At 67.8% G+C, this 221,692-nt stretch carries 229 protein-coding genes, 2 tRNA genes, 1 other RNA gene and 1 other annotated feature (1 of these 233 cut by a window edge); of the genes, 107 read left to right on the top strand and 125 right to left on the bottom strand.

The features are described from left to right. Positions 1–671, top strand: the 3' end of a protein-coding gene (gene lpdA, locus AC3IPP_RS01160) for a dihydrolipoyl dehydrogenase (protein ID WP_489150039.1). The gene continues 727 nt to the left of window position 1, outside the view; only the last 671 of its 1,398 coding nucleotides appear in the window; its start codon lies off the left edge, out of view; it ends in the stop codon at positions 669–671. Positions 672–801: 130 nt separating this feature from the next. Beyond that, positions 802–1,158, top strand: coding sequence for a hypothetical protein (locus tag AC3IPP_RS01155; protein ID WP_489150038.1), 357 nt, complete (start codon positions 802–804; stop codon positions 1,156–1,158). A gap of 256 nt (positions 1,159–1,414) precedes the next feature. Here the strand turns inward: AC3IPP_RS01155 and clpB are convergent, their stop codons facing one another. Further along, complete coding sequence (gene clpB / locus AC3IPP_RS01150; protein WP_489150037.1) at positions 1,415–4,003, bottom strand: ATP-dependent chaperone ClpB; 2,589 nt, start codon at positions 4,001–4,003, stop codon at positions 1,415–1,417. Between the two features lie 292 nt (positions 4,004–4,295). Between clpB and AC3IPP_RS01145 the strand changes: the two genes are divergently transcribed. Next, positions 4,296–6,206 (top strand): BCCT family transporter, encoded by a 1,911-nt coding sequence (locus tag AC3IPP_RS01145; RefSeq protein WP_489150036.1) that lies wholly within the window; start codon positions 4,296–4,298, stop codon positions 6,204–6,206. Positions 6,207–6,325: 119 nt separating this feature from the next. Further along, a complete protein-coding gene (locus AC3IPP_RS01140; protein ID WP_489150035.1) occupies positions 6,326–7,978 on the top strand; it encodes a serine hydrolase in 1,653 nt (550 codons plus the stop codon). A gap of 9 nt (positions 7,979–7,987) precedes the next feature. Here the strand turns inward: AC3IPP_RS01140 and AC3IPP_RS01135 are convergent, their stop codons facing one another. The 8 genes from AC3IPP_RS01135 to prmC form a co-directional block, all read right to left on the bottom strand. Then, complete coding sequence (locus AC3IPP_RS01135; RefSeq protein ID WP_489150034.1) at positions 7,988–8,620, bottom strand: OmpA family protein; 633 nt, start codon at positions 8,618–8,620, stop codon at positions 7,988–7,990. A gap of 5 nt (positions 8,621–8,625) precedes the next feature. Next, entirely contained in the window at positions 8,626–8,961 is a 336-nt protein-coding gene (locus tag AC3IPP_RS01130) for a hypothetical protein (RefSeq protein WP_489150033.1), read from the bottom strand. A gap of 300 nt (positions 8,962–9,261) precedes the next feature. Further along, positions 9,262–9,666: a hypothetical protein gene (locus tag AC3IPP_RS01125; protein ID WP_489150032.1), complete on the bottom strand. Its 405-nt coding sequence runs from the start codon at positions 9,664–9,666 to the stop codon at positions 9,262–9,264. Positions 9,667–9,738: 72 nt separating this feature from the next. Next, positions 9,739–10,455 (bottom strand): DUF4893 domain-containing protein, encoded by a 717-nt coding sequence (locus tag AC3IPP_RS01120; protein WP_489150031.1) that lies wholly within the window; start codon positions 10,453–10,455, stop codon positions 9,739–9,741. A gap of 48 nt (positions 10,456–10,503) precedes the next feature. After that, positions 10,504–11,229 (bottom strand): DUF4893 domain-containing protein, encoded by a 726-nt coding sequence (locus AC3IPP_RS01115; RefSeq protein WP_489150030.1) that lies wholly within the window; start codon positions 11,227–11,229, stop codon positions 10,504–10,506. 104 nt (positions 11,230–11,333) lie between these two features. After that, a complete protein-coding gene (locus tag AC3IPP_RS01110; protein ID WP_489150029.1) occupies positions 11,334–12,698 on the bottom strand; it encodes a hybrid sensor histidine kinase/response regulator in 1,365 nt (454 codons plus the stop codon). An 82-nt stretch (positions 12,699–12,780) separates the two neighbouring features. Further along, positions 12,781–13,695: a DUF4167 domain-containing protein gene (locus AC3IPP_RS01105; protein ID WP_489150028.1), complete on the bottom strand. Its 915-nt coding sequence runs from the start codon at positions 13,693–13,695 to the stop codon at positions 12,781–12,783. Positions 13,696–13,972: 277 nt separating this feature from the next. Next, positions 13,973–14,881, bottom strand: coding sequence for a peptide chain release factor N(5)-glutamine methyltransferase (prmC, locus tag AC3IPP_RS01100; RefSeq protein WP_489150027.1), 909 nt, complete (start codon positions 14,879–14,881; stop codon positions 13,973–13,975). A 78-nt stretch (positions 14,882–14,959) separates the two neighbouring features. Here prmC and AC3IPP_RS01095 point away from each other — a divergent pair, with 78 nt between their 5' ends. Further along, entirely contained in the window at positions 14,960–16,228 is a 1,269-nt protein-coding gene (locus tag AC3IPP_RS01095) for a YihY/virulence factor BrkB family protein (protein ID WP_489150026.1), read from the top strand. Here AC3IPP_RS01095 and recR read toward each other — a convergent pair. After that, positions 16,225–16,842 carry a recombination mediator RecR gene (gene recR, locus AC3IPP_RS01090; RefSeq protein WP_489150025.1) on the bottom strand — a complete coding sequence of 206 codons (618 nt, stop codon included), beginning with the start codon at positions 16,840–16,842 and terminating at the stop codon, positions 16,225–16,227. The genes AC3IPP_RS01095 and recR overlap by 4 nt on opposite strands. Beyond that, positions 16,842–17,171: a YbaB/EbfC family nucleoid-associated protein gene (locus AC3IPP_RS01085; RefSeq protein WP_489150024.1), complete on the bottom strand. Its 330-nt coding sequence runs from the start codon at positions 17,169–17,171 to the stop codon at positions 16,842–16,844. Before AC3IPP_RS01085 ends, recR begins: the two co-directional genes overlap by 1 nt. Positions 17,172–17,346: 175 nt before the next feature. On the opposite strand from AC3IPP_RS01085, the gene AC3IPP_RS01080 reads away from it, so the two are divergent. Further along, positions 17,347–17,961, top strand: a complete 615-nt coding sequence (locus AC3IPP_RS01080; RefSeq protein WP_489150023.1) for a malonic semialdehyde reductase — start codon at positions 17,347–17,349, stop codon at positions 17,959–17,961. Positions 17,962–17,993: 32 nt separating this feature from the next. Here AC3IPP_RS01080 and nudC read toward each other — a convergent pair whose 3' ends face one another. Further along, a complete protein-coding gene (gene nudC, locus AC3IPP_RS01075; RefSeq protein WP_489150022.1) occupies positions 17,994–18,917 on the bottom strand; it encodes an NAD(+) diphosphatase in 924 nt (307 codons plus the stop codon). 70 nt (positions 18,918–18,987) lie between these two features. Between nudC and ffs the strand changes: the two genes are divergently transcribed. From ffs to AC3IPP_RS01060, 3 genes are all read left to right on the top strand, one after another. Further along, positions 18,988–19,083: signal recognition particle sRNA small type (gene ffs, locus AC3IPP_RS01070), an RNA gene on the top strand. 315 nt (positions 19,084–19,398) lie between these two features. Next, positions 19,399–19,803 carry a DUF3597 domain-containing protein gene (locus AC3IPP_RS01065; RefSeq protein WP_489150021.1) on the top strand — a complete coding sequence of 135 codons (405 nt, stop codon included), beginning with the start codon at positions 19,399–19,401 and terminating at the stop codon, positions 19,801–19,803. Positions 19,804–19,860: 57 nt separating this feature from the next. Further along, on the top strand, positions 19,861–21,723 hold the full coding sequence (locus AC3IPP_RS01060) for a DNA polymerase III subunit gamma/tau (protein WP_489150020.1): 1,863 nt from the start codon (positions 19,861–19,863) through the stop codon (positions 21,721–21,723). Here the strand turns inward: AC3IPP_RS01060 and AC3IPP_RS01055 are convergent, their stop codons facing one another. Beyond that, complete coding sequence (locus tag AC3IPP_RS01055; RefSeq protein WP_489150019.1) at positions 21,724–22,446, bottom strand: 3-deoxy-manno-octulosonate cytidylyltransferase; 723 nt, start codon at positions 22,444–22,446, stop codon at positions 21,724–21,726. It lies immediately after the preceding gene. 147 nt (positions 22,447–22,593) lie between these two features. Between AC3IPP_RS01055 and AC3IPP_RS01050 the strand changes: the two genes are divergently transcribed. Then, complete coding sequence (locus AC3IPP_RS01050) at positions 22,594–23,289, top strand: c-type cytochrome (RefSeq protein ID WP_489150018.1); 696 nt, start codon at positions 22,594–22,596, stop codon at positions 23,287–23,289. Between the two features lie 62 nt (positions 23,290–23,351). On the opposite strand, the gene AC3IPP_RS01045 is transcribed toward AC3IPP_RS01050, so the two are convergent. From AC3IPP_RS01045 to AC3IPP_RS01035, 3 genes are all read right to left on the bottom strand, one after another. After that, a complete protein-coding gene (locus tag AC3IPP_RS01045) occupies positions 23,352–23,771 on the bottom strand; it encodes a GNAT family N-acetyltransferase (RefSeq protein WP_489150017.1) in 420 nt (139 codons plus the stop codon). A 53-nt stretch (positions 23,772–23,824) separates the two neighbouring features. After that, the gene (locus AC3IPP_RS01040) at positions 23,825–24,625 is read right to left on the bottom strand and encodes a C40 family peptidase (RefSeq protein WP_489150016.1); all 801 of its coding nucleotides are present in this window, start codon (positions 24,623–24,625) and stop codon (positions 23,825–23,827) included. A gap of 80 nt (positions 24,626–24,705) precedes the next feature. Continuing rightward, a complete protein-coding gene (locus tag AC3IPP_RS01035; RefSeq protein ID WP_489150015.1) occupies positions 24,706–26,088 on the bottom strand; it encodes a leucyl aminopeptidase family protein in 1,383 nt (460 codons plus the stop codon). 89 nt (positions 26,089–26,177) lie between these two features. Between AC3IPP_RS01035 and AC3IPP_RS01030 the strand changes: the two genes are divergently transcribed. The 6 genes from AC3IPP_RS01030 (at position 26,178) to arfB (ending at position 30,982) form a co-directional block, all read left to right on the top strand. After that, positions 26,178–26,993 carry a tetratricopeptide repeat protein gene (locus AC3IPP_RS01030; RefSeq protein WP_489150014.1) on the top strand — a complete coding sequence of 272 codons (816 nt, stop codon included), beginning with the start codon at positions 26,178–26,180 and terminating at the stop codon, positions 26,991–26,993. A 243-nt stretch (positions 26,994–27,236) separates the two neighbouring features. Next, entirely contained in the window at positions 27,237–27,707 is a 471-nt protein-coding gene (locus tag AC3IPP_RS01025) for an iron-sulfur cluster assembly scaffold protein (RefSeq protein WP_489150013.1), read from the top strand. Positions 27,708–27,787: 80 nt separating this feature from the next. Next, complete coding sequence (yidD, locus tag AC3IPP_RS01020) at positions 27,788–28,036, top strand: membrane protein insertion efficiency factor YidD (RefSeq protein ID WP_087140330.1); 249 nt, start codon at positions 27,788–27,790, stop codon at positions 28,034–28,036. After that, positions 28,033–29,973: a threonine--tRNA ligase gene (thrS, locus tag AC3IPP_RS01015; RefSeq protein WP_489150012.1), complete on the top strand. Its 1,941-nt coding sequence runs from the start codon at positions 28,033–28,035 to the stop codon at positions 29,971–29,973. Before yidD ends, thrS begins: the two co-directional genes overlap by 4 nt. 152 nt (positions 29,974–30,125) lie before the next feature. Beyond that, positions 30,126–30,584 (top strand): YaiI/YqxD family protein, encoded by a 459-nt coding sequence (locus tag AC3IPP_RS01010; protein ID WP_489150011.1) that lies wholly within the window; start codon positions 30,126–30,128, stop codon positions 30,582–30,584. Further along, the gene (gene arfB, locus AC3IPP_RS01005) at positions 30,581–30,982 is read left to right on the top strand and encodes an alternative ribosome rescue aminoacyl-tRNA hydrolase ArfB (protein ID WP_087140333.1); all 402 of its coding nucleotides are present in this window, start codon (positions 30,581–30,583) and stop codon (positions 30,980–30,982) included. Before AC3IPP_RS01010 ends, arfB begins: the two co-directional genes overlap by 4 nt. Here the strand turns inward: arfB and AC3IPP_RS01000 are convergent, their stop codons facing one another. The 3 genes from AC3IPP_RS01000 to AC3IPP_RS00990 are packed head-to-tail and all read right to left on the bottom strand — an operon-like array spanning position 30,983 to position 33,860. Continuing rightward, positions 30,983–31,480 carry a hypothetical protein gene (locus tag AC3IPP_RS01000; RefSeq protein WP_489150010.1) on the bottom strand — a complete coding sequence of 166 codons (498 nt, stop codon included), beginning with the start codon at positions 31,478–31,480 and terminating at the stop codon, positions 30,983–30,985. Between the two features lie 23 nt (positions 31,481–31,503). Beyond that, entirely contained in the window at positions 31,504–33,087 is a 1,584-nt protein-coding gene (gene ubiB / locus AC3IPP_RS00995) for a 2-polyprenylphenol 6-hydroxylase (protein ID WP_489150009.1), read from the bottom strand. Beyond that, positions 33,075–33,860 (bottom strand): class I SAM-dependent methyltransferase, encoded by a 786-nt coding sequence (locus AC3IPP_RS00990; protein WP_489150008.1) that lies wholly within the window; start codon positions 33,858–33,860, stop codon positions 33,075–33,077. The genes ubiB and AC3IPP_RS00990 overlap by 13 nt, the downstream gene beginning before the upstream one ends. Before the next feature lie 123 nt (positions 33,861–33,983). Here AC3IPP_RS00990 and AC3IPP_RS00985 point away from each other — a divergent pair, with 123 nt between their 5' ends. After that, a complete protein-coding gene (locus AC3IPP_RS00985) occupies positions 33,984–34,280 on the top strand; it encodes a 4a-hydroxytetrahydrobiopterin dehydratase (protein WP_489150007.1) in 297 nt (98 codons plus the stop codon). Further along, the gene (locus AC3IPP_RS00980) at positions 34,280–35,059 is read left to right on the top strand and encodes an SDR family oxidoreductase (RefSeq protein WP_489150006.1); all 780 of its coding nucleotides are present in this window, start codon (positions 34,280–34,282) and stop codon (positions 35,057–35,059) included. Before AC3IPP_RS00985 ends, AC3IPP_RS00980 begins: the two co-directional genes overlap by 1 nt. A 93-nt stretch (positions 35,060–35,152) precedes the next feature. On the opposite strand, the gene AC3IPP_RS00975 is transcribed toward AC3IPP_RS00980, so the two are convergent. The 5 genes from AC3IPP_RS00975 to AC3IPP_RS00955 all read right to left on the bottom strand — a co-directional run bounded on the left by AC3IPP_RS00975 (position 35,153) and on the right by AC3IPP_RS00955 (position 40,353). Then, a complete protein-coding gene (locus AC3IPP_RS00975) occupies positions 35,153–36,496 on the bottom strand; it encodes an amidohydrolase family protein (RefSeq protein WP_087139555.1) in 1,344 nt (447 codons plus the stop codon). A gap of 3 nt (positions 36,497–36,499) precedes the next feature. Continuing rightward, positions 36,500–37,996, bottom strand: coding sequence for an amidohydrolase (locus tag AC3IPP_RS00970; RefSeq protein ID WP_489150005.1), 1,497 nt, complete (start codon positions 37,994–37,996; stop codon positions 36,500–36,502). A gap of 116 nt (positions 37,997–38,112) precedes the next feature. Next, on the bottom strand, positions 38,113–38,394 hold the full coding sequence (locus AC3IPP_RS00965) for a DUF167 domain-containing protein (RefSeq protein ID WP_489150004.1): 282 nt from the start codon (positions 38,392–38,394) through the stop codon (positions 38,113–38,115). 265 nt (positions 38,395–38,659) lie between these two features. Continuing rightward, a complete protein-coding gene (locus AC3IPP_RS00960) occupies positions 38,660–39,589 on the bottom strand; it encodes an electron transfer flavoprotein subunit alpha/FixB family protein (protein ID WP_489150003.1) in 930 nt (309 codons plus the stop codon). After that, entirely contained in the window at positions 39,589–40,353 is a 765-nt protein-coding gene (locus AC3IPP_RS00955; protein WP_489150002.1) for an electron transfer flavoprotein subunit beta/FixA family protein, read from the bottom strand. The genes AC3IPP_RS00960 and AC3IPP_RS00955 overlap by 1 nt, the downstream gene beginning before the upstream one ends. 125 nt (positions 40,354–40,478) lie before the next feature. On the opposite strand from AC3IPP_RS00955, the gene AC3IPP_RS00950 reads away from it, so the two are divergent. Continuing rightward, positions 40,479–40,820, top strand: a complete 342-nt coding sequence (locus AC3IPP_RS00950) for a hypothetical protein (RefSeq protein WP_087139560.1) — start codon at positions 40,479–40,481, stop codon at positions 40,818–40,820. 10 nt (positions 40,821–40,830) lie between these two features. Here AC3IPP_RS00950 and AC3IPP_RS00945 read toward each other — a convergent pair whose 3' ends face one another. Together AC3IPP_RS00945 and AC3IPP_RS00940 are read right to left on the bottom strand one after the other, a co-directional pair. Beyond that, the gene (locus AC3IPP_RS00945; protein ID WP_489150001.1) at positions 40,831–41,403 is read right to left on the bottom strand and encodes a cob(I)yrinic acid a,c-diamide adenosyltransferase; all 573 of its coding nucleotides are present in this window, start codon (positions 41,401–41,403) and stop codon (positions 40,831–40,833) included. Positions 41,404–41,446: 43 nt separating this feature from the next. Beyond that, positions 41,447–41,650 carry a twin transmembrane helix small protein gene (locus AC3IPP_RS00940; protein WP_087139562.1) on the bottom strand — a complete coding sequence of 68 codons (204 nt, stop codon included), beginning with the start codon at positions 41,648–41,650 and terminating at the stop codon, positions 41,447–41,449. A 143-nt stretch (positions 41,651–41,793) separates the two neighbouring features. Here AC3IPP_RS00940 and AC3IPP_RS00935 point away from each other — a divergent pair, with 143 nt between their 5' ends. Together AC3IPP_RS00935 and AC3IPP_RS00930 are read left to right on the top strand one after the other, a co-directional pair. Continuing rightward, the gene (locus AC3IPP_RS00935) at positions 41,794–44,001 is read left to right on the top strand and encodes a TonB-dependent receptor domain-containing protein (protein ID WP_489150000.1); all 2,208 of its coding nucleotides are present in this window, start codon (positions 41,794–41,796) and stop codon (positions 43,999–44,001) included. A gap of 115 nt (positions 44,002–44,116) precedes the next feature. Beyond that, the gene (locus AC3IPP_RS00930) at positions 44,117–45,241 is read left to right on the top strand and encodes a hypothetical protein (RefSeq protein WP_087139565.1); all 1,125 of its coding nucleotides are present in this window, start codon (positions 44,117–44,119) and stop codon (positions 45,239–45,241) included. Positions 45,242–45,307: 66 nt separating this feature from the next. Here the strand turns inward: AC3IPP_RS00930 and ahcY are convergent, their stop codons facing one another. Then, positions 45,308–46,699, bottom strand: a complete 1,392-nt coding sequence (gene ahcY / locus AC3IPP_RS00925; protein WP_087139566.1) for an adenosylhomocysteinase — start codon at positions 46,697–46,699, stop codon at positions 45,308–45,310. Between the two features lie 234 nt (positions 46,700–46,933). Here ahcY and AC3IPP_RS00920 point away from each other — a divergent pair, with 234 nt between their 5' ends. The 4 genes from AC3IPP_RS00920 to AC3IPP_RS00905 all read left to right on the top strand — a co-directional run bounded on the left by AC3IPP_RS00920 (position 46,934) and on the right by AC3IPP_RS00905 (position 51,450). Beyond that, positions 46,934–48,427, top strand: coding sequence for a methyl-accepting chemotaxis protein (locus tag AC3IPP_RS00920; protein ID WP_087139567.1), 1,494 nt, complete (start codon positions 46,934–46,936; stop codon positions 48,425–48,427). A gap of 80 nt (positions 48,428–48,507) precedes the next feature. After that, positions 48,508–49,863 (top strand): metal-dependent hydrolase family protein, encoded by a 1,356-nt coding sequence (locus AC3IPP_RS00915; RefSeq protein ID WP_489149999.1) that lies wholly within the window; start codon positions 48,508–48,510, stop codon positions 49,861–49,863. Between the two features lie 67 nt (positions 49,864–49,930). Then, entirely contained in the window at positions 49,931–50,947 is a 1,017-nt protein-coding gene (gene bioB, locus AC3IPP_RS00910) for a biotin synthase BioB (RefSeq protein ID WP_087139569.1), read from the top strand. Then, positions 50,944–51,450, top strand: coding sequence for a GNAT family N-acetyltransferase (locus tag AC3IPP_RS00905; RefSeq protein ID WP_489149998.1), 507 nt, complete (start codon positions 50,944–50,946; stop codon positions 51,448–51,450). The genes bioB and AC3IPP_RS00905 overlap by 4 nt, the downstream gene beginning before the upstream one ends. Here AC3IPP_RS00905 and AC3IPP_RS00900 read toward each other — a convergent pair. From AC3IPP_RS00900 to rsfS, 8 genes are all read right to left on the bottom strand, one after another. Continuing rightward, positions 51,447–51,785: a hypothetical protein gene (locus AC3IPP_RS00900; RefSeq protein ID WP_489149997.1), complete on the bottom strand. Its 339-nt coding sequence runs from the start codon at positions 51,783–51,785 to the stop codon at positions 51,447–51,449. The genes AC3IPP_RS00905 and AC3IPP_RS00900 overlap by 4 nt on opposite strands. Positions 51,786–51,844: 59 nt before the next feature. Then, a complete protein-coding gene (locus tag AC3IPP_RS00895) occupies positions 51,845–52,042 on the bottom strand; it encodes a hypothetical protein (RefSeq protein ID WP_087139572.1) in 198 nt (65 codons plus the stop codon). 62 nt (positions 52,043–52,104) lie between these two features. Then, a complete protein-coding gene (locus AC3IPP_RS00890; RefSeq protein ID WP_489149996.1) occupies positions 52,105–53,328 on the bottom strand; it encodes a hypothetical protein in 1,224 nt (407 codons plus the stop codon). A 204-nt stretch (positions 53,329–53,532) separates the two neighbouring features. Then, positions 53,533–54,774 (bottom strand): divergent polysaccharide deacetylase family protein, encoded by a 1,242-nt coding sequence (locus tag AC3IPP_RS00885; RefSeq protein WP_489149995.1) that lies wholly within the window; start codon positions 54,772–54,774, stop codon positions 53,533–53,535. Positions 54,775–54,870: 96 nt separating this feature from the next. Next, the gene (locus AC3IPP_RS00880) at positions 54,871–56,283 is read right to left on the bottom strand and encodes a S41 family peptidase (RefSeq protein ID WP_489149994.1); all 1,413 of its coding nucleotides are present in this window, start codon (positions 56,281–56,283) and stop codon (positions 54,871–54,873) included. A 150-nt stretch (positions 56,284–56,433) separates the two neighbouring features. Continuing rightward, positions 56,434–57,528: a murein hydrolase activator EnvC family protein gene (locus AC3IPP_RS00875; protein WP_489149993.1), complete on the bottom strand. Its 1,095-nt coding sequence runs from the start codon at positions 57,526–57,528 to the stop codon at positions 56,434–56,436. Next, the gene (rlmH, locus tag AC3IPP_RS00870; protein ID WP_087139576.1) at positions 57,528–57,992 is read right to left on the bottom strand and encodes a 23S rRNA (pseudouridine(1915)-N(3))-methyltransferase RlmH; all 465 of its coding nucleotides are present in this window, start codon (positions 57,990–57,992) and stop codon (positions 57,528–57,530) included. The genes AC3IPP_RS00875 and rlmH overlap by 1 nt, the downstream gene beginning before the upstream one ends. A 4-nt stretch (positions 57,993–57,996) precedes the next feature. Beyond that, on the bottom strand, positions 57,997–58,431 hold the full coding sequence (rsfS, locus tag AC3IPP_RS00865; RefSeq protein ID WP_179205022.1) for a ribosome silencing factor: 435 nt from the start codon (positions 58,429–58,431) through the stop codon (positions 57,997–57,999). Positions 58,432–58,658: 227 nt separating this feature from the next. Between rsfS and AC3IPP_RS00860 the strand changes: the two genes are divergently transcribed. Continuing rightward, a complete protein-coding gene (locus AC3IPP_RS00860) occupies positions 58,659–59,852 on the top strand; it encodes an acyltransferase family protein (protein WP_489149992.1) in 1,194 nt (397 codons plus the stop codon). Further along, a complete protein-coding gene (locus AC3IPP_RS00855) occupies positions 59,849–60,355 on the top strand; it encodes a YybH family protein (protein ID WP_489149991.1) in 507 nt (168 codons plus the stop codon). Before AC3IPP_RS00860 ends, AC3IPP_RS00855 begins: the two co-directional genes overlap by 4 nt. Positions 60,356–60,373: 18 nt before the next feature. Here AC3IPP_RS00855 and AC3IPP_RS00850 read toward each other — a convergent pair whose 3' ends face one another. From AC3IPP_RS00850 to AC3IPP_RS00830, 5 genes are all read right to left on the bottom strand, one after another. Continuing rightward, positions 60,374–60,949 carry a nicotinate-nucleotide adenylyltransferase gene (locus AC3IPP_RS00850; protein WP_489177471.1) on the bottom strand — a complete coding sequence of 192 codons (576 nt, stop codon included), beginning with the start codon at positions 60,947–60,949 and terminating at the stop codon, positions 60,374–60,376. 203 nt (positions 60,950–61,152) lie between these two features. Further along, a complete protein-coding gene (locus AC3IPP_RS00845) occupies positions 61,153–61,770 on the bottom strand; it encodes a DUF6655 family protein (protein WP_087140929.1) in 618 nt (205 codons plus the stop codon). After that, on the bottom strand, positions 61,767–62,207 hold the full coding sequence (locus AC3IPP_RS00840; RefSeq protein WP_489149989.1) for a VOC family protein: 441 nt from the start codon (positions 62,205–62,207) through the stop codon (positions 61,767–61,769). The genes AC3IPP_RS00845 and AC3IPP_RS00840 overlap by 4 nt, the downstream gene beginning before the upstream one ends. Before the next feature lie 8 nt (positions 62,208–62,215). Further along, on the bottom strand, positions 62,216–62,455 hold the full coding sequence (locus AC3IPP_RS00835; RefSeq protein WP_087140931.1) for a zinc-finger domain-containing protein: 240 nt from the start codon (positions 62,453–62,455) through the stop codon (positions 62,216–62,218). Between the two features lie 57 nt (positions 62,456–62,512). Next, positions 62,513–62,803, bottom strand: coding sequence for a hypothetical protein (locus tag AC3IPP_RS00830; RefSeq protein WP_087140932.1), 291 nt, complete (start codon positions 62,801–62,803; stop codon positions 62,513–62,515). A 188-nt stretch (positions 62,804–62,991) separates the two neighbouring features. Here AC3IPP_RS00830 and AC3IPP_RS00825 point away from each other — a divergent pair, with 188 nt between their 5' ends. Continuing rightward, positions 62,992–63,966 carry an ABC transporter ATP-binding protein gene (locus AC3IPP_RS00825; protein ID WP_489149988.1) on the top strand — a complete coding sequence of 325 codons (975 nt, stop codon included), beginning with the start codon at positions 62,992–62,994 and terminating at the stop codon, positions 63,964–63,966. Positions 63,967–64,153: 187 nt separating this feature from the next. Here the strand turns inward: AC3IPP_RS00825 and AC3IPP_RS00820 are convergent, their stop codons facing one another. After that, positions 64,154–64,549, bottom strand: a complete 396-nt coding sequence (locus AC3IPP_RS00820) for a Tat pathway signal protein (protein WP_489149987.1) — start codon at positions 64,547–64,549, stop codon at positions 64,154–64,156. Positions 64,550–64,627: 78 nt separating this feature from the next. Between AC3IPP_RS00820 and AC3IPP_RS00815 the strand changes: the two genes are divergently transcribed. Next, on the top strand, positions 64,628–65,107 hold the full coding sequence (locus AC3IPP_RS00815) for an RNA pyrophosphohydrolase (RefSeq protein WP_489149986.1): 480 nt from the start codon (positions 64,628–64,630) through the stop codon (positions 65,105–65,107). Between the two features lie 262 nt (positions 65,108–65,369). Here AC3IPP_RS00815 and AC3IPP_RS00810 read toward each other — a convergent pair whose 3' ends face one another. The 5 genes from AC3IPP_RS00810 to AC3IPP_RS00790 form a co-directional block, all read right to left on the bottom strand. After that, entirely contained in the window at positions 65,370–65,639 is a 270-nt protein-coding gene (locus AC3IPP_RS00810) for an ATP synthase F1 subunit epsilon (protein WP_003167474.1), read from the bottom strand. A 3-nt stretch (positions 65,640–65,642) separates the two neighbouring features. Beyond that, positions 65,643–67,166 carry a F0F1 ATP synthase subunit beta gene (gene atpD / locus AC3IPP_RS00805; protein WP_087140936.1) on the bottom strand — a complete coding sequence of 508 codons (1,524 nt, stop codon included), beginning with the start codon at positions 67,164–67,166 and terminating at the stop codon, positions 65,643–65,645. 37 nt (positions 67,167–67,203) lie between these two features. Continuing rightward, positions 67,204–68,073 (bottom strand): F0F1 ATP synthase subunit gamma, encoded by an 870-nt coding sequence (locus AC3IPP_RS00800; RefSeq protein ID WP_087140937.1) that lies wholly within the window; start codon positions 68,071–68,073, stop codon positions 67,204–67,206. A 37-nt stretch (positions 68,074–68,110) separates the two neighbouring features. Next, on the bottom strand, positions 68,111–69,643 hold the full coding sequence (atpA, locus tag AC3IPP_RS00795; RefSeq protein ID WP_125900372.1) for a F0F1 ATP synthase subunit alpha: 1,533 nt from the start codon (positions 69,641–69,643) through the stop codon (positions 68,111–68,113). Positions 69,644–69,709: 66 nt separating this feature from the next. Beyond that, entirely contained in the window at positions 69,710–70,264 is a 555-nt protein-coding gene (locus AC3IPP_RS00790; protein WP_489149985.1) for a F0F1 ATP synthase subunit delta, read from the bottom strand. A gap of 331 nt (positions 70,265–70,595) precedes the next feature. Here AC3IPP_RS00790 and AC3IPP_RS00785 point away from each other — a divergent pair, with 331 nt between their 5' ends. Both AC3IPP_RS00785 and AC3IPP_RS00780 read left to right on the top strand, forming a co-directional pair. Beyond that, entirely contained in the window at positions 70,596–71,423 is an 828-nt protein-coding gene (locus AC3IPP_RS00785; protein ID WP_087140940.1) for a TerC family protein, read from the top strand. Between the two features lie 26 nt (positions 71,424–71,449). Beyond that, positions 71,450–72,238, top strand: coding sequence for a glutaminyl-peptide cyclotransferase (locus tag AC3IPP_RS00780; protein WP_489151083.1), 789 nt, complete (start codon positions 71,450–71,452; stop codon positions 72,236–72,238). Positions 72,239–72,403: 165 nt separating this feature from the next. On the opposite strand, the gene AC3IPP_RS00775 is transcribed toward AC3IPP_RS00780, so the two are convergent. Beyond that, positions 72,404–74,566, bottom strand: coding sequence for a primosomal protein N' (locus AC3IPP_RS00775; protein WP_489149984.1), 2,163 nt, complete (start codon positions 74,564–74,566; stop codon positions 72,404–72,406). A gap of 203 nt (positions 74,567–74,769) precedes the next feature. On the opposite strand from AC3IPP_RS00775, the gene fsa reads away from it, so the two are divergent. From fsa to AC3IPP_RS00755, 4 genes are all read left to right on the top strand, one after another. Continuing rightward, entirely contained in the window at positions 74,770–75,423 is a 654-nt protein-coding gene (gene fsa / locus AC3IPP_RS00770; RefSeq protein ID WP_489149983.1) for a fructose-6-phosphate aldolase, read from the top strand. A gap of 25 nt (positions 75,424–75,448) precedes the next feature. Beyond that, a complete protein-coding gene (locus AC3IPP_RS00765) occupies positions 75,449–76,156 on the top strand; it encodes a DUF484 family protein (RefSeq protein ID WP_489149982.1) in 708 nt (235 codons plus the stop codon). Continuing rightward, positions 76,138–77,067: a tyrosine recombinase XerC gene (locus AC3IPP_RS00760; RefSeq protein WP_489149981.1), complete on the top strand. Its 930-nt coding sequence runs from the start codon at positions 76,138–76,140 to the stop codon at positions 77,065–77,067. Before AC3IPP_RS00765 ends, AC3IPP_RS00760 begins: the two co-directional genes overlap by 19 nt. A gap of 81 nt (positions 77,068–77,148) precedes the next feature. Next, positions 77,149–78,171 carry a pepsin/retropepsin-like aspartic protease family protein gene (locus AC3IPP_RS00755; protein ID WP_489149980.1) on the top strand — a complete coding sequence of 341 codons (1,023 nt, stop codon included), beginning with the start codon at positions 77,149–77,151 and terminating at the stop codon, positions 78,169–78,171. A gap of 4 nt (positions 78,172–78,175) precedes the next feature. On the opposite strand, the gene AC3IPP_RS00750 is transcribed toward AC3IPP_RS00755, so the two are convergent. Continuing rightward, positions 78,176–78,967: an SDR family oxidoreductase gene (locus AC3IPP_RS00750; RefSeq protein WP_087141367.1), complete on the bottom strand. Its 792-nt coding sequence runs from the start codon at positions 78,965–78,967 to the stop codon at positions 78,176–78,178. Positions 78,968–79,151: 184 nt separating this feature from the next. Between AC3IPP_RS00750 and AC3IPP_RS00745 the strand changes: the two genes are divergently transcribed. Then, a complete protein-coding gene (locus tag AC3IPP_RS00745; protein WP_489149979.1) occupies positions 79,152–80,291 on the top strand; it encodes a hypothetical protein in 1,140 nt (379 codons plus the stop codon). Between the two features lie 78 nt (positions 80,292–80,369). Here AC3IPP_RS00745 and lpdA (AC3IPP_RS00740) read toward each other — a convergent pair whose 3' ends face one another. After that, complete coding sequence (lpdA, locus tag AC3IPP_RS00740) at positions 80,370–81,779, bottom strand: dihydrolipoyl dehydrogenase (protein ID WP_087141365.1); 1,410 nt, start codon at positions 81,777–81,779, stop codon at positions 80,370–80,372. 203 nt (positions 81,780–81,982) lie between these two features. After that, positions 81,983–84,823: a TonB-dependent receptor gene (locus tag AC3IPP_RS00735; RefSeq protein ID WP_489149978.1), complete on the bottom strand. Its 2,841-nt coding sequence runs from the start codon at positions 84,821–84,823 to the stop codon at positions 81,983–81,985. A 254-nt stretch (positions 84,824–85,077) separates the two neighbouring features. Here AC3IPP_RS00735 and AC3IPP_RS00730 point away from each other — a divergent pair, with 254 nt between their 5' ends. Beyond that, a complete protein-coding gene (locus AC3IPP_RS00730; protein ID WP_489149977.1) occupies positions 85,078–86,184 on the top strand; it encodes a phytase in 1,107 nt (368 codons plus the stop codon). Positions 86,185–86,310: 126 nt separating this feature from the next. Here AC3IPP_RS00730 and AC3IPP_RS00725 read toward each other — a convergent pair. Together AC3IPP_RS00725 and AC3IPP_RS00720 are read right to left on the bottom strand one after the other, a co-directional pair. Beyond that, positions 86,311–86,385: transfer RNA gene (locus tag AC3IPP_RS00725), tRNA-Gly, on the bottom strand. A gap of 271 nt (positions 86,386–86,656) precedes the next feature. Further along, a complete protein-coding gene (locus tag AC3IPP_RS00720) occupies positions 86,657–87,439 on the bottom strand; it encodes an SDR family oxidoreductase (protein ID WP_087141363.1) in 783 nt (260 codons plus the stop codon). Positions 87,440–87,493: 54 nt separating this feature from the next. On the opposite strand from AC3IPP_RS00720, the gene AC3IPP_RS00715 reads away from it, so the two are divergent. After that, positions 87,494–87,898 (top strand): YkvA family protein, encoded by a 405-nt coding sequence (locus AC3IPP_RS00715; RefSeq protein ID WP_489149976.1) that lies wholly within the window; start codon positions 87,494–87,496, stop codon positions 87,896–87,898. A 2-nt stretch (positions 87,899–87,900) separates the two neighbouring features. On the opposite strand, the gene AC3IPP_RS00710 is transcribed toward AC3IPP_RS00715, so the two are convergent. Then, complete coding sequence (locus tag AC3IPP_RS00710; protein ID WP_489149975.1) at positions 87,901–88,902, bottom strand: NADPH:quinone oxidoreductase family protein; 1,002 nt, start codon at positions 88,900–88,902, stop codon at positions 87,901–87,903. 109 nt (positions 88,903–89,011) lie between these two features. Between AC3IPP_RS00710 and AC3IPP_RS00705 the strand changes: the two genes are divergently transcribed. Continuing rightward, the gene (locus AC3IPP_RS00705; protein ID WP_489149974.1) at positions 89,012–89,887 is read left to right on the top strand and encodes an isoaspartyl peptidase/L-asparaginase family protein; all 876 of its coding nucleotides are present in this window, start codon (positions 89,012–89,014) and stop codon (positions 89,885–89,887) included. A gap of 224 nt (positions 89,888–90,111) precedes the next feature. Continuing rightward, the gene (locus AC3IPP_RS00700; protein WP_489149973.1) at positions 90,112–92,967 is read left to right on the top strand and encodes a M16 family metallopeptidase; all 2,856 of its coding nucleotides are present in this window, start codon (positions 90,112–90,114) and stop codon (positions 92,965–92,967) included. Positions 92,968–93,020: 53 nt separating this feature from the next. Here the strand turns inward: AC3IPP_RS00700 and AC3IPP_RS00695 are convergent, their stop codons facing one another. The 3 genes from AC3IPP_RS00695 to rlmN form a co-directional block, all read right to left on the bottom strand. Further along, entirely contained in the window at positions 93,021–93,845 is an 825-nt protein-coding gene (locus AC3IPP_RS00695; RefSeq protein ID WP_489149972.1) for a S1 family peptidase, read from the bottom strand. Between the two features lie 10 nt (positions 93,846–93,855). Further along, positions 93,856–94,299, bottom strand: coding sequence for a DUF350 domain-containing protein (locus tag AC3IPP_RS00690; RefSeq protein WP_003166326.1), 444 nt, complete (start codon positions 94,297–94,299; stop codon positions 93,856–93,858). Positions 94,300–94,434: 135 nt separating this feature from the next. Continuing rightward, positions 94,435–95,598 carry a dual-specificity RNA methyltransferase RlmN gene (gene rlmN, locus AC3IPP_RS00685; protein WP_087138821.1) on the bottom strand — a complete coding sequence of 388 codons (1,164 nt, stop codon included), beginning with the start codon at positions 95,596–95,598 and terminating at the stop codon, positions 94,435–94,437. A gap of 297 nt (positions 95,599–95,895) precedes the next feature. On the opposite strand from rlmN, the gene AC3IPP_RS00680 reads away from it, so the two are divergent. The 3 genes from AC3IPP_RS00680 to AC3IPP_RS00670 all read left to right on the top strand — a co-directional run bounded on the left by AC3IPP_RS00680 (position 95,896) and on the right by AC3IPP_RS00670 (position 97,508). Beyond that, positions 95,896–96,483, top strand: a complete 588-nt coding sequence (locus AC3IPP_RS00680) for a manganese efflux pump MntP (protein WP_489149971.1) — start codon at positions 95,896–95,898, stop codon at positions 96,481–96,483. Positions 96,484–96,574: 91 nt separating this feature from the next. Then, a complete protein-coding gene (locus AC3IPP_RS00675; protein ID WP_489149970.1) occupies positions 96,575–96,802 on the top strand; it encodes a hypothetical protein in 228 nt (75 codons plus the stop codon). A gap of 232 nt (positions 96,803–97,034) precedes the next feature. Further along, positions 97,035–97,508 carry a hypothetical protein gene (locus AC3IPP_RS00670; protein WP_489149969.1) on the top strand — a complete coding sequence of 158 codons (474 nt, stop codon included), beginning with the start codon at positions 97,035–97,037 and terminating at the stop codon, positions 97,506–97,508. A gap of 145 nt (positions 97,509–97,653) precedes the next feature. Here the strand turns inward: AC3IPP_RS00670 and AC3IPP_RS00665 are convergent, their stop codons facing one another. Further along, positions 97,654–98,142, bottom strand: a complete 489-nt coding sequence (locus AC3IPP_RS00665; protein ID WP_489149968.1) for a DNA adenine methylase — start codon at positions 98,140–98,142, stop codon at positions 97,654–97,656. A gap of 107 nt (positions 98,143–98,249) precedes the next feature. On the opposite strand from AC3IPP_RS00665, the gene AC3IPP_RS00660 reads away from it, so the two are divergent. Further along, positions 98,250–98,414, top strand: a complete 165-nt coding sequence (locus tag AC3IPP_RS00660) for a hypothetical protein (protein WP_489149967.1) — start codon at positions 98,250–98,252, stop codon at positions 98,412–98,414. Between the two features lie 463 nt (positions 98,415–98,877). Here AC3IPP_RS00660 and AC3IPP_RS00655 read toward each other — a convergent pair whose 3' ends face one another. From AC3IPP_RS00655 to AC3IPP_RS00645, 3 genes are all read right to left on the bottom strand, one after another. Further along, positions 98,878–103,608: a hypothetical protein gene (locus AC3IPP_RS00655; RefSeq protein ID WP_489149965.1), complete on the bottom strand. Its 4,731-nt coding sequence runs from the start codon at positions 103,606–103,608 to the stop codon at positions 98,878–98,880. 21 nt (positions 103,609–103,629) lie between these two features. Further along, entirely contained in the window at positions 103,630–104,280 is a 651-nt protein-coding gene (locus tag AC3IPP_RS00650; RefSeq protein WP_489149964.1) for a hypothetical protein, read from the bottom strand. 148 nt (positions 104,281–104,428) lie between these two features. Continuing rightward, the gene (locus AC3IPP_RS00645; protein WP_489149963.1) at positions 104,429–104,632 is read right to left on the bottom strand and encodes a hypothetical protein; all 204 of its coding nucleotides are present in this window, start codon (positions 104,630–104,632) and stop codon (positions 104,429–104,431) included. 241 nt (positions 104,633–104,873) lie between these two features. Between AC3IPP_RS00645 and AC3IPP_RS00640 the strand changes: the two genes are divergently transcribed. Beyond that, entirely contained in the window at positions 104,874–105,200 is a 327-nt protein-coding gene (locus AC3IPP_RS00640) for a hypothetical protein (RefSeq protein WP_489149962.1), read from the top strand. Here the strand turns inward: AC3IPP_RS00640 and AC3IPP_RS00635 are convergent. Beyond that, positions 105,197–105,472, bottom strand: coding sequence for a hypothetical protein (locus AC3IPP_RS00635; RefSeq protein ID WP_489149961.1), 276 nt, complete (start codon positions 105,470–105,472; stop codon positions 105,197–105,199). The two genes, AC3IPP_RS00640 and AC3IPP_RS00635, sit on opposite strands and share 4 nt — an antisense overlap. Before the next feature lie 83 nt (positions 105,473–105,555). On the opposite strand from AC3IPP_RS00635, the gene AC3IPP_RS00630 reads away from it, so the two are divergent. After that, positions 105,556–106,467 carry a recombinase family protein gene (locus AC3IPP_RS00630; protein ID WP_489177428.1) on the top strand — a complete coding sequence of 304 codons (912 nt, stop codon included), beginning with the start codon at positions 105,556–105,558 and terminating at the stop codon, positions 106,465–106,467. On the opposite strand, the gene AC3IPP_RS00625 is transcribed toward AC3IPP_RS00630, so the two are convergent. The 14 genes from AC3IPP_RS00625 to AC3IPP_RS00560 form a co-directional block, all read right to left on the bottom strand. Further along, the gene (locus tag AC3IPP_RS00625; protein WP_489149960.1) at positions 106,462–107,640 is read right to left on the bottom strand and encodes a tyrosine-type recombinase/integrase; all 1,179 of its coding nucleotides are present in this window, start codon (positions 107,638–107,640) and stop codon (positions 106,462–106,464) included. The genes AC3IPP_RS00630 and AC3IPP_RS00625 overlap by 6 nt on opposite strands. Continuing rightward, complete coding sequence (locus AC3IPP_RS00620; RefSeq protein ID WP_489149959.1) at positions 107,640–107,933, bottom strand: hypothetical protein; 294 nt, start codon at positions 107,931–107,933, stop codon at positions 107,640–107,642. The genes AC3IPP_RS00625 and AC3IPP_RS00620 overlap by 1 nt, the downstream gene beginning before the upstream one ends. 13 nt (positions 107,934–107,946) lie before the next feature. Beyond that, positions 107,947–108,273, bottom strand: a complete 327-nt coding sequence (locus AC3IPP_RS00615; protein ID WP_489149958.1) for a helix-turn-helix domain-containing protein — start codon at positions 108,271–108,273, stop codon at positions 107,947–107,949. Then, positions 108,270–108,617, bottom strand: a complete 348-nt coding sequence (locus tag AC3IPP_RS00610) for a hypothetical protein (RefSeq protein ID WP_489177427.1) — start codon at positions 108,615–108,617, stop codon at positions 108,270–108,272. Before AC3IPP_RS00610 ends, AC3IPP_RS00615 begins: the two co-directional genes overlap by 4 nt. Before the next feature lie 5 nt (positions 108,618–108,622). Then, on the bottom strand, positions 108,623–108,997 hold the full coding sequence (locus tag AC3IPP_RS00605) for a hypothetical protein (protein ID WP_489149956.1): 375 nt from the start codon (positions 108,995–108,997) through the stop codon (positions 108,623–108,625). Continuing rightward, entirely contained in the window at positions 108,994–109,206 is a 213-nt protein-coding gene (locus AC3IPP_RS00600; RefSeq protein ID WP_489149955.1) for a hypothetical protein, read from the bottom strand. The genes AC3IPP_RS00605 and AC3IPP_RS00600 overlap by 4 nt, the downstream gene beginning before the upstream one ends. Continuing rightward, complete coding sequence (locus AC3IPP_RS00595; RefSeq protein ID WP_489149954.1) at positions 109,203–109,481, bottom strand: hypothetical protein; 279 nt, start codon at positions 109,479–109,481, stop codon at positions 109,203–109,205. The genes AC3IPP_RS00600 and AC3IPP_RS00595 overlap by 4 nt, the downstream gene beginning before the upstream one ends. After that, a complete protein-coding gene (locus AC3IPP_RS00590) occupies positions 109,478–109,663 on the bottom strand; it encodes a hypothetical protein (protein ID WP_489149953.1) in 186 nt (61 codons plus the stop codon). The genes AC3IPP_RS00595 and AC3IPP_RS00590 overlap by 4 nt, the downstream gene beginning before the upstream one ends. Beyond that, complete coding sequence (locus tag AC3IPP_RS00585; protein ID WP_489149952.1) at positions 109,660–111,021, bottom strand: hypothetical protein; 1,362 nt, start codon at positions 111,019–111,021, stop codon at positions 109,660–109,662. Before AC3IPP_RS00585 ends, AC3IPP_RS00590 begins: the two co-directional genes overlap by 4 nt. After that, a complete protein-coding gene (locus AC3IPP_RS00580; protein ID WP_489149951.1) occupies positions 111,018–111,290 on the bottom strand; it encodes a hypothetical protein in 273 nt (90 codons plus the stop codon). The genes AC3IPP_RS00585 and AC3IPP_RS00580 overlap by 4 nt, the downstream gene beginning before the upstream one ends. Continuing rightward, complete coding sequence (locus AC3IPP_RS00575; protein ID WP_489149950.1) at positions 111,287–111,643, bottom strand: hypothetical protein; 357 nt, start codon at positions 111,641–111,643, stop codon at positions 111,287–111,289. Before AC3IPP_RS00575 ends, AC3IPP_RS00580 begins: the two co-directional genes overlap by 4 nt. After that, entirely contained in the window at positions 111,640–111,987 is a 348-nt protein-coding gene (locus AC3IPP_RS00570) for a hypothetical protein (RefSeq protein ID WP_489149949.1), read from the bottom strand. The genes AC3IPP_RS00575 and AC3IPP_RS00570 overlap by 4 nt, the downstream gene beginning before the upstream one ends. Beyond that, entirely contained in the window at positions 111,984–113,147 is a 1,164-nt protein-coding gene (locus AC3IPP_RS00565; RefSeq protein ID WP_489149948.1) for a hypothetical protein, read from the bottom strand. The genes AC3IPP_RS00570 and AC3IPP_RS00565 overlap by 4 nt, the downstream gene beginning before the upstream one ends. Before the next feature lie 68 nt (positions 113,148–113,215). Then, a complete protein-coding gene (locus AC3IPP_RS00560) occupies positions 113,216–113,875 on the bottom strand; it encodes a helix-turn-helix domain-containing protein (protein WP_489177426.1) in 660 nt (219 codons plus the stop codon). A 571-nt stretch (positions 113,876–114,446) separates the two neighbouring features. Here AC3IPP_RS00560 and AC3IPP_RS00555 point away from each other — a divergent pair. From AC3IPP_RS00555 to AC3IPP_RS00395, 33 genes are all read left to right on the top strand, one after another. Continuing rightward, on the top strand, positions 114,447–114,887 hold the full coding sequence (locus AC3IPP_RS00555) for a hypothetical protein (RefSeq protein ID WP_455690190.1): 441 nt from the start codon (positions 114,447–114,449) through the stop codon (positions 114,885–114,887). After that, a complete protein-coding gene (locus AC3IPP_RS00550; RefSeq protein ID WP_489149946.1) occupies positions 114,884–115,369 on the top strand; it encodes a helix-turn-helix transcriptional regulator in 486 nt (161 codons plus the stop codon). Before AC3IPP_RS00555 ends, AC3IPP_RS00550 begins: the two co-directional genes overlap by 4 nt. Continuing rightward, on the top strand, positions 115,366–115,527 hold the full coding sequence (locus tag AC3IPP_RS00545) for a hypothetical protein (RefSeq protein ID WP_489149945.1): 162 nt from the start codon (positions 115,366–115,368) through the stop codon (positions 115,525–115,527). The genes AC3IPP_RS00550 and AC3IPP_RS00545 overlap by 4 nt, the downstream gene beginning before the upstream one ends. Further along, positions 115,524–116,393, top strand: coding sequence for a helix-turn-helix domain-containing protein (locus AC3IPP_RS00540; RefSeq protein ID WP_489149944.1), 870 nt, complete (start codon positions 115,524–115,526; stop codon positions 116,391–116,393). The genes AC3IPP_RS00545 and AC3IPP_RS00540 overlap by 4 nt, the downstream gene beginning before the upstream one ends. Then, on the top strand, positions 116,390–117,145 hold the full coding sequence (locus AC3IPP_RS00535) for a hypothetical protein (protein WP_489149943.1): 756 nt from the start codon (positions 116,390–116,392) through the stop codon (positions 117,143–117,145). The genes AC3IPP_RS00540 and AC3IPP_RS00535 overlap by 4 nt, the downstream gene beginning before the upstream one ends. Beyond that, on the top strand, positions 117,142–117,336 hold the full coding sequence (locus AC3IPP_RS00530; RefSeq protein WP_489149942.1) for a hypothetical protein: 195 nt from the start codon (positions 117,142–117,144) through the stop codon (positions 117,334–117,336). The genes AC3IPP_RS00535 and AC3IPP_RS00530 overlap by 4 nt, the downstream gene beginning before the upstream one ends. Then, the gene (locus AC3IPP_RS00525) at positions 117,333–118,145 is read left to right on the top strand and encodes a hypothetical protein (protein ID WP_489149941.1); all 813 of its coding nucleotides are present in this window, start codon (positions 117,333–117,335) and stop codon (positions 118,143–118,145) included. The genes AC3IPP_RS00530 and AC3IPP_RS00525 overlap by 4 nt, the downstream gene beginning before the upstream one ends. Positions 118,146–118,747: 602 nt before the next feature. Next, positions 118,748–119,122 (top strand): HNH endonuclease, encoded by a 375-nt coding sequence (locus AC3IPP_RS00520; protein WP_489149940.1) that lies wholly within the window; start codon positions 118,748–118,750, stop codon positions 119,120–119,122. Between the two features lie 10 nt (positions 119,123–119,132). Then, positions 119,133–119,309: a hypothetical protein gene (locus AC3IPP_RS00515; RefSeq protein ID WP_489149939.1), complete on the top strand. Its 177-nt coding sequence runs from the start codon at positions 119,133–119,135 to the stop codon at positions 119,307–119,309. Then, a complete protein-coding gene (locus tag AC3IPP_RS00510) occupies positions 119,309–119,494 on the top strand; it encodes a hypothetical protein (RefSeq protein WP_489149938.1) in 186 nt (61 codons plus the stop codon). The genes AC3IPP_RS00515 and AC3IPP_RS00510 overlap by 1 nt, the downstream gene beginning before the upstream one ends. Positions 119,495–119,593: 99 nt before the next feature. Beyond that, positions 119,594–119,995, top strand: a complete 402-nt coding sequence (locus AC3IPP_RS00505) for a hypothetical protein (protein WP_489149937.1) — start codon at positions 119,594–119,596, stop codon at positions 119,993–119,995. A 140-nt stretch (positions 119,996–120,135) separates the two neighbouring features. Beyond that, a complete protein-coding gene (locus AC3IPP_RS00500) occupies positions 120,136–121,677 on the top strand; it encodes a terminase large subunit (RefSeq protein ID WP_489177425.1) in 1,542 nt (513 codons plus the stop codon). An 11-nt stretch (positions 121,678–121,688) separates the two neighbouring features. Then, on the top strand, positions 121,689–123,659 hold the full coding sequence (locus AC3IPP_RS00495) for a phage major capsid protein (RefSeq protein WP_489149935.1): 1,971 nt from the start codon (positions 121,689–121,691) through the stop codon (positions 123,657–123,659). A gap of 60 nt (positions 123,660–123,719) precedes the next feature. Next, positions 123,720–123,944, top strand: a complete 225-nt coding sequence (locus tag AC3IPP_RS00490; protein WP_489149934.1) for a hypothetical protein — start codon at positions 123,720–123,722, stop codon at positions 123,942–123,944. A gap of 2 nt (positions 123,945–123,946) precedes the next feature. Then, positions 123,947–124,111 (top strand): hypothetical protein, encoded by a 165-nt coding sequence (locus tag AC3IPP_RS00485; RefSeq protein WP_489149933.1) that lies wholly within the window; start codon positions 123,947–123,949, stop codon positions 124,109–124,111. Then, the gene (locus AC3IPP_RS00480) at positions 124,104–125,465 is read left to right on the top strand and encodes a phage portal protein (protein WP_489149932.1); all 1,362 of its coding nucleotides are present in this window, start codon (positions 124,104–124,106) and stop codon (positions 125,463–125,465) included. Before AC3IPP_RS00485 ends, AC3IPP_RS00480 begins: the two co-directional genes overlap by 8 nt. After that, positions 125,465–126,214: a collagen-like domain-containing protein gene (locus tag AC3IPP_RS00475; RefSeq protein ID WP_489149931.1), complete on the top strand. Its 750-nt coding sequence runs from the start codon at positions 125,465–125,467 to the stop codon at positions 126,212–126,214. The genes AC3IPP_RS00480 and AC3IPP_RS00475 overlap by 1 nt, the downstream gene beginning before the upstream one ends. Continuing rightward, the gene (locus AC3IPP_RS00470; RefSeq protein ID WP_489149930.1) at positions 126,208–126,495 is read left to right on the top strand and encodes a head-tail connector protein; all 288 of its coding nucleotides are present in this window, start codon (positions 126,208–126,210) and stop codon (positions 126,493–126,495) included. Before AC3IPP_RS00475 ends, AC3IPP_RS00470 begins: the two co-directional genes overlap by 7 nt. 17 nt (positions 126,496–126,512) lie before the next feature. After that, a complete protein-coding gene (locus tag AC3IPP_RS00465; RefSeq protein WP_489149929.1) occupies positions 126,513–126,689 on the top strand; it encodes a hypothetical protein in 177 nt (58 codons plus the stop codon). Then, positions 126,689–127,030, top strand: a complete 342-nt coding sequence (locus tag AC3IPP_RS00460; RefSeq protein WP_489149928.1) for a head-tail adaptor protein — start codon at positions 126,689–126,691, stop codon at positions 127,028–127,030. The genes AC3IPP_RS00465 and AC3IPP_RS00460 overlap by 1 nt, the downstream gene beginning before the upstream one ends. Then, the gene (locus AC3IPP_RS00455) at positions 127,030–127,404 is read left to right on the top strand and encodes an HK97-gp10 family putative phage morphogenesis protein (RefSeq protein WP_489149927.1); all 375 of its coding nucleotides are present in this window, start codon (positions 127,030–127,032) and stop codon (positions 127,402–127,404) included. The genes AC3IPP_RS00460 and AC3IPP_RS00455 overlap by 1 nt, the downstream gene beginning before the upstream one ends. Beyond that, positions 127,401–127,823: a DUF3168 domain-containing protein gene (locus tag AC3IPP_RS00450; protein ID WP_489149926.1), complete on the top strand. Its 423-nt coding sequence runs from the start codon at positions 127,401–127,403 to the stop codon at positions 127,821–127,823. The genes AC3IPP_RS00455 and AC3IPP_RS00450 overlap by 4 nt, the downstream gene beginning before the upstream one ends. Positions 127,824–127,870: 47 nt before the next feature. Beyond that, positions 127,871–128,332 (top strand): phage tail tube protein, encoded by a 462-nt coding sequence (locus AC3IPP_RS00445; protein WP_489149925.1) that lies wholly within the window; start codon positions 127,871–127,873, stop codon positions 128,330–128,332. Then, positions 128,332–128,685 (top strand): gene transfer agent family protein, encoded by a 354-nt coding sequence (locus AC3IPP_RS00440; protein WP_489149924.1) that lies wholly within the window; start codon positions 128,332–128,334, stop codon positions 128,683–128,685. Before AC3IPP_RS00445 ends, AC3IPP_RS00440 begins: the two co-directional genes overlap by 1 nt. 244 nt (positions 128,686–128,929) lie before the next feature. Further along, on the top strand, positions 128,930–129,235 hold the full coding sequence (locus AC3IPP_RS00435) for a hypothetical protein (protein WP_489149923.1): 306 nt from the start codon (positions 128,930–128,932) through the stop codon (positions 129,233–129,235). 66 nt (positions 129,236–129,301) lie between these two features. Beyond that, positions 129,302–132,007, top strand: coding sequence for a tape measure protein (locus tag AC3IPP_RS00430; protein ID WP_489149922.1), 2,706 nt, complete (start codon positions 129,302–129,304; stop codon positions 132,005–132,007). Further along, entirely contained in the window at positions 132,004–132,600 is a 597-nt protein-coding gene (locus AC3IPP_RS00425; protein ID WP_489149921.1) for a hypothetical protein, read from the top strand. Before AC3IPP_RS00430 ends, AC3IPP_RS00425 begins: the two co-directional genes overlap by 4 nt. Then, entirely contained in the window at positions 132,600–133,262 is a 663-nt protein-coding gene (locus AC3IPP_RS00420) for a hypothetical protein (RefSeq protein ID WP_489149920.1), read from the top strand. Before AC3IPP_RS00425 ends, AC3IPP_RS00420 begins: the two co-directional genes overlap by 1 nt. Further along, a complete protein-coding gene (locus AC3IPP_RS00415) occupies positions 133,259–133,675 on the top strand; it encodes a DUF6950 family protein (protein ID WP_489149919.1) in 417 nt (138 codons plus the stop codon). Before AC3IPP_RS00420 ends, AC3IPP_RS00415 begins: the two co-directional genes overlap by 4 nt. Next, positions 133,675–138,102 carry a hypothetical protein gene (locus AC3IPP_RS00410; RefSeq protein WP_489149918.1) on the top strand — a complete coding sequence of 1,476 codons (4,428 nt, stop codon included), beginning with the start codon at positions 133,675–133,677 and terminating at the stop codon, positions 138,100–138,102. The genes AC3IPP_RS00415 and AC3IPP_RS00410 overlap by 1 nt, the downstream gene beginning before the upstream one ends. Positions 138,103–138,279: 177 nt before the next feature. Continuing rightward, a complete protein-coding gene (locus AC3IPP_RS00405; RefSeq protein WP_489149917.1) occupies positions 138,280–138,606 on the top strand; it encodes a hypothetical protein in 327 nt (108 codons plus the stop codon). Positions 138,607–138,665: 59 nt separating this feature from the next. Beyond that, entirely contained in the window at positions 138,666–139,034 is a 369-nt protein-coding gene (locus tag AC3IPP_RS00400; RefSeq protein WP_489149916.1) for a hypothetical protein, read from the top strand. Beyond that, positions 139,031–139,321 (top strand): hypothetical protein, encoded by a 291-nt coding sequence (locus tag AC3IPP_RS00395; protein ID WP_191001812.1) that lies wholly within the window; start codon positions 139,031–139,033, stop codon positions 139,319–139,321. The genes AC3IPP_RS00400 and AC3IPP_RS00395 overlap by 4 nt, the downstream gene beginning before the upstream one ends. A gap of 144 nt (positions 139,322–139,465) precedes the next feature. Here the strand turns inward: AC3IPP_RS00395 and AC3IPP_RS00390 are convergent, their stop codons facing one another. Continuing rightward, complete coding sequence (locus AC3IPP_RS00390; protein ID WP_489149915.1) at positions 139,466–139,960, bottom strand: pepsin/retropepsin-like aspartic protease family protein; 495 nt, start codon at positions 139,958–139,960, stop codon at positions 139,466–139,468. A gap of 56 nt (positions 139,961–140,016) precedes the next feature. Between AC3IPP_RS00390 and AC3IPP_RS00385 the strand changes: the two genes are divergently transcribed. Then, positions 140,017–140,598 carry a glycoside hydrolase family 19 protein gene (locus tag AC3IPP_RS00385; RefSeq protein ID WP_489149914.1) on the top strand — a complete coding sequence of 194 codons (582 nt, stop codon included), beginning with the start codon at positions 140,017–140,019 and terminating at the stop codon, positions 140,596–140,598. 149 nt (positions 140,599–140,747) lie between these two features. Here AC3IPP_RS00385 and AC3IPP_RS00380 read toward each other — a convergent pair. Next, positions 140,748–141,976 (bottom strand): IS3 family transposase gene (locus AC3IPP_RS00380; RefSeq protein WP_128114971.1). Its coding sequence is split into 2 segments (ribosomal slippage): positions 140,748–141,688 and positions 141,688–141,976, totalling 1,230 coding nucleotides; the frame shifts between segments, so codons are not numbered across the junction. Beyond that, positions 141,579–141,695 (bottom strand) — a sequence feature (AL1L pseudoknot). (Overlaps the previous gene by 117 nt.) 98 nt (positions 141,977–142,074) lie before the next feature. Here AC3IPP_RS00380 and AC3IPP_RS00375 point away from each other — a divergent pair. Further along, on the top strand, positions 142,075–142,338 hold the full coding sequence (locus tag AC3IPP_RS00375) for a hypothetical protein (RefSeq protein ID WP_489149913.1): 264 nt from the start codon (positions 142,075–142,077) through the stop codon (positions 142,336–142,338). Further along, positions 142,335–142,703, top strand: a complete 369-nt coding sequence (locus tag AC3IPP_RS00370) for a hypothetical protein (protein WP_489149912.1) — start codon at positions 142,335–142,337, stop codon at positions 142,701–142,703. Before AC3IPP_RS00375 ends, AC3IPP_RS00370 begins: the two co-directional genes overlap by 4 nt. Positions 142,704–143,273: 570 nt before the next feature. Here the strand turns inward: AC3IPP_RS00370 and AC3IPP_RS00365 are convergent. The 4 genes from AC3IPP_RS00365 to AC3IPP_RS00350 form a co-directional block, all read right to left on the bottom strand. Further along, positions 143,274–143,597, bottom strand: coding sequence for a hypothetical protein (locus AC3IPP_RS00365; protein WP_489149911.1), 324 nt, complete (start codon positions 143,595–143,597; stop codon positions 143,274–143,276). Positions 143,598–143,664: 67 nt separating this feature from the next. Next, positions 143,665–143,988, bottom strand: a complete 324-nt coding sequence (locus tag AC3IPP_RS00360; protein WP_489149910.1) for a hypothetical protein — start codon at positions 143,986–143,988, stop codon at positions 143,665–143,667. A 151-nt stretch (positions 143,989–144,139) separates the two neighbouring features. Continuing rightward, positions 144,140–144,370, bottom strand: coding sequence for a hypothetical protein (locus AC3IPP_RS00355; RefSeq protein WP_489149909.1), 231 nt, complete (start codon positions 144,368–144,370; stop codon positions 144,140–144,142). Positions 144,371–144,979: 609 nt separating this feature from the next. Then, a tRNA-Met gene (locus tag AC3IPP_RS00350) sits at positions 144,980–145,056 on the bottom strand. 199 nt (positions 145,057–145,255) lie between these two features. Between AC3IPP_RS00350 and AC3IPP_RS00345 the strand changes: the two genes are divergently transcribed. From AC3IPP_RS00345 to AC3IPP_RS00335, 3 genes are all read left to right on the top strand, one after another. Next, the gene (locus AC3IPP_RS00345) at positions 145,256–146,485 is read left to right on the top strand and encodes a PQQ-dependent sugar dehydrogenase (protein WP_489151081.1); all 1,230 of its coding nucleotides are present in this window, start codon (positions 145,256–145,258) and stop codon (positions 146,483–146,485) included. Positions 146,486–146,725: 240 nt separating this feature from the next. Next, entirely contained in the window at positions 146,726–147,931 is a 1,206-nt protein-coding gene (locus AC3IPP_RS00340) for an acetyl-CoA C-acetyltransferase (RefSeq protein ID WP_087138817.1), read from the top strand. Between the two features lie 17 nt (positions 147,932–147,948). Next, entirely contained in the window at positions 147,949–150,141 is a 2,193-nt protein-coding gene (locus AC3IPP_RS00335; protein ID WP_489151080.1) for a 3-hydroxyacyl-CoA dehydrogenase NAD-binding domain-containing protein, read from the top strand. A gap of 130 nt (positions 150,142–150,271) precedes the next feature. On the opposite strand, the gene AC3IPP_RS00330 is transcribed toward AC3IPP_RS00335, so the two are convergent. The 3 genes from AC3IPP_RS00330 to AC3IPP_RS00320 all read right to left on the bottom strand — a co-directional run bounded on the left by AC3IPP_RS00330 (position 150,272) and on the right by AC3IPP_RS00320 (position 154,934). Next, positions 150,272–151,090 carry a TIGR02186 family protein gene (locus AC3IPP_RS00330; RefSeq protein ID WP_087138815.1) on the bottom strand — a complete coding sequence of 273 codons (819 nt, stop codon included), beginning with the start codon at positions 151,088–151,090 and terminating at the stop codon, positions 150,272–150,274. Further along, on the bottom strand, positions 151,090–152,013 hold the full coding sequence (locus tag AC3IPP_RS00325; RefSeq protein WP_087138814.1) for a sulfite exporter TauE/SafE family protein: 924 nt from the start codon (positions 152,011–152,013) through the stop codon (positions 151,090–151,092). Before AC3IPP_RS00325 ends, AC3IPP_RS00330 begins: the two co-directional genes overlap by 1 nt. A gap of 116 nt (positions 152,014–152,129) precedes the next feature. Continuing rightward, positions 152,130–154,934: an SEL1-like repeat protein gene (locus AC3IPP_RS00320; protein WP_489149908.1), complete on the bottom strand. Its 2,805-nt coding sequence runs from the start codon at positions 154,932–154,934 to the stop codon at positions 152,130–152,132. A 243-nt stretch (positions 154,935–155,177) separates the two neighbouring features. On the opposite strand from AC3IPP_RS00320, the gene AC3IPP_RS00315 reads away from it, so the two are divergent. Further along, on the top strand, positions 155,178–155,396 hold the full coding sequence (locus tag AC3IPP_RS00315) for a hypothetical protein (RefSeq protein WP_489149907.1): 219 nt from the start codon (positions 155,178–155,180) through the stop codon (positions 155,394–155,396). Positions 155,397–155,457: 61 nt separating this feature from the next. On the opposite strand, the gene argF is transcribed toward AC3IPP_RS00315, so the two are convergent. The 4 genes from argF to AC3IPP_RS00295 all read right to left on the bottom strand — a co-directional run bounded on the left by argF (position 155,458) and on the right by AC3IPP_RS00295 (position 159,686). Continuing rightward, positions 155,458–156,375 (bottom strand): ornithine carbamoyltransferase, encoded by a 918-nt coding sequence (gene argF / locus AC3IPP_RS00310; RefSeq protein WP_489149906.1) that lies wholly within the window; start codon positions 156,373–156,375, stop codon positions 155,458–155,460. Between the two features lie 132 nt (positions 156,376–156,507). Then, complete coding sequence (locus AC3IPP_RS00305) at positions 156,508–157,683, bottom strand: aspartate aminotransferase family protein (RefSeq protein ID WP_087138824.1); 1,176 nt, start codon at positions 157,681–157,683, stop codon at positions 156,508–156,510. A 134-nt stretch (positions 157,684–157,817) separates the two neighbouring features. Next, positions 157,818–158,732 carry a M20/M25/M40 family metallo-hydrolase gene (locus tag AC3IPP_RS00300; RefSeq protein WP_489149905.1) on the bottom strand — a complete coding sequence of 305 codons (915 nt, stop codon included), beginning with the start codon at positions 158,730–158,732 and terminating at the stop codon, positions 157,818–157,820. 114 nt (positions 158,733–158,846) lie between these two features. After that, the gene (locus AC3IPP_RS00295) at positions 158,847–159,686 is read right to left on the bottom strand and encodes an ABC transporter permease (RefSeq protein WP_489149904.1); all 840 of its coding nucleotides are present in this window, start codon (positions 159,684–159,686) and stop codon (positions 158,847–158,849) included. 234 nt (positions 159,687–159,920) lie between these two features. Here AC3IPP_RS00295 and gcrA point away from each other — a divergent pair, with 234 nt between their 5' ends. Beyond that, positions 159,921–160,457, top strand: coding sequence for a cell cycle sigma 70 cofactor GcrA (gene gcrA / locus AC3IPP_RS00290; RefSeq protein ID WP_489149903.1), 537 nt, complete (start codon positions 159,921–159,923; stop codon positions 160,455–160,457). A gap of 357 nt (positions 160,458–160,814) precedes the next feature. On the opposite strand, the gene apaG is transcribed toward gcrA, so the two are convergent. Then, entirely contained in the window at positions 160,815–161,222 is a 408-nt protein-coding gene (gene apaG, locus AC3IPP_RS00285) for a Co2+/Mg2+ efflux protein ApaG (protein WP_087138808.1), read from the bottom strand. Positions 161,223–161,315: 93 nt separating this feature from the next. Between apaG and AC3IPP_RS00280 the strand changes: the two genes are divergently transcribed. After that, positions 161,316–162,350 carry a 2'-deoxycytidine 5'-triphosphate deaminase gene (locus AC3IPP_RS00280; protein ID WP_489149902.1) on the top strand — a complete coding sequence of 345 codons (1,035 nt, stop codon included), beginning with the start codon at positions 161,316–161,318 and terminating at the stop codon, positions 162,348–162,350. A gap of 58 nt (positions 162,351–162,408) precedes the next feature. Here the strand turns inward: AC3IPP_RS00280 and AC3IPP_RS00275 are convergent, their stop codons facing one another. Both AC3IPP_RS00275 and AC3IPP_RS00270 read right to left on the bottom strand, forming a co-directional pair. Then, a complete protein-coding gene (locus tag AC3IPP_RS00275; protein ID WP_087140642.1) occupies positions 162,409–163,662 on the bottom strand; it encodes an MFS transporter in 1,254 nt (417 codons plus the stop codon). A 47-nt stretch (positions 163,663–163,709) separates the two neighbouring features. Then, a complete protein-coding gene (locus AC3IPP_RS00270; RefSeq protein ID WP_489149901.1) occupies positions 163,710–164,186 on the bottom strand; it encodes a cupin domain-containing protein in 477 nt (158 codons plus the stop codon). A 49-nt stretch (positions 164,187–164,235) separates the two neighbouring features. On the opposite strand from AC3IPP_RS00270, the gene dapE reads away from it, so the two are divergent. From dapE to AC3IPP_RS00255, 3 genes are all read left to right on the top strand, one after another. Then, complete coding sequence (dapE, locus tag AC3IPP_RS00265) at positions 164,236–165,429, top strand: succinyl-diaminopimelate desuccinylase (RefSeq protein ID WP_489149900.1); 1,194 nt, start codon at positions 164,236–164,238, stop codon at positions 165,427–165,429. 76 nt (positions 165,430–165,505) lie between these two features. After that, a complete protein-coding gene (locus tag AC3IPP_RS00260; RefSeq protein WP_489149899.1) occupies positions 165,506–165,970 on the top strand; it encodes a carboxymuconolactone decarboxylase family protein in 465 nt (154 codons plus the stop codon). Then, positions 165,957–166,859, top strand: a complete 903-nt coding sequence (locus tag AC3IPP_RS00255) for a sigma-70 family RNA polymerase sigma factor (protein WP_489149898.1) — start codon at positions 165,957–165,959, stop codon at positions 166,857–166,859. The genes AC3IPP_RS00260 and AC3IPP_RS00255 overlap by 14 nt, the downstream gene beginning before the upstream one ends. Here AC3IPP_RS00255 and AC3IPP_RS00250 read toward each other — a convergent pair. Genes AC3IPP_RS00250 through AC3IPP_RS00240 form a run of 3 tightly spaced genes read right to left on the bottom strand, consistent with a single transcriptional unit; the run spans position 166,856 to position 167,869 of the window. Further along, positions 166,856–167,314, bottom strand: coding sequence for a YbaK/EbsC family protein (locus AC3IPP_RS00250; protein ID WP_087140635.1), 459 nt, complete (start codon positions 167,312–167,314; stop codon positions 166,856–166,858). The two genes, AC3IPP_RS00255 and AC3IPP_RS00250, sit on opposite strands and share 4 nt — an antisense overlap. Continuing rightward, positions 167,311–167,526 carry a hypothetical protein gene (locus AC3IPP_RS00245; protein WP_341021620.1) on the bottom strand — a complete coding sequence of 72 codons (216 nt, stop codon included), beginning with the start codon at positions 167,524–167,526 and terminating at the stop codon, positions 167,311–167,313. The genes AC3IPP_RS00250 and AC3IPP_RS00245 overlap by 4 nt, the downstream gene beginning before the upstream one ends. A gap of 1 nt (position 167,527) precedes the next feature. Then, positions 167,528–167,869 carry a RidA family protein gene (locus AC3IPP_RS00240; protein WP_003166358.1) on the bottom strand — a complete coding sequence of 114 codons (342 nt, stop codon included), beginning with the start codon at positions 167,867–167,869 and terminating at the stop codon, positions 167,528–167,530. 115 nt (positions 167,870–167,984) lie between these two features. Between AC3IPP_RS00240 and AC3IPP_RS00235 the strand changes: the two genes are divergently transcribed. Then, a complete protein-coding gene (locus AC3IPP_RS00235; RefSeq protein ID WP_046652523.1) occupies positions 167,985–168,419 on the top strand; it encodes an SRPBCC domain-containing protein in 435 nt (144 codons plus the stop codon). A gap of 14 nt (positions 168,420–168,433) precedes the next feature. Here the strand turns inward: AC3IPP_RS00235 and AC3IPP_RS00230 are convergent, their stop codons facing one another. The 9 genes from AC3IPP_RS00230 to AC3IPP_RS00190 form a co-directional block, all read right to left on the bottom strand. Continuing rightward, the gene (locus AC3IPP_RS00230; RefSeq protein WP_087140633.1) at positions 168,434–169,423 is read right to left on the bottom strand and encodes a type II secretion system F family protein; all 990 of its coding nucleotides are present in this window, start codon (positions 169,421–169,423) and stop codon (positions 168,434–168,436) included. Positions 169,424–169,438: 15 nt separating this feature from the next. Continuing rightward, positions 169,439–170,422 (bottom strand): type II secretion system F family protein, encoded by a 984-nt coding sequence (locus tag AC3IPP_RS00225; protein ID WP_489149897.1) that lies wholly within the window; start codon positions 170,420–170,422, stop codon positions 169,439–169,441. 5 nt (positions 170,423–170,427) lie between these two features. Then, positions 170,428–172,008 (bottom strand): TadA family conjugal transfer-associated ATPase, encoded by a 1,581-nt coding sequence (locus tag AC3IPP_RS00220; protein WP_489149896.1) that lies wholly within the window; start codon positions 172,006–172,008, stop codon positions 170,428–170,430. Positions 172,009–172,012: 4 nt separating this feature from the next. Further along, complete coding sequence (locus AC3IPP_RS00215; RefSeq protein ID WP_489149895.1) at positions 172,013–173,548, bottom strand: CpaE/TadZ family protein; 1,536 nt, start codon at positions 173,546–173,548, stop codon at positions 172,013–172,015. Continuing rightward, the gene (locus AC3IPP_RS00210; RefSeq protein WP_489149894.1) at positions 173,545–174,225 is read right to left on the bottom strand and encodes a CpaD family pilus assembly protein; all 681 of its coding nucleotides are present in this window, start codon (positions 174,223–174,225) and stop codon (positions 173,545–173,547) included. Before AC3IPP_RS00210 ends, AC3IPP_RS00215 begins: the two co-directional genes overlap by 4 nt. Positions 174,226–174,230: 5 nt before the next feature. Next, on the bottom strand, positions 174,231–175,778 hold the full coding sequence (locus AC3IPP_RS00205; protein WP_373407968.1) for a type II and III secretion system protein family protein: 1,548 nt from the start codon (positions 175,776–175,778) through the stop codon (positions 174,231–174,233). 17 nt (positions 175,779–175,795) lie between these two features. Continuing rightward, the gene (cpaB, locus tag AC3IPP_RS00200; protein WP_489149893.1) at positions 175,796–176,722 is read right to left on the bottom strand and encodes a Flp pilus assembly protein CpaB; all 927 of its coding nucleotides are present in this window, start codon (positions 176,720–176,722) and stop codon (positions 175,796–175,798) included. Positions 176,723–176,843: 121 nt separating this feature from the next. Next, positions 176,844–177,356 carry an A24 family peptidase gene (locus AC3IPP_RS00195; protein ID WP_087140626.1) on the bottom strand — a complete coding sequence of 171 codons (513 nt, stop codon included), beginning with the start codon at positions 177,354–177,356 and terminating at the stop codon, positions 176,844–176,846. Positions 177,357–177,481: 125 nt separating this feature from the next. Then, complete coding sequence (locus tag AC3IPP_RS00190) at positions 177,482–177,664, bottom strand: Flp family type IVb pilin (RefSeq protein WP_087140625.1); 183 nt, start codon at positions 177,662–177,664, stop codon at positions 177,482–177,484. A gap of 283 nt (positions 177,665–177,947) precedes the next feature. Here AC3IPP_RS00190 and AC3IPP_RS00185 point away from each other — a divergent pair, with 283 nt between their 5' ends. The 3 genes from AC3IPP_RS00185 to AC3IPP_RS00175 are packed head-to-tail and all read left to right on the top strand — an operon-like array spanning position 177,948 to position 179,440. Then, a complete protein-coding gene (locus tag AC3IPP_RS00185; protein ID WP_489149892.1) occupies positions 177,948–178,334 on the top strand; it encodes a pilus assembly protein N-terminal domain-containing protein in 387 nt (128 codons plus the stop codon). Between the two features lie 24 nt (positions 178,335–178,358). After that, positions 178,359–178,865 carry a TadE/TadG family type IV pilus assembly protein gene (locus tag AC3IPP_RS00180; RefSeq protein WP_489149891.1) on the top strand — a complete coding sequence of 169 codons (507 nt, stop codon included), beginning with the start codon at positions 178,359–178,361 and terminating at the stop codon, positions 178,863–178,865. Between the two features lie 8 nt (positions 178,866–178,873). Then, positions 178,874–179,440, top strand: a complete 567-nt coding sequence (locus AC3IPP_RS00175; protein ID WP_489149890.1) for a TadE/TadG family type IV pilus assembly protein — start codon at positions 178,874–178,876, stop codon at positions 179,438–179,440. Here AC3IPP_RS00175 and AC3IPP_RS00170 read toward each other — a convergent pair. From AC3IPP_RS00170 to AC3IPP_RS00150, 5 genes are all read right to left on the bottom strand, one after another. After that, positions 179,437–180,765 (bottom strand): anthranilate synthase component I family protein, encoded by a 1,329-nt coding sequence (locus tag AC3IPP_RS00170; RefSeq protein ID WP_489149889.1) that lies wholly within the window; start codon positions 180,763–180,765, stop codon positions 179,437–179,439. The genes AC3IPP_RS00175 and AC3IPP_RS00170 overlap by 4 nt on opposite strands. Further along, on the bottom strand, positions 180,762–181,538 hold the full coding sequence (locus AC3IPP_RS00165) for a tyrosine-protein phosphatase (protein ID WP_489149888.1): 777 nt from the start codon (positions 181,536–181,538) through the stop codon (positions 180,762–180,764). Before AC3IPP_RS00165 ends, AC3IPP_RS00170 begins: the two co-directional genes overlap by 4 nt. A gap of 42 nt (positions 181,539–181,580) precedes the next feature. Further along, positions 181,581–181,910: a winged helix-turn-helix domain-containing protein gene (locus AC3IPP_RS00160; protein ID WP_087140620.1), complete on the bottom strand. Its 330-nt coding sequence runs from the start codon at positions 181,908–181,910 to the stop codon at positions 181,581–181,583. Position 181,911: 1 nt separating this feature from the next. Then, positions 181,912–182,538 (bottom strand): hypothetical protein, encoded by a 627-nt coding sequence (locus AC3IPP_RS00155; RefSeq protein ID WP_489149887.1) that lies wholly within the window; start codon positions 182,536–182,538, stop codon positions 181,912–181,914. A gap of 283 nt (positions 182,539–182,821) precedes the next feature. Further along, positions 182,822–184,267 (bottom strand): AMP nucleosidase, encoded by a 1,446-nt coding sequence (locus AC3IPP_RS00150; protein WP_489149886.1) that lies wholly within the window; start codon positions 184,265–184,267, stop codon positions 182,822–182,824. A 111-nt stretch (positions 184,268–184,378) separates the two neighbouring features. Between AC3IPP_RS00150 and AC3IPP_RS00145 the strand changes: the two genes are divergently transcribed. After that, positions 184,379–184,918 (top strand): SRPBCC family protein, encoded by a 540-nt coding sequence (locus AC3IPP_RS00145; protein WP_252865407.1) that lies wholly within the window; start codon positions 184,379–184,381, stop codon positions 184,916–184,918. Positions 184,919–184,922: 4 nt separating this feature from the next. On the opposite strand, the gene AC3IPP_RS00140 is transcribed toward AC3IPP_RS00145, so the two are convergent. The 3 genes from AC3IPP_RS00140 to AC3IPP_RS00130 form a co-directional block, all read right to left on the bottom strand. Then, positions 184,923–185,573 carry an alpha/beta hydrolase fold domain-containing protein gene (locus AC3IPP_RS00140; RefSeq protein ID WP_489149885.1) on the bottom strand — a complete coding sequence of 217 codons (651 nt, stop codon included), beginning with the start codon at positions 185,571–185,573 and terminating at the stop codon, positions 184,923–184,925. Between the two features lie 64 nt (positions 185,574–185,637). After that, a complete protein-coding gene (locus tag AC3IPP_RS00135; protein WP_489149884.1) occupies positions 185,638–187,752 on the bottom strand; it encodes a S9 family peptidase in 2,115 nt (704 codons plus the stop codon). Positions 187,753–187,839: 87 nt separating this feature from the next. After that, positions 187,840–189,951, bottom strand: coding sequence for a dipeptidyl-peptidase 5 (locus AC3IPP_RS00130; protein WP_489149883.1), 2,112 nt, complete (start codon positions 189,949–189,951; stop codon positions 187,840–187,842). A gap of 69 nt (positions 189,952–190,020) precedes the next feature. Here AC3IPP_RS00130 and AC3IPP_RS00125 point away from each other — a divergent pair, with 69 nt between their 5' ends. The 7 genes from AC3IPP_RS00125 to trxA all read left to right on the top strand — a co-directional run bounded on the left by AC3IPP_RS00125 (position 190,021) and on the right by trxA (position 200,342). After that, positions 190,021–190,899: a 1-acyl-sn-glycerol-3-phosphate acyltransferase gene (locus tag AC3IPP_RS00125; RefSeq protein ID WP_489149882.1), complete on the top strand. Its 879-nt coding sequence runs from the start codon at positions 190,021–190,023 to the stop codon at positions 190,897–190,899. Then, entirely contained in the window at positions 190,896–191,399 is a 504-nt protein-coding gene (gene tsaE / locus AC3IPP_RS00120) for a tRNA (adenosine(37)-N6)-threonylcarbamoyltransferase complex ATPase subunit type 1 TsaE (RefSeq protein WP_489151079.1), read from the top strand. Before AC3IPP_RS00125 ends, tsaE begins: the two co-directional genes overlap by 4 nt. After that, positions 191,392–192,480, top strand: a complete 1,089-nt coding sequence (gene amgK / locus AC3IPP_RS00115; protein WP_489149881.1) for an N-acetylmuramate/N-acetylglucosamine kinase AmgK — start codon at positions 191,392–191,394, stop codon at positions 192,478–192,480. Before tsaE ends, amgK begins: the two co-directional genes overlap by 8 nt. 187 nt (positions 192,481–192,667) lie before the next feature. Beyond that, positions 192,668–193,381 carry an N-acetylmuramate alpha-1-phosphate uridylyltransferase MurU gene (murU, locus tag AC3IPP_RS00110; protein WP_489149880.1) on the top strand — a complete coding sequence of 238 codons (714 nt, stop codon included), beginning with the start codon at positions 192,668–192,670 and terminating at the stop codon, positions 193,379–193,381. Positions 193,382–193,383: 2 nt separating this feature from the next. Then, positions 193,384–196,458, top strand: a complete 3,075-nt coding sequence (gene addB / locus AC3IPP_RS00105) for a double-strand break repair protein AddB (protein ID WP_489149879.1) — start codon at positions 193,384–193,386, stop codon at positions 196,456–196,458. Continuing rightward, a complete protein-coding gene (gene addA / locus AC3IPP_RS00100; protein WP_489149878.1) occupies positions 196,455–199,886 on the top strand; it encodes a double-strand break repair helicase AddA in 3,432 nt (1,143 codons plus the stop codon). Before addB ends, addA begins: the two co-directional genes overlap by 4 nt. A gap of 123 nt (positions 199,887–200,009) precedes the next feature. Continuing rightward, a complete protein-coding gene (gene trxA, locus AC3IPP_RS00095) occupies positions 200,010–200,342 on the top strand; it encodes a thioredoxin (RefSeq protein ID WP_003168818.1) in 333 nt (110 codons plus the stop codon). Between the two features lie 300 nt (positions 200,343–200,642). On the opposite strand, the gene AC3IPP_RS00090 is transcribed toward trxA, so the two are convergent. The 8 genes from AC3IPP_RS00090 to AC3IPP_RS00055 all read right to left on the bottom strand — a co-directional run bounded on the left by AC3IPP_RS00090 (position 200,643) and on the right by AC3IPP_RS00055 (position 207,927). Then, complete coding sequence (locus AC3IPP_RS00090; RefSeq protein ID WP_489149877.1) at positions 200,643–201,929, bottom strand: bifunctional folylpolyglutamate synthase/dihydrofolate synthase; 1,287 nt, start codon at positions 201,927–201,929, stop codon at positions 200,643–200,645. A 15-nt stretch (positions 201,930–201,944) separates the two neighbouring features. Next, positions 201,945–202,841, bottom strand: coding sequence for an acetyl-CoA carboxylase carboxyltransferase subunit beta (locus AC3IPP_RS00085; protein ID WP_489149876.1), 897 nt, complete (start codon positions 202,839–202,841; stop codon positions 201,945–201,947). A gap of 11 nt (positions 202,842–202,852) precedes the next feature. Next, entirely contained in the window at positions 202,853–203,695 is an 843-nt protein-coding gene (gene trpA, locus AC3IPP_RS00080; RefSeq protein ID WP_489149875.1) for a tryptophan synthase subunit alpha, read from the bottom strand. Further along, positions 203,692–204,201 (bottom strand): hypothetical protein, encoded by a 510-nt coding sequence (locus AC3IPP_RS00075; RefSeq protein ID WP_489149874.1) that lies wholly within the window; start codon positions 204,199–204,201, stop codon positions 203,692–203,694. The genes trpA and AC3IPP_RS00075 overlap by 4 nt, the downstream gene beginning before the upstream one ends. A gap of 2 nt (positions 204,202–204,203) precedes the next feature. Beyond that, positions 204,204–205,421 (bottom strand): tryptophan synthase subunit beta, encoded by a 1,218-nt coding sequence (trpB, locus tag AC3IPP_RS00070; RefSeq protein WP_489151078.1) that lies wholly within the window; start codon positions 205,419–205,421, stop codon positions 204,204–204,206. Between the two features lie 40 nt (positions 205,422–205,461). Beyond that, positions 205,462–206,100, bottom strand: coding sequence for a phosphoribosylanthranilate isomerase (locus AC3IPP_RS00065; protein ID WP_087140454.1), 639 nt, complete (start codon positions 206,098–206,100; stop codon positions 205,462–205,464). 152 nt (positions 206,101–206,252) lie between these two features. Continuing rightward, positions 206,253–206,993, bottom strand: coding sequence for a pseudouridine synthase (locus AC3IPP_RS00060; protein WP_489149873.1), 741 nt, complete (start codon positions 206,991–206,993; stop codon positions 206,253–206,255). A gap of 34 nt (positions 206,994–207,027) precedes the next feature. Further along, entirely contained in the window at positions 207,028–207,927 is a 900-nt protein-coding gene (locus AC3IPP_RS00055) for a class I SAM-dependent methyltransferase (RefSeq protein ID WP_489149872.1), read from the bottom strand. A gap of 209 nt (positions 207,928–208,136) precedes the next feature. Here AC3IPP_RS00055 and recQ point away from each other — a divergent pair, with 209 nt between their 5' ends. Both recQ and AC3IPP_RS00045 read left to right on the top strand, forming a co-directional pair. Next, positions 208,137–210,005 carry a DNA helicase RecQ gene (gene recQ, locus AC3IPP_RS00050; protein WP_489151077.1) on the top strand — a complete coding sequence of 623 codons (1,869 nt, stop codon included), beginning with the start codon at positions 208,137–208,139 and terminating at the stop codon, positions 210,003–210,005. A gap of 81 nt (positions 210,006–210,086) precedes the next feature. Continuing rightward, entirely contained in the window at positions 210,087–211,592 is a 1,506-nt protein-coding gene (locus AC3IPP_RS00045) for a S41 family peptidase (protein WP_489149871.1), read from the top strand. A gap of 4 nt (positions 211,593–211,596) precedes the next feature. Here the strand turns inward: AC3IPP_RS00045 and AC3IPP_RS00040 are convergent, their stop codons facing one another. Beyond that, a complete protein-coding gene (locus AC3IPP_RS00040; protein ID WP_489149870.1) occupies positions 211,597–212,523 on the bottom strand; it encodes an alpha/beta fold hydrolase in 927 nt (308 codons plus the stop codon). 115 nt (positions 212,524–212,638) lie between these two features. Between AC3IPP_RS00040 and AC3IPP_RS00035 the strand changes: the two genes are divergently transcribed. Together AC3IPP_RS00035 and AC3IPP_RS00030 are read left to right on the top strand one after the other, a co-directional pair. Continuing rightward, positions 212,639–213,073 carry a hypothetical protein gene (locus AC3IPP_RS00035; protein WP_489149869.1) on the top strand — a complete coding sequence of 145 codons (435 nt, stop codon included), beginning with the start codon at positions 212,639–212,641 and terminating at the stop codon, positions 213,071–213,073. Between the two features lie 167 nt (positions 213,074–213,240). Then, positions 213,241–214,605, top strand: coding sequence for a diguanylate cyclase (locus AC3IPP_RS00030; RefSeq protein WP_489149868.1), 1,365 nt, complete (start codon positions 213,241–213,243; stop codon positions 214,603–214,605). 24 nt (positions 214,606–214,629) lie between these two features. On the opposite strand, the gene gyrB is transcribed toward AC3IPP_RS00030, so the two are convergent. The 5 genes from gyrB to dnaA all read right to left on the bottom strand — a co-directional run bounded on the left by gyrB (position 214,630) and on the right by dnaA (position 221,683). Beyond that, on the bottom strand, positions 214,630–217,059 hold the full coding sequence (gene gyrB / locus AC3IPP_RS00025) for a DNA topoisomerase (ATP-hydrolyzing) subunit B (RefSeq protein ID WP_489149867.1): 2,430 nt from the start codon (positions 217,057–217,059) through the stop codon (positions 214,630–214,632). A gap of 136 nt (positions 217,060–217,195) precedes the next feature. Then, complete coding sequence (gene recF, locus AC3IPP_RS00020) at positions 217,196–218,323, bottom strand: DNA replication/repair protein RecF (RefSeq protein ID WP_489149866.1); 1,128 nt, start codon at positions 218,321–218,323, stop codon at positions 217,196–217,198. A 164-nt stretch (positions 218,324–218,487) separates the two neighbouring features. Further along, positions 218,488–218,772 (bottom strand): GIY-YIG nuclease family protein, encoded by a 285-nt coding sequence (locus AC3IPP_RS00015; RefSeq protein WP_489149865.1) that lies wholly within the window; start codon positions 218,770–218,772, stop codon positions 218,488–218,490. A gap of 58 nt (positions 218,773–218,830) precedes the next feature. Then, complete coding sequence (dnaN, locus tag AC3IPP_RS00010; protein ID WP_489149864.1) at positions 218,831–219,949, bottom strand: DNA polymerase III subunit beta; 1,119 nt, start codon at positions 219,947–219,949, stop codon at positions 218,831–218,833. Between the two features lie 315 nt (positions 219,950–220,264). Next, positions 220,265–221,683, bottom strand: a complete 1,419-nt coding sequence (dnaA, locus tag AC3IPP_RS00005) for a chromosomal replication initiator protein DnaA (protein ID WP_489149863.1) — start codon at positions 221,681–221,683, stop codon at positions 220,265–220,267. Positions 221,684–221,692 lie beyond the last annotated feature (9 nt).

Here is a 221,692-nt window from a genome sequence, read left to right as displayed (position 1 = left end):
GGTTCGGAGACGGCAAGCTGAACGTCACCGACAAGGACGGAAACCCGATGCAGTTGGACGCCGACAAAGTGCTGGTCACCGTCGGCCGCCGCGCCCGCACCCAGGGCTGGGGCCTGGAGAACATGGGCGTGGCCATGAACGGCCCGTTCGTGAAGATCGATGATCGCTGCGCCACCAGCATGAAGAACGTCTGGGCCATCGGCGACCTGACCGGCGAACCCATGCTGGCGCACAAAGGCTCGGCCCAGGGCGAAGTGGTCGCCGAGATCATCGCCGGGCACGACCGCGTGTTCGATCCGACCACCATCGCCGCCGTCTGCTTCACCGAGCCGGAAATCGTCTCGGCGGGCCTCGGCCTCGATGACGTGAAGGGCCGCGACGACGTGATCCAGGCCGTCTTCCCCTTCGCCGCCATCGGCCGCGCCCTGGCCATCGAGGCGGGCGAGGACGGCGGCTTCGTCCGCGTCATCGCCTCCAAGACGGACCACCGTCTGCTAGGGATTCAGGCCGTCGGCCAGCACGTCTCGGAACTGTCCAACAGCTTCGCCCAGATGCTGGAGATGGGCGCGGTCCTGGAAGACGTGGCCGGCACCATCCACGTCCACCCGACGCTGGGCGAAGCCTTCCACGAGGCGTCCCTGCGGGCGCTGGGCCACGCGATCCACATCTAAGGGCGCTAACGCTCGCGACGCGGTCGCTCGCTGCTTGAGCGCAGTCGAGCAGGCCGCGTCGAACACCCTGCTCGGCGCCGCTTGCCCAGCACGCGCAAAGGGACGAGGCTTCCGCAAACGGGAGGCTTTGATGAGCGCCGAGACCCATTACCTGGCCGTCTTCACCAGCGACAAGACCGGCCCCAAGTGGCGGGCCTGGCGCGCCATGAGCGAGGCCCAGCAAGCCGAGACGGCCCGCATCGGCGTGGCCGCCGTCGCCGAATGGGAAGAGGCGCACCGCGACTCCATCGTCTTTCAGGGCGGCCCGCTGGGCCCGACCAAACGCATCGGCGACGACGGCGAAGTGGCGGACGTGGTCAACCTGCTGACCGTCTTCATGGTCGTGCGCGCCGACAGCCACGAGGCGGCGGTCCGCCTGTTCGAGAACCACCCCCACATGAGCATCTTCGTCTGCGACGGGGGGGAGGTGATGCCGGTGCTGGGGTGAGGCTCAATCGGCGTCCGACGACCTCTTTCGCCATCCTCCAGCGAAGCGAAGTAGAGACCGGAGAACCCGGCTACGCCGAAAGCGATCTTTGCAGTTAGCCGCTGGGCGTGGGTCTTTCGCGCTCCTGTGCGCCGCCAGATTCTCCGGCCGGAGCCACTGACGCGGCTTGCCGGAGGAGAACGGAAGGGAAAGAGACAAAAAAGAAAGGGGCCGTTTCCGCGGCCCCTTTCTCAGATCATGGCAGCTAGGGCTTGAGCTAGTGCACCCGCGCCTTGCCGATCTCCAGCCCGTCCGCGCCCGCTGACACGGCGACCACCGAGCCGTCCTCGATCTCGCCGGCCAGCAGTTTCTTGGCCATGGGGTCGACCAGTTCCTTCTGGATAACGCGCTTCAGCGGCCGTGCGCCATACACTGGGTCGTAGCCCTTGTCGGCGAGCCAAGTCAGGGCGCTGTCGTCCAGAGCCAGCGTCAGGCGACGGTCGGCCATCAGCTTCTCCAGACGCGCCAGCTGGATGCGGACGATGCCGCCCATCTGTTCGCGGCCGAGGCGGTGGAACAGGATGATCTCGTCGATGCGGTTGAGGAACTCGGGCCGGAAGTGGGCGCGGACCTGTTCCATGACCAGGGGACGCACGGCCTCGACGTCCTCGCCCTCGGGCTGGTCGGCCAGATACTGGCTGCCCAGGTTGGAAGTCATGATGATCAGGGTGTTCTTGAAGTCGATGGTGCGGCCCTGACCGTCGGTCAGGCGGCCGTCGTCCAGCACTTGAAGCAGCACATTGAAGACGTCGGGGTGGGCCTTTTCGACCTCGTCGAACAGGATGACCTGATAGGGGCGACGGCGCACGGCCTCGGTCAGGGCGCCGCCCTCGTCATAGCCGACGTAGCCCGGAGGGGCGCCGATCAGACGGCTGACGCTGTGTTTCTCCATGTACTCGGACATGTCGATGCGGGTGATGGCGTTGTCGTCGTCGAACAGATAGCCCGCGAGCGCCTTGGTCAGCTCGGTCTTGCCCACGCCCGTCGGGCCGAGGAAGAGGAAGCTGCCCAGCGGCTTGTTGGGGTCGTTCAAACCGGCGCGGGCGCGGCGCACGGCGTCGGAGACGGCGGCCAGGGCCTCGTCCTGACCGACGACGCGGCGGCCCAGTTCATCCTCCATCTTGAGCAGCTTCTCGCGCTCGCCTTCCAGCATCTTGTCGACGGGCACGCCGGTCCAGCGGCTGACCACGGCGGCGATCTGTTCGGCGTCGACGACCTCGGGGGTGAGCGGACCTTCCGCCGGTTTCTCGGCGGCTTCGGCCTCGGCCAGCTGGCGTTCCAGTTGCGGGATCTGGCCGTAGGCGATCTCTGACGCGCGGCCGAGGTCGCCCGCGCGCTGGGCGGCGGCCAGTTCGGCGCGCAGGCGGTCAAGCGTTTCGCGCAGTTGGGCGCCCTGCCCCACCTTGTCCTTCTCGGATTTCCAGCGGGCGGTCATGTCGTCCGACTGGCCCTCCAGATCGGCGATCTCGTCCTCCAGCTTCTCCAGACGCTGCTGCGAGGCGCTGTCGCTTTCCTTCTTCAGGGCCTCGCGCTCGATTTTCAGCTGGACCAGACGACGGTCGATTTCGTCGAGCGCCTCGGGCTTTGAATCGACAGCCATGCGGACGCGCGATGCGGCCTCGTCGATCAGATCGATGGCCTTGTCGGGCAGGAAGCGGTCCGTGATGTAGCGGTTCGACAAGGTGGCGGCGGCGACGATAGCGCTGTCGCTGATCCGCACCCCGTGGTGGACCTCGTACTTCTCTTTCAGGCCGCGCAGGATCGACACCGTGTCCTCGACGGTGGGCTCGGAGACGAAGACCGGCTGGAAACGACGGGCCAGGGCCGCGTCCTTCTCGACGTGCTTGCGGTACTCGTCCAGCGTGGTGGCGCCGACGCAGTGCAGTTCGCCACGCGCCAGTGCAGGCTTGAGCAGGTTGGAGGCGTCCATCGCCCCGTCGCCCTTACCCGCGCCGACCAGGGTATGCATCTCGTCGATGAAGAGGACGATCTGGCCCTCGGCGGCGGCGACTTCGTTCAGCACGGCTTTCAGCCGCTCCTCGAACTCGCCGCGATATTTGGCGCCCGCAATGAGCGCGCCCATGTCGAGCGACAGAACCTTCTTGTCCTTCAGGCTTTCGGGCACGTCGCCGTTGACGATGCGCAGGGCCAGCCCCTCGACGATGGCGGTCTTGCCGACGCCGGGTTCGCCGATCAGGACGGGATTGTTCTTGGTGCGGCGAGCCAGCACCTGAATGGTGCGGCGGATCTCTTCGTCGCGGCCGATGACGGGGTCGACCTTGCCGTCGCGCGCGGCCTCGGTCAGGTCGCGGGCGTAGCGTTTCAGGGCGTCGAAGCTGTCCTCTGCGCCCGCGCTGTCGGCGATCTTGCCCTTGCGGATCTCGGCGACGGCGTCATCCAGCTTCTTGGCCGTAACTCCGGCGGACTTCAGCGCCTCGGCGGCGGCGCCGCCCTCCTTGGCGATGGCGGCCAGCAGGCGTTCGGTGGTGACGAAGGCGTCGCCCGCCTTTTTCGCGGCGCCCTCGGCGGCGCTGAACACACGGGCGGTGTCGCCGTCCAGATAGAGCTGGCCGGAGCCGCCCTCGACCTGGGGCCGCTTCTTCAGCAGGCCCTCCGTAACGAGTTCGACGGCGGACGGATCGCCGCCCGCCTGATCGATGAGTTTGCGAGCCAGGCCGTCGCGTTCCTCAAGCAGCACCTTCAACAGGTGCTCGGGCGCGAACTGCTGGTGACGGCGCGCGAGCGCCAGCGACTGGGCGGACTGGACGGCCTGTTTGGCGCGGTCGGAATAGAGGTCGAGATTCATGTCGTTCGGTTTCCCCTCAGGAGGCGGATTTCGACTCAATGCGCCCTTTCACGAAGCGACGCCTTGAGCTGTCGCAAAGGAGGTGGGTGTGGCCGAGAGGACACGCAAGGGGGTGTTGCTTCAGCGTCGCGTAAAGCCGTCCCGAGTGATGGCGAGACGGCGCATGTCCAGCCCCATATCCAGCATCCTACGGTCATAAAGTCAGCAAGCTTCGCCGCAACGCCAGTCCTTCCGCCGGTTGCAGATTGGACCTCAATTGGAACCTCAAGCGTCGCTGTGCGATTAGGAGCCCATGCTGACGACTAAGATGAACCCCCGTGTCTTCTGGGGGGCCAGCGCCATCGCGGGCGGGCTGCTGCTGCTCGCCCTGACGGCGCCCGCCACGTCCGGCCTGCTTTTCGGGCGCGCCCAGGCCTGGGTGATCGACACCTTCGGCTGGTTCTACGTGGCCTCCGTGGCGGGCTTCCTGCTGTTCGTGGCCGTTCTGGCCGTCGGGCCGACCGGACGGTTGAAGTTGGGGCCGGACGACGCCGAACCGGACTTCCCCTATGTCTCGTGGCTGGCGATGCTGTTCGCGGCGGGTATGGGCATCGGCCTGATGTATTTCGCCGTCGCCGAGCCGGTGCAGCACTACATCGCCCCGCCCGAGGCCCAGCCCGGCACCCTGACGGCCTCGCGCGAGGCCATGGTCATCACCTATACCCACTGGGGCGTGCACGCCTGGGCCATCTACGCCGTGGTGGGGCTGAGCCTGGCCTATTTCGCGCACCGCAAGGGCTTGCCCCTGACCATGCGGTCCAGCCTCTATCCCCTGCTGGGCAAGCGGGTGAACGGCTGGCTGGGCGACGCGGTCGACATCTTCGCCATTTGCGGCACCCTGTTCGGCATCGCCACCTCGCTGGGGCTGGGCGTGGCGCAGATGAACTCGGGACTGAACTACGTCTTCGGCGTGCCCAGCAATGTGATGATGCAGGTCGGGCTGATCGCCGTGGTCATGGGGGCGGCGACGATCTCGGTCCTGACGGGCGTGGACAAGGGGGTGCGGCGCCTGTCCGAGCTGAACCTGGTCATCGCCGTCTGCCTGATGCTGTTCGTGCTGATCGCGGGGCCGACGCTGTTCCTGCTGCGGGCCTATGTGCAGAATTTCGGCCTCTATCTGGACCATTTCTTCGTCCGCACCTTCACCCTCTACGCCTATGAGCCGCGCGCCTGGATGGCGGACTGGACCCTGTTCTACTGGGCCTGGTGGATCGCCTGGTCGCCGTTCGTCGGCATGTTCATCGCCCGCATCTCGCGCGGACGCACGGTGCGCGAGTTCCTGATCGGCGTGCTGCTGGTGCCGACGGGCTTCACCTTCCTGTGGATGACGGTCTTCGGCAATTCGGCCATGAGCCTGGACCTGGGCGTGGCGGCCGGGGCCATTTCCGAGGCTGTGCAGGCGGACCTGTCGACGGCCCTGTTCCGCTTCCTGGAATATCTGCCGGGGACGGCGATCACCTCGGTCCTGGCCATCGCCCTGGTGGCGGTCTTCTTCGTCACCTCGGCGGATTCCGGCTCGCTGGTGATCGACACCCTGGCCTCGGGCGGGGCGGAAGACACGCCGCGTTGGCAGCGGGTCTACTGGTGCGCGATGGAGGGGCTGGCGGCGGCCCTGCTGCTGCTGGCCGGGGGCCTCGGCGCCTTGCAGGCGGCGACCCTGGTGGCAGCCCTGCCCTTCGCCGTCATCATGATCCTGGCCTGCTTCGGCCTGGCGCGGCAGATGAACGCCGACCTGAGGGGCGAGGCCGTCGAGACCGAGGCGCCGCCGCTGCGCGAACAGCTCAAGCGCATCCTGGCGCCCGCCAGCCGCCGCGACATCGACCGTCAGATCGCCCGTCACGGCGCCCCGGCGCTGGAAGAAGTGCGCGCCGCCGTCGCCGCCGAGGGGCTGGAGAACAGCGAGGTCCAGAGCGACGACAACGGCGTCTGGCTGCGGGTCGAGCACGCCAACGGGCGGGACTTCCTCTATCGGCTGGGCGCGCGCTCGCGGCCCCTGCCTGCCCTGACCGCGCTGGAGGCCCCTGAAAGCCGCCGCGCGCTGGAATGGCGGCTGAGCGCCGTGACCGGCGACGGCATGCGCCCGCGCGACGTGACCGGCTTCACCCGCGCCCAGATCGTGGCGGACGTGCTGGAGCATCTGCAACGGTGGCGACTGGCGGCCTAGAGTCTGTGAAATCTCCGCTCACCCCGGCGGACGCCGGGATGAGCGGATCGAAGGACGTCGCCCCTTGGCCCGGCGAAGCGGCGGCGTTAGCGTCGCCGTTCATGTCGGGAGCTTCGCCTATGTCCATCCGCCTGTCGCGCCGCGCGGCGCTGATCTCTTCCGCCGTCGCCGCCACGGGGGCGGCCCTGCCCGCGACCGGCTGGGCGCAGACCAGCGCCGACACGCGCTCGGACGAGGAGATCGCCGCCGCCGCCGACGCCTGGGTTCAGCGCTGCATGGCCGCCTGGCCGGAGCAGCCCGCCGTGTCGCTGGCCCTGGTGCGCGACGGCAAGACGGTGCTGGCCAAGGGCTATGGCGTGCGCCGTCAGGGCAAGGCCGAACCGGCCGACGAACACACCCTGTTCGCCATCGCGTCGAACTCCAAGAACGTCACCGCCGCCTGCCTCGCCATGCTGGTCGACGAGGGCAAGGTGAAATGGGACGAGCCGATCCGCACCTATCTGCCCGACTTCACCCTGTCGGACCCGATGGTGGGCGAGCGCATCACCGTGCGCGACACCCTCAGCCACCGCGCCGGTTTCGGCCTGGGCGCGGGCGACCTGCTGTTCTGGCCCAACAGCGACCGGACGCGCGCCGAGGTTCTGGCCCAGGCCGCCTTCGTGCCGATCGAGGACGGCTTCCGCGAGGACTACCACTACTGCAATCTGATGTTCGTGGTCGCGGGCGCGGTGATCGAGAAGGTGTCTGGCCTGTCGTGGGAGGCCTTCGTCCAGACCCGCATCTTCGACCGCGTGGGCATGAGCGAGAGCGCGCCGCTGGCCCGTCTGGCCGATCCGACGAAATCCGCCCTGCCGCACGGCCGCGTCGGGCCGCCCCTGCGCTATCAGGGGCCGATGACCCAGATCGCCGAGTCGATCGTCGAGGTCTGGAACTGGGATTCGGCGGCGGCGGCAGGCGGCATCTGCGCCAGCGCCCACGACTGGGCCAAGTGGATCGCCGTGCGCCTGAACGACGGCAAACTGGCCGACGGCTCGCGCCTGTTCTCCGAAGCCGCCGCGCGCGAGATGTACAAGCCGAACATCGTGGTCTCATCGTCCAACGGACCGACGGCGGCCCTGCCGAACCGGGCCGTGGCCTCGACCTACGCCATGGGCTTGCAGGTGCAGGACTATCGCGGCGAGCGGCTGGCGACCCACGGCGGCGGTTCGCCCGGCGGCATCTCGGCCACGGTGCTGATCCCCGGCCGTAAGATCGGCTTCTCGGTCTTCACCAACGCCGAAGAGAGCTTCCTCTTACGCGCCCTGCGCTCGGGCCTGTCGGACATCGCCATGAACAAGGTCGACGTCGACTGGATCGCCGATTCCAAACGGATCGAGGCCGAGGGGACCGAGAAGTCGTTGAAGGCCGCCGTCGAGATCGACGCCAAACAGGCGGCGGGCGCGGCGCCGTCCATGCCGCTGGAGGCCTATGCCGGAACCTGGCGCGATCCCTGGTACGGCGACATCGTCATCGAGCCGAAGACGGAAGGGCGCGGTCGCAACCGCAAGTCCGGCCTGTGGCTGCGCTTCACCCACACCCCGGCGCTGCAAGGCTGGCTGGAGCCCTATGACGGCGAGACCTTCCGCACCCGCTTCCCCGACAAGCGCGAGGAAGACGCCTTCATCACCTTCAGCATCGCCACGGCCAAGCCCGCCACGGCGACGGTCAAGGGCGTCTCACCCGACATCGACTTCAGCTACGACTATCAGGATCTGCGGCTGACGCGGGTCTGAGGCGGCGACTCAGGCGCGCGGAATAGCGACCACGACGCGGCGGTTCCTGGCGCGGCCCTCGGGGTCGTCCTGGCCGTCGGTCGTCGCATTGGGCGCTGCGGGCTCGGCTTCGCCGCGCCCCTCGGCGTGCAGGCGATCAGCCGGGACGCCGCCCGACGCCGCGAGCCACTGCGCCACCGCTTCGGCCCGTTGCTTGGACAGCGCGAGGTTATAGGCGTCCTCGCCGACCGAATCGGTATGGCCGACCACGGTGATGCGGCCCGATCCCGCCTGCGCAGCCAGTTCGGCCGTGCGACGCAGCGCCGCCTCCGCCTCTGCCGTCAGCCGGGCGGAATCGAAGGCGAACAGCACGTCGGACGCCAGTTCGACAATGGTCTGCGCCTCGGTCTGGCGCATGGCGAAGCCGCTGATCCGGCCGGTGAGGCCGCTGACCTGACCGGTCAGGCGAGCGCCGCCGCCCAAACCGGCGTTCTGGGCGCCAGCCCCCGCCGTCGACGGCGTGACAGGGTTCGCCTCCACCTGCGACGAAGCCGTCGGCGCAGCGGTGGGCGACGGGCCAGACTCATCGGACCGCTCGCCGGAACAGGCGGCCAGAGCCACGACCAGCCCTGTCGCCAGGGCGACGCAAGCCCCGATGCGCACTCGACTCACCGCTGCACCGGCACGCCGTCAAACGGACTGACATCGGGCATGTTCAAGGAGATGGTGCCGCTTTCGGCGGGCGGCGCAGGGAATTTGAACCAGATGATCGCCGGCTTGTCCCGCCCTGTGCTGACGCCGATCCGCCCGCCTGAAAGCGGCGCCGCCATCCACTTCTTCTCCTCATCCTGCAACACGCCGTAGCGCTGCGAGGTGGCGTCGTCGATGACGCTGACGTCACTGAGGTTGAAGAACCACTGGGAGACCGTTTCGCCAGGCGGCGGCGTGTAGCGTAGCTCCACCGTCAGGATGGAGCCTGTGACCTGGACCCGCGTCAGGTCCACGGTCTGACCCTCGAGGGCCTGGCGAAGAGCGGAGCGCCGCCGCCGCCGGAGGAGGAGCTGGAGACGCTGCGACCGTCGGGGACGGCGCCGTTTCAGGCGCGGCGACTGCGGGCGGCGGCGCCGCGTTCTCAGCCTTTTCCGCCTGACCCTGACCACACGCCGCCAGAGCCGGCATCATGAATCCGATGAGAACGGGCAAGCCCCGTACTGACAGCCGCAACTTCATGAAACATCCCTTCCTTCAACCGTTCGTGATCGACAGAAGGCCTGAGCGGCGCCCCGGGTTCCGTAGCCTTCGACCTAACGGGTCGCCGGACGCTGGCCGGCCTCCAGGATCGGCATCCCCGCTTCGGTGGGGATGTAGATGGTCTGGCGGCCTTCCTTGCCGGCCGTTTCCTGCAGCATGTTGATGTAGGACCAGCGCAGATAGGCCTCGGGGCCGCCTAGCGCCTCGGCCATGATGCGGTTGGCCTCATTGGCGCCCTTGGCGCGCTCGATCTCGGCGGCGGCGGTCAGCTTGGCCGAGTCCAGGGCGGCCTGAGCTTCCAGCACGCGGATGCGGCGGTTCTGCACCGCCTCTTCATAGGCGGCCTTGCCCGCCATCTGCTTGGAATAGACGTTGTAGGTGGGGAAGCCGATCAGGACGACCGCCAGCACAACGGCGATGGCGATGATGGATCCGAGCGTGAGGCCGACGCCGCGCATGCGGGTGCTCCAAGGTTGAAAGCGATAAGGCGTTCAGGGTGGCGGGCGCGGCCCCGCCCGGTCAAGCTGCGATCAGCGCGTCAGCTCCAGAATGTCGAGCTTGGACTCTTGCTTGGGGAAGGGAATGACCAGGCGCCAGCGTTGCGGCCCGATGCGTTCGAACACCCCCAACTGGTCGCGCTCGGCCTTGGCGCCATAGGCGGGAAAGCCGGTCTCGTCGCCCCAGGCCTGGGCGCCGACATAGACCAGGCGCCGATCGGTGTCGGGGTAGAGCAGGCCGCGGGTGCGCTGGCTGCCGGTCGTCTTCTCGAGGATCAGGTCGCCGCCAGGCGTCAGTTCGACGCGGCAACGGAAGGCCGGATAGGCGACATAGGCCAGGCCCTGCGCCTGGCGCGCGCCCAGCTTGACGGTGCGGCAGCGGTAGTCGCCCGGCGGCGGTTGAAGACGGCCCGCCTGTCCGGCGTTGGGATCGACCAGGACGCCGAGGGATTCGACTTCGTCGGCGAAGCCCCGCGCCTCGGCTTCGGCGCGGGCCAGGCTCCAGGCCTGGTCGAGGCGGCCCAGCAGGCTGGCGTCGGCGGGCGCGGCGACCGCACGCCAGTCGTCGCCTCCGCCCTGCTCGCCGGGGGACGGCGCGACAGCCTCAGGCGCGGGCGAAACGACCTCGGGCGTCGCTTCATCGGGCGCGGCAGGCGAGGAGGCGGGCGGTTGATCCGGCGCGGCGGCGCGGTCGCAGCCGGCCAGGGCGGCGCTCATGAGAACAGCGGCGCAGGCGAATCCGAGGCGCATGGGGGTCTCCACAATCATCCAGCCCTAACGGACAGGAACGGCGACGGTTCAGCGCGACGGCGGCGCCGGGACCAACTCCAGCAGATCGAGGTTGGATTCCGCTGCCGGCCAGGGCGTGACCAGGCGCCAGCGCCGCTCGCCGATCCGCTCCAGCACGCCGACCAGATCGCGTTCAGCGCGTTGGCCGTAGCTGCGGGCCGTCGGCTCGGACGCCAGGGCCATAGAGCCGAGGAAGACCATCTCGCGGTCACTCTCGGGGAAGAGCAGGCCCGCCGGACGCTGAGAGCCGGTGCGCTTGACCAGCTTCAGCCCGCCGGGCGTCTGCTCGATGCGGCAGGCGAACCAGCCGTAAACCACATAGCCGAGCCCGCCTTCATCGCCCTGGGAGCCCAGTTTGACGGTGCGGCAGCGATAGGCGCCGGGCGGCGGGGCGACGTTGGAACGGGCGGCGTCAGGGTCGATCAGCTCGCCCAGAGCCGACAGATCGCCCGAGCCGGGTTGGCGCCGGGCCTGCTCCAGCGCCAGGCTCCAGGCGGCGGCGCGGCGCTGATAGCGGTCGCGGTCCGCCGGGGTGATGACGCCCCGCCAGTCGTCCAGAACGGCCCCGATCGGCGCCTCGGGCGCGGCTGGAACCGATGGGGGCGGCGGAGGCGGCGGGGGGGGCGGCGTCGTGGCGCAGGCGGCCAAGGCCGCCGAGGCCAGAGCCGGGCCGACCATGGTCTTGAACAGGGGCTGGAAAGCGAGCCGGAAAGGTCGGTTCGGCGTACGCGGCATATCGGTCTTCTCAAGCAACGAGGATCGAAAGCCCCGTTTCTCTTTAGGAAGCCGCCATGAGGCGCGGCGTCAACCCCGCCCGTCGTCGCGACCGCGTGAAGTCGTCAGGCGCGTGCGGTCTTCGGCACGGTCTGCGAAGAGACGCCGGAGGGTGCGAGAAGACGCGACAAACCCGCCGCCAGATCGGCAAGCCCGATCGGCTTGATCAGGTATTCGGCGAAGCCCGCCGCCTGCGCGCGTCGCACCTCGTCCGGTTCAACCGCCGCCGACAGGGCCATGACGGGCAGGTCGCGGGTCAGAGGCTCCTGCGCCAGGGCGGCCTTGACCGCGAGGCCTTGCCCGCCGTGCAGGTCCAGATCGAGGATGACGGCGTCGGGCTGAAGGTCGCGCGCCAGGTCCGCTCCCTCCTGCGCAGTCGCCGCGACGTGGAGCTGGACCGGACCCAATCCGTGCAACAGATGACGCATGAAGGCGACCGCAGCCGCATCCTCGGCGATATAGAGCAGGACCGCGTCCGGCAGGCGCGATAGCGGCAAGGCAGCCTGAAGCTCGGCCCGAGATTCGGCCTGGGCCTGGGGTGAAGCGGGCAGACGCAGGATGAAGGCCGCGCCCTCGCCTTCCTGGCTCTCGACCGTCAAGTCGCCGTCCATGGCGACCGCCAGACGGCGCGCCGCGGCCAGGCCGACGCCCGCGCCATCGACCGGCGAGGCGGCCCGGCCGCGTCGGGCGAAAGGCTCGAACAAGGTCTCGATCCGGCGAGGAGACAAGCCCGGCCCGGTGTCGCGCACGGTGATCCAGACCTCCTGGGCGACGCGGCGTCCTTCAATCACGACCGTTCCGCCCGGCCGATTGTGCTGCACGGCGTTGCGGATCAGGCTGGTCAGCACCTGATCCAGGGCGCGGGCCTCGGACTGGACGGTCAGCCCCGCCTGAAACGGAGGCGGACGCAGATCGACCCCCGCCGTCTCGGCCGGGCCAGCCAGAGACTGGCAGATGCGCCGGGCGATCAGCAGAGGGTCCAGGCGCTCACGCGCAGCCCCGACGCCCGAGGCGTCCGCAAAGGCGGTCAGCCCCTCGACCAGAGTCTTCAGGCGCGCCGCGCCATCGTGAATCTGATCGACGGCCTGGCTCTGGCGTCGGCTGAGCGGTTCATTGACCGCATTGATGCGCAGCAGATCGGCAAAGCCCAGTATGGCGTCGAGCGGCCCGCGCATCTCACGGCTGAAAGCGGTGAGCAGGGCCGTATGGGTCCGGCGCCCGGCGGCCTCGACCGCCTGGGCGCGCAGCAGGCGCGCCTCGACGTCGCAAGCGGCGCCTTCGAGGTCGGCGATACGCCGCTGGGCGGCGGCGACCTGACCGTCATGCAGCCGCTGCACCGCGCGTATGCGCCCATGGGCGCCGAGCGACAACCGGACGCCCGCGACGCCTGTCGCCAGTCCGAGGGCGATCGCCAGTAGAACGAATTGCATCACACGTCCTCCCGATAGATCGAGAGTGACGCGTAATTGGTTGCATTAAAATGAACACACCCGCTTGGGTTGTGTCGCCGCCTTATTCGTCGTCGGCGGCCGTCTCAGCCTTGCGGCGGGGGCGGCGGGTGCGCGGGGCGGGCGTCTCGTCATCCGACGCCGTTTCCTCGATCGCCGTCGGACGAGTCAGGAAACCCGGCAGGGCCGCCGCGTCGTCGCTGGCCGCTTCATCCTTGGCCGCGGTCGCGCGAGGACGACGCGGGGCGCGGGGCGCCTTGGCGACCGGAGCGTCGGACTCTGCTCCGGCCTCGACGGGCGGCGTCTCATGCGCACGCTCGTCGGCCGAAACCTCCGAAGCGGCTTCGAAAGGCTGGCCGTCGTCCTGGCCGGCGTCGTCATCAGCCCCATTGTCGGATTCGCCGTTCTCGAAACGACGGTTGCGCTCCTCACGGCGGCGCTCCCAGCGCTCGCGGCGGGTTTCACGGCGACCGCCTTCGCGGTTGTCGACGTCGCCGTTCTCACGAGGCTCGCGCGGTTCACGGGGTTCGCGGGGCTCACGCGGTTCGCGATCGCGGTTGGCCTCGCGCTCAGCGCGTTCAGCCTGGCGGCGTGCCTCGTCCTCGGCCTTCTGCTGCTCGGCCTGCGCCGCTGCGATGATGGCCGCCGCCTGAGCGCCGGATTCATCTTCGAAGTCGATGTCGAAGCCCTGGCCCGCCTGTTCGCGCTGGGCGATTTCGCTGACCGAGCGCTGCGGCTGAAGCGCGCGCAACACGCGGAAATAGTGCTCGGCGTGCTGGGTGTAGTTTTCGGCCAGAACGCGGTCGCCGGCGGCCGCGGCGTCGCGCGCCAGCTGCATATAGCGTTCATAGACGGTCTGGGCGTTGCCCCGGACCTTGATGTTCTCGGGACCTTGCGAATCCCACGACCGGTTCGGATTGGTCGCGTTGGCGTTATTACCGCCGCCGGGCTTACGGTTGCGTCCGCGTTGACGCTTCATGCCCTTGAAATCTCTCATCGGAGCTTACCGTGCTGGTGCGGGCCGCCGTCATAAAGGACGGTCGGGACCCTGTTCGTCGTTCCGTTCGTTCGGGGCCAATCCCCGGTGCGAGCTGTTCGGAAAACCGTGTGTCCCCCGTGGTCCGCCGCGTCCGTCTTAGGGGCGTGGCCATCACTGAACCCAGACGCGCTTAAACGAGCGAACCTGCCCGAAAAGGATGCGTTTGAATGGGGAACAACACGGACTTAGCGCGCAGAGAGACGCTTTCCAAGGGTTTTTATTGCAGCGGCGCTTCAGCCTCGGGGATCGGGCCCACGCGCGGGTCCGGACCGTTGGTGACGACGCGGTCGCGATCCGACAGGTCCTTCACAACCTTGACGTCGGTGAAGCCCGCCGCCTCGAACAGGGCCTTGACCGCATCGCCCTGGTCCCAGCCGATCTCGACGGCGAAGACGCCTTCGGGGCGCAGGATGCGGGCGATTTCGGGCGCCAGGTCGCGATAGGGCTGCAAACCGTCCGGACCGCCGTCCAGCGCCAGATGCGGGTCGTGCTCGCGCACCTCGGGATCCAGACCGGCGATGTCGCCGCTGGGGATGTAGGGCGGGTTGGACACCACCAGGTCGAAACTGTCGTCGGCGAAGCCCGCCGCCCAGTCGGTCCGCATGAAGGTGCAGCGGTGGTTCAGATCCAGATTGGCCGCGTTCTCGCGCGCCACAGCGATGGCCTCGGTCGAGATGTCGGTGCCGACGCCGCGCGCGCCGCGCCGCTCGGCCAGGGCGGCCAGCAGGATGGCGCCCGAACCCGTGCCCAGGTCGGCCATGTCGAAGGCGCTGTTGGGCGGGAAGGCGCGGACGATGACGTCCACCACCGTCTCGGTGTCGGGACGCGGGCTGAGCACGTCGGGGGTGACGTTCAGCATGATCTTCCAGAAGCCCTTGCGGCCCAGGATGCGCGACACCGGCTCGCGGCGCAGGCGGCGATCCACCATGGCGTCCAGCGCCAGGGTTTGCTCAGGACTGAGCGCGCGATAGGGGTCGTTCAGGATATCGACACGGCCCGCGCCCGTCGCCGCCTCAAGCATAAGGCGCGCGTCGATGGAGGGGCTGTCGATGCCGGCGGCCTTCAGGCGCGCCTGGGCGCCTTTCCAGGCGGTCAGCAGGGTCGGTGGGGTGTTCAGATCGGACATTCCCGGTGATTGGGGTCTGCAAGAGATGATTTCAAGACGGAACGGCCGCGCAGCGTGGCCGTTGAAGGGCGAATGGGGATGAAACCACGGTCGAATCATCGCGCGTCGAGCGCCCGGAAGCGCCGTGCGGCGGGTGGCGCACACCGGGCGGCGGGCGGGCTGCTGCGGTATCTGGCCGCGGCGGCGGGCGGACTGGCGACCGGCGCCACGGCGGCGCACCTGCTCTATACTCAAGGCCATCGCTTCGGCCTGGAGCTACGGCCCCCGCGGCCCGAGCCCCTGCCCCCGCGCGATCCCACGCCCGAGGACTATGACGCCGAAGAGCCCGGTCGCGGCCGCCTGGCCCAGCGGCCGCTGCAGATCCCGCACAAAGGCTGGGTCGACATCCTGTGGCGGACGGTCATGGGCTATTTCGGCGACCGTGTCGGTTTCGTCGCCGGGGGCGTGACCTTCTTCCTGCTGCTGGCCCTGTTCCCGACGCTGGGCGCCTTCGTCACCATCTACGGCCTGTTCGCCGATCCGGCCGACGCCTGGGGCCAACTCAGCTTCCTCTATGAGGTGCTGCCGGCGAACGTGGCCCAGTTCCTGGGAACGGAGATGACGCGGCTGGCGGGCAATTCCACCGGCCAGCTGACCTTCACCCTGATCTGGACCCTGCTGCTGACGCTGTGGGCGGCCAATGGGGGGATCAAGACCCTCTTCTATGGCCTGAACCTCGCCTATCACGAGGTCGAACGGCGCAATATCGTGATCTACAATCTGGTGTGCATGGGCTTCACCGTCTCGGCCATGGCGGCGGTTATGCTGAGTTCGGCCCTGGTGGTCGGCGTGCCCGTGGTGCTGGCCGTGTTCGGCCTGGAGGACGAGTGGGCCTATCTGGCGCCCCTGCGCTGGCCGCTCTTGTTCTTCGGCTATGTCGGGGCGTTGGCCCTGATCTACCGGCTGGGGCCGAGCCGAGCGCGGGCGCGCTGGCGCTGGCTGACGCCGGGCGCGCTGTTCGCGGCCGGCCTGAGCCTGCTGGTGTCCTTCCTGTTCAGCTGGTTTCTGACCACCTTCGTCCGCACCGATTCCTACGGCCCGCTGGCGGCGGCCATGGGCTTCCTGCTGTGGACCTGGTTCTCGGTGCAGGTGATCCTGATGGGCGCCCGGCTGAACGCCGAGATCGAGCACCAGACAGCGCTCGACACCACCACGGGCGCGCCCCTGCCGCTCGGCGAGCGCGGAGCGGTGATGGCTGATTCGGTCGGTCCCCGACGCGGCAATCCCGCCGCCCTGGCCTTCACCCTGAAATACGCCGAGGCGCTGGGCGACCGCGTGATGCGGCGGCGGATCAGGCGAAGGCCCTAAGCGGGTCGTCGCGCCCGCAAGGCCTGGATGATGGTGCCGTCGTCCAGCCAGTCCAGCTCGCCGCCGACGGGCACGCCGCGCGCCAGCGACGTGACCTGCACCCCCGCCGCCGACAGGCGCTCGGCCAGGTAGTGGGCCGTGGTCTGGCCGTCGACGGTGGCGGGCAGGGCGAGGACGACTTCCCTCGCCTCCCCGCCGCCCATCTCGCCGCCTTTGACCCGGCCGATCAGTTCGGCGATGCGGAGCTGTTCGGGGCCGACGCCGTCCAGGGCGGACAAGAGGCCGCCCAGGACGTGATACTTGCCGCGAAAGGCGCCCGAGCGCTCCATCGCCCACAGGGCGCCGGCCTCCTCGACCACGCAGATCAGGGCGTTGTCGCGGCTCTGATCGGCGCAGACCGAGCAGGGATCGCGCGTATCGGGCGAACCGCAGACCGAACAGTTGACGACCTTGTCCGCCGTCTCGGCCAAGGACGCCGCCAGCGGGACCAACAACTGCTCGCGCCGCTTCAGCAGGGCCAGGGCCGCGCGCCGGGCCGAGCGCGGCCCCATGCCCGGCAGCTTGGCAAGCAGGCTGATGAGCCGTTCGATTTCCGGCCCGGCGGAAGCGGCCATCAGAAGAGTTTCGGCATTCCCGGGATGTTCATCCCGGCCATCGGCCCGGCGGCGTCGCGCATCAGGGCGTTGTTGATCTCGTCCAGCTTGCGCTTGGCGTCGGCGTGGGCGGCGACGATCAGATCGGCCAGGATCTCGCCCTCGCCGGGGGTCATCAGGCTGTCGTCGATCTTCACCGAAGTGATCTCGCCGGGGCCTTTCAGAGCGATGGAGACAAGGCCGCCGCCCGAGGTGCCCTCGGCGGTGGATTCGGCCATTTTCGCCTGGGCGTCCTGCAGCTTCTGCTGCATCGCCTGGGCCTGTTGCATCAGGGCGTTGAGGTCTTTCATGGCCTCTAGATAAGGCGAAGCGCCGCGCGGCTCCAGACCCCGGCGAAGAAAGCCCTGCCCGACCTGTCGTTTCAGCATTCGTCACAACAAATGTAGCCGATCCCCTTGACGATGTCGCAGCACAAACCTAATTAGCCACACTTGAAGTTACCAATCAGTTTCTGGAGAAGCCCTGATGGCCTTTGACGCCCTTCCGACCCGCGACACGCCGGTCTCCGATCCGGTTCTGGCCCAGTTGTTCACCGAGGCGCGCACCCGCAACGGCTGGAGCGACCGCCCCGTGCCCGAAGCCCTGATCCGCAAGCTCTACGACCTGACCAAGTTCGGCCCGACGGCGGTCAACATGACCCCGGCCCGCTTCGTCTTCGTCACCTCGCCCGAGGCCAAGGCCCGGCTGTCGACCCACATGGCCGAGGGCAACCGCGCCAAGACCCTGGCCGCGCCGGTCAATCTGATCATCGCCCAGGACGTCGACTTCCATAAGACCCTGCCCAAGCTGTTCCCGCACGCGCCGGGCGCTCGCGACTGGTTCCCGGAAGAAGCCGGCCGTCGTGAAGCCGCCTTCCGCAACGCCTCGCTGCAAGGGGGCTATCTGACCATCGCCGCACGCGCCCTGGGTCTGGATGTCGGTCCGATGTCGGGCTTTGACGCCGCAGGCGTGAAGGCTGAGTTCTTCCCCGACAGCAACGTCGAGCCGAACTTCATCATGAACCTGGGCTACGGCACGGACGAGAACCTGTTCCCGCGCTCGCCTCGCCTCGACTTCGAGGAAGCCGCCCAGATCCTGTAAGCCGGTCAGCCCTCGGGCCTTGTCCCGAGGGCTTAGTCCTCGCCGTGCGCCCAGCTTTCCAGCAGCCGTCGCGCGATGGCGTAGGGCGGCGGGGCATGGATGGTCGGGTGCGTCTCGTCCAGCACGGCGCGCGCTTCGCTGCGCGTCAGCCAGGCGACGGCTTCCAGCTCGGTCTGATCGGGGGCGGCCTCGTCAGTCGTGACCTCGGCGATCAGGCCGATCATCAACTGGGCCGGGAAGGGCCAGGGCTGGCTGGAGTGGTAGCGCACGTCCGACACCGTCAGCCCCGCCTCCTCCATCACCTCGCGAGCGCAGGCCTCCTCGATCGCTTCGCCCGGCTCCATGAAACCGGCCAGGGCCGACATCCGGCCCTCGGGCCAGGCGGCCTGACGGCCCAGCAGGCAGACCGGTTCGGCCCCGCCCTTATAGACCGGCAGCATGATGACGACCGGATCAACGCGCGGGAAATGCTCGGTCCCGCAGGCCGGGCAGACGCGCTTCCAGCCGCCGGACGCCTGATCCGTGGCCTTGCCGCAGGCGGCGCAGAAGCCGTGGCGGCGGCGCCAGTCGAACAGGCTCTTGGCCGTGGCGGCGATGCCGGCGTCGGCCTCGGGCAGGACGACGGCCGCCTCGCGCATCTCGACGAAGCGGCCCAGGCCCCCGGCGGGTCCGCTGGTCGGGTCGATGGAGCCTTCGAACTCGGCGGCGAAGACCGGCGCGCCCTTCCACAGCCCCAGGAAGATGTCGCGGTCGCGCGCCAGATCGCGCGCATGACCCAGCGACAGCCAGACCAGCCGCTCGGCCCCCTCATGGGTTTCGATCAGCGGGCGACCCTCCCACAGGATCATGGCCAGGGCTTCGGGGTTGGCCTCCTGCTCGGCCAGCCATGCGGCGTCGTTGCGAAGGTCGCCGGAGCGGTCGAGCGGATTGCCTGAAAAGGCGTTGCGATAGGGCATGACGCTACATAGCCCCGACGGCGCGTGCAGGGGAGGGCTTGATTCCCGCGCCGTCCGCCTTCATATCCCCTCTCGGAGATCGCGGGCGAAGGCTTCGCCAACCTGGTCAGGGCCGGAAGGCAGCAGCCACAACGAATTCACCTTCGGGTCGCGGTCTCTACTTTCCTGATATTTTAGTGCGCTATCGTCGATCACGCGTTGATCGACTGCTTGAACGCGTTTGTGCGCGCCCGGCTCACGTCTATGCGCCGTCATCCTCGGGCTTGACCCGAGGATCCAGCCGCGCCGACGGCGGCTGAATAAAGCGGCGTGCGCTACGGCGTCCGGCAGACGCGGTTCTGGATCCTCGGGTCAAGCCCGAGGATGACGGCGAGGAAGGGAGCGAACGACGACGCGGAAAGCCCGTCGTGCAAGCTTCACGGAACCGGGGCGCGCCTCATTCGCTGAAAGGACTTCGATCCCCACGATCAGGAGCAGGCGAATGAGCATACTCGGCAAGATTCTTGGCGGCGTCTTCAGGAAGAAGGAAGCCCCGGCGGCGACCCCCGCCGCCGCCGCGCCCGAAGCGGCGGCCCCGACCCCGACCCCGGCCCCCGCGCCCACGGCCGCCGCCGTGGCGCCTCAGCCCGCGGCCGAGGTCGACGTCGCCGGCATCCTCGACTTCATGAACGAGCAGCGCGCGCAGAAGCTGAACTGGCGCACCTCCATCGTCGACCTGATGAAGCTGATCGGCCTGGAATCCTCGCTGGCCGAGCGCAAGGAGCTGGCCGACGAACTGGGCTACACCGGCGACAAGTCGGACAGCGCCAGCATGAACATCTGGCTGCACAAGCAGGTGATCCAGAAGATCCGCGACAACGGCGGCCAACTGCCCACCGATCTCTGAGCCTCTCAGCGGCGCGAGGGGGTGCGCGAGCGCGCTCCTTCGCGCTAAGAGTGGGCCATGAGCGACGCCGATCACAGTCTCGATGGTCCTCCGTGGGAGGAAGACGCGCCCGAAGTCGAGGTGCGCGACCCCAACACCGACGACATGTTCGGCGCCCCGCCGCCCGTCGCTGCGGCCGAACCCGCGCCTGAACCGAAGGCGGAGCCCGCGCCCGTCCCCGCTCCCAAGGCTTTCGAAGCGCCGCCCGCCGAGGGCGAGGCCTACACCGTCCTGGCCCGCAAATACCGGCCGCGCGCCTTCGAAGACCTGATCGGTCAGGAAGCGATGGTCCGCACCCTGACCAACGCCTTCGCCACCGGCCGCATCGCCCACGCCTTCATGCTGACCGGGGTGCGGGGCGTCGGCAAGACGACGACTGCGCGCCTGCTGGCCCGCGCGCTGAATAATGAAACCGAGACCATCGACAAGCCGTCCCTGGCGCTGACACCCACGGGGCGGCACGACGCCGCCATCATGGCGGGCCAGCACATGGACGTGATGGAGATGGACGCCGCCTCGCACACCGGCGTCAACGACATCCGCGACATCCTGGAAAGCGTCCGCTACGCGCCGGTCGAGGCCCGCTACAAGGTCTATGTGCTGGACGAGGTCCACATGCTGTCGACGCAGGCGTTCAACGCCCTGCTGAAGACGCTGGAAGAACCGCCGCCCCACGCCAAATTCATCTTCGCCACCACCGAGATCCGCAAGGTGCCGGTGACGATCCTGAGCCGCTGCCAGCGTTTCGACCTGCGCCGGGTCGAGCCGGAGGTTCTGGTCGGCCATCTGGGCCGCGTCGCCGATCGCGAAGGCATGAAGATCGAGCAGGAGGCCCTGGCCCTGATCTCGCGCGCGGCTGAAGGGTCGGTGCGCGACGGCCTCAGCCTGCTGGATCAGGCGCTGGTTCAGGCCGAACGCGGCGCGGTGGTCGAGACGGCCACGGTGCGCGACATGCTGGGTCTGGCCGACCGCACCCAGACCATCGCCCTGTTCGAACAGACGATGGCGGGCAAGACGGCCGAGGCCCTGACGACATTCCGCACCCTGTACGGCTACGGCGCCGATCCGGTGCAGGTGGCCAACGACCTTCTGGAGCATTGCCACGCGGCCTCGGTCGCCAAGATGCTGGGACCGAACGCGACCCGCCTGCCCGGCGATCAGGCGCAGAAGCTGGCGGCGCTGGGCGCGGCGATCTCGGCCGGAACCCTGTCGCGCACCTGGCAGATGCTGCTGAAGGCGCTGGACGAAGTGCGGCGCGCGCCCAACCCGGCCGATGCGGTGGAGATGGCCATCGTGCGTCTGGCCTACGCCGCCGACCTGCCCGGCCCGGAAGAGGCGCTGAAGGCGATCCAGTCGGGCGGCGTCCCAGGCGGCGGGGCCGGCCCTCGCGGCGGCTCTGGCGGCGGTGGAGGCGGCGGCGCCTCGGCCATGCTGGCGGCGCGCCCGATGCCGACGCCCGCCCTGCCCGACCCACAGAGCTTCGAGGCCGTGGTCGCCCTGATCGGCGAGAAGCGCGAGATCACCCTGCAGATGGACGTAGAGCGCTACGTCCGGGTGGTCAGCTTCCGTCCCGGCGCCATCACCTATGAACCGGCCGAGGGCTCGCCGCACGATCTGGCGCGGCGTCTGGCCGGGCGGCTGAAGGAATGGACCGGCCGCACCTGGCTGATCGCCGCCAACGGTCAGGGCGGCGGCGAGACCCTGATCGAGGTCGAGAAGAAGGCCCGCATCGCCCGCCGTGCGGCGGTCGAGGCCGACCCCTTCATCGTCTCCATCATGCAGGCCTTCCCCGGCGCCGAGATCAAGGAGATCGTCACCCTGGCCCCGGCCGTGGAGATGCCCGCCATCCCCGACGACGGCGAACCGGGCGAGGACGACTGATCAGGCCAGCGCCCGCGCGGCCTCCAGGTCCGCCGGATTGTCCACCGACAGCGGCGCTTCATCGATCACCGAGGCCCAGATCTGCAGGCCCATTTCCAGGGCGCGCAACTGCTCCAGCTTTTCGCGCTTCTCCAGCGGCGACGGCGGGGCGGCGCAGAAGCGAGCCAGGGCTTCACGGCGATAGCCGTAGATGCCGACGTGACGCCACACGGGAGCGTCGCCGTAAAGGGTCGAGCGCGTGAAATAGAGGGCGCGACCGCTCGTCCCGCCCTCCGGCAGGGCCAGCACCGCCTTGACGACATCGGGATTGGTCCGATCCGAGACGTCCGCCTCGGCCGCGACCAGGGTGGCGATGTCGCAGGCTGATTCGCGCGCCAGCAGTTCGGCGCAGGCTTTCGCAAGATTCGGCGAGGCGAAGGGCATGTCGCCCTGGATGTTGATGACCACCTCATGCGCCCCCTCGGGATCAACCGCCTGGGCCGCCGCCAGGATGCGGTCCGAGCCGCTGGGCAGGTCGGGATCGGTCAGCACCGCCTCGCCGCCCGCCGCCTGCACCGCCGCGACGATCTCCGGATCGCCCGCCGCCACGGCGACGCGGAAGCCCGAGGCCATGGCCTGTTCCCAGGCGCGTACGATCATCGGCTTGCCGCCGATGTCGGCCAGGGGTTTGCCGGGCAAACGGGTGGCCGCCATGCGAGCGGGTATCATTATCAGCGGATTCATGATCGCCAAGCATCTTGAAGCGCCCGGAAACGTCCGGGCCGGTTGCGAAGGTCGCGCTAGCGTGTAAGAGACGCCCACGCAAGAATACGCCTGAACGCCGCTTCGCGGTTGGGGGGCTCACCTAGAGACGGGATGCGACGACGCGGAATGAGCGGCGATCTGAAGTGGAACAAGATTATGGGCGCGTGCCTGGGCACCGCCTTTGCGATCCTGGTGGTCCAGCAGGTTTCGGGCATGGTCTACCACACCAAGCAGCCCGAAAAGATGGGCTACTTCGTCGACGCGCCGGATGAAGCGGCCGCGGGCGCAGCCGAAGCCGCCCTGCCGATCGACTGGGGCACGGTCCTGCCAACCGCCGACCTGGCCGCCGGTGAGGCCGCCTTCGCGCGCTGCCAGGCCTGCCACACCGTCAACTCGGGCGGCGCCGACGGCATCGGCCCGAACCTGTTCGCCGTAGTCGGCGGCCCCGCCATGCACCGCGCGGGCTTCGCCTATTCGGACGCCATGGCCAAGCACAAGGCCGAGGCTCCGACCTGGAACTATGACGAGCTGGATCACTTCATCAACGCGCCGGGCCGCTATGTGCCGGGCACCAAGATGTCCTTCGCCGGCATCCGCGACGAGAAGACCCGCATCAACCTGATCGCCTGGCTGCGCTCGCAAGGCTCGGCCGGTTTCGCCATCCCGGCGCCGGACCCCGCCCGTCAGCCGGGCGCCGCCGCCCCGGCCGCCGCCGAAGGCGAAGCGCCGGCCGCTGAAGGCGCCGCTGCGCCGGAAGCCGGCGCCGCTCCGGCCGAGGCGCCTGCCGCCGAGGCCGCAGCAGCCCCCGCGCCGCAAACCTAAGGGCGAACGGACACGACAGACGACGGAAAGGCGGCCTTCGGGTCGCCTTTCTTCGTTCTGGCCTATTTCAGAACGATCAATCCGGCGTCGGTCGGCGTGAACCCGCAGGCATCGAAATAGAAAGGCCGAAGGTGCGGGTCGAAATCGACGTGCAGCCATTCGCAGCCCGTGGCCCGCGAACGGGCGACCGCTTCTTCGATCAAGGTCCGCGCGAGGCCCTGCCGCTGGTGGTCCGGCGTCACCATAGTGTCCAGAACGAAGGCATGAACGCCTCCGTCCCAGGCGACGTTCACAAAACCGATCAACCGCTCCCCCCGTCGCAGACAGACCCAGCCCAGGCTGTATCGATTGACCTGCGCCCACCAGTCGTCTGCGAACAGCCGGTGCTCGAAGCATTCGGCGTGAAGCACGTTGAGCTCAGCGTTATCGAACGCCCCGCGCCATTCGGTGATGATCTCTACGGCAGGCGCCTCTGGCTTCATTCGCTCAGTTATGAGCGGACGAGCGATCCCGCGTCAACGCCGCGAAACAGGCCTCAGAGACGGCGGAAAACCGCAGAGGCGAAGCCGTCGGCGGTCAGGCGGGCCTCGACCTCGGCCAGGGTCTCGACCACCACGCCGCCGCGCGCGCCGGTCGAATGGATGACGCTTTCGGCGTCGACCATCAGGGCCGAATGGCCGGTCCAGTCGCCCTCGGCCTGCGACAGCCAGACGACGAGATCGCCGCGCTGGGCGTCCGCGCGCGTCACGGCCAGGCCCAGGCGGGCCTGCTCATCCGCACGGCGCGGACCGGGCAGGCCGCAGGCCAGCAAAGCCTGCTGCACCAGACCCGAACAGTCGGTCTCCAGCGAAGAGCGGGCGCCCAGGGCGTGCGGACGGCCCAGCAGGCGCTCGGCCACGGCGACCAGATCACGCTCGAACGCGCCGACGGACTGAAGATCAGACTCAGCTAGGCCGGGAGCATCGTCGCCGACCAGGGCGTTCAGCGGCAGGGCGGCGGAAACGGAAGCCACGCGGCGCGTCGCCAGTGGCGCGCCCGGCGCCAGGGCCTCCAGCGAAACCCAGCCGACCACGCCGTCGCGTCGGGCGCGGCCCCAGGCGCGATCCTGACGGCGCTCCAGAACATCGAAGGCCTCGCCGAACAGCAGCTGGTCGATGCGTCCGCCGTCTTCCGCAACGATATCGGCGACCGGCAGACGGCAATGAGAGGGCTCGGTCCGGCGATAGGCCTCGGCTCGCATCAAACCTTCCAGCGCCTGCTCGGCCAGCACCACGCGATCCCCGTCCCGCAGGATCAGGGGCGCGCCAGGCGGCAGCAGGGCCAGGGTATCGGTCAAGCGGCGGTCTCTAGACAGCTCGGACAATTCGAGCCGCCCACCCTAGGCGCCGATCCCGAAGGGGGCGTTAACAGCCTTGGCTATTTGACGAATTTGTCGCTGAGGTAGCGGAAGCAGGCGCGGATGGCCTGGGCTTCTCCGCCCTCAGGCCAACCGGGACGGGCGCGCGGATTCCAGGCGAAGACGTCCATGTGCGCCCAACTGCCCGTCGTCGGGGCGAACTTCTGCAGGAAAAGGGCCGCCGTCACCGACCCGGCCTGAGCCCAGGCGGCGGAATCGTTGCGCACGTCGGCGATCTCGCTGTCCAGAGAGGCGCGATAGCCCGCCCACAGAGGCATCCGCCACAGAGGGTCGCCCACGGCGCGACCGGCGTTCAGCACGCCCTCGGCCAGGGCGTCGTCGTCGGTGTAGAGCGGCGGAAGCTCCGGCCCCAGGGCGATGCGCGCCGCGCCGGTCAGGGTGGCGAAGTCCAGCGTCAGGTCCGGCTCATGCTCGCCCGCCCGCGTCAGGATGTCGGCCAGGATCAGGCGGCCTTCGGCGTCGGTGTTGCCGATCTCGATGGTCAGGCCCTTGCGGCTGTTGAGGATGTCGCCCGGCCGGAAGGCGTCGGCCGACACAGCGTTCTCGACCGCCGCGACCAGCACCACCAGCCGCACCGGCAGACCGGCCTGCATGATCAGGCGGCCCAGCGCCAGGGCGTGGGCGGCGCCGCCCATGTCCTTCTTCATGTTGCGCATCCCGGCGGCGGGCTTGAGGTCCAGACCGCCGGTGTCGAACACCACCCCCTTGCCGACCAAGGCCACCAGCGGCAGGTCCGCCTTGTCCAGATTCCAGCCGATCTCCAGCACGCGCGGCGCGCGGTGCGGGGCGGCCGCGCGGCCGACGGCGTGGACAGCGGGGTAGTTCTCCTCCAGCAGGGCGTCGCCGGTCGTGACGGTCAGGCTTGCGCCCGCGCCCTCGGCGATCTCACGCGCGATGGTTTCGAGTTGCAGCGGCCCCATGTCGGCGGCAGGGGTGTCGACCATCTCGCGGGTCAGGGCGCAGGCGGCGGCGATGTTCAGCGTCGCCGTCAGATCAAGCCCCTCCGGCGCCGCCAGACGGGCGCGGCCGCGCTCAGGCCGGGCCTTGTAGCGGTCAAACAGATAGCCCCCCAGCGCGAAGGCCAGCGCCGCCGAATGCGCCGCCTCGCCCTCGACGCCCTCCAGTCGCCAGTCGCCCGCAGGCAGGCGCGTCGGCAGTCCGCGCGCGGTCATGGGGTCGAAGGCCTCGCCCGCGCCGAACAGGGCCAGCTCCGGCGCGCCGTCGGCGCCGGGGACGACCAGCAGTTGGCCCGTCTTGCCGGTAAAGCCGTTGGCCTCAGCCCAGGCGGCGATGCGTCCGTCCAACGTCGCGCCCGCCTTGGCGATGCGGACCGGGCGCGCGGCCGCTGAAGCGGGGATCAGCAGATCGGACTGATGGGACATGGGGCGACCTTTCCGACGCTTAACGCCGATTAACCAAACCTTGACCCGTCGGCGCGACCCTAGGGGCTGAACCGCCACGGACCCCTTCCATGTCGCGCAACGTCGCCCTCGCCGCAACCGTCAGCCTGACGCTTATGGCCCTCGCCGCCCCGGCTCTCAGCCAGACCGCGCCCGCGCCGCGCGTCCCCGCCGACGCCGCGACGCGCGCGGGCTATGACCGGGCCGACGCCCTCAGCCGCTCGGTCTTCTGGACCCAAGAGCAGCAGCTCAATCCGATGGACCCGCTCGCCGGGGTGAAGCTGTCCCAGGCCCTGCGCGAACTGGGACAGTATGACCAGGCGGCCGAGACAGCCCAAGGCGTGCTGGTCGTCCAGCCCGCCAATGTCGAGGCCATGCTGGAGGTCGGGCGCGCCCACATCGCGCGCGGCCAGGCCTTCTACGGCATCGCCGCGCTGGAACAGGCGAAGGCGGCGGCGCCGCGCGACTGGCGCCCGCTGTCGCTGCTGGGCGTGGCCTATCAGCAGGTGCGCCGTCCCGACGACGCCAAGGCGGCCTGGAACGAGGCCCTGCGCCTGTCGCCTGACAACGCGGACGTCCTGACCAACGCCGCCATCGCCCGCATCGGCGAGGGCGACGCGCCCTCGGCCGAGATCCTGCTGCGCCGCGCCGCCGCCCAGCCGGGCGCCGGGTTGCAGGTGCGCCAGAACCTGGCCCTGGCGCTGGGCCTGCAGGGCAAGACCGCCGAGGCCGAAGCCATCCTGCGCCGCGACCTGCCGCCCGAGGCGGCGGACCAGAACCTGCGCTGGCTGGCCGCGCGGATGCAGCCGGGGCAGAGCCCCATGCCCGCCGTCGCCGAGACGTCGCCGACGGCGCGAACGTGGTCGTCGTTGCTGCAGGGCGGGTAAAGCGCAACGCCTCTCCCTCCCCGTCCCGGGGTGGGTGGTCGGAGCGAAGCGGAGACCGGGTGGGGAGGGCCTGGTGATACGGAACTCGACGCGATCCCGGCCTCGGCGTCTGAATAGCCCTGCCGCCCCCACCCGGCTTCGCCTTTCAGGCTCAGCCACCCTCCCCGGGACGGGGAGGGAGAAGCGTCGCGCTATCTCACCGCCTCTCTTCACCTTCCGCACCCGAAGGCCTATCTTCATCCCGTGATCGACGACCTCTACAGCGCGCGCATCCTGTCGCTGGCGGCCAACCTGCCGCACAGCGGGCGCCTGCCTGCGCCCGAAGGCTCGGCCGAGCGGGTCGCCAAGCTGTGCGGGTCGAAGGCCATCGTCGACGTGACGCTAGACGCCGACGGCCGCGTCAGCGGCTTCGCCCAGACGGTCAAGGCCTGCGCCCTGGGCCAGGCGGCGGCGGGCGTGGTCGGCGAGGCCATTCTCGGCGCCTCGGTGCAGGAGATCGAGGCCGCGCGCGACGCCATGTCGGCCATGCTGAAATCCGGCGGCGACGGCCCCCAGGGCCGCTTCGAAGGCCTGCGGGTGCTGAAGCAGGTCGCCGACTATCCCGCCCGCCACGCCTCGACCATGGTGGCGCTGGAGGCGACGCTGGACGCCGTGCAGCAGGCGTTGGCGAAACACCACAGCGATACGCGAACTCGCCTCGCCGGCGCGGCCTGAACGGCGCGTCGGTTGATCCCCCTGCTGTGAAGAGGGATAAGCGCGACGAACCCGAAACAGAGCCCCCGGCGAAGGGACAGATGTCTCTCTACGAACGCAGCGTCCGCGCGGCCCATCGGGGCTATAAGCTGACGCTGTCTCCCCTGATCGGCCAGCAGTGCCGGTTCATGCCGACCTGTTCGGATTACGGGCGCGACGCCCTGATCCGGCACGGTCCGGTACGGGGGGGATGGCTCACCGTGCGGCGCCTCTGTAAATGCCATCCCTTCGGCGGTTCGGGTTATGATCCCGTTCCGCCCGCCAAGTCTGAAAAAGAACGACCGTCATGATCGAACTGAAATTTCCCGACGGCGCCGTGCGTCAGTATCCGGCCGGCTCGACGGGCCGCGACGTGGCCGCCGCCATCTCGCCCTCGCTGGCCAAGAAGGCGGCCCTGGTCGTCTGGAACGGCGAGCAGCGCGACCTGGACCGCGTCATCGACGGGAACGGCGACTTCCGCCTGCTGATGCGCGACGATCCCGAGGCGCTGGAGACCATCCGTCACGACGCCGCCCACGTGCTGGCCCAGGCGGTGCAGGAACTGTTCCCCGGCACCCAGGTCACGATCGGCCCGGCCATCGAGGACGGCTTCTATTACGACTTCGCCCGCGACGAGCCCTTCTCTACCGACGACTTCCCGAAGATCGAGAAGAAGATGGCCGAGATCATCGACCGGGGCGCCCCGCTGGAGCGTCAGGTCTGGAACCGCGACGAGGCCATCGCCCACTTCGAAAAGATCGGCGAGGACTATAAGGCCGAACTGATCCGCGACCTGCCCGAGAGCGAGACGATCACCGTCTACAAGCAGGGCGAATGGGCCGACCTGTGCCGGGGGCCGCACTTCCCGACGACCAAATTCGTGGGCAAGGCCTTCAAGCTGACCAAGCTGGCGGGCGCCTATTGGCGCGGCGATTCCAACCGCGCCCAGCTTCAGCGCATCTACGGCACCGCCTGGGCGAGCAAGGAAGACCTGGACGCCTATCTGCTGCGCATCGAGGAGGCCGAAAAGCGCGACCACCGCAAGCTGGGCCGCGCCATGGAGCTCTTCCACATGCAGGAAGAGGGCCGGGGCATGGTCTTCTGGCACCCCAAGGGCTGGGTGCTGTGGCGCGTGCTGGAGGCCTATATGCGCCGCCGTCTGGACGCCGCCGGCTATGTCGAGGTCAAGACGCCCCAGGTGCTGGACCGCAAATTCTGGGAACAGAGCGGCCACTGGGACAAGTATCGCCCCAATATGTTCGTCTGCGAAACGGTCGAGGGCGAGACGCTCAGCCTCAAGCCGATGAACTGCCCCGGCCACGTCCAGATCTTCGATCAGGGCCAGCGGTCCTATCGCGAACTGCCGCTGCGCATGGCCGAGTTCGGCGCCTGTCACCGCTATGAGCCGTCGGGCTCGCTGCACGGCCTGATGCGGGTGCGCGGCTTCACCCAGGACGACGCCCACATCTTCTGCCGCGAGGACCAGATCGTCGAGGAGACGGCCGAGTTCATCAAGCTGGCCTATTCGGTCCACGCCGACCTGGGCATGGAGACCAAATACATCAGCCTGGGCACCCGCCCCGAGCTGCGCGCCGGCACCGAGGAATTCTGGGACAAGGCCGAGGCCCAGATGCTGGAGGCCGCCCGCGCCGCCGGAACCGAGCCGGTCGTCACCGAGGGCGACGGCGCCTTCTACGCGCCCAAGCTGGACTTCATCGTCAAGGACGCCATCGGCCGCGAATGGACCTGCGGCACGATCCAGCTGGACTATGTGCTGCCCGAACGTCTGGATGCGACCTACATCGCCGAGGACGGCCAGAAGCACCGCCCGGTCATGCTGCACCGCGCGATCCTGGGCTCGTTCGAGCGCTTCATCGGCATCATGATCGAGAACTACGCCGGGGCCTTCCCGCTGTGGCTGGCGCCGACGCAGGCCGTGGTGGCGACCATCACCTCGGACGCCGACGGTTACGCCGAAGAGGTTCTGGCCAAGTTCCGGGCGGCGGGCCTGCGGACCGAGATCGACCTGCGCAACGAGAAGATCAACTACAAGATCCGCGAACACTCGGTCGCCAAGGTGCCCGCCATCGCCGTGGTCGGCCGCAAGGAGGCCGAGGAAGGCAAGGTCGCCATCCGCCGCTTCGGCTCTCAGGCCCAGACCATCGTCACGGTCGAGGAAGCCATCGCCATGCTGACGGACGAAGCCCTGGCGCCGGATCTGAAGCGCATCCGCGACGGCGTGGCGTAAGACGGAACGCGCTTCTCCTCCCCACTTTGTGGGGAGGTGGCGCGGCGCCGCAAGGCGACGTGTCGGAGGGGCTGCCGGTCGTGCTGGCCCCTCCACCACTTCGTGGTCCCCCTCCCCATGAAATGGGGAGGAAAAGGCGCCATAAGCCTGTCATGGCCACAACCCTCTACATCGACGCCGACGCCTGCCCCGTGAAGGAGGAGGTCTATCGCGTGGCGCGCCGCTGCAGCCTGAAGGTCTTCGTGGTGTCCAACGCCTGGATCAACACGCCGCGCGAGCCGCTGATCGAACAGGTCGTCGTCGACGCTGGGCCGGACGTGGCCGACGACTGGATCGCCGAGCGCGCCCAGCGCGGCGACATCGTCATAACCGCCGACATTCCGCTGGCCGATCGCTGTCTGAAATCGGGCGCCCAGGCGCTGAAGTCGAACGGCCAGCCTTTCACGACGGACTCCATCGGGTCGGCCCTGGCCGGGCGGATGATCGGCGAGCACCTGCGCTCCATGGGCGTGCCGACCAGCGGGCCGCCGCCATTCTCGGCCGCCGACCGCTCTTGCTTCCTGCAGGCGCTGGACGCCGCCGTCGTGCGGGCGCGCCGGGAGGCGTCATGAGCCGCATCCCCGAGGACGAGCTGGAGTTCCGCTTCTTCCGCGCCGGCGGCCCCGGCGGCCAGAACGTCAACAAGGTCTCGACCGCCGTGCAGATGCGGTTCGACGTCAGGAACTCGCCCAGCCTGACCGAGCCGGTGAAGGCGCGGCTGATGAAGCTGGCGGGCAGCCGCCTGACGCTGGACGGGGTGATCGTCATCAGCGCCGTGCGCTTCCGCACGCAGGAGCGCAACCGGGCCGACGCCATCGAACGGCTGGAGACCATGGTCGCCGAGGCCTCGATCAAGCCGGTCTATCGCGTGCCGACTCGGCCGACGCGCGCATCGAAGGAACGGCGGCTGCAGGCCAAGTCCAGCCGATCTTCGATCAAGAGCGGGCGTGGAAAGCCGTCGCTGGACTGATCAGTCCTGCGCCGGACGGAACAGCAGGGCCGCGATCTGGTCCTGGTCGTCGAAGGCGATGACCCAGTCAGTGGCCTGCTTCTCGAACACCACGCGGAACATGTCGGCGCCGCTCTGCTGGCCGCGATGTTCGATCGTCTTCAACGGACCAAACTGCTGGATCAGGGGCGCCACAGCGCCGGATTGGGCGCGGATCTGCTCGGCCATATCGGTGCTGAACACCGCATAGTCGATCTGATTGGTCTGGAAGGCGGCGATGACCCGGCGCAGGGCCTCTTCAGAGCGGGCGATGTCGGGCGCCTGGGCGGCGGGGCCGGCGATCGACGGCGAGGCGGGCGGCGCCGAAGCGGCGGGCGCATCCCCCTCGAAGGCGTCGGGCAGCGTCGCCGCAGCCGCGCCCTGGGTCGGCGCCCGGCTCGGAGCGGTGGTCTGGGCCAGCGCCGGGACGGCCAGCAGGAGAGCGCCCGACAGGACGACGGCGAAGGAAGAGGTCTTCATGAAACTCAGGCTCCGAAGAAACGTCAGGCGACGATCATCGGCCAAAGCGTCAGCACCAAGGCGGCCGTCGACGCGCAGACTGCGACGGTGACGGCGGCGACCACCCAGGGCCGCGTTCCGGCCTTCTCGATCACCAACGTCTGAGATTGCGGCGGGTTCTGCACCAGGCGCGACAGGGCCTTGAGGGCGGCCATCGCCTCCTCGACGGTTTCCTTGATCTGGGCCTGCGGTCCCAGCTCGCGCTTGATCCAGCGCTCGACCACCGGCTTGGCGGCCTCCCACAGATCGTGATCGGGGTTCAGGCGGCGCGCCACCCCCTCGACCGAGACCATGGTCTTCTGCAGCAGCACCAGTTCAGGCCGCATGTGCATGTCGAACAGGGCGGTGATCTCGAACAACTGGCCCAGCAGACGGCCCATCGACACCTGGCTGGCCTGGCGGCCGATCACCGGCTCGCCAACCGCGCGCAGGGCCTGGGCGAAGGTGTCCACCGAGTGATGCGGCGGCACATAACCCGCCTCGAAATGGACGCGGCTGATGCGGTCGTAGTCGCGGCTGATGAAGCCCCACAGGATCTCGGCCAGGTAGCGCCGCTCGGCCGGGCCCAGCCGGCCGACAATGCCGAAGTCGATGGCCGTCAGTTGGGCGGGCGCGTCGGCGAACAGATTGCCTTCGTGCAGGTCGGCGTGGAAGACGCCGTGGTCCAGCGCCTGGACCAGGAAGGCGCGCACCACCTTGTCGGCCAGGGCGTCCTTGTCGAGGCCCGGCAGTTCGACCAGGGCCGGGTCCGTCATCGGCAGTCCGGGCGCCCATTCCAGCGTCAGCACCCGCTTGCCCACTCCGTCCCAGACCACGGCGGGGGCCGACATATAGCCGTCCTTGGCCATGACCTCGGCCAGTTCGGACGCGGCCGCCGCCTCAAGCCGCATATCCAGCTCAAGCTGCAGCGACTGGGCGATGATCTCGACGAAGGCGCGCGGCTCCAGCCGACGGGCGGGTTCGACGAAGCGGTCGACCAGCTTGGCCCCCAGACGCATGGCGTCCAGCCCCTGGGCCACGCGGCGCTCGACGCCGGGGCGCAGCACCTTGACCGCCACCTTGCGCCCGTCGGCCAGCCAGGCGGGATGCGCCTGCGCGAGCGAAGCGGCGCCCATGGGCTCCACCAGGTCGATGAACAGGCTCTCGGCCGGACGGCCCAGCGACCGTTCGATCTCGCGCTTGGCCTCTTCCAGCGGGAAAGGCGGCAGCTTGTCCTTCAGACGCCCCAGATCCTGGGCGAACTGCAGGCCGAAGATGTCGGCGCGGGTGGCCAGCACCTGGCCCAGCTTGATGGCGACCGGCCCCAGATGCTCGAACGCCTGACCGACACGCTGGCCGGGTCGTCCGGCGCGGTGCTTGCGGCTGGCGAACAGCTGGATCAGGCGTGCGAACGGGCGACCCCAGGCGGGCAGCAGGGGATTGGCCTCACGCGGGATCAGGGCGTCGTGGCGCGCCAGAACCCAGCCCCAGCGCACCATGCGCAGGGCCGCGCCGACCGGATGGCGCACCGGCTGGGCCTGCGGCGTCGGCGGCGGGGCGTTGAAGGTCAGCCGGCTCAGATCGCCCACCCATGGTGGATGGCGGCGATCCCGCCCGACAGATTGGTGACGGTGACGCGGCTGAAGCCCGCCTCCTCGATCATCCGCTTGAAGGTCTGCTGATCAGGGAAGCGTCGGATGCTCTCGACCAGATACTGGTAGGAATCGCGGTCCTTGGCGACCAGTTGGCCGATGCGCGGAATGGCGTGGAAGGACCAAGCGTCATAGGCCTTGCGCAGGGCGCCGGTCGTCGGGCGCGAGAACTCCAGGCAGATGAAGCGGCCGCCCGGCTTCAGCGCGCGGCGCGCCTCACGCAGGGCGCCCGCGACGTCCGACACGTTGCGGATGCCGAAGCTGATCGAATAGGCGTCCAGGCAGGCGTCGGGGAACGGCAGGTTCATGGCGTCGCCGACGCCCCAGGCCATCTCCGGCTCGCCGCCCTTGGCCACGCCGTTCAGGATCATCTCGGCGTTGTAGTCCATGACGATGACGGTGGCGTCCTCGCCGCCGCGCCGTTCCTGGGCCGCGCGGGCCATCTTGGAATAGCGGCGAGCCATGTCGCCGGTGCCCCCGGCCATGTCCAGCACCACCTCGCCCGGACGGACGTTCAGCTTGGCCGCCGTCGCGTCCTTCCAGATGCGGTGCACGCCCGCGCTCATCAGGTCGTTCATCAGGTCGTAGTTGGACGCGACGGAATCGAACACGCCGCGCACCATCTGCACCTTTTCCTTGGCGTCCACATCGCGGAAGCCGAAGGAGGATGTCTTGCCGGAAGCGTTGGAGGAGGGATCGGCCTGGGTCATGGATGGGGTGTAACGCCTCCCGTCGCCGCCGTCATCCGGGGAAGCGTCGCATCTGACGCAGGCTTGCGGCTTGTCCCGTCACAGAGCGCGCGATACGCCTGAACAAAATCCAAGGAGACGCCCATGACCGCCGCCCTCGACGTGACCGAAGTTCTGGCGGGCCTGCCCGACTGGCGCCGCGCCGACGATTCGCGCCCGGCCATCACGCGGACCCTGCGCTTCGCCGATTTCAACGCCGCCTTCGGCTTCATGACCCGCGTCGCCCTGCTGGCGGACAAGGTCGACCACCATCCTGAGTGGTCCAACGTCTACAACCGCGTCGAGGTGCTGCTCACCACTCACGACGCCGACGGCGTGACGGAACGCGACGTGGCGATGGCCCGCTTCATCGACGAGGCGGTCAAGGGGCTGGTCGAGTAATGGGCCGCGTCGCGGGCAAGGCGGCCCTGATCACCGGCGCCGCCGGGGGCCTGGGTCAGGCGATGGCGCGGATGCTGGTTCGCGAAGGCGCCAAGGTGGCGCTCAGCGACCTGGACCTGAACGGCGCGCGGGCGCTGGCCGAGACGATCAACGCCGAGCATCCCGGCATGGCCTTCGCCTATGAGCATGACGTCACGCGCGAAGACGACTGGGTCCGCGTCGTCGGCGCGGCGGTTCAGGACATGGGCGGGCTCAGCATCCTGGTGAACAACGCCGGAATCGGCGGCAGTCTGCTGTGGGCCGAGCAGGACACCCTGGAGAACTGGCGCAAGGTTCAAGCGGTCAATCTGGAATCCGTCATGCTGGGCTGCAAGCACGCCATGGCGCCGCTGCGGGCCTCGGGCGCGGGGTCGATCATCAACATCTCCTCCATCGCCGGACTGGCGGCCGCGCCGGGCATGGGCGTCTATAACGCCACCAAGGCGGCGGTCTGGCTCTACACCAAGACGGTCGCGCTGGAGTGCGCCAAGGCGGGCTGGAACGTGCGCGCCAACTCGGTGCACCCGGTCTTCATCAAGACGCCGATCCTTGATCCCTTCATCGCCATGGCGGGCGGTGACGAGGCGAACGCCCACGAAAAGCTGGCGCGCGGCATTCCGCTGAAGCGCATCGGCGAGCCGGACGACGTGGCCTGGTGCGTGCTGTATCTGGCCTCGGACGAGTCCAAGTTCGTGACCGGCGCCGAGTTCAAGATCGACGGCGGACTGACGGCGCAGTAGGCCAGCCAGCGGTGGTTAGCCTGCGGAGATCAGGAACACGAAAAAGGGCGCCGCGGTCTCCCGCAGCGCCCTTCCGTCTTCAGGCTTGAAGCCTCAGTTGCCGTAAGCAGGCGGCATGGCCCCTTCACCGCCGGTGCGATAGCGGTCGCGCAGCAGCAGGTTGCGCGCCTGCAGCGGCTGCTCCACCCCGTCGATCAACACGGCCGAGGGCTGGCTCAGCGGCTCCAGCGGATCGCCGGACCAGACCACGACGTCGCCCGCAGCCCCGGCCTTCAGCTCGCCGAACTGGCCGTCGAAGCCGAAAATGCGGGCCGGGTTGACCGTGATCGCCTGAATGGCCGCCGCGAACGGCAGGCCGTGCGAGACCGCGTTGCCCGCGTTGTAGCGGATATCGCGGGCGCGGTGGGTCGAGCCTTCATTGCCCTTGATGGCGATGACCACCCCGGCCGCGTTCAGCGCCGCCGCATTCTGCATCCGCGCCGCCCGGCTTTCGAAATTGCCCGGCAGGTTGGTCAGGGGATGCAGCAGCACAGGCACGTTCGCCGCCGCGATCTCATTGGCCACCAGCCAGCCTTCGGCGGCGCCGTCCAGGATGACCTTCACCCCTTCTTCGCGCGCCAGACGCAGCACCTGCTGGATGTCCGAGGCGCGGTTGACCGTGACGATCAGCGGCATCGAACCATTGGCCACCGGGATCAAGGCCTCCAGGTCGGCGCGCGACAGGGACAGGTCGCGCAGCGCCGCCCGGTCATAGGCGGCCTTGTTGCGCGCATAGAGGCGCGTCTCGGCCATGGTCTCCTTGAATAGGACGAACTCGGCGCCGCGCGCGCCGCCCGCCACGCCCTTCCCGGCTTCGCCGAACGGGGCGACCATGGCCACGCGCGGCTTCACCAGGATGTCGGCGCCGCCCAGCTTGATGACCGCCGCCTGACCGGCGAACAGGCCCGGCGACTGGAAGCCGCCGTGACCGGCCCCAGCGAAGTCGGAATCGTCATGACTGTGACCGCCGCCCGAGCCCGCGTGCTGAGGCGTGACCACCGCGCGGGTGACGCCGCCCAGACGGGCCGTCGGCAGGGTGAAGGACCACGGGTCCAGACCGTAGGACAGGTCGAAGGCGGCCGTCAGGGTGTTGGCGTTGTTCGACAGATCATTGGAGCCGCGCACAGAGCCGACTTCCGAACCGCCGAGCCCGGAATCAACCGCGACGAAGCCGGGGGTGACGATTTTGCCGCGCGCGTCGATGACCCGCAGCCCGGCCGGCGCCGCGCCGGTTCCGACCGAAACAACCGTGCCGTTACGGATGACCACCGTGCCGTTCTCGATCACCGAGGTTCCGGTCAGCACCTGGCCGCCGGTGATGGCGACGTCCTGGGCCAGGGCGGGGCCGGTCAGGGCGAAGGCCGCGACAGCGCCCGCAAGCAGAGTTTTGATACGCATGGTTCAGCGAGCTCCCTGGGCGACGCCGGCGGCGGCCTGACCGAAGCCGGGCTGGCCCAGTTCGAAATCGGACACGGGCTGGAAGGCGGGATTCTGACGATCGAAGGCCAGGCCGCCGTCGATGAAGACCTGATCGGCGCGGGCGTAGATCGAGAAGGGATCGGCGCTCCAGATCACCACGTCGGCGCGCTTGCCGTTCTCCAGCGAGCCGGTTTCCTTGTCGATGCCCATGGACTTGGCGGCGTTCAGCGTGATCCAGCTGATGGCGTGCTCTTCGGCGATGTTCATCCCCGCGCGGCGACCGGCCGACAGGGCGGCGGCGGCTTCCTGGTTCAGGCGCTGGATCAGTTCGGCGTCGTCCGAGTGGATGACGGCGCACGAGCCTTCGGGCGCGTCGGTCAGGGCGGCGTTCTCCTCGATGCCGTCCAGGGCCTCCATCTTGAAGCCCCACCAGCCGGTCCACATGGCGGCGCAGACGCCTTCACGGGCCAGCAGCGGCGCGATCTTGTAGGCCTCGACCGCGTGGTGGAAGGTGGTGATCTTGTAGCCGAACTCCTTGGCCACATCGAGCATCACCGCCATTTCATCGGCGCGGTAGCAGTGGTTCTGGATCAGGATCGAGCCGTCCAGAACACCCGCCAGGGTCTCAAGCTGCAGGTTGCGGGTCGGGGGCGTCCCCTGGCCGTCCTCGCGCCACTTGTCCCATTTGGCCTTGTAGTCGCGCGCGGCGATGAAGCCGGCGCGATAGCCCGCGACATTGCCCATGCCGGTGGCCGGCGAGGTGTTGCGCGAGCCGTAAACGCGCGACGGGTTCTCGCCGCAGGCCATCTTCAGGCCGTAGGGGGCGTTGGGGAACTTCATCCCCTGCATCGTCACGGAGGGGACGTTGCGCAGGGTCACGCCGCGACCGCCGAACAGATTGGCCGAGCCGGGCAGGATCTGCACCGTCGTCACCCCGCCCGCGCGGGCGGTGTTGAAGCCGGGATCCTGCGGCCAGATCGAGTGCTCGGACCAGACCTGGGCGGTGTTCGGGTTGGTGGCTTCGTTGCCGTCGCTCATGCCCATGACGCCGGGCGAGGGATAGACGCCCAGGTGGCTGTGAATGTCGATGATGCCCGGCGTGACGAAGCGGCCGCGCGCATCCACTACCTGATGGCCCGCCGGAACCGGGGTGTCCGCTCCGCCGACGGCGGCGATGCGGCCGTCGGTGACGACGACGACGCCGCCCTCGATCTTCTGCCCCGCGCCGGTCAGCACCGTCGCGCCGACGATGGCCATGTTCTGGCGCGGCAGGCCGCGATAGGTCGAGGGATAGGGGTCAGTGTTGGCCCAGCCGTCCAGCCCCGGCGCCATCGTGCGGTCCTTGGAGGACGACGCGGCGGAGGCCGTCTCGGTCTTGGGCGCGGCGTCGCCGGTCGTGGCGCAGGCCGACAGGCTGAGCGCGCCGAGCGCGCAGGTGAGAACGGCGAGGCTTGGACCCCGCAGGCGACTGAACAACATGGGCGAGCCCCCTCGCGCCCGCGAACTGCGGGCAGACAATGGCGCGTATACAATCGCCAGTTTCCGTCAGGGTAAAGCTCTAAAAGCCGCCGCTCGCGGCAAAGTCAGACGCAGGCTCAGGCGTCTGCCAGACGCGCGCGGACTTCGGCGTCGTCCAACCCCTCGACCTCGATCATCTTCAGCCGCGACTGTCCGCCGCGCGCCAGGGTCACGTCGCGCTTGGGCACGCCCAGAGCCTTGGCGAGGAAAGCGGTCAGGGCGGCGTTGGCCTCGCCCTCCACCGGCTGGGCGCGGACGCGGACCTTGAGCACCGGGCGGCCGTCCGGGTCGACGTCCCAGCCGTCGATGCGGTCGGCGGAGGCGCGCGGGGTCAGCTTGATGGCGAGGCGGGCGGTCATGGCGGCGTGTTTGGCCCAAGGAGAGGAAAGGTCCAAATTTTCGTCATTCTCCGGCAAGCCGCACAGCGGCGCAGACCGGGGAACCCAGCGGCGCCCGGAGGGCGAAACTTCACGCGCCACGCCTGCAGTAAAGATCGCCTTTGGCGCTGCTGGGTCCCCCGGTCTCGCTCCGCTCGCCGGAGGATGACGAAAGGTAAGGCGCGCCAAAAAGAAACGCGCCGGACGATCTCTCGCCCGGCGCGCTTCAACTCAGCCTGCGGCGCCCTTAGCCCAGGGCGGCCATCAGCTCCGGCACGGCGGTCTTGTAGTCCGCGACCAGGCCATAATCGGCGACCTGGAAGATCGGGGCGTCGGGGTCCTTGTTGATCGCGACGATCACCTTGGAATCCTTCATCCCGGCCAGGTGCTGGATGGCGCCCGAGATGCCGATGGCGATGTAGAGGGCCGGGGCCACGACCTTGCCGGTCTGGCCGACCTGGTAGTCGTTGGGGGCGTAGCCCGCGTCGACCGCCGCGCGCGAGGCGCCGACGGCGGCGCCCAGCTTGTCGGCCAGGGGGTCCATGACGGCGTGGAACTCTTCGGCCGAGCCCAGGGCGCGGCCGCCCGAAACGACGATCTTGGCGGCGCCCAGTTCGGGGCGGTCCGACTTGACCATTTCCTCGGAGACGAAGGCGGTCTTGGGCGCTTCGCCGGCGGCGACGCTCTCGACCGAAGCCGAACCGCCTTCAGCGGCGGCGGCGAAGGCCGTCGGGCGCACGGTGATCACCTTCTTGGCGTCGGCCGACTGGACCGTCTCCAGCGCGTTGCCCGCATAGATCGGGCGTACGAAGGTGTCGGCCGAGACGACTTCGACGATGTCCGAGATCGGCGCCGTGTCCAGCTTGGCGGCGATACGCGGGGCGAAGTTCTTACCGTCGGTGTTGGCCGGGGTCAGGATGGCGTCGTAGTTCCCGGCCAGCGGCAGGACGGTGGCTTCGACGGCCTCGGCCAGGCCATGGGCGACGGCGTCGCCCTCGGCCAGCAGGACCTTGCGCACGCCCGCGATCTTGGCCGCAGCGTCAGCCACGCCTTGCGCGCCCTTGCCCAGCACCAGAACATCCACGTCCGACGACAGCGCCAGGGCGGCCGTCACGGTCTTGTTGGTGGTGTCGCGAACAACCGAACCGTCGTGGTCGGCGATGACGAGAACGGCCATTACAGAACCCCTGCGTCTTTGAGCTTGGAAACCAGTTCGGCCGCATCGGCGACCTTGACGCCCGCCGAACGCTTCGGCGGCTCCGTCACCTTCAGCACCTTGAGGCGATCAGCCGTGTCGACGCCGTAGTCGGCGACCGCCTTCACGGCGATCTCCTTCTTCTTGGCCTTCATGATGTTCGGCAGCGAGGCGTAGCGCGGCGTGTTCAGGCGCAGGTCGACCGACACCACGGCCGGCAGTTCAGCCGAGACCGTCTGCAGGCCGCCGTCGACTTCACGGGTGACGACAGCCTTGCCGCCGTCGATCGCCAGCTTGCCGGCGAAGGTGGCCTGCGGCCAGTCCAGCAGGGCGGCCAGCATCTGGCCCACGGCGTTGTTGTCGCCGTCGATCGACTGCTTGCCCAGCAGCACCAGGTCCGGCTTCTCTTCGTCCACCACGGCCTTCAGCACCTTGGCGACGGCCAGCGGCTCCAGGTCCGTGTCCGACTGCACCAGGACGCCGCGATCGGCGCCCATGGCCAGGGCCGTGCGGATGGTTTCCTGCGCCTGGGTCACGCCGATGGAGACGACGACGATTTCCGTCGCCGTGCCTGCGGCGTGGTGTTCCTTGCCTTCCTTCAGACGCACGGCCTCTTCGACGGCGATTTCGTCGAAGGGGTTCATGCTCATCTTGACGTTGGCTAGGTCGACGCCGGTCTGGTCCGCCTTCACGCGGGCCTTGACGTTGCTGTCGATCACCCGTTTCACCGGGACGAGTACCTTCATGAGCCTATCCACTTGGTCATCGAAATGTCGGTCGAGGGATTGGACCGACGAAACGAGCCTGTCAACGTAACGCTACGTGAACTGCGGTCGTGTCGCGGACGCATTTTTGATCTATTGAGACTGGCATGAAACGCTTCCTGACGATCCGGCGCCTCAGCTTCATTTTCTTCAGCCTGTTCGCGGTGACGCTGGCCGGGGTGTTCATCCTGCAGCGTTTCTGGGTCGATCCGGGCGATCGCTGCACGGCCAAGGGCTATTGGTACGACATGGAGACGCGCATCTGTGCGCAGCCCCTCTACATCCCCGACATCACCGGCCGCCCGGCCGGGACGACGCGGGCCGAGGCGTCGAACAAGGCCAATCAGGAACTGCTGAGCCTGGAAGATCAGGTCAACGCCGAGAAACGCGCCCGCGTCGCCGCCACCAAGGCCGAGCGCGAGCGGGTGAACGCCCTGCGATCGCAGTAGGCGCTGCGCTTCAGCGCGTCGCGCCCGGCCGCCACAGGACATCGCCCGCGCCGTTGGCGTTGGCGCGGCGGGCGGCGACGAACAGCAGGTCCGACAGGCGGTTGAGGTAACGCACCACCTCCGGGTTCACGACTTCGCCCGATTCGACCAGGCGCACGGCCTCGCGCTCGGCCCGGCGGCACACGGTGCGCGCCAGGTGCAGATGCGCCGACAACGGCGAACCGCCCGACAGGATAAAGCTGTCCAGCGGCTTGAGGCTCTCGTTCATCCAGTCGATCTCGGATTCCAGCCGCTCGACCTGGGAGGCGATGATGCGCAGGGCCTCCCACTTGGGCGCCGGCTCCATCGGCGTGGCCAGATCGGCGCCGAGATCGAACAGCTCGTTCTGGATGCGGCCCAGCATGGCGTCGATGCGGTCGTTCTGGCCGCTGTTCAGACGGGCCACGCCGATGACGGCGTTCAGTTCGTCCACCGCGCCATAGGCCTCGACCCGCGCATCGGTCTTGGACACGGGAGCGCCGGAAGCCAGGCGGGTCTGCCCGGCGTCGCCGGTGCGGGTGTAGATCTTGTTTAGCGTCACCATGGCGCGCCCTCCCCTATCTCTTGGCGGTCTTGTCGGCCGCGCGTCAGCCCGCGTGGGTGCGCTTCAGCCACATGCCGATCATCAGCAGCAGCACCGCCACCGCCTGAAGGATGATGCGCAGGCGCATCAGCTTGTTCGAGCGGACGCTCGCCCCCTCGCCGCCCTTGTTCAGGTTGTAGAGGCCGAAGCCGAGGGTGACGACGACGCCGGCCACGGCGATCAGGATCAGAATGTCGATGAGGTCCATGACCGCTTCTTAGGCCCGACCGCATTCCCGCGCCAGACGTGTCGAAACCGGGGCGCAATTGCGACCTATTCGCACACCCCCATTGCACTGAGAATGCGAACGCTGTTGAGAGGCGTTCTCATTTTTAAAGGCTCCCTCCCCGAATGTCCTGCTTCCGCTCGTCCCGCCGCTCGTCCCTGCTGGCCGCCACCGCTCTGATGACCATCGGCGCCGGCGCTCCCGCCTTGGCCGACGAGGCCGCAGCGACGACGGAGCAGACGCACAAGGTCGCCGACGTGGTCGTCACCGCCTCGGGCTTCGAGCAGAAGATCGAGCAGGCGCCGGCCTCCATCAGCGTGCTATCGCGAGAGGAGTTGAGGGAAACCCGGTATCAGAGCTTGGCGGAAGTTCTGGCCACGGTCGAAGGCGTCGACGTCGGCGCTGCGGCGGGCAAGACCGGCGGCCTGAACATTTCTATTCGTGGGATGCCCAGCGACTACACCCTGGTTCTGGTGGACGGCCGCCGCCAGAACCCCGCAGGCAACATCACGCCCAACGGCTTCGGCGAAACCTCGACCAGCTTCATCCCGCCGATGTCGGCGATCGACCGGATCGAAGTGGTGCGCGGCCCCGTCTCGACCCTCTACGGCTCGGACGCGATGGGCGGCGTCGTCAACATCATCACCCGCAAGGTCGGGACCGAATGGAGCGGCTCGTTCAGCGCCGACGGCACCTTCCAGAGCGACAATCAGTTCGGAAACATCTACGGCGCCAACGCCTATGCTCAAGGTCCGCTGGTGAAGGATCTTCTGGGCCTGGCCCTGCGCGGCCGCTATTCGCAGCGCGAAGCCTCCAGCCTGACCTATGAGAAGGACGACGGCGGCGCGGTCATCATCAGCCAGCGCGGTCCCAGCCCGGTTGAAAACGAGCTCTGGTCCGTCGGCGGCCGCCTGAACTTCACACCCCACGCCGACCACGACTTCTACTTCGACGTCGATCTGCAGCGTCAGTGGTACGACAACTCGACCGCCCAGCTGGGCACCCTGGGCGTGCGCGGCTACGGCCCCGATCAGGAGTTCAACCAGGACGAATACGTCCTGGCGCACAACTGGCGCCTGCCCTTCGGCGAGCTGCAGTCCACCTTGTCGCACTCCACGCGCGAGACCTTGGGCCGCATCCTGCCCGACGACGTGCCCGGCACCGACCGCAAGGCCGGCCAGGCCCGCACCCTGGAGGCGACCAACACCATCTTCGACACCAAGCTGTTCTCGCAGTGGCGCAACCACACCTTCACTATCGGCGGCCAATACTGGGACGCAGAGATGGTCGACGGCGTGGCCCCCGCGCCTTACACCCACCAACAGTGGGCGCTGTTCGCCGAGGATGAGTGGCGCTTCACCGACGCCCTGGCCCTGACCCTCGGGGTCCGTTACGACGACCACAACGTCTTCGGCGACCATATCAGCCCGCGCGCCTATCTGGTGTGGAACGCGACCGAGAACTGGACCCTGAAGGGCGGCGTCAGCCAGGGCTTCAAAACCCCGCGCCTAGATCAGATCGCCCCCGGCATCACCGGCTTCACGGCCCAGGGCACCCGTCCGACCATCGGCACTCCGACGCTGAAGCCGGAGACCTCGACCTCAACCGAGTTCGCCATCTTCTACGACAACCGCGACAACTTCCGCGCCAACGCCGTGATGTTCCGCAATGAGTTCTCGGACAAGATCACCAGCGGCCCCGGCCTGCTGAACTGCACCTTCGCCCCGATCATCGACAACGGCCCGCCGGTCGTGCGCGACGAGACCCAGACCAACCGCCCCGGCTGCGTCGACTACGGTTACTGGCCCGACCTCGACCTGTTCGGCCAGGCCATCAATGTTGATGAAGCCGTCACCCAGGGCCTGGAAGCCGCCTTCCACTGGTCGATCAACGACGCCTGGTCGCTCAACGGCAACTACACCTACACCGACAGCGAGCAGAAGAGCGGCCCCGAGGCCGGACAGCCGCTCTACAACACGCCCGAGCACATGGTGAACGGCGTGCTGCGCTGGCACGTCACCGACCGCCTGAGCCTGTGGGCGCGCGGCGAATACCGCAGCGATCGCTATCGCGACCCGGACACGGCGACCAGCACCGCCAAGGCGACCTGGGGCGACTATCGCAGCTATTCCGTCTTCCACCTGGGCGGCTCGTATCGCGCCACCGAACGGGTGGCCTTCAACGCCACCATCTACAATCTGTTCGACAAGGACTTCGTGTCCTACCGCCCCTACGTCAGCAACACCCGTACGGGCGCGATCAGCTATACCAACCTCTACGCTAACAATCAGGAGCCCCGGCGCCTGTGGTTGTCGGTCAATATCGACTTCTGATCTCTTTCCAGTTTCCTCCCCGACTGACCGGGCCGCCTCCCTTGGGATGCGGCCCGTTTTTTTGACCTGCGCCAAACTAAGCCGTTGGTCACTTTTGGCTGGCAGGGTGGCCGCCATGACCGATCGCGCCATCCGCAATCTTGAACACCTGCGTCGCACCGCCTCGACGGCGCGCGTGCTGAACCTGCTCAAGGTCTATGACGAGCACGGCGACAGCGAGGACTGGGCCGAACACCCCATGTTCCGCAGCCCGGCCCTGAACCGCGCCCTGATCATCAAGCACCGGCTGCGGCGCAATGAGACCGACGCCTTTCCGGGCCGTCGCCAAGTCGCGACCAAGATCGTGGTGCCGATCGACAGCACCGATCTGAAGACCGGCGGCCGCTTCATCTTCGTCAATCAGATCGGTTTCGAGCGCGCCATGCACGAGGCCTTCGGCGTCGATCCCGACCACCTGGACCTGAAGACCCTACGGCTGATGGATCAGCTGCCGTCGCTGGACCCCTTCCTGCTGCGCGAGCAACTGCGGCGCGGCGGCGTGGACGCGGCTCCCTGCTACTTCGCCCTCAGCGAAGCCGACCTGGAGCGGATGCAGGAGTTCGTCCAGAAGGAGATCGAGCCGCTGGTCACGCTCAGCATCGGCGACGGCGTGGTCGCCGCCGGATCGACCGCTCGCATGGCGTCGAAAATCCTGTCCAACGCTCCCGGCGACCGGCTGGACGCCCTGCGGCTGACGCTGAAGCTGGAGCCGGAACAGTATCAGGAAGGCGTCTTCTGCTGGAAGGGCTTCCTCTACTACAAATGGGCGCTGACCAGCCTGATGGCGGACATTGTGCACGTCGCCGACGAAGTGGGAACGGTCCAGCCCGTCGGCCCCAGCGACCAGGCCGCCAAGGACTACATCACCCGCGGCCGGGCCGTGCTGCGCGGGCGCATCATGAAGACCTGCGAAGAGGTCAGCCGCACCCTGCGCTATTACGACGACGCCTATGCGGGGCTGACGCGCGAGGGCAATCCCGTGGCCTTCCGCGACTTCCTGCTGGAGGCGCCGGCCCTGTTCACCCGCCTGGGCGACCAGCTGGGGGCGGTGCAGCACATCGTCAGCTTCTGGCGCTTCCGCTTCAGCCCCAAGGCGCCGCCGGTCGGCGTGGAGGAGCTGATCGACATCTTCATGGACTTCGAAACCGGCCTGATGGGGCGTGGGTCCGACGAGTTCGATCCACGCGACATCGCAGCGTAGGCGCAAAAAGAAAAACCCCGCGCCGTCGCCGGCGCGGGGTTCTGTCTTTCAGACCCGAGACAGGTCCTAGTAGCGATAGTGTTCCGGCTTGAACGGGCCTTCGACCGGCACAGAGATGTAGTCGGCCTGCTCCTTACTGAGCGTCGTCAGCTTGGCGCCCAGCTTGGCCAGGTGCAGGAAGGCGACCTTCTCGTCTAGGTGCTTGGGCAGGGTGTAGACCTGGTTCTCATAGGCCTTGGCGTTGGTCCACAGCTCGATCTGGGCCAGCGTCTGGTTGGTGAAGGACGCCGACATCACGAAGGACGGGTGGCCCGTGGCGTTGCCCAGGTTCACCAGGCGGCCTTCCGACAGCAGGATGATCTTCTTGCCGTCCGGGAACTCGACGTGGTGGACCTGATCCTTGATCTTGTCCCACTTGAAGTTCTTCAGGCCCGCGACCTGAATCTCCGAGTCGAAGTGGCCGATGTTGCAGACGATGGCGTTGTTGCGCATGGCGCGCATGTGCTCGACGCGGATGACGTCCTTGTTGCCCGTCGTCGTGACGAAGATGTCGGCCTTGTCGGCGACGTCTTCCAGGGTCTGGACCTCATAGCCTTCCATCGCCGCCTGCAGGGCGCAGATCGGGTCGATCTCGGTGACGATCACGCGCGCGCCGCCGTTACGCAGCGAAGCGGCCGAGCCCTTGCCCACGTCGCCGTAGCCGCAGACCACGGCGACCTTGCCCGACAGCATGACGTCGGTGCCGCGACGGATGGCGTCGACCAGCGATTCACGGCAGCCGTACAGGTTGTCGAACTTCGACTTGGTGACGCTGTCGTTGACGTTGATGGCGGGGAACGGCAGTTCGCCGCGCTCGGCCATCTGATACAGGCGGTGAACGCCCGTGGTCGTCTCTTCGGACACGCCGCCGATGGCGTCGCGGATGGCCGAGTAGAAGCCCGGCTTTTCCTTCAGATAGCGCTTCATGACCGAGAAGAGGGCTTCCTCTTCCTCGTTCTGCGGGTTGTCCAGAACGCTGGCGTCCTTCTCGGCCTTCGGACCCAGCACGCACAGCAGGGTGGCGTCGCCGCCGTCGTCCAGGATCAGGTTCGGATAGCCGCCGTCAGCCCATTCGAAAATCTTGTGGGCGTAGTCCCAATATTCGACCAGATTCTCGCCCTTGAAGGCGAAGACCGGCGTGCCCGACGCGGCGATAGCGGCGGCGGCGTGGTCCTGGGTCGAGAAGATGTTGCACGAGGCCCAGCGCACTTCGGCGCCCAGGGCTTCCAGCGTCTGGATCAGCACAGCCGTCTGGATGGTCATGTGCAGGGAGCCGGCGATGCGGGCGCCCTTCAGCGGCTGGGACGCGCCGTATTCCGCACGCAGCGCCATCAGGCCCGGCATCTCGGTTTCGGCGATGGCGATTTCCTTGTTGCCGAAGTCGGCCAGGGAGATGTCGCGGACGATATAGTCGGTCATGCAGAAATATCTTTCGGCCACTGTCGGAGGTCGCCGTCGCTATAGCGCGGCGAGACGGTCGGAGCAATCAAGACATAAGGATGTCTTTATATGAACGGTTGCCCGCCTGAATCGCAGGCGTCCCGACCAGTTAAGGGAATCTACGCAATCCGGGCTTAACCCGGCCAATACCCTCTTGATGACAAGGGGTATTAAGGGCTCTCCCCCGCCCTGCCGTTGAAACGAGTTTGCGTCATGGCTTCCCACGAGATCGACCGCCGCATGAATTTCATGGGGCTGGGTCGGCCGTCCGCCGGTTACAGCGCCATCTCCGCCCTCCTGCGCCGGAACGCGCCCCTGGCCCTGGCCGCCTTCTACGACAAGGTGCGCGCCGAGCCCGAAACCCGCCGCTTCTTCCGTGACGAAGGCCATATCACCGCCGCCAGCAACGCCCAGCAGCGCCACTGGGACGCGATCATCGACGGTCGCGCCGACGAGGACTACGCCGCCTCGGTGCGCACCATCGGCCGCGTTCACGCCCGCATCGGCCTGGAGCCGCGCTGGTACATCGGCGGCTACAGCGTCATCCTGGCCCATCTGACCCGCGCCATCATCGAGCGGCCCAGGAAGTTGTTCGCCAATCGCCGTGAACACGACCGCATCACCGCCGAGGCCGTGGCCGAACTGAACCAGCGGGTCATGCTGGACATGGACCTGGCCATCTCCATCTACCTCGACGCCCTGCAGGAAGAGCGCGACCGCGTGCAGGCCGAGCACGCCGCCGCCGAGGCCCGTCAGGCCGAGGTCGTGCGCGCCCTGGGCGCCGCCCTGCACAGCCTGGCCGACAACGACCTGTCCGTGACCATCCCCGACGTCTTCCCCGAGGAATACCGCTCGCTGCAGAACGACTTCCACGCCGCGACCCGCGCCCTGCGCACCGCCGTGCGCGCCGTGGCCGACAGCGTCGAGAGCCTGAGCGCCGGCTCCAGCCAACTGGCCGTCGCCTCCGAAGACCTGGCCAGCCGCACCGAGCGCCAGGCCGCCAACCTGGAGCGCACCGTCAACGAGGCCGACGCCATCGCCCGCCAGGTCGCATCGACCGCCGACGGCGCGCGTCAGACCGCCGAGGCCCTGGCCGCCGCCCGCGCCGATGTCGAACACACGACCCGGGTGGTCGGCGACGCCGTTTCCGCCATCCACGCCATCGCCGAATCCTCGACCGAGATCGGCCGCTTCACCAGCCTGATCGACGAAATCGCCTTCCAGACCAATCTGCTGGCCCTGAACGCCGGGGTCGAGGCCGCCCGCGCGGGCGACGCCGGCCGCGGCTTCGCCGTGGTGGCTCAGGAAGTGCGCGCCCTGGCCCAACGCTCGTCCGAGGCCTCGGGCGAGATCCGCACCCTGATCTCCACCTCCTCGGCCCAGGTGGCGCGCGGCGTCGATCTGGTCGAGCGCACCGGCGCGGCGCTGGAGCGTATCGGCGCCAAGGTCTCGGCCGTCGACGGTCTGGCGGGCGGCATCGCCGGCTCGGCCCAGGAACAGTCCGACGGCCTGGCCCGCGTCCGCCGCGCCATGGGCGAGATGGACGACATCACCCAGCAGAACGCCGCCATGACCGAAGAGGCCACCGCCGCCGCCCGCCAGTTGGCCAATGAAGCCGTCAGCCTGAACCAGCAGGTCGCCCGCTTCCGTCTGGATCGCTCTGTCGCCGCTGGCGTCGTCGCGACGGGACCGCGTCTGGTCGCCTGACCCGACGCGCAAATCCAACTGGCGCAAGGCGACAGACGCGGGCTAACAGACTCCCCGAGTTCCAAGGGGGAGTATCCATGATGAAGACCTTGTTGACGACGGCCGCCTGCGCCCTGGCCCTGGCGGCCGTCGGCGCGCCTGCAGCCGCCCAGACCGCCACGCCCGTCGCGCCGACGGGCGCTGCGCCCGCACCCGGCGCCGTGACCCTGATCCAGGCGGGCCGCCTGCTGGACCGGCCGGGCCAGGCGCCGCGCGGGCCGTCCACCCTGGTGGTGCGCGACGGCAAGGTGGTCGAGGTGCGCGACGGCTTCGTCGACGCCGCCGCCTTCCCCGGCGCCGTGGTGGTGGACCAGCGCGACCGCTTCGTCCTGCCCGGCCTGATCGACAGCCACGTCCACCTGGTGTCCGACGTGGCGGGTCAGGCCGGCTTCCTGGCGGAGATTACCGACAATCTGCCGTCGCGCGCCTACAGCGCCGCCATGAACGCCCGCAAGACGCTGATGGCGGGCTTCACCACCGTGCGGAACCTGGGCGACAGCGGCGGCGTCACCCTGGCCCTGCGCGAGGAGACGGCGGCCCACCGCCTGGCCGGCCCGCGCATCATCGACGCCGGGAACAGCATCTCGACCACCTCGGGCCACATGGACGGACGGCTGGGCTTCAACGACGACTTCCGCGAACACATCGCCCACGACAACGTCTGCAACGGCGCCGAGAGCTGCCGCGAGGCGGTCCGCCTGCAGGTCGGGCGCGGCGTCGACGTCATCAAGATCGCCACCACCGGCGGGGTCAACAGCCGCATCGGCGCCGGACTGGGCGCCCAGATGTTCGATGACGAGGCCAAGGCCCTGATCGACACGGCGCACCTGTACGGCAAGAAGGTCGCGGTCCACGCCCACGGCGCCGACGGCATCAACCTGGCCCTGCGGATGGGCGTCGATTCGGTCGAGCACGGCACCATCTTCGACGACGAGACGCTGCAACTGCTGCGCCGCACCCGCGCCTATTACGTCCCGACCCTGTCGGTGGTGAACGGCTATACCGAGCGGCTGGCCGCCGATCCGGAAGCCTATCCGCCGGAAGTCCTGGCCAAGATCCGCTGGCGCATCGAGATCACCGGCCAGTCGCTGCAACGCGCGGTCCCGGCGGGCGTCCGCATCGCCTTCGGCACCGACGCGGGCGTGTCCAAGCACGGCCGCAACGCCGATGAGTTCGAGCTGATGGTCAAAAACGGCATGACGCCGGCCGCCGCCATCGAGGCGGCCACCGTCAACGCCGCCGACCTGCTGGGCGTCTCGGCCGAGATCGGCACGCTGGAGCCGGGCAAGCGCGCCGACGTCATCGCCGTGGCGGGCGATCCGCTGACCGACGTGACGACGCTGAAGACCGTGGCCTTCGTCATGCGCGACGGCCGCGTCTACAAGGACGAACACTGAGCCAAAGAACGGCGACGCGTCAGTTCCGGCTTGGCCGCGCCCGCGTGCGCGGCTAAGCCGTCGTCCCATGGCTGACGACGCATCGATCCGACCCGCCCGCGATTATTCGATCCCTCGCCACGACTGGACTGTGGAGGAGGTCGAGGCCCTGTTCGCCCGCCCCTTCATGGAGCTGGTGTTCGAGGCCGCGACGGTGCACCGGCGCACCTTCGACCCGAACGAGGTGCAGAAGTCGCAGCTGCTGTCGATCAAGACCGGCGGCTGCGCCGAGAACTGCGGCTACTGCTCGCAGTCGGCCAGCTTCAAGACCGGCCTCAAGGCCGAGAAGCTGATGGAGCCGACCGCCGTCATCGCCGAGGCCATGGCGGCCAAGGCGGGCGGGGCCAGCCGCTTCTGCATGGGCGCCGCCTGGCGCGAGCTGAAGGACCGCGACACGCCCAAGCTGGCGGCCATGATCTCGGGCGTGAAGGCGCTCGGTCTGGAGACCTGCGCCACGCTCGGCATGCTGAACGCCGACCAGGCGAAACAGCTGAAGGACGCGGGCCTCGACTACTACAACCACAACCTCGACACCGGGCCTGAGTACTACGCCGAGGTGGTGACGACCCGCTCCTATCAGGACCGGCTGGAGACGCTGCAGCACGTTCGCGACGCGGGCATGAACACCTGCTGCGGCGGCATCGTCGGCATGGGCGAGAAGCGCCGCGACCGCGCGGGCCTGCTGCACGCCCTGGCCACCTTGCCCGTCCACCCCGACAGCCTGCCGGTCAACGCCCTGGTCCCCGTCGGCGGCACGCCGCTGGGCGAGCGGGTGCTGAAGGAAGGCGAGATCGACCCGATCGAGTTCGTCCGCACCGTCGCCGTCGCCCGCCTGGTCTGCCCCAAGTCGATGGTCCGCCTGTCGGCCGGGCGCGAGGGCATGACGCCGGAGATGCAGGCCCTGTGCTTCCTGGCCGGCGCCAACTCCATCTTCGTCGGCGGCAAGCTGCTGACCACGCCGAACCCGGAAGAGGACGACGACGCCAAGCTGTTCGCCCTGCTGGACCTGAAGCCCATGCCCGCCAAGGGTTGCGACGCCCATTGATCCACGTCCGCCCGACGCGCGGAACGGACATCGACCGTCTGGAAGCGGTGGAGCGGTCAGCGGCGACGTTGTTCCGCGCCCTGCCCGACCTGGCCTGGATCGCCGACGATCATGTCGCGGGACCGGACGTTCACCGCACGGCTGTTGAACAGGGCCTGTCCTGGGTCGCGGTCGATGCGACGGACCAGCCGATCGGCTTCCTGATCGCCGCCGAAACGGACATGGACCTGCACATCCTTGAGCTGTCCGTCGCGGTTGAACATCAGGGGCGCGGCGCCGGACGGGCGCTGATGGCGGCCGCGCGACAGGAAGCCGAGGTCCGCACCAAACGAGCGCTGACGCTGACCACCTTCCTCGCCGTTCCGTGGAGCGCCCCCTTCTACGCGCGCCTGGGCTATGCGGCGCTCACTGCCGCGACGACGCCCGCCTATCTGCGCGAGATCCTGGCCGCAGAAGCCGCCCACGGCCTGACCGACCGCGTCGCCATGCGGCTGACGCTTTAACCCTGCCGGGCGAGCCAGCCTCGCACCAACCTGAGGTGCAGAGCGTGAGCGCCGATCCACGCCAGACCCATGACGATCAGAACGCCGAAGTACCGCCGCGCGTCCGCGCCCTCCAGAGACCCCAAGAGGCTCGCCAACGCCGTGGCGAGCAGGGTCAAGGCCGCGAGGACAGGCGTGAAGCTCAAGGCGACATCACGCGGCGCGCGCCATGTGGGCCGAACGTCAAATCCCCACTGCATCGGCAGCCGCATCTCGCGCGGCAGACCTCTCGCAAAGCGCCAGGACATGGCCGCCAGCACGACCACAAAAGCCAAAGCCAAAACTAGAGCGAACATCGTCATATCGACAGACGATCACGCCTACCCGAGACGATCAAGCCAAAGGCCCAGTTGAACTACTTGCTCATCCAGGGACGCGAGGCCCCGCTCTTGATGCGGGCCGCCTGTTCGCGCTGGAAACGCCCGCCGCGCGGCGGCTTGGGCCGAGCGTCGATCGCCGCCTTCTTGAGCCGCAGCGCCCGCTGCACGGGCGTTTCGCCCGGAACGGCGTCCGCGGGTTCGGCGGCGGGGGCGTGATCGTCTTCGGTGCTCATGCTCACGATGTAGCACATCCGCCTCGCCCCCTGTCCATCGCGGCGGCGCCGATCAGGAGAAGTCAGGGGCGGCGTCGAATCGTCCAGTCACCCCCGCGCGGCCCCGGCGCCGTTTCCCAACCCGGCTTGAGCGTCAGCGTCCAGCCCTCTCCCTTCAGGCCGTCGTCGGTCGACAGGACGCCGTCATGAGCCACCGTGAGACGCGACCAGTCCGTCGATAACAGACCGTCCCGCTCGACCTCCAGAATACCCCAGTCCGCCGCGACCCGAATGACGCCGTAAACCGTCCCTTGGGGCGGCAAGGGCGTCACACGGTTGGGATCGAAGTTGAAGTTGGCTCCGGTCACCGGCGCGACCAGCAAGGGGCCGTCCACCAGACGGGCCCTGAGATGCGCGATGCGGACCGCCTGCACCCGCGCCCGCTCGGCCTCCTCGACCTGAAGCGCCCCTACGTCGTAGCGCGCGCCGCGAAGGGCGAAGGATTCGTCATCCGCAGCAGGCGACAGACCCAACGCCTGCGACAGCATCTGGGCCAGACCCTCGCGCCGATCCCAATTCGTCCGCCACTGAGGCGCCGCCGTGTCCAACAGCACGCCATAGGCCGGTCCCGTATAGTAGGCGAAGGATCGGGCGTATTCCCGCACCCGGTCGCCCTTTTCCAGGTGTTCGGCCAGATGGCGGACCATCGCATCGTCGCGCGAGAGGCGGCGTCCGGTGTATTCGGCGACCCCTTCGTGCCGTTCCATGGCGTCCTCGGCCACCTCAGCCTCGGGGAAGCGAGCATATCGCCAAGCGCGGAAGCTCAGCGCGTCCTCAGCCGCGCGACGGCGCTCAGCCGGGTCGTTCGCGACAAGCGCCGCCGACAACGCCCTCAACTCGAGCCGCAACGACACCCGCCCCGCCTCGGTCGCCAGATGCGGCTGATCGGCGTTGACGGCCTTGAGGCCGATCTCATCCTGAATGCGGTGCCAGGATTCGTGCATCAGCAGGATCGACCGCGCGGGCTCGTCCCCGGTCAGCGGCGCGATCAACATGGTCCAGACGCGGCCATTCCAGCGCACGGCCGTGTTGGCGATCGGCACGGCGTCTGGAAGACGCCCCTGAAAGACTTCGCCGTTTCGTTCCAACGGCGTGTCGGCGCCGTCTGTATTGGCGATAAATTCGCGCGTAGCAGGATCGGCGAGCATCATCGGCCCGCACAAGCTGACGCCCCACAAGCCGTTGTCGTCAGCCTCGCATAAAGCCTGCGCCTGATCGAAGGCGGCCGTCGCCGATGCGGCGTCCAATCGCGATTGCGCGGCTGCGCCTCCCACCGAAAAAAGAAGCAGAACCGCGCCCAGGCCGAGCCGTCTGCAAACGGGATATAGCGGCATGTCTCCCCCTTCCGATGACAATCGTCCGCGGCCCCCTCAAGAGCGGACGTCGATCATATGGCGGAGCTTGTAACGGCGAAAATATGACGCGGCGGCGTGCGCGCGGCGGACCTGACCCTACCGCCCCGGCCGTCGGGTCATCGCCGAGGCGGGGGCCAGTTGCAGGCCGCGGGCTTCCAGGCCCGCCGTCCAGCGGGCGGCGGCCTCGACGGTGACGGGGTAGGAGAAACCGGTCCCCAGAGCCGCGCCGTTGGTCTTGGCGGCGGCCTCCAGCGCGTTGAACTGGCGCAGGATGGCGGCGGGGGTCTGTTCCTCGTCCACCACGCGGTCGGCGCTGGCGCGGGCGAAGGCGCCGGGGCGACGGCGCATGGAGCCGTCGTCGAGAAAGGCCAGGCCGCGCTGGCGCAGGTTGGTCATCAGGGCCGTCACGCCCTCGTCCGAGGTCGCAAAGCGGTCGCCCAGATAGTTGGTCACGCCGAAATAGCCGGTGGCGCGCGCCAGCAGCCAGTCCAGCTTGACCGCCACATCGTCGGCGCCGCCGCTCGACAGCAGAGTGTAGGGGCCGGGATCGTTGTCGGGATAGCCGGTCGGCTCCATCGGCAGTTCGATCATCACCTCATGGCCGTGGGCGCGGGCCATGTCGATCCAGGTCTGAAGCCCCTCCGCGTAGGGCACGAAGGACAGCGTCACCTCGGCCGGCAGGCGCTCGATCGCCGCGCGGGTGGTGGCGCTGTTCAGACCCAGACCGCCGACCACCAGAGCCACCATCGGCTTGCCGTTCGAGCGGAAAGGCCGGGCGTAGGCCTGGGCCGGGACGCGGCCGTCGGCGGCGATGCGCGGCAGGGGGCCGTTCGGGCCGGGCTGGAACAGGCCCGCGATCGGCGCCTTGGCCAGGGGGTTGGAGGGCGCGCGCACCGGGGCGCTGAAACCCTGGCCCGAGGCCACGCTGGCGCCGTCAGGCAGGGTGATGAGGGCTTCGCCCGCCATCCCGGCGCCGCTCTCGCCCATCAGGGCCGGATCGATGGGGCCGAGGTCCTGATAGATGTCCAGACCGCTGAAACCGAAGGCTTCTGCGCCGGTCGGAGCCGTATCGGCGGCGACGGGCCGCTCCAGCACGGCGCTAGCCGTCGGCGCGCCTGCGCGCGGGTCGCCCAGCACGGCGACGAACAGGGCGGCGGCGCCGATGACGAAGACCCCGGCCGCGCCCGCCGCGACGGGCGGCTTCTTCAGGGCGTTCAGGACCGGCTCCATGGCGACGCGCGACCGGGGCTCCGGCGGCGCGCCTGCGGCGGCGGCGAGGGCGGACTGGCGCTTGGCGAACATGGTCAGGGCGGCGGCTCGGGCTTGCAGGCGCCGCACAGACGCGGCGCCCCTCAGCCTCAGTTAAGCCCTGCGTCGGTTAAGAAAGCCTAACGGCGCGTTCACCACGTTCGCAGGACGCGCCGGATGCGACGATCAGTCCGGCTTCGGTTCGTCCGGCTTGATCGTGACGGACGGCGTTTCGGGCGTGTCGGTCTTCGCCTCGGCCGTCTCGACCTTGTCTTCGCCGGGTTCGGTGATGACGATCCCCTCGGGCGCGGCGGCCAGCTTGGTCAGGTCGCCGCCGGCGCGCAGCACGTCCAGCGCCCGCTGCAGCTGATAGTCCTTGTCCTTGGCGTAGTCGGCGCCCGGCGCCTCGCGCGGGGTGTGCGGCCCCTTGCGCTCGGCCCCGATGGAGGAGTCCAGCGCCGTCGAATAGGCCGCCTCGGAATAGATGAAGCTGGAGCGCGAAACGATGCGGGCCTCAGCCTCGGAGCGCGCGACCTCCAGGTCCGGCTCGATGCCGATCTTCTGGATCGAACGCCCCGACGGCGTGTAGTAGCGCGCCGTGGTGATCGACAGGGCGCCGTCCTGGCCGCCGCGCAGCGGGATCACCGTCTGCACCGACCCCTTGCCGAAGCTGGTCAGGCCGACGACCGTCGCCCGCTCCTGATCCTTCAGGGCGCCCGCCACGATCTCGGACGCCGAGGCCGAGCCGTAGTTGATCAGCACCACGACCGGCAGGCCGCCAGTCAGGTCGCCCGGCTTGGCGGCGTAGCGTTCGATATCCTCGGGCTTGCGGCCGCGCTGGCTGACGATCTCGCCGCGCTCCAGGAAGGCGTCCGACACGTCGATGGCCGCCGTCAGCAGGCCGCCGCCGTTGTTGCGCAGGTCCAGCACATAGCCCTTGAGGCCCGGCTTCTCGCGCTTCAGCCGCTCGATGGTCTCGGTCAGCTCGCGGCCGGTGTTCTCGTTGAAGGTCGAGATGCGCAAATAGCCGAAGTCGCCTTCCAGACGGCCGGTGACGGATTCGACCTTGATGACCTCGCGCGTCAGCACGACCTCGCGCGGCTCCTCGCCGTCGCGCAGGAAGGTGACGGTGACGCTGGTGCCCGTGGCGCCGCGCAGCTTGTCCGAGACCTCGGACACCGTCAGACCCGCCGCGTTCTGGCCGTTGACGGCGCTGATGACGTCACCCGCCTGGACGCCCGCGCGGCCCGCCGGGCTGTCGTCCATCGGCGAGATAACCTTCACCAGCCCGCCCTCGGAGGTGATGGTCAGGCCGACGCCGGAATATTCGCCCGTCGTCCGTTCGCGCAGGTCGCCGAAAGCCTTGGCCGGCAGGTAGTTGGAGTGCGGGTCGAGCGCCGTCATCATGCCCTGAAGGGCGGCCTCAATCAGCTTCTTGTTGTCGACCGGAACGACATAGGCCTGTTCGACGATGCCCAGCACGTCGCCGAACATCTCGAGCATGCGGAAGGTCTCGTTGCGCGGGGTCTGGCTGGCCACGGCCGCCGCCGATCCGCCCAACGCCAGGGCGGCGGCGCCCACGAGAAGCAGTTTACGCATTCGGTCTCTTTCCATCGGATCCGCTTTCGGCTCCGGTCGTCCAGGGCGGCGCGGGCGCCTGAAAAAGGCGCGCACGACAGTTGGCCCGATACAAACAGCGTCTGCGCCGATTTGAAAGGAATTTCGCGCGGTTGCCTCTCGGACGACGCCCTACTGCAGCCAGGGCGCGGGATCGATGGGCCGCTCCTGACGACGCAGTTCGAAATAGGCTTCGCCGTCCTCGCCGGTGCGGCCCAGGGTCTGGCCGTCCCCGACGCGCTGGCCGGTCTCGACCTCCAGCCGGTCCAGACCCGCGATCACGGCGCGCCAGCCGGGACCGAGGTCCAGGATCACCACCTCGCCCCATTCCTTCAGCGGCCCGGCGTAGGCGACGCGGCCGGCAGCCGGCGCGCCCACGGCCTCATGGCTGGAGCGCCAGCTCCACCCGGCCGAGCGACCGCCGAAACGCTGGGACGGCGCGCCCGCGATGGGCGGCGTCAGGCGGCTGCGGCCCGCAGGCAGGCGAGCGGCCGGAGCTTCTTCCGGCGCCTCGGCGATCCGAGGCGCCTGACCGCCCAATTCGCGAATGCGCGCCTCCAGCGCCTTGGTGGCGCGCTCCGCCCGCGCCGCCTCGGCCCGCAGGACGGAGCGCAGGGCGGTCTTGCGTGCGGTCAGCCCCTCGATCTCGGCGCGGCGGTCGTTCTGGGCGCTCTCGACGGTGAACAGCCGCTCGCTGGACAGGGCGGCCAGACGGCGGATGCGACCGACCTCGGCCTGGCGCTCGACCAGGGTTTCGGCCCGGTTCTGAAGCTCGGGCGTGATGGCGCGGATCAGGATGGAGGCGCGCACCGTGTCCACCGCCTGATCGGCCGGGATCAGCAGGGGCGGCGGCGGCTCGCGGCTCATCATCTGCAGAGCGGACAGCAGTCGGCCCTGCGCCGCGCGCTCGCGCGACAGGGCGGCCAGCAAGGCCGCTTCACGATCGCCCAGCTCCTTCAGGCGGGCGCGCTGGGCTTCCAGCTGCACGTCGTCTTCGGCCTCGGCGCGGCGCAGATCGCGTAACTGGCGGTCCAGGTCGACGATCTCCTCGGCGGCGGCGGCGGCTTCGGCCCTCAGGCGGCGGGCGCGGGCGGTCTCGTCGCGATACTCGGCCTGAAGCCGGGTCAGTTCGGCGTTCGGCTGGGCCGCGCGCTGGCTGGCCGCCGGCCCGGCCAGGGCCAGCAGCAGGCTGGAGGAGGTCAGAAGAAAAAAGGGCCCGCGTCGCATCAGTCGCGATGATAGGGCGAACCGGCCAGAATGGTCACGGCCCGATACAACTGCTCGGCCAGCATGGCGCGGGCCAGGGCATGGGGCCAGGTCTGAGGCCCGAAGGCCAGGGTCGAACGCGCGGCGCGGCGCACGCTCTCGTCCAGGCCGTCGGCGCCGCCGATGACGAAAACCACCCGTCGCTCGCCCTGGTCGCGCAGGGTCGCCAGATGGTCGGCGAAGGCCCGCGAAGCATAGGTCTTGCCCCGTTCGTCGCAGGCGATCAGATGCGCGCCTTCGGCGGCGGCGAGCAGCAGCTCGGCCTCCGGCGCCTTGCCGGGCTTCTTCGGCTCAAGATCGATGAGTTCGAGGGGACCCAGGCCCAGGGGCCGCCCCGAAAGGGTGGCCCGCCGGGCGTAGTCGTCGGCCAGGACAGCCTCGGGACCGCGGCCCGGCTTGCCGATGGCCGCGATCGCCAGTTTCATGCAGTCAGTCCCTAGCGGGGCCGCCGCGGTGGGCGCTGTCTACCGCCCAGATCTTTTCGATGTTGTAGAAGGTGCGCACTTCCGGGCGGAACAGGTGGACGATGACGTCGCCTGCATCCAGCAGCACCCAGTCGCAATGCGGCAGACCCTCGACCTTCACCTTGCCCAGCCCCTGCTCCTTGAACAGGCGCAGCAGGTGGTCGGCGATGGCGCCGACGTGGCGGTGTGAGCGGCCCGAAGCCACGATCATGGCGTCGGTCATCGGGCTCTTGCCGCGCAGGTCGATCAGGACGATGTCCTGCGCCTTGTCGTCGTCGAGTTTGGCGAGGATGGCCTGCTCCAGCTCGGTCGCGCCGACCGGCAGAGGCTGGCGCTCGTCGCTACTGGGGCCGTCCTCGGCCTGACCGTCTTCGGAATGGACGGAATCCATCAGGTCCATTTCGTGCGCCGCGTTCGAAACAGCGTCTTGCGCATCATGCGCGGTCGAGGGGGTCAGCGGAGGGCTCCGAGGCGATTACTAAAAGCCGATGATAGCACGCCTCGTGCAAAACGTCACCCACGCCAGGGACAAGAGCCTCTGCGCCTTCTCTCGGCCGCCCCGGGCGAGGGGTACGCCGTAAAACTGCGTAGACGGATCATGAGCCAGGCTCGTGGAGGGGCGCTGCCGTGACCAGGAATGAAGCCGTCGCCAGGACTGCGCCTGCGCGCGAAAGCGAGGCGGCCGGTGCGTCAGGCCGTGCGCCGCCCCACCCCTTCCCGCCGGTGATGGAGCCGCTGACCAGCGTCCGCTTCCTGCTGGCGCTGGGGGTGGTGCTTTTCCACTATCAACTGATGTGGACCCTGCCGCCCGAGGCCGCCGGCCTGTTGAACCGGGCGCGCCTGGGAGTCGATATCTTCTTCATCCTGTCGGGTTTCATCCTCGCCCACGTCTATCTGCAGGGTGAAGGGCCGCCCGACTATCGACGCTTCATCGTCGCGCGCTTCGCCCGCATCTATCCGGCCCACGCCGTCATCATGCTGGGGATGCTGGTCATGGTGCTGGGCGCGAGCCTGGTCGGCGTCGGCCTGGAGCCCGGCCGCTTCAACGCGCCCGACTTCATCCAGTCCATGCTGCTGACCCAGGCCTGGTTCCCGCGCTCCACCATGGCGCTGTGGAACGGCCCCGCCTGGTCCTTGTCCGCCGAGTGGTTCGCCTATCTGATCTTCCCCGTCTACGCTTGGATCGCCTTGCGGCTGAGGGATCGGCCTGTCGTCCTGATCGCCCTGGCGATCACGCTGTTCGCGGTGCTGGACGCCGGCTACCGCATGGCCTTCGGCGTCATCCTGCCGCGCGCCGAAGACAATCTGGGCGTTCTGAGAATCCTGCCTGAATTCCTGTTCGGCATCGGCCTCTACTTCCTGGGCCAGCGCCTGCGCCTCAGCCCCAGGGCCGCAATCGGCGCCGTGGTCGTCGCCAGTCTGGCCATGCTGGCCGCCATGCAGGCCTCCCTGGACGACCGGCTGATCGTGGCCCTGGCCGGTCCGTTGATCCTCAGCCTGGCCCTGCTGGCCAAGCCCGGGGCCCGCACCTTCCTGTCGAACCCCGTCTGGCTGTTCGCGGGCGAGGCCTCCTACGCCCTCTATCTGGTCCACATTCCGCTGGTGATGGTCTGGCGCAATGCGATGCAGGCGCTGCTGGGCCTCGACGGCGACTACCGCATGGCCCCTCTCGAACTGGCCGCGTTGCTGGCCCTCACCCTCGCCGCCGCCGCCGTGATCCACGTCGCCGTCGAACAGCCCGGCCGCAGGCTCCTGCGACGCTGGCTCAACCGTCCCGGCGCGCGCGTCGGCGCGCCGCTCACCCAAGGAGAAACCGGATGAACCGCCTCTTCACGTCCGCCGCCGTCCTGGCGTTCTTCATGGCCGCCCAGGCCCCTGCCGCCGCAGCGCATGATCCCGCCTCGAGCGCCCCCGCCGCCCGCCCGACCGCGGAGGCGGACGTCTTGGCCGTGCTGCAAGGCTATCGCGCCAGCCTGGGCGCTCTGGACGCTCCCGCCGCCGCCCGGTTCTTCTGGCCGGACTCCCAGGTGTTCGAACAGGGCGGGGTCGAGGGCGACTTCGCCCGCTATCTGGAGCGTCACCTGGGGCCTGAGTTGCTGGTCTTCTCGGCTTTCGAGATAATCGATCCAAGCGTGCGCATCGTCGTCGCAGGCGACACCGCCTATGCGACCGAGACCTATCGCTTCCGCATAGCCTTCAAGGACGCCGCCCGCGCGCCGGTCGAACGGCAGGGCGTGGCCACCAGCATGCTGGAGCGACGCAACGGCGAATGGCGCATCGTCAGCTACCACTCGTCCTCGCGCGCGCCCCGCGCCGCGCACTGACGGATCAGACCCGCGCCTTCACTCCGCCGCGCGCGTCGCCCGGATGGCGGTGGAGGAGCGGTGATTCAGCGGCGCCGTCAGATAGGTCCAGGCCGGCGCCTCCAGATTGGGCAGCAGTCCGGCCTGGGCGGCGGGAATGCGATATCGGGCGAACCGCGCCGCCGCCGGCGCCGTGCGGCTGTCCAGCAGACTTCCCGGCCGGGCGATCACCGCCACCGGCATCAACCGCATGATGTCGGTCCAGCCCCGCCAGCGGTGGAAGCCCGCCAGATTGTCCGACCCCATCAGCCAGACGAAGTGCACGCCCGGATGGCGCGCGACGATGGCGCGCAGGGTGTCGACGGTCCAGCCCGTGCCCGCCCGCGTCTCGAAGTCCGAGACGATCATGGCCGGGCCGACCGTAGCCGCCACGGCGCGCGCCGAGGTCATGCGGTCCGACAGAGGCGCGGTCTCGTGGTTGGATTTCAACGGATTCTGCGGCGACACCAGCCAGACCACCCGGTCCAGGTCCAGCCGCTGCAGGGCCGTGGCCGCCACATGGGCGTGGCCGTCGTGGGCCGGATTGAACGAGCCGCCGAACAGGCCGACCTTCATCCCCGGCGCCAAATCCAGCCCGTCGCGCAGGGCGCCTCGGCGAAGACCGGAGCCTTTCGGCGCGGGACCGGCGTGAAAGAAGGACAAGGGCGTCTCTTGCGGCGGCGGCGAACAGATGAGCGCGGCCAACGCCTTATGCTCACCTGCGCCCTAACACGGTCCGAAGCGGCTGTCTCGCTCCGCGAACGGAGCGAGCCTTCACGCTAGAATTCCTTCCAGCTCGAGCCCGGATCACGCTCGCCCGGCTGGGCCAGTTGCTGGCCCCAGGTGATCATCATGAAGGCCTTGTGGCTGCGGATCTTGTACTGGCCGATCATCGGCGTGACGGCGCCCAGCGGCATCCCCGTGCGCGCGTCGTAGAGGAAGCCCGAGAACTCGGCCACGCCCATGCGGTCGCGGTTGGAATAGAGCGACAGCTCCGGCAGGGAGACGACGTTCAGACTCTCATTGATCGGCACCCGCATGTCGGGAATGCCCACCACCCGGCGCAGCTGGTCCAGCGACAACGCCCCGGCGCGCACCTCGAAGATGGCGTCGGCCTCACCCCGCTCGCGCACGATGGCGTAACCGGCTTCCGACAAGGCGGCGCGGATGGCGCTCAGCGCATAGCGGGCGTTTTCGGCCTGGAAATAGGTCTCGTCGACGAAGACGCGCGCGCCCTGCGGGATCGGCAAGGTCAGCCCCTCGACCGCGCGGTCGGCGGCGCGGTTGACCAGCAGCATGTCGGTGGCCGTCCGCGCCGGATTGGTCTCCGTCACCGAGGCGCAAGCGCCTAAGCTCAGGACCGCCAGACACAGGATAAGACGCCGGGCGACGATCACCAGGCGCCCACGTTCGGCATGGAGGCCCAGGGCTCGGCCGGGGCCAGACGCTCGCCCGCCTGCAGCAGCTCGATGGAGACGCCGTCCGGCGAACGGACGAAGGCCATGTGGCCGTCGCGCGGCGGACGGTTGATGACGACGCCGCCGTCCATCAATCGCTGGCAGGCGGCGTAGATGTCGTCGACCTGAAACGCCAAGTGGCCGAAGTTGCGGCCGCCGTCGTAGTCCTGATCGTCCCAGTTGTAGGTCAGCTCGACCTCGGGCGACTTCTCGGCTTCGGCGCGGGCCTTGTCGGCGGGCGCGGCCAGATAGACCAGGGTGAAGCGCCCGGCCTCATAGTCGGCGCGGCGCGTCTCCTCCAGACCCAGCAGGTCGCGGTAGAAGCGCATCGAAGCGTCCAGATCCTTCACCCGGACCATGGCGTGCAGATAACGCATGGCCAGGCTCAGTGCGCCTCGGGCGGGCGCGCCGCCGGGTCCAGGTATTCGCTTTCGGGACGCGGATGATCCGACAGCACGAAGCGGCGGTCGCAGTAGCTGCACTCGATGAAGTCGTCCTCGCCCATGTCCATATAGACCAGCGGGTGGCCCAGGGCCCCGCCGCCGCCGTCGCAGGCGACGCGCTTGGTCGAGACCACGATCTCTTCGGGCGGAGGAATGACGGCGTCGAGATGGCGGGGAGGCATGATCCGGTCCGGTCTGGAAAGGCTTTGCGCCGTTCCTAGGCGGACCGGACCGTCAGGTCAAACGTCGGAGGGAGCGGCCTTGCGGCCCATCACCTTGTCGAACAGGGCCTTGCGCTTCTTGAACAGGGTCAGACCCAGGCAGCCCGCGCCGACCCACAGGCCGATCTCGCCGATCACGGCGGCGACCGCAGCGATGATCGCCGCCTGGGTCATGGGCAGATAGTCCAGCTTTCCGGCCCCCAGGGCCAGGGCGAAGGCGGTGTAGCCGATGGCGCAGACGCCCATGGCGGCGAAGCCGATGATGCGGGTGCGGGTCAGAGGCTTGCGGGTAGCGACGGCGGTGGTCATGGCGTGTCCTCATCCAAGTGAAGTTGTCTTTCTGACAAGGAAGCTAGACATGACAATCAACTGCGTCAAGCACCATTTACATATCGTCTCGCAACCTTGTCTCGCCTCGCGCGTCAGCCGCTTGGCGAACGGTCCCGCGCGCCCTACCTATGCCGTCCGAACACCCTGCCCGAGTTGAAGTCCGCACCATGACCCAAGCCCCCGCCCTGCCCGTCAACGCCATCGAGGTCAGGGGGCTGAAGAAGACCTACAAGGGCTCGCGCAAGTCGCCGCCGAAGACGGCCCTGCGCGGGGTCGACCTGACGGTGCCGCGCGGCTCGATGTTCGGCCTGCTGGGCCCGAACGGCGCGGGCAAGTCGACCCTGATCAACATCATCGCCGGGGTGGTGAACAAGTCCGAGGGCACGGTCCGCATCTGGGATCGCGACATCGACCATGAGGCGCGCGACGCCCGCTCGGCGCTCGGCGTGGTGCCGCAGGAAATCGTCGCCGACGTCTTCTTCACCCCGCGCGAGGCGCTGGAGGTCCAGGCGGGATTCTACGGCGTGCCCGCCAACGAGCGCCGCTCGGACGAGCTGCTGGCCGCGCTCGGCCTGTCGGACAAGGCCAACGCCTATGTCCGCGCCCTGTCCGGCGGCATGAAGCGGCGCCTGATGGTGGCCAAGGCCCTGGTGCACAATCCGCCCGTGCTGATCCTGGACGAGCCGACGGCGGGCGTGGACGTCGAGCTGCGCCGCCAACTTTGGGAGTACGTCCGCAAGATCAACGAGGAGGGGGTGACGGTGATCCTGACCACCCACTACCTCGAAGAGGCGCAGGAGCTGTGCGACACCATCGCCATCATCAACCGCGGCGAGGTCGTGGCCTGCGAGCCGACCGAACAGCTTCTGAAACGGCTGGACACCCGCAACGTCGTGGTGACGCCCGAGACGACGCCTGAAACCCTGCCCGCCCTGAACGGCTTCACCGTCGCCCCGCGCGCCAATGGCGCCTTCGTCGTCACCTATCGGACGGGCGAATCCAGCGTCGAGCAGGTGCTGGCCGCCGTGCGCGCCGCGGGCGTGACCATCAAGGATATCGCCACCGAGGACCCAGACCTGGAAGACGTCTTCCTGGCCATGACCTACGGCGATACCAGCCGCCCCGATCCAACGCAGGATTGAGGACGCGGGCCTCGTCCCGCCCTCTTCCCTCTTCGCCTCTCCCTCTTCCACGCCGTCATCCTCGGGCTTGACCCGAGGATCCAGCGCAGTGCGCGCTCAACCTGGCTTACGTCGTGTGGGCGGACAACTGGATCCTCGGGTCAAGCCCGAGGATGACGGCAGCTATGAGCGTGAATGACGCCTCGCCTCAAACCACCATCACCGTGCCCAGCAGCAGCTTGGCCCCCGGTTTGCCCAAGATGGCGTCCGTGGCGTGCTGCAGGGCGATGATCAGCCATTCGACATTGGGCGGCGCGTCCGGCAGCAACCGTTCGGCCGCGATGCTGACCACTTCATTATAGGCGGCGCTGAGGCGCGGCAGGGACAGTTGCGCCCGTTCCATCAGGGCGGCGTCGGCGACATCAAGGCCCGTCTCGACCGTCATCACCCCGCGCCGTCCGTCGCGCCGCAGCACCGTGGCCGTGGCGGTCGGCAGGGACAGATAGCCGCCCTTGCCGCCCCCGCTCTTCTCGGGCGAAGCGTGCGCCGCGCCCGCCAGCGCGAGGCCGCTCAGAGCGAGGCCGATCAGATGACGTCTGTCCATGACGCCACCCTAGACGCGCTCCCTTTCCCGGACGTTGACGCCTAGCCCCCGGCGGGGCGGCGGCGTATGCGAGAAGGCATGAACGCTGTCGATCTGTCCCTCTATCGCCCCAACGTCGGGGTCGTCCTGTTCAACCCGGCCGGCCAGGTCTGGTTCGGCCGCCGCGCCGACACGCCCGAGCCGTGGAACTGGCAGTTCCCACAGGGCGGCGTCGACGACGGCGAGGACCTGGAGGCCGCCGCCCGTCGCGAACTGCATGAGGAGACGGGCGTGCGCTCCATCGCTCTTCTGGGCCGCACGACGGAATGGATTCCCTATGACTTCCCCGAAGGCCTGCCGAGCCCGAAGAGCTGGAAGGGGCTGAAGGGCCAGCGCCAGCAGTGGTTCGCCTTCCGCCTGACCGGCGCCGAAGACGAGATCGACCTGAACGCCCACGGCGAACCCGAATTCGACGCCTGGCGCTGGGGGCGGCTGGAAGAAGCCCCCGGCCTGATCGTGCCCTTCAAACGGCCGGTCTATGAGCAGGTGGTGCGGGTGTTTGGAGAATGGGCGGTTTGAGGCCCCGCGCCTCTCTTCTCCCGCCCCTAATTCCACGCCGTCATCCTCGGGCTTGACCCGAGGATCCAGCCGTCCGCATGCTGAACCTTGACTAGGTGGAGCGCGTCCCGCACTGGATCCTCGGGTCAAGCCCGAGGATGACGGCAGAGATAATGGATGACGGCGCGAGGAGTGACGACGGCGGAGTTGGCGTCGGACATCGCGCACGAAAAAGGCCCCCCGCCGGAGCGAGGGGCCTTTGATCATTTCAGCCGTGCGAACCTCAGTTCGCGGTCAGCTCCGAAGCCTCTTCGGCCAGGATGGTCAGGCCTTCGCCGTTGACGTCGGCGAAGCCGCCCTTGACCTCGAAACGGCGGCGCTGGGCGCCGTCATAGACCGTCACAACGCCTTCGCGCAGGGTGGTCATGAAGGGCGCGTGACCGGGCAGGACGCCGAAGTCGCCCTCGACGCCCGGCGCATCGACCTGATCGACCGAACCGGCGAAGACTTCGCGTTCCGGGGCGACGAGGGAGAAGTTCAGCTTACCGGCCATGACTTAGGCTTCCGCGGCCATCTTGGCGGCCTTCTCGACAGCCTCTTCGATGGCGCCGACCATGTAGAAGGCGGCTTCCGGCAGGTGGTCGTATTCGCCGTCGCAGATCGCCTTGAACGAGCGGATGGTGTCGGCCAGTTCGACGAACTTGCCCGGCGAACCGGTGAACTGCTCAGCCACGAAGAAGGGCTGCGACAGGAAGCGCTGGATCTTGCGGGCGCGCGACACGATCAGCTTGTCGTCTTCCGACAGCTCGTCCATGCCCAGGATGGCGATGATGTCCTTCAGCGCCTTGTACTGCTGCAGGGTTTCCTGCACGCGGCGGGCGACGCGGTAATGCTCTTCGCCAATGACCAGCGGGTCCATGATCCGCGAGGTGGAGTCCAGCGGGTCCACGGCCGGGAAGATGGCCTGGGCGGCGATGTCGCGGTTCAGAACCGTGGTCGCGTCCAAGTGGGCGAACGAGGCGGCGGGCGCCGGGTCGGTCAGGTCGTCCGCGGGAACGTAGATGGCCTGGATCGAGGTGATCGAGCCCTTCTGCGTCGAGGTGATGCGCTCCTGCAGGTTGCCCATCTCGGTGGCCAGCGTCGGCTGATAGCCCACGGCCGACGGGATACGGCCCAGCAGAGCCGACATTTCCGAGCCGGCTTGCGTGAAGCGGAAGATGTTGTCGATGAACAGCAGGACGTCCTTGCCCTCTTCATCGCGGAAGTATTCGGCCTGGGCCAGGCCGGTCAGGGCGACGCGGGCGCGGGCGCCGGGGGGTTCGTTCATCTGGCCGTAAACCAGGGCGCACTTGGAGCCTTCGCCGCCGCCGGCGACGTTCACGTTCGACTCGATCATCTCGTGATACAGGTCGTTGCCTTCGCGGGTGCGTTCGCCCACGCCGGCCAGAACCGAATAACCGCCGTAAGCCTTGGCGATGTTGTTGATCAGTTCCTGCATGGTGACGGTCTTGCCGACGCCGGCGCCGCCGAACAGGCCGGTCTTGCCGCCCTTGGTGTAGGGGCAGATCAGGTCGATGACCTTGATGCCCGTGACCAGGATTTCCGACGAGGTCGACTGCTCTTCGAACGAAGGCGCCTCGCGGTGGATCGGGCGGAACTCGGTGGTCTTGATCGGACCGGCTTCGTCGATCGGCTGGCCGACGACGTTCATGATGCGGCCCAGCGTGCCCGGACCGACCGGAGCCATGATCGACTTGCCGGTGTCGACGACGGCCTGGCCGCGCGTCAGACCTTCGGTCGTGTCCATGGCGATGGTGCGGACCATGTTCTCACCCAGGTGCTGGGCGACTTCCAGGACCAGGGTGAAGGGCTCGCCCGTCTTCTGGTCGACGTTCTGGGTTTCCAGAGCGTTCAGGATGCCCGGCAGGTGGCCGTCGAACTCAACGTCGACGACGGCGCCGATGACCTGGGCGATCTTGCCCTGGCCCGTGACGGCGGCGGCGGCCTTCGGAGCGGCGGCCTTCTTGGGAGCGGCCGGCTTCTTGGCGGCGGGTTTCTTCGGGGCGGTGGTGTCGGTCATCGGTGCTTGTCCGTGTCGAATGTCAGCTGTGTCGGGATCAGAGCGCTTCAGCGCCGGCGATGATCTCGATCAGCTCGGTGGTGATCTGAGCCTGGCGGGAACGGTTGTACTGCAGCGTCAGGGCGCTGATGAGGTCGCCAGCGTTACGCGTGGCGTTATCCATCGCAGCCATCTGGGCGCCGAAGAAGCCAGCCTGGTTTTCCAACAGGGCGGCCAGAATCTGCGTCGTCAGGTTGCGCGGCAGCAGGGTCTCGAGGATGTCCTCTTCCGACGGCTCATATTCATAGAGCGCGCCGGCCTCGGCCGAGGCGTCCGCGTCGACTTCGGCCGGAGCCAGCTGACGCAGCGACGGGACCTGAGAGATCACCGACTTGAACTGGCTGTAGAAGAGGGTGACCTTGTCGGCCTCGCCCGCCTCGAACTTTTCGGCCAGCAGTTCGGCGATCGGCTGAGCCGAATGCATGCCCACCGTCTTGTGCTCGCTCAGTTCGAAGGTCTTGATGACCTTGTCGCCGAACAGGCGGGTCAGCTGGTCGCGCGACTTGCGGCCGACAGCCACGATCTCGACCGTCTTGCCGTTGGCGATCAGGCTGTTGATGTGGTCCCGCGCGGCGCGGATGACGTTGGTCGAGAAACCGCCCGCCAGACCCTTATCGGCCGTGGCGACGACGACCAGATATTTCTGGTCGGCGCCGGTTCCGGTCATCAGACGCGGGCCGTCGTCGCCGACGCCGGCGGCCAGATTGGCGATGACAGAGGCCATCCGCGACGCATAGGGGCGGGCGTTCTCCGCCTGCTCCTGGGCGCGCTTCAGCTTGGCCGCCGCGACCATCTGCATGGCTTTCGTGATCTTCTGCGTCGCTTTGACGCTTCCGATCCGATCGCGCATTTCCTTGAGGCTAGCCATCCGGCTCTGCTCTTCCTTTGACTACAGGGCCGAACGGTTAGGCGAAGGTCTTGGCGAAGGCCGCCAGGATATCCTTCAGCTCGGCTTCCAGCTCGGGCGTCAGGGCCTTCTTGGTGCGGATGCCGTCCAGCAGCGAAGCGTGGTTGGCGTGAACGCGGGCCAGAAGTTCGCTCTCGAAGCGGCCGACGTCCGAAACGGCGATGCCGTCCAGATAGCCGCGGGTGCCGGCGTAGATCGAGACGACCTGCTCTTCGACGGCCAGCGGCGAGTACTGCGGCTGCTTCAGCAGCTCGGTCAGGCGGGCGCCGCGCGCCAGCAGCTTCTGGGTCGAGATGTCCAGGTCCGAGCCGAACTTCGCGAAGGCGGCCATTTCACGATACTGGGCCAGTTCGCCCTTAATCGAACCGGCGACCTGCTTCATGGCCTTGATCTGGGCCGAGGAGCCCACGCGCGACACCGAGATGCCGACGTTCACGGCCGGACGGATGCCCTGGTAGAAGAGGTCCGATTCCAGGAAGATCTGGCCGTCGGTGATCGAGATCACGTTGGTCGGGATGTAGGCCGACACGTCGTTGGCCTGGGTTTCGATGATCGGCAGGGCGGTCAGCGAGCCCGAACCGTAGTCCTCGTTCAGCTTGGCCGAACGCTCCAGCAGGCGGCTGTGCAGGTAGAAGACGTCGCCCGGATAGGCTTCACGGCCCGGCGGACGGCGCAGCAGCAGCGACATCTGGCGGTAGGCCACGGCCTGCTTGGACAGATCGTCATAGATGATCAGGCCGTGCATGCCGTTGTCGCGGAAGTACTCGCCCATGGCGGTGCCGGCGAACGGAGCCAGGAACTGCAGCGGGGCAGGTTCCGACGCCGTGGCGGCCACGACGATGGTGTATTCCAGCGCGCCCGACTCTTCGAGGGTCTTGACGATCTGGGCCACGGTCGAACGCTTTTGGCCGATGGCGACGTAGATGCAGTACAGCTTGGCCGACTCGTCGTCCGACTTGTTGACGGCCTTCTGGTTCAGAATGGTGTCGATGGCGACGGCGGTCTTGCCGACCTGACGGTCGCCAATGATCAGCTCGCGCTGGCCGCGGCCGACCGGGATCAGGGTGTCGATCGCCTTCATGCCCGTCTGCATCGGCTCGTGAACCGACTTGCGCGGGATGATGCCGGGGGCCTTCACGTCGACGCGACGACGCTCGGTGAACTGGATCGGGCCCTTGCCGTCGATCGGCTCGCCCAGCGGGTTCACGACGCGGCCCAGCAGGCCCTTGCCGACCGGCACGTCCACGATTTCGCCCAGGCGGCGCACGTCGTCGCCTTCGGCGATGGCGGCGTCCGCGCCGAAGATCACGGCGCCGACGTTGTCGCGCTCCAGGTTCAGGGCCATGCCCTTCACACCGGCCTTGGTGAACTCGACCATTTCACCGGCCTGGACGTTGTCCAGACCGTGAATGCGCGCAATGCCGTCGCCGACCGACAGCACTTGGCCGACGTCCGAGACATCGGCTTCCACGCCGAAGTTGGCGATCTGCGACTTGAGGATGGCCGAGATTTCGGCGGCGCGGATATCCATGATTGGCTCTCTGGCTTTCGTCTTCGGTGCGGGCCCGCTGGCCCGGCTTGATCTGAAATTCGGGGCTTAGGCGCGCTTCAGCGCAAAGGTCATCTGGTCGAGCTTGGTCTTCAGCGAGGCGTCGAACAGTTTCGAGCCCACCTTGACCTTCAGCCCGCCCAGGATCGTCGGATCGACGCGGGCGGTCAGTTCGGGGTCGCGACCCAGGGCCGCGCGCAGCTCGGCCTGGATCTTCTTGGTCTGGGCGGCGCTCAGCGCCACGGCCGAGACCACCTCGGCGGCCACGACGCCCGTCTTCTTGGCGTAGAGCGCCTCGAAGCCGGCGATCACGCCCGGCAGGTCCGACGCACGCCCGTTCTGGCCCAGCAGGCCCAGGAAGTTGCGCGTCGTCGCATTGAACTTGGCCTTGTCGGCGATAGCGGCCAGGCCCTTGGCCTGATCAACCGACGCCACGACAGGCGAGGTGGCGAGACGGCGCAGGTCCGCGCTGTCCAGCCAAGCCGCCTTTAGCGCAGCCAGATCGGCGCGCACGGCGTCGAGCGCCCCCGTCTCGTCCGCGAGGTCGAACAGCGCTTGTGCATACCGTCCGCCGACTTCCGTCGTCCTGAAATCGTCCGCCACTTATATTGGTCCGCGTCTGAAGCGATTGTCGCAAGACCGGCCGCAGTCGCCTGCGCCAGCCAAGGGCCTGAAATGCTTATTGAAAGCACGCTGGGGACGCATCTTTCGATACGCCCTTCGCTAAAGCCGCGCGGCTGATACCATGCAAGGCCTCGCCTCGCAACCGACGGGCGCGGAACGATAACGCCGCACCCGCGCTCTCTTTGGTCGAATAGGACCGGCCAAGCTGGGTCCGACAGGAGGGCCTGCGACGACGACGACGCCATCAGACGCTTGATGCGCGCTCACGCTCCCGTTACCGAAAACCTTCCAACACCCATCAGGAACCCCGATGCTCGAAAGCATAACCCCGCTGTTGACCGATCCCGCCGCCTGGGCGGCCCTTGTGACCCTCGTGGTCATGGAGGTGGTACTGGGGATCGACAACCTGATCTTCATCTCGATCCTCTCGAACAAGCTCCCCCCCGAGCACCGCCAGCGCACGCGCCGCATCGGCATCGCCCTGGCGCTGATCATGCGTCTGGGCCTTCTGGCCACCATCGGCTGGATCGTCGGCCTGACCCAGCCCGTCTTCGACCTGGGCTTCCACGGCGAGACCTTCGACACCGCCTTCTCCTGGCGCGATCTGATCCTGATCGCCGGCGGCCTCTTCCTGGTCTGGAAGGCCACCAAGGAGATCCACCACGCCGTCGACGTCACCCCGTCGAACGACATGCTGGAGAAGGACAAGAAGGACGTCGTCATCAACAACGTCGGTTCGGCCATCTTCCAGATCATCCTGCTGGACCTGGTGTTCTCGATCGACTCCATCCTGACCGCCGTGGGCATGACCGATCACATCCCCATCATGATGGTGGCCGTGATCATCGCCGTGACCGTCATGCTGCTGGCCGCCGATCCGCTGGCCGACTTCATCGACAAGAACCCGACCGTGGTCATGCTGGCCCTGGGCTTCCTGCTGATGATCGGCGCCGTGCTGATCGCCGACGGCTTCGGCGTCCACGTGCCCAAGGGCTACATCTACGCCGCCATGGCCTTCTCGGCCCTGGTCGAGGGCCTGAACATGTGGTCGCGTAACGCCCAGATCAGAAAGAACCAGGCCGAGGACGCCGCCAAGGCCGCCCTCAACAAGGCCGAAACCGCCGAGCCAGGCGTCTAAACGTGCGTATCTGGCCGGTCCTGGCGATGCTTCTGCTGGCGCTTCCCGCGTCGGCGGCGGCGCAAGCGCCGGGGCCGGCCGCCTCTTCCCCCTCCGCTCCGCCCGCGCCCGCCCGTGTTCCGGTCTACGGCTATGAGGCGGTGCGAACCTTCCCCCACGATCCGACCGCCTTCACCCAGGGGCTGGTCATTCGCGACGGCGTGCTGATCGAGAGCACCGGCCGCAACCCCTCCAGCGTGCGCCGGGTGCGGTTGGAGGACGGCGTCGTGCTGCAGAAGCGCGATCTCGACCCTGAATATTTCGGCGAGGGCCTGACCGAGAAGGACGGCCGCGTCTTCTCCCTGTCCTGGATCAACGGCGTCGGCTTCATCTGGAGCGCGGACGACCTCCGCCCCGTCTCCCGCTTCGCCTATGCGGGCGAAGGCTGGGGGCTGACGCATGACGGGACACGCCTGATCCTGTCGGATGGATCAGCGGCCCTGCGCTTCTTCGACCCCGACACCCAGGTCGAGACCGGCCGCGTCTCCGTCACCCTGAACGGCCGCCCGGTGCGTCAGTTGAACGAGCTGGAATGGATCGACGGCGAGGTCTGGGCCAACGTCTGGCAGACCGACTACATCCTCCGCATCGAGCCGGAGTCCGGCCGCGTGGTCGGCGTCATCGACCTCAGCGGTCTGCTGCCGAAGGATCAGGTGAAGGACCCGGTCGACGACGTGCTGAACGGCATCGCCTGGGACGCGCAGAACCGCCGCCTGTTCGTCACCGGCAAGAACTGGCCCAGCCTGTTCGAGATCAAGCTGACCGGGCCGCGGTAGGACGGACGCCCTCCTCCCCCGCAGCCCCCCCCCTTCCACCGTCATCCTCGGGCTTGACCCGAGGATGACGGCACGAGAGAGACGATGACGGCGGGGCAAGGCCTGGGCCTGCGCTCAAGCAGCGAGCCGCCGCGCGGCGAGCGATAGCGCCTCTTAAAAAGCGCCCTACAAGAAGCTGTACGGATCCACGTCGATCGTCAGCCGCACCGAGGCCGGAACCTTCACCCGCGCCAGCCAGGCGCGCAGGAAGGCCTGCAGGTTCACATCTCGATCGGCCCGCACCAGCAGCCGCTTGCGCCGCCGCCCTCGCACCAGCGCCAGCGGCGCGTCCGCCGGGCCGTAGACCTCCAGCCGTTCGGCGTTGGGGATGGCTTCGGCCAGTTCGCGAGCGACCTTCTCGACCGCCATGGCGTTCTCGCTGGACAGGATCAGCGCCGCCAGACGCCCGTGCGGCGGCAGGGAGGCCGCCTCACGCTCAGCCATCTCGGCCTCGACGAAGGCGTCGCGGTCGCCCGCCGCCAGCGCCTGCAACACCGGATGCTCGGGCGTCCAGGTCTGCAGCAGGGCGCGGCCCGGCCGATCCGCCCGCCCCGCCCGGCCCGTGGCCTGAGCCAGCAGCTGATAAGTCCGCTCCGCCGCGCGCAAGTCGCCGCCGCGAAGCCCCAGGTCCGCGTCCACCACTCCGACCAGGGTCAGGCGCGGGAAGTTGTGGCCTTTCGCCGCAGCCTGGGTCGCGACCAGAATGTCGATCTCGCCGTCGGCCATGGATTGAATCAGGGCGCGGGCCGACTTGCCGTCCGGCACGGTGTCCGAACTGAAGACGGCCGTGCGCGCCTGAGGGAAAAGTTGGCGCACCTCCTCCTCGACCCGCTCGACGCCCGGCCCGACCGGCACCAGGGAATCCTCGGCCCCACACGACGGACAGGCCTTGGGCTTGGGCATGGAGAAGCCGGTCAGATGGCAGACCAGCCGCCCGGTGTAGCGATGCTCGACCAGCCAGGAATCCGTGTCCGGCGCCGTCAGCCGATGCCCGCACGACCGGCACAGCACCACCGGCGCATAGCCGCGCCGGTTGAGGAACAGCAGGCTCTGCTCGCCCCGCGCCAAGGTCTCGCCGATGGCTTCGCGCAACGGTTGGGACAGCCAGGTCTGCGGATCGGGCGGGCATTCGCGCAGATCGATCAGGCCGATCTCGGGCAGGACCGCCGCCCCGTGCCGCGCCGCCAGCTTCAGCCAGCGATAGCGGCCTTGATGGGCGTTCCACAGCGTCTCCAGCGACGGGGTGGCCGAAGCCAGCACCACCGTCGCTCCCTCGATCCGCGCTCGCGCCACGGCCAGGTCGCGGCCGTGATAAACCAGCCCCTCTTCCTGCTTGAACGAGCCGTCGTGCTCCTCGTCCACCACGATCAGGCGCAGGTTGGCGTAAGGCAGGAACAGGGCCGAGCGCGCGCCGACGACGATGTTGCAGCGCCCCGCGACCACCGCCTCCCACGCCTGTCGGCGGCGCGGCGGGGCGACGCCGGAGTGCCATTCGGCCGGGGCGACGCCGAAGCGGGCGGTGATGCGCTCGATCACCGCCTGGGTCAGGGCGATCTCGGGCAACAGGATCAGCACCTGCGCCGTCGGATCGGCCCGCAACGTCCGCGCCGCCGCCTCCAGATAGGCCTCCGTCTTGCCCGAGCCCGTCACCCCGTCCAGCAGGAAGGGCGCGAAGCCGCCCGCCGTCACAGCCTCGGCGATGGCGGCCGCAGACGCCGCCTGATCCGGGTTCAGGGTCGCAGGCGCATGGTCAGGATCCGGCGCATCGAAGGCGGCGACGGCCTCGACCTCGAACCCCTCCAGAACCCCTTCGTCGACCAGCCCCTTGACCACGCCGGACGAGACGCCCGCCGCACGCGCCAGATCGGGGCCGGGCATGGATCGCTGGCCCAGGGCCTCCAGCACCGCCGTGCGCGCCGTCGTCGGGCGGGCGGGACTGCGCCCCTCGATGCGCCGCACCCGCCGCTCGGGCCGTGGCCGAGGCGCGCGCAGCCCCTTCAACGCCGTCGCCGCCATCTCGCCCGGCGGGCTCAGTGTCCAGCGCGCCGCCCATTCGACGAAGTCCAGCGTGCGCTCCGGCAGGCGCGGATCGGTCAGCACCTGCTCGACCGCCTTCAGCTTGCGATTGGAGCCGGTCGTCTCGAACACCTCGGCCACCACGCCCCGGATCAGGCGCGGACCCAGCGGCACGGCGACCTGATCGCCGCGCGCGACCGTCAGTTCCTCGGGAACCGCATAGTCGAACGCCTCAGGCACCGGCAGGGGGATGAGGACGGAGGCGACCTTCACCGCGCGCCCTCGCACGCCCGCAACGCCGACGTCCGATACCGACGTCGCGCCCTGCCATGATCGCCGCCTTCCGCCACGCCCGGCGAAGCGATTTCAGACGATTCAGACGAATTGGACTCTGTTTTTTCGATCACGGAGTCTGAAACTTCCCTGGCCGCGAAAGACGGTCGCTTCCGTCACAACTCGGCGCTAAAACTGGTCTCATGAAACTCTTTCTCGACACCGCCGACGTCGCCGTCATCAAAGACCTGCTGCCCACCGGGATGGTGGACGGCGTCACCACCAATCCTAGCCTGATCGCCAAGTCGGGTCGCAACATCGCCGAGGTCATCGCCGAAATCTGCGCCCTGGTCGAGGGGCCGATCTCGGCTGAGGCCGTGGCGACCGATTTCGAGACCATGGTCAAGGAAGGCGACAAGCTGGCCTCCATCGCCCCCAACGTCGTGGTCAAACTGCCGCTGACCTGGGACGGCCTGCGCGCCACCCGCGCCTTCGCCGACAAGGGCGTCAAGACCAACGTCACCCTGTGCTTCTCGGCGGCCCAGGCCATGCTGGCGGCCAAGGCGGGCGCGACCTTCATCTCGCCCTTCGTCGGTCGTCTGGACGACGTCGGCGCCGATGGCGTGGGCCTGCTGGAAGACATCCGCACCCTGTACGACATCCACGACTTCAGCACGGAAATCCTGGCCGCCTCGGTGCGCAACCCGGACCATGTGACCGCCGCTGCGCTGGCCGGCGCCGACGCCTCGACCATTCCTGCCGACGTTTTCAAGGCCTTGGTCAAGCACCCGTTAACCGACAAGGGTTTGGATGCGTTCCTGGCGGACTGGGGCAAGACCGGTCAGTCCATTCTGTAGTTTCTGACCCGATGAGAGGTCCCGCTTGAGCACTTCCCTGGACCTCTCCACCGACTCGACGGCGGCGTCAGGCCTGCATTGGCCTGAGGTGCGCGCCTGGCTGGGCGATCACGCCGAACATCTGCTGGACGACCGCGCCCTGCTGGAAGAGCTGGGCCTGACCGCCACCGGCCGCAACGTCGTCGACTTCGGCCGCGCCGCCCTGGCGCGGCTGGAGGCCGTCGCCCAGCGCGAGGCCGGAGCACGCAAGCTGATCGAAGAGATCGCCCGCGCCAACTTCGCCGCCCAGACCCAGACCCACGTCGCCGCCCTGGACCTGATGGAGGCCCAGACCCACGCCGAGCTGTCGCGCCAGTTGGACGCCGTCGCCCAGGCCCGCTTCGGCCTGGCCGGCGCCGCCGTCGCCATCGAGAAACCCGGCGCCGCGCCTTTCGGCTGGAAGGCGCTGGAGCCGGGCCGTGTCGACGCCCTGCTGGGCGAGGACGGCCTGCACTGGCTCGGCCCCAACTTCACCGGCCTCAGCCTGTTTGGCCCTTCCGAGGGCGACGTCGCCTCGGTCGCCCTGGTGCGGATGACGCTGCGCCTGCCGGGCGCCGCCTCGCCCCGCGCCGCCCTGTGCGCCTTCGGTTCGGGCGAGGACGACGGCTTCACCCCCGCCATGGGCTGCGAACTGGTGGCCTTCGTCGCCCGCGTGGTCGAACGCATGGCCGAGCGATGGCCGCTGGAAGCCTGACCTCACAGGACGCTCTGGCCGCCTGGCTGGAGCATCTGGCCCATGAGCGCCGCCTGTCGCCGCGCACGCTGGAGGCCTATGGCCACATCGGACGGCTGTATCTGGCCTTTCTGGAGCGCCATCGCGGCGGACCGCAGAGCGCGGCCGACCTGGGGTCCGTCACGGCGGCCGAGGCGCGCGCCCATCTGGCCGAACGCCGCAGCGGCGATCGCCCGCTGAACGCCCGCTCGCTCAGCCAGACCCTGGCCGCCATCCGAGGCCTTCACGCCTTTCTCGACCGGCGCCTGGGCGTGGCGACGCCGCAGCTGGCCCTGGTGCGCGGGCCCAAGGTCAAGGCCTCCCTGCCCCGGCCGGTCAGCGAGGATCAGGCGAAGGGGCTGCTGCACGAACCCGAGGCCGATCCCGACATGGAGCCGTGGGAGGCCGCCCGCGACCGCGCCGTCCTGACCCTGCTCTACGGCTGCGGCCTGCGGATTTCCGAGGCCCTGTCGCTGAAGCGGTCCGACGCCCCCCTGCCCGAATCCTTGCGCATCACCGGCAAGGGCGACAAGACGCGGATGGTCCCCATCCTGCCCCAGGTGCGCGAGGCGACGGACGCCTACCTCTCGCTCCAGCCCTTCGTCATCGACGCCAATCAGGCCCTGTTCCGCGCGCGGCGCGGCGGGCCGCTCAGCCCGCGCCATGTGCAGGCGACGGTGCAGCGGCTGCGCGGGCGCCTCGGCCTGCCGGCCTCGGCCACGCCCCACGCCCTTCGCCACAGCTTCGCCACCCACCTGCTGGGCGCCGGCGCCGACCTGCGCTCGATCCAGGAGCTTCTAGGCCACGCCAGCCTGTCGACGACGCAGAAATACACCCAGGTCGACGCCGCCCGCCTGCTGGCCGCCTACGCCCAGGCCCACCCGCGCGGCTGACCCTCAGCAAGCGGACTTTTCAGCGGATCAAAAAGGCGCCAGCATTCCAGCCTGGGGATCGCGGAACGGGAGTTCACGCGCATGCGCAGGCCGATTCTCGCCCCCAGGACTGATCGCCTCATCCCCAGCCGTCGCATGGCTCTGGCCCTGCTGGCCCAGACAGGGCTTCTGCTGACCGCGCCGGCCTGGTCGCAGGAGGCGGCGGGCCAGACGCCTTCCGTTGCCCCGGACGCCGAGGCGCGCCTGCTTGCGAACCTGCTGACCCGCATAGGGGTCGAGGTCGACCTGGACGGACACAAGGCGTTGTTCGTCATCGACACGGGCGCTGAGCGTAGCGCCGTCTCCGACCGACTGGCGCAGGCGCTGGACCTTCCTCCCGGCCCGCCCGTCCTGGTGCATGGCATCACCACCGCCCAGATGACGCCGACCGTGCGCCTGCCGCATCTCGCCTTTTCCGAGCGACGGTTCGCCGACCTGGTGCTGCCGGTCTTTCCCTATGGGCTGCTGGGCGCCGACGGCCTGCTAGGGCTGGACGTGCTGTCGCGCTTCCGGCTGACCCTGGACCTGCGACGACGCCGGGTCATGATGGCCGCCTCCGGCGCGGACGTCGTGCGGCGCGGCCTGTCCTTCGGCGGACGCGCCAGCCGCGTGGGCCTGGACATCACCGATGTCCGCTCCGGGCGCTTCAGCCAGCTGATCCTGACCCAGGTGACCGCCGACGACATCCCGGCCGCCGCCTTCATCGACAGCGGCGCCCAATACTCCATCGGCAATCGCGCCCTGATGCGGGCGCTGGATTCGCGGCTGGGCCGGGTCGAGCGCCCCTTGCTGCGCGTTTACGGCGTGATCGGCCAGTCCTTGCTGGTGCGCTCCGGCGCCGTGACCAATCTGCGGCTGGCGCGGCGCGATCTGGGAGCGACCCCCCTGCTGTTCGGCGACCTGCACGCCTTTCGCATTCTGAACCTGATCGACCGTCCCGCCCTCTTGCTGGGCGCGGACGTTCTGACCCGGTTCAGCCAGGTGACGCTGGACTATGGCCGCGGCCGCATCGCTCTCGGCGGCCTGGTCCGCCGCCCGCCGCCGCAGGCCGCGCCTCGCCCCTAGGCCGTCAGATCGCCTTGACCGCTCCGCCGTCGATGCGGATCAGGGAGCCGGTGACATAGCCCGCCAGCGGGCTGGCCAGGAAGGCGGCGACCGCGCCGAACTCCTCGGTCGCGCCGATGCGTCCGGCGGGGATGGACTTGACGGACTCGGCGCGCGCGTCCTGCGGCGTCGCGCCCGTGGCGGCGGCGCGGGCGGCGTCCAGACGCTCGATGCGCGGCGTATCGATCCGGCCCGGCAGCAGGGTGTTGACCGTCACCCCATTGGCCGCGACCTCGCCCGCCAGGGTCTTGGCCCAGGCCGCCACCGAGGCGCGCAGGGTGTTAGACACGCCCAACGTCCCGATCGGCTCGATCACGCTGGTCGAGGCGACGTTCAGGACACGGCCCCAGCCCATGGCCCGCATCCCCGGCATGACCCGGTCGGTCAGGCGGAAGACTGACAGCACCATGGCCTCGAACTGCTCACGCCAGACCGTCGGATCGAGACCCGCCACGCCCGACGGCGCCGGTCCGCCGGTGTTGTTCAGCAGGATCTGGATCGGCCCGCCCAGCTCCGTCTCGGCGACGTCGACCGCCTTCAGCAAGGCGTCGTGGTCGGCCAGATCGGCCGGGGCGATGACCGCCTTGCCCGGCCCCATGGCGTTCAGTTCGTCGGCCACGGCCTGCAGCTTGGCCGCATCGCGCGACAGCAGGGCCACATGCGCGCCCTCGGCCACAAGCGCCGTCGCCACCGCCCGTCCCAGGCCGCTGGAACCGCCGCAGATCAGGGCGCGCTTGCCGGTGAGTTGAAGATCCATGGGGCGATCCGGTCCTGAAAGAGAAATTCGGCAAGAGACATGGTTGCGGCCAGACGCGATTGCGAGGGTTTCCGATCACTTCGCCTCGCCCAAGGGTCATTTTCTGCTTCCGGCGACGCATGGGTCTGAAGCCTCCAGGCAAGATCAGCTACAGATGGACACGAGAAGCTGATAGCTTGGCTTTATGCGGACGCCTTCGCCCCTAGCCATCGCAACCTTCGGCATCGCGCTTGGTCTGTCAGGCTGCGCCAAGAGCGAGCCGGCCTACGAGACCCGCGTTCAGACACCGCTCGGCGACGTGAAAACCGAGTGTCCAGTTCCCCTTGCCTACTCAAGACACCATGGCCTGATCGCATTTGGCTGCGACGACGGACGTCTGCTGATCTCGCGCTTCAACTCACCCGACCGCCTGGTCTCGGACGTCTTCATATTGAACGCCGCCGCGATAGAGGACACCGAGCGCGGTCTCAGCGTGCACGGATTCCGTCCCGCCGGGCCGGACGGCCTTCCCGCCTCCTTGATGTCGATCGACCTTCTTGCGAACAAGCTGTCCGTCGAGGATATCGACGGTGCGCAGGATGTCGATGCCATCGAGATCAACTCCACCGGCGACTGCCTGCTGGCGGCGCGCTCAGATCGAAAGCGCCATAGCGACTACATGATCACCGCCCATGATCTGAGAGCGCGACGTGTTGGCGATGCGATCAATCGCACCCCAGACCTTGCAATCGATGTCACAGGGAATGAAGCCAGCAGCATCGGCCACCTCATATTTGGCTTCTCGCGGTGCCTGATAGGTCCGGGCGGACAACCCATCGTGCTTTTGACGCGGATTCAGCCTGTTGCGGGCGGCGCCATATACTCCCTGGAGCTTCACACAGCCGATGCCAGGCCCATCCTCATCCATCAGTCGAAAGAGCATCTGACCATTCCGTCTCGCCATGCCGACTATCGACTGGCGTTGATCGATGGAGAGACAGGACGGCTCGGCCTGGTGGATCTGTCTGGGTCCACGCCTCGACTGACATGGGTCAGGTTTGATGGCCGCTGGCTCCACTACGACCCGGTCGATGGGACGGGAGTGGTCTTCCGAGGGACCGACGCCCAAGGCGCCGATGGACGGGGTCCATTGGTTTTTGTGCGCTGTGATCCGACCATGATCGAACCCTTCTGCCGCGACGATCAGGTGGTGTCTCAGTCAGCAATCGAAGCCTATTCAACGGGCGCCGGCGGGCCGGGAGCAGGCGTGTCCCTAAGCTATACGGACGTGTCCGTTTCCCCTCAATCGACTCATTATGCGCCTCGATTGCGCTGGCTATTCTGAACAGCGACAGCCCCAACGAAAACGGCGCGCCCCGTGCGGAGCGCGCCGTTCAGATCGCGGTCTGAAAGACGGTGAGGCTTAGGCCTGCATGGTCCAGCCCTCGACGCCCATGGCCGCCTGACGGACGGCTTCGGCGCGGGTCGGGTGTGGGTGGCAGGTGCGGGCGATGTCTTCGGACGAGCCGCCGAAGGCCATGGTCATGGTCGCTTCGCTGATCAGTTCGCCAGCCTGCGGGCCATAGATGTGGACGCCCAGCAGCTTGTCGGTCGTCGCGTCGGCCAGCACCTTCACGAAGCCGTCGGTCTCGTGGTTGATCTTGGCGCGGCTGTTGGCGGCGAAGGGGAACTTGCCCTTCTTGTAGTTGACGCCCGCAGCCTTCAGCTGCTCCTCGGTCTTGCCGACCCAGGCCACTTCCGGCGTGGTGTAAATGACCGACGGGACCAGGTCGTAGTCGACGTGGCCCGGCTTGCCAGCGATCAGTTCTACGGCGGCGACGGCGTCTTCCTCGGCCTTGTGGGCCAGCATCGGGCCATGGGTCACGTCGCCGATGACCCAGACGCCCGGCGCCGAGGTCTTGAAGTGGTCGTGGCCGACGAAGCCGCGCTGGTCCGGCGTGACGCCGACCGTCTCCAGGCCCAGGCCCTCGGTGTAGGGACGACGGCCGATGGCGACCAGGACGACGTCGCCCTTGATCGTTTCAGCGGCGCCGCCAGCGGCGGGTTCGACCGTCAGCTCGACGCCGTCCTTGACCGACTTGGCGCCCGTGACCTTGGTCCCCATACGGAAAGTCATGCCCTGCTTGGCCAGGCCGCGCTGGAAGGCGGTGGCGACCTCGGCGTCCATGCCGGCGCCGACCTTGTCCAGGTATTCGACGACGGTGACTTCGGCGCCCAGACGGCGCCAGACCGAGCCCAGCTCCAGGCCGATCACGCCCGCACCGATGACGATCATGTGCTTGGGCACCTTGGGCAGGAACAGGGCGCCGGTCGAGTCGATGACCTTGCCCTCTTCGAAGGCGACGCCCGGCAGCGGGGTCGGCTCGGAGCCGGTGGCGATGATGATGTTCTTGGCGTCATAGGTGGTCTTCGAGCCGTCGGCGACCTCGACCTCGACCTTACCCTGACCAGCAATGCGGCCGCGGCCCTTCAGCCAGTCGACCTTGTTCTTCTTGAACAGGAATTCGATGCCCTTGGTCAGGGCCTCGACGCTGTCGTCCTTGGCCTTGTGCATCTGGGGGAGGTTGAGCTTGGGCTTCACCTCGATGCCGATCCCGGCGAAGTCCTTGCCCGCGGCCTCATACAATTCCGAAGCGTGCAGCAGGGCCTTGGAGGGCATGCAGCCGACGTTCAGGCAGGTGCCGCCCAGGGTCGAGCGCATCTCGACGCAGGCGACCTTGAGGCCCAGTTGGCCGGCGCGAATGGCGGCGTTGTAGCCGCCCGGCCCGCCCCCGATGATCACCACGTCGTAGGTCTGGGAAGCGTCGGCCATGGAAGTCCTCTAATCGGTCTGGCGCAGGGTTCGGGAAACGGCGCGGACACTAGCGCCGACCCCGGCGGGGTCAACCGCCAGGCTCCATATAGGCCCGGATTGCGCCGGGGGCCATGCCGACCAAAGGCAAAGCGGCCCAAAGCCGCAATGCAAAAGGGCCGGGCGTCGCCGCCCGGCCCTCCGTTTCCGCCACGCAGGGCTGATCAGTATTTGAAGCGCACGCCCATGAAGACGTTGTAGCCGAACTTCTCGTACTCATAGGTCCGCTCGCGCGAGCCGTAGTAGCGGACGCCCGCCGAGTCGGTCAGGTTCTTCGCCTCGCCGAACACCTCGACCCCGTTGCCGAAGTCGTAGGAGGCGGTGAAGTCCAGTTGCTCACGGCCCTCGACGAACAGGTCGAAGTCGGGATCGTCGGCGTTGATCTCTTCCAAATAGTCGCTGCGCTTGGTGTAGCTGAGGCGGGCGCTGAAGCCGGCCATCTCGTAGAAGAGGGCCAGGTTGTAGTTATTCTCCGACTGACCCGGCAGGGCGAACTTGTTGCGGCCGCTATAGGCCTGGGCCGTTTCGATCTCGGCGTCGGTCCAGGTGTAGTTGGCGAAGACGCCGAAGCCCGAGGCCCAGCCCGGCAGGAAGCTGAACTTCTGCTGCCAGTTCAGCTCCAGCCCCATCAGATGGCCGTTGGGGGCGTTGATCGGGGTCTCGAACTCTGCGTCGAACTCGATCCCGTCGACCGTCACCTTGTCCTCGTATTTGAGGATGTAGCGATAGTCGGTCAGGTCCTTGTAGAAGGCGTTGGCCGACACCACGCCCAGCGAAGCGAAGTAGTATTCCAGCCCGAAGTCGATGTTGTTCGACAGCGTCGGCTGCAGGTCCGGATTGCCGATCTCATACGAAGCCGTCTTCTTGGAGCTTTCGGTCTGCTCGATACGGCGCGGGACGATCTGGTTGAACTCGGGACGCGAGATCGAGCGCGTCAAGGCGAAGCGGCCGATCAGATTGTCCGAGAAGCTGTGACGGATCGTCAGGTTGGGGAAGAACTCGGTGTCGTCGCGATCGACCCGCGCCACCTCTTGAGACTCGACACCATCCTTGGTGAACAAGCTGGCGGCCTCGCCCTCGAACTTGGTGTTCTCGACGCGCAGGCCGAAGATGATGTTGGTCGCGCCGATGTCCAGACGGCCCTGGGCGTAGGCCGACAGGATGTCTTCCTGAGCCGTGTAATCGGCAGCGATGGAGTCTTCATCGCGCCGCGTCGCCAGCGGCCGCACCTGGCCGAAGTAGCCATCGACCAGGCCGTTGTTGAACTTGTGGCCCAGCAGATAGCCGTAGTTGCGCGACTCCGACCCCGTCATCAGGTCGGCGTAGGTTTGGGTCGGCGCCTGCTTGATGCGGCTGCGCTCTTCGTCGGCCGAGACGTCGCGCGAACGGAACTTGCCGCCGAACTTCCACGTCACCTCGCGGCCGCCGATGATCGAGGGCAGCTCGAAATTGGTCTGGAAGGCGTATTCCTCCTGGGTCGTGGTGGAGGAGCGGAAGTCCGTCTGAGCGTACTTATAGTCCGACTGAGCCAGGTGATCGCCGTCGGCGAAGATCGAATAGGTCGGCTCGTAATGGCTGCCCGTGAAGTCGTAGCTGACGGTCGGGCTGCTGTTCAGCTCGAACAGCAGCTCGTTGCGGTTCGGATAGGTCTGCTCGCTGCTGGCCCAGGAGATGTTGGCGTCCCACACGGCGCCGTTGCCGAAGATGCGCTCGGCCCCGGTCGTCAGGGTCAGGATCTCATTCTTCTGGGTGCGGTGACGCAGCTGACGCTCGACCGTCACCTCGTCGAAGGTCGCCTTGCGGTCGGTCGCGCCGGCCTGAAGGTTGTCCTCGTCATAGGTCAGCAGCAGCTGGTTGCGGTACTCGTCGTCCTCGAACTGGGCGAACGAGCCGCGAACCCAGGCGCGATAGGCGTCCGACGGGCGGAACTCCAGCGAGCCGTTGATCGACTGGCGCGTGCGCTCGGTGTCGTAGTCCTTGAACAGGCTTTCCTCGAGGGCGAACACCTCGCCGCCTTCGGGGGTCTCCATCTTGGTCCAGCCGGACTCGACGTTGTCGGGGCGGCGGTTGGTCTTGGAGTAGGAGTAGGACAGCAGGCCGCCGAAGGTCTGGTCCGCGCCGAAGACGTTCGACGCCGTGGCGCCCGCGCGGATGTCCTCGCCGCCGTAGTCGTTGTAGCTGCCGCCGGCATAGCCGCTGACGGCCAGACGGCGCTGGTCGAAGGGCGAGCGGGTCTTGATGTTGACGGCGCCGGCGATGGAGTCGGCGTCCTGGCTCGGCAGCAGGGTCTTGGAGACCTCGATGTTGGAGACGATGTCGCTGGGCAGGGTGTCCAGATCGACCGCGCGCGTGCCCGGATCGACGGCCGGGACGGTCACGCCGTCCACCGAAACGGCGGTGAAGGCCGACGGCGCGCCGCGGATGTTGATGTAACGACCCTCGCCCTGGTCGCGCTGGATGGCGATGCCCGGCACGCGCTGCAACGATTCCGCCACGTTCGGGTCGGGGTAGCGGCCGATGGCGTCGGCCGACAGGACGTTGATGGTGCCGTCGGCGTTCTTCTGCTGGTTCAGCGAGCGGGCCACGCCCTCGGTGATGACGCCGTTGACGATGACGTCGGCCACGGCGACCGCATCGCCCGAGCCCATCATGACCGTGACCGAGGTCAGGCGGCCCGGCGCGGCGGCGACCGTCTGGGTCGCGGTCGGCAGGCCGATGTAGCGGGCCTCCAGCGTCACCTGGCCCGAGACGCCGCCCAGGTTGAACTCGCCCTGGCTGTTGCTGACGGCGCGGCGGCCGCTGACGCGGTCGATGATCTCGGCGCCGGGCAGAGGCGAGCCGTCGGCGTTGACGACGCGGCCGATCAGGCCGTCGCCCGCAGGGGCGGCCGCGACGGCCGGAGCGGCGGGCGCCGCGACATCGGCGGCCCTGACATCAGCAGCCTGGGCGGCGACAGCGAAAGCCAGCGGCAAGGTCGCCGCGCTGAGAAGAAGTCCGAGCTTCATGATCCATATCCCCGAGGCCCGGCGCCGCATCTGGCGGCCCGGTTCTGGCGGGATGGCTAATGCGCCGCGACGACGCGGCCGCGACGGTTTCACGAAAAGGAATCTGCGAGCGGAACACGAGACGACGACAGTTCGTCCCGACCCGGATTATCCGTCTTCGAACCATCGCCGAACCGTCGTCGCAGCGCCGTTGACCGCCCTGTCGCGCGCGTGTTTCGGGCGGACATTCCTTATTCAGACGGAAAGCCCTGCTCATGTTCGCCTCCCTGCCCTTGCGCTCGCTCGCCGGTCTTGCGGCCCCCGCCCTGCTGCTGGCCGCCTGCGCGGGGCATGAGGTGGACTATCAGGGCGAGGGCGGCGGTTTCGTCGGCCAAGGCGCCCCCGTGCGCGCCATGCTGGAGACGCCCTCGGTCGGCACGGTCGGCGACGACGCGGCCGATGACCCCGCCGTCCGGGCCTCGGCGACGCCCGTGACCATCGGCGGCGTTCAGACCCCCGGCTTCATCGTCGGCACCGACAAGAAGGCGGGCCTCTACGTCTACGGCTTCGACGGGGCGATCCTGCAGTTCATGCCAGAGGGGCTGCTGAACAACGTCGACGTGGTCGAAGGCCTGAACCTCAACGGCCGTCCGCAACTGCTGATCGGGGCCAGCGATCGCACGCCGGGCCGCACCGGCGTCGCCCTCTATCTGTTCGACCCGGCCGGGACCGGCGACAACAAGGTGCGCTACTGGGGCTCCATCGCCACCGACGTCATCGAGCCCTACGGCTTCTGCTTCGCCCGGCGCGGCGAAGAGGTTCACGCCGTCCTGGTCGGCCATGAGGGCGAACTACGCCAGTTCGTCGTCGCCGCCAGACCCGACGGCCGCCCAGCCGCGCAACTGGTTCGCCGCGCCGAGATCGGCTCCATCTCCGAGGGCTGCGCCGCCGATCCGGCGACGGACGCCCTCTATATCGCCGAGGAGAACGTCGGCCTGTGGCGCTATGGCCTCGATCCGGCCTCGGGCGGGACGCGCGCCCTGGTCCAGCCAGTCGCGCCGGGGGTGCTGGTCGCCGACGCCGAGGGGCTGACCACGCTGACCGACGGCGATGCGCGTTATCTGATCGCCTCCAGCCAGGGCGACTCGACCTTCCCCGTCTGGCGCATCGACGGCGCCGAGCCGCAGTACAAGGGCCGCTTCGTGGTCGTGGACGGGACGGTCGACGGGGTGACGGGCACCGACGGCCTGGCCGCCCTGGGCGGTCCGGTCGGCCCCTTCCTTGAGGGGTTGGTGGTGATCCAGGATGACGTCAACGACACCGGAACCCAGAACTTCAAATACGTCGACTGGCGCGACATCCGCGCGGCGCTGGGGCTGTAGGGCCGCCGTTGCAGAACGCGAAAAGGCCCGGCGATCGCGTCGGGCCTTTTTCATGTGCGGCGATGTGCAGGACCCAAAAGGAAACGGGGCCCGACCTTGCGGCCGGACCCCGTTTTCCCTTTCGACTGGAGCGGGCGAGGCGATTCGAACGCCCGACCCTCACCTTGGCAAGGTGATGCTCTACCCCTGAGCTACGCCCGCACTCCGTTGGGAGCGATGTGCTGCTCCCCGTCGAGGAAGGGGCGTATAGCGGACCGACTTCGGATCGCGCAAGCCCCTTTTTCGATTTTCGTCCAATCCGCCGATTTTTTTCGAATAGCCCTGAAACTTCACACGAAAACGGCCCCCGAAACGCCCGCAAGGGACGCCCCGAAGGCCGCTTCAAAGCGCCGTCGCCTGCCGCTACGCGCCAAGCCCGCTCAAGTAGCGAGCCGCCGCGCGGCGAGCGTTAGCGGCCCTGCCGCGCCTCGTATCAGCGAGGCGCCAGACGAATAGCCCCGTCCAGACGGATGCACTCGCCGTTGATGTAGGTGTTCTCGGCCAGGTGCAGGGCCAGGGCGGCGTAGTCGGCCGGCGTGCCCAGGCGCTTGGGGAAGGGGATCATGGCGGCCAGGGCGTCCTGCACCTTCTGGTCCATGCCCGCCATCATCGGCGTCCACATGATGCCCGGCAGGATGGTGTTGACCCGCACGCCCTCGTTCATCAGGTCGCGCGCGACCGGCAGGGTCATGGCGTAAACGCCGCCCTTGGACGCCGAATAGGCCGCCTGGCCGATCTGGCCGTCCTGGGCCGCCACCGAGGCGGTGTTGACGATCAGGCCGCGCTCGCCGTCGTCCATCGGCTCCAGCGTCACCATGCCCGCCGCCGACTGCGACAGGACGCGGAAGGTGCCGAACAGGTTGATGGAGACGGTGCGCTCGAACTGGGCCATGTCGTGGGCGCGGATCTCGCCGGTTTCACGTTTGCGGCTGACGGTCTTCTGGCCGGTGGCGATCCCGGCGCAGTTGACGGTCAGGCGCTCCTGGCCGTGGGCGGCGCGGGCCTTGGCGAAGCCGGCGGCGACGCTGTCGTCCGAAGTCACGTCCACCTTGCAGAAGACGCCGCCGATCTCCTGGGCGATGACCTCGCCGCGCTCTTCGTTCAGGTCGAACAGGGCGACCTTGACGCCCTTGGCGGCCAAAGCGCGCGCCGTGCCTTCGCCGAGGCCCGAAGCCCCGCCCGTCACCACTGCTGCGATCGAAGCGTCGAGTTTCATGAAAGTCGTCCTATATTCGATTGAACCGAGTGCTCGTGCGAGGATTTAGCGGCCATGACCGCAAAGACCAACGGGGTGTCGTCCGATGACGCCATCAATCCTGAAAAGGCCCTGGCTCCCGCCGTGCAGAAGGTGAACGAGATGCGCGTGCGTCAGGGCTTCTGGCCCAAGATGCGACGCACCGCCGCCCGCATCCCCTTCGCTGGACAGGCCCTGGCTGCGTGGTACGCGACCCAGGACCCCAAGACCCCGCTGGCGGCCAAGGGGATCATCCTGGGCGCCCTGGCCTATTTCGTCATGCCGGTGGACGCCATTCCCGACATCTTCGCCGGCATCGGCTTCACCGACGACGCGGCGGTGATCGCAGCGGTGCTGGCGACCCTGGGCGCCCACCTCAAGCCCCGCCACCACGATCAGGCGGCGCAGGCGTTGAAGCGGCTGCGGGAGGACGAGGGCTAGACCTAGTCCTCCACCTTCACCACGATCTTGCCGATGGCCGCGCGGTCGCTGAGGGCCTGGATGGCCTCATGGGCGCGTTCCAGCGGGAAGGTGCGGCTGACGCGCGGCTTGATCTTGCCTTCGCTGTAGAGCTGCATCAGCTCGGCCATGTTGGCGGCGTGGCCCTTGGGATCGCGGGCGACGGCGGCGCCCCAGAAGACGCCGACCACCGACACCGACTTCAGCAGCGTCAGGTTCAGCGGCAGGGACGGAATCCCCGCCGGGAAGCCCACCACCAGATAGCGGCCGTTCCAGTCCATGGCGCGAAGCGCCGGCTCGGCGTAGTCGCCGCCGACGCCGTCGAACACCACATCGGCGCCGTCGCGGCCGGTCGACAGCTTGAACTCGCCCGACAGCTCCTTCTGGGCCGCCTTGTCCATCGGGCCGGAGGGGTAGATCAGGCCGTTGTCGGCGCCCAGCTCCAGCGCGAACTCCACCTTGTCATTGGTCGAGGCGGCGGCGACCACGCGCGCGCCCATCGCCTTGCCCAGTTCGACGGCGGCGGCGCCGACGCCGCCCGCTGCGCCCAGCACCAGCAGCGTCTCGCCCGGCTGTAACTGCGCCCGGTCCTTCAGGGCGTAGTAGCTGGTGCCATAGGTCATGATGAAGGCCGCGGCGGTCTCATAGTCCATACCGTCGGGGATGGGGATCAGGGTCTCGGCCTTGACCTTCAGCCGCTCGACCATGCCGCCCCAGCCGGGCACGGCGACAACCCGATCGCCCCGGAACACGCCCTTAACGCCTTCGCCGACCGCATCGACGACGCCCGCGACCTCGGCCCCCGGCGCGAAGGGGCGCTCAGGCTTGAACTGGTATTTGTCGGCGATGATCAGGGCGTCGGGATAGTTGACGCCCACGGCCTTGACCTCGATCACCACCTCGCCCGGACCGGGCGTGGGGTCCATGATCTCCTCGACGACAAGCGTTTCCGGGCCGCCGGGGGCCTTGGACAGGACTGCACGCATAGGAACTCTTTTCAGCTATCCCCTATCGGCCATGGCGCCGACACGCCGGCGACGCTAATCAGCCTGCGGCCTGATGCAAAGAGGCCGAATGGGTTCTGAGGAGACGATCATGGCGAAACCCGCCCTCATCCTTCACGGCGGCGCCGGCGCCCGGCGCGAGCGCAACTACGACGCCGAAGTCGTGCACATGCGCGAGGTGGTGGAGGCCATGAAGGCGCGGCTGGACGCCGGGGCCTCGGCCCTGGACGTGGCCGTCGAAGCGGTCGTCATGCTCGAAGACTCCGGCCTCTATGTCGCCGGGCGCGGCGCCTCGCCCAACCTGGCGGGCGACTATGAGCTGGACGCCAGCCTCATGGACAGCGTCACCGGCAAGGCCGGGGCCGTCGCCGCCCTGCAGGGCTTCCGCAATCCGGTCGTCGCCGCCCGCGCGGTGATGGACCGCACCCCCCACGTCATGCTGGCCGGAAACGGCGCCGCCCGCTTCGCCGCCGAACAGAGCCTGGCGCGCATCGAAGACCCCGAAGCCTGGTACACTCGCGCCGGTCAGGGCGAGGACAACCATCCGCCCAGCGGTCTCAGCCACGGCACCGTCGGCTGCTGCGTGCTGGACAACCAAGGCCGACTGGCGGCCGCCACCTCGACGGCGGGCGTGTTCGGCAAGATGCCGGGTCGCGTAGGCGACACTCCCATCCCCGCTGCCGGAACCTGGGCCGACGAGCACGCCGCCGTCTCCTGCACTGGCCAGGGCGAGTATTTCATCCGCGTCGCCGCCGCCGCGCGCACCGCCATCGGCGTCGCCGCCGGCCAGTCTCTGGTCGAGGCGTCGCAAGCCGTCATTGACCGCATCGGCGCCCTGGGCGGGGACGGCGGCCTGATCGCTCTGGACCGTCACGGCAATATCGCCCAGCCCTATAACAGCCAGGGCATGAAACGCGCCTGGCTGGCGACCGACGGCAGCGTCGGCGTCGAAGTGTTCGGGCGGTGACATTCTAATTCCGCTCATCCCCGCGGAGGCGGAGCGCGGATCGAGCGCCAGAATCGACGCCGCCGCGCTTGAGGCCAAAGCATTGGGTCCCCGCCTCCGCGGGGATGAGCGGCGGAAATGACGCTCCGTTTCATTACAGCTCCGTAAGGTGCGCGGCGGCTCTTCGCCCTGCTAGGCTTTCGGCGCCCGTTTCTTCGACTGCGGGCGTTGGAAAGCCGCCCCTCATGAAGAATCGTCTGATCCTGACCGCCTGCGCCTCGGCGCTGCTGCTTGGCCTGCCCGCCGCGGCCCCCGCCTGGGCCAAGGCGCCGCCCGCCGCCGCGACAACCGCCCAGGGCGGGGTCGAGGTGCCGCCGCTGGGCTTCGCCAAGCGGGTGCTGGCCAACGGCATGGAGGTCTATACGGCGCGCGACGCCTCGACCTCGAACGTCACGGTCCAGGTCTGGTATCGCGTGGGGTCGAAGGACGATCCGGCGGGCCGTTCGGGCTTCGCTCACCTGTTCGAACACCTGCTGTTCAAGGCGACCAAGAACATGCCGTCCGAGACGTTCGATCGCCTGACCGAGGACGTCGGCGGCTTCAACAACGCCTTCACCGCCGACGACGTGACCGCCTATTATGAAGTGGTCCCGGCCAACCACCTGCAGCGCATCCTGTTCGCCGAAGCCGATCGCATGGGCTCGCTGGTCGTCGATGAGGCGAACTTCGCCTCCGAGCGCGACGTGGTGAAGGAGGAATACCGCCAGCGGATTCTGGCCAGCCCCTATGGCCGTCTGTTCGGCCTGTTCACGCCCGAGACCATCTATCAGGACCACCCCTATCGCCGTCCGGGCATCGGCTCGATCGAAGAGCTGGACGCCGCGACCCTGGACGACGTGCTGCGTTTCCACGCCACCTACTACCGGCCGGACAACGCCATGCTGATCGTGGCGGGCAATTTCGACCAGGCGCAGCTGGACGGCTGGGTCGACGAGTACTTCGCCCCGCTGAAGCGTCCGTCGACGCCCATGCCCGCCAATGATGTGAAAGAGCCCGAGCCGACCGGCCCGCGCACCGCCACCTATTACGCGCCGAACGTGCCCCTGCCCGCCGTGGCCCTGGCCTGGAACACCGTGGCCTATAAGGACGCCGATCGCGCGGCCCTGACGGTGCTGGACGGCATCCTGTCGACCGGCGAAAGCAGCCGCCTGTACCGCTCGCTGGTCTATGACAAGCAGATCGCCGCCTCGGCCGGCTCCAACCCCGACTTCGCCCAACAGGCGGGCAATCTGGCCGCCTACGCCATCATGGCGGGCGGCGAGACGGTCGAGACCGGCAAGGCCGCGCTGGAGGCCGAGATCGCGCGCCTGCGCGACGAACCCGTCACCGCCGCCGAACTGGCCGAGGCCAAGAACGAACTGGTCGCCGACGCCCTGCGCGGCCGTGAAAGCATCGACGACCGCGCCACGACCCTGGGCATGGCGCTGATCATGACCGGCGACGCGACGGCCGCCGACCGCGAGATCGCCGAAATCCAGGCCGTCACCGCCGCCGACGTGCAGCGCGTGGCCCGCCGCTATCTGACGCCGCAGCGCCAGATCACCATCAACTACCTGCCCGCCGACGACGCCAATGCGCCCAGCGAGCAGAAGAAGAACGTCGACGCCCCCGTCACGGTCGCCGCCCTGGCCCCGGCCGGTCCGGTCGCCGTCCTGCTGCCGGAAGCCGAGCGCGCCCGCCTGCCCCAGCCGGGGCCTGAAGTGTCGCCCGCCACCCCGGCCATCGCCGACTTCCGCCTGGACAACGGCCTGCGCGTTCTGGTCGCGCCCACGACAGGTCTGCCGCTGGTCTCGGCGCGGTTGAACTTCAACGCCGGCTCGGCCCATGATCCGGCGGGCAAGCCGGGCGTCGCCTCCATGACCGCCGCCCTGCTGACTCAAGGCACGACGACCAAGGACGCGCCGGAAATCGCCACCGCCATCGAGCAACTAGGCGCCAGCATCGGCGCGGGCGCGGGCGCCGACTTCACCAATGTCTACGCCAATGCGCCCAAGGACGTGTTCGGCCGGACCCTGACTCTGATGGCCGATCTGGTGCGCAACCCGACCTTCGCCGCAGAAGAGCTGGAGCGTCAGCAGTCCCAGACCCTGGATGGCCTGCGCGTGGCGCTGAGCCAGCCCGGCTCCATCGCCGGGCAGGCGGTCGGCCGCGTGATCTACGGCGCCGCCCCCTATGGCGCGCCGGGTTCTGGCACAGTGAACAGCATCCCCGCCCTGACGCGCGACGACGTGGCGGCGTTCCACTCCGATCGCTTCCGTCCGTCGCAGGCGACCCTCGTCTTCTCGGGCGACGTGACCCCGGCCGAAGCCCGCGCCCTGGCGGACGAGGCCTTCGGCGACTGGCGCGACGCCGGTCCCGCACCGGCCGCCATCGACAAGGCGGGCCAGGCTTTGGCTCCGCGCGTCGTCGTCATCGACCAGCCGGGCGCCGGTCAGGCGGCGGTCGTCGCCGCCATCCGCGGCGTCAGCCGCACCGACGCGGACTTCTTCCCGCTGACGGTCGGCAACACCCTGCTGGGCGGCGGCTACTCCTCGCGGCTGAACCAGAAGATCCGCATCGAGAAGGGCCTGTCCTACGGCGCCGGATCGTCGCTGGGCGCGCGGGCGGACGCGGGCGTCTTCACCGCCTCGACCCAGACCAAGAACGAGTCGGCGGCCGAGGTGGTCGATCTGATGCTGGCCGAGATCGGCAAGCTGGGCGACGCCCCGGCGACCGAGGCCGAACTGGCCCCGCGCCGCGCCACCCTGATCGGCGCCTTCGGCCGCTCGCTGGAGACGGTCGACGGCCTGGGCGGCCTGGTCGCCAACCTGGCCCTCTACGACCTGCCGATGAGCGATCTGGCCGACTACGCCGGACGCGTCCGCGCGGTCACGCCGCAGCAGGTCGAGGCGGCCTTCGCCGAACACCTGCCGACCGACCGGGCCAGCATGGTCGTGGTCGGCGACGCCTCCAAGTTCATCGACGCCCTGCGGGCCAAGTATCCGAACGTCGAGGTCATTCCGCTGACCGATCTGAACCTGGACAGCGCCTCGCTGAAGTAAGGCCAAGAACGCCTCCCCTCATGGGGAGGCGTTTTTCGTTCAGGTCGCCAGGATCAGGTCGTCAGACACACCACCTGGGCGACACGCAGATCCTGACGCAGCCGGTCGGAGACGGCGCCGTAGTTCTGGGTCGTCACGGCCTGGCCCAGGGCGGCTTCATCGGCGCGTTGCTGGGCGCCGACCGTGGGCACGAAGGTGTCAGGGGCCGTCGTGTAGATGCGGCCGCGCCGGGGCGACTCGGCGATGGTCACGCCCAGCACCCGTCCGCGACGGTCCAGCACCGGCGCGCCCGACAGGCCCGACAGCGTGCCCTTCAGCCCCCGCGTGCGGCCGGCCTCGGCCCAGGCCAGCACCGGCTCGTCATAGGAGCGGTGGCCGCGGATCTTCAGCGTCTCACGGCCGATCAGGCGCGAGGCCACCTCGCCCGGCCGCCCTTGAGGGAAGCCGGGGTGGAAGGCCCGCTGGCCCTTGTAGAGCGGCGCCTGGGGCGCGATCGGCAAGGCGGGCGGTCCCCCGTCCGTCAGCAGCACGGCCACGTCCGCCCGCGCGGCCAGGCGCACGTCGGCGGCCAGGGCGCGGGTCTTGTCGATCACCAGCGCGGGTTTGCGGCACCCTTCGACCACGTGGCGGGCGGTGATCCAGCGGCCGTCTCCGGCGATGGAGAAGGCCGTGCCCGACACCGGCTCATGCTCGTCCGAGGTGTCGACGGTGACGGACGGATCAAAGGGGGTGATCGGCCCCAGCAGAGGCCCCGTCGCCTCATCGTAATGGAAATCATGCGGCGCGTCGGCGCGCTCGCCCCGGTTCAGGGACGCAATCAGGATCACGCCGATGACGGCGGCGTAGATGGTCCAGTCGGGAAGATGGGGAAAGCGCAAGGCCGCCGCCTCAACCCGTCAGGGCCGCCGCCAGGATCAAGGCGGTCGACAGCTTGGCCCCGGCCAAGACCACGGCGGCGGAGGTTTCGCCCTTCTCTATCCGTTGCGGCAGGCCGTGCAGCAGGAAGTCGACGACGCGGAAGGCCAGCAGTTGCAGCACCACCGTCGCCACGCCCCAGATGGCGATGTCACGGATCGAGGTCGACACCGACAGGGACACCGCCAGCGGGATGGCCAGACCGACCAGCACCCCGGAAAAGGCCACGGCGGCGGCCGGATTGCCTTGCCGGATCAGGGCGATCTCGCGCCACGGCGTCAGCAGGGCATAGACCGCCGCCCCCGCCGCCAGCAGGCCGAACGTCACCGCCAGGTGCAGCATCAGGATCGGAAAGCCCGTCGCGAACGCCTGGAGTTCAGGAGTCGACAGAACGCCCGGCAACGACGAGGTCTCCATGACGACGAACCCTAGCCTCCCAGCCTAAAGGGGAACGAAACCAAAACACCCTTGCCCGAAAGCCTGACCGTTCCGCTAGGGCGCCCGCGCCACAGTCGGCGGACAAAGCGTCCGACCGGGCGGGCGGCGGCCCTCTCAGGCCGCGTCGGCCTCTTCGCGCTCGGCCTTGATCCGCGCGCTGGCCCTCAGCTTCTCGCTTTCGGACTTGAGCTGGCCGCAGGCGGCCAGGATGTCGCGGCCGCGCGGGGTGCGGATGGGGCTGGCGTAGCCCGCCTTGTTCAGGATGGCGGCGAAGGTCTCGATCGTCTTCCAGTCCGAGCACTGATAGTCGGTGCCGGGCCAGGGGTTGAACGGGATCAGGTTCACCTTGGACGGAATGCCCTCGATCAGCTTGATCAAGGCGCGCGCCTCGGCCGGGCTGTCGTTGACGCCCTTCAGCATGACGTATTCGAACGTCACCCGGCGCGCGTTGGACAGGCCGGGATAGGCGCGGATGGCGGCCATCAGCTGGTCCAGCGGATACTTCTTGTTCAGCGGCACCAGTTGATCGCGAAGGGGATCGTTGGTGGCGTGCAGGCTGATGGCCAGCATGGCCGCCGTGCGCTCGCCCAGGGCGTTCAGCTGCGGCACGACGCCCGAGGTCGACACCGTGATCCGACGCCGCGACAGGGCGATGCCCTCATTGTCGGAGATGATGTCGATGGCGTTGGCGACGTGGTCCAGATTGTAGAGCGGCTCGCCCATGCCCATGAAGACGATGTTCGACAGGCGACGATCTTCCTTGGGCGAGGGCCACTCGTCCAGATCGTCACGGGCCACCTGGACTTGGGCCACGATCTCAGCCGTGGTCAGGTTGCGGACCAGCTTCTGCGTGCCGGTGTGGCAGAAGGTGCAGTTCAGGGTGCAGCCGACCTGGGACGAGACGCACAGGGCGCCCGCCCGGCCCACGTCGGGAATGTAGACGGTCTCGATCTCGATGCCCGGCGCCGTACGGATCAACCATTTGCGCGTGCCGTCCTTCGACACCTGGCGCTCGACGATCTCGGGGCGGGCCAGGGTGAAGGCCTCGGCCAGCTTGGCGCGCGTGTCCTTGCCCACGTCGCTCATCAGATCGAAGTCGGTCACGCCGTAGTGGTGGATCCAGCGCCACGCCTGCGAGGCGCGCATCTTGGCCTTTTCGGGCGGGCAGATTTCAGCGTCGATCAGGGCCTGGCGCAGCTCGTCGCGCGTCAGACCGCTGAGGTTGACGGGCGTCTTTACCGGGGCGCTGGCGCGCGTGAGATCGAGCGAAATGCTCAAGGGCGGATGTCCTGCGGCGAAGGGTGAAGCGGCGGCGTCTAGCACAGATGGGACGTCTTGTCGCCTTTGGCCATCTGCGGGTTGATAGACTCGGAACGAGGCGCTAGAGGGGCGGCCGTTGGGGAGTAGCTTCCGGCATATCCCAGCCGGGGTCGCGTCAACACACTTGCTTCCTGTCTTCAGGGGCATGGCGCGATCAGCGGATCACCTCCGCCTAGCGAGACCAGCATGCTGCACCTGCGGGGCCGGCCCGCGCGTGGAGCGTGCTGTCATGCGTCCGGCCGAGTGTGTTTTCCCATGATGTCCCCCGTCGCCATCGCCGTCCTGTCCGTCAGCATGTCCGCCGACGCCTTCGCCGCCGCCATCGGGCGCGGCGCCCAGCACCGGCCGACGGTGCCCCAGGCCCTGCGCTCGGGCCTAGTGTTCGGCGTGATCGAGGCGATCACCCCCCTGATCGGCTTCGCCCTGGGCGTGGCGGCCGCCGGCTTCGTCGCCGCCATCGACCACTGGATCGCGTTCGGCCTGCTGGGCGCGGTCGGGGCCAAGATGATCTGGGAGGCGCTGAAGCGTGAAGACGAAGTCGAGGCGGCTGACCCCGGCGGCAAGGCCGCGTCGCGCGGCCTGCTGGCTCTGGTCGCCACCGCCGTCGGCACCTCGATCGACGCGGGCGCGGTGGGGGTCGGCCTGGCGCTGCTGGACGCCAACATCTGGCTGATCGCCGCCTGCATCGGCTTCACCACCTTCGCTTTGGCGACCTTGGGCCTGCTGGTCGGCAAGGCGGCGGGCACGCGCCTGGGCAAGATCGTCGAACTGATCGGCGGCGTCGCCCTGATCGCGCTAGGCCTGAAGATCCTGCTGGAGCATCTGGGCGTTCTGGCGAGCTGAGGCGGGCGCCTGAAGCCTAGCCTTGCTCCGAGACAGATTCAGGAGGATCATTCCGTCTCGCCGCTCGTTTCACCGGCTGAAGGAGACCGCCATGCGCGCCCCCCTGTTCCTCGCCGCCGTCCTCGTCGCCCCGCTGGCGCTCGCCGCCTGCGCCTCGGGCCGCCCCTTGCCGACCTATCAGCAGGAGATGGACAAGCTGGACGCCGAATGCCGCGACCGCGGCGGCATCATTTCGCCTACCGGCCGCCAGACCGGCCGCCCGCAGACCGACTACGTCTGCAAGATCACCGGCGGCGCCTCGCGCATTCCTCAAGGATGAGGCGCTACGGGGCAGACTTCATGGTAGGCCGATGTAGCTGAGACTCCCCCAACACGAGCCCCGCCTTGTAGATTTCAATGTTCCGTGGAAGCGTTGAATTGCAAGGGGCCCCCATGAACGGTTTCGACTTTCTTTTCTCTCTCATCGGGCTCTTATTGGGGTTTGTGCTGATCGAAATTCTCCGAGGGCGCTGAAGGCGCGCCAGACGCACCACCGATATCATGGACAAACCGTGCGCCTGGGCTGGCTTAGCATTGTGCTCGCCGTATTCGTCATGGTGGACGTCGCCAGTTACTGGACCAACATCTGGGAAATGCGCGAGCGACTAACAGTCGGTTACGACACCGTCTTGACCAGTTTGTTTGTGGCGGCGCTCTACTATTTCGCTGCGTCGATGGTTTTCCCCAGCGACATGGAGGCTTGGCCGGACCTGGATGAGTGGTTCTGGCGAAACAAACACCGCGTCCTTCTTCTAGTCTTTACCGCCAGCGCCATCACGATGACCGGGGTATTTGTGTTCTCTATCGAGCGGCCGACTGCCTTGGAGCTCGCCATATCGCAGGGAGGCTACTTCGGTCTTCTGCTCATAGCCGCCCTGGCTCGCGGGCCTCGTCTGTTCACATTGTCCCTAGGCGCCATGCTTCTGATCTATGCAGCCTACGGCGGCGCCAGCTTTGCCGCGCGAGTCGGCCTTATTGGCGGCTGACACAAGGACAGGTCCGCAGCGGCGGCTCCTCAGCAGGCAGAAGAGCTCTCGCACTAAGCCATTCACTAGAGAAAATCCGTGGTGGTTGGAGGCGGCTACCAACGCACACCCACATTGGAACGGATCGTGAAACTGGCCATCTAGCCTAGAATAGGCTCGCCTGAGCCGCCGCCGGCGCCAGCTTCACCCCCTTCCCGATCAACAGTTCAGCCGCCGTCGACGCCTTGTCTCCGCCGGCGATGGTGTAGGTCGTCTGCACGGCCTCGATGTCGGCCCAGGCGAACAGGTCACAATACTGCGTTTCGTTCAGCCTGGCGAACTCGCTTCGCGTCGCCGGTCGCCACCGCAACTCCCGCAGCAGGGCATCGAGAAAACGCTGCTGCACCCGGAACAGGGTGACGATATCGCCGGAGATGTCGTTGATGACCTCGACCGACGGCCGAACCCGCCGGCGCAGGAAGACGCCCCCCCCCATGCCGATGAAGGGTTCGACATAGGCGTCATGATCGGTCGCAGCCAGAATATGACAGATGGGCTTGGCTAGGTAGCGCTTGCCGCCCAGCCACGCTGCGGGCGGCTCGGCGGCCGCGACGGGGCGTTGGCCGACATAGAGAACATTACGAGAGCAATTCATTTGCGGGCAGGTCCCCTGCACGGTTAGGAGCCCCCCCTCCCGCAGGTCGACGCGTTGGGGCGCGCCGATCCCGCCCCGGACGAGAGGCGGAATGGATGGAGGAGACGATGAAGCGAGACGAACCCGGTTCGCCGCCCGAAGAGCGGTTCAAGGCCGAGCTGGAAGAGCTGGCAGCCCTGATGGAGGAGCGGATCACTCCGCCGCCGCGCGATCGCGCGCTGATTGCGGGGCTGATCGCCGGCATGACCCATGTCGGGCGGCCGCCTCGATGAGCGCCCCAGCGGACAAGGAACTGGCCGCCTTGATGCTACGCCTGGCCGGCCTGGACCTACACAGCGCAGACGGCCGGACCGGGGCGGGCGCAATCCTTCGTGAGATCGAGACGAAGGCGCCGGGAACATTGGCGCGTCTGCGCACGGCGTGCGCTGCAAGCGGCGTGACGGCGCACTAAGGCATGCATCGCGATTACGACGACACGGTCGCGATGGATGACATCGCGCCTTGCGACCAGATGGAACTGACGTGCGCCTGCGGACACAAGGTCGACCCCGCGTGGGCTCTGTGGCCGAAGCAGGCCCGGCGCACGCCGATAAAGGACCTGCGGCCGTCCCTCAGATGTCAGCCCTGCGGCCTGCGAGGCCCAGGCGTGACGATCAGCAGCTACGCCGACGGCGACGCCGGGATGCCCGCCACAACAACTGGACGCGGGCTCCAGCCTCTTCAGCTACGCGGCCATCACTGGGCGAAGCCCGGTACACGACCTCGAGACAATTCGTCGATAATGTCATCGATGCGCTCCGCTGAGCGGCCATCTTGCAGCGCGGCCAACATGGGATCGACACTCAAGGCCACATCGCGGTTCTTCGCTCGCTTTATTATAGCGGTCAGATCGCGCGGCTTCCGCACTCTCGAGCCCACCCCCATGGCCGCAAAATCAAGCGTAGGCGGGCTGGAGAACGGATCGATGACTGCCACCTCACGTCGAACAGCGAAGCCCTCAAGCGCAAGCGTACTGAAATAGGTCGCGACAACGTCTGCTATCGGCAACAACGCGTATGCGGATTGTTCACGCTCAACATGGACATGCTTCCACCTGCCTGACCCATTGGCCGCTGCAACATATGCCTCGACGCGCTCCGGTGTTTCGGCAGGGTGTGGCTTGATGACGGTAAGGGAACCAAGAGGCGCCCCGGCGAGCGTGAGCCGGACGATCTCCTCGGCCCGCCCCCATTCAATGGGCTGGGTAGCTAGCAGAGTTACGACGGGATCGCCGGAAATACCAAGCTTGCGGAAATACTCCGTTCGCGCACCTTGGCGATCAGCCGCCCTCACAGGTCGCAGACGACGATCGATGCGCGGAGAGCCCACGGTCTCAATGATTTCCGGATCGACGCCAAAATACTCACTGTAAATGTTGTGGTGAGCTCGATCTATCGCGGTAACCATGTCCGCGATGGGCTTCCTATATCGCTTACTAGCCGAAAAAGTACCCGTTTGAATATCGAGCGTAGAAATCTCGTGCGCTTTGGCAACATGAAACGCAATCCGCGCCTCTGTACTTCTTCCGGGCGTTGCAGCCACAACCCTCGCTGCGCAATCTGATAATACTTCTTCGAAGTTGGCACCCACTGATAATGCGTATGACGCATTCCTGGAAATATGGAGTGACGCAAGTGAACAAAGGTACCTGCGGAAGACCTTCGCCACCGCGTCATCATTTGTTGCGGATGCGCGTTGAAGAGTAGCGAATGAACGTTGAAGCGCGTTTGCCGTACCCTGTGCGATAGCCGCGCGTCGGGTTCCTAAAATCATGCCGGAGGGCGTGTGGCTGGCGTTTTGCACAGAATGTCGGATCTCCTGATCCAGTTCGTCGCGGGCCATTTGATCGCCAGCCAACAAAGCCACGCCCCACTCGGCAGGCTGCTGCGAGCCTCCAACGATCTCCACCGCGCTGTCTCTGTAGGTGGGATCCGCGGCAGTCGTCACCAGGATCGCTCGACGATCTCGAAGAAAGTCGAGCGGATTTGGTCCATGAGAACCGAGGGCGAAGGGAGATAGTTCGAGAAGATCGTCGCGCTCCTCAGCTTCTAGCGCGTCGTTGAGCGCATCACGTTCGCGAACGGTCGCCGATCCGGTGTAGTAAACAACCGAATTAACCCCCCCATCGAACAACAGTGGGACTACCAACGACATTGCATTGCCATTCGGGTTCCCCACCAGGATTGCTTCTTCATAGCCATCCAGACTGGATAGTCTTAACGCATCAGAGACAAACCTATAGGGTATTATGAGTTGATCTTGCAGACGATCCGAAACAGCGTCGGGTAGGTAGGACTCGCCTAATTCTGATGCCAGAGCCTCTCTCAGCGGCGCCACAAAGTCGCCGGCCGCAGCATAGAAATGGTCGTCTAGCGAGGTGTCGACAGCCGCGTAAGCGGCGATTTCATCATGGCCATGCCTATAGGCTTCCGAGCTCTGAAGCTCACTCCTCAGAGCTGGATTGGCGCAAACATAGGTGACCGCAGCATCGCTGGGAGTAAGTGACGAAAGAAACTCGACCAGTGTTTTAGGTCGGGTGGTCCACTCGACGAGGACCAGTCTTCTCGCGCCAAATGAGCTTAGCTCGTGCCCAGACCGTCGAAAGCGCCACTGGTTCCGCTCTCGTGACACAGCCCACGACACCCGGCGATCAGCAACTTTCGTCGAAAGTAGGTCGGGGGCAAACCAAGCGCCGGGACCGGCCGAAACCCTACGAACTACAGCCTTTCCCGCCGCCGCTCCCGCGCCAGGGGAATTCAACAAACGATTCTGCTCGAAGAAGGCGTCGCGTGTTTCTTTAAGCTTCGCAGAAATAAGGCTGTCTTGAAGAAGGTCCGCGGCGAAAGCAATAAATTCCGCCCCTCGACGCGCAACAACCGCTACGCCCATTGTGTCAAATGGTACTGGCAGAACGCCTTCATCAAGCGCCAATACCAGAACCGAAACGCCAAAAGCAGCGGCCTCCAAAGCCAGGTTGCTGAAGCTAGACACCACCAGTTTAGCGGAGCGCGCCAACTCGTAGGGATCCTGGTCTTTAGTGACAGATGCCCTGTCAGACATCTGGAAGCGCGCGATTTCGCCAAGATACGCCTTTACGTGAAGCTCCGGCTCTCCTGGGTGAACCTTAACAACCAAGCGATAGTCGCCGTCTACCTTCCGAAGAATGTTCAGAGAATTCCAGACAAGTGCGCGGTTGCGCGCAAGCGAGCCGGTCTGGGTTACGACCATGATCATCGGCCGAGCATCTTCGTTTATTGCCTTCGGCACCTCAGAAAGGCGAACGATTGATGGCTCGAACCTTAGGGACCCAACAATATCCACCTGATCTTGGCGAAGACCAAAATGCCCAGTCAGTAAATCTCGGCTATAGGTATCAATAGCCAAGACCGCGTCTGCCGCTGGCGTGCGATACCGGGGCATCCGGCTCATGTACACAGCCATGGCCTCGATAGAGAGGATTGAGGCCGCGCGCGCCTCGCGCACCGTCACCAAGTGTGTGGCAATCCGAGTGGGCTGGGCTAGGACAGCCGCCGGGCGAGCCAAGGCGAACAACCTTTCCAGCGCCTTGGCTTGATGCATCTGTTGCGGAAGCGAGCGAGTGAGCAGTGATGTGAGTAGGTCAGAGATCGCGCTCGACAACTCGTGTCGAACCATCGCCGCAGCGTCGAGTGCTGGCTGGATCTGCGTGTTGATCCTAACCAACCACGCGTCGACCGTGTCTGACTGAACTACTCCACTCACGAGCCGCGGCGGAAGCGCCGGCAATTCCAAAAGGCGTTCGCTCTCCACAGACCAAGGCAGGAGCTTGTCGTGGCTTTCACCGACCCTCCCTATAGAAGGCATAAACAAGGAAAACACGCTGTATTGGCTTTCAATCTCGGACTTCAAAATCCGGACGGTCGGCCCATAAACCCGATCGACGGCGGTTGAGATGAGGATAGGCGGCTTGCTTGCGTTGGCTAGCTTTCGAGCCGCTACTGGCCCCCAATCAGCAAGCTCTGCATCGATCCGGCTCCAAGCATCTTCGTCAGTCTGGATGCCTAGCGAGTCGTCATTGACCTTAGGGGCCTCTTCGGCGGCCGGTTTTCCAGCATCGAGAACGCTAGGCCAAAGGTGATAGGGAGCGCACGCACTGCCGATGAGAATTTTGGCACCGCTATTTGCGGCCTCTGCCATGACAAGGCTTTCGCGAAGGCTCGCGGCAGTCGATGCATAGACAATGATCGCCGCCGGCTTCTCTGCGGCGAGGAACCCCATGAGGGAGGCGCGGCGACGAAGATGCCGGAACACCGCATCACTCACCTGCATTTCGGCCACGATTGGGTGCCGGCTCAGGAAGGCCTTTATGCGGCTAGGCAGCTCACCAGGGAGGCCCTCCATGACGCATTTCGCTACTGCATCCGCCGCGTCGGATAGTACGTTCGCCGGTGCCGAGTTCACATCCCCATACTCTGTGACGTAGTCGACGATCCGCACGCCGGAACGCGGGCCGAATGAAGCCAGCGCGTTCAGCCACTCCTCTTCGCGCTGCCTGTTGCTCAGAAGATCTGAGGTAACCGGCAGAATGGCTGCGCTCCTGGCCCCCTTCAGAAGGCCAGATATCTCCTCGGGTTGGTTCTTGGAGTTCACCATCAGCGCCACCGGTGCCCGGATGACAGCGTCTATGACCGCCAAGCGCTCGGTTAAAGTCGCAGAGAAGGGATCGAGGTGCGCTTCGAGTGTCTGGGGAAGCACCGCCAATGCGCTTTTGGCGGGCTCGGCCAATGCATGCTGATCGCCGCCGGCTAGAGCCAGTTTTTGAAACCACCCCAACACGGCGGCCCGCTCCCCACCCACCATGCTTAAATAGCAACAGATGGAAATAGCCGCGGGCGACATTTTGGAACCGCTAGCGACCCGCAGAGCGTCGAGTAACGCTGCGGCCGCCGCCTCGTCGCGTATCCGTGTGAGAGTTGCCCCGATCAGCTCAGGGAGCACCTCCTTCCGAAGAGCTAGACAATATCTGGCTAGTAAATCGCCAAGCCAGTCAACACGGCGGTGCCGCATTGCCGTAATCAGCAGCCGATTTATGGCAGGAACGCCAGTCTGCCATTTTCCAGACAGTCCTGCGATGCTGCGGTCGAAGGCCTCTCTTTCCCCCAGAATGATCTCAACTCTGGCGAGCCCAAACGCCGAGTTCCATTGGTGAGACCCGAGGCCCGTGGACGCTTGCTGTGTAAATGCCCACCGAGCTAACGAAAAGTCCTGAGCAAGCACTGCTTCATTGCCGATTCGCGCCGCCAATATCGGGGTAGGTTGGACCTCAAAGGCTTGCTGCAGGAGCGATATCGCAGCTTCTGGAGCCCCATCACGTTTAGCAATCTCGGCCGCTGCAATGAGTTCGCTAGCATCTTCAGTCATCATCGCCCCACGGTTTTGGCTGCCCATAATAGACCCCCAGCGGCCACATTAGAGCTGCCCCTTCGTTAAGCGAGAGGGGGCGTACGAGCAACCTGAAGTCAGCCGATGGGTGGCTGGTGATTTCAGGCGGAAATTCAGTACCCAAGTCGTGCTCCCTGGCGGTGCCATGCGGGTGCTGATCAGAACTGAGGCGGGCGATCGCGGCGCGCCCTGAGTCCCAATGTGGCAGAGCGCTGTGGCGGCGCACCAGCCCATGACGAACAGCAGCAGAACGCGGAGGGCGCCATCGGCCATGACGCCGGGCCGATGGCGCGGAGGAACTCCCTCATCGCACGATCTCGAAATGCGGCCCGTCCAGCAGGGCGCTCTTGCCCATGGCCTTGCGCCGCGCCTGTAGCCTTCGACGCCGGCCTTCATCGCCGCAGGCCCGGCCGGCAGGTCGTTCAGCACACGGTCCCACGCCCCCCCCTCAGTCGGCATGACCGGCTTGGCCTCAACGACCAGGTCGGCGCTCGGCGGGTAGATGGCGGCCTCCCGCATGGCCAAGGCGATCTCATAGAAGGGCTCGATGACGGCGCCCGCCTTCGTCTTCACGCGCCAGTGGTCGTCGCCCCAGGTGAAGACGCCGTCGATGTAGGACACGACGTCCAGTCCGGTCGAGAACGCCGCGCCAGCCTTGATGACGTGCGCCGAGTCCATGGTCCGCGACACGCCGCACCGCACCTTCTCGGCCTGCCATCAACAGCGGATCGACCTCGCGCGCATGGTCCATCGACCGCTTGGAAAAGCGGAATCCCATCGGGTTCTCCAGTTCAGTTTTCAGGGGGTGCGCACGGCGCGCGCGGCTTCAGGCGGCGCGACTGACGCTCTGCCGCCTCACGTTCCGCCACAGGACATGGGCGGTGTAGGCCACGGCGCAGACCAGCAGCGCCTCGGTGCGGGATGCGCCATAGTCCCCGACCAGAACGGTCAGGGAATAGGCACCCAGGATCAGCGACAGGATGAACAGCGCCCGTCGCACATCGCCCAGTCCCTCGGGGTAGTCGCCCATGCGGGCTTCAGCGCCTGCGCCCGCAGTTGCAGGCAGGCGCTGCCATAGCCGCTGGCCAGCGCGGCGATCCAGTCGACCCAGGTCATCCCGTCTTCTCCTTGCCCAGACGAGAGGCCCAGCGCCTAGCCCCCTCGATGACGACCGGCAAGTCGTCCACGGCCTACGTCTACGTCGCCTTCGCCAGCATTCGGCACGCCGTGCCCTGCCACCCGCGCAGCATCCGCATCATCGAGGCCGGGCAATGACGTCCGCGCCTCCCAGATCGCCCAGCCTTGAAGGAATCCCCCTTCACCACGACGGCGTCGTCGCCGGCATGGTGCCGGTGCGTGGCGTCGGCTTTCGCGTCGGTCTGCAGGGCGCGGGACAAGCGCTGATCATGAGCCCGGCCAAGACGCGCCGAATGGTGCCCTCTTGGCGCAGCCCTGAAGCCGTGGCGGCAGGGCTCGGCTGGATCGCGGACGCGCTCGAGGAGGCAGCAGACGACATCGACGCCATGCCCGTCGCCGAACAAATCCAGCGGGCAAACGAGATGTGGGCCACGATCTCAGCAGCAGGATCTCGACACTAGTCATGGCTCCCGCTCCTCGCCGCGTCAGCGAAGCGATCGAGCCCCCTTCCGGCGGGCTCGATCCCGCCCTGCTGCGCATCATTCAGGCCATGGTCCGTGCGGATGCGCGCCGCGACTTCCAGGCCGCCAGCGCCGCCCCCTTGCCGAACGACAGGCTCGCGAGTCACGATTAGCGCCACGGCCACGGTGCCGATCGCCGCCGCCACAATGGCCAGGGCGAACAACCCGACGCCGTTCGAGACTTCAAGATCGAGGGTGTGATGCAGTTTCACGACGACAGTTCCTCAGCGATGACGCCGCCAAGGGCTGGGCCGTCGTCGGCACCTACACCGACGCCGCCATTTCCGGCGCAGCCATGGCGAATCGCCCCGGGCTTCTCGCGGCGCTCGCTGCGGCCGACCGAGGCGAGTTCGACCTGCTGTTGGCGGAAGACGAAGATCGCCTCGCCCGCAACCTGGAGCACCTGGCGCACGTGGCCAACCGCCTGGCCGACATCGGTGCCGGCATCGCCACCCTGTCGACCGACCGGGTCCAGGATATGCACGTCGCCTTCAAGGGGCTCATCGCCCAGGACTTCATCCGCAACCTCAGCATGAAGACCAAGCGCGGTATGGCCTCAAATGCGGAGAAGGGTCTCGCGACCGGCTCGCGCCTTTACGGCTATCGCTCCCAGCCCGGCGGCGCGGTCGAGATGCGAAAGGACCGCCAGACCGGCCGCAAGATCACCATCTGCAAACCTCCGAGCGAGCATAAGCGCATCAACGTCCCGCACCTGGCCATCATCGGTCAGGACCTTTGGAAGGCCGCCCAGCAGCGCCTCGACAGCCGCCAGACGGCCGACCCGTCTCAGCGGGCGAGCTTGCGCCGGCGACCGAGGCTGCTGTCAGGCCTGACGAAGTGCGGGTGCTGCGGGGCGTCCTACACCTCGCTCAGCCAGGTACGGCTGGTCTGCGCGACCTATCGCGAGAAGGGGGCGTCCGCCTGCGACAACAACCGCCACCTCAGCCGGGCCGAGATCGAGCATCTCCAGGCGCGCCTGGCCGAGGCTGCCGGCAGCGCCGACGACACGGACAGAAACCTGATCGACAGCGTCAGAGACCTGATCCAGAAGGTGGACATCGAGCCCATCAACAAATCGAGAGGAGCGCCGGTGCGGGTCACCTTGCACGGTGACCTCGCCCGGTTCGTTCTCCCGCAACACCCACCAGCTAGTGGGTGTGCGTTGGTGGTTGGAGGCGGGATCGAACCGCCGACCTGTGGGTTATGAAGCCGCCGCGCGCGACCCCTTAGGCGATTGTTTCGATTTGCCCTTTTTGCCGTCTCCCTTGGTGGCTCCGGGACTATTCCGGGAGAGCGCCGCAAGCCCGGCTTTGACGTCGTCCTCGATCGCATGGGCGTAAACCATCGTCGACTTGATGTCGGCATGACCCAGGAGGCGCTGCGCCAGACGCAGGTTGCCGGTCTCCCGCAGGATCTGCATGCCGCTGTGGTGGCGCAGGTCGTGGATGCCCCGCAGGCCCTTGGCGTCCTTCAGGCCTGATCGCTTCATCGCACGGCGCATGGCGATGGCGGCGCCCGCGGGCTTGAGCGCCTTCAGTATGACTTTGCCAGCCGGGCCTCGTAGGCGACGTTCGCGATACCAGACCGTCTCCAGCTTCGACGCCCGCGCCCGGCCGAGCCGAGCCGACAGCATGGCTGCGTCCTCGGGCAGCAGGGGGATGACGTGGTCGTCGCCGCCCTTCCGGTCCCGGAGGCGGACGCGGGCGTTGTTGATGTCGGCCACGTCGAGGTCGTCGAGCGAGAAGAACAGTTCCGACAGGCGGCAGCCGTAGCGGGCAGCGAACCGGATCAGGTCGTGCCAATGCGGCAGAACCTCGGCCTCGACCCGCTCCAGCTCATCCCCGACAAGCTCCTTGGGCCGAGGCTTCGGCTCCTTCAGCCGCAGGGCCTCCCAGTCGATCTCGGGCAGCCTGGCGCCCCATGCCTTCCGTGCGCGGTTCAGGATCGGCCGCAGGGTGTCGATCATGTCCCGGTTCACCGTCGAGTTGGACGGCAGGTATTCCTTCGCGCCCTTGGCCTTCGACTTGACGATGCCCTGGCCGCGGCGGCGTTCAATGGCCGTGGCGATGTGGTTGGTGGTGATGTCGCAGATGCGCGTCCCTGCCCCCACGACGGCCATCATGCGCTCGATCCGGGCTTCCAGGCGCGCGCCGCCCTTTAGGGTCGTGCCGCGCTCGGTCCACCAGCGGCCGGCGGCCTCGTCGAGCGTCATCTGCGAGGCGTCGTCCAGTTCGCCGGTCGCGGCCTTGGTGCGGATGCGTCGCTCGACCTCCTCGGCCTTGCGCTTCGTCTCCACGCCCGTCGAGCCGTGGTAGCGCCTGCCCTTGTACTGGAAATCGTAGGCCCAGTACCGGCTGTTTTTTGGCAGATAGACGGACATCAGGGGTCGACGCGATAGACGCGCGCATGGGGTATGCCTGGAGGGCAAACCTTGTCCTCAATCTTGTAGATCGCCTCGCGTAGAGGCTGAACGGGATCGGTGGCGCTCAGGATCTGGGCCAGCGGAACGACTTCCTCTTGAAGCTTCTCGTCATCTGCGCCGATGGGCGGGAAGCCGCCTTTGATGATCACCGCTTCAGCGGTTTGCCGGGCAGGCCTGAAGGCTACGGCGGAGTTCTTCATCAGAATTCCGGCCTCGTAGATCGCGGCCTCAACGATTTGGTCGTCGTTCATGTCGTTCAGCCTCCTAGCGTCCGGCCGTCTTCTTGCGCTGGCTGAACGGCACGACCTTGGACTGGACGTGAACCGTTGACCTCGGCTTCTCCTCGCGGACCGGGGCGTCAGCCTGCGTCAGATAACAGCGTATGTCACCCTCGGTGTACGCACGACGAGCTCCGCGTCGAACGGCACGGATCACACCCTCGTCCGTCAGCTCGCGCAGGGTTCCAGCGTCCATGCCCAGCAGCTTGGCGGCGGCCTGGGCGGTGATGATGCAAGCGTCCGCGAAGGCCATCTGGATGCGGCGCTCAGTGGCGGGGCCGATGGTGGGTGCTGCGTCATTTGCGGGCGTCATGCCAAGATCCCTTCGATCTGCAGCCGCCAGTCCCGCGCTAGGTCGGCAAGCACGTCGCCAGCGTCCGGATGGCCGGTCTTCGGCAACAAGGCGGCGGCACCGGCGGCGATGGAGAAGTCGGCTGGTGTCGGCGGGTCGACCAGATAGCAGGTGGCAGCGATGACGGCGGGATCGGCCACGCGGATGGCCTCAAGGGAAGCGCGTGCCATTGCGCGATAGCGGTCTCGCCTCGCCTTTGGCGCGCGGTGCCAGCTTCGACCTCCGGCCTTGCAGATCGCGCCAGCGATGTCGTCGATGATGTCGCGAGCGGCGTAGGTCCGCGCCGTGGCGACGACGTCAGGCAACGCAGTCATTTGAGCACCTCGTCAATCCAACCCTGAATGTTGCCCAGGCAGATCGATGGCGGGCCGCCAATGGTGGAGCCCTCCCAAGCGGCTGCCACGATCTCCACGTCGGCATCGTCCAGTGCGTCGTCCGGGCGAAGCGCGGCGATAGCAGCGCGGGCCTGCCGGAGGGTCAGCCGGACGTTCGCTGCTCGCTCTCGATCCGAGAGCGATAGCTGCTTCATCTCCGACCAAGTCGCATAGACCGGGTCGGGATACTCGTCTTGGAAGCCCCAAATAGCCGCCGCAACGCGATCGATGATCTGGGCCCGCGCCTCTTCGACGGTGCCCGGCGCGGGTGTGGCAGGACGACCGCCGCCCTCGATGACGCGAAACGTCACTGCTGCCTCCAAAGCACTTCGCCGGTCAGCCCGTCTTCGATCTTCAGCGTGCCGGGGTTGGCCTCGGCGTGGGCGTTCAGATCGTCGTCGACCGGAAGATCGATGACATAGAACATGGGCTCGCCATTCGTCAGGCGGTGGAAGATGCGCGGCACCCATTGATCGCGGGGCGGCAGCGGCTTGCCCGTGGCGTAGGTCTGGCCGGTCATCGCGCAGCCTCCTTCATTTGTTCGGCGCGCAGTTGATCCATCTGTCGCAGCGCCTCCTTCATGGTGTTCTGGGCGCGCTGCGCGGGCATCTCGACGAGCAGCCGCATCATGGCGACGATGGCGTCCTTCGACTCGCGAAGCTCAGCAATCTCGGCGTCCTGCTTCAGCAGGGTTTGGGCCGCGCCCAGGCGCAGATCGTCATCGCCCTGCCAGTCAGCGACGTCGCGCTTCAGGCCCTCGGCGAAGCGCCGGGCGTCTTTCGACAGGTCGGTCACGGGCGCTGCTCCTTGATGGAGTAGCCGGACTTGGTGCGGCGGCAGAATGCGCGCTGGTCGTCTAGGCGGATCGTCCAGCCCCAGCCCGGCTTGCAGGTGTCGAGATCGGCGCGCTTGGCCATCAGGATCGCCAGGGCCTCGGAGGGGTTCATCTTCTCGACCTCGACAATGAACTTTGTCATGCCGCCCTCCTCGTCTTCCGGCACTTCCTGAACCAGATGCGGCCCATGGCCTCCCAAGCCGGGATGCAGTGCGTCTTGGCGTCGAGCTTGGCTTCCTTCTCCACGTCGCCCGTCTGGATGATCGCCGCCGGCAGATGCTCGAGGTCGATCTCGGCGAACTCCGGCTTGAACATCAGCATGTCGACGGCCTTGATGGCCGCTGCGCTGATGGGCGCGGCTCCGGCCTTCACCAGAAGCTCGACGACCTGTCGGGCGCGCATGGCGCCGCGTTTCCGGGCCAGTTGGTCGATGGTAGTGATGGCGACGGTCTCGCCGGGCTTCCAACCCCGCGCGCCATAGGCGCTGATGACCAGCGTCGCCCCAGCCTTGTCGATCACCTGCTGGGCCGTCAGGGCGTCCTCGTCGCCGGCGGCGAGCTTGGCCTGGTGCATCTGAATGGGGGTGATCGCCAGACGGTCCTGATTATGCCCGACGAACGCCGAGGCGCGGTCGGTCAGGTCAGAGGCTTCGACCACCAGCACCGGGATCTTGTCGATGCCGCGCGTCGCTGCACCGATGGCCGTGTGTTGGCCGTCGATGATCTCGAACCCGCGCTCTGACCAAGCGACGATGGGCGGCTTGAACCGGCGCCAATCCCAGCGCTCGGCGATGCGCCTGATCAGATCCATCGACTTAGGCGACAGGTCACGCTGGTAGGCCGCTTCGATCAGCAGATCGGCCGGGGCCATCCATTCGGTCAGCGGCGGCTCCGTAGGGATAGGAGCGGGGCTTTCGGCCAGATCGATAGCTTGGACCGGACGAAGGGTATCGGTCTGAACGACCCCCTTGTCATGGATGCTGCCATCCATGTTTTCGGCCTTAACATGGATAGCAGGACTCAAATCCGAGCCCAGTTCGGCGCCACCCTCAAACCCAGCATCTGCGGGCTTGTCGCGCCCGGACGGGCCGATTTCGGCCAGGTTGGGCGCCACTGCTTCGGCACCCTCGCTCAGGCGCGTCCGCAGAGCCGCGACCTCCTCGCTCTCGGGCGCGGCCAGAACCGCGTCGATCTCGCTCTGCATCGGGGTTCGGCCCAGCAGATCGGCGTTGTGGTGAAGCTCATCGAGCTTTTCATCTCGGGTCACGTCGGCCCTCCGGCGCGTCAGCGCGATCTTGATGGTGAGAAGGTTGCGGGCGCGGACCTGGGCGGCCGTCAGGTGCGCCCGAGGAAAGGCGAGCCGCATGTGCTCGGGGCAGAACCAATCGCCCTGGCCGCGATGCGCGCCGCACCAGAGCTGCTTGGCCATTTGGCCGGGCGGATAGCTGGGCCCGACCGGCCAGCGGCAGCACCGATCGGTCAGGGCGAAGAGTGACTTCATGCATGGGCCCGCTCGCCGCGCCGAGCCTCGTCGCTCGCAACCAGCATATCGAGGATGTCCCCGATCTTGCGGACGCTCTCGCGCTCGTCGTCCGTGAAGTGCGTCGCGAAGTGATCCTCGAACTGCTCGAACAGATCGACCCGGCTAGTCTCCGTTCCGACGTCGATCCAGAGCGTGTCGCGGCTGACGTGATCGGGCGCCCCGTAGGTCTCGCACATGCTGAGAACGAGAAAAGCGGCGAAGTCGTTGGCTTCGGCGCGGACGGTCATGCCGCTTCTCCAAATGCGTGGACGGAAGCCGCGCCGAGCTTCGAGGGGGTCCAGGTGGCTTGCTCGCCGGCCGAGACCTTCACGAGGAGGCCGGCGCGAACGAGGCCGCGGAGCGCGCGCTTCAGCTTCTGGCGTTCCAGATCGTCGTTGTGGGTACGGCGGATGGACCGCGAGAAAGCCGCGATCTCAGCTTTCGTGAGAGGTCGACCCTCCAGGACGCAACCTGTCAGGATGCGCTCCCACCGCCCGCCGGGGTGGAACTCGAATGGGTTGTACCCGGTCGCTCCGTCGCCGCAGGCGATGATGGGGCGCCCGTTCTGGTCCCGGCCGACAAGAGCAAAACGCGCGATCATGCGCCAACCCTCGCCAACTCGTGCAGTCCGACCTTCATGCGGACCTCGGCCACGACCTTGGCGCGAACGGCGCCGTCGAACTCTTCCAGGTCGATGACGTGGCGCGAATACGCGGGGTTATCGTGCCAGATCTTCACTTCGCGGCGGCCAGCGACCGGCACCCGCTCAGCGCGGTAGGGCGAGCCGCCCTCGCCGGTGAAGTCGAGGATATAGACGCCTTCGCCCTCATAGCTGCCGGCGGGCTTCACCATCAGGAAGTCGCCTGACCGCAGCGTCGGCTGCATGACGTCGCCGAGGATTTCGAAGGGGCGGATCGCGGGGTGTTCGAACAGCGCCGGGGTCATTTCACGCCCTCCCCGCGCCAGGCCTTCTCGGGGCCAATCCAGTGGTCACCTTCTGCGCCGCTGAACATCAGTACGGGCAGTTCGCTGTCGGGCTTGCCGGCGAGTTGGATGGCCTCCAGATGCGGCAGGTGCATGCAGCGATCGAAGGCATTGCGCACCGCGTCCGCTGCGCCTGGGGCAATCCGGGCGAAGTCGCGCATGGCGTCACGCCAGTCCCGCGGCATTTCCAGATCCCGGAGCCGAGCCGCATGCTGGGCGATCAGCGCTAACCCCTGGGCTAGACCCTCGTCGCTTTTGTCCCGGAGGGTCCGAGCGGTGACCTGTTCGTCGCCAATCGCGTTGGCGCGACTGCCGTAGGTCCCGCGCCCGAGGAACCGAAGCTCGCGAACCAAGTCGAGCATCAACAGCAGGCCGTCCAGGTGCGGCGGCTGCATGGAGAACAGGTCGGTGATCGCGTCATCCCGGTCTGCCCACGCCTTCTCCAGCGCAACCACGTTGGTGGTCGCCTCGAGCGCGTCGATCCGCCCTTCAATCCCGCGGAGGTTGGCGACTGCATCGTCCCAGTCGCCACGGCTTGGCTGGCGCTCGATCATTTCCAGCACTGCAGCCCTGTAGGAGGCCAGCATCAGCAGACGATCTTCGTCCGTATCGGGGACGTCGTTGTCCCCTGCGCGGCCGACGAGCTCGGCGAAGGCCTCCGCCCGCGCGACGACGTCCTGGAGATCAGAAAACGGCGCATGGGCAACGGCCAGCGCCGCGACGCCCAGCTGACCCCGCATGTTCCGCCACTCGGCCTCGGCGGCCATCTCGGCTTGACGGGCCGCTTCCTGCTCGCGACCGGGCGAGGCGGCGAAGAAGGCTCTGCCCGCCTTCTCGTGAACCTGGGCCAGTTCAAAGGCCCGCTGCTTCACGGGGATGGCGGCTTCGATCGCAGCGCGCAGAGCTTCCGAATGCACCGACATGCTGTGCCGGGACAGGCGTTCCATCTCGGCGTCGTGGCGCGCCTGGGTGTGGCTGGGCTTCTTCTGGGCAGCCTCGTCTTCAGCCGTCGCGCTCGCCCGCTCGGCAGCAGTCAGCGCATCATCAGGCAGGAGGTCGGCAGGCTTGGCGGCGACAGGGCGCACGTCGGCCGGCGCGGGAATTTCTTGGATAGCGGACACGGGCGTCTCCTCGGTGATGAAGAGACGCTATGCGTTATGCATAGCTCATGTCAACGCATAATGCATAGTTATCGCCACAGGCCGCTTGCGTCGATCGACTTTCTTCGGCGCTTGTCCTCGTACACGGCCACCACAACGCCGACCAGTTCGAGACCTTCGATCGCAAAGAAGTCGGCGTGGGACATCGTTTCCTCGTCGCGATGAACGCCTCTGAAAGGCACGTACCATTCGGAGCCGTCATCACGTTGCGAGATCACCCAAGTCGACAGCGACCGGCCTTTGGAGGCTGGGGCTGAGATCAGCATCTCGTCCCCGACCATGATCGGTTGCCCCTTGGTTGTGCACACGATGACATAGGTCGTAGGGGGGCCTGGCTCTACGGTATAGGCCGCGAGTTCATCGAAGCTGTAGCCTTCCGCTCCAACCGGCAAAATGGGTGCTTCTGACCTCGACAGCGCGGCTTCAAACTGAACGCCAAGATGGCCGAGCACAGGCGTGCCGACAGAGTCCTCGCCCCCTTCATCGCTCGCCCCGGTCATCAAATGGCTCCAGGAAACGCGGAACGCTCGGCCGTACCGCTGGGCTGCATCAATTTGCAGCCCCCGAGATCCGTTCTCGTGGCCAAGATATGTGCTCTCGGTCCAGCCAAATGCCTGCGCAGCCGCAGTAGCGGAGCGGAAGCCGGCCTTGATGCGCGCTGCTTTCAGCCTTTCGGCAGGAGTCGTCATTGCGTTGCTATAGCGCAGATCATTATTCGATGTGCATTGACTGCAGCTATGCAACACGCATAGTTTCTCGTCATGCAGAACTTCCGAGACATCATCAGCCTCTGGCCCACAGTCGCTGCCATGGCTTCTGACGTAGGCGTCGGCGAGAGGACGGGCTTCTCTTGGTGGCAGCGAGATTCGATCCCGTCCGATCGGTTTGCTTCTGTCGTGAGAGCCGCTGCGAAGCGCGGCTACATTGGCGTCACCGCAGATGCTCTCGCGATCATCGCCGAGCGCCGGCGGATCAGCCGGGGCAGTCACGACGGCAACGATATGGCAGCCGCCTGATGCAGGTTCGCCCGCACCTTCACGCTGTGGCCGTCAGCCCTGCTGAAACAGTCGGCTTGCCCGCTCGCCCGACCAGCTACGCGCCAGGCGCCCGCCGCAACTCCATGGCGGATCGCCCGCAAGATTTCTGCGGACGGCTCCGGCCCGCTGTTCGCCCTGTCCAACATCTCAACCTCCCTGCTGACCATCAGAGCATCGGCGACGCCGGCGCTACGGTCATCGGAAAAGCAAAGGTCTCATTTCCATGCTGACAGACCGCCTGCAGGTCTTGTTGACCGCCCAGCTGATCGAACGCTGCGGCGGGCTTGAAGAAGCTTCGCGCGCGTGCGGTGCCAAGGGGCAGCCTTACTCCGTGGCGCAGCTCTCGCGGTGCCAGACGCTGAACTCGGGGTGCTCGCTCCCGCTGCGGATCATCGTCTGCCTGGAAGAGTACTGCGGCGAGCCGGTCATCGGTAAGGCGCTGGTCGAGGCTCGCCCCGCGTCAGCCCATATCGACTGCGCCATGACGGAAGCAGCCGAGACGACCGAGGTCGCGGCGTCGTTCCAGTCGAAGGTGCGCCGGGCAGTCGCCGACGGCGTCGTCACCGCCGCGGAGCAGGCCGAGTTGGAGCGCGAAGCTGAAGCGCTGTTCGAACAGGCCCGCCAGAGCCGGGAGGCCGTCCAGCGGCTGCGAGTGGCGGCATGAGCGCAGTATCTGGGTTCCTGACCGAACGATTGAGGCTTGCCCGCGCACGCTCCGGGTTCACCAGCAAGTCCGAAGCGGCTCGAGCTCTAGGCGTAGGACTGAGTACCTATCGGGCGTGGGAGAACGGCCAGAACGGTCTCAATGTCGAAACCGCCATAGAGATCGCCCGGACCTTTGGTGTCCGATGGGAATGGCTGCTCGCCGGGCAAGGCGAAATGATCGGCATCGAAGCTGCTGAAGGTATGGCCATGACGGCCACACCTGACCCGGCGCCCGTCACGTCGTCCCACGCCCCGACCAGCGACGTGGTCATCCCTGCCCAGCACGAGATCGAGGTCTACCAGAACTCGTCCGGCGGCATCGTCGTGAAGATGGAGGCGGGCGGCGTCTACGAAGAGGACCAGGTCGTCGTCATTCGGCCGGAAAACGTCGACGCCGTCGTCGCGGCCATGCTGCGCGTCAAAGGGGAGGATCAGCGATGAACTGTCCGACCTGCGGCTGCCCTGTCCCCGTTGAGCGCACCGAGGCGGAAGAGAAGGCCATCCGCGAAGCCGTGCCATACATCGTCGTCAAGACGGTCGCGGGGGATCAGGCCATTCCCGACCGAACGGCGGCGCAATGGCAGGAGGGACGTGGATGAGCCATCAGGCATCCCACTGGGCCCTCGAACAGTCGTGCGCGACCGCCACCGAGAAGGCGATCCTGATGGTGCTCGCCAGCTACGTGGGCGCCGATGGGACATGCTATCCAGGACAGGACACGATCGCGCGCCAAGCATGCTGTTCGGTCAAGTCTGTCGAGAGGGCTCTCCAGGCATTCGAAGAGCGCGGATGGCTCGAGAGAACGCCCCGCCGGCGCAAGGATGGATCCCGAACTTCCGACCTTCTGGAGCTTAAGCTGGCGGCCAATCCTGAGCCTCGCGAACAAGCCGACACCGTGTCGGATAGGCCTGAACCAACCCGACACCCTGTCCAGACCAACCCGACACCCTGTCCAGACCAACCCGACACCCTGTCGGGGCTCACTACGTTTGAACCGGTTAGAACTGAACCGGTAAGAGAACCTGTTAGGGCGCGCGAGCCTCGCGCCGAGAATGACAACGATCAGCCATTCGCCCTGATCTGTGATCCTCGTCCCGTGAAGCGTGGAAAGGCCAAGGCCGAACCCACCGCCGCCGAGCGAGAGAACTTCGACGCGTTCTGGTCCGTCTACCCGCGGAGGGAGGGCAAGCAGCCCGCCCTGACGGCCTACGTGGCAGCAATCCGCTCTGGCGTTCAGCCGAACCAGATTTGGCTTGGCGCCCAGCTCTACGCTGCCGTCCGGCAGGGCCAGGACCCGAAGCTGACGAAGATGGCCCAGGGCTGGCTGAACGACCGGCGCTGGGAAGACGAGATCGCCGAGCCTCCGCCGAGCGGATACCGCGATCATCGAGGCACCCGAGACACCTGGGACCCGATGCAGCAAGCGATCGACGGAATGGACTTCGACAGGGATGACGCAGCATGAACGACGTCACGAACTACGACCACGGCCGGGCGCCGGTGCAGCGGCCCAATAACCCGTCCGCCGCCAAGGCCGACACGGTGCGGAAAACCCTCGCCCGCATCCGCAGCCAGTTCCTGGCGCCGTTTGATGCTTGGGAGAAAGCCGTCGCCCATGGCGCGGCCGGCCGAGGTCAGTTGGCTGAACGACCGGCTTTCCTGACGCCCCAAGTCCCGCAGCCGTCTCACCCAGCCACGGAAGAAGATCGGCAAGCCGAACTCGCTCGCTTCGACGCGGCCATGCGGGGCCAGCCCGATCCGTTCGGCCTGGAGAGCCTCCGCACGGACCTCGACGCGGCAGCCAATGGACAGGCTTCCGCGGCGGCGAACCGCCTGATCGTCGCCACCATGGTCGCGGCGTTCCCGAACGTGCGGCCGCACAGCCCGGAGACCTATCTCGAAGCGCTAATCGAGGCTCTCGACCACACCGGCCTGCCGCCAGCTGCGGTCGCGAAGACGTGCAACGAAGTCTACTCGACCTCGACCTTTGCCCCGACAGTCGCCGAGGTGCTGACCAAGGCGAAGGAGACGCACGCCAGCCTGTCATTCGCCGTGAAGCAGATCGACCAGTACGCCGAGCTCATGGCCTGGGCGAAGAAGGTCCGAGACTGGATCGCGACCGTGCCCCTGCTGAAGGAAGACCGTTCGAACGCGGACCGAGCGCCGCGGACGCCGGCGAGCCTGACCTTCCACCGCAGCACGGCGGAATGGCGATGACCCTCCCTCGCATCACCCAGCACCAGGCCGCCGAGGTCGACCGGCTCCGCAAGGCGGGAAGGACCGACCGGCAGATCGAGCGGATCGTTGGCCTGACCTACGGGCTGCTGTCTAAGCCGTACCGGGTCGGGGATGACGCCCGGCCCATCATGAACCGAGACCACCTGGACCGTAGAGGCTGGATTACGTGAGCAAAGCCGACCGTCGAAAGAAGCGCCAGCGATACGCCAAGCCATCGGCGCCCGGCTCATGGCGCCGTCCGGTCGAGGCGAACGACAACCACGCGAACGACAACCTCGAGCGGGTGAAGATCAACGGCGTCTGGCTCACAGAGAACCAGGCGCTGCGCTATCATGACGCCGTGGCGAACCTCGGCTCGCGCGATCTGACCAAGCGCCGCGCCGCCGAGAGCGTTCTGCTCCAACTGGAACACGAGGTCCGCGCCCGCATAGAGGACAAGGTTGTCGAACGCGGCCTGAAAGAGCGTCACGAGTTGGAAGCGCTGCGCGGCATGGCCGTAGGCAAGTCCGACATCGAGGGCGCCGTCGGCATCGCCATGGTCACCAAGGACGGCCTGGCCCATTTGTTCGCGCGGAGCTCGATCACGAAGCAGCAGCACACCGCCGGCCAGCGCTTCCGCACCGACTACGAGAAGCTGAACCCTGAGCGCCAGCTGACTCCGCCCCAGCTGGACCCGGCCAAGGAAAACGTCCCGCACGGCGGCGACAACTGGGACGACAAGCGGACCGAGGCCATCGACCGCCTGCACTGCATCTACCGAATGATCTGCGGCGTCGATGGTGCCCCAGGCGATAAGGGCATGCTCCCCCTCCTGCCGCGTGATCATCCGTCGATGCGCTCGATCGCAGCGCTTAACCTGATCGCCGGCCAGGGCTTTCTGATCAACGAGCTGGCGACCGGCAGCCGGGCCCGCGCCCGCATGAAGGACGACCTGACTTTCGCCCTGGACGCCTGCGCCATTGTCCACGACATCGACTGACGCCATCCAATGCCCCCTTGACAGCGGGGCTTCACTTGGGGGACATCAGGCAAATCGGGCGTTTCGCCCACAAGAAGGCTCCTCCCTCGCGGCGGGGCCTTTTTCGTTTCCGCTCCCGACCATGTACGGCGCTACGGCAATGGCTGGATCGAAGGGCGAAACGGAAAGGGCGGCCCGAACGAATCGGTACCGCCCCCGGTTAGTTCAGAACCCCCAACAGCAGACCGATCCCCAAAAGGATGGCTGCCACGTTGATCCTGATGCTCACCTTAATCGACAGATTGGACCGCATTGGCCTAGTTCCATCGAGTCTCAGGCCCTCGACCCGTGTGGGTAAAAGGTTTGGCCGCCTTTCTGAACGGATAAGCCGCCGTTCTAAGGCTATCATCGGCCTGCTTCCGTCGCATGCATTCGACTTCTGCAGCCCCGTTGGTACTCCGTTCCCCTCACCAGAACGCCCTCGGCGGTGTGAGTTTGTTGGAACGGACACGGGTGCCGGCGTCTCCGTCCGGTTGGCGCCGAGGTACCAGCTCAACCGCTCCATTCGGGACCGACAGTTAAGGATTGCATAACCTCGGTCGGAGTCAAGGAGACACCCGCGCATGGCGCCGCGTCTGACGTCCCTCCCGCCCCGCTTCGGCTCCCTCGGCCCGCGCGTCGGCGCCCTATCCCGAGGAGCCAAGAGAGACCGAAGCGCAGCGCCTTGGCGGCCCTGGTACTCGACCAAGCGCTGGTCCGAACTGCGGCTCAAGGTGCTGGAGCGTGACGGCTACGTCTGCCAGCGCTCCGGCGTCGTTTGTTCAGGCGTCTCCCCCGAGCCGAACAGCCCGGTCGTGAACCACAGGATCCCGCACCGAGGCGACCCCACTCTGTTCTGGGACGAGACCAACCTCGAGACCGTGACCAAGCAGGTCCACGACACGATCATCCAGGCCGAGGAGCAGGGAAGCCTGCACACCCGAGGCGACTGGGACTGAGGAGCCAAGCATGGACGTCACCCTGACCGCCCGCGTCGTCGTCCCGTTCTGGCTTCCGCCTACTGCGTGGCTGCTGATCCGCCTCGCCAGCCTGCGCGCCATCCTCACTGGCAAGGACATCACCGACAAAGACGCCGAGGCGTTCGGTCAGTGGTACGTCAGCCGCATCCGTATCGAGTTGAACTGATGGATAAGCCCGTCGCTCCCCCGAACCGTATCCGACTCGGCCACACCGGCGTGGAGTGGAACGCAGACGAGCCTCGTCCCGCCGCCGCCAAGCGCCATACCATCGCCGAGAACCTCGTATGGGGATCGCTGGTCGCCGCCGTCGCCTTGGGCTGGATCGCCGTCATCGCGTGGCCTTTCGCCTGACCCCCGGGGGGGCATGTCCGAAGCCAAAACGGCCTTTTGCCGGAGACCCGCGCCCCCCTCACGCGCAGATTTTTTTCCCAGAAGTCGCGAGTTCAGCCGATGACCGAAGAAAAGCGGCGCGGCCGGCCGGAGCATGAGCCCACGGAAGAGACCCGGCTGAAAGTCCGAGTTCTCAAGGCCGGAGCGATGTCGCAACTCGCCATCGCCGAGGCGATCGGCATTTCGGAGCCCACGCTCCGCAAGCACTATTCTTCCGAACTGGATCAGGGCGGCGCGATCGTCACGGCCGAAGTTCTGATGGCCCGATACCGGGCGGCGATGGGCGGAAGCGTCCCCGCCCAGAACAAGCTGCTGGAGCTGGCCGGCACCCTTCCCCCGAACAAGATGGGCCGCCCGCCGTCGACCAAGGCCGAACCCGCGTTGGGCAAGAAGGCCGAGGCTGAACTGGCCGCCCAGGACGCGCATGAGGGAACTGGATGGGCGGACCTGGTGAAGCACTGATCCGGCCGGGCTGGGACTTCTCTCAGCCAGATTGGGAACAGCGTCTTCGCGAGGGTCGGTCTCTGGTCCCCGACCTACCGCTGGACAAGGCGGAAGCGGATCGAGCGGCTGCAATCTTCGACCGGCTTCGTCTGCCCGATGTGAAGGATCAGCCGACCTTCGCCACTGCCGCCGGCGACTGGCAGCGAGACATCGTCAGGGCGATCTTCGGCTCGCTGATCGACGGCGAACGGATGGTGCCAGAGGTTTTCCTCCTGGTTCCGAAGAAGAACTCGAAAACGACGGGTGGCGCCGGAATCGCCCTGACCGGCCTGCTGATGAACGAGCGCCCCACGGCCGAGTTCATCTATGTCGGGCCCACGCAGGAAGTGGCCGATCTGGCCTTCCAGCAGACCAAGGGAATGATCGAGGCCGACGAGGCCGGGTTCCTTCAGCGGCGCTTTCACATCCAGGAGCACAAGAAGTCGATCACGGATCGGCGCACCAAGGCGAAGCTGAAGATCAAGACGTTCGACGGCAAGGTCGTCACCGGTTCCAAGCCCGTCTTCGTCTTGCTGGACGAGTTGCACCTGATGGGCGCGATGAACAATGCGTCCAACATCATCGGCCAGATCCGCGGCGGTCTTCTGGCGAACCCCGAAGCGGTGCTGATCATCATCACCACGCAGTCGGACAAGCCGCCGGCCGGGCCCTTCAAATCGGAGCTGAACTACGCCCGACGCACCCGTGACGGGGAGATCACCGATTCGCGGATGCTCCCCATCCTGTACGAGTTCCCTCGAGCAATGCAGGCTGACCAGGCCAAGCCTTGGCGTGACCCAAGCAACTGGCCGATGGTCACCCCGAACATCGGCAGGTCGATCACGCTGCCTCGCCTCGTCGCCGACTATGGCGCGGCGATGGAGAAGGGCGCCGAGGAGGAGCAGCGCTGGGCGTCCCAGCACTTGAACATCGAGATCGGGATCGCGCTTCACGCGGATAGATGGGCCGGCGCCGACTATTGGGCCGGGGCGAGCGAAGTTCGCAGTCTGGAAGAGCTGCTGGAACGCTGCGAAGTCGTCGTGGCCGGCATCGACGGCGGCGGCCTGGACGACCTGCTCGGGCTTGGCTTGATCGGGCGAGAGAAAGGCACCCGCAACTGGCTGTCATGGAGCCGCGCCTGGGCTCACACTCGCGTTCTCGGTCTTCGAAAGGACATCGCCGAGCGGCTTCGTGACTTCCAGAAGGACGGCGACCTGATCGTCTGTGACGACCCCGAGGAGCCCGCCCGCCAGGTCGCGGCGCTGATCAAACAGGTCAAGGACGCGGGCCTCCTGCCCGAGCAGCACGGCGTAGGCCTCGACCCTTGGTGCGTCGCGGACCTCGTGGAAGAGCTGGCTCTGGTCGAGATCGCAGGAGACGAGCTAGTCGCGGTTCGCCAAGGATCGGCACTGTCCCCGGCAACATGGGGCCTTGAGACGAAGCTCTACAAGAAGACGATGCGCCCGGCGAAGTCGGCCATGATGGAATGGTGCGTCGGCAACGCTAGGACTGAACAGCGCGGGAACGCCCAGCTGATCACCAAGCAAGCGGCCGGCAAGGCCAAGATCGACCCGCTCGTCGCCGTCTTCAACGCGGCCATGCTGATGAGTCGCAACCCCACCGCCCCCCGCAAGCGAAAGCCTCGAATCCATATCCTCTGAAGGAGGCCGGAATGAACCGCGCCTATAGCGTCCTTGAGATCAGGGCCGTCAGCGAAGACGCGCGCGAGATCGAGGGCATCGCCACCACCCCGTCGACCGACCGGATGGGCGACGTCGTCGAGCCGCTCGGCGCCAAGTTCGCCGCGGAGCTTCCTCTGCTCTGGCAGCACGACCATCACTCGCCCGTCGGCCACGTCCGGTTCGGCAAGCCGACCGCCAAGGGCATCCCCTTCAAGGCCACAATCTCCCAGGTCGAAGAGGAAGGCGAGCTGAAGGCCCGCCTCGATCTGGCCTGGCAGTCCGTGAAGGCCAAGCTGGTCCGCGCCGTCTCCATCGGCTTCCGCGCTCTGGAATACGCCCTGATGGAGGGTGGCGGCGTCCGCTTCACCGAGACCGAGATTCTCGAACTCTCGCTCGTGACGGTCCCGGCCAATGCCGACTGCACGATCACCACCATTCGCTCCATCGACAGCGCTTTCCGGGCCGCGTCTGGCCGACCGGAAGACGAAGACGTGGATCGGACCCCGCCCGGCGCTTCGGGCAACTCCAAGACGGCCCGCCCGGTCGTCTCTCTCAAACCGAAAGCGCCCAAGGAGGGCACGATGGATATCGCTGAACAGATCAAGGCCTTCGAGAAGGCTCGCGAGACCAAGTCCGGTCGCATGACCGAGATTCAGAAGGCTGCGGCAGACGAAGGCCGCACCAAGAACCAGACCGAGCGCGAGGAGTTCGACACGCTCCGCGAAGAGATCAAGTCGATCGACGCCGAGTTGAAAGACCTGCGGGATCTCGAAGCTTCTGACGCCGCCACGGCCAAGCCCTTGGGCAAGGTGACCGATCCCAAGACCGGCTCCGACGCCCGCGCACCGAGTCGCGTGGAAGTGAAGACGCCCAACCTTCCGAAGGGTACGGCTTTCACCCGCTTCGCCATCGCTCTGGGCCGCGCCAACGGCAACCGCATGGAAGCGCTTGAGATCGCGAAGAACTGGAAGGACACTCCCGAGGTCGAAGCTGTTCTCCGCGCTGCGGTCGCCGCGGGCACGACCACTGACCCCGATTGGGCGGCTCCTCTCGTCGAGTATCAGAACATGGTCTCGGAATTCGCGGAGCTCTTGCGCCCCGCGACGATCATTGGGCGGATCGAGGGCCTGCGCCGCGTGCCTTTCAACATCAAGATCCCTCGCCAGCTGACGGGCTCCACCGTCAACTGGGTGGGTCAGGGCAAGGCGAAGCCGGTCGGTGCTCTGTCCTTCGATCAGATCACCTTGGGCATGACCAAGGCGGCCGGCATCGTCGTCATCACCGACGAACTGCTGCGGGCCTCGAACCCTGCAGCCGAGGCTCTGGTTCGTCAGGACCTGATCGATCAGATGGCCCAGTTCCTCGACAAGGACTTCGTTGACCCGGCGAAGGCCGCTGCGGCCGATGTTTCTCCCGCGTCGATCACCAACGGGGTCACCCCGGTCGTCGCCAGCGGCACGGATGCGGACGCTCTGCGCGCCGACATCCAGAAGCTGTACGCCAAGTTCGTCGCCGCAAACCTGTCGATCGCGGGCGCCGTGTGGCTGATGCCTGAGACTTCGGCTCTGGCCATCTCGGGCCTGCGCAATCCGCTGGGCCAGAAGGAGTTTCCGGAAATTTCCGCTCAGGGCGGCGTGCTGGAGGGCCTTCAGGTGGTCGCGTCGCAGAACATCCCGGCGAACCCGGGTTCCGGCGAGCCGCTGACCGGAGCGGGCAGCCGGATTATCCTGGCCAAGGCCTCGGAAATCCTACTGGCGGACGACGGCCAGACGTTGCTGGATGTGAGCCGAGAAGCCTCGCTGCAGATGGACAGCGCGCCGGCCGACGGCCCGCAAGAGTTGGTCAGCCTCTGGCAGAACAACCTGGTCGGCATCCGCGCCGAGCGGTTCATCAACTGGTCCAAGCGCCGCCCCGGCGCCGTCCAGTACATCGACAGCGCCAACTACGGCGCTGCCGGCTGATCGACCGAAGAGGCCCGCTGAGATTTCGGCGGGCCTCTTCCTTTTCACAGGAGATCGCCCATGGTCGAGAAAGTCGATCTGATCGCCAGCAAAGCGATGACCTACGCCACGCGCCGGCTCGTCGCCGATGACGTGTTCCAAGCGTCTCGCCGGGACGCCCGACTGCTGGTCGCCATCGGCAAGGCCAAGTTCGTCGATGCGGCCGAACAGCCGCCCGCCAAGCCGAAGGCGCCTGCACCGAAGACTAAGCCGGGCCGCTCGCCCGCCAAGCCGAAGGCCCGCTGACCTTGGCGTCCGTCTATCTCGTCCTGATCCTGGCGCTCCTGTCGGCCGTGCTCGGCGTCGCCGGCGTGGCGGTTCTGTTCGGGTATGGATGGGCGCTGATCGCGGCCGCCGCCTTCTGCGCCGCTGCGGCGGCGATCCTGCGCAAGGGGCTGAAATCGAATGCGTGATCTCGGCATCCTGCGAACGGTCCAGAACGCGCTCGTGCAGCGCTCCGGCCCGCTTCAATCCGTGGCGGCTCGCTCTGGGCGACGCACGATCCTGGAGAGCTTCGCGGGCGCCTGGCAGCAGAACGTCGAGGTCCAGACCGCAGACGTGCTGGCCTTCCCAACCGTCTATCGCTGTATCAGCCTGATCGCGTCGGACGTCGCGAAGCTGCGGGTGAAGCTCGTTCAGCGCGATGCGGATGGCATCTGGTCGGAGACTGCCAGCCCGGCCTACTCGCCCGTTCTGCGGAAGCCGAACCTCTACCAGACGCGCATCCAGTTCTTCGAATGCTGGATGATCTCGAAGCTGATCAGGGGCAACACCTATGTCCTGAAGCAGCGTGATGGCCGAGGGGTCGTGACGCGCCTTCACGTGCTCGACCCCGACCGGGTAGAGCCCCTCATCTCGAAAGCCGGAAACCTGTTCTATCGGCTGAAGACCGATGAACTGGTCGGGTTGCCCGACGAGGTGATCGTCCCCGGCCGCGAGATCATCCACGACCGGATGAACCCACTCTATCACCCACTCGTCGGGGTCTCTCCGATCTACGCCGCCGGGCTCGCCGCCGTGCAGGGCCGCCGCATCCAGGAAGAGAGCGCGACCTTCTTCGCCAATGGCGCCAAGCCCGGCGGCGTCCTCACGTCGGACAGTGATATCGACGCCGCTGACGCCCAGCAGATCAAGGCCGACTGGAAGACCATGTTCTCCGGGAAGAACGCCGGGAACGTCGCGGTGCTCGCCGATGGGCTGAAGTACCAGGAAATCCAGATCACGGCGCATGACTCCCAGCTGATCGAACAGCTGAAGTGGTCCTCGGAGACGGTCTGTTCGGTCTTTGGCGTGCCCTCCTACAAGGTGGGGGTCGGCACGCCGCCTTCGCACGACAACGTCGAAGCGATGGACACCCAGTATTACGCCCAGTGCCTGCAGACGCACTTCGAGCACATCGAGCTTCTGCTGGACGAAGGTCTGGCCATGCCCGAGGGCCTCGGCACCGAGTTCGACCTGGACGACCTGCTGCGCCTCGACAGCAAGTCTCAGATGGAAGTGCTCGACAAGTCCAAGGGCAAGATGACCGTGAACGAGCAGCGCAAGCGGCTTGGCCTCAAGCCGGTGGATGGCGGGGATACGGTCTACCTGCAGGAGCAGGACCACAGCCTCGCCGCTCTGGCGAAGCGCGACGCCCGCGAAGATCCGTTCGCCAAAGGCGCCGCTCCTCCCGCCCCCGAGCCAGCCAACGACAACACCGACGACGAGGCCGGGGCCGAGGCCCAAGCCAAGGCCGCGCTCGAAGCCATCACCAAGGGGTTTGCCTGATGTTCGACGGGAAGGCCTTTGGCGAAGCAATCGTCACCCAGGTGCGCGGCTTCGTGGACAGCGCGATCGCGCCCCTAGTGCTGCGCCTGAAGGCGCTTGAGGAGGCTGCCCCGGCGCGGGACGGCAAAGATGCTGATCCGGCTGAGATGCAGCGAATGGTGGACGAAGCGGTCGCCAAGGCTGTGGCCGCCCTGCCCAAGCCTGAGAACGGAAAGGACGGCCGCGATGGGGCAGACGGCGTCGGCCTGACCGGCGCCCTGATTGATCGCAGCGGGAGCCTCGTACTGACCTTCAGCAACGGCGACACGAAGGAGATCGGCGTCGTCGTCGGCCGCGACGGCACGGATGGCCGGGACGGCGCCGATGGGGAGCAGGGACCAGCAGGGTTCGACCTCGACGATTTCGGCGTCAGCCAGGGCGACGACGGCCGCACGATCGAGCTTCACTTCGAACGGGGCGACCTGCGCGTCACCCGCGAACTGGAACTGCCGGTGGCCATCTACCGCGGCGTCTTCAGGGACGGCGAGAGCTACGCGATAGGCGACATGGTGACCTGGGGCGGCTCGGTCTGGTCGTGTGTCGCAGCCGGAGCGGACAAGCCCGGCGATGGCTCGAAGGGCTGGGTTCTGGCGGTCAAGAAGGGCCGCGACGGCAAGGACGGCAAGGACGGCGCGCGCGGACCAGAGGGCAAGGCGGGCCCGGCCGGCCGTGACCTGACCCAGCTCGGGATGGACGGCGCGAAATGGTAGAGCTCGTCACGCTCCCCGAGCTGAAGACCCGGCTGGGCTTCGACTTCGACCATGACGACGCGGCGCTGACCCTGATCCTGGTCGAAGCGCAGGACCACGTGCTGAGGTACGTCGACAAGACGGACGATGCCTGGACGGGCCAGACGGTTCCGCCTCGCATCAAGTCGGCCATCATCATCACGTCCGCCCGCCTGTATGCCAATCGCGACGACGACGGCGAAATCCTCACCCCGGCGGTGAAGAGCCTGCTGCGGCGTGACCGAAAGCCCGTCGTCGCCTGACCCGGAAGGAGAACGACATGCGGATCCTGATGAAGGAAACCCACAACTTCCAGCCCAAGAACGCTGGCCGGATCACGGTCAAGTACATCGGCGGCGAGGAGTATACGGTGAAGCGCGAATGGGGCGCGCTGATGGTCCGCCGCGGCGTGGCCACCGAGATCAAGGCCCCGCCTCGTCTCCAGGCTGACGCCTGATGGTCGATCTGAACGCCCTGGTGGCCTTCGACAAGCGCGGTCTGGACAGCAACGGCGACTCTATTGGCGAGTTCGCCGAAGCCTTCCGCTGCCGGGCGGCCGTCGACTACCAGCGGGGTTCAGAAACAGCCATCGCGAGCCGTCTGGAGGGCCGCCAGCCCGCAACTATCATCGTGCGCGACAACCCGACGACGCGTCAGGTCACGGCGGCCTGGCGGGCTCGGGTGATCGCGGGGCGCCGGGTCAGGGTCGGGGATACGTTCAACATCCAGGCGGCCGCCCCCGCCCGCGAAATGGGCTTCATCAACCTGCTGGGTGTGGCCGGCGGAGCGACCGGCTGATGGCGGGCTTCTCGAACCGTCGCCGCGTCGACCGCATGATGAAGGCGCTGCCCGCCAAGGTGCGGAAGGCGGTCGAGCGCCAACTCGAGATCAACGCGAACGACATGGTCGAGACGGCCAAGAACTTCGTCCCGGTCGAGGACGGCGCCCTGGTCAGTTCGATCAAGCAGGAGGATGCGTCCAAGGATGGACGGATCGCCCGCCGGGTCTCGGCTGGCAACCGGGAAGCCTTCTATGCAGGCTGGGTCGAGCACGGCCACGGCGGCGCCGCTCCTCGGCCCTTCTTCTATCCCGCCTATCGGCTGAAGCGCCGCCGCTACCGCAACCGCATGAGGGCGGCCGCCAAGAAGGCGATCAAGGAGGCGACGAAGTGAACATCGCGACCGCCATTCGCGCCGCCGCCGAAAACCAGCTTCGGAACGACCCGGCCGTCGTCGCCGCATTCGCTCCCGGCAATGTCCGCATCTACGCGCTGGCGCCGCCCCTGCCGGCCACCTTCCCCTATATCCACATGGCGGTGCAGGTGATCGGCGACGACACCGAATGCGCCGACGGATCAGAAGCAGTTCTGACGCTCGAAATCTTCGCCCGCGACGCCACCCACGAGGCCAGCGCCGAACGCGCCGAAGCCATCTCCGGGGCCGCCCGCCGCGCCCTCGTCCGCGAACTCATGCTGGACGGCCATGTCATGGATGACTGGCTCTTCGAGGGCGACCGCCCGATCGGCGACCCCGACGTGCTCACGGCCCACAGGAGCCTGAGCATCACCTATCTGACGACGGCCTCGGCCTAGCAGACCCCCGCCGCCTCAGGGCGGCTTTTTCATACCAGGAGGCCATCATGGCGTTCAAAGGCACGCGCGGGGTTCGCCTCGTGGTTAAGGTCGGTGACGGCGCAACCCCCGAAGTCTTCACCCCGCTCTGCACCATCAACGCCGAGCGCGGCATCACCTTCAACGCGCAGACTAACGACGAGACCGTCCCCAACTGCCTCGACCCGGAGGCCATCGCCTTCCTGTCTCGCGAAAAGTCCTCTCTGTCGGTCGACGTCACCGGCGGCGGCAAGAACAACAAGGAGGACAACAAGACGCTGTGGGATTGGTGGAAGTCGCCGGATCCGCGCAACTGCCAAGTCGTGCTGACCGACCCGACGCCGGCCAATGAGATCACCTGGGAAGGCGCGTTCCACCTGACCCAGTATGACCTGACCGGCAACGAAGGCGAGAAGGTCGGCTCGACCATGACGCTCGCCTCCGACGGCGAAGTGACCGCCACCTTCGGCGCGAACGTCGGGGGCGCCTGATGGGCCTGAAGACGGAGATTCGTCTCGACTTCGCTGGGGAGAGGCGGTCTTTCGACCTCTCCCCGATCGGGTGCATCCGTCGACTGCAAGACGCATGCGATGCGGGGCCAAACCACATTCGGATGCGCTTGCTTGACGGGACATGGCGCGATCACGACCTGCGTGAGCCACTCATCCAAGGCCTGGTGGGCGGCGGCCTGAGCCAGAGAGACGCTCAGTCACTCGTCGAAAAATGGGTCGATCCAGAACCCAAGAACCAATTCCTTCCTGTTGCCCAAGCGGTGCTTCTGGCCTGGCTCGTTGGAGCGGAGGACGAAGATTTGGGGGAGCCCAAGGGGGAGGAGCGGAAGTAGACCCCCTCCCCCGAAGCAAAATCCGCTTCGCAAACGTCTACGGAACAGGGTGCGGCATCCTCGGCCTCTCGCCGCGTGAAATCGACGCCATGACATTCTGGGAGTTCGGTGCCGCTATCCAAGCCTGGACGAAGGCCAACAGTCCTGCTGAGGAAAAGGTGACCAGTCTGTCTGACGAAGAGCACGACGCCTTGATGGCGCAGCACGCCTAGCCCTACCCTCCACGGAACCAGGAGGCTGATGCATGAAACGATTTCTCATTCTGGCGGGCGCTGTTGCTCTCGCCGCCTGCGGGGACACTGGTTCGGCTCGAAAGGCCGTCGAAGCTCAGTTGAAAGACCCGTCATCTGCCCAGTTCAAAGACGTCCGGCGGATTGGCGAGGTCGTGTGCGGGACCGTCAACAGCAAGAACTCGTTTGGCGCTTACGCCGGGTTCGTTCGCTTCTACGTTGTCGACGGACAGGCCGCCATCCTGGAGCCGGAAGAGAGCGGGCAGGCGAGAGAGTATTTCGAGATCGCCTTCAATCAACGTTGCCAGTCGCCAGTCTGACTGAGCAGCACACCTATCATTTCGCAGAGGCGGTTCTTCGGAGCCGCCTTTTTCTTTGGGGGCAGCATGGCTCAAGACGTCAACACCCTGGTGCTTCAGATGTCTGCCGACGTCCGCCGCTTCGAGAAAGCGATGGACTCCATGCGGGCAACTGCAGATCGCCGATTGAATGAGGTCGAGCGGCGCGCCACCCAATCTCAGAAGAACCTCACGAGGATCATGGACAGCGCCGGTCGCGATATGACGTCGGCCTTGCGCACAAGTCTTACGGCTCTGGCCCCGACGCTGGCGGCCGCCTTCTCCACGCAGCAGGTGATCAAGTACGCCGACGCTTACACGTCGCTCCAAAACCGTTTGAAAGCGACCGGCCTTGAGGGGATGGCACTTCAGCGAGTCGAGGATCGGCTCTATGAGACGGCGAACCGAAATGGCGTAGCGGTCGCAGCCACAGCTGAGCTCTACCAGCGCGCGACGATGGCGCGCCAGAACCTAGGCGCTAGCGAAGAGAAGTTGCTCGACTTCGTGTCGGGCACCTCCGCCGCACTGAAGGTGCAGGGCACCTCGGCCACCGAAGCGAGCGGCGCTCTGCTCCAGCTAGGCCAGCTGTTGGGCGGTAACGTGGTCCAAGCGCAAGAGTACAATTCTCTGATCGATCAAACGCCTGTGTTGCTCCAGGCGGTGGCGAACGGCTCTGACCGCTTCGGCGGGTCGATCAACAACCTGACCAAGCTCGTCAAGGATGGGAAGGTCAGTTCGAAAGAGTTCTTCGACGCTGCTCTCATCGGGTTCAAGTCCATTGAGCAGCAGGCGAACTCTGCGGTTCCCACGGTTTCGGCTGCGCTCCAGACGCTCGACAACCAACTCGGGCGTTATGTCGGCCAAACCGACAGCGGACTTTCGGCGACGCAGAGGATGGCGCAGGGCATCATCCTGCTTTCGGACAACCTCGACACGGTAACCATTATCGTCGGAGGGCTCGCGACGATCATTGGCGGCCGATACCTTCTGTCACTCACAGCATCGGCGACAGCCACCGTTGCGGCGACTGCAGAGAGCGTCCGGTATCAGTTGGCACTGGCGTCACTGGAGGCCCGTCAACTCGGGGTGAGCCGCGCCACGGTCCTCGCAACCGGCGCGACGCGCACTTTCACTGCCGCCATTGCCGCGAACCCGCTGGGGGCCGCCCTCGTCGCGACCGCTGCTCTGGCGGCTGGCATCTATCTGCTCAACCAACGCTTCAGTGAAGGCGCGCGCGCCGCTCGTGAATTCGAAGCGATGACCACTGCCGGAAGCAAGGCCCTGGCAGAGTACGAGAAGGCCCAGATCAAAGCCAAGAACGCGTCCAAGGAAAGCGCGGCCTACGCGCGCGAGAACGCGAAGGCCATGCGCGAGGAAGCTCAGGCAGCTATTGTTGCTGCGCGCGCCTTGGCTGCGAAACGAACCCAAGAAGCGCAGACAAGGTTGGCCGCTGCGACGGCAGCGGTCGAGGAGGTCAACTCTGGCCGCCCTCGCGAGATGGGCGAGGCGCTCGGCCAAGCTGCGTACGCTGCCGGTGCGATTCGAGAAGCGCAGCGCGCTCAAGCCCAGGCAGCCGAAGCGATCCGCGAACAGTGGCGACAAGAGGACGAATTTGCCCGCATCGCGGCCGGCATCAATCTGGGCGGTGACGGCGGAAGCACGACCGCGACCGAGGATGGAAAGAAGAAAAAAGGCGCCAGCGGTCCAACGCCGGAAGAGCTGGCGCGCCAGCGCCAGCTTCTGGATTTGCAGATGCAAATCGAACGGCTGCGCGCCCAAGGTCAGGACGATGCGGCTAGGGCGAAGCAGCGTGAACTCGATACGCTGAACCTCACGAAGCAACTACAGGATGCGGGTGTCCAAGACGCCAAAGCGCGCGCGGAGGCTCAGGTCGCTGCAATCGCGGTGGCTGAAGATGCGCAGCGTGGCCTGCAAATCCTCTGGGACCGCAACCAGGAAGTCCTAGAGAAGCAGGAGGCTGCGAACGAGCGCGCCAATGACCTGCTTCTGGATCGGCTCGGCTACGAAGCAGAGCTGGCACGCCTTGCAGGTCACGAAGGACGCATTCGGACGGCCGAACGTGAACTCTTCATCGCCAGCCGAGTGAATGAACTGCTCGAGCGTCGCATCGAGCTTTCTCGCGACGTAGCTCAGGCACGAGCAGAGCGCGAATGGACCGCGCTCGACAACGCCGACACCGAAGGGGCGCTTCGCGACGAGTTCCGGCGCTCCTTCAGCGAAGGGATCAGGGCCGCGATCGACGGCGACCTCGGCGGCTTCTTCGAGAACCTGGCCGACCGCTTCACCGACCGGATGCTCGACAACCTGGCGGATGACCTGTTCGACCTGCTGGCCAGCGCGGCCAAGGGCTTCGGCCAAGGCGGTGGCGGCGGCACGGGGTGGCTGAGCAGCATCGCCAGCCTCTTCGCCGGGAAGCGCGCCAGCGGCGGCGCCGTCGTTCGCGGGCAGGCCTACATCACCGGCGAGCGTCGCCCCGAAGTCTTCGTCCCGAACACGAGCGGCACCATCATCCCGAGCGTGAACGCGGCGATGAACCGGGCGCAGCAGGCCCATGCGGCCCGCCAGCAGCCCGTCATCGTCCAACTGGCCGTCGAAGAGGGCGGCCTCTTCGTCCCGCGCGTGCAGGCCATCTCGGGGTCTGTTGCGGTTCAGACCACGACCATGGGCGTCGCCACCGTTCAGGACCAACAGCGCACGAACGCGATGCGCCGCAGACAGAGCCTCGTCGGATGATCGAACTTCCTGCCTGCCCTCCGATCAAGGAGGCGGTTCCCCGCTACGTCAGCTTCGGCGTCGATCAGGATCCGATCCTGGGCGGCCCGCAGTCGAAGGTGCTGCGCATGGGCGACCGCTGGGCCATCGATGTCGAGACCTATCCGGCCGAGTACGCCGAGCATGGGATGAAATACCTGTCGCGGCTGGTCCGTGGACTGAAGGAGACGGTTCGTCTGGCCTTCCCCGAGCCCGGCGTGAAGCCCCGGTCATATGGGGCGCCGGTTGTCGCCTCGGCTGGATCGGCGGGTACGTCGCTGCCGGTCAGCGGACTGATCCCCGGCGACCGGATCAGGGAGGGGAAGTTCTTCTCCATGATCATCGGCGGCGAGTCCTTCCTCTATCAGGTCGCGGTCGCGGACGTCGTGGTCGTCAGCTCCCTCGGTAAGGCGACCTTACAGATCGAGCCGATGCTGCGGCGTCAGCCTCCGGCCGGAACCGTCTTGGATTTCGAACCCAAGATCGAGGGCTTCGTGCAGGGCAACGAACAGGCCTGGAACACCAGCCGGTCGAAGTACCTGCCGTTCCGCTTCACCATCAAGGAGCGCGCCTGATGTCCATGTCACCGGCCATGCTGGCCGCGCTGCAGGCCCGCAACCCTATGCTGGTCCACCTGCTGAAAATCGAACTGCCAGGCAAGACGATCCGGCTGGTGGACGGCTCCGGCTTCGTGCTGTGGGGTGCTGAATCGTACACGGCCGAGGACGCCGATTTCGGCAAGATCGCGGGCTTCGGCGAGTTCACCGAAGCGGAGGGAACCGAGGCGCCCCGCCAGACGGTGCAACTGCTTCCGACCGGCAACGCCGCCGTCGCCGCCCTGACGGCGCCCAGCGCCCAGGGCTCGCCCGTCGCCATCTACGCCGCCGCCATCGACCGGCAGACCGGCCAGGTCATCGGCGAGCCTGACGTGCGCTTCGTCGGTGAGCTGGACGACGCTGGTTTCAACCACGCTCAGAACTCGTCCCTGCTGGAACTGGAGCTGGCGACGATCTGGGAGCGCCTGTTCGACGACAACGAAGGCCACCGCTGGAACAACGCCTTCTGGACCCACCTGTTCGGACCCGGCGCCCGCGCCTTCGAACATACGCCGAACGTCAACGAGCAAACCCACTGGGGCTACAACGGACCAGCCAAGGGCTCGGGCGGCTCCTATGGGGGCGGCAACGGTTCCATCGGCGGCGGCCCCGGCTCTGGTTTCGAGCAGGCTGCCAAATGACCGAGCTGGAGATGCGGGTGGCCGCTACGGAAGCCACCTTCGCGCGGTTCCACGGACAGCCGCTGGTTCTGGGGGCGACGGACTGCGCCCGCATGGCGGCGTTTCACCTCAAGCAGCTTGGGTTCAAACCTTCGCTGCTGAAGGGCGGCGCTTACAGCACGCCGGTGGGCGCACGCCGCGCCCTAAAGCGCCTCGGCGTCTCGTCGCTCTCTGAGATCATGGATCAGCATTTCCCGCGCTGGGATGCGCCCGCCGAGGCTCGCGTCGGAGACATCTGCTGCGTCGCGGGCGACGGCGACATGGGCGACGCCATGCAGGTGGTGCTGCACCGGAACACCGTCCTTGGCTTCCTCGACGGCGTGTGCGGCGAAATCATCAATCATGAGTACGTCGCCGCCTGGAGAGTTGTGTAATGCCTCAGGCGATCCCTGTCGTCGCATCCTGGGCGGCTGCCGCGTGGTCGTCGGCCGTCACGGCTACGGCGGTCGGCCTGACCAAGATCGGCGTCATGGCCGCCATCGGCGAAGGCGCGACGATTGCGCTGGCCGGCAAGATTGTCGCGGCTGGCGCGGCTCTCGGCCTGTCTGCGGCCGCCGCCGCTCTGATGCGCCCGAATACGCCCTCCAGCGGGACCACGCTCGACTTCAAGCCTGACCCCAAGGCCCCGGTCCGGGGCGCCATGGGCTATACCGCGTTGGGCGGCAACAAGGTCTTCCAGGCGACCTGGGGCTACAAGAACGTCGCGCTTTCGCTGGGCGTCGCCCTGTCGCTGGGACCGATCGATCAGGTTCCGCGCTTCGAAGCCGACGGGGCGACCGTCAGCTTCAGCGGGCCGCAGAATGAGGCGACCGGCTTCTACGCGGCCGACATGTGGCAGCGGACGACGCTGGGCCTGCCCGGTGATGCAGCCCTGCTGCCTCCGACGGGCCTGAAGTACGGCAATCCCGGCCTGACGGGCTGGGGCACGCAGCACGCGGCGCCGCAGGTCTCCTTCTCCTTCTGGACGATGGTGCTGGCGAAGAACCCGGAGGACCGGGACGTCTTCACCAATGGCGTGCCTGATCCGCGCTGGATCGGCCGTTGGATGAAGCTGTGGGATCCGCGCAAGGACTCGACCTATCCGGGCGGCAGCGGCCCCCAGCGTCGTGACGACTGGCGGACATGGGAGTGGAGCGAAAGCCCCTATGTCCACGGGCTGGCCTGGTGCCGCGGTCACTACAAGCTGAACCTGGACGGCACGATCGACCGCACGAAGCGGATCGCAGGCATCGGGGCGCCCGACGCCGCGATCGATATCCCGGCCTTCGTCGAAGGCATGAATGTCGCCCAGGCCAACGCGTGGACGATCTCGGGCGAATGGTCGACGTCGGACGGCAAGTTCCAGACCCTGCTGGCCATGCTTCAGGCCGGCGGCGGCGAGCCGATCAGCCGAGGCGCGCAGATCAGTGTCCTGGTCAACGCCCCGCGCGTCGCCACCTACACCTACACGCGGGATGATTTGATCGGGCAGGCCGAGATCCGGCCGCTGACACCCCGCCGCGAGCGCAAGAACACCATCGTCCCGCGCTACAAGTCGGAGGCGAACGGCTGGCAGTACGTCCCGGCCGGCGAGGTCACGTCGTCGGTCTATCGCGACGAGGATCGGGGCGAGCCGCGCTCGCTGGAGATCGAGTACACCCACGTCCGCAGCGCCAAGCAGGCGGGGCAACTAGCCGCTTATGATCTGGCGAACCTGCGCGAGGGACTGACAGCGACCCTGCCGTCCAAGGTCCACCTGATGCACGTCCATCCGGGCGCCTGCATCACCGTGGACGTGCCTGAACTCGCGCTGGCCGGTCAGAAGTTCGTCGTCCGTCGCGCCACGACCAACCATCAATCGGCGAGCGTGACGCTGGAGCTGCGCTCTGAGAGCGACGGCAAGCACGCGTGGGCGTTGGGCCAAGCCGCCCAGCCTGCGCCGTCGCCCAGCCTGTCGGCCGTCGATCCCAAGTACGTCCCGAAGCCCGCGCCGGAAGACTGGACGGTCGTGCCCAAGCCGCCGGGCGGGGGCGGAGTCTCGCAACCGATCGTCATTATCGAACTGCCGATCGAGACGACGGACATCGTCGCGGTCATCATCAAGCATGGGCCGAGCGCAGCCGGACCGTGGACGGACGGCTATGAGGGCTCGCCCCGTCCAGATGGCCGGTATGAGATCGCTGGGCTGACGCCGGGGCAGACCTACTGCTTCTCGCTCCAGTACGTGGCGAAGAACGGCGCCAAGAGCGAGCCGGACATCAAGTGCGGTATCGTCGCTGGCGACCTGACGGCGGGCAACGTCGTCCCGACCGCCCCGACTATCGTCGCCATGCAGGATGCGATCGATCTGGCGTCCGACGGTATCGAAGCGCTCGACAATGCGGTCGGCACGCTGAACGCCACCGTATACACGGCGGGGACCGGCCTGCTGGCCCGCACCGACGCCATGTTCGACACGCTCAACACCCCAACGACGGGCGTGCTGGCCCGTCTGACCACGGTCGAGAACAAGCAGACCTCGGACAACAGCGCGGCCGTCAATCGGCTGAATGCTCTTGAAGCCACGGTGAACACGCCCTCCACCGGGCTGGTAGCTCGCATGGCGACCCAGGAGAGCGCCACGGTCAGCCTACAGACAGGCAAGGCTGATGTCTCGCGGGTCGCCGCGCTTGAAGCGACGGTGAACACGCCCGGCACTGGCCTCAGCGCCAGGATGGGTGCAGCTGAAACGGCCGTCACAAACCTTCAGACCCAGAAGGCCAGCGTTGAGCGCGTGGCGACGCTGGAGGCCTTTGCGACCTCGGCTGTCAGCCCGGTGCCATTTGACGCTGCGGGTGCGGAAAACTTCTACACAGAGGCCATCGAGGGCGGCGCGGCTGCCTCACCATCGCGAATTGTAGCAGTCGCCGGTGAAGGCAAGGTCTTCGAGCTACAGCTCGTCTACCTCTCCACGCTGGGCGGCGCAGTTCTGAGCGACAGCGGCGCCTACCGCGTGCGGGCGCGCGTTCGACGCACGGAAGACCCTGCGGCGGGCGATCGACGGGTTACGCTGTACCTTGCCGCCTTCGATAGGGCTGAGCAGTACCTGGGCGCGCTTTCGTCTGTGGTTGAGAGCGACCTGACGATCGGCATGGGGTGGCGCGAGGTGGCGTCACAACTGTGGAAGACTGAGGCCGTCAGGACCGCCTTTCCGGCGGCCCATACTGTGCGGCCGGTCGTCCGTGGGGGCTCGACCATATCGCCCAGCGGCAATGGTACGATCCAGGCCAAGTACCTCAACCTTGACGCACAGGGCGATACATCCGTTCTCGCAGGGCGCGTGACGACGTTGGAAACGGCGGCTGCTGATCTCCAGGCGGGAAAGGCGGACGCGACGCGGGTCGCCGCTCTCGAGGCGACGGTCAACACTCCGGGCAGTGGACTGATCGGCAAGGTCGGTTCGCTGGAAGCGGCGACGGCAGACCTTCAGGCGAAGAAGGCCGACGCGACCCGTGTGGAGGTGCTGGAGGCTACAGCCCTCGGCGCGCGCCCAACGACAATCAATGACGCCGCAGGGACCTTCTTCTCGCAGGGTGGAGCGGGAACGGCGCCTTTAGGGAACGCCAAGGTCGGACAGGACGCGTCTGGCTATTACTTCAAGTCCTCCGACACCGGGGCGTGGATTGCGCGAGGCTTGGTTCCCATCGCGTCAGGGCAGGTGATCACGGTCGCCGGCGTCTGGGACCAGGAGGTCTCCGGGGACAGCGCCCGCATCACTGCGTGGGCCTTCGACGCTGCCGGGACGATGACGGCCGTCACTGGTCCAGTGACAATGTTCCCCGTCGGAGCCGGAAACCGGATAACTCGCTCCTTCGGATTGGCGGGCGCTGGGGCGGAAACCACTCTGCCGGCGGGGACGGTTGCGGCAAGGTTCGGGCTCCAGCCCAACCGGACCTCTGCCGGGTCGGTGCGGGGTCGCTCACTCACCATCGCGGACGGCACGCTGGCTTCAACCCTGAACGCCAGGGTCGGCACCCTTGAGACCGCTACCGCGAACCTTCAGACAGGCAAGGCAGACGCCGCCCGCGTCACCTCGCTGGAGGCAACGGTCAACACCCCAGGCACGGGCCTTACAGCGCGTCTGACCACGGTTGAAAGTGTTGCGGCTTCGGCCGACGGCACGGCCAAGGCCATCAAGGGCGTGGTGTTGGACGTCAATGGTTACGTCAGCGGGTTCGCCTCCACAAACGACGGCACGACCTCGTCGTTTGAAGTCCTCGCCGCAGCCTTCGCCATCCGCGATCCGAGCGCCGGCGAGCGCACCGAATATCGAGCGGGCAACTGGTACGTCTACAGCCCCTCCGAGAACACCCGCACCCGCTACGGAAAGGCATTTGGCGGAACGCAGAAGCTGGTCTGGTGGACGGGCCCTTCGTCTGTGGCCGAGGGCTCGGAAACCAAGGCCAATGCCTACGTCTACATGAGCCAGAACACGGTCGACGGTCCCCGCTTCGGCGGATCGGACATCGTCGGGGGGAGTGGCGTTCTTACAGCAACGGCATCCTCCCTCATCGTCCAGGGCGGCCGCAACGGCGCTGGCGGAGTCAGCACCTCAACCACGACCGTCACGGCAGCAGGCGGCAACAGCGGCGCCAGCATGCGCTGGGTGAAAGTTTCGGGCGACGACCTGGTCGCGAACAGCCCGAGTTCTTTCACAACCAGCTTCTACGGCACGGTCGGGACTGGTCAGTCCAAGTCCGCTGTCTTCATGGGCGTCGTCACCAAGGCCGGCCAGCAAGCCGCCGTCTATGTGCAGGCCGACATTGCCGACAACGGCACCTGAACCTCTCAACAACCGGAGCACACCCCATGGAAGTCGCGCTCGCGATCATCCTGATGCTGGCCGTCGTTGCGGTCGCCCTTTTCGCGCGACGGTCGAAGTCGGCACCGTCGTCTCGTCGTTCAGCCAATGGGCCGCGCCGAAGTGAAGATCGATAACCCTCAAATCTCTGGAGACATCATGACCAACCCGACCTTTCCCACCCCGCAATCCCTGGCCGAAGCAGAAGCCGCTGAGCGCGTGATCGCCGGCTTCTATCTGTCGCAGATCGAGGCCGCTGTAGCGGTGATGACGGGCCCAGAAGCCCAGGCGTTCGAAGCGGCAGTAGCCGCGGCGATCTCGGCTGGTTTACCGAACGGCACCTCGGCCGCCGTGAACCTGCCCAACGTGGCGAAGTGGTTTGTCGATGTCCGCGCGGGACTGGAGGCGGATCGACAGCGCCTGGACGCCATCGCGAACCCCCCAGTTCCTGAAGAGCCCGTCGCCCCGGCTGAGCCGGAAGCCTGACGAACCCGGTTCGCCTCTGGCGGGCCGTTTCCTGACAATCTGAAATGGGAGGGCGGCGCATGCTGTCTGATCTACCCCCCGGCTTCGACCTGGGGCGGCTGCGCTATGCCTTCGGGGGCGCGGCCGGGGCGCTGATCTATGGCGTCTACACCTTCGTGCAACTGGTGAAGGCGGGGCACCGGCCGACGTTGTCGGACTTCTGGCGCGCGCTGGCGAATGTGACGGCCGGGCTGCTGGTCGGCACCGTCGCGGCTTTCGCTCTCGGCCCGGCAATGGTCGCCATGATCCCGTTCGAGGGGTTGAGGGCCGCCGTCGATCCGGTCGCCGTCGGCTTCGTCGTCGGTGGTTTGGGCTGGGAGCTTCTGCCGCTCGTCATCGAGGGGGCCAAGCGCTGGGCCTCTCGTCTGGGCAAGGAGGGGTCGGGATGACCTGGGTCGACTGGATCGCCGCGCTGGCGAGCGGTTATGGCAGCGCCTGTCTGCAACTGCGGGCGCAGGCGCTGAAGCCCCGAATGGGCGACTATCCTGTGGGGCCGGGCGATGTGCGACGGGCGCTTTTCATCCTGTCGCTGATCCTGGGCGCCTATTCCCTGACCGTTCTGGTCGGGGACTATGGCGCATCCCGCACCGAGGCGCTGCTGGTCTGCGCCGTGGCCTACACCGCCCATGTTCTGTGGCGGAACGTGAGACGGCAGAGCGCGAGCCGCGCCGCCTGAAGCCGCGCGCGCCGTGCGCACCCCTGAAAACTGAACTGGAGACCATCATGGCCTATCGCCTTGGTGCGCAGTCGCGCGCCCGGCCAGCTAATGTTGACGAGCTCGGCAACAAGGATCAGCACCTATTGTGTGCGCACATCCGGATTATAGAGTCGTTGCTGCCAGATTGCCGGAAGCCAGTGCGTCTCTTTCGGCCTGAGACAGATAGGTGATCGACCTGATCCCCAGGGGGCCGTCGTTCAGGAAACGACATCGGGCCAAGAACATGCGCCCTAAGATCAAGCGATATGGACGGGTGCGGTCGCCGGCGAGGGGCACAACTTCAACACTAAGGGCGGTCTCCGTCCCCACAAGCTGCATTTGTACTTCATAAGACCAAGTTTGAATTTCGCCGGTCGCCCCGCTCAGGCTGATTTCGCGAATTTTCTTGGCATGTTGGGGCACGAGGGCGGCGTCGATGTGGGTGAGGTCTGCTCCCGTGTCGATCAACGCCCATGCTCGACCCTCAAACACCGCCACTTCTGCCACGCTTAGTTTTTGGAACGAGTACAGCACCTCAACGCAAGGCGCGGCGGCGACTTGATCCGTGCTCTCGGCTCCAAAGCTGTCCAAGTACTTCACGATAGCTGAATGCGTCATTGCTCCCCCGAGCGTCCTTAGCCTCGGAAACCTTAACCTCAATTTGGAGAGACTCCATGCTCGACGCACGTCGATTGCAGGGACGCCTCGGCGTGTCCGTTGACGGCATCATCGGCGCCGGAACCCTGACGGCGCTGTTCGCGCGGATGGGCGCGCAGAAGCCGATAGCCGAGGAACTGGGCCTCGCGGCCAACGTCCACTTCCGCACCTACGGCATCCTCGATAGCGGCCTTCGCCTGGCGCACTTCATGGGCCAGTGCGGGCACGAGAGCGGCGGCTTCCGCTACATGGAGGAGATCGCCAGCGGAGCCGCCTATGAGGGACGCGCGGATCTCGGAAACACCCAGCCGGGCGACGGGCGCCGGTTCAAGGGGCGCGGGCCGATCCAACTTACGGGCCGGACCAACTATCGCCGCGTCGGCCGGCAGATCGGCATCGATCTCGAGCGCCACCCGGAGATCGTCTCGCACCCGTCGATCGGGCTGCTGGTGGGCTGCGTATACTGGAGCGACCGCAAGCTGAACGCCAAGGCCGACGCTGACGATCTGCTGGGCCTGACCAAGGCCATCAACGGCGGCACGAACGGGCTGGAGGATCGCCGCCGTCGGACCGCGCAGGCCAAGGAGCTGATCCTGTGAGCGGCCGGCGCCTGGATCAGATCGGCGAAGGGTTCAGTGTTGAGCCGTGCCGGGTTCACAACGGTGGGTTCTCAACCGATGCGACTGACCCAGAGATGGTCAGGTCGCTTTGAACCGCTCCGGGTTTCCCGGAGGCTATTTGGTTTAAGTTATGCGGCGATGGGGACGTGGTCCATCGCCGCGTAGTAACGCTGCTCTGCCTCGGCGGGCGGGATGTTGCCGATGGGTTCGAGCAGGCGTCGGTTGTTGAACCAGTCGACCCATTCGAGCGTGGCGTACTCGACGGCTTCGAAGGTGCGCCACGGCCCGCGTCGATGGATGACCTCGGCTTTGTAGAGACCGTTGATGGTCTCGGCGAGGGCGTTGTCATAGCTGTCGCCTACGCTGCCCACCGAAGGCTCGATGCCGGCCTCCGCCAGGCGCTCGGTGTACTTGATCGAAAGATACTGACTGCCGCGATCGCTGTGATGGATCAGGCCGCCGCCGTGGACGGGGCGACGGTCATGGATCGCCTGCTCCAGGGCGTCGAGGACGAAGGCGGCATGGGCCGTCCGGCTGACGCGCCAGCCCACGATGTAGCGGGCGTAGACGTCGATTACGAAGGCCACATAGACGAAGCCCGCCCAGGTCGCGACGTAGGTGAAGTCGGAGACCCAGAGCCGGTTGGGCGCGGGCGCTTGGAACTGTCGGTTCACCTGATCCAGCGGACACGGCGTCGCCTTGTCGCTGAACGTCGTGCGCACAGGCTTGCCGCGGATCACGCCCTGAAGGCCCAGGTCCCGCATCAGCCGCTGGACCGTGCAACGGGCGACGGGGAGCCTCTCACGCCGCATCTGCCGCCAGACCTTGCGCACGCCGTAAACACCGAAGTTCTCGGTGAAGACGCGCAGCACCTCGGGCCGGAGCGCTTCGTCACGCTGGAGCCGGGCCGGACGCCGGGCCGGATCGCGGCGCCGGGCGAGATGCTCATGGTAGGTCGACGGGGCGATCGGCAGGACCCTGCAGATCGGCTCGACCCCGTGGGCCTGTCGGTGATCGTCGATGAAGGCGATCATCGCTTGAACGGGCGGTCGAGCTCCGCCTGCGCAAAATAGGCCGACGCCTTGCGGAGAATCTCGTTGGCCTGACGGAGTTCGCGGTTCTCCCGCTCCAGCGCCTTGAGCTTCTCGGCCAGGTCGGTCGGGACGCCGGCGCGCCGGCCTGCGTCCACCTCCGCCTTCTTGACCCACTCGTTCAGCGTATGCGCCGAGCAGCCGATCTTGCTCGCCACCGAAACTATCGCCGCCCAGCGCGACGGATGCTCCACGCCATGATCCAGCACCATCCGAACCGCTCGATCGCGGACCTCCGGCGCAAATTTGTTCGTCGTCTTGCTCATCGGGCTCCATCCTACTCAGGAGTTGGAGCCTCCGGGAAACCCGGGGCGGTTCACTTTCCCGTCGCATCATTCGCCCGCTTCGTGAGCGCGCGCGTTTAATGGGATATGCGCTGGCCGTTCACGGCAGCCAGGAACGCGATATCGATTTGGTGGCGGTGCCGTGGACCGAACAGGCCGTCGCGCCGGAGGACCTGGTCCGTAGCCTGCGTCAGGTGATCGAGAGGCTGTACCCTATCGGTCTAGAGCACGGGCCTTCCGAGAAGCATCCGAAACCGCATGGCCGTCTCTGCTGGTCGTTCTGGCTTCGCCCGTGGACGTACATCGATCTGTCGGTCTTCCCACCACATGGAGCGTCCAAATGACCCGCGCCCTGACCGCCACCGGCTGGCTCACCGTCGCCTGCCTGGCGCTCGCCCTGATCCTGCTGGCCATGTGCGCCACGGACGCCCGCCAGAGGGCCGCTGACAGGACTCGGCAGGCCGAGGCGGGCAAGACCCTCGCCGAGGGCCGCACGGCCGCCGCGCAGGACGCCAGCGCCATCCGCGACCGGGCCGACGCCCGAGACCAATCCACCGCCTCAATCGTCACCCAGGCCGAAAAGGAAATCCGCCATGCGCCTGATCGCAATGCTGCCGCTGATGCTGCTCGCCGCAGGGTGTGCCAGCTCTCCGATTACCGTGATGCACAGTGCGCCGTGTTCCGCGCTGATCCCGGCCGGGTGGACTGAGCCTGTCCCGTCCGCCGCCCTTCCGCTGGAGCCATCCGACGAGCGGGACTGGATGGCGTTCGGGGTGGCGCAGACCGGCGCCCTCAGGACGGCCAACGGGCGAACGGCGGACGTAATCGGGATCGTACGGGCGTGCGAAGCGAGGGACGCGCAGGCCGTCGAGCGAATAGGGCGGCCGTGGTGGGCGCGCCTCAGGCCGGGGTAGATCAGCTGCCGTATTCTGCGAAAGCGAACCCGGCCCAGACGAACAGGGCGAGTCCAGCCAGAAGGGCTGCCGCGCCCAAGCCGAGTAGCACCTTGAGTGCAATGGACTTCATCAGCCTTCTCCAGCTCATGGCTAAGGGTCGGCATTCGTCCTGATAGCCCGCGGTACGGCTATGTGACCTAAGGACGCGTCGAGCTCTGAGGCTCCGCTTCGAGGCCCGCTCTCTTCGGAGGGCGGGCCTTTCGTCGTTTGGAACCGCCTTCAATCCGGTCAGTTGGCTCATCGCAGCCCTCTCCATCCTCTGGGGCTGCCGTCTGAGAACCGCCGAGCCCCTCGCTGGCGCCCCAAGCGCCGGCGAGGGGTTTTCAGTTCGGGGTAGTGCTACCGCCAGCGTTTGCGGCCAGCTCCATCCTTACGTTCGCTGCTATGGCCTGCACGGCCTCTTCCACAATCTCTCGTTCTAGATGCGGGTAGGCGTCAGGCGCGGCTTCCACGAAGGCTGTAAGGAACAAGTCTGCGACCTGATTGTCATCAAGGTCAGACCAGGTCAGGCCCTCTTCCCGCATCCTTCTCTCCAAGGCGATCCCCGTCGAGTGCAGCGCCGTGCCGAGCGGGCCCTCAAGCTGTTCGGCAAACTCTTCAAGGTCTTCGACGGTCGTGGGATCGCGCTTCATGAGGAAGAGCCTCACACAGCACTCCCGCTCTGGCAAATCGCTACACGCCCATCGCCCTCACCGGGTGGGGGTATTTCATCATTCAGGGTCGTACCTCAATCGCAGATGCAACGAAGGGAACCCTGAAGGTTAGTCGAGAGACGGCGCTATTCTGATCTTCGTGCGAGAGGTCGCCGCCTAACTTCGCTGCGTAGACATTGATGCCCCCTTTGGCCCCTCCCTTCTCTGTGGTCGCCGTTGTGACAGCTACGTCGAACTGCATGTGCTCCATTAGCAAATCCTTGCCTTTGAACTGGGGGTTGACCACTCCCAACCGGCCTTCGTGTTTTAGCAGTTCTTGCTGGGCATCATTGATCCCTAACAGCACGTCTAGAAGGCTCGTTTTGACAAATTCACGAAGTTCCATGGTCGCCCCCTTGTTCAAAGCACGTTTATCGCCGGTGATTGTCCGCCAGCATTTAATCCAAAAGCTCACTGCCTAACGAACCTCCATCGGGCCGCGCTCGCTTGGGTTCTTTGGAGCTCCCCGCGGCGCGTTCATCCGCATTGCCAGGGATTTAGGCTGCTCTGCCTGCCGTATCGCACGTGTCAGTGATTATCTCGGAAGCAGCACGGGCAACTTCCGTCGCGTCGCCGCCGCCCAGGTTGGACGACGAGAGCGAACGCAGGCTGGCCTCGCGAAAGTTCGCCAAGAAGAGTTCGCGGTCATCCTGTTTCGCCGCCACGAACGCTATAAGCTGGGCAAGCATCACCCGCTGGGCAACGACCTCTCCGAGAAGCTTTTCCAAATTCCCTCTCCACTCGCGATGATCTTCAAAGGAGGCGGCTAAGCCTTTTTGACATAGGCCGCCTTGAACTTTGCCACGGGTCACTTCACACAGAGGAAGCTGTTCGCAGCGAGGTGGAGGGGAGACAGCTCCTGGCTTTGCAGGCGATGGGGCCGCCTCTCCCTCCTGTCGCATCACGGCCGCATCACGCTAGCCGATAGGCGATCACCCAAGATTACTTCTTGGGCTTGGGGCTCGGCTTGATCGTCTCAACCACATGGGTCGACGACTTCCGCTGAGCTTCACGAACCGGGACGAACTGCCCGGTCTTAGCGCTTCGTCCGATCTTCATCGTCAAAAGCTCCTGTTCCAGCCGCGCCGAAGAACCGACGCCGTCGTCACAGGGCCCGGATGGCCCGGACCCCAAAAGCTTTCGGTTGATTCGCCGTCGCACGTAAGATGTCAGCGGTATCCAAAACACTGACTGTCAAGAACGCTTGGAGAACATCCTCCGGGACTATTCCGGGATTTCACTCCCGGAGCGGCCGGTTTGGTCCACAAATGTTCTCATGCCGCGCCAGCCCTCAGATTTGAGGTGCCGAGCTAAGTCATTGATTTAAAGGAAATCCGTGGTGGTTGGAGGCGGGATCGAACCGCCGACCTGTGGGTTATGAATCCACCGCTCTAACCATCTGAGCTACCCAACCCCGTACGGAGCATCGCGCCGGATCGAGAACGACCCCTGAGCGCGAGAGGGGTGCGTATATCGCCGCCTTCTCTCCGGTTCAAGCCGCTTCGATACGGATTTCGTACGGGACTATCGGTCGCGGCGCGTTTCGGCTCGCGCAAAGCGCGCCGACACGGCATCCTGACCGTTCAAAGCCACGCTGTTCAGGAGCCCCCATGCTGCGCCCCGCCCTCTTCGCCGCTTCCGTCGCCGCCCTGGCTCTCGCCGCCTGCGGGGCCAATGGTCAGGATGAGGCGCCGTCCGCCGCCACCGGCGCGCCGGTCGAAACCCGCCCGCCCAACAACCCGGATCAGAAGCCGGCCGTCGAGGGCCAGACCCGCGCGCCGTCGGTCAGCACCACCCTGGCCATGCAGCACGCCGTCGTGGCCGAAGGTCTGGAGCACCCCTGGGGCCTGGCCCTGCTGCCGGACGGCCAGTGGCTGGTGACAGAGAAGCCCGGTCGGATGCGCGTCGTCAGCGCCCAGGGCCAGATCGGCGCGCCGATCAGCGGCCTGCCCGCCGTGGCGGCGCGCGGTCAGGGCGGCCTGCTGGACGTGATCCTGAGCCCGACCTTCACCCAGGACCGGATGATCTACTGGTCCTACGCCCAACCGCGAAACGGCGGCAACGGCACGGCCGTGGCGCGCGGCCGCCTGTCCGACGACCTGAGCCGCGTCGAGAACGTGCAGGTCGTCTTCCAGGTCAAGGACACCTATGACGGGGACAAGCATTTCGGCTCCTCCCTGGTCTTCGGCCCGGACGGCAAGCTCTACATCACCATCGGCGAGCGGTCGGACAAGCCGATGCGGCCGACGGCCCAGAGCCTGGCCTCGCACCACGGCAAGGTCATCCGCATCAACGCCGACGGCTCGGTCCCGGCCGACAATCCCTTCGTCGGCCGCAATGACGCCCTGCCCGAGATCTGGTCCTACGGCCACCGCAACCCGCAGGGCATCGCCGTCCAGCCGGAAACCGGCGCGGTCTGGAGCATTGAGCACGGCACGCGCGGCGGCGACGAGCTGAACCTGGAGAAGGCGGGCGCCAACTACGGCTGGCCCGGCGCGGCCTACGGCATCGAATACAGCGGCGACGCCATCCCCGGCGCGATGACGACGCAGGACGGCACTGTCCAGCCCGTCTACTACTGGGATCCGGTGATCGCGCCGGGCGGCATGGCCTTCTACGACGGAGCCATGTTCCCCGGCTGGAAAGGCGACGCCCTGATCGGCGGCCTGGGCGGCAAGCATCTGGTCCGTCTGGTGCTGCAGGACGGCCGCGTGGTCGGCGAAGAACGCCTGCTGACCGGCCTGGGCGAACGCATCCGCGACGTGGCGGTGGCCCCTGACGGCGCCGTCTGGGTCGTGACGGACGAGGAGAACGGCAAGCTGGTGCGGCTGGCGCGCCGCTGAGGCTGAGACGACAGGGCGGGCCGCGCGAAACGGCCCGCCCTTTTCACATCCGACGACCTCACGCGCCTTGTTACTTGACGTTGACGTAAACGTCGGCTTTCTAGCGACCTGAGTTTCAATTCCAGACGCGATGATCGGCCCCGTCCGCCCGCCGCGCCGAACCCAAGACGCCAACCCGTCCCTCATGCAGCGAGGCGCCGCGCGCCGAGCGATAGGGACACTAGAGAAGAGAGACGCTCCATGGCCGACGCCTATATCTACGACGCCGTGCGCACCCCGCGCGGCAAGGGCAAGAAGGACGGCAGCCTGCACGAGATCACGGCCCTGAGCCTGGCGACCCAGGTTCTGGAGGCTCTGCGCGACCGCAACGGCCTGGACACCACCAAGGTGGACGACGTGATCCTGGGCTGCGTCTCGCCGGTGGGCGAGCAGGGCTCGGACATCGCCCGCACCGCCGTGCTGTCGGCCGGCTGGGGCCAGGAGACGGCGGGCGTGCAGATCAACCGCTTCTGCGCCTCGGGTCTGGAAGCCGTGAACATGGCCGCCGCCAAGGTGAAGTCCGGCGAGGCGGACATGGCCGTCGGCGGCGGCGTCGAGGCCATGAGCCGCGTGCCGATGGGGTCCGACGGCGGCGCCTGGCCGACCGATCCCTCGGCGGCCTTCCCGACCTATTTCGTGCCGCAGGGCGTCTCGGCCGACATGATCGCCACCAAATACGGCTTCAGCCGCGACGACGTGGACGCCTATTCGGTTGAAAGCCACAAGCGCGCCGCCCAGTCCTGGGCCGAGCGCCGCTTCGACCGGTCGGTGATCGCGGTCAAGAACCAGCTCGGCCTGACCCAGCTGGACCGTGACGAGACCATTCGTCCGAAGACGGACATGCAGACCCTGGGCGGCCTCAACCCTTCCTTCGTCATGATGGGCGGCATGGGCTTCGACGCCGTGATCAACCAGCGCTACCCCGAGGCGGCGGGCGTCAACCACGTCCACACGCCGGGCAACTCGTCCGGCATCGTCGACGGCGCGGCGGGCATCCTGGTCGGCTCCAAGGAGATGGGCGAGGCCCTGGGCCTGAAGCCGCGCGCGAAAATCCTGGGCGGCGCCTCGATCGGCTCCGAGCCGTCGATCATGCTGACGGGCCCCGAGCCCGTGACCCGCAAGCTGCTGGGCAAGCTGGGCATGCAGCCGGGCGACATCGACCTGTATGAACTGAACGAGGCCTTCGCGGCCGTGGTGCTGCGCTACATGCAGGCGCTCGACATTCCGCACGACAAGATCAACGTCTGCGGCGGCGCCATCGCCATGGGCCACCCGCTGGGCGCCACCGGCGCCATGATCCTGGGCACGGTGCTGGACGAGCTGGAACGCTCGAACAAGTCGACGGCCCTGGCCACCCTGTGCATCGGCGGCGGCATGGGCACCGCCACCGTCATCGAACGCGTCTGATCCGGGAGCGAATGACTATGGAAAACTTCAAGATCGACATCGACGCCGACGGCATCGCCACGGTCGCCTTCGACGTGCCGGGCCGTTCGATGAACACCCTGACCTCGGCCGTCATCGCCGAAATCCCGGCTCTGGTGGAGAAGATCAAGACCGACGACGCCATCAAGGGCGTGGTCCTGACCTCGGGCAAGACGACCGGCTTCTGCGCCGGGGCGGACCTGGGCGACATGGCCTCGGGCATGCTGGCCGGCGGCGGCGACCTGCAGAAGGCGTTCGACACCGGCTGGGCGCTGAACGGCGCCTTCCGCCAGCTTGAGACCTCGGGCAAGCCGGTGGCGGCGGCCATCAACGGCCTGGCGCTGGGCGGCGGGCTGGAGTTCACCCTGGCCTGCCACTATCGCGTCGTCGAGAATGACCCGAAAATCCAGCTGGGCCTGCCCGAGATCAAGGTCGGCCTCTTCCCCGGCGGCGGCGGCACCCAGCGCCTGACGCGCCTGATCGGGGTGCAGACCGCCCTGATGCAGATGGCCGAGGGCAAGTCCTGGCGCCCCAACGACGCCAAGGGCGCCGGCGTCGTCCATGAGGTCGTCGAAAAGGGCCAGTCGGTCGCGGCCGCCAAGGCCTGGATCAAGAACGGCGGCAAGGCGGTCCAGCCGTGGGACGATCCCAAATTCAAGATCCCCGGCGGCGGCCCCTACCACCCGGCGGGCGCCCAGGTCTTCATCATGGGCAACGCCATCCTGCGCAAGCAGTCATACGGCAACTATCCGGCCGTGCTGAACATGATGAAGGCCGTCTATGAAGGCGTGCAGGTGCCGATCGAGGCCGGCCTGCGCATCGAGACGCGCTACTTCATCAAGACCCTGATGACGCCGCAGGCCCAGGCCATGATCCGCAGCCTGTTCCTGTCCAAGCAGGAGCTGGACAAGGGCGCCGTGCGCCCGGCGGGCGCGCCCAAGTCCGATCCCAAGAAAGTCAGCGTCCTGGGCGCCGGCATGATGGGCGCGGGCGTCGCCTATGTTCAGGTCATGGCCGGCATCGAGACCGTGCTGATCGACCAGACGCAGGAAGCCGCCGACAAGGGCAAGGCCCACGTCGAGGAGCTGCTGAAGAAGCGCCTGTCGCGCGGTCAGATGACGCAGGAGAAGTTCGACGCCACCCTGGCCCTGGTCACGGCGACGACGGACTATGACCTGATCAAGGGCTCGGATCTGGTCATCGAGGCCGTGTTCGAGAACCGCGAAATCAAGGCCGACGTCACCAAGCGCGCCGAGGCCCAGCTGGCTGAAGGCGCCGTGTTCGGCTCCAACACCTCGACCCTGCCGATCACCGGCCTGGCCGAGGCCAGCGTGCGGCCGGAAGACTTCATCGGCATCCACTTCTTCTCGCCCGTCGACAAGATGATGCTGGTCGAGATCATCATGGGCGAAAAGACCGGCGACGCGGCCCTGGCCAAAGCGCTGGACTATGTCCTGAAGATCAAGAAGACGCCGATCGTCGTCAACGACAGCCGCGGCTTCTACACCTCGCGCTGCTTCTCGACCTTCCTGATGGAAGGCATGGCCATGCTGGAAGAGGGCTATTCGCCCGTGCTGATCGACAACGTCGGCCGCATGACCGGCATGCCGCGCGGCCCGCTGGAGATGCACGACGACGTCGCCCTGGACCTGTCGTACAAGATCGCCAAGCAGACCCGCGAGGATCTGGGCGACAAATACGTCCCGACCGAGGGCGAGCAGATCGTCGCCACCATGGTCGAGCAGGGCCGCTACGGCCGCAAGAACGGCAAGGGCTTCTACGACTACGACCAGAAGCCCAAGGTCATCTGGCCCGGTCTGGCCGAACTGGCCCCGACCACCAAGGGCGACGCCTTCGGCGAAAGCCCCGAGGCGTTCAAGGCCATCGACGAGTTGAAGACCCGCCTGCTGTATCGCCAGGCGGTGGAAGTGGCTCGTTGCTGGGAAGAGGGCGTCATCGACGACCCGCGCGAAGGCGACCTGGGCGCCATCTTGGGCTGGGGCTTCGCGCCCTGGACCGGCGGCCCCATCACCTTCATGGACCAGACCGGCCTGAAGGCCTTCGTGGCCAAGGCTGATGAACTGGCCGCCAAATACGGCGACCGCTTCAAGGTCCCGCAGCTCCTGCGCGATATGGCCGCCAAGGACGAAACCTTCTACGGCCGCTTCGCGCCGCAGACGAAGGCGGCCTGAGGCTCAGCTTCAGACTGAAACGAAAGGGCGGCCTTCGCAGGCCGCCTTTTTTGTTGGCGCTATACTCGCAACGCGGTCGCTCGCTGCTTGAGCGCAGCCCCCAAACCTCCGTCGGGATGAGCGGGAGTATCTACCGACTCCGGAACACCCGCGACGCCGCATAGCCCGTCATCGCCGCCAGCAGCACGCACAGCACGCCGTAGCTCCACGGGCGGTTGTGGGCGAACTCATAGATGTCGCGCTCTAGCCCCACCTTCTCGACCGTCAGGGTCAGGTTGGACACCGACACCGGCGTCCCCTCCTGAAACAGCCAGACCTCGGCGTAATATTTCCCAGTCGGCGCCACGGCAGGCAGTTTGACCTCCGCGCGGAACAGGCCCCGATCGACGAACTCCACCCCCTTAGGGTCGGTGTCATAGAGGGCCGCCGCCTCCTTCAGCCGGATGACGGCGCGGCGCCAGTCCAGGTAGTCCTCGCCGAGGCGGCTGATGACCACGTCGCGCACGCCGTAACGGGTGACGGTGCGGGCCTCTTCCGGCGCATCGATGCGCAGGTGATCAACCCCCACGCCCAGACGGCGCAGCTGGCCAAAGTCGGCGATGTCGCTGAGCGGCCGCGTCGAGGCGGTCATGTAGAAGCCGGGCGCCCCCTCGAACAGCACTGGGCGGCTGTTCAGCCAGACCCCCATGTTGCGCGTCTTCTTGACCAGGCGGACCGGGGCGTCGGGGCCGCGCACCACCACCACCACGTCTGCGGGCGTGTCGCTGGGGTTGAAGACGGCGCCGTAGAGGACGATCGACGCCCCCTTGAACCCCGAGTCCACATCCACCCGCGCATCGGTCAGGGCGGCGGCGACCCGCACCTCCTCGGTCGTAACGGCCGAGCGTTCGATGATGATCTCGGGCGCGGCGGCCACGGGCGGCGGCTCGGGCGGCAGAACCTGAAACATCAGTCCGCCACCCCCGGCGCCAGCAGGAACAGGTCGCTGGGCCGCACGAACAGCTCCAGCCCCATCTGAATGCCGACCAGCAGGACGATCAGCCCCAGGGCGGCGCGCATCTCTTCAGCGCGGAAGCGACCCGACAGCTTGGCGCCGTACTGGGCCCCCACCACCCCGCCCAGCAGCAGGATGGTCGACAGGACGATGTCCACCGTCTGGTTGCGCCCGGCTTGCAGCACCGTCGTGATCGCCGTGGTGATGATGATCTGGAACAGGCTGGTGCCGACGACCACGCTGGCCTTCATCCGCAGCACATAGAGCATGGCCGGCACCAGGATGAAGCCGCCGCCCACCCCCATGATGGCCGACAGAATCCCTGCGAACACGCCCAGGCCGAAGGGCGGAATGGCGCTGATGTAGAGGCCCGAGCGCGGGAAGCGCATCTTGAACGGCAGGCCGTACAGCCACATGGGCCGACGGCGCTCTTTCCGCGGCGGGGTCTCGCCCCGAACCCGGTGCAAGATCTGCGTCAGGCTTTCGTACAGCATCATGCTGCCGATCGAGCCCAGGAACAGCAGATAGGACAGAGCCACCACCAGATCGGCCTGCCCCAGCAGGCGCAGGTAGCGGAACAGCTCGACGCCCAGCACGGCGCCCAGCGCCCCGCCGACGGCCATGATGCCGCCGATACGGTAATCGACCGCCTTCATGCCGGAATAGCGGATGACGCCCGAGGTCGAGGAGGCCACGACGTGGCTGGCCTGGCTGGCCACCGCCACCGTCGGCGGGATCCCCAGGAAGACCAGAACCGGCGCCATCAGGAAGCCGCCGCCGATGCCGAACAGACCGGACACGAATCCGACCAGCGCCCCCAGCAAAACCAGGAGCGGCCAGTTCACCGAGACTTCGGCGATCGGCAGGTAAATATCCACGGCACGCGCCTTCGGCTGGAAGGACAGGCAATCGGCGCCGGAAAGGCGACTAGGCTTCCGGTCTTAGCGGCCCCTGCGGCGAACCGCCACCCCCGGTTGAACGCGTCGTGCGTCGATCAGACGACCGGTTCGGCGGTGAAGGCGTCGGCGGCCTCGCGCGCCGTACGGCGATCGGCCGCCGACAGGCCCGAGGTCAGACGCTGGACCGAAGCCAGAGCCTGCTGGTCGCCGCGTCGCGCCGCAATCATGTACCACTTGAAGGCCTCGACCCGATTGGGGGCTACGCCCTGATCGCCCTTCTCCAGAAGCTGGGCGACATTGTACTGGCTGTCGACGCGGCCGGCGCTGGCGGCCTTGGTCAGCCAGGACAGGGCCTCGGCGCGGTTCTGCGTCCCGCCGACGCCGTCATACAGCTGCATGGCGTAGAAATGCATGGCCTTGGGGTCGCCCGCCTCGGCGGCGCGGCGGGCCCAGGCGCGCGCCTCGGCCTCGTCCGCCGTCAGCCCGACGGCGCCCTCCTGATACAGGCTGGCCAGGCGCAGTTGCGCCGGGGCGTAGCCCAGGTTGGCGGCGCGGGTCAGAGGCTCCAGCCCGCCGTCGTCGCCGTTGTCCAGCATCTGCACGGCGCGCGCGAACAGGCCCGCGCCCTCGGTCGCCGCCGCATCGGGCGACGGCACGGCGTCGGCGGGCGCGGCGTCCAGCGCCAGGGCCGCGATCGGCATCGCCGTCTCGGCAGGCGCCGCGCTGTCGCTCGAGGTCGACGCCAGGGTGAAGCCGCCGGGCAGGGTCAGGCCCGAACCGCCCGCCACCTGCAAGGTGGCGTAGCCGCCGACGACGCCCAGCGCCGCCACCGCCATGGCGCCCAGCGCCGTGCGCATGGTCGAGCTTTGACGGCCGGCCTGCTTGTCCAGACGCTCCTGCAGCTTGGACTTGCCGCCGCGCTTGGCGAGGCCGAAGGCCTGACGCGGCGCCGCGTCGTCTTCCGGCGTCATGGCCGCACGGGCGGCGTCCAGCACGTCGCGGGTCGAGGCCGCAGCGGGTTCCTGAGCCTGATCTTGAGGCGTGACGAAATCCAAGTCGGCCGAGAAGTCGTCGGCGTCCGCCGCCTCATCCAGATCGAACGGCTGGCGGTCGACGCCCTGATCGGCTGTGGCGTTCAGGATGTCGCTGACGTCCGCGCCGCCGAACAGATCTTCGTCCTCCAGAGGCGCCGCGTGCGGCCAGGCGTCAGCCGCGACCCGGCCGAACGGCGCTGCCGTCTTCGGCTCGGCTTCCAGAAGTTCGGTGTCCAGCGGATCGCCGAAGATGTTCTCGGCGCCCGATGCGAAATCCGACACGGCCGCCGGGATATCGCCCGCGTCGCGGGTCAGAGGGTCGGCGGACCAATCCTCGACCGGGTCGGCGAAGGCGGTCGCACGCCAGTCGCTGCTGGCGGTTTCAGCCGGCGTCCAGGGCGCGGGATCGAGGCTGTCCAGCGGCGGAGCGCGACGCGGGGCGCGCTCGCCGCGCTGCTCCATGCTGTCGCGGGCGTCGGCCAGCAGGCGCGCCGTGCGCTCCTCGCTCTGACGCATCCGCTCGGCCAGATCGCCCGAGGCGCTCTCGTGACGCTGATGCATCTTGTCGGTGCTTTCCGACAGACGGCGGCCGATGTCGTCCAGAGCCTGGGCCGAGCGACGCTCGGACTGGGCGATGCGTTCGCTCAGACGATCCGAAATGCGGGCGATCTCGCCGCCCAGCCGCTCCAGCGCCAGGGCGTGCTGGTCATCGGCCTGCGTCAGGCGTTGGTCCACCGCCTCGGCGTGGCGGGCCAGATCGCGCTCCAGCTTCTGTTCCAGCGCCGCGACGCGGGCGTCGGACGGTCCGGCGCCCCCGGCTTCGACCGTCTCCACCCGACCGTTCAGGTTGCGGGCGATGCGCATGATCTCGCGGCCCATGCCGTCGACGGCGGCGACCGAGCGCTGCTCGGCGGCGCGGGCCTGTTCGCCGATGGCGGCCAGGGCGCGTTCGATGCGATCGACGCGGCCTTCGGTCTCGGCCGCGTCGAGGCGGCGGATCATTTCAGTGCGGCTGGACTCGACCTGACGCGTCAGGCTCTCGGCCAGTTTCTCGAAGCGCGAAGCTTCGCGCGCATGGTCCGGCTCGATGCGGCGCTCGGCGTCCCGCATCCGCAAGTCCAGGGCGGCGAACGACCGCTCCAGCCCCTTCAGCGCATCAGACGTGCGCGACTGGGCGTCGTCCAGACGCACGCCGACCTGCGACAACAGAGAGGTTCCGGCGCCCGGCCCAGCCGTCTTCTCGACCGCCTCGATACGGTCGCGCAGTTCGCTGACGCCCGCGCGCTGGCGCTCGTCCATGTCGTAAAGGCGGGTAGAGACGGCGGTCAGCGCCGCGTCCAGCTTGTCCAGCCCTTCGCGCGCCTCGGTCCCGGCGTCCTGCTCCAGACGGCGCAGGCGACGATGGCCCTCGCGCAGTTCCTCGGCGATGTCGTCAATGCGGCGCGCCTTGGCGACTTCGACTTCGTCTTGTTTCTCTAGGCGGCGCACCAGACCGGCCACAGCCTGGTCGATGCCTTGGATCGCCAGGGTCGAGCGGCGCTCGGCCGCTTCCAGACGCTCGGCGATCACTTCCAGCGAAGCGCCCATGCGGCCCAGGCTCTCATGGCGGCCCACGCCCTCATACCGAGGCGCGTCCTCGCCATAGACGTCGTCCAGGCGGCGCGAGCGGCTGCGGCGGTCATAGGGGTCCGGAATGGGCGACCGGCGCGGCAAGGTGGCGACGCCGTCGTCCTCGTCCGGCTCGTCCATGATCATGGAATTCAGCCACTCGCCCAGGGTCATGCCCGAACGTCGCGCCAGATCCTTGGCGATCTCGCGCGCCTTGGGGTCGATGCCCTTCACGCTCCACGGCGCCGCTGCGGTCACTGATTCGCCTCCCGACCCATGACGCGAACGGTATCCTTCCAGATAAAGCGTGTAAACGTGTCGTTAACCGCAAGATGTGGCGCCTCATCGCGAAGCGCCGACGGCAGCCGACACGGCGCTGATGCGCCCGACATGGTTAATGCCGCGTTTAGATTAACCGCGCATCAAGAAATACGGCCACGCTGGAAATCCTGCAGGTTGACGGCTTGCATCGCAGCCTCGGGCGCCCCAACTGCCGCCGTCATGGACGCTACGCTCACCCTGATCCTGCTGATCGCCTCGATCGCCATCGTCGTCTTTTCCGGATGGCGAGGGTCGCGGCCGACAGACATCATGCGCGGGCCGCGCATGATGCCGTGGCGTTTCATCATGCTGCTGTTCGCCGCCTTGGTCTTCTTCCTGCTGATCCACCTGATGGCGGAGCTCAGCGGACGGCCGCTGCCGTCCGCCACGCCGTTCTAGCCGGCGGGTGGGCGCGCTTCGCTCGCTCGCCCTCAAGCAGCGCGAAGCGCGTTAGGGCGACCTAGAAAGCCCCGAAGCACCAAGCCAGGACCGCCTTCTGGGCGTGCAGGCGGTTCTCGGCCTCGTCCCAGATCAGCGACTGCGGGCCGTCGATGACGGCGTCCGTCACCTCCTCGCCGCGGTGGGCGGGCAGGCAGTGCAGGAAGACGGCGTCCTCGGCCGCCTCGGCCATCAGGGCCTCGTCGACGCTGTAGGGTTCGAAGGCCGCCAGGCGGGCCTCATAGTCCTGATCGCCCATCGACACCCAGGTGTCGGTGACGACGACATCAGCGCCCTTGACCGCCTCGCGCGGGTCGCTGGTCAGGTGGACGTGGGCGCCGCCCTTCTCCAGATCGCGCAGGTCAGGGTGATATTCCGCCGGACAGGCGACATGCAGGTGGAAGCCGAACTTGGGCGCGGCGTGCATGAAGCTGTGGCAGACGTTGTTGCCGTCGCCGATCCAGGCGATCGTCTTGCCCTCGATCGGGCCGCGATGCTCCTCGATCGTCATCAGGTCGGCCAGGATCTGGCACGGGTGGCTGCGGTCGGTCAGGCCGTTGACCACCGGCACGGTCGAGACGCGGGCGAAACGCTCGACGTCCTCGTGGTCGTTGGCGCGGATCATCACGGCGTCGACCATGCGCGACAGGACACGGGCCGTGTCTTCGACCGGCTCGCCCCGGCCCAGCTGCATGTCCGCGGCGGTGGCGATGATGGAATCGCCGCCCAGCTGGCGGATGGCCGCGTCGAAGCTGAAGCGGGTGCGGGTCGAGTTCTTCTCGAAGACCATGGCCAGGACGCGGTCCTTGCCCGGCGCGTCGGCGTCGGCGCGGCCCTGAGGCCAGCCCTTGCGCGCGCGCTTGCGGGCGTGAGCGTCGTCCAGAATGGCGCGCAGATCAGCAGCGTCCAGGCGGTGGATGTCGAGGAAGTGACGAACCATGACCAAGCCTTCTCCCTCCCCTTCATGGGGAGGGTGGTCCCGCAGGGACCGGGTGGGGGCGGCCCTGCGAAAGTCTGGAGGTAGAAGAAAGCGTCCCCACCCGACCTCCCCATCTGGGGAGGAAGGAAGCGCTTAGCCCGCGATCTTGGTGCGGGCGAACTCGCAGGCCTTCTCGAACTTCTCGATGGCCTCGCGGGCCTCGTCGAGGGTGATGTTCAGCGGCGGCAGGACGCGGACCAGGTTGTCGCCGCCGCCGGCGACCAGAAGCTTGGCCTCGTCGCGGGCCCAGCCCATGAACTCTCGGTTGTTCGGGACCAGTTTGACGCCCAGCAGCAGACCCTTGCCGCGCACCTCGACGATCACGTCGGGGAAGCGTTCCTTGAGGCCGTGCAGTTGCTGGGTCAGATAGCCGGCGACTTCATTGACGTTGTCCAGGATAGCGTCCGACGACACTTCGTCGAAAGCAGCCTGACCGACCGCCATCGCCAGCGGGTTGCCGCCGAAGGTCGAGCCGTGCACGCCGACCGTCATGCCCTTGGCCGCTTCCGCAGTGGCCAGGCAGGCGCCGATAGGGAAGCCGCCGCCCAGGGCCTTGGCGACAGCCATGATGTCCGGCGTCATGCCGGCCCATTCGTGGGCCCACAGCTTGCCGGTGCGGCCCATGCCGCATTGGACTTCGTCGAAGATGATCAGCACGCCGTTCTTGTCGGCCATCTCGCGCATCCAGCGCAGCTCGGCGTCCGGCGTGGCGCGGCAACCGCCCTCGCCCTGAACCGGCTCCAGGATGATGGCGGCCGTGTTCGGGTTCTCGAAGGCGGCGGTCAGCGCGGCCTTGTCGCCCCACTTCAGCTGATGGAAGCCTTCCATCTTGGGCCCGAAGCCCTCGGTGTAGCTGGGGTTGGCGGCGGCGTTGATGGCGCCGTAGGTGCGGCCGTGGAACGAGCCGTCGAAGCCGTAGATGTCGATGCGCTCAGGCTGGCCGTTGGCGACGTGGAATTTGCGCGCCGTCTTCAGGGCGCACTCGATCGCCTCGGTGCCGGAGTTGGTGAAGAAGACGACGTCGGCAAACGACTTCTCGCACAGGGAGTCGGCCAGGGCGTCCTGCCCCGGAATCTTGAAGATGTTGGAGACGTGCCACAGCTTCTCGGCCTGATCCTTGACCGCCTGCACCAGCTTGGGGTGGGCGTGGCCGAGGGCGTTGGTCGAAATGCCCGAGACGCAGTCCAGATACTCGGTCCCGTCAGTGGACCAGAGGCGGACGCCCTGGCCGCGCTCCACTTCCAGCGGCGCGCGATTGTAGACACCCATCAGATGACCGGACACTTGGCAGACTCCATAAAGCGAGACGGTCCCGGCGCGTCTGCGACGGGACCGCTTTGGAAAAGGGCGACGAACTTGTCGGGCGCTATTTCCCCTTAGTCAACACCGCGCGGGACGCGAATTCAGCGCAGTTGCGCATCCAGCTTCTGGATCAGGGCCGCATAGGTCCGGCCCGCCAGGTCGATGGTGTGGCCCTCGACCGCCGCGATGGCGTCGTCCTTGGAGTGGATGACGCGGAAGACCTGGGGCGTGAAGCCCTCGGCCAAGCCGTTGGTCTCGCCGCCGTTGAAGGCCAGCCACATCTGATGGGCGCCGACTTCGTCCTGGAAACCGAGCGAGACCACAGGCGCGCCCGCCGCCGAGAAGGCCCGGTCGTCGGACGGCGGATATTCGGGGAAGCCGACGCACTGCTGGGCGCGTTCGGCGCACAGCTCCTGCACCGCGCGGGTGACGAAGGCCGACTGCGTTCCGTTGTTCTGACCGTACATTATGGTGTCGCCATAGGCGGCGACGTCCGAGTTCACCACGGCCGCGACATTGGCGACGCCGTGCGCCTCGATCCACTTCTTCGCGCCGATCAAGCCCAGCTCTTCCTGGTCGAAGAAGATGATGCGGATGCGGTGCGACAGCGGCGCCTCGCGCAGGATCTTGGCCGCCTCGATCAGGGCGACCACCGAACCGGCGTTGTCGACCAGGCCATCCGCCATCGTCCCGTCGCGCAGCTTCACCGCGTCATAGTGGGCGGTCAGCAGGATCTCCTTCTCGCCTTCGCCGAGGGTGACGACGACGTTGGAGCCCTGCATCGGACCGGCGCGGCCGCCGCCCTCAAAGGTCTCGACCGTAGGCGAGAAACCCTCGGCCCGCAGCTGGCCCAGCAGCACGTCCAGACGCTCGGCGTTGGACGGCTTGGCGTAGGCCCCGACCTGTTCGCGCAGATCCGCCGCGCGATCCTGAGCGACCGACGGCGCAGCCGTCAGGCAGACGACCGCCAGGCAGGCGCCGCTGACAGCGGCTTTCAGACGAAGATGAAACGACATGGCGAGGCCCCTTTCGCGAAGGCCCCTCGCCCCGCTCTCGACGCCTTGATTAAAGCGAAATCGGTTCAGATGCGACCGCATCTGAACTCAGATCTTCGCTCACGGTCAAAGCCGTCAGCTCTTCAGCCGCCAACCCGAACGGAACACCAGCCAGCAGGCCGCGCCCATGACCACGGTCAAGACGGCGCTCATGACCACGCCGACCACAAGACTGCCCTCGGCATGACCGATGAACCCCGCCCGGAAGCCGTCGATCAGGTAGAAGAAGGGGTTGAAGCGGCTGATGCTGGCGAAGGGCTCGGGCAGGCTGTCGATCAGGTAGAAGGTGCCCGACAGGAAGGTCATCGGCATGACCACGAAATTCTGCACCGCCGACAGATGGTCGAACTTCTCGGACCACAGACCCGCCAGCACGCCTACCATACCCATCAGCAGGGAGGCGATCAGGCCGAACCAGACGATCAGGGCGATGTTGGCCAGACCCAGCTTGGCGAAGGGCATGACGCACAGCGCCGTCACCAGGCCCACCGCCACCCCGCGCGTCGCCGCGCCCAGGGTGAAGCCGATCGTCAGCTCCAGCGGGCTGAGCGGCGGCGTCAGGAAGTCCGTCGCCGTACCCATGATCTTGGCCTGTATCAGACTGGACGAGGCGTTGGCGAAGGCGTTCTGCAGGATCGCCATCATGATCAGGCCCGGCGCCACGAACTCGGCGAATGGCGTGCCGTGCAGCGGCGGCCGCGCGCCCTTCAACGCCACCACGAAGACCATCATGTAGAGCAGGGTCGTCACCACCGGCGCCGCCACCGTCTGGGCGCCCACCTTCCAGAAACGGCGCACCTCCTTCAGGTACAGGGTGCGCAGCCCCACCCAGTTGATCCCGTCATAGCGGCGGGGCTGAGGGAGGCCGCGGGGGGCGGCGGAAGAGGCGTCGGAACCGGCGGTCAGGTGCGTCATGCCGCCTCAGATGCGACAGCCAAGCCGGTTTCGCAAGGCGTTCCGCCTGTGGATGACCGTCAGGAAGTTGAGTCAAATCGGGACATTAACCATACCAGATGTAGTTTCTGTGGACAGGTGAATTCCCACATATTGCGTGTTTTAAGGGGTGATTTACGATTAGAGGCGTGATGAGGGGCCGAAATTCGGACTCCAGCACAAGATATTGAATCCGACTTCTCCCGGGAGGGCGACATGAACCCAGGCTGGACCGAAGACCGCGTCGGCGCGCTGAAGAAGCTGTGGCTGGAAGGCCAGTCAGCGAGCCAGATCGCCAAGGCCCTTGGCGGCGGCGTGACCCGCAACGCCGTGATCGGCAAGGTGCACCGCCTCGGCCTGTCGGGCCGGGCGGCCCCGTCGCAACCCGCGCGCACCACCTTCCGCCCGGCGCGTCCGCGCGCCGCCGCCCCGGCCGCGCCGGTGCAGGCCCCGTCGGCCCCGCGCCGGATCGAGGCCGTGGCCCCGCGCCCCGTCGCCGCCGCCGCGTCGCAGACCCCGGCGCTCGCGCCGGAACTGGCTGGCACCGCGACCGTGCTGACGCTGGGCGCTCACATGTGCAAATGGCCGATCGGCGACCCGTCGACCAGCGAGTTCAGCTTCTGCGGCCGCCGCGCCTCGGAAGGCGTCTACTGCGTCGAACACGCCCGCGTCGCCTACCAGCCTCAGGTCCGCAAGAGCGCCGGCAAGGACGCCTCGTCCGATCTGGCCCGCAGCCTGCGCCGATACATTTAAGCCTGCTATCGCTCGCGACACGGTCGCTCGCTGCTTGAGCAGACGCGACCGCTACGCTCGCCGCACGGCGGCTCCCTGCTTGAGCCGGAGAGCCGTCGCGTCGTCGACTTTCGGCCCCATGGCCGACACGAACGCCTCCTAAGGAGGCCGCCGTCCGCCCCGCCGCTTGGCGGCGGGCTCCGGGGCGGGACTGCGGTTCATCCGGGTTGACGCAGTCCCATCCCCCTCGCCTTCGGCGAGGGGTTTTTTGTTGGCCCTACCGCGCTGCTTGAGGGCTTGTTTGTTGGCCCTACCGCGCTTCGCGCTGCTTGAGGGCGAGATTGCTCTCAGCTCTTTATCCGCGGAATGTCGCCTGCCCTAGTTCAGAACGCGGCGGGCGTCGGGCACGTCCAGGCTGAAGGCCGGAATGGCGGCTTCAAACATACGGCCTTCGGCGTCCTGCATGAAATAGGCGCCGACCATGGAGCCCGAGGGCGTCGTCAGCGGGCAACCCGAGGCGTAGGCGTAGCTGTCGCCCGCCTCGATCACCGGCTGTTCGCCGACCACGCCGGGACCGCGCACCTCTTCGACCCGGCCCAAGGCGTCGGTGATGGTCCAGCGCCGGGCCACCAACTGCACCGGGCCGCCGCTCAGATTGACGATCTCGACCTGATAGGCCCAGACCCAGCGCCCCTCGGCCGGGTCGGATTGCCCCGCCAGATAGGAGGGACGGACGCGAACGACGACGCCTTCGGTCTCGGCGGTATAGGCAGGGGCGGAGTGCATGCGCTATATGCGTCCCGCCGTACGCGGGGTTCAAGCGTCTGTCGTCGCTGACAAGCTACACAGACGGGATAATCCGTGTGAGAACAGGACGGCATGACCCGCTTTTCCATTCCCGACCAGCCCGGCATCCTTCCCTTCCAGGGCATTGAGACCCTGATCGCGATCGGCGCCATCGCTTCCGACACCCCGTTCGACGTCGATCAGGTCCAGCCCGCCAGCCTGGATCTGCGCCTGTCCGACCGGGCCTGGCGCGTGCGCGCCTCCTTCCTGCCCGGCCAGCGCAAGGTCGAGGAGCGGATCGCCGACGTCGCCATGCACGCCATCGACCTGTCAGGCGGCTATGTGATGGAGAAGGGCTGCGTCTATATCGCCCGTCTTCAGGAGCGCCTCAGCCTGCCCAAGGGGCTGAACGCCCGCGCCAATCCGAAGAGCTCGACCGGCCGCGTCGACGTCTTCGTGCGCCTGCTGACCGATCAGGGCCGCAGCTTCGACGACGTGGACGAGGGCTATGAAGGCCCCCTCTATCTCGAGATCGCGCCCCAGACCTTCTCCATCCTGGTCAAGCCGGGCACCCGCCTGAACCAGTTGCGCCTCAAGGCGGGCGAGCCGCCCAAGCTGGAGACCCGCAGCGTCGGCGTCGACCTTCGCGCGGGCGACCACGGCGTCGTCGGCTATCGCGGCCGTCGCCACGCGGGCGTGGTCAACATGGACCACATCGACGGCCATGACCCGCGCGACTTCTGGGAGCCGCTGACCCTGCGTCGCGGCGAACTGCTGCTGGATCCGGGCGAGTTCTACATCCTGGCCTCGTCGGACGATGTCGAGATCCCGGTCGATCAGGCCGCCGAAATGACCCCGATCGACCCCTCCGTCGGCGAGTTCCGCGTCCACTACGCCGGCTTCTTCGACCCCGGCTTCGGCACGGACGAGGCCCACGGCGCCGGCTCCAAGGGCGTGCTGGAGGTTCGCACCCACGACACCCCCTTCCTGCTGGAACACGGCCAGATCGTCGCCCGCCTGGTCTATGAGCCGCTGACGGAACGGCCCTCGCGCCTCTATGGCGAGGGCGGCAGCCACTATCAGAGCCAGGGGCTCAAGCTGTCGAAACACTTCCGCCCCTGGGGCTGACGCCAGGAACATGAAGGCCCCGCGATCAGCAGATCACGGGGCCTTTTCGTTGCCGCTTCTAGGTCAGCTTGTTCGCCTTCCTCAGACTGGGGAAGGCCTTGGCCCAGACGCCCGTGGCGGCCAGGGCGCCGAAGCCGCCGAACACCGCCGCCCCGATCGGTCCCAGCAGGCGCACCATGACGCCGGAATAGGCCTCGCCCAGTTCATTGGACGCGCCGATGAACAGCATGGAGACCGACGACACCCGTCCGCGCATGTGATCCGGCGTCGCCAGCTGGATCAGGGTCTGGCGGATGTTGACGCTGATCATGTCCGCCGCCCCGCCCAGGAACAGCACCGCCCCCGACAGCCAGACGCTCTTGGACAGGCCGAAGATCAGGGTGCAGACGCCGAAGACGGCCACCGCCCCGAACATCCACCGTCCGCCGTGGCGCACGATGGGGAAGCGGCTGAGATACAGGGCCATGATTAGCGCGCCCACCCCGAACGAGGCCCTCAGCAGGCCGAAGCCGACGGCCCCCACGTGCAGGATGTCGCGCGCGAAGATGGGGGTCAGCAGGGCCACACCCGCCAACAGGACGACGACCAGGTCCAGCGAGATCGCGCCCAGCACGATCTTGGTCTTCCACACATAGGCCAGGCCTTCCTTGACCTGCTGCACCGGGCCCAGCTTGGACGGATCAACCTGCGGCTTGCCCTTGGTGCGGATAAGTAGGAAGCAGGCGACCGCCGCCAGGAACAGCGCCATGGCCGAGGCGTAGGCCAGCGGCACGGACAGGGCGACGATAACGCCGCCCAGGGCCGGACCGGCGATGGCCCCGGTCTGGAAGGCGATGGACTGGGCGGCGATGGCGGGCGGCAGAGCCTTGCGTCCCACCACCATCGGCAGGAAGGCCTGGCTGGCCGGAGCCAGAAAGGCGCGCGCAGCGCCGAAGACGGCGGCGACCGCCAGCAGACCCCACAGCGGCGGCGAACCGTGCAGCGCCATCATCAGGAAAGCGCCCGCGCACATGCCCTCGACGATGATCGACAGGGTGACGGTGTGCTTGCGGTCACGCCGATCGGCCATGGCCCCGGCGGGCAGGGTGAAGGCCAGCAGCGGCAGGAACTGGCACAGGCCCACCAGACCCAGATAGAGACTGGCCTCCTCGATCGGATGGTCGCGGCGGGCGATCTCATAGACCTGCCACAGCAGGGCCGAGGACTGGATCTGAATGCCCAGGACCGCCACCATCCGGCCCAGCCACAACAGGCGGAAGTCGCCGATGCCCCATGGGCTCGACGGACCGTCGTCAGGAGGTCCGGGCGGCAGCGGCGGCTGGGGCGGAACGGTCGGCTGGGTGTCGAGAGTGTCGGTCGTCACGTTCGTATGGGCGTCTTCGGATAGGGGGTTCCGTCGCGATGGAAGTATCGGTCGGCGCCCTTGGGAAGGATCATGTCGATGTCGGGATAGTCGCAGGCGTCCGTCACCGGGCTGCGCGTTCCGACTTCCAGCAGCACCGCCTCGCGATCACTGCGGTTCTCGATCTTGTGGCCGTTGGGAACGCCCGCCTTGAAGCCCGCGCAGTCGCCGGCGCGCAAGGTCGTCTCGCCCTCGTCCTCGACCAACACCACCTCGCCGTCCAGCACCCAGACGAACTCGTCTTCGGCGGCGTGCCAATGGCGCTGGCTGGTCCAGGCTCCGGCAGGCAGTCGCAGCAGATTGACCCCGAACTGGTTCAGTCCGACCGCATCGCCCAGTCGCTGGCGGCGGCGCGGCTTGCACGGCGCGGCGAATTCGTCCGGGTATCCGGTTCCGTTGAGAGTCGGGGCGGCGTCGATGTCGATCTTCGGCACGGTTTCGGGCCTTCTCGCGAGTGCGGGATATGCCTAAAGCAATAGCCTCATGAACGCCGCATCACATTCCGTCATCGATCCTGTCGACCTGACCCGCGACCTGATCCGCATCCCCTCCGTCACCCCCGCCGATGAAGGGGCCATGGACGTGCTGGAGCGCGCCCTGACCAGCCTGGGCTTCGCCTGCCGCCGCATGGTGTTCGAGGGGCCGAGCGGCGTCGGCCACGACGCGCGGATCGAGAACCTCTACGCCCGGCGTGGGACGGCCTCGCCCAACCTCTGTTTCGCGGGCCACACCGACGTGGTGCCGATCGGCGACCTCAAGGCTTGGAGCGCAGGCCCCTTCGAGGGCGAGACCCGCGACGGCGTCCTCTATGGCCGCGGCGCTGTGGACATGAAGGGCGGCATCGCCGCCTGGGTCGCCGCCGTCTCGCGCGTGCTGGCGGCAGGTGAGATTGAGGGATCGCTGTCCTTCCTGATCACCGGCGACGAGGAAGGCCCGGCCCTGCACGGCACCAAGCGGGTGGTCCAGACCCTGGCCGCCGAGGGCGAGGTCATCGACGCCTGCGTGGTCGGCGAGCCGTCATCGGCCCACCACCTGGGCGATATGATCAAGGTCGGGCGGCGCGGCTCGCTGAACACCTGGATCACCGTCTTCGGCAAGCAGGGCCACGTCGCCTATCCCGATCGCGCCGCCAACCCGGCTCCGGTGATCGCCAGGCTTCTGGCCCGTCTGGACGCCCACGTCCTCGACGAGGGCTATCCCGAGTTCCCCCCGTCGAACCTTGAGATCACCACCATCGACGTGGGCAATCCGGCGACCAACATCATCCCGGCGGAGGCGAAGGCGCGGCTGAACATCCGCTTCAACCCGACGCACACCGGCGACGGCCTGATCGACTGGCTGAACCGCGAGGCCGGGGCGCTTCAGGCCGAAACGGGTCTGCAGATCGAGCTGGAGCATATGTGCTCGGGCGAGGCCTTCCTGACCGAGCCGGGCGTCTTCGTCAGCGCCGTGCAGGACGCGGTCGAGGTCGTGCTGGGCCGCCGCCCCGAAGCCTCGACCACCGGCGGCACCTCCGACGCCCGCTTCATCCGCGCCCTGTGCCCGGTGCTGGAGTTGGGCCTGGTCGGCCAGACCATGCACGAGGTCGACGAGCGCGTGCCCGAGGCCGAACTGCGCGCCCTGACCGACGCCTATGAGCGCGTCATCGCCACCGTTCTGGAGCGCCTGAAGCTCTGATCCGCAGGGTCATGTCACAATCCGGCGGCCTGTCTCGTCATGAAAGGATACGTCCCCAAGCCACAGGAGCCACGACATGACCCCGCGCATAACCAGCCCCGCCAAAGCCGCGCCAGAAACCTATCAGGCGATGGTGCGGCTGGAACAGGCCGTCGCCGCCAGCGGTCTGGAACACAGCCTGCTGGAACTGATCAAGATCCGCGTCTCCCAGATCAACGGCTGCGCCTATTGCCTGCACATGCACACCGCCGACGCCCGCGCGGCGGGTGAGGACGAGGTGCGGCTGCACCTGCTGGCGGCATGGCGGGAATCCTCACTGTTCAGCCCGCGCGAACGCGCCGCACTGACCTGGGCCGAGAGCCTGACCCGCATTGAGCAGTCTCAGGCGTCCGACGCGGACTACGCCGCGCTCAAGGTCGAGTTCAGCGAAGCCGAACAGGTGAACCTGACCTTCGCCATCGGGACGATCAATGTCTGGAACCGGCTCGCCGTCGGCTTCCGCTCGGCCCATCCGGCAGGCCCGGCGCGTGTCGCGGCCTGACCCCGCCACCGAGGCCTTCGAAGCGCATCGGCCGCGGCTGACGCGCCTCGCTTATCGGATGCTCGGCTCCCTGGCCGAAGCCGAAGACGTGGCGCAGGACGCCTGGCTGCGATGGAGCCGCATCGACCCGACCGAAATCCGCGAGCCCGGCGCCTGGCTGACGCGCACCACGACCCGCCTGGCGCTGGACCGATTGAAATCCGCCCGGATGCAGCGCGAGACCTATGTCGGCGCCTGGCTGCCCGAGCCTCTGATCACCGGGCCTACGTCAGGCGTCGAGGACTTCGCCGATGATCTGACCCTGTCGCTGATGACGGCGATGGAGCGTCTGTCGCCGCTGGAGCGTGCGGCTTTTCTGCTGCACGACGTCTTCGATGTCGGCTTTGACGAGGTGGCGACGACCCTCGAGCGCGACCCCGTTTCCGTCCGGCAGTTGGCCAGCCGCGCCCGCCGCCACATCCAGGCCGCCCGCCCCCGCTACGCCGTCGAACCTGAGGAAGGCGAGCGCCTCGCCCGAGCCTTCTTCGACGCGGCGCGATCCGGCGACACCGCCGCTCTGAGCACCCTGCTGGCGGATGACGTGACGCTGAGATCGGATGGCGGCGGCAAGGTCATCGCCTTCCACAATGCGATCAACGGCGCGCCGAAACTGCTGCGCCTCTATGCCGGGCTTCATCGCAAATACGGCCATGAAGGCTCGGAAATGATCCGGCCGGTCTGGATCGACGGCCTGCCCGGCTATGTCAGCCTGGAACGCGGGCGAATTCTGCAAACCACGGCGCTGACCATCGCTGAGGGGCTAATCGTCGAGGTCTTCATCACCCGCAACCCGGACAAGCTGGCGGGCATCGCCGCCCTGTTGGACGCATCGCCGCTCGCCTGGACCTAGCGGCAGGCGTCGACCCATTCGGCGCCAGTCAGGTCGACCATCCGTTCGGGGCTGATGCGGACGGCGGCGTGGATAGCGCCCGCCGCCGGGATCACCACGTCCCAGACCTTCAGCGACGCGTCGCAATAGACCGGCAGGGGCGTCGTCAGGCCGAAGGGGCAGACGCCGCCGACCGGGTGGCCGGTCACGTCCTCGACCTCGGCCAGGTCCAGCATTTTCACCTTGCCGCCGAAGGCCGCCTTGGCCTTAGCGTTGTCCAGCCGCGCATCGCCCGCCGTAACCAGAAGGACGGTGCGGTCGCCCGCGCGCAACGACAGGGTCTTGGCGATCTGGCCGGGTTCGACGCCATGGGCGGCGGCCGCCTCGGCCACGGTGGCCGTGCTGACGTCCAGCTCGATGATCGCGATGTCCGGCGCCGTCTCCGCGAAGAAGGCTCGGACGCTGGCCAGGCTCACGCCTCGCCTGCCGCTTCCAGCCGCGCGATGCGGCGATCCATGTCGGCGACCTGATCCTTCAGCCGCTGCGCCTCGGACGCCATGTCGACCGGCGTGCCGTCGTCATAGGTCAGCTGCGCGCCCTTCTCGATCAGGTCGAGACGGTAGAGGGCGGTGACGCGGGTCGCCTTGAACCGCTCCAGTTCGCTCTCGTTCGAGATGACGCGGGCCATGTCAGCGCGCCGCCACGACGATGACTTCGACGAGGTAGTCAGGCGTCGCCAACTTCGCCTCGCAGGTGGCGCGGGCGGGTGGATTCGCCGGGTCGACCCAGGCGTCCCAGACGCCGTTCATCGCCTCGAAATCGGCGATGTCAGCCAGCCAGACCTGGGCCGACAGGATCTTCGACTTGTCGCTGCCGCACTCGGCCAGGATCGCCTCAACCTCGGCCAGGGCGGTGCGCGTCTGGGCGGCGACGTCCTCGCCCGGCTCCCCGACCTGTCCGGCCAGGTAGATGGTCTGGCCGTGGATCACGGCCTGGCTCATGCGGCTGTCGGGCTGGATGCGGGTGATCATGACGGCTCCTTGGGCTGAGGCTCGGACTTAACGCGGCGGGGCGAAGGCTCCAAGGACAAACGCCGGGCGCCTCTGCGTCTTCCTAAACGCAAAAAGCCGTGTCACAGGAAGCGCCATGGAAACGATCCGCATCGAGAACCGCATTGGCGTGCGCGCCACGGCCGAACGCCTCTGGGAGGTGCTGACGGACTTCGGCGGCTGGAACCGCTGGAATCCGCACGAGGTCGAGGTCGAAGGCGCCCTGGGCTTCGGCGCGCCGATCAGCCTGACGGAGCGCCTGCCCGACCTGGGCGAGCGTCAGGTGCAGGCGCAGCTGGGCGAGTGGGAGCCCAACGCCCAACTGGTCTGGATCGAGCGTCGCGGCTTCCTGTTCCGCACCTTGCGCTACTACGAGATCGAGGAGCTGGAGCGCGGCGCCTGCATCGTGTCGCACGGCACCGTCTTCACCGGCCTGCGCGCCGAACTGTTCCACGACAAGCATCGCGCCCGCATCCGTCCGGCCTATCAGGCCATCAGCGAGGCCCTGAAGCGCACCGCCGAAGAAGGCTGAGGCGTCTCAACCCCTCAACCGCCCTTCATCATGTCCTGGATGTTGATGATGGCCGGCCCCAGGATGACGACGAACAGCACCGGCAGGAAAAACAGGATCATCGGCACGGTCAACTTGGCCGGCAGGGCCGCAGCCTTCTTCTCGGCGGCGGCAAGGCGCAGATCGCGGTTTTCCTTGGCCATGACGCGCAAGGCGGACCCCAGCGGCGTGCCGTAGGTCTCGGCCTGGGTCATGGCGGTCGCCACGGCCTTGATGCCCGGATGCTGGGTCCGCTTGGCCATGCCGTCATAGGCCATGCGCCGGTCGGGCAGATAGCTCAGCTCGGCCGAGAGCAGGGACAGCTCCTCGGCCAGTTCGATCGACTGGCCGCCGACCTCCTGGCTGACTTTCTGGATCGCCGCCTCGATCGACATGCCCGACTCCACGCAGATCAGCAAAAGATCGAGCGAGTCCGGGAAGGCCGCCATGATCGACGCCCTGCGCTTGTCGATCATGTTCTTCAGATAGATGTTCGGCGCATAGAAGCCGACGCCCGCCGCCATCACCACCATGGCGACCTGGGTCATCATCGGCAGGTCCGGCTTGACCACCACGAACAAGTAGAAGGCCGTCAGCGCCATCAGGATGAAGGGGGTGGCGAAGCGGAAGAAGTAGAAGGTGTTCAGCGGACCGGGCCCGCGGAAACCCGCCTGAACCATGTTCTCGGCCACCTTGGGGTCTTCCAGCAACTTCGTCAGGTTGAGGCGCGCGACCACCCGGCTGCGATAGCTGTCATCGGTCTGGCGCAGGCTGGAGCCTTCGCCAGACCCGCCGCGCATCGCCTGACGCGACCGGCGGCGCAGTTCCTCGCGCCGCTCGGCCACGGCCTTCATCCGCTTGTCCAGCCGCGCGCCGCCGCCGACGAAGGAGGACAGCATGGTCAGGACGCTGGCGAACACCGCCACGCCCACGCCGATGCTCAAGAGGTTCTGCGGATCGGTGATGAAGCGCATGAAGCCGTTCACGTCGTCGCCCTCGCCTCAGAACTTGAAGGAGATCATGCGCTTCATCACGAAGACGCCGATCGCCATCCACAGGGCCGCGCCCATCAACATGACCTGCCCGCGGATATCCGTGAACATCAGCAGCATGTAGCTGGGGTTGGTCAGCATCACGAGGATCATGACCGCCGGCGGCAGGGAGGCGATGATGCCCGCCGAGGCGATGGCCTCGGACGATAGGGCCTTGATCTTCTCGCCCATCATCCGTCGGGCGCGCAGCACCGTGGTCAGATTGCCCAAGGCCTCAGCCAGGTTGCCGCCCGACTTCTGCTGAATGGCGATAACGATGGCGAAGAATTTCAGCTCCGGCGTCGGCATCCGCTCGTACATCTTGTCCAGCGCTTGGGCGAGCGTCAGCCCCACCCCCATGCCCTCGACCAGGGTGCGGAACTCGCCGGCCAGAGGCTCGGGGCTCTCGCGGGCGATGATCTTGAAGCAGTCATGGACCGGCAGACCGGTCTTGATGCCGCGCACCAGGATGTCGATGGCGTCAGCGAAGGCCAGGGAGAATTTCTTCATCCGGGCCTTGGCCTTCATGCCGACGATCCAGCGCGGCAGACCCAGGCCCGCCGCCACGCCGACGCCCAGTACGATGATGATGTGGGCCCCGAGAACGAAGGCCAGCAGCGCTCCGACCAGGCCCGCGACCACGCTGATGATGGCGAAGGTCCGCACCGAGAGGCTCAGCCCCGCCTGTTTCAGCTTGGCGGCCATGGTCATGCGCGCCTTGCGCTCGCGCCGGTCGACCTCCTGAAGCTGCAGCAGGATCTGCTTACGGCGCGCCTCGGGCGTATTGGCCGCCGCGGCGCGCTTGGCGTTCGCCGCGGCTTGGGCCCGCACCCCGCCCATGGTCTTGGCGCGCTTGACCGCCTGGCTTGAGGAATCGTCGCCGCCGACCAGCACCCAGCCGACGCCGCCGATGGTGATGAAGGCCAAGATCGCCGCCAGGATGGGAAGCAGCATCGCCCCTACTCCGCCGCGTCCAGAGCTTCGGCCAGTTCCCGCTCCAGCCCGTAGTAGCGGGCGCGGTCCCAGAAGCGCGGGCGGGCGATGCCCGTCGAGCGGTGACGGCCGGTGATCTTGCCGTGCGCGTCCTCGCCGGTGATGTCGTAGACGAACAGATCCTGGGTGACGATGACGTCGCCCTCCAACCCCACCACCTCGGTGATGTGGGTGATGCGGCGCGAACCGTCGCGCAGGCGCGCGGCCTGGACGATGACGTCGACCGAACCGACGATCATCTCGCGGATGGTTCGAGACGGCAGGCCGTAGCCGCCCATGGTGATCATCGATTCCATCCGGCTGATGGCTTCGCGCGGGGAGTTGGCGTGCAGCGTCCCCATCGAGCCGTCGTGACCGGTGTTCATGGCCTGCAACAGGTCGAAGGCCTCGGGTCCGCGCACCTCGCCGACGATGATGCGCTCGGGGCGCATCCGCAGACAGTTCTTCACCAGATCGCGCATGGTGATCTGGCCCTGCCCCTCCAGGTTCGGCGGGCGGGTCTCCAGCCGGACCACATGCGGCTGCTGCAACTGCAGCTCGGCGGCGTCCTCGCAGGTGATGACGCGCTCGGTCGGGTCGATGAAGGCCGTCAGGGTGTTCAGCAGGGTCGTCTTGCCCGAGCCCGTGCCGCCCGAGATGACCAGATTGCATCGCGACGCGCCGATGACGCCCAGGACGCGCGCGCCCTCGGGGCTGATGGAGGCGTACTCCACCAGATTGCGCATCGTCAGCTTGTCCTTCTTGAACTTGCGGATCGTCAGCGTCGGGCCGTCGATGGCCAGCGGCGGGGCGATGACGTTGACGCGGCTGCCGTCGGGCAGGCGGGCGTCGCAGATGGGGCTGGCCTCGTCGACGCGGCGGCCCACCTGGGACACGATCCGCTGACAGATGTTCATCAACTGGCCGTTGTCGCGGAAGCGGACGTTGGTCAGCTGCACCTTGCCGCCGACCTCGATGAAGACCCGCCCGGCGCCGTTGACCATGATGTCGGCGATGTCGTCGCGCGCCAACAGCGGCTCCAGCGGACCATAGCCCAGCACGTCGTTCAGGATGTCCTGAACCAGATGCTCCTGCTCGGCCACCGACATGGAGACGTTCTTGATCGCCACCAGTTCGGAGACGATATCGCGAATTTCCTCGGCCGCCGCCTTCTGATCCAGCTGCGCCAGCTGGGCCAGATCGATGGTGTTCATCAGGGCGTTGAAGATGGTGGTCTTCGTCGCGTGATAGTAGTCGCTCTGCTCGCGCACGATCTCGGCGACGGCTTGAGCCTTCTTAAGCTGCTCCAGGCCCGGCGTGGCCCGAGGACCGCTCGACGAGGCGCTCGGCGCAGGCTCGAGCTTGCGGCCCAGCAACCCGTCCAGGGCGTCCAGCCGGTCGCTGCGCGGCGCGGCGGCGGGCGGCGGCGCCAGAGGGTCCAGGTCTTCGGCCGAGAAGCCGTCCACCGGCTCGGGCGCGCGGCGCGCCTGGGCCTCAGGCGCGGGGGCCGGCGCGGGCCGTGGCGCGGCGGGGGCCAGGCCCGACTGTGCTGTCCGCTTGCCGAACACGGCCTCAGCGCTTCTTGCTGAACAGAGAGCCGAGCAGGGAGCCGCCCCCGGCGCTCTTGGCCGCCGACGCCGGCTTGGCGCGGCCCGCGGCGCGCGCGGATGCGGCCGGCAGTTCACGGCGCGAGACGATCTGGGCCAGGGTCTCGAAGGCTTCGGCCGCCTTGGTCTTGGCGGCGGCGTCGACGATCATCTGACCGTTGTTGGCGGCCGAGCCGAACACCTTGGCGTCGAAGGGAATGCTGAGGCTGGGATGGATGCCCAGGGCCGCGCCGAAGTCCTTGGCCGGAATCTCGGGTCGCCCCGGTATGCCCACCTGGTTCAGCACCAGACGCGGCGGGGCGTCGTTGGGCCGCCCCTGCTTGATCAGGTCGATCATGTTCTTGGCGTTGCGCAGCGAGGCCAGGTCAGGCGTCGCCACCACCACCACTTCGTCGGCCGCGATCAAGGCCCGGCGCATCCAGCCCGACCACAGGTGCGGCAGATCCAGCACCACGAAGGGGGCGGTGGCGCGGATGCGGGTGGTGACTTCCTCGAAGGCCTCGGCGCCGATGTCCCAGTCGGTCTCCAACGTCGCGGGCGCCGCGAACAGGCTCAGCTTGTCGGTGCAGCGGACCATCATCCGGTCCAGCAGGGTGGCGTCCAGGCGATCCGGCTGATTCAGGGCGTCGGCCACGCCGTTCAGCGGATCCTGGTTGAAGTCCAGCCCCGCCGTGCCGAACGGCAGGTCATAGTCGACGATGACGGTGTTGACGCCGATGCGCTCGCTCATCGCATAGGCGGTGTTGTGCGCCACAGCCGAAGCCCCCGCCCCGCCGCGCGCGCCGACGAAGGCGATGGTCCGACCGACGAAGGGCTGGGCCGGATCGGCGAACAGGCCCCCGATGGCGGCGATCAGTTGCAGCGGCTGCACCGGCGCCACCAGATATTCGCTCACGCCCCGCCGCATCAGCTCGCGGAACAGCAGGATGTCGTTGGTCGCGCCGATGATGACGACCTTGGTGCCCGCGTCGCAGACCTGGGCCAGCTGGTCGATCTCGGCCAGCAGGTCCTGCGGCGCCTTCAGGCTCTCGACAATGATCAGAGGCGGCGTCGGCTCGGCCTGATAAGCTTCGATCGCCGCCTGGACGCCGCCGAGACGGATCTGGGTCGTGGCGCGGGCCATGCGGCGGTCCTGGCCGGCGCGCTCGGCGGCGGCGGCCGTGTCCTGACGCTCGGCGAAGATGTGCACGCCGATGCGCGGGATCGACACCTCGACCGAGGCCGGCCCGCCCATCGTCAGGGCCGTGGACGTCTCGACCGCCGGCATGGCGGCCACCACGGGCGAGACGGCGGCGGGTGAAGGGGCCGAGGCGTTCATCGCAGTCTCGGTTTCCGACCGCATCCGCCCAACCGGATCAAAGGGGTCAGACGCCTGCGCCATGGACCCAGGCGCGGGCGTCCCGGCGCCCGTCGGGTGCAGGTCCATGAACTCATCATCAAGATCGAAGCCGTCCAGGGCGTCGAAATCCTGAGAAGGGAAGGGCTTGGGCGCCGTCGTCATTGCACAGCCTGTGAAATCTTGGTCTGCGACAACAGGGTCTCACGCTGGGCGGAGGTCTGGCCGCCCTTGCGATAGGCGTCGAACACCACCGAACGACGACCGAAGTCGGACGGGGTCATGGCTCGCGGCGCGACGATGTCGCGCGGATCGGCGATCTGGGCGGCCAGGTTGGCGTTCACAGCGCAACCGAAGTTGGAGGCCGACTGATTGTCGCCTGTGCGGCCCAGATTGCCCCATTGCGTTCCGCACTGCGGCACCACGGCGCGCACCGTCTCGAAGCCGACCAGTACCGGCGCCCTGGGGTCCGGCGCGGCGTAGCCGACCAGTTGGATGCGCTCGCCCGGCACGCCCGCCGCCTCGAACGCCGCCTTGACGTTCCAGGCCGCCTGGGTCGCGACGGGATCGCCGCCCGCCGGCGCCTCGATCACTAGGACCGGCGCGCCTTCCATGGCGAAGCGCCCGACCAGGGCGTCCAACGCCGCGCGTTGATTGGCCGACAGCCCCGTCTCGTGCACCGCCAGGGCGATGCGATCCACCCCTGGCTCGACTTGCAGGCTGAAGCGCGAAGTGGGAGTCAGCGGCGGTTCGCCGCCCAGGCCGGCCGGACCGCCGACGCAGGCCGACAGCGCCAGGCTCAGGCTCAGAACGGCGGCGGAGATGGAGACGGTGCGGATCATGGCGCTCACTCGATCACATAGCCGACAGGGCCCCGCCAACCGGCGCCCGGCTGGGCCGCCGGGGCGGGCGAGCCGTAGACCTGGTTCAACTGGCCGAAGAAGATGGTCTGGGCGTCCTGGGCGATGCGCAGGCCGTCAGCCGGCGTCTGCATCCGACCCGGCGAGGTCGGGTTGACGATATAGGGCTCGACGATGACCACCAGCTCGGTCTCGCCCATCACATAGTCGCGCGAGCGGAACAGCTGGCCCAGCACAGGCAGATTGGTCATGCCCGGCAAGGCGTCGATCGACTGGCGCGTCGATTCCTGCAGCAGGCCAGCGATCATCATCGACCCGCCCGAGGGCAGTTCAATGGTGTTCTCGCTACGCCGCACAGTCAGTCCCGGCAGGGTGATGGAGGACGGGGTGCCCGCGCCGATGGTCAGGCCGCCGTTGGGCGTCAGCTCGGACACCTCGACCTTGACCTGCAGGCTGATGCGCCCTTCCGACAGGACCACCGGCCGGAACGACAAGCCGACGCCGTAGGGTTTGTACTCGACCGTGATCTGACCTTCGCGGTCGCGCCCGGCGGGCACGGGGAATTCACCCCCGGCCAGGAAGCTGGCCGCCTCACCGTTGACCGACGTCAGATTGGGTTCGGCCAGCATCCGCACCAGGCCGACGCGTTCAAAGGCCTTAAGCATGGCCTCGCCCTTGTTCAGCCCGTCCGAACCGGGGCCGGTTCCAGGCTTTGCCGTGTCCCAGTTGGACGGATCGCCGGGGCTGCCGTCGACCGTCACCGGACACAAGGCGCCTTCAGGCCAACCCGGACCGAGGCAAGGCACCTGCATCTGGAAATTCTTGGTGGTGTCGCGCGCGATCCCGCCCGCCAGACCGCCCAGGAAGGAGCCGTTCACGCCCCAGGTGGCGCTGTTGCCCAGCAGCCATTGGGTGTCGCCGACACGGCCGATCACCGCCTGGGTGTCGAATCCGAGCTGCTTGATGGCGCTGCGCTGCACCTCGACCACGCGCACCTTCAGCGTCACCTGGTCCGATCCGGCGACGGCGATCATGTTCATGACCTTTTCCGGCGCGCTGACGAAGGCGCGGGCCACCTGGGCGGCGCGTTCGGCTTCCAGCGGACTGGCCGCCACGCCGGTCAGGATGATGCTGTCGTTGACCGCCTCGGCGCGCACGTTCGAGCCCGGCGCCACGCGCGCCAGGGTGTCCTGAAGCGCGCTGACGCCCGCATCCACGCGCACCCGCAGCGCCAGGATGGTGCGCCCGCTTGCGTCCAGGAAGATGGCGTCCGTCTCGCCGCCCGCCAGGCCGATCATTGTGATCCGGCGTGGCGAGTGCAGCATGGCCTCGGCCACAGCCGGATTGGAGATGATGACGTCGCGCGCATCCGCCGGCAGATCGACGGCGAAGGAGGTTCCGCGCGGCAGATTGACCATCTGCGGGGCCGAGCCTGCGGTGATGGCGGCGCGCGTCTGGGCGCGAGCGCCGTCCGACGCGACAGAACCGCCCAGCGCGATCAGGGCGGCGCAGGCGGCGACAGCGAAACGATTCATGCCCGATAGTCCCGTCTTCATGGCACCGCCACCGCTTCGGCCTGCCCCTCGCGATAGACACGCACGACCGAACCGCCGCCCGTCGCCCGCCCGCGCACCGCGCCCGGCACATGGCCCGACGGACCGGCCGTATCGGCGTAGGAGCGCAGCACCAGCGACAGTTCGCCTTCGGACTTGGCCAGGGCCAGCACCTCGGCGTCGCGGCCCATCAACTCCAGCGTCGCGGTGGCGCCGACCACCGCCTTCTCGTCTTCGGCGGCGCGGGTGCTCTGGTCGATGGCCAGAACCTTGACGTTGCGCATCACCGTGGCGGCTGAATACTTGGTCCCGCCCTCATCGCCCGAGCCCTTGACCTCACGCGTCAGCAGGACGTCCACGCGGTCGCCTGGCAGGATGAAGCCGCCCGCAGCCGTCTCGACCGTCACACGGATCGCCATGGCCCGCATGCCCGGCTCCAGATAGGCGGCCATGTAGCCGCTGTCCCCGGCGCGCACGATCTTGCGCGCCACCAGGGGCTCGCCGGCCAGAATGGGTTCACGCACCACGGCGCCGATATAGTCCGACTTGGCGCCCGGCGTGTTCAGTTCGGCGACGGCCTTCATGGCCTTTTCCACCGTGGCGCCCTTGTCGTCGCCAGAGCCTTCGACGGCCGCGTTCTCGGCGGCGGCGCCCTCGGCCTTGGAAGGCGGCGGGCCGTCTGTGATGAAGAGGGGGTTGAGTTCGTCGGCTGGCCAGTCTTTCCAGCTCAGGTCCGCATCGACCAGGCGACGGCCCGGCTCCAGATCACGCGCAGCGACCAGCACCCTGGCCATGGGCCGCGTCTCGACGGCGGCCGTGGCGGTGGCCGTCGGCTGCCCCGACGACCCCATGGCGCGCACGACCAGCGCCAGACCGATGGCCGCGAGGGCTGCGATGCAGATGACAGCGATCTTGGCGGGTTTCATCCAGTGTCTCCGGCAGACGCGATCGCGCGAACCCGGATGATCCGCCCCCTGCCTGTCAGGGATAATGGCCCGCCATGGTTAACGCGCCCCTAAGCTGGACCGCCCTTGACGAACAACGTCATCAGCCCGCGATGTAAGCCGTCATCAGCGGACTGGACGGATAGGCCAGCAGGGCGCCGATAGCGATGGCGACGCCATAGGGAATGTCCCCCTTGGGCTGCATCAGCCGCATGACCCAGCCGGGGCCGCTCTGGGCGAAAAAGGGCAGATGACTGCGCGCCGTCATCAGCAGAATGCAAAAGCCGCCGCCCACCAACGCTGTATAGAAAACAAAGAGCACGCCACCCGAAGCGCCCATCCACAGCATGGAGGCGGCCAGAAGCTTGGCGTCGCCGCCGCCGATCCAATTCGCCGCGAACATCCCCATGCCGACGACAAGCATCGCCATCGCCAGACCAACCGAAACGCCCACCACGCCCAACGGCAGGCCCAGCGCCAGGGCGGCCGGGAAGAAGGCGACGAGCAGCACCACCGAGATCCAGTTTGGAATCTTCATGGTGATCAGGTCATGCAGGGCTGCGCCGATCGCCAGAACAGGCAGGACGGCCAGCAGGATCATGGGCAGTTCAGTCATACGCGCACCCTAGGCCTGGTTTCTTAAAAGCAGGTTGCCGCTCAGCAGGTCGTACTTCTGCATCTAAAAAAGAAAAGGCCGGAATGTCTCCATTCCGGCCTTCCTCAAATCTGCTTATCGGTGGTTTAGGCCGTCTTAGGCGGCGTCTTCATGTCGGTCGTGACCTTCTTGAAGGTGTCATTGAGCTGAGTGCCCAGAGCAGCGACGGCGCCGATGATGACAACCGCGATCAGAGCAGCGATCAGGCCGTATTCGATGGCCGTGGCGCCGGATTCGTCTTTAGCGAAGCGCGTGATGAAGTTACGCATATTGTGTCTTCCTTCTTTCAATAACGAGCAGATGACCCATCATCAGGGTCGTCGGTTTTGCCCGCTTGACCCCCGTTTGCATGGAGACAATGCGACGACGCCCCTTAAGAGCGGGTAAAATCTCGACGCCCACGCGCAATATTGATGGTTACTTTCCTGTTTACTAGAATTCACCCCTGATCTCGGCGTCGGTAGAGAATTTCAGGGTTTCTTGACCTTTGGCCGTCAGCTTCCACGTGCGGCGCTCGCGCGCGCCCGTTCTGATCCTCACGGAGGTCCCGCCATGCGCTCAGCTTCTCTTTTCGCCAGCCTGGCCGCGACGCTCGCCCTGGCCGCGCCCGCCGTGGCGCAGGAACGGCCGCTGGACGTGCAGATCGACCAGGCGACGCGCGTGCAGCTTCGCGCCCCGGCCGGATCGGTGATCGTGGCCAATCCGCGCATCGCCGACGTCACCGTCACCGACGCCCGCACCCTGTTCATCACCGGCAAGAGCTACGGCCTGACCGAGATCATCGCTGTCGACGCCTTAGGCCGCCCCCTGTTCCAACGTCAGGTGGCCGTCAGCCCCGGCGAGACCGGCTCCGTCCGCGTCTGGCGCGGCGGCGAGGCGGTCGAGGTCGCCTGCGGCGCCCGTTGCGCCCCCGCCGCCCGCCCGTCCACGGCGCCCTGACTCATGCAGCGGGGGCCAGGCCTGATGCATCGTCGGCGCCGCCGCGAGGGCTCCACCGCCGTGGAGTTCGCCCTCGTGGCCTTCCCCTTCTTCATGCTGCTGTTCGGCATATTGGAGATCGGCCTGATGCTGCTGGTCGACGCCCTGGTCGAAACCGCCGTCTCCGACGCCGGGCGCCAGATCCGCACGGGCCTGGCTCAGGAACAGAAGCTGGAGATCGAGGACATCAAGGAGCGCCTGTGCGCCAATATGAGCGTCTTCGCCGCCGACTGCCCCAGTCGCGCCTTCATCGACATCCGCGTGGTCGAGGGCTTCTCGACCCCGTCCGACGCCGACCCGCTGAAAACAGGCGTCTTCGATCCCAGCGTCCTGACCTACAAGCCGGGCGGCCCCGGCGACCGGGTGCTGGTGCGCGTCTGGTACGAACAGCCCATCGTCACCCCCTTCATCGCCCAGGCCGTGTCGCGCACCACCGATCGCCGCGTGATGCTGACCACCACCCTGGCCTTCCGCAACGAGCCCTATCAATGAGGCGCGCCGTGAAAGCCGGGCTTCTGAAGCGCCTGTCGCGGGATCGGCGCGGCGTCTCGGCGATCGAGTTCGCCCTGATCGCGCCGGTGATGATCACCATCTACTTCGGCCTGATCGAATTCTCCCAGGGCTATATGGCCGAGCGCCGCGCCAGCCACGTCGCCTCCATGGTCGCGGACCTGGTGGCCCAGTCCGGCGGCACCAACGTCCAGGATCTGGAGAGCACCTTCCAGATCGGCGACATGATCATGCGGCCTTTCTCCGCTGACACCCTGTCGATCCGCGTCTCGAGCGTCACCGTAGATGCGCGCGGCGTCGCCACGGTCGAATGGAGCCGCGCTAAGAGCGCCAAGAATCCCAAGGGCGCCGACATCATGCCCGCCCGCAAGCGAGGCGATCCCATCACCGACCTTCCGCCCGGCCTGATCACGGACGGCCAGACCGTGATCCTGGGCGAGACGAACTACGGCTATGTGTCCGCCTTCGGCCAGATGATACCGGGCGGCATCGCCTTTCAGCGGAACTACTATCTCAGGCCGCGGACGACGGATCGGATCGCCTGCACCGACTGCTAGCCGCGCCCGACCAGAGCCTCCTTCAATGCGCTGAACTTGGCCTCGGTCTCCAGCCGTTCGGCGCGGGGGTCGCTGTCGGCCACAATCCCCGCCCCCGCCAGGGCGCGCCAGACCCAGCCGTCCGCTCCGCGCTCGAACGCCGCCGTGCGGATCAAGACAGAGGCCGTCAGCCGCGCCTCCTCGCCCAGCCCCCAGCCGAACAGGGAGCCGCACCACGGTCCGCGTGGCGGTTCATGGCCCGCGATCACCTTCATGGCCTGATGCTTGGGCGCGCCGGTGATGGAGCCTGGCGGGAAGGCGGCCTCCATGACCTCGGCCGGACCGCCCCCCTGCGCCGCCTGGGCGCTGACCGTCGAGACCAGGTGATGCACCGTCGGATGGCGCTCCAGTTCGAACAGGCGCTCGACCTGGACCGAACCGGGCCGCGCCGCCCGCGCCACGTCATTGCGCATCAGATCGACGATCATCAGGTTCTCGGCCCGGTCCTTGGCGCTGGCGCATAGCTCCGCCGCAAGGGCCGCATCGCGCGCCGGGTCAGGGTCGCGCGCGCGGGTGCCCTTGATCGGCCGGGTCTCGATGCGGCCGCTGTCGCCGTCGAAGGTCAGGAACAGTTCCGGCGAGTTGGACACCAGCGCCCGCTCGCCCAGCCGCCAGAAAGCGCCGTAAGCCGCCCCTCGTCCCGCCGACAACCGCAGGAAGACCTCGAACGGGTCACGGCCCGGCCTCAGTCGTCCGGTCCAGGCGCGCGCGATATTAGCCTGGAACAGCTCGCCTGCGCCGATGCGGGCGACCACGTCGGCCACCGCCGCCTCATAGGCCGCGCCCGAACCCTCCTCGAGCGCATGATCGCACGGCGGCGAAGGCGCCTCGACCGAGGCCGCTGCATCCAGCCAGTCCACGGCGCGCCGAGCCTCAAGCCGCGCCGCCTCGGCGTCGGCGCCGCGTCCGATCGACCGCACCTGTCGTTCCTGATGGTCGAAGGCCAGCAGGGCCGGATAGCGGGCCAGCATCAAGTCGGGCCAACCGTCGCCGCGCTCGCCCGTCGCAGGACGCGCCCCAGCGTCATAGCTCATCAACCCGACGACCCCGCCGCCTGCATAGGCGGGCTCACGCAGGCGCTGGAACAGCGCCCCATCCTCCGCGCAGCCGACGAACACCTGATCCGGCTCGCAGGCCACAAAGGACCAGCGCCCGCCGTGCGCCTGCGGATCGCCCGCCCCGGCCAGCAGGGCCAGGGCGCCCTCGCGACGGTTCAGCCCCGCCGCCGTCTCCAGAGGATCGCGCCAGGGGTGCGTCTCGACATGCTGAACAGGCAGGCCGCTCATGGAGCCAATCGCGCCCGGATGCGGTTAACCAGCGACGCATCCACGCCCAGCACGCGCTCCAGATAGGCGCCGACCGAGCCGCTGTGCGCGCGCATGGCGCCGAAGGCCTCGTCCAGATAGGCCGCCTCGACGCCCAGGAAGGCGACGACCGCCCCGTGCGACGCCGTGCGGCCGGTCATGGCCGTCAGCTTGCGCGCGACCTCTTCCGCCCGACCGTCCAGATCCACGGCCTGATTGGTCGCCAGATAGTCCGCCATCAGGTCGTCGTGGGCCACGCCCAGCAGGCTGTGAGTCAAGGCCGCCAGCAGGCCGGTCCGGTCCTTGCCCGCCGCGCAGTGGATCAGCACCGGACCCTCGATCTCGGCCAACAGGCGGAAGTAGCGGCCGAACAGGTCGACATGGGCTGTTTCGAACGGCAGGCGGCGATAGGTCTCGGTCATGAAGGCGCGGCCGGACGCCTCGGTCAGGTCGGCGGTCTTCAGAAAGGTCAGGTGCGGCGCCTCGCCGCCGTCGTCATGGTCGCTTTCGATCAGCGTTCCGAGCCAGCCGACCGGGCGGCGCGACGGCTGGGCCCGCCGCTCGCTGGGACGGCGCAGGTCGACCACGGCCGCCAGCCCCAGCGCTTCCAGTCGCGCCACGTCCGCCTGCGTCGCCCGCGCCTGATGCGCCGCGCGATAGAGCCGGCCGCGCGCCAGCAGGCGATCGTCCACGGCGTAGCCGCCATAGTCACGGAAGTTGTCGATGGCCTCGAACGGCGAAAGGCGGTCGCTCATGACCGCCTTTCTTAGACTGTTCGACGCCGCACGCCAGTCCGGTTAGCGCCCCGCCACCAGGGCCGACATGGCGTCCAGATAAGCGAGAAAGGCGTCGCGTCCGGCCTCCGTCATGCCGGCCCGCGTCAGGGGCTTGCGGCCCTGAAAGCTCTTGGACACGGCGACGAAGCCCGCCTCCTCCAGCTTTCGCAAATGCACCGACAGATTGCCGTCCGTCGTCTGCAACCGCGCCTTCAGCTCGCCGAAGTCGGCGCTCTCCACGCTGGACAGATAGGCCATGATCCCCAGGCGCACCCGGCCGTGGATCACCTCGTCGATGCGGCCGATGTCGAAGGCGTCAGCCTCATCGGCCGCCGGTTCCGAAGCGGCCATGTCAGACCACCTCCGTCGGTTCCTGGCGCATCAGGATCAGGCCTGGGACGAGGGCGAACAGGAACAGCCCCGCCGCATAACCCAGCCACATCAGGGGACTGCCGATCAGAAAGGCGATCAGAGGCGTCGCGATCCAGCTGCCGATCGCCAGATACCATTGCCACTTCTGCCCGCTCATCGTCGCCGACACCGCCCACGCCGAACCGTAAAGGGCGAAGATCAGCGAAGGGAAGATCATGGCGGCCGTATCGCTCTGCGTCTTCCATCCGATCACGCCCATGGCCAGGGACATGACGAAGATGCCCAGACCGGCGCCCATCCAGCCGGCGCCGGCGGCGCGATTACCCACCGACTGCGCGCCCGGTTTGCGGTCCGCTTGCCTGATCCCGACGATAAGCGCACCGAAGAAGACCAACATGGCCGAGCCCCAGAGGACCAGATAGGCGACGGGCGGGATGTCTATCAGGCCGCTGTCGATGCCGTAGTGGACGATCGCCGCCACCCCGAACACCAGCCCGGCGGTGACCAGAATGCGCCCGCCCACCAGCGGCGCCTGCCGTCCTTCCTGCGCGAGAGCCTTCATATAGGCGATGTCGTCGTGAACGGATTGAACCTGGTCGCGGGTCATGGCGTCTCTCCCTGCCTGTTATGCAGAAAATGAGCCAAGAACTTTATGTTGTAAAGTTCTTTCTCAGAACCAAACGCAACGCCTCTCCCTCCCCTTCATGGGAAGGGTGGCTGAGGCCGCCAGGCCGAAGCCGGGTGGGGCGGGGAGGTAAGTCGAACGCTGCGTCCAGGATCACCTGGCCCTCCCCACCCGGTCTTCGCTTCGCTGCGACCACCCTCCCCATAAAGGGGAGGGAGAAATCGCGCTCAAGCAGCGAGCCGTCGCGCGGCGAGCGGTAGCGCCCTTATCTGAACGGCGGCTCATCGAAAGCGCGCAGCTTGCGCGAGTGCAGGCGGGTGCCTTCGGCGCGCAACAGGTCCACCGCCTGAATGCCGATCTGCAAATGCTCGGAGATCGAGCCTTCGTAGAAGCGGTTGGCTTGGCCCGGCAGCTTGATCTCGCCGTGCAGCGGCTTGTCCGAGACGCACAGCAGCGTCCCGTAGGGCACGCGGAAGCGATAGCCCTGGGCTGCGATGGTGGCCGATTCCATGTCGATGGCGACGGCGCGGCTCTGGTTGAAGCGCAGGGCCGACTTGGAATAGCGCAGCTCCCAGTTGCGGTCGTCGGTGGTGACGACCGTGCCGGTGCGCAGACGCTTCTTCACCTCTTCACCCGGCGCGCCCGAGACCAGCTTGGTCGCGTCATAGAGGGCGCGCTGCACCTCGGCGATGTTGGGGATGGGGATGTCGGCCGGCAGGACCGCGTCCAGCACATGGTCGTCGCGCAGATAGGCGTGGGCCAGGACGTAGTCGCCGATGGTCTGGCTGCCGCGCAGGCCGCCGCAGTGGCCGATCATCATCCAGGCGTGCGGTCGGGTGACGGCCAGGTGGTCGCAGATGGTCTTGGCGTTCGACGGGCCGACGCCGATGTTGACCAGGGTGATGCCCTGACCGTCCGGCCGCGTCAGGTGATAGGCCGGCATCTGATGACGGCGCCAGGCCGCATCCATGATGGCGACTTCCGGGTTCGGCGTGGCGCGGTCGATGATCACGCCGCCGGCGCAGGACAGGGTCTCATAGGGGCTGTCGGCATCGGCCAGTTGGGCGCAGGCCCAGCGCACGAACTCGTCGACGTAGCGGTGATAGTTGGTGAACAACACATAGGACTGCACGTCCTCGACCGGAGTGCCGGTGTAGTGCCGCAGCCGCGCCAGCGAGAAGTCAGTGCGCAGGCCGTCGAACTGGGCCAGGGGGAAGTCCTCGCCCGGCTCGAACAGGCCGTCCGAGATTTCGTCGCCGATGTGCGCCAGGTCCGTGGTCGGGAACCAGCGGGCGATGGCGGCGGTCATGGTGCTGTCCAGCACCACGCCGGAACCATCCAGCACATAGGGGAAGGGGATTTCCTGCTCCGACGGCTCGACCGTGATCCGGGCGCCGTATTCGTCGGACAGCAGCGTCAGCTGCTCCAGCAGATAGGCCCGGTACAGGTCAGGGCGGGTGACGGTGGTCGTATAGACGCCAGGACGCGACAGGCGGCCGAAGGCGCGCGTCTCGAGATCCTGCGGGCGGTCGCCGAACCAGCTGATGGTCAGTCGGGGATAGGCGAACAGGCCGGAGGCCCGCGCTTCGGGATCAGCGCGCTCGCCGGTCTCGAGGAAGCGCTTCACTGCATTGCGCAGGTTGGCGACGGATTGATTGTAGAGGGTTTCGAGGCGGTCCAGCGCCGCCTGGGGGGTCATCTTGTCTGTCATGGCTTCCTCTAGCGGAAATCCGTGACCTTGGCGAGACGGGGGAAACACGCCGACATGACAGTTGACCAGGAAAGCCGGCGCGCGCTTTCTCGTGCGGCTGGAGGATTCCCCATGGTTCGACGCCTTTCCGCCCTCGCCGCCGCGGCCGCCATGCTGGCCGTCGCCTTCGTTTCGACGCCCGCCTCAGCCGAGGTGAAATCGGCCGAGGCGCATGGCTTCGAGGTCGGCGGGACGCTGAGCCTGAACGCGCCGCCCGCACGGGTCTGGGCGCTGCTGACCGCGCCCGACGCCTGGTGGAGCCGCGACCATCGCTGGTTCAAGGATTCCGCCCTGTCGCTGGACCTGTCGCCCGGCGGCTGCTGGTGCGAGCAGGCGGCGGACGGACGCGTCTCGCGCCATCTGGAGACGGTGCTGGTCGAGCCGGGATCGAAACTGGTGCTGCAGGGCGGCCTTGGCCCGCTGCAGGGTCAGGGCGCAGCGGGCGGCCTGACGTTCAGCCTGAAACCCGAGGGCGAAGGGACGACCCTGACCTGGGCCTATGTCGTCGGCGGCTACGCCAGCGGCGGGCTGGCGGCCTGGGCCGCCCCGGTCGATGGAGTGCTGTCAGCCCAGTTGGCCAATCTCAAGACGCGGGCCGAGGCGGGCGACTGACGTCTCAGCCCAGCGCCTCGCGCAGGAAAGCGACCGCCCCCGCCATGTCGCTCGCCCCTCCGCGCCAGATCGGCGCCACGCCCAGACCTTCGCCATAGGCGGACGGGTCGGTGAAGGTCGCGTCCGGCCGTTGCGGCGCGCCCAGGGCCGCCGCCGCGCGCACCGCGCCGGGGGCGCCCGCCGCCGCCAGATAGCGCCGGTCCAGCGCCAGCATCAGGGCTGCACGGCCGCCCTCGCCCTGGCCCAGCACGCCGATACGCCCCGCGTCGCCGCCCAGATCATCCGCCCGCCGCGCCGCCCAGGCGACCGCCGCCGCCGCATCGGCGATGTAGGCTGGGTAGGCGCTGTCGGGCGCCGCCCGTCGGTCGGCCAGGACCACGACGAAGCCCCGCTCGGCCAGATCGCGCGCCGAACGCTCGTCCGCCGCATCCGGCGCGCGGTCGGGCAGCAGGATCAGGATCGGCAAGCCTTCCGCCCGCGCCGGGCGATAAAGACGCAGGCTCTGACGTGGGTCGGCGCCATAGGCCGCGCGCGCCGAACGCCAGCCGGGTGGCCCCAGCAACGCGGGCGGCGTCACGCCTTCGCCGATCAACGGCGCACAGGCCGCCGTCGCCACGGTCGCCAGCAGCGGCGCCAGAAGCCCTCGTCTCGTCATTCCGCCTCCCCAAAAGCCGAAGGGCGCGGCCCTGTCGAACCGCGCCCCGAAGTCAGGCCGAGCCTTACTTGGCCAGGTGCTTATCCAGCCAGCCGAACACCTCATTGTGCCATTGCAGGCTGTTGGCCGGCTTCAGCACCCAGTGGTTCTCGTCCGGGAAGAAGACGAAGCGGCTCTCGATCCCGCGCCGTTGCAGGGCGGTGAAGGTCGATAGGCTCTGCGAGGTCGGGATGCGGAAGTCGAGGTCGCCCTGGACCACCAGCATCGGGTCGCGCCAGTTCTGCACATGGTTGGCCGGATTGAACTTCTGATAGCCCTCCGGGTTTTCCCACGGCGTGCCGCCGTACTCCCACTCGGTGAACCACAGCTCCTCGGTGCCGTAGCCCATGCCGAAGGTGTCGAAGACGCCGTCGTGGTTGACCAGGCATTTGAACTCGCCAGGCCAGTTGCCCGCAATCCAGTTGATCATATAGCCGCCGTAGGAGGCGCCGAGCGCGCAGGCGTTGCTCCCGTCGAGGAAGTCATACTTCGACTGGGCGAAGGCCCAGCCCTTCTGCAGGTCTTCCAGCGGGCGGTCGCCCCAGTGCTGGCTGATGGCGTCGGTGAATTCCTGGCCGTAGCCGGTCGAGCCGTGGAAATCGATCATCACCACCGCATAGCCCGCGCCCGCATAGGTCTCGGGGTTCCAGCGGTAGGACCAGCCGTTGCCGAACGAACCCTGCGGCCCGCCGTGGATCAGGAAGGCGACCGGATACTTCTGACCTTCGACGTAGTTGGCGGGCTTGATGACGTAGCCGTGGACCGTCTCGTTGTTCCAGCCGGGGAAGCTGAACTGCTCGGCCTCGCCGAAGGCCTTGGTCGCCAACTGCGGGTTCACGTTCGTCAGGCGGCGCGGCATTTCGCGGCCGCGATAGGTCTTGAAGAACAGGTCGCTGGGCGAGGTCAGGGTGTCGACCGCCATGACGAAGCCCGAGGACGTCTGCTGGAAGGCGCCGACGTGACCTTCGCCCGTCAGCGGCGTCACCACCCCGTTGCGCGCGTCGATGGCGAACAGGCGGGTCTGACCGACGTCGCCCGCCGTCGTGTAAAGGGTGTTGCCGTCCTTCGACCATTGCAGCGTATCGGCCGAGCGGTCCCAGTTGGCCGCGATCTGGCGCGTCTGGCCGGTGGCGACGTCGCGCAGGAAGATCGAATACTTGTCCGCCTCAAAGCCCGGACGGGCCATGGCGCGGTAGGCCAGGGTCTGACCGTCCGGCGAGAAGACCGGGCCGGTGTCCCAGGCCGGGTTAGCCTCGGTCAGATTGGTCAGTTGGCCGGGCGCCGAGACGGCGACGCTGTAGAGGTCGAAATTGGTGCTCCACGGCTCGCTGTTCCCCGCCTTGCGCGCCGAGAAGACCAGAGACTGGCCATCGGGGGCGAAGGTAAACTCGCTCTCGTCGCCGAACGGCTTGGAGGGGGTGTCGCCGTCGAAGCCCTTAGTCACCCAGACCGGCTCGCCGCCCGCCGTGCCGTCCGCGCCGATCGACTGGACGAACAGGTGGTTCTGGGTGTGGTCGTTCCACGTGTCCCAGTGACGCACGAACATGCGGTCATAGACCTGGCCGGTCGACTTGCGTTCGGCCTCGGTCTTGCCGCGCGCGACCGAGGCGTTCAGGTCCGCCGCGTCGGGATAGACGGCCAGGGACACGGCCACGGCATCGCCCGCGCCATTGATGCGATAGGCGTTGACGTCGGTCGGCAGGGCCGTGACCTGCGTCGCCGTCGCGCCCTTGTCGGCCGAGACCCAGACCTGGCTCGACCCCGAGCGGCCCGACAGGAAATACAGCTTGCCGTCGGCGCCCCAGCGGGCGGTGTTGGCGCCGCCTTCGGAAATCGCCAGCTTCTGCGGCTGGGCCTCGCCCTTCAGGCCCAGGATGTAGAGGGCGCTGGACCGCTTGTTGGCCGCCACGTCCGTCTGGGTCAGCGCATAGACCACCCACTCGCCGTCCGGCGACACCTGCGGATCGCCCAGCCGGTTGGCCGAGATCATGTCCTGATAGGTGAACGCATTCGAAGCCTGCGTCGTAGCTGTCGCCGCAGCCGGAGCAACGAGCGCTCCCTCGGCCAGGGCCGGCAAGGCCGTGGCGGTCAGCAGGGCGGCGGCGCTGAGGCCGGACAGGAGATGGGGCAGGCGGCGCATTCAGGCGCTCCTCATGCGGATTTCAATCAGGCCAAAGGCCTAACACCGCCGCGCGCCGCCCGCAAAGTCTCCTGTTCAGGTCGCGGTTTACTGGCCTTCCTTCGTCCAGTCGGCCGTCCAGTCTAGGATCTCCTGCTGCCACTCGACCCATGTCTGCGGCTTCAAGACCCAGTGGTTCTCGTCCGGCACATGGACGAAGCGGCTGGGGATGTTCAGCCGTTGCAGGGCCGAGAAGGTCGCCAGCCCCTGCTCCATCGGCACGCGGAAGTCCTTGGAGCCGTGCAGCACCAGCATCGGCTTCTTCCAGTCGCCCGCATAGGTCTCGGGGTTGTGCACGTCATAGACGGCCTTGCGGTCCCAGGTCGCGCCGCCGAACTCATGGATGAAGGTCGAGATGTCCATGGCGTTCATCAGCTGGGGCACGTCGAACACCCCGGCGTGGTTGACCAGACAGCGCCACGGCTCGTTCCACTGGCCCGCGATCATATTGACCATATAGCCGCCGTAGGAGGCGCCGAGCGCGCAGGCCCGCTCCCCGTCGATCCACGGATTGGCCGACAGCGCCGCCTGCCAGCCCTTCTGCAGATCCTCCAGCGGACGGTCGCCCCAGTGGTCGTTGATGGCGTCGGTGAAGGCCTGGCCATAACCCGGCGAGCCATGGAAGTTGACCATCACCACCGCATAGCCCGCAGCCGTATAGACCTGCGGATTCCAGCGGTAGGACCAGCTTTCGGTCCAGGGCGACTTGGGCCCGCCGTGGATCAGATAGACGGCCGGGTATTTGCGGCCCTCGACGTAGCCCGCAGGCTTGAACACCCAGCCGTGCGCCGTCTCATTGTTCCAGCCGGGGAAGCGGATTTCCTCCGGGCGCGGCAGGTCGATGCGGGCCAACAGCTCGGCGTTGTGCTGGGTCGCCTGGCGCGCGGTCTGGCCGTTCCGGGCGATGCAGACCTGCGTCGGAGCCGTGAAGCTCTCATGGGCGTAGGCCAGGACGCCGCCGACCTCGTCGAAGTCGCCGACCGAGCCGATGTCGGTCAGGGCCTTCACCGCGCCGCTGCGGGCGTCGATCTCGAACAGGCGGTTCTGGCCTTCGTCGGCGGCCGTCACATAGAGCGCCCGTCCGTCCGAGCGCCAGGTCAGGCCGCTGGGGCCGCGGTCCCAGTTGGTCAGGGCGCGGGCGCCCGAACCGTTCGCATCGGCCACCATGACCACCGGCTGATCGCCGCCGACGTTCTCGCGCGGGGCGGCCAGCCAGGCCAGGCGGCGTCCGTCCGGCGACAGGGCGGGCGCCCCGTCCGGCCCCGAATGGCCCTCGGTCAGATTGACCGGGGCGCCGCCGTCCACGCTCAGGCGATACAGGTCGCTGTCGTTGGTGAAGGCGGCGCGGTCGGCCTGCTTGCGCGCGGCATAGACGAAGGTGCGCCCGTCGCGCGCGATCGTCAGACCGCCCTCGCCGACGCTGACGTCCCCATCCAGACCGGCGGTCAGGTCACGCGGCGGCCCCTCGGCGAAGCCCGAGCCGTTCAGCGGCTGCAGGAAGATGTGGCTCTGACGCCCGTCGGCCCAGCGGTCGAACACCCGCAGCGGCATCCGGTCATAGACCTGCTGGTTCGACTTGGCCCGCTCGGCCAGGCGGTCGCGGGTGCACTCCAGGGTCTCGCAGTCCGTATAGATCGACACGCCCAGCACCAGGGCCTTGCCGTCCGGCGTGAAGCGGAAGCCCGACAGGGACACCGGCAGGGTGGTCGCCTGGGCCGCCGCCATGCCGTCGCGGTCCGCGCGCCACACCTGGTTCGATCCGCCGCGCGACGACAGGAAGTAGATCGACTGTCCATCCGGCGCCCAGCGCGCGCTCGAAACGCCGCCGTCGGAGATCGGCAGGCGACGCGGGGGCGACGCGCCATCGACATCGACCATCCACAAACCGGTCTGGTTCTTGTTGCCGTTCCAGTCCGTCGTGGTCACGGCGTAGATGACGCGGCGCCCGTCAGGCGAGACGCGCGGATCGCCGACCCGCTCCATCGTCGCCAGATCCTTCAGGCCAAGACGGTCGGAAGCCTCGGCCTGAGCCGGTGCAACAGCCGCGACCGGCGCGGCCTGGGCCAAAGTCGCTTGAGCCAGAACCGGCGTCGCCGCCAGCCCCCCCGCCAGCAGCAGCATCTGGACGGCCGCAGCCGTCATCCAATGTGATCGGGTCATTACGCTACACTCCCCCAAAGAATGGTCAGGCTTCCTGCATAGGCGGCGATCCGGTCCTAGCCAAGCTGGATGGCGCTTGCCCGACGCCGCCGCCTCGGCGACAAGCAGACGATGAGTCCGGCTCCCCACATCGTCGACGTGCTGATCGCCGAGCGCGCGCCCCGGCTGACGGGATCGGCCGCCTGGCCCATGGCGCGACCCGCCCTCTACGGCCTGCTCGACTACGCCAAGGCGCGGCGCATGGCCGACGCCATCGGCCCCATGGCCGGACGCCAGGCGCTCGACTACGTCTCCGACCTGCTGGAGCTGACGGTGCGGACGGCGCATCTGGACCGCCTGCCCGCCTCGGGCCGCTGTCTGGTGGTGTGCAACCATCCGACCGGCATCGCCGACGGCCTGGCCGTGCACGACGCCCTGCGGACGGTGCGGAACGACCTGATCTACTTCGCCAACGCCGATGCGCTGCGCGTCTCGCCGCGCCTGTCGGAAACCGTCGTCCCCGTCGAATGGGTCACGGCCAAACGCACGCGCGAGAAGACCCGCGCCACGCTTCAGGCCGCCAAGGAGGCGTTCGAGGCCGAACGCTGCGTCGTCATGTTCCCGGCCGGGCGCCTGGCCCGCGTCGGCCCGGACGGCCGACTGACCGACCCCGAATGGGCCGCCACCGCCGCCTCCCTGGCCCGCAAATATGAGGCGCCGGTGATCCCGATCCACGTCGCCGGTCCGAGCAGCCGCCTGTTCCACCTGTTCGACAAGGTGTCGCAGGAATTGCGCGACATCACCCTCTTCCACGAGCTGCTGAACAAGAAGGGCCGCGCCTTCGACCTGATCGTCGGCCGTCCCATCCCGCCGCTGGCCCTGGACGTCGACGCCCAGGCCGCCACCCTGAAACTGAAAACCTTCGTCGAGCGGACCCTGGCCGCCGATCCTGACGCGACCTTCGCCTGATGATTTTCGACCTTCCCGACGCCGACGCCACCACCCGCCTCGGCGAAGCGATCGCTCCCCTGCTGGCGCCGGGCGAGGCCGTCCTGCTCTACGGCCCGCTGGGCATGGGCAAGTCGACGCTGGCGCGCGGCCTGATCCGCGCCCTGACGCACCCCGACGAGGACGTGCCCTCGCCGACCTTCACCCTGGTCCAGTTCTACGAGAGCGATCCGGCGATCGCCCATTTCGACCTCTATCGCCTCAGCCGTCCCGAAGAAGCCTTTGAGATCGGTCTGGACGAGGCGCTGGACGAGGGTTGCGCCCTGATCGAATGGCCCGAGCGTCTGGGCGACGACCCCGGTCGGATGCTCGGCCCCGACCGGCTGACGATCGAAATCTCGGAACCCGCCCCTCAGGCAGCCGCCCTCCGCGAGGGCGGCGATAGGGGCCTCTCTGGAAGAGTTGCGACCGCAACTGGCGCAGGGTCGTGGGAAGCGAAACTGAAGGAACTCCATGTCTGACCGCGAAGCCCTCCGTCTCGATTTTCTGCGCTCAACCGGTCTGGCCGAGGCCGTCCGCGCGCCCCTGCCCGGCGACGCCTCGACGCGGCGTTATGAGCGCCTGACGACGCCCTCGGGCGCCTCCCTGATGCTGATGGACCAGGCCCCCGCCGCCGAGAGCCAGCCCTGCGATCCGTCGTGGACGCCGGAACAGCGCCACGCCCAAGGCTGGAACGCCGTCGCCCGCCTGTCCGCCGGACGCATCGAGGCCTTCGCCGCCGTCGCCGCCCATCTGAAGTCGCTCGGCCTGTCCGCGCCTGAGATCGTCGCCGTCGACGCCCCCAACGGCCTGGCGGTGATCGAGGATTTCGGCGACGCCCTGTTCGCCCGCGTCATCGAGGACGGCGCCGATCCCGCCCCCCTCTATCGCGCCGCCGTCGAGGCCCTGGCCGTCCTGCACGCCGCCCCGACGCCCGATGTCCTGAGCGGCCCGGCAGGCGACTGGCCCCTGCTGACCTATGACCAGACGGCGCTGCAAGGCGGCGCCGACCTGTTCGTCGAATGGCTGCCCAAGCTGATCCCATCGTTGGCCTTCGATGAAGCCGCCGTCGCCGAATGGCGCGCAGCCTGGGCCCCGATCACGGCGGCGGGCGAGGCGGGCGCCTCCGTCATGGCTCACCGCGACTATCACGCCGAGAACCTGATCCGGCTGGACGGCAAGACCGGCGCCGCCTCGGTCGGGATGATCGACTTCCAGGACGCGGTGAAGGCCCATCCGTCATGGGATCTGCACTCCCTGCTGCAGGACGCCCGCCGCGACGTGGCGCCCGAGCTGGAGGCCTTGGCGCTCGACCACTATTTCGCCCTGCGCCCCGAGATCGACCGCGAGGCCTTCATGGCGTCCTACGCCGGCCTGGCGGCGCTGAACGAAGCGCGCATCCTGGGGATCTTCGCTCGCCTGATCGCCCGCGACGGCAAGCCCCGCTACGCCGCCTTCATGCCGCGCATGTGGGCGCACCTGAACGCCAATCTGAAGGCGCCGGGTCTCGAAGCCGTCGCCGCCTGGATGGACCGCCACGCGCCGGAGGATGTGCGTCGATGAAGACGATCGCGCTCTTCCTTCTCCCCTCGTGGGAGAAGGTGGGCCGCGCAGCGGCTCGGATGAGGGGGCGGGTTCCGCCGGTCTCGCCTTTGCCGTCTGAACGCGCGCGCGTCGCTGCCCGCCCCCTCATCCGTCATGCTCCGCATGACACCTTCTCCCACGAGGGGAGAAGGGCTGGAGTCGTTTTATGACCGCACCCACCACCGCCATGGTTCTCGCCGCCGGGCTCGGCACGCGGATGCGCCCCCTGACCAACGACCGGCCCAAGGCCCTGGTCGAGGTCGGCGGCAAGGCGCTGATCGACCATGTCCTCGACCGCCTGGCCGAGGCGGGCGTGACCGACGCCGTGGTCAACGTCCACTGGTTCGCCGATCGTCTGGAAAGCCATCTGGCCAGCCGCGCGCGCCCATCCATCACCATTTCTGACGAACGCGCCGAACTGCTGGAAACCGGCGGCGGCCTGAAGAGGGCGCGCCCTCTTCTGGGCGATGATCCCGTCTTCGTCGCCAATATCGACAGCGTCTGGATCGATCGCGGCGACGCCCTGGGCGACCTCATCCGCCTGTGGGATCCCGCGCGCATGGACGCCGCCCTGCTGCTGGCCCGGCGCGAAGGCTCCATCGGCTTCGAGGGCGGCGGCGATTTCTTCCTCGGAGACGACGGCGCCCTGACCTTCCGGGGCGAGGCGGCCAGCGCGCCCTACGCCTATATGGGCGTCCACATCACCCGACCCGATTACGCCGACCACGGCCCCGACGGCCCTTTCTCGCTCAGCCCCCTGTGGCGCGCCTCGGCCGCCGAGGGGCGCCTGTTCGGCTGCGTGCTGGACGGCGACTGGATGCACGTCGGCGACCCGGAGGCGCGCGATGAAGCCGAGGCGCGGCTGAAGGCGGAGACCTGACCATGACGGGGGGGCGCTTCGATCCGTTCGCCGGAAGCGGGCCGCGCTGGCGCGCCGTGCCCGCCTGGCGGCCCTTCCTCGAAGACCTGGCGGCGGGGGTGCTGGACTGGCTGGGCGACGCCCCGCCCGAGACCCTGACCGACGCCACCATCCTGCTGCCCAACCGCCGCGCCGCCCGCGCCTTCTCCTTCGCGCTGGGCAAGCTGGCGGGCGAACGCCCTGTCCTGCTGCCTCAGGTCCGCCCGCTCGGCGATCTGGAAGAGGACGAGCCGCCCTTCGCCCCCGGCGAACTGGGTCTGGACCTGCCGCCCGCCATCGCCCCCCTGACGCGCCGCTTCGAAATGGCGCGGATGATCGCCGAGGACTTCGAGCCGGGGATGAAGCCCCTGCGCGCGCTCGAAATGGCCGATGCGCTCGGCGCCTTCCTCGACTCCTGCCAGCTGGAGGAAGTCTCCGACCTGTCGCGCGTCGCCACCCTGGCGGAACAGGATCTGGCCGAGCACTGGCGCGAAAGCGCCCGCTTCCTCGGCCTCGCCGTCGAGGCCTGGCCCAAACGGCTGGAGGCGCTAGGGCTGGTCGATCCGGCCTGGCGCCGCGCCACCCTTTTGCGCCGTCTGGCCGAGGCGTGGGACGCCCGCCCGCCGCAGGCCCCCGTCATCGCCGCTGGTTCGACTGGCACCGTCCCCGCCGCCGCCGATGTGCTGAAGGCCGTTGCGAAGGCGCCGCAGGGCGTGGTCGTCCTGCCCGGCCTCGACCTTGATCTGGCCGCCGACGCCTGGGACCGCATCGACGACCAGCACCCGCAGGCCGCGCTGAAAGCCCTGTTGGCCCGCGCCGAAGTCACGCGCGAGGCCGTCCAGCTGTGGTTCCAGCCGCCACTCTATCCCGCCATCGAGGCGCGCGGCCTGGCCCGCCAGCGCCTGATCAACGAAGCCCTGCGCCCCGCCGAGGCCACTGACGACTGGCGCCGCGAGATCAAACGTCTTCGCGCCCGCTCGGCCGAGGCGGGCCGCGCCGCCGACCCCATCGCCGAGGGCCTGTCGGGCCTGTCCGTCCTGTCCGTCCGCGCCGAGGAAGAGGCCGCGACCGCCGTCGCCCTGATGATGCGCGAAAGCCTGGAGCACCGCACGCCCAACGGCCGCCCCATCAGTTGCGCCCTGGTGACGCCGGATCTGCAACTGTCGCGCCGGGTCGAGGCGCGGCTGGCGCGCTGGGGCATCGTCGCCGACTCCTCGACCGGCCAGCCGCTGTCGCGGATGACGGCGGGGGTGCTGGTCGACCTTGGCGCCCGTTTCCTGGCCGAGCCTCTGAAGCCGCAGACCCTGCTAGCCCTGCTGAAGCACCCACTGGTCCGCCTCGATCTGGGTGAGACGTCGCTCACCGACGCCGCCGAGGCGCTGGAGGAACACGCCCTGCGCGGCCCCCGCCCGCGCCGCTGGTCCCAGTTGCGCGAGAAGCTGCTGAAGGCGGGCGAACCCCGGCGCGGCGGCCTGCCGCTGGCCGACTGGAAGCTGGCTCGCCTCAAGGGCGCGCAGGCCCTCGTCGACCGGCTGGAGGCGCTGGCGACCGCCCGTCCCTGTCCGCCCGACGAGGCGGCCCGCACCCTGACCGCCCTGATCGAAGCCCTGGCCGGTCAGAACGCCTGGGCCGGACCGGACGGCGAGGCGGCGGCCGCCCTTCTGTCGGCCCTGATCGAGGGCGGCGGCCCGCTGGGTCAGACCACCCCCGCCGAGTTCGCTGATCTGATCGCCGCCTTGCTGGCCGAAGCCACGGTGCGCACCGGCGGCGCCACACATCCGTCCTTGCGCATCCTCGGCGCCATTGAGGCGCGGCTGGCGCGGGCCGACCGCATGATCCTGGCCGGGCTGGAGGAGGGCGTCTGGCCTAACGCGGCCCCGGTCGACCCCTTCCTGTCGCGGCCGATGCGCGCCGCCCTGCCCCTGCCCGCGCCGGAACGGCGTCTGGGTCAGACGGCGCAGGACTTCGTTCAGGCCGCCTGCGCTGACGAGGCGATCCTGGTCCACTGCGAGCGTCGCGGCGGCCAGCCCGCCGTGCGCTCGCGCTGGCTGTGGCGGCTGGAGATGCTGACGCGTGGCGCCGATGCACCCGACACCCCGGTCAAACTCAGCGCCCCCGACGGCGCTGCCGACTGGACCAGCGCTCTCGACGCCCCGCCGCCCGGCCCGGCCCGGCTGGCCCCGCGCCCCGCGCCCACGCCCCCGGTCGAGCGCCGCCCGCGCAGCCTCTATGTCACCGGGGTCGAGCGCTGGGTCCGCGACCCCTACGCCCTCTACGCCCGCCGCATCCTGAACCTCGAACCGATGGAGCGCCCCGGCGCCTCGGCCGAGGCCCTGGCGCGCGGCAACGCCGTGCACAAGGCCATCGAGCGCCTGACCGAGGACTGGCCCGATCTGCTGCCCGACGATCTCGACGCGGTGATCGAGCGCCTGTTGCTGGAGGAACTGACCGCCCACGGCTTCGAGGACGCCGCCATGGCCCGCGAGGCGCCGCTGGCGAAGAACGCCGCCCGCTGGCTGGCCGGGTTCGAGACCGAGCGCCGCGCGCGCGGCGTCGACCTGCTGATCGAGCAGCAGGGAGCCCTGACCTTCGACGTGCCGGGCGGCCCCTTCACCGTCAAGGCCTACGCCGACCGCATCGAGGTCGGCGCGCTGTCGGCCGCCGTCATGGACTTCAAGACCGGCCAGGTTCCGAGCGCCAAACAGATCAAGGCGGGCTTCGCGCCCCAGCTGACCCTGACCGGCGCCATTCTCGCCGCTGGCGGCTTCAAGGCGACTAACGGCCCCGTCTCGCCCGAAGAGCTGACCTACGTCCGCGTCGTCGGCCGCAAGAAGGCGGGCGAGGTCGCCGTGCGCGCCGCCGGGCCGGAGGCGCAGATCCTGTCCGACGCCGCCCTGCAAGGCCTGATGGCCCGCGTCGCCGACTTCGACAGGCCGGAGACGCCCTACCTCTCGTGGGCCGCGCCTCATCTGATGGGCAGCTACAGCCCCTACAACCTGCTGGCCCGCGTCTGGGAATGGCACGTCATCGGCGGCGGCGAAGAAGGAGAGGCGGAATGAACCTCCACGTTCGGGACGGCCTCAATCCCCAGACCCGCGCCGCCGACCCGGCCCGTTCGGTCTTCGTCACCGCCAACGCCGGATCGGGCAAGACCACTACTCTGGTCAGCCGGGTGGCGCGCCTGCTGCTGGGCGGCGCCGCGCCTTCGGCCATCCTGTGCGTGACCTACACCAAGGCCGCCGCCGCCGAGATGCAGGCCCGCCTGTTCGAGACTCTGGGCAAGTGGGCCGTCATGGACGACGGCGAACTGTCGGCTGAACTGGCGAAGCTGGACGACAGCGACACCGCCGCCCTCAACCCCGCCCGCCTGTCGGAGGCGCGACGCCTGTTCGCCCGCGCGCTGGAGACGCCCGGCGGGCTGAAGATCCAGACCATCCACGCCTTCTGCGAAAAGCTGCTGCGTCGCTTTCCCATCGAGGCGGGGGTGTCGCCGCGCTTCACCGTGCTGGAGAACGAGGCCGCGATCGCCCTGTCTCACGCCGCGCGCGAGGATCTGGCCCGCGCCGCCCTCAACGACGCCGAAGGGCCAGTCGGCGAGGCCTACAGCCATTTCGCGGTCGAGTTGGACTGGGGCCGCTTCCAGGATCTGCTGGCCCTGATCGAGAACAAACGCGCCGAACTGACCGACTATGTCGCCCGCGTCGCCGACGGCCGCGCGCCCGGCCCCTACGTCCTGACCGGCGCCGACCCGCAAAAGGCGCCCGAGGATATCGAGGCCGACTTCCTGCGCTGGCTGGACCGGGGCGAGGTCCGCCGCATGGCCGAGCTGATGGCCACCGGCTCCAAGACCGACAAGGATCGCGCCGCCGAACTGATCCACGCCCTCAACCACGACTGGACCTTCCACGGCCTGGGCGTCGTCTTCCTGACCGGCTCCGGCTCGCCCCGCAAGTCAATGGCGACCAAGCAGGCGCCGCCGGACGCCGCGGGCTGGCTGACCGATCTGCAGGACAAGTTCCTGGCCGCCCGCGACCAGCTGCGCGCCGCCAAGGTCGCCGACGACACCATCAAGCTGCTGACCCTCGCCAACGCCCACGCCGCCCTCTACGAGGCGGCCAAGACGGCCCACGGCGCGTTGGACTTCTCGGACCTGGTGGCGCGCACGGTCGAGCTGCTGACCGTCCGCTCGACCGCCGCCTGGGTGCTGTACAAGCTGGACGGCGGCGTCGACCACGTCCTGATCGACGAGGCGCAGGACACCGCCCCTGAACAGTGGGCTATCATGCGCGCCCTGACCGGCGAATTCTTCACCGTCGAGGGCACCGACCGCACCGTCTTCGCCGTCGGCGACGAGAAGCAGTCGATCTACTCCTTCCAGGGCGCCCGGCCCGAGCGGCTGCGACAGGAAGCGCAGGTCTACGACAGCCTGATCACCGGGGCGGGCGGCGCCTTCGAGGGCGTGCCGCTGGAGACCTCCTACCGCTCGACCGAGGCGGTGCTGACGTTCGTGGATGAAGTCTTCGCCACGCCCGAACGCGCCCGCGCCCTGGTCGGGGAAACCGGCGAGATTCCGCACCACACTGCCGCTCGTCTAGGCCAGCCCGGCGCCGTCGAGCTATGGCCACTGTTCGTGGACGAAGCCCCGCCCGAGCGCGACGCCTGGACCGATCCCGTCGATCAGGAAGGAACCGCCAGCGCCCGCAAACGCATGGCCCAGACCCTGGCGCTCGAAATCAAGCGCCAGGTCGACAGCGGCGCCGTCGTCTTCGACAAGGGCGGCGCTGCGCGTCCCTGCGGCTATGGCGACTTCCTGATCCTGGTCCGCCGCCGGGACGCGACGTTCGAGGAGATCATCCGCGCCCTGAAGGCGGCGGGAGCGCCGGTGGCGGGCGCCGACCGGCTGAAGCTGTCGCAGCACATCGTCTTCGACGACCTGAAGGCCCTGGCCCGCTTCGCCCTCTTCCCCGGCGACGATCTGACGGTCGCCGAGATGCTGCGCGGTCCCTTCTGCGACGTGGACGAGGACAGCCTGTTCGAGCTGGCGGGCCGCGAAAAGCGCGACGGCCTGTGGCGCGAACTGAAGCGCCGCGCGGGCGAACGGCCCGAGTGGGGTCGGGCGCTGGACCTGCTGCGCGCGGCGCGCGACGCCCGCGACCTCGATCCGTTCAGCTTCTTCTCCCGCCTGCTGAACCGGGTGGACGCAACCGGCCAATCAGGTCGCGCCCGCATCCTGACGCGGCTGGGGCGTGAGGCCGAGGAAGCCGTCGACGAGACCCTCAATCAGGTGCTGGCCGCCGAGGGGCGCGGCGGGACCGATCTGGAGACCTGCCTCGCCCTGCTGGAAGCCGCCGACGTCGAGGTGAAGCGCGAACTGGAAGGCCCGCGCGGCGAGGTCCGCGTCATGACTGTTCACGGCGCCAAGGGGCTGGAGGCGCCGGTCGTCATCCTGCCCGACACGACGATGAAGGCGAAGGCGCAGGGGCCGTCCCTGATGCCCGTCTCGCTGGAGGACGGCGCCGAGGCCTGGCTGATGTGCCCCGGCTCATCGAAGGAGGACTGCCCCGCCTCGGCCGACGCCCGTGCGGCGCGCGAGGCGCGGGTCGGCGATGAATCCCTGCGCCTGCTCTACGTCGCCCTGACCCGTGCGCGGGACCGGGTGATCGTCATGGGGCGCGGCTCCAAACGCGCGCCCGAGGCCGGGGACTGGTGGTCGGTGATCGAGGAGACCTTCAACCGGCTGGGTGATCAGGTGCGTGAACTGGACGGCGGCGTCCGTCGCTACGGCGCCGATCCCGACAGCCTGCCCGCCGCCGTCGCCACGGTTGAAGCCCGCCCTGAGGCCCCCGACTGGGCGCGGATCAACCCGCCGCGTGACGCGGCCGCCCGCTTCGCCTCGCCGTCGCAGATGCAGGAGCAGAAGCGCATCCCCGCCCCGTCGCCGCTGGCGCGCGGCGAAGGCCCCGGCGCGGGTCTGGGCCGCTTCCGGCGCGGGGACCTGATCCACCGCCTGCTGGAGCGCCTGCCCGACCTGCCGCCGCCCGACCGTCCCGACGCCGCGCACCGGATGCTGGCGCGCGAGCGCGACCTGAGCGAGGACCAGCGCGCCGAGATGATCGCCGCCGCCTTCGGCGTGCTGGACGACACCCGCTTCGCCCCCGTCTTCGGCCCCGGCAGCCGCGCCGAGGTCGCCCTGACCGGGACCGCGCCCGACCTGCCGTCCGGCGTGTCGATCTCCGGCCGCATCGACCGGCTGGTGATCACGCCCGAGCGGGTGCTGGTGGTCGACTTCAAGTCCAACCGCCCGGCTCCCGATCACGTCGAGGACGCCGATCCGGCCTATGTGCTGCAGATGGCGATCTACGCCGCCGTCCTACGCCGCCTCTATCCCGAGCGGGCGGTCGAGGCGGCCCTGGTCTGGACCGACGGGCCGAAGCTGATGGCGGTTCCTCAAGCCCTGATGGACAGCGCTCTCGAAAATGCGCGTTGATTTGTCGAGGATTCGCACCCACATCTGTGGCCGAACGTCGGACCTTCCGACGCGCAATCTATTCAGCGCTCAAACAGCAAGGCCCCGCGGGCCGAGCGATAGCGCCCTAAAGGAGAGCCATTCATGGCGACTGTGAAAGTCACCGACGACAGCTTCGACGCCGACGTCCTGAAATCCTCGACCCCCGTCCTGGTGGACTTCTGGGCCGAGTGGTGCGGCCCCTGCAAACAGATCGGCCCGGCGCTGGAGCAGATCGCCGACGAGCTGGCCGGCAAGGTCACCGTCGCCAAGGTCAACATCGACGACAGCCCCATGGTCCCGTCCAAGATGGGCGTGAAGGGCATCCCGACCCTGATGCTGTTCAAGGACGGCCAGATGACCTCGATGAAGGTCGGCGCCATGCCCAAGGGCAAGATCGTCGAATGGCTGGCCGAAGCCGGCGTCAAGGCGGACTAATACCCGCACGACTTTTCCCTCCCCGTCCCGGGGAGGGTGGTTGAGGCCGTCAGGCCGAAACCGGGTGGGGGCGGCGCCGCTGACGGGGCACCGCCTTTTCTTTTTGCAAACGCCCTCCCCCTCGATGGGGGAGGGTTGGGTGGGGGTGAAGGCAGATCGTTTCCGATAAAGGCGCGGGAGGCCTCCGCGCCTCGTGCGCCACGCCTTCTCACGTCGCGCCCTAATCACCTGGCCCTCCCCACCCGGTCGCTTCGCGACCACCCTCCCCGGGACGGGGAGGGAGAGGCGCGGCGTTTTGCTTCAGACCGGCCAGGTCTCGCGGCTGGCGCCCAGCACCTCGCCCGCCAGATACAGCGAGCCGCAGATGACCACCCGTCCGGCGCCCAGGGCCAGGGCGCGGTCCAGCGCGGCGTCCACTGATCCCGCCGCCATGGCGCCGAAGCCGCGTCCCTGGGCGACGCCGGCCAGAGCCTCCGGTTCGGCGGCCGTCCCGTCGAAGCCGACGGTGAAGACCTGGGCGTCGATCCCCTTCAAAGCTTCGAAGAAGCCGCCCGCGTCCTTGTTGGCCAACATGCCGACGATCAGGGCCGTGGGGCGCGGCGCGCGCGCCTGACGATCGGACAGGGCGCGGGCCAGGGCGCGGGCGGCGTGGGGGTTGTGCCCGCCGTCCAGCCACAGTTCGGCGTCCGCCTTCTGGGCCTTATCGGCATAGGCGCCTGCCGTCAGCCGCTGCATCCGCGCGGGCCAACGCACGGCCTTCAGGCCCTCGGCGATGGCGGTTTCGGGCAGGTCCAGCTCCAGCGCGGCGGCGATCGCCACGCCCGCGTTGTCGAACTGGTGCGCGCCGGGCAAGGCGGGCGCGGGCAGGTCGAGAAACCGCTCCTGATCCTGATAGACGAGGCCCCCGCGCTCGGCCCAGGCGTCGAAGTCCACGCCCATGACCGTCAGGGGCGAGCCGACCTCGGCCGCGCGGCGCTCGATCACCGCCATGGCCGCCTCGGATTGACGCGCCACGACGCCGCGTGCGCCCGCTTTCAGGATGCCCGCCTTCTCGCCCGCCACGCCCTCGATGGTCGTGCCCAGAAACTCGGCGTGGTCCAGATCAACCGGGGTGATGACGCTGAGCAGGGGCCGGGCGATGACGTTGGTCGCGTCCAGCGATCCGCCCAGGCCGACCTCGATGATCGCCAGGTCTGCGGGCGTCTCGCTCATGGCCAGAAGGCCTGCCGCCGTGGTGCTTTCGAACACGGTCGCCTGGCCGCCGGTCTCGGCCATCGCCGCCTCGACCCGGTCGAGGATGGCGTTCAGCGCCTCATCCGTGATCAGCGTCCCAGCCAGCCGGATGCGCTCGTTGAAGCGCACCAGATGCGGCGAGGTATAGGTGTGGACGCGCAGGCCCGCCGCCTCTGCAATCGCCCGGAGCAGGGCGACCGTCGATCCCTTGCCGTTGGTGCCCGCGACATGGACCACCGGCGGCAGCTTGTCCTGCGGATCGCCGAGCGCGGCGCACAAGGCCCGCATCCGGTCCAGCGACAGGTCGATGCGCTGGGGATGCCGGGCGCGCAGGCGTTCCGAGATCGGGTCCATGGGAAAAGCCTGCGGTTAGGCAGCCTTCTTCTGGGCCGTACCGCCCATCAGCATGGACAGGATCTGGCCCAGCGTGGTCGGCAGGTCGCCGCGCGCTGCCACCTTGTCCACCATGCCCTTGTCCTTGAGGTATTCCGCGCGCTGGAAGCCCGGCGGCAGTTTCTCGCGGATGGTGGTCTCGATCACGCGCGGACCCGCGAAGCCGATCAGGGCGCCCGGCTCGGCCAGGTGAACGTCGCCCAGCATGGCGTAGGAGGCCGTGACCCCGCCCGTCGTGGGGTCGGTCAGCACCACGACGTAGGGCAGCTTGGCCGCCTTCACTTCCTGAACGGCCAGCGTGGTGCGGGCCATCTGCATCAGGCTGAGGGCGCCTTCCTGCATCCGCGCCCCGCCGGCGGCGGTATAGCAGACCAGGGGAACGTTGCGCTTCACCGCTTCACGCGCGGCGGCGATGAAGGCCTCGCCCGCCGCCATGCCCAGCGAACCGCCCATGAAGGTGAAGTCCTGAACGATGACCACGGCGGGCGCGCCGCCGATGCGGCCGTAGCCGATGGCCATGGTGTCCTTGCGGCCCGCCGCCTTGCGCGCCGCCGACAGGCGATCGCGATAAGGCTTGCCGTCCGAGAATTTGAGCGGGTCTTCCGGCACGTCCGGCGTGTCGATGCTCTCGAACAGGCCGTCGTCGAAGGTGGCCTTCAGGCGCGTCGGCGCATTGATCCGCATGTGACGGCCCGACGGCGTGACCCACAGGGCCGCCTCCAGGTCCGAGCGGAACAGCATCTCGCCCGTGTCGGGGTCCTTGACCCACAGATTGTCCGGGGTGTCGCGCGGGCTGACGATCTTGCGCACGCCGGGCGCGAAACGCGACAGCCAGCCGCCGCGAGCCTTGTTCTCGGGATTTTTATCGACCATGGGCGGGGCCTTTAAACGGTTTCCGTCACGGAAGCACTAGTGCGGGCGGCATGAACCGCATCGGCCAGGGCCTTCACCTTGGCCAGAACGCGGGGAACGGCCGGTTCGTTCGCCGCCAGCGCGGCGGCCACTTCGTCGACGAAGACGGAGCCGGCGACCACGGCGTCGGCGACGCGGGCGATCTCGGCGGCGCGCTCGGGCGTCTTCACGCCGAAGCCGACGGCGACGGGCAGGTTGGCCGCACGACGCACGCGTTCGACGGCGGGCGCCACGTCAGCGGCCACAGCTTCCTTCACCCCCGTCACCCCGGCGACCGAGACATAGTAGACAAAGCCCGACGTGCCCTCGGCGATGACCTTCAGCCGGTCGTCATCGGACGTCGGCGTGGCGAGGCGGATCAGCGACAGATCGGCCGCCTTCAAAGCCGCCAGCAGAGGCGCCGCCTCTTCCGGCGGGCAGTCGACCACGATAATGCCGTCCACCCCGGCCTCGGCCGCATCGCGGGCGAAAGCCTCATAGCCGTAGGATTCGACCGGGTTCAGATAGCCCATCAGAATCAGCGGCGTGTCCTGATCCGTCTTGCGGAAGTCGGCGACCAGATCGAGCGTGCCGCGCAGGGTCATCCCCGCCTTCAGCCCGCGCAAGGCGGCGCGCTGGATCGGCGGCCCCTCGGCCATCGGATCGGAAAACGCCAGACCCAGCTCGATCAGGTCGGCGCCTGCGGCGGGCAGGCCCTTGAGGATCTCCAGCGCCTCATCCCGGCTGGGATCGCCGGTCATGACATAGGGAACGAAACCGGCCCGGCCCTCGGCCTTCAGCCTGGCGAAGCGGGCGTCGATGCGGGCGGTCGTCACTGAGCCGAACCTCCCGAAGGCGTCGCCGCCGGAGCGGCGGGCGCCGCCGTGCAGACGTCGCCCGGAATGACGGCGAAGCCCAGATAGCCTGGAGCGGTCGCCTCGGCGGGTTTGGTCTCATCGTAGAAGGCGACCATCTGCAGGCCGTCGCAGCCGCCGCCGTCGCGGCGACGCACGAAGATGACGCGGTTGTCGTCGCCGTCGGCCGCCAGCCAGTTCAGGGTGGCTAGATGCTCGGTATAGGCGTCGGCCAGGGCGCCGATCTGATCCAGTTGCGCCGTCACGCAGAAGGCCGCCGTGCGCAACAGGCCGCCGCAGTCGGCCGCCTCCGTCGCCGGCGGCAGGACCGGCATTCCCGTGGCCGCTGGACCAGGCGGAATCGTCGGCGCGGTCTGTACGGGCGCCTGGCCAGAAGACGTCTGGGGCGCAGGCGCGGCGTTGTTCTGCGCCAGGGTCAGAGTCGGCGACACGGCCGCCACGACGGCGGCGATCAGCAAAGTCTTCATCATCACAGCTCCACGCCCAGGTGCTGGGCCACGGTGTTGATATCCTTGTCGCCCCGGCCCGACAGGACGATCACCAGATCGCCGCCCTTGCCGATGTCCTTGGCGACCTCGCCCGCGCGCGCCAGGGCGTGCGATGCTTCCAACGCCGGAATGATGCCTTCCAGCCTGCACAGCTGTTGGAAGGCTTCCAGCGCCTCGTCGTCCGTGCTCGACAGATATTCGGCCCGGCCGAGGTCATGCAGCCAGGCGTGCTCCGGACCAATGCCCGGATAGTCCAGACCGGCCGAGATGGAGTGCCCCTCCAGGATCTGGCCGTCGGCGTCCTGCAACAGATAGGTGCGGTTGCCGTGCAGCACGCCCGAGCGCCCGCCCTTCAGACTGGCGGCATGGGCGGGGGTGTCCAGGCCGTGGCCGGCGGCCTCGACCCCGATCAGGCGCACGCTCTCGTCCTGAATGAAGGGGTGCATGGCGCCGATGGCGTTCGATCCGCCGCCGATGCAGGCCATGACGGCGTCGGGCAGGCGGCCGATCTGGCGCTGGCTCTGGGCCTTGATCTCCTTGCCGATCACCGACTGGAAATCGCGCACCATGGCCGGATAGGGGGCCGGGCCCGCCGCCGTGCCGATGATGTAATAGGTGTCAGCGACATTGGTGACCCAGTCGCGCATCGCCTCGTTCATGGCGTCCTTGAGCGTCGCCGCCCCGGCCGTCACCGCCGTCAGTTCCGCGCCCAGCAGCTTCATGCGGAAGACGTTCGGCTGCTGCCGCGCCACGTCGACGGCGCCCATGTAGACCGTGCAGGGAAGGCCGAAGCGGGCGCAGACGGTGGCCGAGGCGACCCCGTGCTGACCGGCGCCGGTCTCGGCGATGATGCGCGTCTTGCCCATGCGGCGGGCCAGCAGGATCTGACCCATGCAGTTGTTGATCTTGTGCGCGCCCGTGTGGTTCAGGTCTTCGCGTTTCAGCCAGATGTTCGCGCCGCCGAAATGCTCGGTCAGACGCTCGGCGAAATAGAGCGGGCTGGCGCGGCCGACGTAGTGCTCCAGATAGCCGTCGAGTTCGGCCTGGAAGCTCGGGTCCGCCTTGGCCGCCGCATAGGCCGCCTCCAACTCGTGGATCAGCGGCATCAGGGTCTCGGGCACGAAGCGGCCGCCATAGGGACCGAAGCGCCCTTCGGCGTCGGGCCAGGCGTAGGAATTCGACAGGGAGGCGTTCACGATATCCGGCACACGAAAATCTTCAGGGAGGAAGGCGACGAAATCAGGACCGCGATGCGGCGTCCAGAAAAGCTTTGATCAGAGCCCGGTCCTTAACACCCGGCGCGCTTTCAACGCCAGAGGACACATCAACCATCGGCGCCCCTGAAATCCGCACCGCCTCGGTGAGATTTTGCGGATCTAGCCCTCCGGCGAGGAACCAGTTTGCCGGAAGCGTCCGGTTCTGCATCAGCGTCCAGTCGAACGAGGCCCCCACCCCGCCGGGCAGATCGGCGCCCTTGGGCGGCCTGGCGTCGAACAGCAGATGATCGGCGACGCCGGTCCAGTCCGCGACATCGGCGAAGTCGGCCTCATCCCGGATCGGCAGGGCCTTGATGATCCCCGCTCCCGTCAGCCTTCGCGCCTCGGCCGCGCGCTGCGGCGTCTCCTGGCCGTGCAACTGGATGAAGTCGGGCCGCAGGATCAGGGCGACCTCGCTCAACAGGGCGTCGTCGGGATCGACCAGGACGGCGACCACCTTCGCCTTGCCCCGTGCACGGTCGAACAGGGTCGCGGCGTGCAGCGGCGGGATGTGACGCGGGCTCTTCGGAAACACCACCGCCCCGACAAAGGCCGCCCCGCCCTCCAGCGCCGCATCCAGCGTGTCCGGCGTCGTCAGGCCGCAGATCTTGGTCAGTGTCATGAGACAGGCAGGTGCGCGAGCATGAAGAAGAGGTCAAGCACGCCCTTCTTCTCCCCGCTCACCCCGGCGGACGCCGGGGCCCAGTTCTTTGGCGGCAAACGCGGCGCGTGAAGCTCTCACTGGATCCCGGCGTCCGCCGGGATGAGCGGAGTTTAAGAGACAAAGATCGAAGCGATCTCAGCCTCGCTCAGCAGCCGCCAAGCGCCCGGCGCCAGATCGTCCGGCAGCGCCAGCCCGCCCAGCCGCTCGCGGTGCAGGGTCTCGACGTGGTTGCCCGCCGCCGCGAACATCCGGCGCACCTGATGATAGCGGCCCTCCGTCACCGTCAGCAGGGCCTCGGTCGGCGACACGACCTCCAGCACGGCGGGCGCCAGCGGCTTGTCCTCGCCCTCCAGCACCAACTCGCCCGAGGCGAACAGCGCCCCTTCCGTCCCGTTCAGCGGCCGCGCCAGCGTCGCGCGATAGACCTTGGCCACATGACGCTTGGGCGAGATCACCCGGTGCAGCAGGTCGCCGTCGTCGGTCAGCAGCAGCAGGCCCGAGGTCTGCTTGTCCAGCCGTCCGATGGTCGAGATCGCCGGGTCGCGCCGCCGCCAGCGGTCGGGCAGCACGTCATAGACCAGCGCCCCGTCCTCCTTGTGCGAACAGGTCATGCCCAGCGGCTTGTTCAGCAAAACGACCAGCCCCGCCACGGGGTCCAGCGCCTCGCCGTCGATCTCCATGCGGCTCGGCAGATCGGGCGTCACCGGAATGCGCTTCGACACATCGGTCAGATCGGCGCCGTCCAGCACGATGCCGCCCGCCTTGCCCAGCCGCGCCATCTCGGCCCGCGAGCCGTAGCCCATCGAGCCCAGCAGCTTGTCCACGCGGGACGTCGGAATCTTCTTGCTCATGCCCTATCGCCCTTCGGGCTACTTGAGGGCGGGATCACTTCACCGCCTCGAAAACCTTGTAGCCGCCCTGATCCACGACCATCCGCACCCGCTTGAAGGCGGCGTCCAGTTCGGCCTCATAGGGCAGATGGCGGTTGGCGACGATCCAGGCCGTTCCGCCCTTCTTCAGCATCTCGGCCGCCTTGCGAATGAAGGCCTGCCCCAACCGCCGGTCCTCGTCGCCACCGTCGTGGAAGGGCGGGTTGCTGACGATGAAGTTCAGATCGCCCGCCCCTTCCAGCGTCCGCACGTCGGCCCAGTCGAAGCTGGCCCGCGCGTCCTCGACATTGCGCTTCGCCGCCTCGACCGCGCGCCGGTCGATGTCGACCAGCCGCAGGGCCGTCACGCCGGGCGCGCGCAGCACCACCGTCGACAGCGCCCCGAAGCCGCAGCCCAGATCGGCGCCCAGCCCCTTCAGCGGCGGCAGCACCTGCGCCAGCAGCGCCGTGCCCGGATCGATCCGATCCCAGGCGAAGACGCCCGGCTGCGACCAGGCCTCCAGCCCCGGAACCACGCGCGGCGCACCCGCCTCGATCGCGGCGTCCAGCCCCTCGGCCGCCTCCGGTCGAATGACGATGCAGCGGCGATGGTGGGCCTTGGCCGTCTCGGCGACTTCAAGGCCAAAGGCCTTCAGCTCCTTGCCCAGCCGCGAGCCGCCCTTGTCCTTGGGCGCCATGACGTCCAGCCGCCCGCCGGGCTTCAGCGCCTTCAGCGCCAGCGCCAGCGTATAGCGACGCTCTACCGCGCCCGGCGGGGCATAAAGCATCACCCCGTCGGCTGATCCGGGCGCGACCGTCTCCAGCGCCGTCGAGCCAGGGATCAGGGGCGAGGTCTGCGTCGCCGTCGAGGGCGGATCGAACACCGCGGGCGGGCGGCCGTAGAGAAGCATGGTCATGATGCAGCCCATTATCCCTTCTCCCCTTGTGGGAGAAGGTGGCTGGCGCAGCCAGACGGATGAGGGGTCTCGCAAACTCTAAAAAAGACGGCTGCATCCTGAATCCAGAAACCCCTCATCCGAGCGCCTTCTCCCTCAAGGGGAGAAGGACGCGGCTGGAGGCGGGTTCGCGGGTGACACCCCCGGCCGAATACGGCACAACGGCCGCCATGTTGGACTTCCCCCCGCTCGCTGACTCCTCGCCCACGCTGGACGAGGCGCGGACCCTGCTGGAGCGCGTGTGGGGCCATGCCGATTTTCGCGGGCTTCAGGCGTCGGTGATCGAGGAAGTGCTGGCTGGACGCGACGTGCTGGCCGTGCTGCCGACCGGCGGCGGCAAAAGCGTCTGCTATCAGGTGCCCGCCATCCTGCGCGAGGGCGTGGGTCTGGTCGTCTCGCCGCTAATCGCCTTGATGACCGATCAGGTCGAGGCGTTGAAACAGCAGGGGGTGGCGGCGGCCCGGCTGGATTCGGGCCTGACCATGGACGAGCGTTCCGCCGTCTGGCGCGCGGCGCGCTCGGGCGAGCTGGACCTGCTGTACGTCTCGCCGGAAGGCTTGGCGTCGGGGTCCATGCTGGAGCGTCTGGCCGAACTGCCCATCAGCCTGATCGCCATCGACGAGGCGCACTGCGTGTCTCAGTGGGGCCATGACTTCCGCCCCGATTACCGCACCCTGGGTCGTCTGGCCGAGATCTTCCCCCGCGTGCCCCGCATCGCCGTTACCGCCACCGCCGACGCCCGGACGCGCGATGACATCCTGGCCTCTTTGAAGCTGGGCGAGGCCCGCGTCTTCGTCGACAGCTTCGCCCGCCCAAACCTGCAGCTGACCGCCGAGCGCAAGGTCAACGGCTCGCGCGCCCGCACCGACGCCCGCGTGGTTGAACTGGTGCGCGAACGACGCGGCCGCTCGGGCGTGGTCTATTGCGGCAGCCGCGACGGCTGCGAGCGAGTGGCCGACGCGCTGCGCGACGCCGGGACCAACGCCATCGCCTATCACGCCGGGTTCGACGCCCGCGAACGCGACCGGCGGCTGGAGCGCTTTCTGGCCGAGGACGGGACCGTCATGGTCGCCACCATCGCGTTCGGCATGGGGGTGGACAAGCCGGACGTGCGCTTCGTCATCCACGCCGATCCGCCGGGTTCGCTGGAAGCCTATTGGCAAGAGATCGGCCGCGCCGGACGCGACGGCGAACCGGCCGAGGGCATCACCCTGTATGGCCCGTCCGACATCGCCTGGTCCCTGCGCCGTCTCGACAGCCGCCCGATGGCCGAAGAGGTCAAACAGGTCCAGACTCGCAAGGTGCGCCAGCTGTTCGCCATGCTGGACGGCGCGACCTGTCGCCCGCAATCCGTGCGTCGCTATTTCGGCGAGCAGGACGCCGAGCCCTGCGGCGTCTGCGACGTCTGCGGCGATCCGCCCGCCACCTTCGACGCCCTCGTCCCCGCGCAGAAGGCGCTGGCGGCGGTGCAGCGGCTGGGCGAGCGCTTCGGCCGCACGCGCGTCATCGACCACCTGACCGGCCGGACCAAGGACGTTCAGCCATGGGAGGCGGGCCTATCCACCTGGGGCGTCGGGGCCGATCTGTCGCTGGTCGGCTGGCGCGACGTCATCGACCATCTGATGTTCGAAGGTCTCCTGGTCGAGGATCCCAATGACGGCAAGCCTCTTGTTCGCCTGGGCGACCCTCAGGCCGTGCGCGCCGTCTATCGCGGCGAGCGGGTGGTGCGGGTCAAGGAGCCGCCGACTCGCGCCGTGGCCGAGGACAAGCCGCGCCGCAACGCCGGGCGCAATCTGGCGGTCGAGGGACTGGACGCCGATGTGCGCGCCCGCTTCGAGGCCCTGCGCGCCTGGCGCCGCGAGCGCGCCATCGAGCAGCGCGTGCCACCCTACGTCATCTTCCAGGACAAGACCCTGGTCGAGATCGCCCTTCAGGAGCCGCGCGGCCTGGACCAGCTGGCCGTCATTCCTGGCGTCGGCGCAGGCAAGCTGGACCGCTACGGCCCGGCGGTGCTGGAGGCGCTGGAGGCCGTCGCCTGACGGTTTCCATGACCAAAGCTTAACTGGCGCGTCATTCCTCCGCCTGTCACCTCTTTCAGCGAGGATGACGAGGGGATGCTCATGAACCGAATGTTGACCGCAGGCTTCGCCTGCCTGGCGATGGCGGGCTCGGTTCAGGCGCAGGAAACCCCAAACGCAGCATCCGGACCGATGGACCAGCCGCGCGACTGGTCCGCTGCCCTGGTCCAGGACGCGACCGGCCTGCACGACATCATGATCGACAGCCACCCAGGCGTGCATGACCCGCTCAATCCCGGCTTCCGCGCGCGCCTGGATCAGGGGCTGGCGACGGCGCTGGAGCGGGCCAAGACCACCACGGATCGAGGCGGCTGGTGGTGGGCGATGCGCGCCTATGTCGCCAGCTTCGAGGACGGCCACGTTCAGATCCGCCTGACCCAGAGGGACTTCGGCTTCCCGACCCGCTGGCCCGGCTTTCTGACCGCCTATCGCGGCGCCGATCAGGTGGTCGCCGACCGCGATGAAAGCGACGACGCCGCCCCGCCGCTGGGCGCCCGGCTGATCGACTGCGACGGCGTGGACGCCGCGACCCTGGCCGAACAGCGCATCGGCCAGTTCCGGGGCCGCTGGTTCCTGGAGGCGATCAAGACCCGCTTCGGCGACTGGATGTTCCTGAGCTCAGAGAACCCGTGGCAGACAGAGATGAAGACCTGCCGTTTCGAGGCGGGCGACGCGACCAAGACCTACGCCCTTGACTGGCGTCCCGCGCCGGATGATCTGAGCGACCGCCGCGCCCGGCTGATGCCGGGCGCCCGGCCCGACTTCGCCCTGAAGCATTTCGACGACGGCGGCTTCTGGATCTCGACCCCCACCTTCAACGGCGACCCCGCCGGCGAAGCCTACGCCGAACTGACGGCCCTGGTCGCCGACATGAAAACCAAGCAGGACGCTCTGCGCGCCGCCCCCTATGTGGTGCTGGACCTGCGCGGCAACGGCGGCGGCTCCTCGCACTGGAGCCAGCTGATGGCCCAGGTCCTGTGGGGCGACGACTGGATGGCGGCCCATCCCGAACCGGCGATCGAAGGGGTCGACTGGCGCGCCTCGGACGGCAACATCGCCGAAATATCCGCCTTCCTCGACAAGCTGCGCGCCACGAACGGCCAGCCCGAGCTGATCGCCTGGGCCGAAGACGCCATCAACGGCATGAAGGCGGCGAAGGCCGCGGGCCAGGTCTATTGGCGCAGCGCCAATGACGATGACGACATCGACCCGGCGGCCCCGACCTTTCCCGCGCCGCGACTGATGACCGGACGGGTCTATGTCCTGACCGATTCCAGCTGCGGCTCGGCCTGCCTGGACGCCGTCGATCTGTGGAAGACCGTGGGGGCCGTCCAAGTCGGCCGCGAGACCTCGGCCGACACCGTCTACATGGAGATCAGGGAGCCGACCCTGCCCAGCGGCCTGGCCGAGATCGCCGTGCCGATGAAGGTCTATCGCGGCCGCGCGCGCGGCAACAACGAGCCGCAGCGCCCCCAATACGTCATCGAAGGCGACATGAGCGACGACGCGGCCCTGCTGGCCTCGATCCGTCGGCTTCAGCCGAACTGACGCCTCAGCGCAGGAAGCGTTCGACCGCCTGCTGGAACTGACGGGGGCGGTCGATCATGACCATGTGCTCGGCCCCCTCGATCCGTTCGAAGGCGGCGGGGTGCGGCAGGGAGCGGTAGCCCGCGCGGAACAGGCCGTCGACATGGCTGCGCGGACTCTTGTCGTCGGGGCTCCAGCCGTAGACGACAGTGACCGGCGCCTCGATCAGCGGCAGGCGCGAACGCAGGTCGGTGGTCATCACCTCATACAGGCCCTGGGCCAGCACGCGGCGATCGCCGCCCTGCCATCCCAGACCGCCCAGCAGGTTATCGGCGGCCCCGCCCAGCTCCAGCCCCATGGAGGAGGCCTGGGTCCGCAACGCCTGGTCGCCCAACAGCATCAGCCCCTGATAGGCGATGCGGGCCAGCGGCTCGACATCGGCGGCGGTCGAGCCGGGGCTGATCAGCGACGGGAAGAAGGGCGAGGCGTCCACCACCATGACCTTGCCGATGCGCTCGCCCGCGTCGGCGGCGACACGCAGCGCCACCTGACCGCCCATGGAATGACCGATCAGGGCCGGGCGACGCAGGCCCTGCTCTTCGATATAGCGGCGGATTTCGGCGGACGTCGGCGCGCCGACCAGCCCTTCGGCGTTACCGCCGGGCGCCGTTTCGCCAAAGCCGCGCACCGTCACCAGATGCACCCGATAGCGCCCCTCCAGCGCCGCCGCCGTGCGCGCCCAGACGGCCGAGGTCGAGGCCAGGCCGGGGATCAGCACGACGTCCGGTCCCTGGCCCTTCGTCTCGACCAGGATGCGTGACGACTGGAACGGCGCGGCGGCGGGCGTCGCGGGCTCGGTCGGCGCAGCCGCCGCCCCCGCCGGCAGGGCGACTCCAGCCAAGACGCCGGCCAAAACGGCGGACAAGACACTGAAACGGAGCGAATGGCGCATGACGTCAGCCTGCCGGTCGATAACGGCGAAACCTCGACCGGGGCGCGCGCACGGCTGGGCCATTGTGTTTTTTCTCCAACAGGAGTGAACTCGGTTCCTTCCTGGGGAGGATGCTATGAAACCAATCATTATCGCCATAGCCGCCGTCGCCGCTCTGGCCGCTTCACCCGCCCTGGCCGAAAGCTGGCACGTCGTCTCGCGCAGCTCGGCCACGGTCTTCATGCTGGACGTGGATTCCATCACCGAGGGGGACGGCGCACGCACGGCCCTGCTGGCGCGCGTGCCGGCGGCGGGCGCGACCGACGACCTGTCCTATTCCGCCGGCCAGATCAGCATCCGCTGCAGCGCCAACCAGTCCAAGCCGGGGGTGGAGATCCTCTACGGTCCCGACGGCGCCGAGCAGGAGCGAATCGACGACGGCTACGACTTCGACGCCATCGCCAAGAACTCTCTGGATTCCTACATCAAGGACATGCTGTGCGACGGCCAGCGCAGCACCAGCATCTATCCGTCCATCCGCGCCTTCATCGAGGCGGGACGCCCGCGCTAAGGCGGCGCCGTAAGGCGGCCCGCCCCTTGCCGGGGCGGGGTCCGGCGTCTATCGCCTAGCTTGGGGGCGCACGTCCCTGGTTCGGACGGGCCTTGCTCCATCCTCAGCGCCTGAGGCGACGCTCCAGGGCGGCCGAACCTGTAGTGTAAACAGTCAGAGTCGCCGCCTTGCCCCACCCGACGCCCGCTGTCGCCGCCTCGTCCCGCGTTCCCGAACCCTCTCTTGATCCGCAGAGCCTGGAGCGCCTGCGCGCCCTGCTCAGCGCCAACGCCGACGCCATGGTGGCCGCCTTCTATCAGGTGCTGCTCAACGACCCGGACGCCCAGACCTTCCTGCATCACTCCATCGTTCAGGAGCGGCTCAGCCCCTCGCTCCGCAGCTGGCTGATCGCCCTGTTCGCCCCGGACCTGGACACGCGCGACGCCGCCTTCATCGCCCGTCAGACCAAGATCGGCGAGGTCCACGCCCGTATCAAGATTCCCATGCACCTGGTCATGGCCGGAGCAGCTGTGCTGAAGGCGCGGCTGGCGGATGATCTGGCCAGCGATCCGGCGGCCTTCGACCTGTTGCGCCTGGCGGGCCAGCGCATCGACCACGCCCTTCGCCTGATGAGCCAGTCCTATGAGAGGGGCGCCAGCAACCGGGCGCGTCTGGACGAAGCCTATCGTCTGTTCTCCCTGGATCAGGACATCCACTTCGAGCGCGAAAGCCAGCGCGCGGGCCTGATGGAATGGAGCCAGAAGACCCTGTTCCGCATCCTGGGATCAGGCGGCGTCGATGGGGCGGGCGCGCTGGGCGCCTCGCCGTTCGGTCTGTGGATTCGTCACCGGGCCGACTTCCTGTTCGACGGTTCGCCGCACCTGTCGCGGCTGAACGCCGCCATGGACCGGATCGACAGGGAGCTGCTGCCGCGGTTCACGCCGAACGCCGCCCCGGCCGACCTCGCCGCGCCCCTGAAGGCGCTGGAAGCCGCCGTCGAGGAGGTCGCCTTCCTGTTGAACGAGATGTTCCAGGGCCTGGCGGGCATGGAGGGCGGCCGCGACCCGCTGACCCGCGCCCTGAACCGACGCTTCCTCTCGTCGATCCTCAGCCGCGAGATCGGCTTCGCCAACGCCAACCACACGCCCCTGTCGGTGCTGCTGCTGGACGTCGATCACTTCAAGCGGATCAACGATACGCACGGCCACCCGGTCGGCGACGAGGTGCTGCGCCAGGTGGCCGAGGCCGTGACCGAGAACGTGCGGCCCAGCGACTTCGTCTTCCGCTACGGCGGCGAAGAATTCCTAGTGGTCCTGGTCGAGACCAGCCTGCACCAGGCCGCGACCATCGCCGAGCGGATGCGCCTGGCCCTGGCGGCCAAGGCCATCACCACGGGCGGCCTGACCCCGTTCCACATCACGGCCTCGATAGGCGTGGCCGCGCATCAGGGCCACCCGGACGAGAACTATCTGGTGAAGGCGGCAGACGACGCCCTCTACCGCGCCAAGCAAAACGGCCGGAACCGGGTCGAGCAGGACCGCCGCGGCGTCTGACGACGCCGCGCGCAGCCCGCGCGATCAGGCGTCGACGGCGGCGTCCAGGGCGTTGTCCTGGATGAACTCGCGACGCGGCTCGACCACGTCGCCCATCAGCTTGGCGAACAGGTCGTCGGCGTCGTCGCCATGCTCCACCTTCACCTGCAGCAAGGTGCGGGCGTTGGCGTCCAGGGTGGTTTCCCACAGCTGTTCCGGGTTCATCTCGCCCAGGCCCTTGTAGCGCTGGATGGCGATGCCCTTCTTGCCCGCGTCCAGCACGGCCGCCAGCAGGTCCAGCGGGCCGCGGATGGTCGTCGTCTTGTCCTTGCGGCGATAGACGGCCGGGGCCGAGAACAGGCCGTCGAAGGCGGCGGCGCGTTCGGCCAGACGGCGAGCGTCCAGCGAGCGGCCCAGCACCTCGTCCAGCACGATGGTCTCGCTGACGGCGCGGCGCACGCGGTTGAACGCCACCCCGCCCTGGGCGGCCAGCTCGCCGCTCCACGGGCCGTCGCCTTCTTCGGCGTAGAGGTTCAGCCGTTCAGCCGCCCGCGCGGCGCGGTCGGCCAGCTCGCCGGCGTTTTCGTTGAACAGACCGGCCAGGGCGCCCTGCTCGATGGCGAAGGCCGGGGCGCGCGTCGCCAGCCGGTCGACCAGCGCCTTGAAGCCCTTGGCCTCGCGAACCAGCTCCTGCAGGTCCATGCCGGCGCGCACCTCGCCCGAGGCCAGTTCCAGCACGGCTTCGGCGCTGCCTTCCTCGATCAGATAGGCGTCCATCTCCGCCTGGTCCTTGACGTAGCGGTGCTGCTTGCCCTTCGACACCTTATAGAGCGGCGGCTGGGCGATATAGACGTGGCCGCGTTCGATCAGCTCCGGCATCTGACGATAGAAGAAGGTCAGCAGCAGGGTGCGGATGTGGGCGCCGTCGACGTCGGCGTCGGCCATCAGAATGATCTTGTGATAGCGCAGCTTGTCAGCGTTGAAGTCGTCGCGGCCGATGCCGGTGCCCAGCGCCAGGATCAGCGTGCCGATCAGGTCCGACGACAGCATCCGATCAAAGCGCGCGCGCTCGACGTTCAGGATCTTGCCGCGCAGGGGCAGGACGGCCTGGTTCTCGCGGTTGCGGGCCTGCTTGGCCGAGCCGCCTGCGGAATCGCCCTCGACGATGAAGAGTTCGGACTTGGCCGGATCGCGTTCCTGACAGTCGGCCAGCTTGCCGGGCAGGGAGCTGATCTCCAGCGCCGACTTGCGGCGGGTCAGGTCGCGCGCCTTGCGGGCGGCCTCACGGGCGGACGCTGCTTCGATGATCTTGGAGACGATCAGCTTGGCTTCGACCGGGTGTTCCTCGAACCACTCGGACAGGCCTTCCGAGCACAGGTTCTCGACCGCCGGGCGCACCTCGGACGAGACCAGCTTGTCCTTGGTCTGCGAGCTGAACTTCGGATCCGGCACCTTGACCGACAGGACGCAGGTCAGGCCTTCGCGGGCGTCCTCGCCGGTCGGCGCGACCTTCTCCTTCTTGGCTAGGCCCGAGCTCTCGATATAGCTGCCCATGACGCGGGTCAGCGAGGCGCGGAAGGCCGACAGGTGGGTGCCCCCATCCCGCTGCGGGATGTTGTTGGTGAAGCACAGCATGGTCTCGTGGTAGCTGTCGTTCCACCACAGGGCCAGGTCCAGCTCGATGCCGTCCTTCTGGCCGCGAATGACGATGACGTCCTTCAGGATCGGGGTCTTGGACTTGTCGAGGTGGCGCACGAAGGCTTCGACGCCGCCCTCATAGTGCAGCATGATCTCGATCGGCTCAGGCCCGCGATGGTCCGACAGCTTGATGACCACGCCCGAGTTCAGGAAGGCCAGCTCGCGCAGGCGGTGCTCCAGCGTCTTCAGATCGAAGTCGATGTGGCTGAAGGTCGTGACCGACGGATAGAAGGTGACCTCGGTGCCGGTCAGAAGACGGCCCTTGTCCTCGCGCATCGGCGCCTCGCCGATGACCGCCAGCGAGCGCACGGTCTCGCCGCGCTCGAAGCGGACGCTGTGCTTCTTGCCGTCGCGATAGATGACCAGCTCCAGCCAGTCCGACAGGGCGTTGACCACCGAGACGCCCACGCCGTGCAGGCCGCCCGACACCTTGTAGGAGTTCTGGTCGAACTTACCGCCCGCGTGCAGCTGGGTCATGATGACCTCGGCGGCGGAAATGCCTTCCTCGGCGTGGATGGCGGTCGGGATGCCGCGCCCGTTGTCGGTCACGGTGACCGAGCCGTCCTCGTTCAGGGTGACCGTCACCAGGTCGGCGTGGCCGGCCAGGGCCTCGTCGATGGCGTTGTCCACCACCTCATAGACCATGTGGTGCAGACCCGAGCCGTCGTCCGTGTCGCCGATATACATGCCGGGGCGCTTGCGCACCGCGTCCAGGCCTTTGAGAACCTTGATGGAATCGGCGCCGTATTCGGGCGAGGGAGCAGTCTGTTCGGTCATGAAAACGTCGGCTCAGGGTCCGCAGGCGGACAGGGAAGAGGCGACCCTGCGGCCGCCCGTCTCAGAGGCGCAAATCAGCGCGCCCCGAAGTCTCAGATATATAGGAAATTCGACGGGAAAAGCGAGCCTTTAAGCCCTAAGCGGACAGCCCGCCGCCTTCCACCGCCACGAACTGCGCCCGGCCTTCCAGCGCTGCGAACAACGGGCGTTCTGTCCCGGTCATGAAGGCCTGAAGCTTCAAGGCTTCGATCTCGTCGAACAGGGCGGCGCGGCGGGCTTCGTCCAGGTGGGCGGGCGCCTCGTCCAGCAGCAAAACGGGCTGCGCGGGCTGATCCGCCAGACGCGCCACCTGGGCCAGGATCAGGTTCAGCACCAGGGCTTTCTGCTCGCCGGACGACCCCTCGGCGGCGGGCCGGTTCTTCTCGCGGTGCAGCGCCGTCAGGTCCGAGCGGTGCGGCCCGAACAGGCTGCGCCCCGCCGCCGCGTCGCGGGCGCGGGCGCGCATCAGGCCTTCGCCCAGCGCCTCGACGATGTCGGCCTCATCCGCCCCCGCCGCCGCCATCTCTTCGGCCGGCCCCGCCAGGCCCAGATCGGCCTGAGGGAAGGGACGGTCGGCGCGGGCGTCGATCCCGGCCTGAAGCGCCTTCAGCGCCCCGGCGCGGGCCATCGCCGCCCGCGCGCCGCTCTCGGCCAGCCGGGCCTCCAGGGCGTCGAGCCACAAAGGATCGGCCGGGCGCGTCTCGTCGGTCAGCAGCCGTAACCGTTCGCGCAGAGCCTTCTCATAGGCGGAGACAACGGCCGCGTGGTCGGGATGGGCGGCGAAGACCAGCCGGTCGAAGAACCGCAGCCGCTCGGCCCGCGCGTCCGAGAACAGCCGGTCCTGCTCGGGCGTGGCCCAGACCGGGCGCAAATGATCCAGCAGCCGTCCCGGCGGCGCCGTCTCGCCGTCGATGCGCACGATGCGCCGCGCCGACAGCCCCATGGTCTGCACGCCGGTGCCGAGGCGCACCTCGTCGCCGTCGGCTGCCTGCAGCGTCGCCGCCACGGCCCAAGGCCGCCCGACCGCCTCGCCCGGCTCGCGCCGCCCCATCTCGGCCGCCGTCGCCCCGCGCAGCCCCTTGCCGGGGGTCAGCAGGCTGATCGCCTCCAGCAGATTGGTCTTGCCCGCCCCGTTCGGCCCATGCAGCACGACGGTTCCGCCGGAAATCGGCAGGGTCGCGCCCGCGTAGGAGCGGAAGTCGGTGAGGGCGAGGGAGGTGATCATGCGTTGATCAGCAGATACACCGATTTGGCGTAGGGGCGCTGAAGAAGAAACCGCTCACCCCGGCGGACGCCGGGGCCCAGTACGAACCACGCTCTGCGCGCTTGCAACCAAAGGACTGGATCTCGGCGCCCGCCGGGATGAGCGGGGCATAGGCTCAGCACGCATCAAAGCAGTGTCGGCAGCAGATCATCCCAAGCCGGGTTCATCCGCTCGATCAGGTCTAGCTTCCATTCACGGCGCCATTCCTTGATCTGGCGCTCACGACGAAAGGCTTCGTCGCGCGTGCCGTGGTGCTCATACCAGACGAGGCGAGAGACATCATATCTCGCTGTGAAACCGCCGCGCAGCGTCTCGCGATGCTCGACGACCCGCTTCAGCAGATCGTCGGTGGAGCCGGTGTAAAGCGTGCCGTTGCGGCGACCGGCCAGGATGTAGATGTAGAAAAACATCCAACCTCCCGGCGCGGCTCTCACTGGACCCCGGCGTCCGCCGGGGTGAGCGGTGTGGTTACACCCGCAGCGGCATCAGCACGTACTGGACGCCCACGTCGGCCGGGTCGAGCACCAGGGTCGGGCTGGCCGGGTCGGCGAATTTGAAGTGAGCCGTCTCGCCGGTGATCTGCCCGGCGACGTCCAGCAGGTATCGGGCGTTGAAGCCGATCTCGAACGGTTCGTCGGAATAGCCGATCTCGACCTCTTCCTCGGCCTGACCAGCTTCCATGTTGCGGACGGTCAGCTTCACCCGGTCGTTGTCGAAGGCCAGCTTCACCGAGCGGCTCTTTTCGGCCGAGATGGTGGCCACGCGGTCGACGGCCTTGGCGAACAGGGCGTTGTCGATGTCGGCCTGCTTGTCGTTGCCCTTGGGAATGACCCGCAGATAGTCGGGGAAGGCGCCGTCGATGACCTTGGAGGTCAGGCTGGCCTCGCCGAACTCGAAGCGGATCTTCTGGGCCGAGACCTGGACCTCGACCGGGCCGGCGCCGTCGTCCAGCAGGCGGCGGACCTGATCCACCGTCTTGCGCGGCACGATGACGCCGGGGCCGCCCGCCGCGCCTTCCGGCGCCGGGGTCTCGGCCAGGGCCAGACGGTGGCCGTCGGTGGCCACGGCGCGCAGCAGAGGAATGCCGCCGTCAGCCACGGTGTGCAGATACAGGCCGTTCAGATAGTAGCGCGTCTCTTCGGTCGAGACGGCGAAGCGGGTCTTGTCGATCAGACGCGCCAGATCTTCCTTGGGCAGGCTGTAGCGCGCGCCGGACGCCTCGGTCGACATGACCGGGAAGTCGCCCGCCGGCAGCACCGGCAGGTTGAAGCGCGAGCGGCCCGCCGCCACCACCAGACGCGGATCGTCGCCCGAATAGGTCAGCGACACCTCGGCGCCGTCCGGCAGCTTGCGCACGATCTCGTACAGGGTGTGGGCCGGGGCGGTGATCTGGCCCTCGACGTTCACCTGCGCCGGGGCCTCGTCGACCATCTCCATGTCCAGGTCGGTGGCCGCGAACGACAGGCGGTCGCGCCCGGCGCTCAGCAGCACGTTGGACAGGATCGGAATGGTGTTGCGACGCTCGACCACGCTCTGGACGTGCCCCAGGGCCCGAAGAAGCGCGGATCGTTCGATGGTCAGCTGCATTTGGTCTCGCCCGGTCGCGACCCCGCCGAAGCAGCGTCGCCGTAAATATGGGCAGGAACACTAGCGCATTGAGCGCAGGGGGCAACGGGCAGAGGCGCTTGCACGCCGTCTGCCCCCGATTTCCACAGGCTGCGCGCCCGAAAATCCGCTCATCCCGGCGAGGGCCGGGATCCAGATACAAACGTGGTGGTTGGTTAGAAAGGCCCACCGGAGCCGCAACGGCAGATAGCGAGCCTTACAATCTGGGTCCCAGCCTTCGCCGGGATGAGCGGGGAGAGGCGCTTAGCCGCGCAGTTTACGCGCCATTTTTCCTTGTTATCCGCGCAGTTTGCGCGTCAGGGCCTCGACGTCGCGGGCGATCTGGTCGTCCTTGGGCATCAGCTCTTCGATCTTGCGGACCCCGTGCAGGACGGTGGTGTGGTCGCGCCCGCCGAAGCGACGGCCGATGTCGGGATAGGAGCGGGTCGTGTGCTGCTTGCACAGGTACATGGCGACCTGACGCGGGCGGGCGATGGCGCGGGTGCGGCGCTCGCTCAGCAGGTCGGCCTGCTTCAGGTTGAAGTGCTCGGCCACCGTCTTCTGGATCTCGTCCACGGTGATGCGGCGCTCCGGCCCCGTGCGCAGGGCGGCGCCCAGTAGGGTCTGGACCTCATCCACCGTCAGGGCCGACAGACGGCTGCCGGCGACGGCGGCCAGGGTGTTCACGGCGCCTTCCAGCTCACGCATCGAGCCGGGGGTGCGGTCGATCAGATGCTCCAGCACGTCGGCGCGGGCCTCGCCCGAGACGACGCCCAGCTGGGCCAGGGCGTTCAGGCGCGACTGGGCCACGGCGACCTTGAGATCGCGGTCCGCCGCCTCGACCGGGCAGGTCAGGCCCGCCGCCAGGTGGCTGCGCAGGCGCGGCTCGACGTCGGTCAGGGCCATCGGCGCGCGGTCGGCCGACAGGACGATGCGCTTGCCGTCCTCGATCAGGGCCGTGAGGGTGTTCAGCAGCTCTTCCTGGGTCGAGGTCTTGCCGCCGACGAACTGGACGTCGTCCAGCAGCAGCATGTCGGCCGAGCGCAGGCTTTCCTTGAAGGCGGCGGTCGAGCGGTCCTGCATGGCCCGCACGAAGGTCGACAGGAAACGTTCGGCGGTCAGATAGACCACCTTGGCGTCCGGGCGCAGGCGCTGAGCCTCCCAGGCGATGGCGTTCAGCAGGTGCGTCTTGCCGTAGCCGTAGGGGCCGCAGAAGAAGACGGGGTTGAAGTGGCCGTCGGCCCAGGTCGCCACCTGCTTGGCGATGGCCAGGGCGAAGGCGTTGCCGTGGCCCTCGACGAAGCTGTCGAAGGTCAGGCGCTCCTGCAGGCCGGCGGCGCGCACGGCGCGGGCGCCGTCCGTCGCTGCGGCGAAGGCGGGCGCGGAAGCGGCCGGAGCGGCCGGGGCGGGGCTGATCGAGGCCAGGCGCGGGGCGTCGCGCAGACCGGACGGCGGCGCCGAACCCATCTCGGCGCGGCAGCGCACCTCCAGGCGACGCGACAGACCGTCCAGGCCCAGCCACAGCTCGTTCATGCGACGCAGGGCGTTCTTGCGCACCCAGTCGCGGGCATAGGCCGTCGGGGTGACCAGGATCAGATTGCCCTGGGAATCCACGCGCACGGCGGAAGGCGCGATATAGGAGCTGAAGGGACCATCCCCGATCTCAGCCTTCAGGCGGTCCGCCGCCTCGGTCCAGATACGGTTGGGATCCGTCATTCCCGCCAT

This window comes from Brevundimonas sp. KH_060 (assembly GCF_057838275.1).
Note: the sequence above shows the minus strand (reverse complement) of the source record. Positions and strands in the feature narration are given on the sequence as shown.

Coding starts and splice junctions, on each gene's coding strand:
- AC3IPP_RS01155 (WP_489150038.1), top strand. CDS start 802: ATGAGCGCCGAGACCCATTACCTGGCCGTCTTCACCAGCGACAAGACC.
- clpB (WP_489150037.1), bottom strand. CDS start 4,003: ATGAATCTCGACCTCTATTCCGACCGCGCCAAACAGGCCGTCCAGTCC.
- AC3IPP_RS01145 (WP_489150036.1), top strand. CDS start 4,296: ATGCTGACGACTAAGATGAACCCCCGTGTCTTCTGGGGGGCCAGCGCC.
- AC3IPP_RS01140 (WP_489150035.1), top strand. CDS start 6,326: ATGTCCATCCGCCTGTCGCGCCGCGCGGCGCTGATCTCTTCCGCCGTC.
- AC3IPP_RS01125 (WP_489150032.1), bottom strand. CDS start 9,666: ATGCGCGGCGTCGGCCTCACGCTCGGATCCATCATCGCCATCGCCGTT.
- AC3IPP_RS01120 (WP_489150031.1), bottom strand. CDS start 10,455: ATGCGCCTCGGATTCGCCTGCGCCGCTGTTCTCATGAGCGCCGCCCTG.
- AC3IPP_RS01115 (WP_489150030.1), bottom strand. CDS start 11,229: ATGCCGCGTACGCCGAACCGACCTTTCCGGCTCGCTTTCCAGCCCCTG.
- AC3IPP_RS01110 (WP_489150029.1), bottom strand. CDS start 12,698: ATGCAATTCGTTCTACTGGCGATCGCCCTCGGACTGGCGACAGGCGTC.
- AC3IPP_RS01105 (WP_489150028.1), bottom strand. CDS start 13,695: ATGAAGCGTCAACGCGGACGCAACCGTAAGCCCGGCGGCGGTAATAAC.
- prmC (WP_489150027.1), bottom strand. CDS start 14,881: ATGTCCGATCTGAACACCCCACCGACCCTGCTGACCGCCTGGAAAGGC.
- AC3IPP_RS01095 (WP_489150026.1), top strand. CDS start 14,960: ATGAAACCACGGTCGAATCATCGCGCGTCGAGCGCCCGGAAGCGCCGT.
- recR (WP_489150025.1), bottom strand. CDS start 16,842: ATGGCCGCTTCCGCCGGGCCGGAAATCGAACGGCTCATCAGCCTGCTT.
- AC3IPP_RS01085 (WP_489150024.1), bottom strand. CDS start 17,171: ATGAAAGACCTCAACGCCCTGATGCAACAGGCCCAGGCGATGCAGCAG.
- AC3IPP_RS01080 (WP_489150023.1), top strand. CDS start 17,347: ATGGCCTTTGACGCCCTTCCGACCCGCGACACGCCGGTCTCCGATCCG.
- nudC (WP_489150022.1), bottom strand. CDS start 18,917: ATGCCCTATCGCAACGCCTTTTCAGGCAATCCGCTCGACCGCTCCGGC.
- AC3IPP_RS01065 (WP_489150021.1), top strand. CDS start 19,399: ATGAGCATACTCGGCAAGATTCTTGGCGGCGTCTTCAGGAAGAAGGAA.
- AC3IPP_RS01060 (WP_489150020.1), top strand. CDS start 19,861: ATGAGCGACGCCGATCACAGTCTCGATGGTCCTCCGTGGGAGGAAGAC.
- AC3IPP_RS01055 (WP_489150019.1), bottom strand. CDS start 22,446: ATGAATCCGCTGATAATGATACCCGCTCGCATGGCGGCCACCCGTTTG.
- AC3IPP_RS01050 (WP_489150018.1), top strand. CDS start 22,594: ATGAGCGGCGATCTGAAGTGGAACAAGATTATGGGCGCGTGCCTGGGC.
- AC3IPP_RS01045 (WP_489150017.1), bottom strand. CDS start 23,771: ATGAAGCCAGAGGCGCCTGCCGTAGAGATCATCACCGAATGGCGCGGG.
- AC3IPP_RS01035 (WP_489150015.1), bottom strand. CDS start 26,088: ATGTCCCATCAGTCCGATCTGCTGATCCCCGCTTCAGCGGCCGCGCGC.
- AC3IPP_RS01030 (WP_489150014.1), top strand. CDS start 26,178: ATGTCGCGCAACGTCGCCCTCGCCGCAACCGTCAGCCTGACGCTTATG.
- yidD (WP_087140330.1), top strand. CDS start 27,788: ATGTCTCTCTACGAACGCAGCGTCCGCGCGGCCCATCGGGGCTATAAG.
- thrS (WP_489150012.1), top strand. CDS start 28,033: ATGATCGAACTGAAATTTCCCGACGGCGCCGTGCGTCAGTATCCGGCC.
- AC3IPP_RS01010 (WP_489150011.1), top strand. CDS start 30,126: ATGGCCACAACCCTCTACATCGACGCCGACGCCTGCCCCGTGAAGGAG.
- arfB (WP_087140333.1), top strand. CDS start 30,581: ATGAGCCGCATCCCCGAGGACGAGCTGGAGTTCCGCTTCTTCCGCGCC.
- AC3IPP_RS01000 (WP_489150010.1), bottom strand. CDS start 31,480: ATGAAGACCTCTTCCTTCGCCGTCGTCCTGTCGGGCGCTCTCCTGCTG.
- AC3IPP_RS00990 (WP_489150008.1), bottom strand. CDS start 33,860: ATGACCCAGGCCGATCCCTCCTCCAACGCTTCCGGCAAGACATCCTCC.
- AC3IPP_RS00985 (WP_489150007.1), top strand. CDS start 33,984: ATGACCGCCGCCCTCGACGTGACCGAAGTTCTGGCGGGCCTGCCCGAC.
- AC3IPP_RS00980 (WP_489150006.1), top strand. CDS start 34,280: ATGGGCCGCGTCGCGGGCAAGGCGGCCCTGATCACCGGCGCCGCCGGG.
- AC3IPP_RS00975 (WP_087139555.1), bottom strand. CDS start 36,496: ATGCGTATCAAAACTCTGCTTGCGGGCGCTGTCGCGGCCTTCGCCCTG.
- AC3IPP_RS00970 (WP_489150005.1), bottom strand. CDS start 37,996: ATGTTGTTCAGTCGCCTGCGGGGTCCAAGCCTCGCCGTTCTCACCTGC.
- AC3IPP_RS00965 (WP_489150004.1), bottom strand. CDS start 38,394: ATGACCGCCCGCCTCGCCATCAAGCTGACCCCGCGCGCCTCCGCCGAC.
- AC3IPP_RS00960 (WP_489150003.1), bottom strand. CDS start 39,589: ATGGCCGTTCTCGTCATCGCCGACCACGACGGTTCGGTTGTTCGCGAC.
- AC3IPP_RS00955 (WP_489150002.1), bottom strand. CDS start 40,353: ATGAAGGTACTCGTCCCGGTGAAACGGGTGATCGACAGCAACGTCAAG.
- AC3IPP_RS00950 (WP_087139560.1), top strand. CDS start 40,479: ATGAAACGCTTCCTGACGATCCGGCGCCTCAGCTTCATTTTCTTCAGC.
- AC3IPP_RS00945 (WP_489150001.1), bottom strand. CDS start 41,403: ATGGTGACGCTAAACAAGATCTACACCCGCACCGGCGACGCCGGGCAG.
- AC3IPP_RS00940 (WP_087139562.1), bottom strand. CDS start 41,650: ATGGACCTCATCGACATTCTGATCCTGATCGCCGTGGCCGGCGTCGTC.
- AC3IPP_RS00935 (WP_489150000.1), top strand. CDS start 41,794: ATGTCCTGCTTCCGCTCGTCCCGCCGCTCGTCCCTGCTGGCCGCCACC.
- AC3IPP_RS00930 (WP_087139565.1), top strand. CDS start 44,117: ATGACCGATCGCGCCATCCGCAATCTTGAACACCTGCGTCGCACCGCC.
- ahcY (WP_087139566.1), bottom strand. CDS start 46,699: ATGACCGACTATATCGTCCGCGACATCTCCCTGGCCGACTTCGGCAAC.
- AC3IPP_RS00920 (WP_087139567.1), top strand. CDS start 46,934: ATGGCTTCCCACGAGATCGACCGCCGCATGAATTTCATGGGGCTGGGT.
- AC3IPP_RS00915 (WP_489149999.1), top strand. CDS start 48,508: ATGAAGACCTTGTTGACGACGGCCGCCTGCGCCCTGGCCCTGGCGGCC.
- bioB (WP_087139569.1), top strand. CDS start 49,931: ATGGCTGACGACGCATCGATCCGACCCGCCCGCGATTATTCGATCCCT.
- AC3IPP_RS00900 (WP_489149997.1), bottom strand. CDS start 51,785: ATGTTCGCTCTAGTTTTGGCTTTGGCTTTTGTGGTCGTGCTGGCGGCC.
- AC3IPP_RS00895 (WP_087139572.1), bottom strand. CDS start 52,042: ATGAGCACCGAAGACGATCACGCCCCCGCCGCCGAACCCGCGGACGCC.
- AC3IPP_RS00880 (WP_489149994.1), bottom strand. CDS start 56,283: ATGCGTAAACTGCTTCTCGTGGGCGCCGCCGCCCTGGCGTTGGGCGGA.
- AC3IPP_RS00875 (WP_489149993.1), bottom strand. CDS start 57,528: ATGCGACGCGGGCCCTTTTTTCTTCTGACCTCCTCCAGCCTGCTGCTG.
- rlmH (WP_087139576.1), bottom strand. CDS start 57,992: ATGAAACTGGCGATCGCGGCCATCGGCAAGCCGGGCCGCGGTCCCGAG.
- rsfS (WP_179205022.1), bottom strand. CDS start 58,431: ATGGACCTGATGGATTCCGTCCATTCCGAAGACGGTCAGGCCGAGGAC.
- AC3IPP_RS00855 (WP_489149991.1), top strand. CDS start 59,849: ATGAACCGCCTCTTCACGTCCGCCGCCGTCCTGGCGTTCTTCATGGCC.
- AC3IPP_RS00850 (WP_489177471.1), bottom strand. CDS start 60,949: ATGAAGGTCGGCCTGTTCGGCGGCTCGTTCAATCCGGCCCACGACGGC.
- AC3IPP_RS00840 (WP_489149989.1), bottom strand. CDS start 62,207: ATGCGTTATCTGCACGCCATGGTCCGGGTGAAGGATCTGGACGCTTCG.
- AC3IPP_RS00835 (WP_087140931.1), bottom strand. CDS start 62,455: ATGCCTCCCCGCCATCTCGACGCCGTCATTCCTCCGCCCGAAGAGATC.
- AC3IPP_RS00830 (WP_087140932.1), bottom strand. CDS start 62,803: ATGACCACCGCCGTCGCTACCCGCAAGCCTCTGACCCGCACCCGCATC.
- AC3IPP_RS00825 (WP_489149988.1), top strand. CDS start 62,992: ATGACCCAAGCCCCCGCCCTGCCCGTCAACGCCATCGAGGTCAGGGGG.
- AC3IPP_RS00820 (WP_489149987.1), bottom strand. CDS start 64,549: ATGGACAGACGTCATCTGATCGGCCTCGCTCTGAGCGGCCTCGCGCTG.
- AC3IPP_RS00815 (WP_489149986.1), top strand. CDS start 64,628: ATGAACGCTGTCGATCTGTCCCTCTATCGCCCCAACGTCGGGGTCGTC.
- AC3IPP_RS00810 (WP_003167474.1), bottom strand. CDS start 65,639: ATGGCCGGTAAGCTGAACTTCTCCCTCGTCGCCCCGGAACGCGAAGTC.
- atpD (WP_087140936.1), bottom strand. CDS start 67,166: ATGACCGACACCACCGCCCCGAAGAAACCCGCCGCCAAGAAGCCGGCC.
- AC3IPP_RS00800 (WP_087140937.1), bottom strand. CDS start 68,073: ATGGCTAGCCTCAAGGAAATGCGCGATCGGATCGGAAGCGTCAAAGCG.
- atpA (WP_125900372.1), bottom strand. CDS start 69,643: ATGGATATCCGCGCCGCCGAAATCTCGGCCATCCTCAAGTCGCAGATC.
- AC3IPP_RS00785 (WP_087140940.1), top strand. CDS start 70,596: ATGCTCGAAAGCATAACCCCGCTGTTGACCGATCCCGCCGCCTGGGCG.
- AC3IPP_RS00780 (WP_489151083.1), top strand. CDS start 71,450: ATGCTTCTGCTGGCGCTTCCCGCGTCGGCGGCGGCGCAAGCGCCGGGG.
- fsa (WP_489149983.1), top strand. CDS start 74,770: ATGAAACTCTTTCTCGACACCGCCGACGTCGCCGTCATCAAAGACCTG.
- AC3IPP_RS00760 (WP_489149981.1), top strand. CDS start 76,138: ATGGCCGCTGGAAGCCTGACCTCACAGGACGCTCTGGCCGCCTGGCTG.
- AC3IPP_RS00755 (WP_489149980.1), top strand. CDS start 77,149: ATGCGCAGGCCGATTCTCGCCCCCAGGACTGATCGCCTCATCCCCAGC.
- AC3IPP_RS00750 (WP_087141367.1), bottom strand. CDS start 78,967: ATGGATCTTCAACTCACCGGCAAGCGCGCCCTGATCTGCGGCGGTTCC.
- AC3IPP_RS00745 (WP_489149979.1), top strand. CDS start 79,152: ATGCGGACGCCTTCGCCCCTAGCCATCGCAACCTTCGGCATCGCGCTT.
- lpdA (WP_087141365.1), bottom strand. CDS start 81,779: ATGGCCGACGCTTCCCAGACCTACGACGTGGTGATCATCGGGGGCGGG.
- AC3IPP_RS00735 (WP_489149978.1), bottom strand. CDS start 84,823: ATGAAGCTCGGACTTCTTCTCAGCGCGGCGACCTTGCCGCTGGCTTTC.
- AC3IPP_RS00730 (WP_489149977.1), top strand. CDS start 85,078: ATGTTCGCCTCCCTGCCCTTGCGCTCGCTCGCCGGTCTTGCGGCCCCC.
- AC3IPP_RS00720 (WP_087141363.1), bottom strand. CDS start 87,439: ATGAAACTCGACGCTTCGATCGCAGCAGTGGTGACGGGCGGGGCTTCG.
- AC3IPP_RS00715 (WP_489149976.1), top strand. CDS start 87,494: ATGACCGCAAAGACCAACGGGGTGTCGTCCGATGACGCCATCAATCCT.
- AC3IPP_RS00710 (WP_489149975.1), bottom strand. CDS start 88,902: ATGCGTGCAGTCCTGTCCAAGGCCCCCGGCGGCCCGGAAACGCTTGTC.
- AC3IPP_RS00705 (WP_489149974.1), top strand. CDS start 89,012: ATGGCGAAACCCGCCCTCATCCTTCACGGCGGCGCCGGCGCCCGGCGC.
- AC3IPP_RS00700 (WP_489149973.1), top strand. CDS start 90,112: ATGAAGAATCGTCTGATCCTGACCGCCTGCGCCTCGGCGCTGCTGCTT.
- AC3IPP_RS00690 (WP_003166326.1), bottom strand. CDS start 94,299: ATGGAGACCTCGTCGTTGCCGGGCGTTCTGTCGACTCCTGAACTCCAG.
- AC3IPP_RS00680 (WP_489149971.1), top strand. CDS start 95,896: ATGATGTCCCCCGTCGCCATCGCCGTCCTGTCCGTCAGCATGTCCGCC.
- AC3IPP_RS00675 (WP_489149970.1), top strand. CDS start 96,575: ATGCGCGCCCCCCTGTTCCTCGCCGCCGTCCTCGTCGCCCCGCTGGCG.
- AC3IPP_RS00665 (WP_489149968.1), bottom strand. CDS start 98,142: ATGAATTGCTCTCGTAATGTTCTCTATGTCGGCCAACGCCCCGTCGCG.
- AC3IPP_RS00660 (WP_489149967.1), top strand. CDS start 98,250: ATGAAGCGAGACGAACCCGGTTCGCCGCCCGAAGAGCGGTTCAAGGCC.
- AC3IPP_RS00655 (WP_489149965.1), bottom strand. CDS start 103,608: ATGGGCAGCCAAAACCGTGGGGCGATGATGACTGAAGATGCTAGCGAA.
- AC3IPP_RS00650 (WP_489149964.1), bottom strand. CDS start 104,280: ATGGACTCGGCGCACGTCATCAAGGCTGGCGCGGCGTTCTCGACCGGA.
- AC3IPP_RS00645 (WP_489149963.1), bottom strand. CDS start 104,632: ATGGGCGACTACCCCGAGGGACTGGGCGATGTGCGACGGGCGCTGTTC.
- AC3IPP_RS00640 (WP_489149962.1), top strand. CDS start 104,874: ATGACGTCCGCGCCTCCCAGATCGCCCAGCCTTGAAGGAATCCCCCTT.
- AC3IPP_RS00630 (WP_489177428.1), top strand. CDS start 105,556: ATGGCGAATCGCCCCGGGCTTCTCGCGGCGCTCGCTGCGGCCGACCGA.
- AC3IPP_RS00625 (WP_489149960.1), bottom strand. CDS start 107,640: ATGTCCGTCTATCTGCCAAAAAACAGCCGGTACTGGGCCTACGATTTC.
- AC3IPP_RS00620 (WP_489149959.1), bottom strand. CDS start 107,933: ATGAACGACGACCAAATCGTTGAGGCCGCGATCTACGAGGCCGGAATT.
- AC3IPP_RS00615 (WP_489149958.1), bottom strand. CDS start 108,273: ATGACGCCCGCAAATGACGCAGCACCCACCATCGGCCCCGCCACTGAG.
- AC3IPP_RS00600 (WP_489149955.1), bottom strand. CDS start 109,206: ATGACCGGCCAGACCTACGCCACGGGCAAGCCGCTGCCGCCCCGCGAT.
- AC3IPP_RS00590 (WP_489149953.1), bottom strand. CDS start 109,663: ATGACAAAGTTCATTGTCGAGGTCGAGAAGATGAACCCCTCCGAGGCC.
- AC3IPP_RS00585 (WP_489149952.1), bottom strand. CDS start 111,021: ATGAAGTCACTCTTCGCCCTGACCGATCGGTGCTGCCGCTGGCCGGTC.
- AC3IPP_RS00580 (WP_489149951.1), bottom strand. CDS start 111,290: ATGACCGTCCGCGCCGAAGCCAACGACTTCGCCGCTTTTCTCGTTCTC.
- AC3IPP_RS00575 (WP_489149950.1), bottom strand. CDS start 111,643: ATGATCGCGCGTTTTGCTCTTGTCGGCCGGGACCAGAACGGGCGCCCC.
- AC3IPP_RS00570 (WP_489149949.1), bottom strand. CDS start 111,987: ATGACCCCGGCGCTGTTCGAACACCCCGCGATCCGCCCCTTCGAAATC.
- AC3IPP_RS00560 (WP_489177426.1), bottom strand. CDS start 113,875: ATGACGACTCCTGCCGAAAGGCTGAAAGCAGCGCGCATCAAGGCCGGC.
- AC3IPP_RS00555 (WP_455690190.1), top strand. CDS start 114,447: ATGCTGACAGACCGCCTGCAGGTCTTGTTGACCGCCCAGCTGATCGAA.
- AC3IPP_RS00550 (WP_489149946.1), top strand. CDS start 114,884: ATGAGCGCAGTATCTGGGTTCCTGACCGAACGATTGAGGCTTGCCCGC.
- AC3IPP_RS00545 (WP_489149945.1), top strand. CDS start 115,366: ATGAACTGTCCGACCTGCGGCTGCCCTGTCCCCGTTGAGCGCACCGAG.
- AC3IPP_RS00540 (WP_489149944.1), top strand. CDS start 115,524: ATGAGCCATCAGGCATCCCACTGGGCCCTCGAACAGTCGTGCGCGACC.
- AC3IPP_RS00535 (WP_489149943.1), top strand. CDS start 116,390: ATGAACGACGTCACGAACTACGACCACGGCCGGGCGCCGGTGCAGCGG.
- AC3IPP_RS00530 (WP_489149942.1), top strand. CDS start 117,142: ATGACCCTCCCTCGCATCACCCAGCACCAGGCCGCCGAGGTCGACCGG.
- AC3IPP_RS00520 (WP_489149940.1), top strand. CDS start 118,748: ATGGCGCCGCGTCTGACGTCCCTCCCGCCCCGCTTCGGCTCCCTCGGC.
- AC3IPP_RS00515 (WP_489149939.1), top strand. CDS start 119,133: ATGGACGTCACCCTGACCGCCCGCGTCGTCGTCCCGTTCTGGCTTCCG.
- AC3IPP_RS00510 (WP_489149938.1), top strand. CDS start 119,309: ATGGATAAGCCCGTCGCTCCCCCGAACCGTATCCGACTCGGCCACACC.
- AC3IPP_RS00505 (WP_489149937.1), top strand. CDS start 119,594: ATGACCGAAGAAAAGCGGCGCGGCCGGCCGGAGCATGAGCCCACGGAA.
- AC3IPP_RS00495 (WP_489149935.1), top strand. CDS start 121,689: ATGAACCGCGCCTATAGCGTCCTTGAGATCAGGGCCGTCAGCGAAGAC.
- AC3IPP_RS00490 (WP_489149934.1), top strand. CDS start 123,720: ATGGTCGAGAAAGTCGATCTGATCGCCAGCAAAGCGATGACCTACGCC.
- AC3IPP_RS00480 (WP_489149932.1), top strand. CDS start 124,104: ATGCGTGATCTCGGCATCCTGCGAACGGTCCAGAACGCGCTCGTGCAG.
- AC3IPP_RS00475 (WP_489149931.1), top strand. CDS start 125,465: ATGTTCGACGGGAAGGCCTTTGGCGAAGCAATCGTCACCCAGGTGCGC.
- AC3IPP_RS00470 (WP_489149930.1), top strand. CDS start 126,208: ATGGTAGAGCTCGTCACGCTCCCCGAGCTGAAGACCCGGCTGGGCTTC.
- AC3IPP_RS00465 (WP_489149929.1), top strand. CDS start 126,513: ATGCGGATCCTGATGAAGGAAACCCACAACTTCCAGCCCAAGAACGCT.
- AC3IPP_RS00460 (WP_489149928.1), top strand. CDS start 126,689: ATGGTCGATCTGAACGCCCTGGTGGCCTTCGACAAGCGCGGTCTGGAC.
- AC3IPP_RS00455 (WP_489149927.1), top strand. CDS start 127,030: ATGGCGGGCTTCTCGAACCGTCGCCGCGTCGACCGCATGATGAAGGCG.
- AC3IPP_RS00445 (WP_489149925.1), top strand. CDS start 127,871: ATGGCGTTCAAAGGCACGCGCGGGGTTCGCCTCGTGGTTAAGGTCGGT.
- AC3IPP_RS00440 (WP_489149924.1), top strand. CDS start 128,332: ATGGGCCTGAAGACGGAGATTCGTCTCGACTTCGCTGGGGAGAGGCGG.
- AC3IPP_RS00435 (WP_489149923.1), top strand. CDS start 128,930: ATGAAACGATTTCTCATTCTGGCGGGCGCTGTTGCTCTCGCCGCCTGC.
- AC3IPP_RS00430 (WP_489149922.1), top strand. CDS start 129,302: ATGGCTCAAGACGTCAACACCCTGGTGCTTCAGATGTCTGCCGACGTC.
- AC3IPP_RS00425 (WP_489149921.1), top strand. CDS start 132,004: ATGATCGAACTTCCTGCCTGCCCTCCGATCAAGGAGGCGGTTCCCCGC.
- AC3IPP_RS00420 (WP_489149920.1), top strand. CDS start 132,600: ATGTCCATGTCACCGGCCATGCTGGCCGCGCTGCAGGCCCGCAACCCT.
- AC3IPP_RS00415 (WP_489149919.1), top strand. CDS start 133,259: ATGACCGAGCTGGAGATGCGGGTGGCCGCTACGGAAGCCACCTTCGCG.
- AC3IPP_RS00410 (WP_489149918.1), top strand. CDS start 133,675: ATGCCTCAGGCGATCCCTGTCGTCGCATCCTGGGCGGCTGCCGCGTGG.
- AC3IPP_RS00405 (WP_489149917.1), top strand. CDS start 138,280: ATGACCAACCCGACCTTTCCCACCCCGCAATCCCTGGCCGAAGCAGAA.
- AC3IPP_RS00400 (WP_489149916.1), top strand. CDS start 138,666: ATGCTGTCTGATCTACCCCCCGGCTTCGACCTGGGGCGGCTGCGCTAT.
- AC3IPP_RS00395 (WP_191001812.1), top strand. CDS start 139,031: ATGACCTGGGTCGACTGGATCGCCGCGCTGGCGAGCGGTTATGGCAGC.
- AC3IPP_RS00390 (WP_489149915.1), bottom strand. CDS start 139,960: ATGACGCATTCAGCTATCGTGAAGTACTTGGACAGCTTTGGAGCCGAG.
- AC3IPP_RS00385 (WP_489149914.1), top strand. CDS start 140,017: ATGCTCGACGCACGTCGATTGCAGGGACGCCTCGGCGTGTCCGTTGAC.
- AC3IPP_RS00375 (WP_489149913.1), top strand. CDS start 142,075: ATGGGATATGCGCTGGCCGTTCACGGCAGCCAGGAACGCGATATCGAT.
- AC3IPP_RS00370 (WP_489149912.1), top strand. CDS start 142,335: ATGACCCGCGCCCTGACCGCCACCGGCTGGCTCACCGTCGCCTGCCTG.
- AC3IPP_RS00360 (WP_489149910.1), bottom strand. CDS start 143,988: ATGGAACTTCGTGAATTTGTCAAAACGAGCCTTCTAGACGTGCTGTTA.
- AC3IPP_RS00340 (WP_087138817.1), top strand. CDS start 146,726: ATGGCCGACGCCTATATCTACGACGCCGTGCGCACCCCGCGCGGCAAG.
- AC3IPP_RS00335 (WP_489151080.1), top strand. CDS start 147,949: ATGGAAAACTTCAAGATCGACATCGACGCCGACGGCATCGCCACGGTC.
- AC3IPP_RS00330 (WP_087138815.1), bottom strand. CDS start 151,090: ATGTTTCAGGTTCTGCCGCCCGAGCCGCCGCCCGTGGCCGCCGCGCCC.
- AC3IPP_RS00315 (WP_489149907.1), top strand. CDS start 155,178: ATGGACGCTACGCTCACCCTGATCCTGCTGATCGCCTCGATCGCCATC.
- argF (WP_489149906.1), bottom strand. CDS start 156,375: ATGGTTCGTCACTTCCTCGACATCCACCGCCTGGACGCTGCTGATCTG.
- AC3IPP_RS00305 (WP_087138824.1), bottom strand. CDS start 157,683: ATGGGTGTCTACAATCGCGCGCCGCTGGAAGTGGAGCGCGGCCAGGGC.
- AC3IPP_RS00300 (WP_489149905.1), bottom strand. CDS start 158,732: ATGTCGTTTCATCTTCGTCTGAAAGCCGCTGTCAGCGGCGCCTGCCTG.
- AC3IPP_RS00295 (WP_489149904.1), bottom strand. CDS start 159,686: ATGACGCACCTGACCGCCGGTTCCGACGCCTCTTCCGCCGCCCCCCGC.
- gcrA (WP_489149903.1), top strand. CDS start 159,921: ATGAACCCAGGCTGGACCGAAGACCGCGTCGGCGCGCTGAAGAAGCTG.
- apaG (WP_087138808.1), bottom strand. CDS start 161,222: ATGCACTCCGCCCCTGCCTATACCGCCGAGACCGAAGGCGTCGTCGTT.
- AC3IPP_RS00280 (WP_489149902.1), top strand. CDS start 161,316: ATGACCCGCTTTTCCATTCCCGACCAGCCCGGCATCCTTCCCTTCCAG.
- dapE (WP_489149900.1), top strand. CDS start 164,236: ATGAACGCCGCATCACATTCCGTCATCGATCCTGTCGACCTGACCCGC.
- AC3IPP_RS00260 (WP_489149899.1), top strand. CDS start 165,506: ATGACCCCGCGCATAACCAGCCCCGCCAAAGCCGCGCCAGAAACCTAT.
- AC3IPP_RS00245 (WP_341021620.1), bottom strand. CDS start 167,526: ATGGCCCGCGTCATCTCGAACGAGAGCGAACTGGAGCGGTTCAAGGCG.
- AC3IPP_RS00240 (WP_003166358.1), bottom strand. CDS start 167,869: ATGATCACCCGCATCCAGCCCGACAGCCGCATGAGCCAGGCCGTGATC.
- AC3IPP_RS00235 (WP_046652523.1), top strand. CDS start 167,985: ATGGAAACGATCCGCATCGAGAACCGCATTGGCGTGCGCGCCACGGCC.
- AC3IPP_RS00225 (WP_489149897.1), bottom strand. CDS start 170,422: ATGCTGCTTCCCATCCTGGCGGCGATCTTGGCCTTCATCACCATCGGC.
- AC3IPP_RS00215 (WP_489149895.1), bottom strand. CDS start 173,548: ATGACGACGGCGCCCAAGCCCTTCCCTTCTCAGGATTTCGACGCCCTG.
- AC3IPP_RS00210 (WP_489149894.1), bottom strand. CDS start 174,225: ATGATCCGCACCGTCTCCATCTCCGCCGCCGTTCTGAGCCTGAGCCTG.
- AC3IPP_RS00205 (WP_373407968.1), bottom strand. CDS start 175,778: ATGAATCGTTTCGCTGTCGCCGCCTGCGCCGCCCTGATCGCGCTGGGC.
- cpaB (WP_489149893.1), bottom strand. CDS start 176,722: ATGAAACCCGCCAAGATCGCTGTCATCTGCATCGCAGCCCTCGCGGCC.
- AC3IPP_RS00195 (WP_087140626.1), bottom strand. CDS start 177,356: ATGACTGAACTGCCCATGATCCTGCTGGCCGTCCTGCCTGTTCTGGCG.
- AC3IPP_RS00190 (WP_087140625.1), bottom strand. CDS start 177,664: ATGCGTAACTTCATCACGCGCTTCGCTAAAGACGAATCCGGCGCCACG.
- AC3IPP_RS00185 (WP_489149892.1), top strand. CDS start 177,948: ATGCGCTCAGCTTCTCTTTTCGCCAGCCTGGCCGCGACGCTCGCCCTG.
- AC3IPP_RS00180 (WP_489149891.1), top strand. CDS start 178,359: ATGCATCGTCGGCGCCGCCGCGAGGGCTCCACCGCCGTGGAGTTCGCC.
- AC3IPP_RS00170 (WP_489149889.1), bottom strand. CDS start 180,765: ATGAGCGGCCTGCCTGTTCAGCATGTCGAGACGCACCCCTGGCGCGAT.
- AC3IPP_RS00165 (WP_489149888.1), bottom strand. CDS start 181,538: ATGAGCGACCGCCTTTCGCCGTTCGAGGCCATCGACAACTTCCGTGAC.
- AC3IPP_RS00160 (WP_087140620.1), bottom strand. CDS start 181,910: ATGGCCGCTTCGGAACCGGCGGCCGATGAGGCTGACGCCTTCGACATC.
- AC3IPP_RS00155 (WP_489149887.1), bottom strand. CDS start 182,538: ATGACCCGCGACCAGGTTCAATCCGTTCACGACGACATCGCCTATATG.
- AC3IPP_RS00150 (WP_489149886.1), bottom strand. CDS start 184,267: ATGACAGACAAGATGACCCCCCAGGCGGCGCTGGACCGCCTCGAAACC.
- AC3IPP_RS00145 (WP_252865407.1), top strand. CDS start 184,379: ATGGTTCGACGCCTTTCCGCCCTCGCCGCCGCGGCCGCCATGCTGGCC.
- AC3IPP_RS00140 (WP_489149885.1), bottom strand. CDS start 185,573: ATGACGAGACGAGGGCTTCTGGCGCCGCTGCTGGCGACCGTGGCGACG.
- AC3IPP_RS00135 (WP_489149884.1), bottom strand. CDS start 187,752: ATGCGCCGCCTGCCCCATCTCCTGTCCGGCCTCAGCGCCGCCGCCCTG.
- AC3IPP_RS00130 (WP_489149883.1), bottom strand. CDS start 189,951: ATGACCCGATCACATTGGATGACGGCTGCGGCCGTCCAGATGCTGCTG.
- AC3IPP_RS00125 (WP_489149882.1), top strand. CDS start 190,021: ATGGCGCTTGCCCGACGCCGCCGCCTCGGCGACAAGCAGACGATGAGT.
- amgK (WP_489149881.1), top strand. CDS start 191,392: ATGTCTGACCGCGAAGCCCTCCGTCTCGATTTTCTGCGCTCAACCGGT.
- murU (WP_489149880.1), top strand. CDS start 192,668: ATGACCGCACCCACCACCGCCATGGTTCTCGCCGCCGGGCTCGGCACG.
- addB (WP_489149879.1), top strand. CDS start 193,384: ATGACGGGGGGGCGCTTCGATCCGTTCGCCGGAAGCGGGCCGCGCTGG.
- addA (WP_489149878.1), top strand. CDS start 196,455: ATGAACCTCCACGTTCGGGACGGCCTCAATCCCCAGACCCGCGCCGCC.
- trxA (WP_003168818.1), top strand. CDS start 200,010: ATGGCGACTGTGAAAGTCACCGACGACAGCTTCGACGCCGACGTCCTG.
- AC3IPP_RS00090 (WP_489149877.1), bottom strand. CDS start 201,929: ATGGACCCGATCTCGGAACGCCTGCGCGCCCGGCATCCCCAGCGCATC.
- AC3IPP_RS00085 (WP_489149876.1), bottom strand. CDS start 202,841: ATGGTCGATAAAAATCCCGAGAACAAGGCTCGCGGCGGCTGGCTGTCG.
- AC3IPP_RS00075 (WP_489149874.1), bottom strand. CDS start 204,201: ATGAAGACTTTGCTGATCGCCGCCGTCGTGGCGGCCGTGTCGCCGACT.
- AC3IPP_RS00065 (WP_087140454.1), bottom strand. CDS start 206,100: ATGACACTGACCAAGATCTGCGGCCTGACGACGCCGGACACGCTGGAT.
- AC3IPP_RS00060 (WP_489149873.1), bottom strand. CDS start 206,993: ATGAGCAAGAAGATTCCGACGTCCCGCGTGGACAAGCTGCTGGGCTCG.
- AC3IPP_RS00055 (WP_489149872.1), bottom strand. CDS start 207,927: ATGACCATGCTTCTCTACGGCCGCCCGCCCGCGGTGTTCGATCCGCCC.
- recQ (WP_489151077.1), top strand. CDS start 208,137: ATGTTGGACTTCCCCCCGCTCGCTGACTCCTCGCCCACGCTGGACGAG.
- AC3IPP_RS00045 (WP_489149871.1), top strand. CDS start 210,087: ATGAACCGAATGTTGACCGCAGGCTTCGCCTGCCTGGCGATGGCGGGC.
- AC3IPP_RS00040 (WP_489149870.1), bottom strand. CDS start 212,523: ATGCGCCATTCGCTCCGTTTCAGTGTCTTGTCCGCCGTTTTGGCCGGC.
- AC3IPP_RS00035 (WP_489149869.1), top strand. CDS start 212,639: ATGAAACCAATCATTATCGCCATAGCCGCCGTCGCCGCTCTGGCCGCT.
- gyrB (WP_489149867.1), bottom strand. CDS start 217,059: ATGACCGAACAGACTGCTCCCTCGCCCGAATACGGCGCCGATTCCATC.
- recF (WP_489149866.1), bottom strand. CDS start 218,323: ATGATCACCTCCCTCGCCCTCACCGACTTCCGCTCCTACGCGGGCGCG.
- AC3IPP_RS00015 (WP_489149865.1), bottom strand. CDS start 218,772: ATGTTTTTCTACATCTACATCCTGGCCGGTCGCCGCAACGGCACGCTT.
- dnaN (WP_489149864.1), bottom strand. CDS start 219,949: ATGCAGCTGACCATCGAACGATCCGCGCTTCTTCGGGCCCTGGGGCAC.
- dnaA (WP_489149863.1), bottom strand. CDS start 221,683: ATGACGGATCCCAACCGTATCTGGACCGAGGCGGCGGACCGCCTGAAG.